The following is a 229,337-nucleotide window of genomic DNA, read 5'->3' as shown; positions in this document are numbered from 1 at the left end:
CGCGCGAATTTCCGAATCGATCAGCTTGTTCGTCTCGTCGGAAGCCATCAGCCGCTGGGTGCCGCCCATGCCGAGATAGCCTTCCTGGCTCTGCTCATACTGCAGCGGCCCCAGCTTTTCGGACATGCCCCATTTGGTGACCATGTTCCGGGCCAGATCGGTGGCGTAATGGATGTCCGACGATGCGCCGGAGCTGACCTTGTCGTGGCCGAAGATGATCTCCTCGGCGACGCGGCCGCCCATGCTCACCGCCAGGTTCGCATGCATCTTGTCGCGCTGGTAGGAGTAATTGTCGCGTTCCGGCAGGCGCATGACCATCCCCAGCGCGCGGCCGCGCGGAATGATGGTGGCCTTGTGAATCGGATCGGACGCGGGTTCGTGGATCGCGACGATGGCATGGCCCGCCTCGTGATAGGCGGTCATCTTCTTCTCGTCCTCGGTCATGACCATGGAGCGGCGTTCCGCCCCCATCATCACCTTGTCCTTGGCGTCCTCGAACTCCTGCATCGCCACCAGCCGCTTGTTGCGGCGGGCGGCCAGCAAGGCGGCCTCGTTGACCAGATTGGCGAGGTCCGCGCCGGAGAAGCCCGGGGTGCCGCGCGCCAGCGTGCGGGCATTGACGTCTGGCGCCAGCGGAACCTTGCTCATATGCACGCCCAGGATCTTCTCGCGCCCCTCGATATCGGGAATCGGCACCACCACCTGCCGGTCGAACCGGCCCGGGCGCAGCAGCGCCGGGTCGAGCACGTCGGGCCGGTTGGTGGCGGCGATGATGATGATGCCTTCGTTCGCCTCGAACCCGTCCATCTCGACCAGCAGCTGGTTGAGAGTCTGCTCGCGCTCGTCGTTGGAATTGCCGAGGCCATGGCCGCGATGGCGGCCAACCGCGTCGATTTCGTCGATGAAGACGATGCAGGGCGCGTTCTTCTTGGCCTGCTCGAACATGTCGCGCACGCGGCTCGCGCCCACGCCCACGAACATCTCGACGAAGTCGGAACCGGAAATGGTGAAGAACGGCACGCCCGCCTCGCCCGCGATGGCGCGGGCCAGCAGAGTCTTGCCGGTGCCGGGGCTACCGACAAGCAGCGCGCCCTTGGGAATCTGCCCGCCCAGCTTGGAGAAGCGCTGCGGATCGCGCAGAAATTCGACGATCTCCTGCAATTCCTCGCGCGCCTCGTCGATCCCGGCCACGTCATCGAACGTAACCCGGCCCTGGCGCTCGGTCAGCAGCTTGGCCTTGGACTTGCCGAAGCCCATCGCGCCCGATCCGCCACCCTTCTGCATCTGGCGCAGGGCGAAGAACGCCACGCCGAGAATCAGCAGGAACGGCAGCGACTGGACCAGGATGTAGAGCAGCAGATTCGGCTCCTCCGCCTGACGGCCGGCATATTTCACGCCATTGTCCTGCAGCAGCTTCGGCAGCTCGGTATCGTTGGGAATCGGCACGGTGGTGAAGGCCTGGTCGTTCTTCATCACGCCGGTGATGCGGTCCGCGCCGATCTGCACTTCCCTGACGCTGCCTTCCGCGACTTTCTCGCGGAAATCCGAATAGCGCAGCTGCGCGCCGGCGGACGACGCCCCGGTGCCGAAAGCGGACACCACGAACAGCAGGGCAAGGAATATTCCCCCCCAGATCAGCAGGCTCTTCATCCAGGGATTGCCGCCCGGCGGCTGCTCGTCACGCATGGTCCATTCGTCCTTTCCCCATGAATGTAGGGCCGCAGGGATGAATGGCAAGCTAATGCGGGCGGCGGCCTGCGCATTTTTCCCTCGAACGGGCGGGAAAAAGGCATGGCCGGACAATTCGTAAATAGGTTGACATTATTCCCGCGCGCCGTAATTTGCGTAGGCTGTCAACGTGAAATTGCCAGAGCCTCGGCAAGACCGATTTTGCCGGTTGTGTGAGGTTCTGCGAACAAGGACGGGCGCCAGGACGATAGCGAGAATCTGGAAACGGGGCGGCTCAAGCCGAAAATACGGCGGGCCGGTGGAGGAGAGGAAACATGGTTCAGCTTACCACTGACAACAGCTACGGTACCTGGAAATTCTGCGCCTGGAACGGCATGATTTTCATGGTGGTCTTCATGATCTTCTGGGGCGGTCTGGGTCATAACATACCCCCCTATGCCGGCGACCTGCCGGCCAGCGCCATCGCAGACTATTTCCGTGACAACCGCAACATGGTGAGGCTGGGCATGGTCATCTCGATGACCTTCGCCGTCAGCTATGCGGTGTGGGGAATTTCCATCGGAAAGGTCATGGATCACATCCTCGGCCGGGATCATATCCTCACCAACCTGCAGGTCTGGGGCGCGGGACTGACCGTGGTTCCCATCCTGGTTTCCTCCTCGTTCTGGCTGACGGGGGCCTATCGCCCGGAAGCCTTGCCGGATGAAATCCTGCAGCTGATGTACGACATGGCCTGGCTGCTGATCGACCTGGCCTATTCCGTCACCTCGGTGCAGATGATCGCGCTCGGCTTCGGCTGCCTGCGCGACAATCGCGCCCAGCCCTTCTTTCCGAAATGGGTCTGCTGGTATTCGATCTGGGTCGGCTTCATGTTCGTCGCCGAATGCCTGATGCCGTTCTTCAAGTCCGGGGCCTTCTCGCGGCAGGGTGTCCTGAACTTCTGGATCGAGTTCGTGATCTTCTTCATCTACGCGCCGATCATCACCTGGTATCTGCTGAAGGCGATCAATCGCATCCAGCGCGGCGAAGGCGCCTGACCGATGACGGACACGGTCACGGCGCCCCGGCCGGGGCAGGAAGCGCGCGACGGAACTTCCGGTAACACCACCGGGGACCACGCGCGCCTCCCGGGCGACGAAGGCGTCTGGTTCTTCATCGTCGCGGATATGTGCATGTTCGCGGTGTTCTTCCTGCTGTTCATGGTCGGACAGGCGGAGGACCCGGACGCCTATCGCGAATCGCGGGCCAAACTCGTTCCGGCGATCGGGCTGGTGAACACGCTGATCCTGATTACCAGCGGCTGGTTCATGGCCCGGGCGGTGAACGCCGCCCGAGCGGGGGAATGGCACATCGCGCGGCGCAGGATCATTTATGCTCTGCTGGTCGGCTCCTGCTTCGGTGTGCTCAAGATCTACGAATATTCGACCAAGATTGCGGCGGGCATCACCATCCAGACCAGCGAGTTCTTCACATATTACTTCGCCTTCACCGGCATTCACTTCCTGCATTTCCTGATTGGCATCGGCGTGCTGCTGGTCTGCCTCGGCAAGCTCCGGCAGGCCGAGAATCCGCACCGGCTGAAATGGATCGAGAGCGCCGGCAATTACTGGCACATGGTCGACCTGCTCTGGATGATCCTGTTCCCGATGATCTATCTGGCGGGAGGGTGGAAATGACCTTGCGGATCAACGAAAACGTCGCCCTTGCCCTGCTCGCCCTGCTTTCGCTCGGCAGCTTCGTCCTGGTCGAGGAGGACATCATGTCGCTGGCGGCCAGCCTTGCCGCTTTCGCCATCGGCTTGCTCAAGATAAACCTCGTGTTCGGCAGCTTCATGCACCTGGGCTGGCGGCATCGCCCCTGGCGACAGGTGCTCACCGTATGGCTGGCCGTGGTGGCGGTTATCCTCGCCACCGGGCTGGCAGTTCTTCCCTGGGAGTAGATTGATGTTTGACAATTCCGTTCTGGCCGAACCCGAAATGGCCATCGACCCGGCCCACGACGGCCGCCACGAACTGCCCAAGATCGCCATGGGGCGGGAATCCATCCCCTACATCGTGGTTCTTCCCGAGGAACGGATCGCCTTCTTCACCTACACCTGGGTAACCGCGGACAGCAAGGCCGGCGCCGCCGTCGCGATCTTCGGCCCGGGCATCGGCGACAAGCCGATCCAGCAGCGCCTGCCGGATCGCCCAGTTCCCACCGACATGGGCTTCGACAAGTGGGAGCTGGACGGGTTCCGCATGGAGCAGGACCTGAAGTTCGACAAGGCGAAAGTCCGCTGGGAAACGCCGGAAGCGACCATCGACTTCTCCTTCGAGGCGTTCCACCCGCCCTATGCCTATGCTTCCGACCCGCGCGGATGCCCGAAATATTGCGCGACCGACCGGATCGAGCAGGCGGGCCGCGTCGTCGGCACGCTGAAGCTGCCCGGCCGCACGATCGAGTTCGAAAGCACCGGGCATCGCGACCACAGCTGGGGCACGCGGGACTGGGTCCCCTTCCAGCAATATGAATGGTTCGTCGGCCAGAGCGGCACCGATATAGCCGTCCACTTCTGGCGCTTCCATGCGCTCGGCAAGGAGCATGTGCGCGGCTTCGTCTACAAGGACGGGCTGATGTCGCGGATCGAGACGGTGGAGAACGACGTCGATTACGACGATCAGTACTGGCAGACCGGCTATCGCGCGCGCCTGCTGGACGCGGCCGGGCGGGAAACCACGGTGGAAACCGAAGTATTCGGTTGCTACACGCTGCTGCCCGATCCGGTGGTGAGCCTGAACGAAAGCGGCGGGCGCGCCTTGATCGACGGGAAAGCCGGTATAGGCTGGATGGAATGCGCCTGGCCGACCGCATATCTTGAACATATCCGTGCCAACGGGCCTTATTGAGACAGGGCCGGTTCAGCCCCCGTCGCTAGACGGGACCGAAGAATACCTAAGGGAGATTGATCCATGGAAGCCGTCGCCGCCGTTCTGAAAGAGCCTTCGGGCCCGTTCTCCATCGAAACCGTCGAAGTCGCCGCGCCCAAGGCGGGCGAAGTGCTGGTCGATATCAAGGCGGTCGGCATCTGCCATACCGACATCGCGGCAGCGACGGGCGCTTTCGGGAATCCGTTCCCGGTGGTGCTCGGGCATGAAGGCGCGGGCGTGGTCGAAGCGGTCGGCGAAGGCGTCACCAACGTCAGGCCGGGCGACAAGGTGCTGCTCACCTTCAACAGCTGCGGCGAGTGCAAGCGCTGCAAGTCCAACGACCCGGCCTATTGCCTCCAGTTCTTCCCGATGAACTTCGGCTGCGTCCACAGCGACGGCACGAACCGCCTCTCCAAGGACGGCGCCACGGTCCATGACAACTTCTTCGGCCAGTCCTCCTTCGCCGCCAAGGCGGTGGCCAATTCCCGCAACGTGCTGAAAGTGGCCGACGACGCCGATCTCGCCACGCTCGCGCCCCTCGGCTGCGGCATCCAGACCGGCGCTGGCGGCGTGATGCGCTCGCTCAGCGCGAAGCAGGGCGAATCGCTGGTGGTGATCGGCGGCGGCGCGGTGGGGCTTTCGGCCGTGATGGGCGGCAAGATCGCCGGCTGCGATCCGATCATCCTCATCGAGCCGCAGGTCGCCCGCCGCGAGGAAGGGCTGGCGCTGGGCGCCACCCATGCCATCGATCCGATTGCCCAGGCCAATACGGCCGAAGCGGTTCGCGCCATCGTGCCGGAAGGCGTGGACATGGTGGTCGACACCAGCGGCTATCTGCCCGCAGTCGAGCAGGCGGTGAACATGGTCTGCACGCTGGGCCGGATCGGCCTGATCGGCGTGCCCGGCTCGCTCGATGCGGCCCTGCCCGTCCCACTCGTCCAGTTCATCACCATGGGCGGCACGGTTCGCGGCATCATCGAGGGCGACAGCGACATCACCGGCTTCCTGCCCGAGCTGATCGCCCATCACGCCGCCGGTCGCCTGCCGGTGGACCAGATCATTACCCGATACCCGTTCAGCGAAATCAACCAGGCCATCGAGGACGGCCATCACGGCAAGTGCATCAAGGCCGTGCTGACATTCGACTGAGAGGACCGAGATGACCAATCCAAGCATGCGACTTGAGCGCGACGGCGCGCTGGCGCGCATTATTTTCACCCAGGCCGATCGCGGCAATCCGATCGACGGGGAATTCTGCAGCGCATTCGGCGATATCGCGGACGACATTTCGGAAGACCGTTCGGTCCGCGCCGTGCTGATTACCGCCGAGGGCAAGAATTTCAGCTTCGGCGGCGACGTCCGCAAGTTCCAGGCGGCGAAGGACGACCTGCCGAAGCTGATCAAGGAATGGACCCGCGACCTGCATGTCGGCATTGCCCGCCTGCAGCGGATGGACGCCCCGATCGTCGCCGCGATCCAGGGCATCTGCACCGGGGGGATGACCGGCACCATCGCCGGCTCCGACATCGTCCTGGTCGAGCCGTCCACCAAGTTCGTCGCGGCCTATGCCGGCATCGGCTATTCCAACGACGCCAGTTCCTCGGTGATGTTCGCGCGGCGCATGGGCATCGCCCGCGCCAAGCGGTTCCTCATCATGAACGAGATTCTCGATGCGGATGCCGCCGTCGCGGCGGGCCTGGCCGACGAAATCGCTCCGGCGGACAGCCTTATCGCCAGGGCCGAGGAAATCGCAAAGCGGCTCGCCCAGGGGCCGACGCGCGCCTTCGGCGAAATCCGGCGGCTGCTCAATAGCGTGGGCGACCAGCCGCTGGAAACCCAGCTCGAGCTGGAAGCACAGGCGCTGGCCCGGATCGCCCGCACCGCCGACGCGCAGGAAGGGCTCACCGCTTTCGTCGAAAAGCGCAAACCGCAATTTCGGGGAGAGTGATCGAAGATGTGGCTTTATCCGGAAGTCCGCACTCTCGGGCAATTCATCGAATATCATGCCCGCAAGACGCCTGACCGGCGCGCGCTGGTGTGGGGCGATCGCACGATCTCCTTCGCCGAATATGATCGCGCCGCCAATCGGGTGGCCAACGGGCTGATCGCGCGCGGGGTCGAGGCAGGCCATCGCGTGGGCTTCTTTGGCCTGAACAGTCCGGATTTCTATTTCGCGCTGATCGGCACGGCAAAGACCCGCGGCGCCTTCACGGTGTTCAACTGGCGGCTGGCCGTGCCCGAGCTGGTCCAGCTGATCGAAGACAGCCAGACCCGGCTTTGCATAGTCGAGCGAGCGCTGGCGGATTTATGGAACGAGGCCATCGCATCCTGCACGGCCCGGATCGAAACCATCTGGATCGACGAGGCCGCCACCCTGGAAACGATCTTCGCCGATCAGCCGGAGGAAAAGCCCGGCATCTTCATCAGCGAGGAAGATACCGCGATCCAGCTTTACACCTCGGGCACCACGGGGATTCCCAAGGGCGTGATGCTGACCCATGGCGGCTTCAACCGCATACGGCTGTGCGAGCATTTCGAGCCGGCCTATCACTGGGATGCGGATGACATCTTCATCAACCCGCTTCCCAATTTCCACCTCCTGTCGATCGGCATCGCCTTTCAATGCCTGTACAACGGCGTCGCGATCTCGATCGTGCGGCAGTTCAATCCCGCCACGGTGCTGGCCACGATCCAGCATGACCGGCCGACGCTGCTGACGCTGACCCCCACGATGATCCAGATGCTGCTGGATCATCCCGACGCACAGACCACGGATTTCTCGTCGCTGCGGCTGACCCTTTATGCGGGTTCGCCGATTTCGCTGGGGCTTATCAAGCGGGCCATCGAAATGATGCCCTGCAAGTTCATGCAGTTCTACGGCGCGACAGAGGCCAACGGCGCCTTTTCGATCCTTCGCCCGGAGGAGCATGACCTCAATGACGAGGCCAAGCTGCAGAGCTGCGGGCGGCCCTTGCCGCTGATCGAATTCCGCATCGTGGATTCCGAAGGAAACGATGTCCCCGATGGCGAGCCCGGCGAATTGCTGATCCGCGCGCCCGCCATTTTCATGGGCTACTGGAACCAGCCGGAAACCACCGCCAAAGTGCTGGAAGACGGCTGGTATCATTCCGGCGACGTCGCCCGGCGCGATGCCGAGGGGCTGTATTATATCGTGGACCGGGTGAAGGACATGATCGTCTCCGGCGGCGAGAACATCTACTCCGCCGAGGTGGAGAACGCCATTTCCACGCATCCGCAGGTCGCGGCCGTGGCGGTGATCGGGGTGCCCGACGCGCGCTGGGGCGAAGCGGTCAAGGCCTGCGTGATCGTGAAGCCCGAACAGGCGGTGGATGAAGCCGGCATCCTGTCCCATGCGCGGGAGAGGCTGGCCGGCTACAAGGTGCCGAAGAGCGTCGATTTCTTCGAGAGCTTCCCGCTGGTGCCCAGCGGCAAGGTGTCCAAGAAGGATCTGCGCGCGCCCTATTGGGAAGGCGTCGGCCGCTCCGTTTCCTGATCGGACTTCTCCTGATCCGGCTTGCGGCGAGGGCCTGTCCGCCCTCGCCGCCTCAGCCCTTAGGATCAGGACCTACAGATCCACCACCAGTTGCGCACCCTTTGCCCGGGACACGCACAGGCACATATGCCTGTTTCCGGCCTTCTCCTCGTCCGAGAAATAGGCGTCGCGATGCTCCACCTCGCCCGAGACGATATCCGCCGCGCACCGCCCGCAGGTGCCCTGCATGCAGGCGAAGGGCACCTCGATCCCCGCCGCCGCCAGCGCATCTATGATGGTTCGGTCCGCCGGCACTTCCACCGATCTGCCGGAACGGGCGAGCTGCAGGTTGAATGCCCGGTTCTCGCTGTCGTCGGCAATGGCGGCCGAAAAGGATTCCGTGCGGATCTGGTCCTCGCGCCAGCCTCTCGCCGCAGCTTCCCGGCGGAGCCAGTCCATGAAAGGCTGTGGACCACAAAGATAAAGCAGGTCTTCCGGTCCGTAGGTTCCCAGCACTGCATCGGGATCGATGCCCGAACCACCCCCGGCCCGGTCCAGATGCAGCGTGACGCAGCGTGACATCGGCCCCTGGGCAAGGTCCTTGCGGAACGCGATTGCGCTCTCATCGCGCGAACAGACATGGAGGTGATAAGGCTTGCCCAGCGCATGGAGGCGATGCGCCATCGCCAGCAGCGGCGTGATGCCGATGCCGCCCGCCACCAGCACGAAGCGCGGCGCATTTTCATAAAGCACGAAGTTGTTACGCGGACGGGAAACCGCGATCTCGTCACCCAGCTTCAACGCATGCATGGCGCGCGAGCCGCCGCGCCCGCCGTCCTCCCGCTTGACCGCGATGCGATAGCGATTGGCGGCCCGGTCGTGAGACACCAGAGAATATTGGCGGACCAGCCCGTCCGGCAGGTGAATTTCGACATGCGCCCCGGCATCGCCCGATGGCAGGGCGCAGCCGTCGGCCGGTTCGAGGTCGAAGGAACGGATGGCCTCGGCCTGGTCCTCGATCCCGGCGACGCGCATGGCGATCGGCGCGCGATCCTCCTCGGTCGGGATATGGATTTCCCCCGGCCCCTCGAACCAGCCGCGATCGGGGATGCCCTGCCTGCGCAACACGCCATTGGCGAGTTCCCACACGCGCCTGTATTTATACCAGGGCACATGCGGCACGAGGTGGTGGATCGTGTGATCCTCCTGCCCGAACATCAGGCGCCGGAACGGCGAATTGCCCCGCACGTAAACCGTCGACTGGAACGGCGCATGCTCCCAGGTCAGCCCGGTGGGATGCTGGATATGCGCGAAGGTATAGGCGACGATGCCCAGCCCCACGCGCTGCGGCACCACATAGAGCAGCAGGAATTCCTTCCACCAGGGCGACATCAGGAAGGCGACATGGGAAATCACCACCGCCGCCAGCATGATATGGAACCAGATGGCGACCTTGCGCGACCAGTAATGCCGGCCATGGCGGTAATACCAGCCGACCCAGTGCAGATCGGCGAACATCAGATAGGTTACGCCCAGCCATTTCGGCAGATCGACGAAGCCGGTGTCGGGATCGCGCCCTTCCTGGCCGGTATAGCGATGATGATCCATATGAATGGCGCGGAACACCGTCATGTTCACGCCGGGCAGGAGCAACTGGCCGGGGATCACGCCGAGAAGATCGTTCAGCGCGCCATTGCTGGAAACCGCGCGATGCGAGGCGTCGTGCAGCGGCGTGAAGGCCAGATAGACCGCGCCAAGGTTGAACAGCATCGCACCCCACAGGGGAAGATGGCCGCTCATATAGCCCCATACCCCGAGGCCGAACGCGCCCAGCGCCAGCACGACCAGCGCCGCCTGCTGGACCGCCAGCAACGGCACCCGCATCACATCCGCATAGCGCGGGTCTTTCACAACCTGATTAAGCACATCCCTGACGGCGGGATTTCTGGTCATGGCCATGGTTCAGTACTCCTGCTCCCGATTTGTCACAGTTTGCGTATACTAAATACGCATTATGCGCTTTGACTTGCGTCAAAGATCGGAAGCCGGAGCGGCCTGAAACAGCCCCGCCGCCTCGGTATTCATTCAGCTGCGATAGGGCGGCATCCCCATTCGCGCCCGCGCCTGCGCATAATCATCCGCAAGCCAGCCAATATAGTCGCCCGCCGGCTCGGAGCGCTTGATCGCGCCGATGCCCTGCCCCGCGCTCCAGATGTCCTTCCACGCCTTGGCGTTGTCGCCGCCGCCGTCGATATTGATCGCCTTGCCTTCCGGGCGAACGAGCTGGGCCGGATCGAGGCCGTTCTCGAGGATGGAGGGGCGCAGGAAATTGGCGTTCACCCCGGTGAAGCAATTGGTCACGACGATGTCGTCCGCCACCCCGTCGACGATCATCTGCTTGAAGCCGGGCTGGGTATTCGCTTCCGTGCTCGCGAGGAAGGGCGAGCCGATATAGGCGAAATCCGCACCGAGCACTTCCGCCGCCAGCACGGCCTGCCCATTGGCGATCGCGCCGGACAGCAGCACCAGGCCATCCCACCATTCGCGCAGTTCCTGCATCAGCGCGAAAGGTGAGCGGTCGCCCGTGTGGCCGCCCGCGCCCGCGCCCACCGCGATGATCCCGTCCACGCCCATCTCCGCGCATTTGCGGGCGTGGCGGTCCTTCACCACATCCTGAAACACGAGCGAGCCATTGGCCTGCAAGGTGCGCACCAGATCGGGATTGGCGGCCAGCGCCAGCACCACGATCGGCACCTTGTGCTTCAGCACGATCTCCAGATCCGCATCCAGCCGCGAGTTGGACTTGTGCGCGACCAGATTGATCGCATAGGGCACATCGCCCACGCTGGCGGCAATCCGGGCGATGTCGGCATCCAGCTGCTCGCTGGTGCGCGGGTTGAGCGCGGGCATGGAACCGATGATCCCGGCCTTGCACTGCTCGATCACCAGATCGGCGGTGGAGGCAATGAACATCGGCCCGGCCATGACCGGCAGCCGCAGGTTCGCCTTCAATCGGCGGGCAAGTTCATCGCGTTTCGACATCAGTTCCCTCTCCATTCGATGCGGCCGCCGTCGAGCACCTTGCGATCCCCCACAAAGCCCTGGAAATGCGCCTGCGCCCCGTCCTTCCATATCCGGAAAGTCAGGGTGTCGCCCGGCATCACCACGCCCGAAAACCGGCACGACAGATGGCCGACAGCGGACGGGTCCCGGCCCAGCGCGCGGGAAACCGCGACGCCCGCGATGCCGTAGCTCGCCAGCCCTTGCAGGATCGGCCGCTCGAACCCGGCCTTCTTCGCGAAATCCGGCTTGAGATGGAGCGGGTTCCAGTCCCCCGACAGGCGATAGATCAGCGCCGCGCGCGGCGACGTCTCGAAACTGCCGGTCGCATCGGGATCACCCGCGAAATCGAAGCCCTGCTCGCGCGCGGGCGGCTCCCCGCCGAAGCCGCCATCGCCGCGTAGCAACAGCGTCTGGTGCAGGCGGCAATAGGAGCGGCCATCGGCGGCGTCACGGATTTCCCGCTCGACCACCATGATCGCGCCCTTGCCTTCGCCGCGATCCGCCAGCGTGTGGACACGCGCGGTTCCGACGATCTCGCCGGAGGCGGGCAAGGGATACTCGAACCACGCAGCCTGCGCCATGTGGACCAGCTTGGTGAAGTCGATCCCGAACCTGGGGTCGCGCATCCACATGCCGGGCGAGGCCAGCGTCACCGCATAGGTCGGCAGCACCTTGAGCGCGGTCTCGTCCATGAAGGCGAGGTCGCCTTCATCCAGCGGATCACGGGCAAGACCGATCCCCAATGCATAGAGGATCGCGTCGCGCGCCTGCCATGCATGGCGCGTCTCGCCGAAATCATGGGCGAACAGCGCGGCGCTATCGATCGGCATGGCGTCAGCAGGGGTCCCAGGTGAACACGTCGCCCGAGCGATGCAGCGGATAGAAATCGTTGCGGAACTGGTCGAACACCCGCTCCGTCACGGTTTCCGGCGTCCAGCCGTCCGAAGTATGCGCGGTGCGGATCGGGCGCGGCTGCGAGAACAGGTAGATCTCGTTGTTGCGCACGCCGAAGATCTGCCCGGTCACGTCCTTCGCCTCGTCGCTGGTCAGGGCCACCACGAAGGGCGCGATCTTGTTGGCATCGAGCTTCTTCAGCCCTTCCACGCGCTTCTGCTGTTCCGGCGTATCGGTCGGGATCGAATCGATCATCCGGGTCCAGGCGAAGGGCGCGACCGCGTTGGAACGCACCCCGAAGCGCTGCATGTCGATCGCGATGCTCTTGGACAGGCCGACGATGCCCATCTTCGCCGATGCATAATTGGCCTGTCCGAAATTGCCGATCAGGCCCGCCGTGGACGTCATATGGACATAGGCGCCGGAGCCTTGCTCCTTGAAGTAGGGCGCGGCGGCGCGGCTGGTGTTGAAGCTGCCCTTGAGGTGGACCGCCAGCACCGCGTCGAAATCGTCCGGCCCCATCTTGTGGAAGAACAGGTCGCGCAGATTGCCCGCATTGTTCACCACGCCGTCGATCCGGCCGAAATTGTCGATGGCGGCCTTGACCATGGCGACGCCGCCTTCCCAATCCGCCACGGAATCATGGCTGGCGACGGCCTTGCCGCCCATGGCCCGGATCTCTTCCACCACCTGCTCGGCCGGCGAGGGGCCTTCCTGCCCTTCCCCGGTCAGCGAAACGCCGAGATCGTTGACCACCACGGCCGCGCCGGCCTTCGCCATTTCCAGCGCGATCCCGCGTCCGACCCCGCGCCCGGCGCCGGTGACGAGAACCGCCTTGCCTTCCATCATGCCCATGCGGATTACCTCAATAGCTTCTTGGGAGTTCCAACACCTTTTCGGCGATGAAGCTCAGGATCAGTTGTTCGGTGATGGGGGCGAGGCGGGTCAGCACGCTTTCGCGGAACAGCCGCTCGACATGATATTCCTTGGCATAGCCGAAGCCGCCATGGGTCGCGACCGCCTGATAGGCCGCATCGAAGCAGGCCCGGGCCGAAAGGAACTTGGCCGCATTGGCTTCCGCGCCGCAGGGCAGGCCGCTGTCGTAAAGACGCGCGGCCTTTTCCACCATCAGCCAGGCGCTTTCCAGATACATCCACTTTTCCGCGAGCGGATGCTGGATGCCCTGATTCTGGCCGATCTGGCGATCGAACACCACCCGCTCCTTGGCGTATTGCACCGCGCGGCGCAGCGCATCGCGGCCGATGCCGATGGCTTCGCAGGCGATCAGGATGCGTTCCGGGTTGAGGCTGTGCAGGATATAGCCGAAGCCCTTGCCTTCCTCGCCGATGCGGTCCTCTTCGGGAATGAACAGGTCCTCGATGAAGATCGCGTTCGAATCCACCGCCTTGCGGCCCATCTTGGGGATCAGGTGAACATCGATCTTGGAACGGTCGAGATCGGTGTAGAAGATGGTGATGCCGTCGGTCGGCTTCTTGCAATCCTCGAACTTTGTGGTGCGCGTCAGCAGCATGATCTTGTTTGCGACCTGCGCGGTGGAGGTCCACACCTTCTGCCCGTTCACCCGATAGCCGCCTGGCACCTTCTCGGCGAAGGTCTTGATCCGGGTGGTGTTGAGGCCTGCGTCGGGTTCGGTGAAGCCGAAGCACACCTGGTCCTCGCCGGCCACCAGCCGGGGCACCCAGCGCGCCTTCTGCTCGTCCGTGCCCTTGACCACGATGGGGTGCGGGCCGAACAGGTTGATGTGGATGGTGGACGCCGCCGCGAAGCCGCCGCCCGAGGCCGCGACCTCGTTCATCATCGTCATCGCTTCGGTCACGCCAAGGCCGGACCCGCCATATTCCTCCGGCATGGTGATGCCCAGCCAGCCGCCTTCGGCCATGGCGCGGTGAAATTCGCGGGGGAACTTGCCGTCGTCGTCGCGGGCGAGCCAGTATTCGTCGTCGAAGGGCGCGCAGGCCGCGCGCACGCCTTCCCGAATGGCGTTCAGGTCTTCCTCGGTTGGCAGGGGCCGTTGCTCACTCATCTTGTCAGGCTCCGTCTGATGTTTCTTGTCTAATAACAGGGCATATGCGGGCGAGGGTCGCTCGCGATCTCATGCTTCTCCGGCGGCGGCCAGCGTCTTGCGGGCGGCGACCAGATGCGGAATGTCGACCATCTTGCCATCGATCCCGAGCGTGCCCGCATCGGGATTGGCGGCGAAGGCATCCACCACGCGCCGGGCGAAGGCCACTTCCTCCTCGGACGGGGAGAAGCAGCTATTGATCGTCTCGACCTGCGCGGGGTGGATCGCGACGCGGCCGGTAAACCCGTCGCGCCGGGCGCGGCGGCAATCCGCTTCCAGCCCTTCCGGGTCCTTGAAATTGGCATAGAGCGTATCGAGCGGCGCCACCCCGGCGGCGGCGGCGGCGAACAGGCATTGCGCCCGCGCGACCTGATAGGGGAAGGTCCAGCTTCCGTCCGGTTCCTTGTTGTCGGTGATGCCGATCGCGGCGCCAAGGTCCTCTGCCCCCCAGGTCAGGCCGACCAGCCGCTCACCGGCCTGCTGGTAGCTGCCCAGCGCGAACATGGCCGCCGGAGTTTCCGTGGAAACCACCGCGATCTTCACCGTGCCCGGCGCAATGCCCGAGCGCTGTTCCAGCGCGTCGAGATAATGGCCGATCCTTTCGATATCGTGGGCGCCATTGGCCTTGGGCACCAGGATCCCGGCAAGGCCCGGGCGGACCACCGCGGAAAGATCGGCCAGGGTCAGCCCGGTATCGAGCGGGTTGATCCGCACGAACAGCGCCGGTTCGACCTCGCCCGCCTGATCCAGCCAGCCCTGCACCATTTCGCGGGCGGTGTCCTTCATCGAAGGCGCGACCGAATCTTCCAGGTCCAGGATCAGCACGTCGGCGCCGCTCTCGCGGGCCTTGGCGAATTTCTTGTCCGAATCGCCCGGGACGAACAGGAGCGAGCGCAGCCTCATGCCTGCGGCTTCTTCATCATCAGCGCGTTGCGCACGGTGCGGCAGACCACCTCGTCGCGCTGGTTGTAGCCGACATGCTCGAAGGTGACGATGCCCTGGGTCGGGCGGGACTTGCTCTCGCGCAATGCCAGCACCTTGGTTTCGCTGCGGATGGTGTCGCCCGCGAACACCGGCTTGGGGAAGGTCGTCTCGGTCATCCCGAGATTGCCGATGGTCGTGCCGAAGGTCGTGTCCTGCACCGACAGGCCGATCACGAGGCCCAGCGTGAACATCGAATTCATCAGCGGCTTGCCGAATTCGGTCGTCTCGCAATAGGCATGGTCGATATGGATCGCCGCCGGATTATAGGTCAGCGAGGAGTACAGCATATTGTCCATGTCGAGCACGGTCCGGCGGACTTCGTGCTGGAAAACCTGACCTTCGGTGAATTCGTCGAAATACAAACCCGGCATCTGCCCTGCTCCCTCAATCCTTGCGGCCGAGAATCGAAATAGCCGCGACATTGTTGAACGGCGCGCCGCCCAGATTGTGAGTCAGACCGAACTTCACATCCTGCCGCTGCCGTTCGCCAGCGCGCCCTAGCAGCTGGTTGTAGACTTCGTAAGCCATCCTGAGGCCGGAAGCGCCGACCGGGTGCCCGAAGCACTTCAGCCCGCCGTCGAGCTGGCACGGGATCGCGCCGCCGGCGTCATAGCGCCCGTCGAGAATATCGGCGGGGGCGCGGCCGGGATCAGACAGGCCGAGATCTTCCATGATTACCAGCTCGGTGATCGAGAAGCAGTCATGCACCTCGGTCAGATCGATATCCGCCTTCGGGTCGGAAATCCCGGCTTCGGCATAGGCGCGCTGCGCTGCCGCCTGGGTATTGGGCACATGGGCGCCGTCCCATTCGGAGAATTGCATCTCGCTGCCATTGCTGGCGGAAAGCTGGATCGCCTTGATCGTCACCGGATTGTCGATGCCCAGTTCCCTGGCGATCTCCGGGGTGGTGAGAATGGCAGCCGCCGCGCCATCGGACACGCCGCAGCAATCGAACAGCCCCAGCGGATCGGCGATCAGCGGGGCATTGACGATGGTTTCCATGTCGATCGCCTTGCGCAGATGCGCCTTGGGCGAATGGACCCCGTTCTGGTGGCTCTTCCACGAAACATGCGCCATCGCGCGCTTCAGGTCGCCCGCATCGATCCCGTGCCGGGCGGCATAGGCCCCGGCCAGTTGCGCGAAGGTGCCCGGCGCGGAACCGTAGGGCATCCACAGATCGTTCTGCACGCCCTTGGTCTTGAGCGGCAGCCCGCCGTAGCCGGTGTCCTTGAGCTTCTCGACGCCGATGGCCAGCGCCACGTCCACCGCGCCGGACGCCACCGCATAGGCCGCGCCGCGCAGGGCCTCCGTGCCGGTCGCGCACATGTTCTCGACCCGCGTCACCGGAACCCGGTCCAGCCGCAGGGCATGCGCCGCCGGCAGCGAGCTGTTGCCGACATTGATGTCGTCCAGCGCATTGCCGACCCACACCGCCTCGATCCGCTTGCGGTCGATCCCCGCATCGGCCAGCGCCTCGGTGAAGGCCTCCACCATCAGCCCGTCGGCGGCGATGTCCCAGCGCTCGCCGAAGCGGGTGCAGCCCATGCCGATGACGGCGACCTTGTCCCTGATTCCGCGAGCCATCAATTCTCTCCGATCCGGGGCCGCTGCAGAGGCGCGGCCTTCCAGAAGTAAGTGCGGAAGCCGAGCAGCTTGTTCTGCGACTTGATCCGCAGGCGCATCCGCACCCGATCGCCCACCGCGAAGCCCGCCTCGGGCCGGTCGACCATTTCCATCAGCACGCGCGCGCCATTGTCGAACTGCACCAGGCCGAAATCGAACGGCGGGTCGGGATTGAAGTTGAGCCGATCGGCCGTGACCGACACGATCCGCGCTTCCTCATCGGCCAGCCGCACATCTTCGAGCGCCTCCGGCCCGTCGGCAGCCGGATTGACCGGGATCGCGCTCTTGGGGAACTGCACATTGCCGTGGCGGTCGCGCCCGCCGATGAAGCCGATCATCTCACGGCCCACCCGCTCCAGCACCGTGGCCTGGGCCTTCAGCTCGAATTCGGAGCGCATCCCCCAGTCGAGATCGATCACGCCGGACAGGTTGAGGAAGCGGGTATAGTCGGCCAGCGCCCGTCCTTCCGCCAGCATCGCGGCGAGGCCCTTCGCGCCGGGCACTTCCTCGACCACCTCGAACAGCATCGCGTCGATGCCGCTGCCGAAACCGGCGAGCAGCACGACATCGCCAGCCTTCGCCGCGGCGAAAGCCAGCCCCAGCCCGAACAGCGGATGCGCCGCGCCGAGATCGCCCGCCTCATCCGACAATTGCTGGCAATGGTTGACCGCGCCGATGCCCAGCTTGCGCGCGACGGCGGCCCAGCAGCCGGACACCGGCTCGGCACAAGCAGCATGGGCAATGGCCGCCGCTTCGATGCCCGCCTTTTCGCACGCGCCGCGGATGGCGGGGATGAACAGCTCCGCCACCGAAACGTCGCGCACGAAGCGTTCTTCATAGGCATAGGGCGTCGGGTGATCGAGCGTGGCGTAGCGGTCCACCAGATCGTGGCTCAAGGCGGCATGGCCGATCAGCCGCGCCGCGCCGCTCTCGCCCGTCAGCACCGCCGCCGCGCCATCGCCATAGGCAAGCTGCGCCGCGCTGCCCGCCTGGGTCCTGCGCTTTTCAGCGGCAGCGACCAGCCGCACGCCGCCCGCCAGCAGCGAATCGAGCAGGGCGCTGGTCCCGGCCCGGCGCATATTCGCGGCATCCAGGGTGCGCACCTCACGCGGCAGGGCCAGCGCATCGAGCATGATGCCGGCCTGCGAACGGTCCGTGAAATAGGCGGAAGTCGAAGCGAAACGCAGCGCCTCGACATCCGCTCCGGCAAGACCCCGGGACGCCTCCACCGCCATGGTCAGCGGGTCTTCATCCCAGCCCGCGACCGCGCGCGCGCCCTTGCGCGGCATCGGCAGGCCCGACCACGCCAGTTGCCTCGCGGCCGCCTTGCGATCCAGCCGCAACAGGGGGAGATAGCCGCCTATCCCGGAAATCCATGCCTTCTGCATCGTCTCTCTTCGCCAAATCGCTTCAGCCGCCCGCGCCGGAAATCGACGAAGCGGCTTGACAGGTGCAGGTCATTTCGTAAACAAGTTGACTATCGGTTGGCAAGAGCTAATTGAGCCGATGCCATCAGGAGAGGCTAATGGAAATTTTTCGCGACGATGTGCTGTCCGGCAAGAATATTCTGGTGACCGGCGGCGGCGGCGGCCTCGGCAAGGAAATCGCGCAGGCGCTCTCCGCCAAGCACGCCACGGTCCATATTTCCGGCCGCCGGCTCGCGATGCTGGAAGAAACCGCCGCGCGGATCTCGGCGCAGACCGGACATCCCGTCCACGCCCATGCCTGCGACGTGCGCGACGCCGATGCGATGGACGCGCTGATCGAGGAAATCTGGCAGGACAAGCCGCTGACCGGCCTGATCAACAACGCCGCCGCCAACTTCATCTCGCCGACCAAGGATCTCAGCGCGCGGGGCTTCCGCGCCATCACCTCCACGGTGATGGACGGCAGCTTCCACGCCACCCTGTCCTGCGGCAAGCGCTGGATTCGCGACGGCATTCCAGGCTCGGTGGTGTCCAATCTGGTGACATGGGTATGGACCGGATCGGCCTTCGTGGTGCCTTCGGCCATGGCCAAGACCGCGCTGCACGCCATGACCATGTCGCTCGCCGCCGAATGGGGGCCCTACGGCATACGCCTCAACGCGACCGCGCCCGGCCCCTTCCCCACGCCGGAAGCCTGGGAAAAGCTGAACCCACTGCCCGATACGCAGAGTTCCGCCACCAATTGCGACACCATCCCGATGCGGCGCTATGGCAACATGCCGGAGCTGACCAACCTCATCACCTTCCTGATGTCGGACGGCTGCGATTTCCTGACCGGGCAGACCATCGCCGTGGACGGCGCACAGCACCTGGCCGCGCCCAGCACCTTCGCCGATCTCACCAATCTCACCGATGAGCAGTGGAAGGCCGCCCGCGCGGCGATCGAAGCCTCCACCGCCAAGTCCAAAGCCGCCCAGAATCAAGGCTAATCCTCCATGATCGAACGCACGCTCTTCACCCCCGAACATGAAATGTGGCGCGATACCGCGCGCAAGTTCGTGGAAAAGGAAATCGTCCCCTTCCACGACCAGTGGGAGAAGGACGGCATCGTCCCGCGCGAATTGTGGCTGAAGGCGGGCGAGGCGGGCCTGCTGTGCTGCACCGTGCCGGAAGAATATGGCGGGATCGGCGCCGATTATCTCTATGACGTGGTGGTGTTCGAGGAATTGTGGCGCGCGGGCACCAGCGGCCCCGGCTTCCTGATCCATACCGACCTCGTCGCGACCTATATCAAGTCGTTCGGCACCGAGGAGCAGAAGCAGCAGTGGCTGCCGAAGATGGTCACCGGCGAAGCGATCGGCTCGCTCGGCATGACCGAGCCTCATGCCGGTTCCGACCTCAAGGCCATCAAGACCAAGGCAGTGCGCGATGGCGACGATTACATCATCAACGGGCAGAAGGTGTTCATTTCCAACGGCCAGATGTGCGACGTGCTGGTGCTCGCCACCAAGACGGACAGCGAGGCGGGCGCCAAGGGCGTCACCCTGTTCCTGGTCGACACCAGCCTGCCCGGCTTCAAGCGCGGCCAGAACCTCGACAAGCTGGGGATGAAGGCGCAGGACACCTCGGAACTGTTCTTCGAGGATCTGCGCGTTCCGGCCAGCGCCATGCTCGGCGGCGAAGGCGAAGGCTTCAAGCTGATGATGACCAAACTGTCGCAGGAACGGCTGGCCCAGGCCATCCGCTCCGCCACCGTGACCGAGACGATGATCGAATGGACGGTGGATTATACCTCGGAACGCAAGGCGTTCGGCCAGACCATCGCCGATTTCCAGAACACCCAGTTCGTGCTGGCCGACCTCAAGGCCCGTTCGGTCATGGCCCGGGTCTTCACCGACAAATGCATCGAGCTGTTCATGCAGGACAAGCTCGACGCGGTCGATGCGGCGATGCTCAAGATGGTCACTTCGGAACTGCATTGCGAAGCGGCCGACAAGTGCCTCCAGCTGTTCGGCGGCTGGGGCTATATGTGGGAATATCCGATCTGCCGGGCCTATGCGGATTCCCGCATCGTCAAGATCGCGGGCGGCTCGATCGAGATCATGAAGACCATCATCGCGCGTGAAATGTTCAAGGGCAAAATCGGCAGGAAACAATGAGCGCCAGGCCATATCGTCCAATGCAGAAGGATCTCGACGCCTATCTGCGGTTCGGGTTCCTGATCCACGATGTCTCGCGGCTGCGGCGCATCGTGGTGGATCGGGCGCTCAAGCCGCTGGGCATCACCCGCTCGCAATGGTGGGTGCTGGCTTTCCTGTCACGCCGCGACGGAATGACGCAGACCGCGCTGGCCGCCGATCTCGACCTGACCAAGGTCGCCATCGGCGGGCTGATCGACCGGATGGAAGCGGCCGGCTTCGTCGAGCGGCGCTCGGACGAACGCGATGCGCGCGCGCGCCGGGTCTTCCTGACCGGCGCCGGGCAGAATCTCGTCGCAACCATCCGCCGGGCGGTGGATGCGGTCGAGTCCGATATTCTTGAAGTGGTCAGCGTCGAGGAACTCGATGCCGCGGCGCAGGCCCTCGTCAAGGTGAAGGAACGCTTGCTCGAACTCTTGGGCAGCGAAACGGATCTAGCGCAGGACCTCGAGCCCTGAACGCACAACCTACGTCAATGGAGGAACTTATGAAGGGATTGGCCGGAAAGGTGGCGATCGTCACCGGCGGCGGACAAGGTATCGGCAGGGCGCTGGCGCTGCGCCTGGCCGAGGAAGGCTGCAAGGTCGCGATCTTCGATCTCAGCATCGAAGCCGGCGAGGAGACCGCGAAGCTGGCGGGCGACGCGACCGTGAAGACCTACAAGGTCGATGTGAGCGATTTCGACGCGGTTCAGGCCGCGGTAGAGGCCGTCGAGAACGATCTCGGTCCCGTCTGGGCGCTCGTCAACAATGCCGGCTGGGACAAGGTCCAGCCCTTCCTCACCACCACGCCCGATCTCTGGGAAAAGATCATCGCGATCAATCTCAAGGGCAATCTCAACACGCACTTCGCGGTGGCGGGCCGGATGGCCAGCCGCGGCGGCGGGCGCATCATCAACATCGCCTCGGATGCAGCGCGCGTAGGCACCAGCAACGAAGCGGTCTATTCGGCCTGCAAGGGCGGCCTGATCGCCTTCACCAAGTCGATTGCCCGCGAATTGGCCCGCAAGGGCGTGCTCGCCAATTGCGTCTGCCCGGGGCCGACCAACACCCCGATGATGGAGGCGACGCTGGGCCAGGGTCCGGAAGCCGAGAAGTGGAAGGACGCGATGGTCCGCGGCGTTCCGGTCAAGCGGATCGGCGAGCCGGAAGACTATGCCGGCATGGTGGCCCTGCTCGCTTCCGACGATGGCGCCTACATCACCGGCCAGGCGATTTCGATCTCCGGCGGCCTGACGATGGTCTGACCCGAGATGAGTGCCGCATTTTCGCCCCCTGAAGGCTTCGAGCTGCTTGTCCCGACCAATCCCTATTGGAAGCAGTTCGGAGAAGTCTACGCGGACAGGGTGCGGCACCGGCTGGCGTTCCGGGTGGGAGAGCATCACTGCAATCCCATCCAGACCCTGCATGGCGGCGCATTGGCGACCTTTGCCGACATGCAATTGCTGGCCATGCCGGAATGCACGGACGCGCCGGGCACCCATGCGCCGACCATATCGCTCGATATCGAATATCTGGCGGCAGCGGTGTGCGGCGATTGGGTGGAAGCGCATGTCAGCCTCGACCGGGTGACGCGGCGGCTGATTTTCTCACGCGCCATGATCTCCGTCGGAGACACCCTGATCGCCCGCGCCAACATCATCTATCGCAATCACGACAAGACAGGATACACGCTGACATGACCCAAGCATTCGAAGACATCATCTACGAAATCCGCGGCCGTGCGGCCTGGATCATCATCAACCGGCCCAAGCTCTACAATGCCTTCCGCGCCCAGACGATCGAAGAACTGATCGCCGCTTTCAAGCTGGCGGCCGACGACAAGGGCGTGTCCTGCGTCGTGCTCACCGGCGCGGGCGACAAGGCTTTCTGCACCGGCGGCGACCAGAGCGCCAAGGATGGCCAGTATGACGGTCGCGGCATCGTCGGCCTGCCGATCGACGAATTGCAGTCGGTCATCCGCGACATCCCCAAGCCGGTGATCGCCCGCATCAACGGCTTCGCCATCGGCGGCGGCAATGTCTTCGCCACGCTGTGCGACCTGTCGATCATGGCCGACACCGCCAAGCTGGGCCAGGTCGGCCCCAAGGTCGGTTCGGTCGACGCCGGCTGGGGCACGGCCTATCTCGCCCGCCATGTCGGCGACAAGAAAGCCCGCGAAATCTGGTATCTCAACCTGCAGTATACCGCGCAGGAAGCGCTGGAGATGGGCCTGGTCAACAAGGTGGTCCCGGCTGCCGAGCTGGACGATGCGGTGAACGAATGGACGGACATCATCGCCCAGCGTTCGCCGACCGCCCTTGCCCTCGCCAAGCGCAGCTTCAATGCCGACAGCGACAATATCCGCGGCATCTCGATGCTCGCGCTGAATTCGGTGAAGCTTTACTATGACACGGACGAATCCAAGGAAGGCATGCGCGCCTTCCACGAGAAGCGCACTCCGGATTTCCACAAATACGTCAAGTAAGCTACGGGCTGCCGCATGACGACCCAGCCGTGCCGCCTTGCATCCGGAGAACTCGCCGGGGCCTTGCCCCCCGGCGGGCACACCATCCTGTCCTCCTGCTCGGCGGAGAGCGATCTGCTCGCCGCCGAAGTGGAGGGCGCGGGCAGCGCACTGGGCGACATGCGCTTCTCGGGCATCTTCGTGCCGGCGGTGAACCGGCATGTCTGGCGGGCCGGGCCGGAAAGCAGCGTCACCACCTTCTTCCAGACGCCCGACCTGCGCAAGGAAGGCGCGCGCAGCACCTTCCTGCCGCTGTGCTATCAGGACGTGAGCGGGTGGTATGAGCAGAACCCGCCGGCAGCGGCGCTGTTCATGTGCTCGCCCCCCGATGCGAACGGCCGCTGCAGCTTCGGCACCGAAGTCGCCTTCGTGGCGGACAATTGGCGCAGGACCCGCACCCGCATCGCCCATATCAATCCGCTGATGCCGGCCACGCCGGGCGATGAAGGCATTCCGTTCTCCGAACTCACCGCCTATTTCGAGGCGGAGCAGCCGCTCCGCACCATGGCCGTGGGGGGGACCGATCCGATCACCCAGGCCATCGCGGTCAACGCTGCCCCGTTCGTGGAGGATGGGGCGACCGTGCAGACCGGCCTCGGCAAGCTGCCCGATGCGGTGCTCGACCTGCTGGTCGACCGCCGGAACCTGAGGCTCAATACCGGGCTGATCTGCGATGCCGCGCTGCGCCTCGTCAATTCCGGGGCCATGGCGGATGGCCCGTCCGCCATCGTCGGCTGCGCCTTCGGCGCGGAATCCCTCTATGCCGGGCTGGACAATCCGCACTTCCAGTTCCGCCCCGTCTCCGTCACGCATGACGTCATTCGCCTGGCGGGCGTGCCAAAGCTGATCGCCATCAATTCGGTGATGAGCGTGGATTTGTTCGGCCAGGGCTTTGCCGAGGCCTCCGCGCGCGGCTTCATGTCGGGCCCCGGCGGCGCCAGCGATTTCGCCCGCGCGGCCCGCTACAGCCCGGGCGGGTTGCGAATCATCATCCTGCCCTCGACTGCCGGCGACATCAGCCGCATCGTCGCCCCGGGCGAGGGAATAGGCCCCGCATCGCTCGGTCGCATGGACATCGACATCGTGGTAACGGAACATGGCGCGGCGGACCTGCGCGGCAAGAGCCATCAGGACCGGGCAAAACTGCTGATCGGCATTGCCGACCCCACCCATCGCGAGGCATTGGAGCGCGCCTGGGCCGAAGTGGCGGCAATCATCTGAAGGGAAGAGGAAATGGCGAAGGACAAGGTTATCATCAGCTGCGCGATCACGGGTTCGATCCACACCCCGTCGATGTCGCCGCATCTTCCAGTGACGCCCGCCGAGATCGCGGAAAGCGCGCTGGGCGCGGCAGAGGCCGGCGCCGCCATCGTGCATCTCCACGCCCGCAATCCGGAGGATGGCCGCCCCGACCAGTCGCCCGAAGCGTTCGAACCGTTCCTCAAGGTCATCAAGCAAGGCTCCAACGTGGTGGTGAATCTCACCACCGGCGGATCGCCCTACATGCCGGTGGAAGAACGCGTGAAGCCGGCCGAGGTGTGGAAGCCGGAAGTGGCCAGCCTCAACATGGGTTCGATGAATTTCGGCCTGTTCCCGATGCTCAAGCGCTACAAGGAATTCAAGCATGACTGGGAAGAGCCGATGCTCCGCAATTCGGACGATCTGGTCTTCCGCAACAGCTACAAGGACATTCGCTACGCGCTCGAAACGCTGAACAAGTCCGGCGCGCGCTACGAGTTCGAGTGCTACGATACCAGCCACCTCTACAATCTGCACTACTTCTGGCAGGAAGGCCTGGTTCAGGCGCCCCTGTTCATCCAGACCTGCTTCGGCCTGCTCGGCGGCATCGGCTCGCATCCCGACGATGTGATGCATATGAAGCGCACGGCCGACCGCCTGTTCGGCGACAATTACCGCTGGTCGGTGTTGGCCGCCGGCGTGGGCCAGATGCGCGTCGCGGCAATGGCCGCGTCGATGGGCGGCCATGTCCGGGTCGGCCTCGAGGATTCGCTCTGGATCGGGCGCGGCAAGCTGGCCGAAACCAACGCAGCGCAGGTCAGCAAGGTTCGCCAGATCATCGAAGGACTGGGCCTTGAGATCGCCACCCCCGACGACGCGCGCGAAATCCTTTCGCTCAAGGGCGGCGATCAGGTCGGCTTCTGACCGCATCGCCTCGCATCCAGACTTTCAGGAACCGATAGATGAGCCTTGCCGATCTGACTCAATTCCGCGTCGAACAGCGGGATAACGGCCTCGTCCACTTCGTCTTCGACGCGCCGCGCTCGATGAATGTCTTCTCCAACGCGGCGATCGCGGAACTCGGCATCTTCGCGGACTGGCTGAAGGACAGCGACGCCAGCGGCGTGGTGATCCGGTCAGGCAAGGCCAACGGCTTCTGTGCCGGGGCCGACCTTACGGAGCTGGCGGAAGCCTATCAGATGATCGTGGCGGCCCGCCGGGAAGACCGCTTCGACATCGCTTTCGACCATTTCTTCCGCCTCAGCCATGCGATCCGGCGGATGGAACGCGCCGGCAAGCCCATCGCCGCCGCGATCGCGGGGGTCGCGCTGGGCGGCGGATGCGAGCTGGCGCTCGGCGCGCATTACCGTGTCCTCGCGGATACGCCCCGCGCCATGCTGGGCCTGCCGGAACATGCCGTCGGCCTGCTGCCCGGCGCAGGCGGAACCCAGCGCATGACGCGGCTGGTCGGTGTCGACATCGGTCTGGAAGTCCTGCTGCATGGCCGCACCTTTGCGGGGCAGGAAGCGCTGCAGGTCGGCGTCGCCAACCGTCTGGTGCCGGAAGGCGAGGAAGTGGCGGCGGCCGAGGAATGGCTGTTGAGCGCACAAGCCAGCGCAATCCAGCCTTGGGATGCCGATGGATACCAGCCGCTGGCCCATGCCGATTATGCCGACGCCATCGAACGCCATCGCGCGGCCGAGCTGGCGCGAATGCTGGGCCACGAACCGGCGCCGCTTTCCATTCTCGAATGCGTCGAACTGGGCCTGATGCAGCATATGGACGGGGCGATCCGTTCCGAAATGGCCGTGTTCTCCCAGCTGATCCAGCGGCGGGAGCCGCGCAACATGATCCGCGCCTCGTTCCTCGGCAAACAGGCCTTCGACAAGGCCCGCCGCGCCGAAGCGATTCCGCAGGCCGCGAAGGATGCTGCCGCGAAGGCAGGCCAAGCGGTGAACGATGCGCTGGCCGCCACTCCTGCCCTTGCCAGGGCCGGTTTCGGACCGGCCAATGGCCAGGCGCCGGTGCAAGCCAGCATCGGCGCGGGCTACTGGCTGGAAAGCGGCAGCGCCGACGCTGCGGAAGCACGCGGCGCACTCGCCGGGCTGAAAGCCGCCATCGAGCCGCTCGCCGCCGGGTTGAGCGAGGACGAACGGCTGATCTTCGACCATATGCTGGTGCGGGAAGGCCTCGTTCCGGCCTATCTCGGCGGCAGCTACGGCATTCTGGACGGCGACTGGGCCTGAAGCCCTACGGGGCTGGGCAGAACCTCAGATCTGCCCGCCTTCCCCGTCCGAGATTCGGGCCAGCAAGGTGCCTTCGTTCCCGCCGGAGAACAGCAGGGACAGCGTTTCCGGCAGGTTTTTCAGCCCGTCGCGCACGTCTTCGCGATGGGCCAGCAGACCCTTGGCATCCCAGGCGGCCAGATCCTCCAGCCCCTTGGGGATGATGTCGAGATGATGGCGGACCAGAAAGCCTTCCATCCGGATTCCGCCATAGATCAAGCGCATCATGTCGATCGGCGGCGCGGTAATCGCCCCTCCGCTCTCATAGCTGGAGATCTGGCCGCACAGCACGATCCGCCCGCGCGGCCGCATCCGCGCCGCGGCCGCCACCAGCATGTCGCCGCCCACATTGTCGAAATAGATGTCGATTCCATCCGGGCAATGCGCATCCATGCCGGCCGCGACATCTTCCGACTTGTAATCGATTAGATGCTCGATCCCGCATTCCTCGCGCAGCCAGCGCAGCTTGTCCGGCCCCCCGGCAATGCCGACCACCTTGCAGCCCACGATGCGGCCGATCTGCGCGACGATGGAGCCGACCGACCCGGCCGCGCCCGACACCAGCAGGACCTCGCCCGCTTTCGGTTCACCCAGGCGCATCAATCCGCAATAGGCGGTCAGCGCATTGATCCCCAGGACGCCCATGGCATCCACCGATCCAATGTCCTCGGGAATGTTCCGATAGCCCGCCACCGGATCGACCCATTGCTGGTCCTGCCAGCTGCCCGATCCGAACAGGCGCGCGCCCACCGGAAAGTCGGGATTGTTGCTTTCGACAATCCGGCCGATCGCCGGGGCGAGGATGGGCTGCCCCAGCTCGACCACTGGATGGAAGCTGTCGCGCTGCCCGCTGATCCAGTTGCGGATCGTCGGTGCGCATAGCAGCAGCTCCCACTGTATCAGCACCTGGCCGGGAGCGCCCTGCCCCGCCAGATCGGGCGCTTCGCGATATTCAAAGCAATCGCGCCCCACGGCGCCCACCGGATGCTTGGCAAGCAGCCACTGCCGATTGGTCATCTCAATTCCTTCTTGTTTCGTTCAGGAATTGGCCGAAGCCACTACCACCTGAAATTCCGAATTGCCTTCGCGCAGTTTCTTGACCTCGGTATATTCGGGCGAATGCCAGAAGGTTTCCGCCGCTTCGACCGAGGGAAACTCCAGCACGCCCACGGTGTGCCACGGCCAATTGCCTTCGAGCACCACCGGCGGAACGCCACGGCCAATCAATTTTCCACCATGCGCCGCGATCAGCGGCTGCACCGCCTCGACATATTTGCCGAACTGCTCCGCGTCATCCACGCGGGCAAAAACCACCATGTAAGCCGACATCAGGAAACTCCCGTCTGGATTGTTCAGTTGGCGAAGCGCGCTTCGGCGAAGTTGGCGATCTCGTCCATCGCTTCCCGCGTCGCTTCGAGGAAGGGGAAGAAGGTCCAGATATGGACGAGATCGTCATGCAGGGACAGGCGCACCTTGCCCTTGGCTTCCCCGATGCTCACCGCCAGGCGCACGGAATCGTCGCGCAGTGCTTCGGTCGAGCTGGCGATCAGCATGATCGGCGGCAATCCGTGGTGGCTCCCCCAGAGCGGAGAGGCCAGCGGCTCCTTCTTCGGGTCCAGATCGCCGATATAGACCTTGCCCATGCCGACGATCAGGTCTTGCTGGATCAGCGGATCGGTGTCGATGTTCGCGCTGTTGCCTTCCCCGGCCAGATCGGTGAGCGGCGCAATGCCGAGCGCGCCGCACGGCAGGGGCAAGCCCCGGTCGCGCGCATTCATAAGCGTGGCGATGCACAGCCCGCCCCCGGCCGAATCCCCGCTCAGCAGGAATTTCTCAGGCGGATGGTTGGAAACGCACCACTGATAGACTTTCAAGCCATCCTCGACCGGGGCGGGATAGGGATGTTCTGGAGCGAGCCGGTAATCGGGCAGGATGACGGGAGCCTTGGTCGCGGCGGAAAGCCGGCCGCCGAACTCGCGATAGGCGCGGGCCGACCCCATGACATAGCCCCCGCTATGGAAGTGAACCACCAGCCGGTCAGCCCGGGCGCCGGGGGCGATGACCTTGTAGCAGGGCACCCCTTCGATCTCGATCTGCTCGATGACCAGGTCCGCGGGCAGCGGGATCTTGTCCGCCATGTCCTCGAAACCCTGGCGATACTCCTCGATCGGCGCATCGACCGCTTCGGGTGTCGCTTCGCGGAACATGGCGATAGCCCAGGCGCGGGCCTCTGCTTCGGTCATCCTCTATCTCCTGCAGGGCCAGCCGAACTAGCCGAACCTCATTCGGCTAATGACTAGTGAGCAGCCTGATCGAAGGCAAGAGCCGCCTCGCGCCGTCAAAACGATCAACGGCAGGAACTGTCCGAAACTGTCCGAAAATGACTCGCCTTTCCGGCCACGCAGACGCTACACAACGCGCGATTTGTTCATGCGCAAGAGGGAGCGAGGCATGGCCGGACGGCTGGAAGGAAAAGTTGCGATCATCACCGGGGCCGCGCAGGGCCAGGGCGCGCATGAAGCGCGGGCCTTTGTCGCGGAAGGCGCGAAGGTCATGCTGACGGACGTCAGGGATGAGGTGATCGATGCGGCCCGCGAGTTGGGCAATTCGGCACGGGCCATGAAGCACGATGTCTCCGATGAAGACCAATGGAATGCCGTCGTCGCCGAAACCGTCGCCGCATTCGGCAAGGTCGACATCCTGGTCAACAATGCCGGGATCTTCGCGCCCAATCCGATCACGGAGACCACCAAGGAAAGCTATATCGCGCATTTCAACGTCAACCAGCTTGGCATGTTTCTGGGCATGAAGGCGGTGATCGAGCCGATGAAGGCCAACGGCGGCGGTTCCATCGTCAATATCTCGTCCGGCGCGGGCCAGCGCGGCTATCCCGACATGATCGCTTACCTGTCCACCAAATGGGCGGCGTCCGGCATGACCAAGGGCGCGGCTCGCGAGCTGGCTCCGTTCAAGATCCGGGTCAATTCGATCCATCCCGGCCTGATCGAAACGCCGATGATCACCGGCGCGGGCGGGGATGCCGACTTCATGAAGGAAATCGCGTCCACCGTCCCGCTGGGCAAGATCGGCAAGACCGACGACGTGGTGGAGCCGGTTATCTACCTCGCCTCCGACCTGTCCGGCTATGTGACCGGCTCGCAGATGACGATGGACGGCGGGACGGGGCTCTAAGCCCCGCCCGGACAATCAGATACGATAGAAACGCGCGGCGTTGTCATGGAACAGCGCCGCGCGTTCGCTTTCGCTGGCGCCTGAGGCCAGGCGCTTGAAGGCATTCCACAGCGTGACATAGTCGTACATCGCCTTGTCGACCGGGAAATTGCTCTCGAACACGCAGCGTTCCGCGCCGAAAAGCTCGATGGCCGTCTCGAACCACGGACGCCAGCTATCCGCCAGCTCCCGCGAACTGGGCGGCGCCGGCCGCTCATGCCATTCCGCGCCGGTGATAATCATGCCCAGCCCGCCCAGCTTGACATGAACATTGGGGCAGCGGGCAAGCTCCGTCATGTCCCTGCGCCAGTCGCTGAAGCGTTCCTTTTCCCGGGTCTTGTAAGGGCCGACCCCGATCGGGGTGCCATAATGATCCAGCATGATGCGCAGGTCCGGCAGCGCGCGCGCCATATCCGCGAGTTCGGGCAATTGCTGGTGATAGAGCATTGCCTCATAGGACAGATCGTTAGCGATCAGCCGCTTCAATCCATCGCGATAGGCGGGTTCCGCCAGCAGATAGCGCTGCGCGGGCTTGAGGACGATCCCGTCGGGAAAATTGCTGTCATAGCTGACGCTGTGCCGAATGCCGCGCAAGCGCCCATCCGCCACCCGGCGATGCTCGTCGAGCACATCCTCCAGCCTGTCGCCAAGCGTCAGGTCCGCGAAAGAGACGATGGCCGCGCATAGGCGCGCTTCGATGCCGCGCCGTTCCGCTTCTCGGGCGACGCTGGTGACGGCTTCGGTTTCCCCGGCGCTGCGAAATTCCGCGGGGCCGGAACTGCGATAGGCATAGCCCGCCTGCACCAGCACGGTGGCGACGACATTGTGCCCGCAGGCCAGATCTTCCGCCAGTTCATCGAGCAGATAGGCGTGGCCGCCTTCTTCCCACAGGTGATGATGGGCATCTATGATCGGCAGACCGGGGTCGATTACCTCCTCTCGCGCCAGAGCGAGCCAGGCCGGATCGGGTGGCGGATACCGGTAGTGACCGGCAAGATCGAGTCCCATGCGATGAAACCTTAACGGTTGGCGGGATTGCGCGGATCGAGGAGAGTCATCGCCCGGTCCAGCATTTTGGCGGTCGCCTTGTTGATGTCCTTCGGCTTGCGCATCAGCAGCCAGGTCACGATCACCTGGTTGACGGCGCCGACCAGTATCGACGCGGTCTCATAATAATCGAGCTTCTCGCCGCCCCATTCGCCCCGCGCCGTCCCCATCCGCAACGCATAGAGCAGGATACGGGTGTAATCGTCGAACATGTCCTTCAATTCGCCTTGCGTCACCGTGACGCTGGGCCAGATTTCCAGATAGAGCGCGCGTGCCCAGTCGGGATTGCGGCGCGCGAAATCGACCGACAGGTAGAGGAAGTGCCAGACATATTCGTAGGCGGTGGACTTCTTCTCGACCAGGGCGCGATATTCCTCGAAGAATCGGCACAGATTGGCCACCGGCACGGCATGCGCGATGTCTTCCTTGCCTGCGTAATATTCATAGATCGTGGAAACCGGGATGCCCGCTTCAGCCGCGATATCGGATATGCGTGACGCGGAAAGCCCATCGCGCGCGAACACGCGCATGGCCGCGTTCAGGATTTCCTTTTCACGCTGCCGGCTGCGATCCTGCTTGCGCAAGCTGCTTGGCTTGCACCGTTCCACCCTGCTATCGAGATAAGCGTACCAATCCTCGTCGGAGTAGGCATCCTGTTGTTTAGGCTGAATTGCCGCCAATTTCTGGTTCTCCCACTGCTGCCCTTTTCAGTCACCTAGCTTAAATATAAGCTGCGGCAAAGTCGAGAAGTGGTCCCGAAGGCAAGCTGGCGGATGATTCGCCAAACCGGCTCAAAAGTCGAGAAAAATTCTTGTTTCGGGGATGCCAAAGTGCTTTGAACCTGCTGCGGGATGAGGATCGGATTATGAGCGACACAGTGGAAGCGTCTGACGGGCAGGGCTGGCAATTGCCGGGGTGGGCACATGCGACCGGCGCCATTACCCTTGGCTCAGGCGTGCCCCACGGCGATCCCGAAGCCCGGCAGCTCGTGGTCGAGCGGGTGGCCCGCTATTGCTGGGCCTATGACGAGCGGCGCGCGGATCTGCTGGCCGATTGTTTCACCGAAAACGGCGTCTGGGAAGGCAATGTGCTGGATCGGGTGCCGATCGGCCCATTCGAGACGCGCCAGACGATAGTCGAATGGCTGACGGGTTTCTGGCCGCATCAGCATGACCAGCGCCGGCATATGCTGCTCAACAATCTTGTTGAAAGTTTGGATTCCGACAGCGCTGTAACCTTCAGCTATCTCCTGCTGATGTCGAGCGATGGCGAAGCCTCGAAGATCGAATGCACCGGCTTTTACCGTTGCGAATTGTCCAGGGAGGGCAATGTCTGGCGGATCGGCAGGATGACCGCATGTTTCGATGCGCCGTTCTGGCCGGGCAAGCTCGATCGCATGAGTGAGAAGGGGCGGCGGCGGCATGGTGTCCTTGCCGACTGAGCTGCATCCCGTGCCGGAAACAAGGGAGCCGCTGACTGAATCCTACTGGCCCGCGAGCCAGGATTCGGAATTGTATCCGGTAACCTGCGGCAGCGTGCTGCGCGCTTCGGCGGCGCAGTGGCCCGATAAGGTGGTGCTGGTCGATCCGGGCGAGAACGGCAGGCCCATCCGCCGCTGGACATATGCGGAATTGCTGGCCGAGGCGGAGAAGGTCGCCCATCTTCTCGCCGCGCGGTTCCCGAAAGGAACCCACGTCGCAATCTATGCGGCGAATTGCCCGGAATGGGTGTTCGTCCAGTTCGGCGCCGCATTGGCGGGAATGGTGCTGGTAACCGTAAATCCGGCCTCCAACACTGCCGAACTCGCCTATATCCTGAGGCAGTCGCGGTCGCGCGCCGTATTCCATCAGCAATCGTGGCGCGGCACCGACATGGGTGCTGTCGTCGATGAAGCGGCCGCGCTGGAACGGCTGGAGATCGCGCTGAAGGTCAATATCGACGATCCCGCCGGGCTTCCTGCCCCGGATGCCCCGCCGGTTGCCTTGCCCGATATCGCCCCCGCCGATCCGGCCATGATCCAGTATACCTCTGGCACGACGGGTTATCCCAAGGGCGTATTGCTGTCGCACCACCAGATCGCCAACACGTCGCGCATCATGGCGGAAGTGAAGCAGCTCGACGCAAGCACCATAAACCTCTCGGTCGCGCCGCTGTTCCACACGGGGGGCTGCGTGGGCGGGGTGCTCGGCGCGGTTCAGATCGGATCGACGCTCATTCTTCTGCGCGCCTTCGAGCCGGAGTTCATGCTGGACCTGATCGAAGCGGAAAAGGTCACATACACCTTCGCCGTGCCGACCATGCTGATCGCCTTGCTGCAAGCGCAGCGTCAGCGGCCGCGCGATCTTTCCAGCCTCTCCATGGTCTTCTCGGGCGGCGCGACGGTGCCGGTTTCGGTCGTGCAGGACACGGAGCGGGAATTCGGCGTGCGCCTCATCATCGGCTACGGCCTGACCGAAAGCTCGCCGGCCATCACCCATACCCGCCCCGGCGACAATGCCAGGGACATCAGCGAAACCATCGGACGGCCTATCCCGCTGGTGGAGGTCAAGATCGTCGATCCGGAAACCGGCGCGATCCAGCCGATCGGCGTCTCGGGCGAACTATGCTGCCGCGGTTTCAACGTCATGATGGGCTATTACGACATGCCCGAGGCGACCGCCGCGGCCATCGATCCGGATGGCTGGCTGCATTCGGGCGATCTGTGCCAGATGGACGAGCGCGGCTATTGCCGCATCACCGGCCGCCTGAAAGACATGATTATTCGCGGCGGCGAGAACATCTATCCGCGCGAGATCGAGGAAGCCCTGATCTCTCATCCTGAAGTCGCCTCGGTCGCGGTGTTCGGCATCGCTGACGAATATTGGGGAGAGCAGGTCGGCTGTGCATTCGTGCCGGAACCCGGCAGCGCGCCGAATGCAGAGGCGCTGGCCGAACATTGCGGCAAAAGCCTCGCTCGCCACAAAATCCCGAAGATATGGTTTTCAATGGCGGACCTGCCATTGACTCCGTCCGGCAAGATCCAGAAATTCCGCCTGGGCGAAATGGCTGCAGCCGGCGATCTGGATTACGCCCGGCTGTAACCTTGGCCGGAGATTGACCTTACCACCGCAAAATCTGCATGACCGACAAATAGCCAAAATCGATTCGGATTTTTGATCGGAGAGTGAAAGGAACGCTAACATGGCGCAGAAGCGCATGAGATTTGGTGCATTCATCGCGCCGCATACCCCGACCGACGAGCATACCTCGCTTGCACTTGAAGAGGATATGGACCGGGTGGTGTGGATGGAGAAGCTGGGCTTCGATGAAGCCTGGATCGGCGAACATCATTCCGGCGGCTGGGAAATCAACGGCAGCCCGGAGCTTTTCATCGCCGCAGTCTCGCAGCGCACCAGCCGGATCAAGCTCGGCACCGGCGTGGCGTCCTTGCCCTATCACAATCCCTTCACCCTCGCCGACCGAATCCGGCAGCTCGACCATATCACCAAGGGCCGCACCATGCTCGGCGTGGGGCCCGGCTCGCTGCCGTCGGACGCCTATATGATCGACGTGCCCACGGCCGAGGCGCGGGACCGGATGGAGCAGGCGATCGAGCCGATCGTCCGCTTGCTCAACAATGAGATCGTGACCGCCAAGACCGACTGGTTCAACCTGCAGGAAGCCAGGCTCCAGCTCGATCCCTATAATGACGACGGCGTTGAAATCGCCGTGGCCAGCCAGGCTTCACCGACCGGGGCACGCGCCGCCGGCAAGTTCGGCCTGTCGATGCTGGCAATCGGCGCGACTTCGGCTGGGGGCTTCAATGCGCTGGCGTCCAACTGGGCGATCGCCGAGGAAACCGCGGCAGATCATGGCAACCAGATGGATCGGAACGGCTGGCGCCTGGTCGGACCCGTTCATGTGGCTGAAACTCGCGAGAAAGCCCGCGAGAATGTGCGGCATGGGTTGTTGCGCTGGATCGAGTATATGGAAAAGGTCGCCGCGATTCCTCTGGCCCCGCCTGCCGGGCAGGACCCGGTGGACTACATGATCGAAACCGGGTTCGGAGTGATCGGCACGCCGGACGATTTCGTGGCGCAGATGAACCGGCTGTCGGAGCAATCGGGCGGGTTCGGCTGCTTCCTCAACCTGGACAATCACTGGGCGGACTGGACGGAGACCAAGCGCTCCTACGAGCTGATCGCCCGCTTCGCGATCCCGAAGATCAACAAGCTGAATGAATCCCGCATTCGCTCGGAAACTTGGCTGCGGGAGAACAATGCCCATTTCAAGGGCGAGTTGACTGCCGCGGTGCGCTCCAAGATGGAGGAATATGCCAGGGAGAAGGGGATGGACAAGCTGTCCCCCGACCTGGTCGCGCACTTCAAGGCCAATAGCTGAAATACCTGCGGGCCGGGGCGATTTGAGCTATCGCTCCGGCGCGTGCCTTCCGGCAAAGGATCGCCCGCAGGACCGAGATTTTGGCGGCGGAGCTTCGCCTCCGCGGCCCAGTGGGAAGAGAGGACAGGAAATGATTCGCCCCGAAGACGTAAGCTACCATACCCCCCAGGACGTCCAGTACGACTGGGCCGAAACCAACTTCTTCTCCTTTCATGTTCCCGAAGCGAATCTTACGGGATGGGTCTATCTCATCGCCCGGACCGGCCTCGGCTCCATGGTCTGCGATATCGAAGTGATGGACCGGATCGGCCGGATCACTCTCGAAACCGTCTATTTCGACTTCCAGCAGCATCTGCCCTTGCCGGAAAAGCTCGAGAATTTTTCGCTGCTCAATGGCCTTTCCCTCAAGACCGAGAACGAACCGCGCGACTATGTTCTCGATTATCAGGGAACGGACAACACTTTCTTCAAGCTCAAATTTACCGGACTGATGGACCCGTTCGATATCCATGACCCCAGCATGGACCCCCTGGCCTCGGTGGACCCCAACCAGAGCGGATTCGGGTCCGCCTATGCGAACCATTTCGACATGACGGTTCACACCACCGGCAAGGTCCGCATCCGGGGCAAGGATTACGACATCGATTGCGTGACCACGATGGATCACAGCTGGGGGCCCCGCAACGAGCGCGGCATGAACCCGATGGGCTGGATCAACGGCAATTTCGGGACCGATTTCGCTTTCCAGACGATCTGGAAGCTGGACCAGTTCAAGCAAGGCTGGGACCAGTTCGAGCTGGCCCACGGCTATGTGCTGATCGACGGCAAGGTGAAGGGCCTGACCAAGGGCCGTATGCAGGCGGTTCGGCAAGGCCCCTTCCCCGCGGGTTATGAAACTGTCCTGACCGATCTGGAAGGCCGCGAATATATCTTCACCGGCACCACCGTGAACCAGACGCCCTGGGCCTGCTACAGCAACATCATGGCCATCAATTCGACCGTGAAGTGGTTCCACGATGGCCGGCCCGGCTATGGCCTCGCTCAGGAAAACTGGCCGCTCGACCGCTTGACCGGCAAGGGCCTCGCCTGAGGCTTCAATCCTGATCTTTGAAGCATATTGAAAAGCAGAAGGGCGGTGCTCCGGAATGGAACACCGCCCTTCTCGTTTCCGTCGTCCGCTCCTTTCGGAGCGGAACGCATCAACCGTATTTGCGCAGGGTCATGTTGAGGGTGGAGGATTTCACCTCGATCACCGGCATGTTGGCGATCTTCATCAGCTTGCGCGCCTGCTCCAGCTCCGGCGTCGACAGCAGCGGATAGGTGGTCTTGATCGGACCGGCCGCACGCATCTTCGCCACGTCGGCATCGGGCAGGAAGGCGCGATAGATCAGCTCGTCCTCGTCCTCGGTGCCGTAACGCTTCTTCAGCTCTTCCAGCGTCGGCTCTTCCGGCGGATTGGCCAGCACGTCCTTGGCCCGGCTCGACGACATGATCTTGTCCATCACTTCCGGGTCCACCGGCGCGACGGGCTTGCCGTAATATTCCGCGGCATACTGGATCACTTCGTCCGGTACCGTCCCATAGCGCTTGCCCGTCACCACATTGAGCACCGCCTGAATGCCGACAAGCTGGCTGAACGGCGTCGCCATCCCCGGATAGCCAAGATCGCGGCGCACCGCCGCAACCTCGTCCAGAACCTCGTCCAGCTTGTCCATCATGTTGTGATTGGCCAGCTGCGCCTTGAACGTGCCCATCATCCCGCCAGGGATCTGGTGCTCGATCGAGAAGACATCATATTCGGCATACTGGTTCACCAGGAAGCCCGCCGCCTTGCCGACCGCCTCGAAATGATCGGCCACCGGCTTGAACAGCGATTCGTCCAGATTATGGGTATGGCCCTTGAGCTGGACGTTCTTGGCCATGATCTCGGTCGAGGGCACCGAGGGACCATTGGCCATCGGCCGGCTGGCGGTGTGGATCACCGACACCCCGAAATCGATCGCATCAAGATAGGCCTTGGCCGACATTCCCAGCAGGTTGTTCGAATGCATCTCGATCGGCTTGCCGTTGGCCACCTTCACCAGCGCCGGAACCAGCGTCGACAGCCGCTCCCGCTCCAGAACGCCCGCCGTGTCGTAGAGCAGGATGGAGTCGATGTTGGGGTCCGAAGCCAGTATCCCGGCCTTCTCGATGAAATATTCATCGGTGTGGACCGGCGAAAGCGCGAACATGATCGCGCCAGCGACCTGCGCCCCGTTCGCAGCCTTCGCTTCCTTGGCCAGCCGGCGCATATTGTCGGTGCCCAGCAGCACGTCATACAGCCAGAACGAGCGCACGCCATGCGCGCACAGGCGGCGCACCCACAGGTCCATCAGCGCCGGCGGCGTGATGCCGAAGGTGACGTTGGCATTGGCGCGCAGGCCCGCGCGGACCGGCGTGTTGGGCATCGACGCGACCAGCAGGTCCAGGCCCGACCAGTAATCTTCCTGGCAGTAGCGGATCAGCACGTCCATCATGCCGCCGCCGGTCAGGTCGATGATCTTGAACCCGGTCCTGTCGATCAGCGGAGATACCGGCAGCGCCATCCCGGCCTGCATCCGCAGGCCCCACAGGCTCTGCTGCCCGTCACGCATGGTTTCGTCGAGAAATTCGATATGGGCCATCGGCTCAGCTTCCCATCTTCTTGTCAAAGTCCGGCAGGCACTTGTCTTCGGCCCAGCGGGTTGTGATCTGGTTGTTCCGGAAATCGGGATGATCGACGATGAACGCCGCAAGCGGCATCGTGGTCTTGATCCCTTCCAGCTCGAATGCATTGATCGCCGCGATCAGCTTGTCGATCGCTTCGTTGCGGTCCTTCCCATACACGATCAGCTTGCCAATCATGGAATCGTAGAAGGGCGGAACGAGATAACCCTGCCCGGCATGGCTATCCAGGCGGATGCCCTCACCCTGCGGCGGATTCCATTTGGTGATCCGCCCGGGTGACGGTGCGAAATCGCGCTGCGCATCCTCGGCATTGATCCGGCATTCGATGGCATGGCCCCGAACTTCCACTTCGTCCTGGGTGATGCCGATTCCTTCGCCGCCCGCTACGCGAAGCTGGCAAGCGATCAGATCACGCCCGGTGATCTCTTCCGTCACCGGGTGCTCGACCTGGATGCGCGAATTGACCTCGATGAAGTAGAAATCGTTGCGATCAACGTCGTAGAGGAACTCGACCGTGCCGGCATTGCGATATTTCGCGGTCGAGGTCAGGCGCACCGCGGATTCATGCAGCCGCTTGCGGACATCGTCCGGCACCGCCGTGGCCGGCGCTTCCTCGATCAGCTTCTGATAACGGCGCTGGACGGTGCAGTCCCGCTCGCCGAAATGGACGACATTGCCTTCGCCATCGCCGACGATCTGCACTTCCACATGGCGCGCCCGTTCGACGAAACGTTCCATATAGAGGCGATTGTCGCCAAAGGCGCTCTCCGCTTCGCGAGAGGCACGCTCGAACGAGGCTTCCAGTTCTTCCGGCGAAACCGCCTTGAACATGCCGCGACCGCCGCCGCCGGCAGTCGCCTTCATGACCACCGGATAGCCGAGCTTTTCCGCTGCCTGCTTCGCTTCCTCCACGGTGCGGATATGATCCGTCCCGGGCACGGTCTGCACATTGGCCTCGGCCGCCAGTTCACGCGATGAGATCTTGTCGCCCAGAATTTCGATGGAATCCGGCCGAGGGCCGACAAAGACGATCCCTTCCTGCTCGCAGAGCCGGGCAAGCTCCGGCTTTTCCGACAGGAAGCCGTAGCCCGGATGCAAGGCATCGCATCCCGTCGCAACGGCGGCATGGACCACCAGGTTCACATCGAGATAGCTCTTGGTCGACGGCGCCGGGCCAAGCACGACCGCTCGATCGGCCATGTGCGCGCCCATGCTGTCCTTATCGGCGGCGGAAACCCCGATCACCGTCTCGATGCCAAGCGCCTTCGCGGTGCGCAGAACGCGAACCGCGATTTCGCCCCGATTGGCGACAAAAAGGCGTTTGATCGCCACGAGTCAGGCCTTTTCGACGTAGAACAGCGGCTGTCCGTGCTCGACCATGTCGGCATCGTTGACGCAAACCTGCACGACCTTGCCGGAAACGCCAGCCTTCACCGCGGTGAAGAGCTTCATCACCTCGAGCAGGCAGATTTCGGTGTCTTCCGTGACCTGCTGGCCGATTTCCACGAAGGGCGCGGCGCCCGGCTTCGGCGCGCGGTAGAAAGTGCCGAGGTTCGGCGCAGTGACCGCCACCCAATTGGCCGGAATGCTGTCCGCAGCCGGCGCGCTTGCAGCGGGAGCCGAAGCGGCGGGCGCTGCGGCCGGGGCCGCCGGAGCAGCGGCGGCAGGCGCAGCGACAGCCGCCGGAGCAGCGGCAAGACCGCCGCCGATGCCCGAGGTCAGCTGCGCATCGGCGCGGCGCGAAAGGAACAGGTGCAACCCGTCCAGTTCGATGTGCAATTCGTCCCAATCGGATTGTTCGAACAAATCGACAATCGCCACTACGTCTTTTGAGTTGTCAGACACCTGTCACTCGCTCCCGAAAATTGAATCCCAAGCCAGCCGATAATCAGCCAGCAGATTACTTTGCCGCTTCCAGCAATTTGTCACGCACCGAACGGCGCAGAATCTTGTTCGCGCCGCTCTTGGGCAATTCGTCCCACACGTGGATTTCCTTCGGGCGCTTCACGCTCGAAAGCTTCCCACGCGCGAATTCCATGATCGCCTCCGGATCGAGATCGCCGGTTCCGGCGACCACCGCCACCACGCGATCGCCCCATTTCTCGTCCGGCAGGCCGACCACCGCCACTTCGGAGACGCCGGGATAATCCATCAGGCCGTCCTCGACCTCGCGCGGGTAGATATTGTAGCCGCCCGAGATCAGCATGTCGTTCTTGCGATCGACGATGTAGAAGAAGCCGTCCTCGTCCATGATGCCGATGTCGCCGGTGTGGAGCCAGCCATTGCGAAAGGCCTCGGCGGTCTTTTCCGGCATCTGCCAGTATCCCGCCATGGTCTGCGGGCCGCGGCAGACGATCTCGCCACGCTCGCCCGGCGGCAGCGGATTGTCCTCGTCGTCGAAGATCGCCACCTCGACCACCGAGAACGGACGTCCGCAGGAACCCACGCGGTCGTGATGTTCCGGGCGCAGATAGGTGATCGCCATCGGGCTTTCGGCCTGGCCATAGCATTGCGCGAACACGCGGCCGAAGCGCTCCTCGCCCCGCTTCATCACATTGGGCGAAATGGAGGAGCCGCCGTAGGAAATGATCTTGAAGCTGGTCTTCACCTGGTTGCAGACCGGATCGTCCAGCAGCATGGCCAGCATGGTCGGCACCAGGAAGGAATAGGACGCCCGGGTCTGCTCCGCCAGCTGGAGATATTCGGTCGTGTCGAATTTGGTCATCATGACCGAATGTACGCCGCGAATGATCGAGGGCAGGAAATAGGCTCCCCCGGCATGGGCGATCGGCGCCCCGTGCAGGAAGATTTCCCCTTCGGCCAGCTCGGGAATGAGATCGGCCAGGAAGACATTGATTTCGACCAGATCGGTGCGGGTTGTGAGCACAACCACCTTGGACTTGCCCGTGGTCCCGCCGGTGAACGCGAAGCGCAGCGGCGCATCCAGATCGCGGTCCACCGCGCAGGGCTTGTTCTCGCCCTTGGCGATCATGTCCAGCAGTTCGGGAAGCTGGATCTGGATTTCCGTATCCAGCCCTTCGATCCCGTCGTGGATCACACAGCGCGATTGCGAGGCTTCGAGCTTGTGCAGATGGGTGTCGAGCGTTTCCTTCACATTGAGCTGAACGCGCACCAGCCCGGCCTTGAGGATCGCATAATAGGCGATCAGGCATTCCGTGGAATTGGGCAGCAGCACCGCAACCCGGTCGCCCGGATTGAGGCCCTTGGCGATCAGCGCATTGCCGAGACGATCGGTCGCCGCATCGAAGTCACGGAAACTGAGAGTGCGGTCGCCTTCGGTAATGCAAGGCGCATCCTTGTATTGGAGAGCTGCCCGGCGGATGATCGAACCGATCTGCATCGAAAATCCTCTCTATCTCAATTCGCCATGGCGTGATCGTGCATCAGCACGACACGACCAGTGATTTCTTTTGCTTCCATCGCGCGATGTGCTTCAGCCGCTTCGCTGACCGGCATGACCCGGCCGATTTCCGGCGTGATCTTCCCATCGGCCACAATCTGGATGATCTTGCGCAAATCGTTCAGCGTCGCGTGGGCGCTGCCGATGAACTCCAGTTCCTTGAGGATCGAAAGCGCGGGATTGAACGGCCAGTTGCCCGGCTCCATCGTGCCCACCACCACCATGCGGCCGCCGGCCCGGATCGAGCGCACGCTCGACGGGAAGGTCGCGGCGCCAGCGATCTCGAGCACGCCATCCACGCCGATGCCATCGGTCCAGTCGCGCAGTTCCTTGTGGAAGCCGCCCCCGCCTGCGACCACCACGTGATCGGCACCGGCGTCCTTCAATTGCTGAGCTTTCGCGGGCGACGTCGTTGCAGCGACAACGCGCAGGCCGCCAAGCGCAGCAAGGCGCACCGCATGGATGCCTACACCGCCGGAAGCCCCGGTAATCAGCACCGTGCTTCCGATCGGCAACGCAGCCCGGCGCAGCGCATGATAGCCCGTGCCGATGGCGCAGCTGAGCACAGGAGCGACATCGAGCGGGATTTCCTCCGGCAGATGCAACGTATTGCGCTCCGAAGCGATGACATATTCGCCATAGCCGCCCGAGATCTGCTCGCCATAGAATCCGGCGCCTGAAACGCAGATATTCTCCTGCCCATTGCGGCAGGGAATGCAGGTGCCGCAACCGATCCGCTGGATCATCGCGACCCGGTCGCCGACCTTGAACCTGGTGATGAGCGATCCGACCTCGACCACTTCCCCGGCAACTTCATGCCCCATCACGCAAGGCAATTGGGTGGTGGAGAAATGGCCCGCCCGGTTGAGCAGATCGTGTCCGCATACGCCGCAACCAGCCACGCGAACCAGCATCTGATCCGCGGTGAATTCCGGAACCGGGACTTCCACCTGATGCAGGACGGAAGGTCCGCCGAATTCCGAAAGTCGGATCGCCTTCATCTTCATGGATTACTGCTCCGCCGCCAGCAAGGCGACGGTGCCCGCCAGCACGCGTTCCTGATGATACTCGGTCGATCCGTAAAGCGTGCCGAGCAGACGGCCCCGGCGATAATGGAAATGCAGCGCCATTTCCCAGGTGTAGCCCATGCCGCCATGCAGCTGGATCGCCTCGCGCATCACATGCACGGCCATCCGGTTGGCCTTTGACTTGGCCATCGACACCGCGCGCTCACGCTCGTCCACATCGGCCGAGGCCATTGCCCAGGCAGCGTAATAAGCGCCGGAACGGGCCGTATTCAGATCGACCGCCATATCGGCGCAACGATGCTTGATCGCCTGGAACGCCCCGATCGGCTGGCCGAACTGCACGCGTTCCTTCACATAGCCGAGCGTGACATCGAGCAGCCTGCCGCCGATGCCGACCATGCCGAGCGAGGCGATCGTCGCCAGCAGATCCAACACATAAGCTACATTCGCCGCGCTGGCGGAGCCAAGAATATCTTCCTCGGCAATCGCGACATTATCGAAGCCGATGCTGTAGTAATCGCCGCTGATATCCAGTGCCTCTTCGCGAGAAACGGATATACCGGCCCGCTCGCGGTCCACAACCAGCAGGACTAGCTCGCCAGTGGCGTCTCTGGCGATCACCAGCAGCAGATCGGCGCGATCGGCGCCCGCCACCAGCAGCTTCCTGCCATTGAGGCGGTTGTCGGCAGTCAGCGCCGAGGCGAAACCCTCAGCCGCATAGCCGCCGTCCTTCTCATAGACCGCGAACGCCACGCGGAGGCCGCCTGTGGAAAGGTCCTCCAGCCACTTCGCCTTCTGCGCATCGTCGCCGAATTTGGCGATGACGAGGCTGGCCGCGATGGTGTCGGTCACCGTCAAGGGAACCAGCGCAGCGCCGAATTCCTCGGCGATCAGTGCCAGATCGACCGTGGTCAGGCCAAGGCCGCCCTGCTCTTCGGGAACCAGCAGGCCGAACAGACCCAGCTCGGCCAGCTTCGGCCACAGCTCCGCTTCAAGCGCCACCGGATCGCCACCGTCGCGAAGAAGGTCGATCGGATATTCGGCGGAGAGGCTCTCACGAACCGTCTCCTGGAACATGTATTGTTCTTCGTTGAAGTCGAAATTCATGACGGCCCTACTTCGGCAGACCGAGCACGCGCTCGGCGATGATGTTGCGCTGGATCTCGGACGTGCCGGAATAGATCGTGAAGGCGCGGCTCTGCAGGCAGCTCATCGGGAAGCGCCCGCGAGCCAGCGCATCCTCGTCTCCCTGCATGAGCAGACCCTCCGGCCCGAGAATCTCGATAGACATATCGGCCATGTCCTGCGCCACATGGCTCCAGTAGAGCTTCATCATCGAGCTTTCGGGGCCGGGCTTCTCGCCCTTGATCGCCTTGCTGAACTCCCGCAGGCAGTTCATCCGCATCAATTCGAGATCGACGATGGATTGGGCCAGGCGCTGACGAACGGCGGGATTGTCAATCGCCTTCCCCTCGCCAAGCTCGACCTCGCCGGCGGTTTCGATCAGCAGGTCAAGCTCCTGCTTGAAGCGGATCTGCCGGGCGAGCGCATCTTCCGCGCCACGCTCGTAAGACAGCGTGGTCATTGCGATCCGCCAGCCATCGTTCAATTCGCCGACGAGGTTTTCCTTCGGGATGCGGACATTCTCGAAGAAGGTTTCGTTGAATTCCTTCTCACCCGAAATCTGGGTGAGCGGACGGATGGTGATCCCCGGCGTGCTCATGTCGACCAGGAAGAAGCTCAGTCCCTTGTGCTTCGGGGCGCTCTGATCGGTCCGCGCCAACAGGATGCACCATTGGGAATATTGGGCGAAGCTGGTCCAGATTTTCTGCCCGTTGATGACGAACTCATCGCCGTCGAGATCGGCCCGGCAGCGCGAGGAGGCAAGATCGGAACCGGCATTCGGTTCGGAGAAGCCCTGGCACCAGATTTCATCGGCGGAGAGAATCTTTGGCAGGTAGCGTTCGCGCTGCGCTTCCGAACCATGGTGCATCAGCGTGGTGGCCGCCAGATTACGGCCGATCACGTTGATGCCTTCCGGGGCCTGGGCACGGGCCAGTTCTTCCGCGAAGATGCCCTGTTCGACCAGGGTCGCGCCACGGCCGCCATATTTCTTGGGCCAGCTGATGCCGCTCCACCCGCCTTCATAGAGCTTGCGCTCCCAGTCGATGCGGAAATGGGCGCGTTCGTCCTCGTCTTCCGGCTCGAAAACCGTCTTGCCCCAGCCCTTCGGCAAGGCATCGGCCAGCCACGCACGAACCTCGCTGCGGAAGCGCTGCTCTTCCTCGGAATAGTTGAAGTCCATGGGGCCGCCCTATTCCTTTCCGAATTCCGGGGCGCGCTTTTCACGGAAGGCGGCGACGCCTTCGGCATGATCCGGCGTGGTGTAGGCCAGCGTCTGCGCATAGCCTTCGTATTCGAGCATCTGATCGAGCGTGGAATCCGCGGACTTGTTGAGCAGGGTCTTGATCATGGCCAGCGCGACCGGCGGGCCGGCGGCGATGTCCTCTGCGATCTTGCGCGCCTCGGCCAGCAGATCGTCATGCGGAACGACATGGTTCACGATGCCGAGATCATAGGCTTCCTGAGCGCTGATCTTCTTGGCGGTGAAGCACAGCTCCTTCGCCTTGTTGACGCCGACGATGCGGGTGAGGAAGTAAAGCCCGCCGAGATCGGGAACGAGGCCCATCTTGGTGAAGATCTGGCTATACATCGCCTTGTCGCTGGAAACGATGAAATCGCAGGCCAGCGCGATATTGAAGCCCGCGCCCACGGCAACGCCGTTCACCGCGCCGATCACCGGCTTTTCCAGCTCGAACAGCGGACGCAGCACATTGCGCAGGATGCCGCGATGGCGCGCGCGGCGGGCCAGCAGCTTCATGTTCGGGTCCATGCCGCGCACGTCCGCGCCGGCGCAGAAGCCCCGGCCCGAGCCGGTCAGGATCACGCAACGCACTTCCGGATTGGCAGCGATTTCGCCAATCAGGTAGTTCAGTTCCTTGTACATCTGGTCATTGGTGCTGTTCAGCGCCTCAGGCCGGTTCAGCGTGATCGTCGCGACATGCTTGTCCAGCTCGTAAATGATCGTTTCGAAATCCAAGGTCATGCTCCTTCGGCGGCCCGCGCATGGCGCGGGCGATATTCAGAATGCGATTGCGTCGGACTGCTGCGGCGGCACGAACGCGATATCCCCTTCGGTCGAATCCGGGATCGCCCACCAGTCCTCCGGCATATGCGTCGGAATGCGGAAATCATGCGCGGGCACGACGATATCGGTATGGTCCATCACGCGCTGCATCGCGGCGGCCCAGTCACGCTCGCTTTCCGAGCGGATGGGGCCGGGCAGGAACGTGTCGGAAAGATAGCGGGTCGGCTTGTCCGTGGCCCGCGGATCGGCGGGATACCAGTATTTGTAATGATCCCCCAGATCGGACACGAGAGCGACCTTGCCCTTGGCGGTGGTCACGATCGGAACCTGCATGCCCGGCGTATGCGAAGGGACGTGGAGCACCTGGATGCCTTCCACCAAATCGAAATCGCCATCGACCAGCCGCAGGCCCTTCGGGCGCTTCCGGCTCAGAAGCTCGGCCATGATGTGGCCCTTGAAAAAGGGCCGCTGGCTCGGCGTCGGATCGATCGCATGGAACAGTTCCTCGCGCTGCACGACGACGCAGGAGTTGGGGAACAGGTCGGTGTTGTCGGCATGGTCGAAATGCATGTGGGTGAGGATGAGATGGCTGATATCGTCCGGCGTCAGCCCATGTTCGGCAAGTCGCGCGCGCAGCGCCGCATGGCCGCCGCCCCAGCCGCTCACCTTCAGCATTTCCTCGATCCGCGCGATATCGGTCATCCCGCTGTCGACCAGGAAATGCTGCCTGCCATCCGTCACCAGCCAGACATGAACGGGGTCGCGATGAATCTTCCCGCCTTGCGGCAGATAGAGTTCACCAATCCTGAGCGAATGAACCTCGAACATCCTCAACCTACCCAACCGTTGCCCCGCACCTGTTTCCGGGCGCGGGGCATTTGCTTTCAATCTTCGATGACTTCGAAGCGCTCGATATCGGCGACACTGCCCTTGCGCTCACCCTGCGTCCAGATCGCACGGACACGGGTGCCGGGCTTGATCTTCTGCTTGGCGGTCTCGAGGTCATCGATCTCGACCACGTGGATCATGCGGGTAGACGCCCCATCCAGAACGATTTCGGCATAGACATACGGCACTTGCCGGGTCTGGCCGAAAACTTCCATATTGATGATCGAGCATGCACGGATCGTACCGGTGTCGGCGCAAGCCTTCCAGGTGCCGGTGCGTTTGTGCGTCACATCGTCGACCTCGCGCGGCGGCAGCAGCGCATCGTCGCCATTCGAGGTACGCACGCCCATCACGCGGCCATGCTCGCGGATCTCGTCGAACATGCGGCCGTAATAGGGGCCGTAGGAATGCTCGTAATCGAGAGTCATCGAATAATCGATGACGCCGAGCGGTTCGGCCGGATCGGCAAGATCCTTGACCGCGCCGACCGGTGCATCTGCCGACGGAACGAAGCCCGCGATCGCGAGGATCGAGTTGCCCTGGTCATCATCGCTCCACTTCGCCGCGACGCGCTGGCCGACCGACAAATCGCCCAGATCCGCAAGGATCTTGTGCGGGAATTCGTTGTCGCAGCCGTCGAGGCGGATCAAACCGATAACCTCGCCCTTCACGCGGGTGAAGGCAGTGAGAACACCGGTTTCCGGAACCTGGACGAGCGCTTCCGGCTCGTCGCTGTTGTAAGGCGAAAAGTCCTGCGCCGGAGCGACGACCTTGCCATCTGGGAAGCGCGAACCAACGATGCGGCGGTTCGGCATTTCGGCCAGGAACGTTCCGGCCGCCCGGCCAGGAGTCAGCGTGTAAGGCATGCTGATCTGGCTGTGGAAGGTCGGAAGATCGAGCGGGTAAGCTTCTGGTGCGGAGTACATCTGTCGTTCTCCTTAAGCGCTCAGCACGGCACAGCCGCGCAGGTTGGCCCAGCCGCCGCCCGACTGGACGAGTGCGGTCTTGGCGCCCTTGATCTGATGGCTCTCGTTGCGGCCCATGACCTGGGTCGCTCCCTCGATCAGCCGGATAACGCCAACCGCGCCGATCGGGTTGGCGCCCATGCAACCGCCCGAAGGATTGACGGGAATGTCGCCATCGACCTGGGTCGCGCCGGAAGCGACCAACTCAGCCGCTTGGCCCGGAGGGCATAAGCCAAGGCTTTCGTAATAGTTGAGCTCGAAGCAGCTATAAGGCTCCTGCACCTCGACCACGTCGAACTGGCGGCGCGGATTGGTGATGCCAGCGGCGCGATAGACGCGCTTCGAAGCGATTGCGAGCGGCTCCGACAGCATCAGCGACCGTTCCGGAGCATTGTCTGCTTCGCAGCAATAGGCAATGCCGCGAATCCATGCCGGCGTGGTGGTCGAATGGTGCGCAACCTTCTCGTTGGCGAGAACGATGGCGGCAGCGCCGTCGGAAATCGGCGGCACGTCGAGCAGCTTGATCGGCCAGCACAGCGGCCTGGAATTGAGCACGTCCTCGACGCTCACTTCCTTCTTCACATGCGCATAGGGGTTGTTGATGGCGTTCTTGCGGTTCTTCGCCGCGACCATCGCCGCGGCTTCTTCCGTGTGACCCAGCACATCCATGCGCGCGCGCCAGTAAGCGGCGGAGAAGCCCATGATGCCGACCGCGAACTCACGGCCCCAGAACGGGTCGTAAAGCGTCGAGATCGAGTACTGAAGCTGGCCTTCCGACAGCTTGTCATACGCAACCACGAGCGTGCGCTCCGAATAGCCGCCGGCGACCTGGTAATAGCCGGCAAGAGCGCCGGCAAAGCCCGCGCCGCCACCGCTGGTGAGGCGCACGACCGACTTGCCCTGGGCGCCGATCGCATCGACCACCCACTTTTCCGGCTGGTTCACCGCGGCGAACAGCACCGGGCCGGTGGCGACGACGACCGTGTCGATCTCGTCCATCGACAGCTTGGCGTCGGCCAAGGCACGATCCACCGCCTCGCGGACGAGACCAGCCTGGCTGACATCGGTCCGGCGGCGTGCGTGATGCGTCTGTCCGACGCCTACAATTCCTACTTCACGGCCCATGATCAAACCTCGAGAGTAAAGACGCAGTTGGTCTGCATCGCGACACCTCCGGTGCCGTGGACGACAGCGCGGCTCGGCGCGGCGGCGGCGGACTGCGGTTGCAAAAGCTGGTCGGCCGCAGCCGCCAGACGCGCAAGACCCGTAGCCAGCACCGGATCGGCCGGCAGCGCGCCGCCGGAACGGTTGACCTTATCGGACAGCGCGGCATCAAGCCCCTTGCCCGCCTTGGCGACGCCGATGCCTTCCAGCGCCAGCAGTTCGCCGACGACCGAACTGCCGCTGACCTCGACCACATCCGCCTCGGCCGCATTCCAGCCGGCCTTGGCCGACGCCATCGCCGACGCATTGGCGACCGATTGAAGCTTGTCGGCGCCACGGGCGGCAAAGGAATGGGTGTCCATCGCGGTGCCCATCCCGGTGATGAATACGGGCGGGCGACCCAGCCGGCGAGCGATCTCCTCGGTGCTGAGGAGAACCGCCACGGCACCGTCCACCGGGCGCGAGATCATCAGTTCGGTCAAAGGCGCGGCACCCTCGCCGGAGGCCAACACAGCATCGGCATCGGGAATGCTGTCGAACGCGACCTGGCCACCTTCGGCAGCCGCGGCCCAGCGCTTCGCCACGACATCGGCGAGATCGCGATCCTTGATGCCGCTGGCATCGAGATAGCGCTGCGCCTGGATGCCGAGGGCAACATGCTGATTGAAGCCGACGGGCCGCTGGTAGAACGGCTCCACCATGGACGACCAATAAAGGCTGATGTCCGATTCCGAAGGCTTGGTATAAGCAACGATCAGGCCGATGGACGAGCCGGCGCGAAGCTTGTTGACGCCATAGAGCGCACCCCACAGCCCATCTTCCTCGACACGGGCTTCCTCCTTGTGATGCGCGCCAAGCGCACCCAGGAAGCCGCAGTTCGAGATCGAACGGCCATCAAGCACGTCACTGCCGGAATCGATGATGAAATCCACATCGTCCAGCGTCAGGCCGGTGCCCTTGAACACATCCGTAACGACCGCGGAAATGAGGTCGATATGCTGGGCGCTATCCCATGCGGGACGTAGCTGGGTCATCGACGTCGAAACAATACCAACGCGAGGCATGCTCATGATGCATCCCCCTTCGTTGCCGGCTCAGTCATGTTCATGGCCAACCTTCCTGAAAAACACCCTCTCCAAACTTCTCTCCAAATTTGGAGCGGCACGTGAAAACCGGAGGGAGAAGCCCGCCGGCACAGATTAAGTCGAGCGTCCGAATAGGAATGACGCCATTTCGAGTCAACCCGCGTTTTCGAAATAACATCGGCTTTTTGAATGGCAAGCGCCAAATGCCGCCGGGATCCGGAAATTCAGTCATCGCTGAACTTTGGAGAACGGCCCTGCAGGAACGCGGTAACGCCTTCCTGGCTATCTCGAGTGGCCACCAGATCGGCGGAAAGCGACTGCGCATCGAGATAGGCTTCCATCCAGCTCATTCCCTCGAGTCGCGACGAGGCGATCTTGCGAGCCTGGATCGAAGGAAGGCTCTTGGCCGCTATGGCCTCCGCCAGTTGCAGGGCCTTGGGCAGCACCTCCTCGCGAGGGACCACATAATTGAAGAAGCCTGTCGGCTCCAATTCGCGCGCCGTATACTTCTGGCCGGTGAAGAGGATCTCCCGCATCTTCGCTTCCGGCATCTTGAGCATCGAGAACAGGCCGGCACCGCCGCAGACCAGGCCATAGTCGATCTCGGGGCAGGAGAATTTCGCGCCTTCCCACGCAACCCGCATGTCGCATAGCCCGGACAGGATCATCCCTATGCCGATGGCCGGCCCATTCACCGCGGCGATGACCGGCCGGTCCAGATAATAGAATGAAGGGAGCTTTTCGTTGATGTAACGATAGCGTTCCTTGCGCCTGGCGGTATCCATCCCGACGAAGTCGTTAAGGTCGGCGCCGCCACACCATGCGCGCGCCTCCTCCGGGGCGGTCAGAACCAGCACCCTGATCGCCGGATCCCCGGCCACGCGTTCGCTGAGATCGCCGATATTCTCGTAAACCGACAGGGATACCGCATTCACCGGCGGCCGGCTGAATGTCGCCAGGCCCACTCCGGAAGCCAGCAGATCGAGGCGCAAGGCGCCGAATTCTTCTGTCCTGACTATGTCCATCCTTCTCCCCGCATCGAAAACGCCATTTCCAGCCTGCCGTAATTGCACGGCTGGGCCGGGTAAAGCCGAAAGACTTTTGATTCGGTTTGACCTGCCTTTCCTGTCTTTCTACACCCAAGCGCAGAGGGAGAGGAAGAAAATGGCGAAGTTCGCATCACGGTTTCTGGCAACCATCCTGCTCATTATCGGCCTGATCGTCGGATTGGGCGGAGCATGGCTTATCGTGCTGGGCGGCTCGCCCTATTATCTTCTGGGCGGCGCGGCCGTGGCGCTGTCCGGATTCTGGCTGTGGCGTTCCAACTCCCGCGCGGGCTGGCTCTATGCCGCCTTCCTGATCGTCACCGCCTTGTGGGCGCTGTGGGAAGTCGGCCTGGATGGCTGGCCGCTGACCGCGCGCATCATCGGCCCCGCCCTGTTCGGCCTGTTCTTCGCATTGCCGGGGGTGAGGAGGCAGATCGGCAAGGGCGGATGGGCGGCGGCGGCGGCCGGCCTGCTGGGCTTCCTGCTGGTGTTCGGCGCGGCCCTGCGCTCGCCGATGGAAGTGGCCGCGGACAAGACGCCCCAGCTGCGCACGGCGCAGACGCCCGGCAACGACAATGAATGGAGCGCTTGGGCCAGGGACAATGCGGGGACGCATTTCTCCCCGCTCACGCAGATCACCCCGGCCAATGTCGACAAGCTCGAACTCGCCTGGGAATTCGATACCGGCTACGATCCGATGACCGATGCCGCGCCCAGTCCGCTCCAGGCCACCCCGCTGATGGTGGATGGCCGGCTTTACCTCTGCACGCAGACCAACGTCGTCTTCGCGCTCGACCCCGAAACCGGCAAGGAACTCTGGCGCTTCGACCCCAAGGTCGACCCGACCGGAGGCACCGCCGTGCGCACCTGCCGCGGCGTGACCTATTACGAAAGCAAGGCAGCCACTCCCGCTCAGCCGCAAGGCGCTGGCGCTGCATCTGCCGCCGCGCCCGGCGCGGTTCCCTTCTGCGCCCGCCGGATCATCACCGGCACCTTCGGCGCGCAGTTGATCGCGCTCGACAGCGCGACCGGTAAGCCCTGCCCGGGCTTTGGCGACAACGGCATCGTCGACCTCAAGGAAGGCATGGGCGAAGTGCTGCCGGGATATTACCATATCTCTTCGGCGCCAACGATCGTGCAAGGCATCATCGTCGTCGGCGGCTGGGTGGCCGACAATCTGAGCGCCGATCAGCCGTCCGGCGTCATCCGCGGCTTCGATGCGGAAACCGGCAAGCTGCGCTGGGCATGGGACGCCGGCAATCCGGCCAACCGGAGCGGCCCGCCGCCGGGCCAATGGTATACCCGCTCGACTCCCAACAGCTGGGCGCCGATGAGCGCGGACGAGGAGCTTGGCCTCGTCTATGTGCCCACCGGCAATCCCGCTCCCGACTATTTCGGCGGCTACAGGTCGCAGGCGAGCGAAACCTACGGCAGCGCAGTCGTGGCGCTGGATGCGCAGACGGGGGAACCGAAATGGCATTTCCAGACCGCGCATCACGACCTTTGGGACTATGACGTCGCATCCCAGCCCACGCTGTTCAGCTTCCCCGGCAAGGACGGGCCGATCCCGGCCCTGGCGCAGGCGACCAAGCGCGGCGAATTGTTCGTGCTGGATCGCCGGACCGGCCAGCCCCTCACCGAGGTTGTCGAGAAGCCCGCGCCGCAAAGGGGCAAGGTGCCCGAAGACCGCCTCGCGCCGACCCAGCCCTTCTCGACCGGCATGCCCAGCTTCGCCGGGGATCGCCTGACCGAAAAGGACATGTGGGGCATCACCCCCATCGACCAGCTGTTCTGCCGGATCTGGTTCAAGCGTCTGCGATATGACGGGCCGGTGACTCCTCCGGGGCTGGACGAGGCCATCGTCTATCCCAGCATCGGCGGCGGCATGAACTGGGGCGGAGTCTCCTATGATCCCGACCGCCGGATCATGATCGTCAACTCGCTCTATTATGCGACGCTGCTGTCGCTGGTTCCGCGGGCGGAAGCCGACCGGCTGATCGAAGCCGCAGGCAAGGCGGGCGACAGCCACGACCTTGCCCTGGCCGCGGCTCCGCTGCCCATGGCCGGAACGCCCTACGGCGCCCGCGTCCGGGGCTTCACCTCGCCGCTCAACACGCTATGCCATGCGCCGCCCTATGGCCGGATGACCGCGGTCGACATGGATACGCAGAAGATTCTCTGGCAGCGTCCGGTGGGCACCACGCGCGACAGCGGCCCGCTTGGCCTCAAGGTCGGGCTGCCGATCCGCATGGGCATGCCCGGCTTCGGCGGATCGCTTGTCACGCGCGGCGGCCTGACCTTCTTCGGCGCGCAGAAGGAACGAACCTTCCGCGCCTTCGACACCGCGACCGGAAAGGAACTCTGGTCCACCCGCATGCCCGCTTCCGGCAACGCGAACCCGATGACCTATCTCGGTCCCGAGAGCGGGCGTCAATTCGTCGTGGTTGCCGCCAGCGGTCACGTCACCTCTCAATCCATGCCTCTGGGCCGAACCTTCCGTGCCTATGCCCTTCCGAAGGAAAAATGATGGCCAGCCTTGCAGTCAGTCCGTTCAGCCCCCCGGAGCTACTCGAAAAAGCGCTCAGCAACGACGTGCGGGAATGGGTTCCCGCCGCCATGGACGGCGTGTGGATGCGCCCTCTGCTGTTCGATACCGTTGCGGGGGCGTGGGTGAACGTCACCAAGCTGGAACGGGAAGGCTTCATCAGCCGCCATGCCCACCCCTGCCCCGTCCACGCTTACGTCCTGTCCGGGCAATGGCGCTATGCGGAGCGGGACTGGATTGCCAATGCAGGCGATTATCTGCTGGAACCGCCAGGCGATATTCACACCCTGATCGGATTGCCCGGCGGCTCGGAAACGCTCTTCTGGATCGGCGGAACCCTGGTCGAACTCGACGAAAACGGCAATACGACTGGCTATGCCGATGTGTTCACCCGCATCGAACAGGCTGCAAAGCACTTCGAGAAGGTCGGGCTCGGTCGCGATTACGTGAAGCGTTTCATCCGCTGACGTCGAAACGGTTTCGCCCAGGAAAAAAGCCGCGCCCGTAAGGACGCGGCTTTTTTCATTTCATTCCTGGAGCTTTCAGGCGTCCACCAAGGCCGCCTGACGCATCACGAAACCTTCGTAACCCTTGGCCTTCACATCCTCGACCCGGGCCCGATAGGCCGGATTGCCGCCATTATACACCAGCAGGCGATGGCCCCTCTTGGCACCTTCGCCGAACTCGCCCCAGAACCAGCTGTTGGTGGCGGTAGTGAGCAAGGTCTGGTTGGCGACATCATAGACGTGTTGCGTCCATTCCTCCGCGGCGCTCTCTTCCGCTTCGATCCGTTCCACGCCATTGTCCTTCATATACTGGAACAGGTCCGCGACCCAATCCACCTGGGCTTCGGAACAGCGCGGGATATTGCAGAAGGTGGCGCCGTTGTGCGCGCCGACCAGGGTGAAGAGATTCGGAAATTCGGGAATCTGAAGGCCGAGATAGGTGAAGGGGCCGTTGAGCCAGGATTCCTTCATCGTTTTGCCATCGATCCCGCGAATATCCATCTGCTTGATGCCACCGATGATGGCATCGAAGCCAGTGGCGTAGATAATCATGTCGAGATCGTATTTGGCCTGCTCCGTTTCGATGCCTTCGACAGTCATGCGCTGGATCGGATCTTCCAGAATATCCACCAGATGGACATTCGGCTGATTGTAGCACTCGTAATATTTGGTTTCCATCGGCACCCGCTTCAGGCCGAAACCGTGATCCTTCGGAATCAGCTTTTCGGCAACCTTGGGGTCCTTGACGCGCTCCCGGATCTTCTTGGCGATGAAATCGGTGATGTAGCCGTTCACCTTGGGATCGGTGAACATGTCCGCATAATGTCCGACCCAGATGGCGTAGCCCGACTGGTTGTAAAGCTCCTCGAACAGAGCCTCACGCTCCTCATGCGTCGTGCCTTCGGCCGTTTCATACATGAAATCGTGCTGGAAGCCGGAATTGGTGCTTCCGCACTTCTCGAAAATCTTCGGATAGTTCGCCTTGATCTCGGCCATGCGCTCCGGCTCGATCGGCTTGTCGCACAGCGGCGCGCACCAATTGGGATGGCGCTGAAACACGTAGAGTTCGCCGGCGGTCTTGGCCACTTCCTGAATGACCTGAACGCCGGTTGCCCCGGTGCCGATGACACCCACGCGCTTGCCAGCGAAGTCGACCTTCTGCCCGCCATAGCCGTCGCGCTCATGCGGCCAGTAATAGGTGTGATAGGTTTCGCCCCGGAACAGATCCATGCCCGGATAGTTGGGCATGTTCGGGTGAGAAAGCGCCCCGACACAAGTCAGCAGGAAGCGGGATTTGTATACTTCCGCATTGTCCAGCTCGACTGTCCAGCTGTTTTCCTCGTTGTTGAAGATGGCCTTCTTGACCTGCGTGTTGAAGGTGACGTCCTTGCGCACATCCATCTTCTCCGCAGCCTTGCTGAAGAACTCGTTGAGTTCCGGCTGGGTGGCGAATTCGGTCTTCCAGTCCCATTCCTCCAGCAGGTCGGGGAGGAACGAATAGGGATAGGTATAGGATTCCGAATCCAGCTTGCAGCCCGGATAGCGGTTCATCGTCCAGGTGCCGCCGACATCGCCGTTCTTTTCGAATGCATGGACCGAATAGCCCATCTTGCGCAAACGATAGAGCGTATACATCCCGGTGATGCCCGCACCGATGATGATGACATCGAAATCCAGATCAGATCTTTGTGCCATAAGGCATCTCCCAATTCAGCAGCTGCGCCGATTCCGGCCTAGGCTCCCGGATATTCTAGCGCTTTGACCCCGATCAAGAAAGCGAATATTTCTCGGCTTTTGATCAAGGCGCCGCTAGAGCGCCCACTCGCGCTCCACATAGGGATATTCCTTGCCGGAAAACAGGAACGACTGGCCCAATTCTATGAAATTGCGTTCGTCCTGGGCCGCGGTCAGCCTGGCCTGATCCACATCCGCGCCACCGGGAACACGCGAGCGGTCGAACCACGCTTCCGCATGTCCGATAAACCGCCCTACTCCGAAACCAAGCGCCGATGCGACGCGTTCGGTCAGCGGATAATCGCGGCGATGAACCTGATAATAACAGGTGGTGCCCCGCGCGACGGCATAGGAACGAACCAGCGGGCCATGTTCGGTCAGCCAATAGCTTTGCGCCTCGGCATCGCTCATGCCGGCGCGCGGCATCAGCGGAAAGACGAGCTTGAGGAGCGGAGTGCGCGGCCGCGCGGCGACGCGCCCGGGCGCGGAAGAAACCTGCGGAAATTCATGGGCAAGCCAGCACAGCGATCCGGCTGCGTCGACAATTCCCTCGCCCGCCTGGCGGACCAGGGCGAGTGCAGAAGCGCCCCCGGAAGAACCGAGCAGCGCCTCGAGCGCATCATGGGATGGCCACCAGAAATCCGCCATCGCCTCGAACGGGCTGACCAGGCTGCCCCGCAACTCCGTCGCGATACGGTCGCCCTCGGCGGCATCCGGATCGGCATGAAGCTGGACATAGCGGATCAATCCGAGCTTCGCCTGCAAGCCCGCGACGGCAGGCCCGACGACATCCCGCAGGCCAGCGAAGAACGCTTCGGGATCGAGCGACGCATCGCGCTTCAGAAGGCAGACCAATCTTATCATTATCAAGCGTATCCTCTCCGCGCGATACGGAAGCGCCCTAGATCAGAGCACGGTTTCGAGCGGCGGCAGCTTATCCCGATCAGGATCGATTCCATTGCCCTTGAACCAGACCCGGCTGCGCAGCGCGTCCTTCTCGCCATAAGCGAGAATTACATCCCAGGCGCCGCGTGGCAATGGCTTGCTGCCTTCATCGCCGAGGATCACCTTGTCGACCGCCGCGCCGACAGCGCAGATGCCGGCATTGAGCGCATCTATATCGTATATATCGATGTCCGCCACCTGAGCGAGCGCGGCGCGCAAGCCGGCGGCCTGCTCGTCGTCCACTTCGGACGCCAGCGCCTCGGCCAGCTCGCGCATCATCCGGAAGGAGCCGGCCTCATAACGGACGGCGTCCTTCCACTGATCCTTGAGCATGGCGAGATGGCCGACAATCAGGCGCACCTGCTCCTGCGCGAGTTTCTGATCCGCCGGAATGGCCGGAGCGACCACTTCCTGCATCGCTTTCATCATATTCCTGAAACGAACGTCGACACTGGGTAGCATCAGAGTTCCTCCCTGATCATGTTGCTGATCTGCTCGAGGAACACGCCGCCGGCCGAACCCAGCCAGGTCATCACGTTTTCCTGATGATTGGTGTGCCCTTCGGCCACGCGCATCGCCTGGCCGAGATCCATCACCGCGCATTTGTAGGCATTGAGGATCTCATACCAGCGCAGCTTGGCCGGATCGATCGCATTGCCCGACAGGCGCTGATATTTTTCCAGAAATTCCTCGCGCGGGAGAAAGCCGGAAACGAGGAACTGCCCCTTGTCGTCGAGATAGCCGAACAAGCGCTGGATCGTCCAGGCGATGTCTTCATGATAATCGCCCAGATGGCCCAGCTCCCAGTCGAGAATGGCCGTGAATTGCCCGCTCGGCTCCTCGAACATGAAATTGCCGATGCGCAGGTCGCCATGGACGACCCCGACCTTGTCGCAAACCGGGATATTCTCCCGCAGCCAGCGCTCGCACAGGGTGATGATCGGCACGGGTTCGACTATCGCGTTCCAGTACAGGCCGGACCAGAAGTTCAGCTCCCACAAGCCGGCGTCCGTGGTTCCTTCCCTCGGCCTGGCGAAAAGCGAGAGATCCTTCGAGCGCCAGTCCAGCCCATGCGTCTTGACGAAGGCATCGACGAACTGGGGGGCGAGCTTGGGGGCTATGTCGTCGAAGCGCGTGCCCATGCCCGACACGCCCTTGGCCCCGCTGGTGGTAGGCTCCGTCACCCCGGACACGAATTCCAGGATGGAGCCCGCCTGATCCAGGATTTCCGCATCCGCATCGACATGGCGGATCGGGGCGACCGGCAGGGTTCCGATCATCGCATTCTGCAACTGGGCTTCCCGCCCGCGGCAGGATTGGGAAATGCCTTCCGGGGGGTCCATCCGCAGGACCAGCTTCTCGCTTTCCGGTTTGCCGGCATGGGCGAAATCGAAAATGAACTGTTCCTTGGATGCCCCGCCGGACATGCGCCGCACATTCTCTATCCTGGCGTCCTTGTAGCCGAGATGATCGAAATAGCGCTCGAGCATCGCCGCGATCTCGTCGCTGGTGCGGGCGCGATAGGGGCCCTTGCGGCGATATTCGAGCGTACGCTCCAGAACCCATTTCTGGCGTGGGTCCATCGCATTGCGATCCCACGGATCGGCAAAGGCCTTGCCATTGACTCCGCGGACTTCCTCTTCCAACATCTGCATCTCCTTGGTGCCGGTCTACGCATCCGGCCTGAACCTCGAGTGAAACTAGTTTCCGTTGCCTCGCCATGGGAAATTGAAGCCGCCTTCGCCCATGCCATAGCCGAGCGTGCCGTCCGCGAGCCGGAACTCCATCATCTGCTCAACCATCATGAAAGTGTCGAACGGATAGTGCCAATGGAACATCGGCTTGCCCGTGAAATCCCAGAGACGGCCGGTTTCGTCCCATATCTTCCAATGGCCCGATTTGAAGCGGACGCCATCCTCGTAATATTCGATTTCCTCTTCCATGCGATCTATCGCCATCCAGCGCGTGCCATCATGCAGGATCTTCTGATAGCTGTGCCCATGATCGGTAATGCCGTGGACGGCGACGCAGGCCATGCCATTGTCGAAGATCGGCCAGACGAGGCGATAGTGGTGAAGCCCGGACCAGTTGCGCGGTCCCGCGCTGATATCGCGCCAGCCCGTGGTGTCGATCGTCACGGTTTCACCATTCTTTAGCCTGAGCGCGCCCTTGACCGAACACACCCCTTCCGGGTGGTAGAAACTCAGCTCGCGTCCGATCGCGTCATCGTCGCTCTTGTCGTCCTTGCCGACATGGATGCTGTCGCAAAGCTCGAACAACTGGTCCCAGACGAGATCCGCCGAGAAATCCTCGTGCGCGACGGTGACCCTGCAGCTTTGCAGAGGTTTCTCGACCTTGAAGGTAATCCCGGCGAGGGTGACCCCCGGATCGGGCCGATCCTGGGTATAGGGAAGGTTCATATTGCTGCGCAGGAACAGCGGCTTGCCATCGCGAAAGAAGATCGCCCAGCAATTGCTTTCGCCGAGGTTCTGCAGGAACCCCATCCGGATGAAGGCGCCGCAGCCCGTATGCCGGTCATAGAAATTGAAGAAGTAGCTCTGGTTCCATTTGCGGATTTCAGAGTTGCGAATCAGCTTCTCGCAATCCCGCTGCATGGCCTCCAGGGTCAACTCACTCATATCCCTCTCCCGTATTTGCGTTAGTCCATACGCAAAAGGGCCCCGGCCGTAAAGCCGGAGCCCCCATTGCAACCGATTTTATTCGGATCAGTTGAACTTGAAACCGAAGGTCACGCCATAGGTGGCCGGCATGCCCGCGAAGCGAGCGGCCGAGTCAGCCGAGGAGATGACGTTGGTCCAGTAGTAGGTGTTGAAGATGTTCTTGCCCCAGACCATGACCTTCCAAGCGCCATCCGGAGCTTCGTAACCCAAGCGGGCATCAACCGTGGTCCAGCCCTTGAGAGCGAACGGGTTGGTCACACCCGGCGCCAGGAAGCAGACCGGATCGCCGCTCGAGTCGGTCAAGCAACCATCCAGATACTTCATCCGGCTAGCGCCGGGCTGCGAATCGGACTTGGTCCGCGTGCTGAGGGTAACGCCGAAGAACGGAGCGCCACCGTTGGACAGTTCCTTGCGGTAATCGAGGTTGACCGTGCCCGACCATTTCGGCGTGAAGGGCAGCGGATCGCCAGCGAAATCGTCCTGAACACCCAGCACGTTATAATCGTATGGAGCTGCCGGGCTCTCCTTGATCTTGGAGTTCAGGTAGGTGACCGCACCGCTCAGGGTCAGGCCATCGACCGGACGAACGGTGAGTTCAGCTTCCGCGCCCCAGATGCGGGACTTCGGAATGTTCACCAGGGTTTCCAGACCACCGAAGAACGGGTCGGCCAGACGGCCGCGGATCTGCTTGTCCTTGTAATCCATGTAGAAGGCCGCGCCATTGAACTGGATGGCACGATTGGCCAGCGTGGCCTTGAAACCGCCTTCGTAAGCGGTCACAGATTCCTGGGTGACCGGTTCGAGCGCGACATAGCCAGCAGCAGCCAGCGTCGGGAAGGAGCCAGCCTTGTAGCCACGCGAAACGTTGGCATAGAGCAGCACATCCGGGTTGACCTTATAGTCCAAGCCAACGCGCCACGACACATTGTCTTCCTTCAGATTGCCACGGAACACTTCGCCCGGAATACCGTCATAGTTGAGAGTGTAGCAGCCGGACGGATCAATCGGAGTGAACGGAATACCCGCTGCCTGACCGATCAAATTGAAGAACTTGTTCACATTGCCGTTTTCGATCGTGTACGAGCACATCGCGTTCTTGTTCGACGTGTCGGTGTAACGAGCAGAAGCCTTCAGTGTGAGTTGCTCGGTCACATCGAATTCGAGGTTGCCGAACACGGCCCAGTTTTCGATCTTCTGGAGATTACGGGCACCCGAATAGTTGATGTAATACAACGTCGGATCATAGCTGGTGTTGTCGAAATAGCGCAGCCCCTGATCGTCGAGGGTCTTGCTCTTTTCGTAGTTGGCACCGATCATCCAGCGAATCTGCGACCTCGGATCGTTCGACAGGCGGAGTTCCTGGTTGAAGCTCTTGATGAAGCCGTCGTTCTTCTGAAGATCGTAGGTGACATAGGCCATGCCGTCGCCATCCACGCCCTGGTTCTGCTTGTAGTGCGAGTAGGACGTGATCGAGGTCAGGGTCAGAGAACCCAGTTCGAGGTCGGCACGCATCGAAGCCTGCCACATGCGGCGATTGGAGAAGGGATCAAGATTGGTCTGGCCCCATTTGGCGCGCTCAACCGGATTATCCGCACCCGCATAACCGAAATCATCGGAACCCGGACCATAATTCGCAGGATCGGCGACAAGCGTCGACCAATCGGCAATACGCGGATTGCCGTAGGACCACAGAGCGCTCGGGTTGCGGTAGAAGTCATGCAGATCTTCGCGCAGCGAACCCCAGTTCTGGACGCGGATACCGACGAGCTGCTGCGCCTGCGGCTGCGACTTGTCGCGCCATGCATTGACGTTGAAGGACAGCTTGAGGGTTTCGGTCGCATCGACATCGAGCAACACGCGGCCCGCGATGTAGGACTGGCCACCGTTCTTGTCGTTACGGGTCGCGCTGTATTGCCAATCGTCGCCGTTCAGGCCGGTCACGGCCACACGGCCGCGCACGCCTTCGGCCAGCGGACCGCTGATGAAGGCATTGCCTTCGATCGTGTTGAAGCGGCCATAGCTGATGTCGCCGCCGGCCTCGAAGGTTTCGGTCGGCTTGTTGGCGATGTAGTTGATCGCGCCGCCGGTGGAGTTCTGGCCGAACAGGGTGCCCTGCGGACCCTTCAGCGCTTCGATGCGCTGCAGGTCAAACGCGGTGTGCGAAGCCAGCGCCGGGAACGGCATCGGAACCTGATCGAGATAAACCGAAACGGCCGGATAGACGCCCAGCGAGCTTTCGTTGAAGCCGACGCCGCGCAACGTCAGGATCGGCGTGCCGGTGTTCGACGGAGCGAAGGCGAGGCCGGGAACCACCGAAGCAACGTCGGACAGCGAGGTCAGCTTGCGCTCCTGCAGTGCCGCGCCGGAAATGGCGGTGATGGAAAGACCGACGTCGTTGAGGTTCTCCTCACGCTTGTTGGCCGTGACGACGATTTCGCCCGCGTCCTGGGCGACAGCTACGCCAGGCACCAACACCATGGCGGTTGCAAGCAGATAATTGCGGAAATGCATCAACATCCTCCCCTGAAGCCAACTCCGACATGAGTTCGGCTTTTCCAGATAGCAGCTCCTAATTTCGGGGGATTGATTGTCAACGCGTTCCCGAGAATGTTTCAGGAAAATGCTCGAACGTGTTGCAAAAAGGGCGCAGCTGCATCGCAGCCGCGCCCCTGTTTGTTGGCAGAGCATCTTGTCAGCGTGAACTTGCCGGAACTTGAAACCGAAAATAATTCCGCAAGCGGCAGGCCGGCAACCTATGGGCTACCGGCCTGATTTCAATGGACTAGAGTGATTTCGAAGCAAGTGGAGTCACTTGCTGGCTCGGAAATCACTGACAACAGGTAAATTACAGACTCGTTCCGGTTCAACCGGGACCGGAACGAGTCCAAGGCCGGTCAGAGCGTGACGCCTTCGGGCAGGTCGAGAGCCACCACCGGGATCTCCCGCTGGCAGCGCGACTGGTATTCCGCCTGGGCGGGCTGCTCCCTGGTGATGAAATCCCAATAGGGCTTGCGCGCTTCGCCGGTGATGACCCGCGCGGTCGCCTCGGAGCCATTGGCCCCTACCTGAATGCGGCACTGCGGATTCGCTTCAAGGTTGAGGAACCACACCGGCGGCTCTTCCGTGCCGCCGCGCGAGGCCACGATCAGGATATCGCCGTTGAAGCGGTAATATTGCAGCGCCGTGTTGCGCCATTCGCCGCTCTTGCGGCCAAGGTGGTGCAGCAGCAGGCACGATACCGGGCCGCCCGGAGTGCCGATCGCGATCGGGTCCCAGTAATGCGCCGCTTCCGGATCGGTGAGATATTGCTGCCGGTGCTTCTCCAGCTCTTCCTTCACCAGATCCGGCAGAGCCTTGAACTCATCCTTCGCGAAATTCGTTGCCCGAACCTCATCCATCTTGCCAGACGACATGTCTTTACTCTCCCGATCTCGATACGAAGCGCGAGGTAAACCGGCAGGGCCTGTCATTGTCAATCAATTCTCCTTCGGCTTTCGGAGATTTGCGCTGCCCCCTTGGCTTGCCGGGCGACAGGCTATAGGCGGGTCTTCCGCAAACCATGGGGGCCTCGCAGGCCGGACCACACGCAACTGGACGAGGATATGCCGACAGACATTCGCAGCAACCCAGACAAGGCCTGGATCGAAGCCGTTCGCGAGCGGTATGAGGTCGAACGGACGGTGGACCTCGCCCTGACCCGCAAACTGGAGCGGCGCGGCTCGCAGACTTTCAGCATCGCCCAGCTCGATGAATTGACCCAGCGGCTCGAAGCTTTCCTTGCAAAGCGAATCGAAGGCCCGTTTACCCTCCGCAACCTGCGCGCGCTTACCGGCGGCAATTCCAAGGAGCAGTTCTCCTTCGAACTGGACTGGAACTGCAATGGCGAAGTCCGCAAGGGCGAGAAGATGGTGCTGCGCCGCGAACAGGCAGAATCCATCGTGGAAGCCGACAAGCTGAGGGAATTTCAGCTGGTCAGGGTGGCCGCATCCATGATGCCGGTTCCCAAAGCCTACTGGCTGGACGAAAGCGGGGATGAACTGGGCCGTCCGGCGCTGATCTACAGCTTCGTGACCGGAGTGCAGAAGCCGACCAAATCCACCAGCAAGGTCACCGGGATCGGCATCAACTTCGACGCCGATTACCGTGCCGCGCTGGGGCCGCAATTCATCGATTACCTGGCGCGGATTCATAATTTCGAACCGGCCGGGCATGACCTGTCCGCCTTCGATATTCCGCAAGTCGGCACCACCCAGGACGTGGACTGGCAGATCAACTGGTGGGCCAGAGCCTGGTTCGAGGACCGGCTGGAAGATGTTCCCCTCATGACCCTGGCCGAGCGGTGGCTCCGGGCCAATCGCAAACCCCTGGATCACCTGTCGCTGATCCACGGCGATTTCCGCACCGGCAATTTCCTGTTCGACGAGGATACCCTGAAAATTACGGCAATACTCGATTGGGAAACCGGCTATTTCGGCGATCGCCATGGCGATCTGGCGTGGGTCCTCAATCCGGTCTTCATCACGCCATCCGAAACCGGCGAGCCTCTGTACACTTCTCTTTTCGCGCGCGACAAGTTCCTGCGCGACTACGAGAAGGCCAGCGGCCTCACCGTGGATGAGGAACGGCTGACCTACTACAACATCTTCGCCTATTGGCGTTCGGTCGTGCTCACCCTGGGGGCCGGTCCGCGCGCGGCCGGGGCGCTCAAGACTCATCAGGACGTCGTGCTGAGCTGGTTCGCGGGGATTTCCTATCCCCTCATCGAGGCGCTGCGCCGGGAACTGGACAAGGTGGTCTGACCGGGATTCATCATGACAAGCCTGGCACCGGACGGCTTCGTCCGCTTCGACGATCTGGCAGGCAATGCCTATATGGAAATGGTCGGCCCGCTGTTCATGCGGGTCGATTCCGAACGCGGCCCCTTGTTCGGCTTCCGGGTTGAACCAAGGCACTGCAACGCCATCGGCATCTGCCATGGCGGAATGATCGCCACATTCGCCGATATCTACCTGCCGACCCAATTGCGGTTCGATCCGGCATTCGATGACGGCTATACGCCCACGATCTCCCTGACGCTCGATTTCCTGGGCATGGCCAGGGTCGGCACATGGGTCGAGGGGAGCGGGCGCCTGCTCAGAAGGACGGGGCGGATGATCTTCACCGAGGGACTTGTCACCGCCGATGGCGAGCCGGTCCTTCGGGCGAGCGGAACGTTCCGGAGAGGCAAGCCGGGCGAACGGATCGACACCAACGAGCATCTGCAAGAGCTGGCGGGGACGTGGCCGACCCCGCCTCTTTCCGGATAAATCCTATCAGGCAGCCGCCAGGGATGTGTCGCCGGCGGCGCGAGCGCGCCGATCGACGCTGGCCTCGCCTTCCGGCAGAATGATGGCGAGCCGCCACAGCAGCAGCAGCAAGGGCGGCATGACCAGGAACAGCGAGAGCATCGCCCATTGCAGATTCCCGGTGATGTCGCTGATCACGCCGACCATATAGGGGCCGAGGCCAAGGCCGATCAGGCTGCTGGCCAGGGTCTGCACGGCAAACCCCGCCCCGCGCAGGCGCGGAATGACCAGATCCTGGGCGCTGGCGATCATGATCGGCGACCACACCGTCAGCAACAGCAGCGAAAAGAAGTTCAGCACAAAGAACAGCGTGACGCTGGTGGTGGTATATTGGACGACCGTGACGGCGGTGAAGCCGATCATGCAAAGGATCAGGAAATAGAGACGCCCCGCGGGATGGCGCAGCTTGACCCAGTCGCCGATCCATCCGCCGAGGAAAGTGCCGATCCCGCCGCCAAACACAGCGATCAGCCCCAGCGCGAAGCCATCTTCGGGACCCAGCCCGAGATAGCGATTGCCATATAGATAGACGAAGGCGCCGGTGGCATAGGTGTAGATTCCCAGCAGGCCGCAGCAGAGCGCGAGCAGGCGGTAAGTCTTCCCGCCCAGGGTGAGCGCATGGGTAACCGGATCGCGCAACCTCACCGATTGGCCCCAGCTGAATGCCGCATAGGAGCCGATGCCGATGGCGAGCCATTGGACCAGATTGCTCGTCACGGTGAAACCGGCAATAGTGCCGATCACGGCGCGCCGCTCCGGCGGCAGCATGTCCTCGATCACGACATGGACGACAAGGCTCAAGGCCAGGGCTATCGCCAGACCCAGCACATTGCGGCGCATGGTCGCGGCATCCCCGCCCAGCCTGCGAATGCTGGCGATGCTCCAGGGCGGGAACATCATCTTCGCTTCCGTCAGCACATTGCGGAATGGATGCGGGTCGCCGGGATGGGGATTGCCATCCAGCTCGCCCCGCACCGGCTCGCGAACCGTAAGATAGACCAGCAGGGCAAGAAGAATGCCGGGCAGGCCGACTATGATGAAGGCGGCTTGCCAGCCGGCCATGTCGAACCAGCCCGGCCACCAGTCCAGCACATAGCCGCCGATAATCAGCGACAGGCCGATCCCGACATAGACCCCCGTGGTGTAAATCGCGAGTATCGTCCCCCGTATCCGCTTGGGGAAATAATCCCCCAGCAGCGAAATCGCGGCAGGGGAAGCGCTTGCCTCGCCGACGCCCACGCCGAGCCGGGCAAGACCCAGCTGGACGAAATTGCCCGCAAAGCCGGAAACGGTCGTCATCAGCGACCAGAAGCACAGGCCGATCGAGAGCGTCTTCACCCGGCTCCAGCCGTCCGCCAGCCGTGCCAGCGGAATGCCGAACAGCGCATAGAACATGGCGAAGGCCGTGCCATAGAGCAGACCGATCTGCGCATCCGTAAGGCCAAGATCGGCCTTGAGATAGGGAGCGAGGATCGTGATGATCTGCCGATCCACGAAGTTCATCGTGTAGATCAGCACCAGCAGGGCAAGCACGTACCAGGGATACCAGCCGCCCTTCGCCGAACCGCCATTCATTGCATTACCACTCACGTCGGCCGCTTTTCAATGTGCCTCAGCGCGCCAGATAGCCCCCGTCGACGGGGTAGTAGGCGCCCGTTATGAAGCTTGCGGCGGAAGAAGCAAGGAAAGCGACGGCGGCGGCGATTTCGGCGGGCTGGGCAAGCCGTCCGATCGGGTGCAGCGAAGCGATCTGGTCCAGATGCTCGAGCGTCGCCTTCTTCAACAGCGGGGTTTCGACATAGCCCGGCCCGATCGCATTGACGCGAATGTTTTTGGATACGCATTCCAGCGCGGCCGTCTTGGTCAAGCCCACCACGCCATGCTTGGAGGAAATATACGGAGCCGCGCCATCGCGCGCGATGGCACCCATGATCGAGGCGATGTTGACGATCGAGCCGCCGGTCTTCTCCATCGCCGGAATCTCGGCCTTCAGGCAGTAGAATACGCCGTCCAGATTGATGCCGACCACCTTGCGCCAGTCTTCCACGCTGGTCTCCGTGATGGGCGCCAGTTCGGTGGAGATGCCGGCATTGTTGACCGCGATGTCGAGGCGGCCGAATTGCTGCAGGGCGAAATCGACCATCCCCTGGCAGGAGGCCGCATCGGCCACATCGACCTGGACGGATGCGGCGCCTTCACCCAGTTCGGCGGCCAGCTTCGCGCCGGCTTCTGCGGACAGGTCCGCGATGACGACCTTGGCGCCCGAAGCGTGAAAAACGCGGATACAGGCTTCGCCGATACCCGATGCGCCGCCCGTTACCAGCGCGACCTTGCCGTTGAGTTCGAAATTCATGGATTCAGCCCTTCATCTCGAGATTTTCGGCTTCGAGTTCGTCCAGGAATTCCTCGATCGCCTTGTTGACCTGATCGGGATGGGTGATGTTGACCGCATGCGGCCCGCCCTCGATCAGGGTGACGCTACGCGCATCGGGCACGCCCTGCGGCGTCCTGAGGCCCAGTTCATGCGAAGTGGCGATATCGGCCAGGCCGTGAATGGTCGCCACGGGCACCGAAACGTCCTTCAAGCGATCCCACAGCGGGTCGATCGACATCAGGCAGCCGGTCGCATCGCGCACCTGCTGCTTGGTCATGTCGAACCAGGCCTTGTGCCAGTAATCGTGGTTGGCGCCGGGGCCGAGAATGAAGCTGGCGAGGAATTCGACCTTCCCCTGATCCGCGCCATTGACGAACCAGTCGTCCATCGTGCGCACGAAGGTATCGTCGCCGCTGTCCGGCACTTCGCCCGCCTGGGTGGCAAGCTGGACGATGCCGTAGAATTTCTCCGGCTCGAGCAGTGCCCCGCGCATCCCGACGATACCGCCCTGGCTCATGCCCACATGGACGATCTTGCCGAGATCGAGCGCATCGACCAAGCCGAGCAGATCCCTGGCGGAATCCCAATAGTTGAAATCGCCCTGCCATTGGGTTTCGCCATGGCCGCGCGCATCCCAGGCGATGCAGCGGCAGCGCGATTTGAAATATTCGACCTGCTGGTCGAACATCGTATGGTTCATCATGTAGCCGTGGCTGAAGACAAGCGGGACACCGGGCCCACCCGTATCCTCCAGCGCGATTTTCGCACCGGACGGCACGTCGACGAATTTCACTGCCATGATTTCTCTCCCGCGGAATGGGCCGTGTAGCGCTTACTTATTTTCGGCGTAGACTCTGGCCATGGCTTCCTGGGCCCTGGCGGTGATTTCGGCGCCTTCGAAGCCGGTGCCCATGACATCCTCGAAGCTGGCCAGGGTGGCCCGGTTGGTGCCCCGGTAGTAAGGGATCACCTCTTCGGCGAACAGCTGATGGCTGCGCAGCGTCGCATCGTGCCGCGCCCAGTCCACCCCCATCAGCATGTAGCAGCCGAACCCGCCAGACTTCTCGATCAGCCGGTCGATCTGCGCACGCGCCATCTCCGGCGTCCCGATCACCGCAAACCCCTGCTCGTTGAGCTGGTCCACCGCCCGGTCCGTGCTCGACCAGTCGATCCCCGCCCCCGGGTTGATGTGCTCCCGGTAGTTCTCCAGCTTGCACATCCCGTAGCGCACTTCATCGCGCGCCTGCTCGAACGTCTCGGCGATATGCATCGGACCCATCAGGCGCCACTTGCTGCGATCCGCCACATGGCCGGCCTTCTTCGCTTCCGTCTCGATGATCTGCCAATGCTCCAGCAGCTTCTCCACACCCACCGGATGCGTCGCAGCCACCGACAGCAGCCCCATCCCGTGCTTGCCTGCCAGCAGCGGACCCGACGGCGAGATCACACCCACCGTCGCCATGTCGAAATTGCTGTAGGGCAGCAGCTGCAGCCGCGCATCGACCAGGTTGAACCAGTCCGTCTTGCGCGTTACCCGCTCACCCTTGAACAGCGGGATCAGCACTTCCAGCGCCTCATGCAGCATCCGCCGGTTGTTCAGCGGATCAAGGCCGATCATCTGCGCGTCCTGCACCAGCTGGCCCGGCGCAACCCCGAACATCATCCGTCCGCGCGTCATGTAATCGAGCTGCACGATCCGGTCCGCCACCATCAGCGGATTGTGATAGGGGATGGTGATCGCCCCCGTCCCCAGCTTGATGTGCCTGGTCCGCTCCGCCGCCGCCGCGATCGTCAGCTCCGGGCACGAGATCGTCTCCACCCCGCCCGAATGGTGCTCCCCGATCCACGCCTCGTCAAAACCCAGACGATCCAGGTTGATGATCGTCTCCATGTCCTGCTGCAACGCCAGCAGCGGGTTCAGGTCAGGCCGGTGATACGGGCCCATGAATATCCCAAACCGCATCGGCTCCTCGATAAATCTCATAATCCTGGTCCCAATCTTCCGCGCCCGCGCCTGCCATGCGACCATGGCGGTATCCGAGCAATTCTCGGTTCTCAGTGAGGGACGGGAAAACTCCTGTCAATCCGAGTCCCCTTGAATACCACCTCAGATAGCCGAGATTCCCCCGTCGATGGAATAGCACGCGCCATTCACATAAGTGGCGGCTTCGGACAGCAGGAAAGCCGTGACATTGGCGATTTCCTCGCGCCGGCCGAAGCGGCGGCTGGGAATCACCGCCATGCGGGCACGCGCGATTTCGGAAGGCGCGCCCGGCTTGCTGCCATAGATCGAATCGATCATCCGCCCCTCGACCGGGCCGGGGCAGATCGCATTGACGCGAATGCCGGCCTGCCCCCATTCGATAGCCCCTGTCCGGGTCAGGCCGATCACCGCATGCTTGCTGGCGATATAGGGCGCCATGCCCGCCGCGCCCTTGATGCCCGCCGTGCTGGCCACGTTCACGACCGAACCGCCGCTCTCGCACATCAGCGGAATCCCGTATTTCATGCCGAGGAACACGCCGGTCACATTGACGTCGACGACCTTGCGGAACACCTCGACATCCATCTCGTCGATGTTGACGGGCCGGTTCTCGATTCCAGCGCCATTGACCAGTCCGTCAAGCCGGCCGCCCATGCCGCCAAATGCCGCGGCCATCACCCCTTCATCGGTGACGTCGGCCACGAATGTCCGCAGCGCGCCGCCCGCTTCCGGCAGATCCGCAAGGCCGGCCAAGGCAGCCTCATCCCGATCGACCGCATATACGCTGGCCCCCAGCGAAAGGCACAATTGCACCATCGAAGTGCCGATATCCCCCGATGCGCCGATGATCGCGACATGCCGTTCCCGCAGGTTGAACAGGTCCAATTGCTTCCTCCCTTGATCCGAAACCGGTTTGGGTTGCGGTTGAATTTCGACATCCCTAGGAAGCTTGGCGGCGCTTGCCCACACAAAAAAGAGGATGCCGATGATTCTGGACAGCGATGTCGATTTCCACCCGACGGACCCGGCCGCGCATGACTGGGCGGAAACCAATTATTTCGCGTTCTTCAATGCGGAACGCCGCATCTGCGGCCATCTCCAGGCCCTCTTCCGCCCGAACCTGGGCATCGTGATGACCGATGTCCGCATCTGGCGCGGGCTGGTCGACCGTTCGCACGATGCGCTCTATGTCGCCAATCATCACCATCAGCCCGGCGCAAGCAGCTTGCGCGAATATGCATTGGCCAGCGGGCTCAGCGTGAAGGCCGCCAGCCCGCGCGACTATCGGGTCGATTACATCGGCATCGACGACACCGAGATCCATTTCGACATCAGCGGCATCATGGAGCCTTACGACATTTCCGATCCGGACATGGACCCCGTCACCAGGCAGCAGATGGACGGGGGCTTCGTTCTGGGCGAAGCCTATCGCGGCCATTGGGACATGCACGCGCGGGTGAAGGGGGAGATACGCTGCCGGGGGGAAGTGATCCCGGTCGATTGCGTGCAGGTCATGGACCACAGCTGGGGTCCCCGGACCGAAGTGGAACTGCCCGGGATGATGTGGCTGGGCGCCTATTTTCCGGACATCGACACCGCCGTTCACGGCTTCTTCCCAGCCGACCCGGTCCATTCGGATGAACTCGATCTGGCCCATGGCTATATCTGCCGGCAGGGCAAGGTCACCGGGCTGGTCTCGGCCAGGCTGATCCTCTCGCGGCTCAATTACCTGCCGATCGCCGCGGAATGGCACGGCGAGGATGCCGATGGGGAGAAATTCAGCCTTTACGGGGCTTCCATCGCGGGCGGCCCCTGGCCGGTCTATCCCAGCGTCGATGTGGGAATCACGCTCAAGCGCTGGACGATGGGCGGCCATGTGGGCCATGGGCTGGCGATGGAGAATACGTCCATGGCCTATCGCACGCGTCATGGCCTGGCCGCCAGCCAGGCTCCACGCCGGTAAATTCATGCAATTTGGAAAGGAATAGAGGATGCAACCCAGTTTCGATCTCCGGATCAGGACCATGAACAAGGCGCTGGCGGATGTCGTGCTGCCCGCGATCGACCCCGACAACAAGGCCGCCGCAGAGCAATTACAGCTGGTGATCGGCTCGCTCAACCTGATGCAGGAACAGATCGACTACGCCAATTGGTATGAAATCGCGGATGGCCGCTCGATGGTCGCGATGGCCGAAAAGGTGGCCGAACTTGCCGGTCAGCCGCTGGGCAAGGAATTGGACGACGCCGTCGCCGTCACGAAGGATGTCGGAACGCGCCACAATGTCACGCTCAGCCAGATCCGCGATGCGAATTACGCGCTGCGGGAAACCCTGTGCGACGCGATCTCGAAAGTGCTTTCGACCGTGGATGCGGAAACCGCGCGCGCGATTTCCCGGGCGGTCATCGACCTGACCGAAGACCAGACGAGCCGCGAACGCGCCTTCGTCGCCAAGACGGGCTTCGACGTGTTTCCGGACACGCTGAAATCGATCCGCGAATCCCTCGAAGCCGCGCCGGCCGGGTAAGGGCGCGAGAATATGCAGGATCGCATTGCGCTGCGCGCCAGGCCCACCGACCAGTGGATTGCCGAGTTGCGGGAACGCTATCCCACCGAAGCTTCGATCGACGAGGCGCTGACCCGCAAGCTGAAGCGGCGCGGGCAGCCCGCCTATCATTCGCCCAGCTTCGAGGAGATCGGCGAGCGGCTGCATCGCCTGATTTCCGCCGGGACTGAAGGCGATATCGCCATTCGCAACCTGCGCAGCCTGACCGGCGGGGCATCCAAGGAGCAGTTCGTGTTCGAGCTGGACTGGATCGACGGCGGCGTCCGGCGGACCGGCGACCGCATGGTCCTGCGCTGCGAACCGGCCGCGTCGATCGTCGAGACGGACCGGCGCCGCGAATTCGAGCTGATGCGCTTTGCCGGACCGCTGATGCCGGTGCCGCGGGTTCACTGGATCGACGATGATGGCTCGGTCATGGGCACGCCTGCCCTGGTGTCGTCTTTCGTCGCCGGCGTGCAGAAGCCATCGCAGGTCAGTTCCAACGTCACGGGCATGGGCACCCATTTCCCCAAGGCGCTGCGCGATCTGCTGGTGCCGCAATATGCGCGCTACATGGCGGCGCTCCACCAGGCGCCGATCGCCGATGGCGATCTTCCCAGTTTCTCGAGGCCCGCGGTCGGCACGACCGAAGCGGCGGAGCAGATCGTCAACTGGTGGGGGCGCTGCTGGCAGGAAGATCTCTACGAGCCATCGGTGATTTCGCTGATGACGGAAGACTGGCTGCGCCGCAACGCGCCCACGCTGGATCATCTGTCGGTGGTGCATGGCGATTTCCGGACCGGTAACTTCCTGTTCGAGGAAGACACCGGGCAGATCACCGCGATTCTCGACTGGGAGCTGGGTTATCTCGGCGACCGCCATGCGGACCTGGCATGGGTGGTGACCGATCTCTATCGGACCTATGAGGACGGCAAGCCTTTCCATTGCGGCCTGTTCGAAAGCACCGACGCTTTCGTGGAGGCTTACGAAGCCGCGGGCGGGCTGCCGATCGACCGGAAGAAGCTGGCCTGGCACAAGGTGTTCTGCACCTGGAAGCAATATATCCTGTCCCTGGGCTGCGCCCTGCGCGCGGGTGACGGCCTCACTCATCAGGACGTCCTGCTCAGCTGGCTTTCGGCAGGCGGCTATCCCATCGCTGAATCCCTGCGCCTGCAGCTCAAAGCGGCGGAGTGAGCACAAAAACATAGCGAGCGCCCGGTATTGACGCCGGGCGTCAGAGGCGTAATATCCGAGCATCAATCGGGATTCTGACTGGAAATGGTCCAGCACCGATTAATGGAAGGGGAGCGATATGCCTCAGTGCAAGATTTCATTCGCCGTCGGCTGTTCTGCAATTGCGCTCTGCGCACTCCCGACTCTTGCCCATGGGCAGGAGACTGGTGGGTTGAACGAGATTATTGTGACGGCGCAGAAGCGCGAGCAGAGCCTGATGGATGTTGGTCAGACGCTGAGCGTGCTGTCTGGTGATGCGCTGGAGAAGCAGCGCATTCAGGGCGGGGAAGACCTGGCGATTGCGGTTCCGAGCCTGACCTTTGCGCGGTCGGACTACAACGTGCCGGTTTTCTCGCTGCGCGGGATCGGGTTCAACTCGAGCGCGCTGGGCGCCTATCCGGCGGTCAGCTTCTATCTCGACGAAGCGCCGCTGGCGTTTCCGATCACCGCCTCCAATCAGACCTTCGACCTGCAGCGGATCGAGGTGCTGAAGGGCCCGCAGGGCACGCTGTTCGGCCAGAACTCGACCGGCGGCGCGATCAACCTGATCGCCAACAAGCCGACCGACAGCTTCGAGGCGGGGGTTTCGGCGACCTACGGCCGGTTCAACCTGTTCGAGTTCACCGGCCATGTCAGCGGGCCGCTGTCGGATACGGTGCGGGCGCGCTTTGCCGGACAGGCGCATGTGATGGACCCCTGGCAGAAGAGCTATACCCGGCCGTGGGACCGCAACGGGCGGGAAGAATACTTCGCCGGCCGCGGCATTCTCGAATGGGAACCGGACGACACCTTCAAGGCGACCCTCACGGTGGCGGGCTGGAAGGACAAGTCCGAGCCTCAGGCGCTGGCGCTGGCCGGCACGAAGTATGCCTATACGCAATATCTGACGACGCCGCTTGGCGCTCCGGTGCTGGATCAGCCGCTCATCCCCACCAACCCGCGCTATGCCGACTGGGGCGGCCCGGTGGGACCGTCGGACAATGACTTCATCATGCAGTCCACCCCGACCCGGCTGTTCGCGGACCGCGACCAGATCCAGGGTTCGCTGCGGCTGGAATTCAGCCCGACCGACAATCTGCTGCTGACCTCGCTGTCGTCCTATGTCCGGTTCCGCCAGGAGATGGGCGCGTCGCGCAGCGGCTCGGCGATCCAGAACGAAGACCAGACCAGGATGGATGGCCGGATCGACAGCTTCTCGCAGGAACTGCGGCTGGAGAATACCGGCAATAACGCATTGCACTGGGTGGTCGGCGTCAATTACGAGAACAGCAAGATCGCCGAAGACCAGCTGCAATCCTACGCCAACAATACCAGCGCCATCAATTCCGGCATCTTCCAGAACGGCATCAAGAAGCACGATTCGATCGAGAACATCGCGGCATTCGCCAATCTGGAAGCCGAAATCATTCCCCGGCTGACCGCCAAGGGCGGCATCCGCTACACCAAGTCGACCATCAAGAACAGGGCGTGCGGGACCGACGCCGGGGACGGCAACATCGCCAATGTCTTCAACTATCTGGGTGACCTGTTCAACGGCAACCTCAATCCCGACGGCAGCAGGATCAATCCCGATCTGTTCCCCTATATCCAGCCCGGCGATTGCTTCACGCACAATTACGCCCTGATCCCCGGGGAACAGTTCCGCGACACCTTGAAGGAAGACAATGTCTCGTGGCGGGTCGGCCTCGATTATCGTGCGACCGACGAGTTGCTGCTCTACGGCAACGTCTCCAAGGGCTACAAGACGGGCAGCTTCCCGACCGGCTCCCCGGCCAGCTACGTCGGGCTGCAGCCGGTCACGCAGGAATCGGTGCTGGCCTATGAAATCGGCCTCAAGTCGGAACTGCTGGACCGCCGCCTGACGATCAATGCGGCCGGGTTCATCTACGACTATCGCGACAAGCAGGTCCAGGGCTCGATCAACGATGCGGTATGGGGCGCCTTGCCGCAGTTGCGCAACATCCCCAAGTCCAAGGTCAAGGGCGCGGAAATCGAAATCAACGCCGCCCCGGTGCGCGGGCTGAGCCTTTCCGCGTCGGCCACCTATCTGGATTCGGAGATCACCAGGATCGACCCGAACGAATACACGGCCGTCGGGCCGCTGGACATGAACGGGCAGAAGCTGCCGCTGACCCCCAAGTGGTCTTACATGCTGGGCGGCGAATATACCTTCGATGCAGGCCGGATCAGCCCGTTCATCGGCGCCAACTGGCGCTGGGTCGGCAAGACCGACGCCACCCTCGGCGGTTCGATCACGGAAATTCCGGCGCTGCCAGCCGGCGGGCCGCAGAACCGGTTCCTTCCCGGCTATGATGCTCCCTTCACCATCGGCTCCTACGGATTGCTGAGCGGGCGGGCGGGCATCAACGGTCCGGACGACAGGTGGAGCCTGTATGTCTGGTGCGACAACTGCACCAACAAATACTACTGGCTCAACGTCACCGTCGCCCAGGACAATATCTCCAGAGGTGTCGGCAGGCCCGCCACCTATGGCGTCACCGCTACCTTCGACTTCTGACGATCCAACAACGATCCGGGTTGATGCGGAAACCACGCTTTCCCCATCAACCCGATAACCAATATAACGGGCGCGATTGGCACAAACCTTCGCGCCCGTTATGGCATCGGAAAGAAACAATAACGGATTCCTGAAACATGAGCATTTCCGCCGACCAGATCTATTCCTACATCCTTCCGGGCCAGGTGGCCGACCCGAAGCCCGGCCTCGATCAGGCCAGGAAGGCGGACGAACTCGGTCTGGGTGGCATCTTCCTTTCGGAGCGGTGGGAAACCAAGGAACTGGGGGCAACCATAGGCGCCCTGACCCAGGTCACGGACAAGGTCAAGCTGGTCGCCGGGCTCACCCATTTCGGCACGCGCCATCCGGTGGTGCAGGCAGGCATGGCGCAGACCGTTCAGATGCTGAGCGGCAACCGCTTCGTGCTGGGCTATGGCCGGGGCGTGGAAGCCCATTTCCGGCAGATGGGCATCCCCACGCCCAACCTGCAGGGCATGGCCGACTATGTGATGATCCTGCGCAAGCTCTGGGCCGGGGAAACGGTGGCCTATGACGGACCTGCCGGAAACTGGGGCGAACTGAAGCTGCCCCAAGGGTATGATACGCCCCCGCCAGTGATCTTCGGCACCATCGGGCCGAAAACGCTGGCCATGGCCGGCGCCCATTTCGATGGGGTCGTCCTGCACCCGTTCCTGACGACGACAGGCGTGGAACGATCGATCGGCATCGTCAGGAATGCGGCAAAGGAAGCGGGACGCGATCCGCAATCCGTGAAAATCTACGCCACGGTCGTGACCGTTCCGGATACGCTGGACGAAGGAACCCGCATCGACCTGCTGGAAGCCCGTGCGGTATCCTATTTCATGCACCGCGCCATCGGCACGCCGATCGTCAAGACCAATGGCTGGAGCGAGGAGCCGATGAACGTGTTGGCCGACACCGGCCTGGCCAAGCTGGAATATGGCACTGGGACGGTGGAAGAGAAACGCCGCGCCATGGCCGACGCCGCCACCTTGCTGCCGCGCGAATGGCTGGAAACCGGGGCGGCAACCGGCAGCATTGCCAACTGCGTCAAGCGCCTGAACGAATATCTGGCTGTGGGCGTGGACCATATCCTGCTGCACGGCACCACGCCGGACATGCAGGGCGAGATCATCGCGGGCGTGCGCCAGGCAGGCTGATCGCCCGCCTGGCCGCCGGTCAAGCCACGTTGGCGGCGTCGAAAGCCTTGAGGTAGCGCTGGTTCAGCTCCGCATCATAGGCTTCGATCCGCTTCAACTGCTCGTTCCAGTCGATTTCCTGTTCGGAATCCTGCCCCTGGGAAAGCCGGATGATCTGGTTGAAATAATAGGCCGTGCCCGCGGCCACTTCCATCAGGCGCAAGATTTCCGGGGCGGGATTGCCGAACTGGGCGGGATCGAGATTGCAGGCCATGTCAGGCGAAGGCAGGCGATCGATCGCACCGTTCAGCAGCTTGTTGCAATAGTCCGGGTCGATGCACAGGGGCCGCCCCAGACCGATTACATCAAGCGCGCCCGACGCCAGTGCATCCTGCATACCGGCCAGCGTGCGGAAACCGCCCGTCACCATCAGCGGCATCTTGACCAGCGGGCGAAGCCGTGCCGCGAAATCAAGGAAATAGGCTTCGCGCGCAGAAGTCGACGCGGCCTTCTGCTTGACCGTGCCATCTTCATTGCGGCCCACCATCACGAAGGATTCGTAATTTCCGCCGGATACTTCGAGCAGGTCGATTCCTTCGTCGCCCAGCCAGGAGATGACCTGGAACGACTCCTCCTCGGTCAGTCCGCCCTTCTGGAAATCCGCGCTGTTGAGCTTTACCGAAACCGGGAATTCCGGCCCCACCGCCTGGCGGGTGCGGCGCACCGCCTCCAGCAAGGCGCGGGCGCGATTTTCCAGAGTGCCGCCCCACTTGTCCGTCCGGCGGTTGGTCAGCGGGCTGAGGAACTGCGACAGCAGATAGCCGTGCGCCGAGTGGATCTGAACGCCCGTGAAGCCAGCCTCCTGCGCCGCGCGCGCCACCCCGGCGAAACGATCGACGATGTTCTCGATCTCATCCGCCTCAAGCGCCCGGGCCTTGCCTTCCTTGCCCGGCTTGGAGTTTTCCGAGGGAGACACGAATGTTTCGCTGCCGGTGCCGGCCTGACGGCCCGGATGGTTGATCTGCATCCATATATGCGCGCCGTTCCGGCCCCCCGCCCTGGCATAGGCTTTCAGCTCCTCCAGCCCGCCGTTGCCGTCCCAGGCGACATTGCCCGGCCGTTCCAGGAAACGGCGATCGACCTGCACGTTGCCTGTCATGAGCAGGCCGGCGCCGCCATCGGCCCACCGCCCGTAAAGGGTTTCCAAGGCGGGAGTGGCGCGATTGTCGGGCGAAGCGATGCCTTCTGTCATCGCCGCTTTCACAAGGCGGTTCTTCAGAACGGCGCCGCAAGGCAGCGTGATCGGATCGGATATTTCAACAGGCATGAACGCTCCAGATATTTGAATGGTCTGTCATCTCGCCGGCAGGCCGGTCAGCCCGCCATCAAATTTTCTACGGAACCGAAACAGTCCGTGACGACCTTGCAGTCGAAATATTCGCGATAGTGCCGCAGCTTGCCATCGCGGAACTGCAGGAAGATCACATATTGCTGGTTGTAGGGATTGCCCTTGAACGAACCCTGGCCGCGCTGTTCCACCACCACCCATTCCGGATCGGCGAGCGGTTGAACGGTCACGTCATGAAACGAAAGGCCCAGCGCATCGGCAACCCCCTTGAACAGGCCGATTGCCGCCTCCTTGCCTTCGACCCGCGGGGGAAGCCCGATGCTGGCCGCATAAGGGAACGCCATGACCGCATCGTCCGCGAGGTTGTTCTGCCATGCCGGATCGTGCGGCTTGAAATTCTCGAAAATGGAGCGGGCCTGCGCCACATTCGCTTCACGAAGATTGTCGTTGCTTGCGGTCACTTCACCGTCTCCCACTGACAGGCACGATCCAACCGGCCTGATACGCGTTCGCTCTTATCACTGCGATCATCATTGTCGAATATTTATCGAGAATGTGGATCGATCGCAAACTCCACGCTATGACCGTCATATAAAGGGAGGGTGCTCAGCATGGAAGAAGCGGTTTCGGGCAGCAGGAGCGGGCTTGTCGTGGCCCGCGTATTCTCATTGATATTCGCACTGGCCGGGGCAGGCCTTCTGGCCGGCGGCATCAAGCTGCTGACATTGGGCGGCTCCGCATATTATGCCGTTTCCGGCGTCGCGCTGCTCGCCGTGGCCGTCCTGCTGTGGCTTGGCAGGAAGACCGCTGCCTGGCTCTATGCCGCATTCCTGTTGCTCACCTGGGCCTGGGCAATCTGGGAAGTGGGCTTCAACGGCTGGGCGCTGGTCCCCCGCGTCGCCTTCTTCACCGCGCTTGGTCTCGTCTTCCTTCTGCCCTGGACCGCGCGCGGCATCGGCTGCCGCGATGGCGGCCGCATCGCTGGAAAGGCCCTGATTGCAATTCTGGCGCTGGGCATCCTGGCTCTGGGGGCGATATTCGTCATCAAGCCCGGCGCACCCGGCGGCAATGACGATCTGGCAGGGCTTGCCTTCAATGCCAGCCCCACGGAATGGAAATCATGGGGCAACAATCCGGGCGGCACCCGCTTCGCGGAAGCAAGCCAGATCACCCCTGCCAATGTCGGCGCTCTCGAGCTTGCGTGGACCTATGAAACCGGCGCGGCACCCCGCCCCGGCGGCGCACCCGCTCTCGCCTTCGAGGTAACTCCGCTCAAGATCGGCAATACGCTGTATGGCTGCACGCCGCACAATGTTCTCTTCGCCCTCGATTCCGTAACCGGCAAGCAGATCTGGCGCCATGATCCGCCCGTCAACGATCAAGGCCTGGCCTTCGCCAATTGCCGCGGCGTCGCCTATGCCGATCTGGCAGAGCGTGGCCTCTCGCCCACCGTCGCGGCGGGCCAGCCGGCCCCTGCCTGCACCCGCCGCATCTACACCGGGACCATCGATGCCCGCCTGCTGGCGGTGGATGCGGAAACCGGCGAGCCTTGCCGGGACTTCGGCACCGATGGGGCCGTCGATCTGCGCAAGAACATCACCCCGCATGACAAGGTGCTTTTCTATTTCACATCCGCCCCCACCGTGTCCGGCAATGTGGTGGTGCTCGGCTCCTATGGTTTCGATGGCCAGACCATCAACCAGCCGTCAGGCGTGATCCGCGCCTATGACCTGAAGACCGGCAGGCAGGCATGGGATTTCGACCCGGCCGACCCGGAACGGACCGCGCCGCTGGGTGACGATGAGGTCTATGCGCCCGGCACGCCCAACAGCTGGTCGGTTTCCAGCACGGACGAGGCTCTCGGCCTGGTCTATGTTCCGATGGGTGTCGCCACGCCCGATTATTACGGCGGCGAGCGCAGCGAAGCCGCGCGCAAGTTCTCCAATGCGATCCTGGCGCTGGACAACAAGACCGGCCAGTTGCGCTGGATGTTCCAGACAGTTCATCATGACATCTGGGATTACGACATCGCCTCGCAGCCGGTGCTGGCCGACTTTCCTGTGAATGGTCAGCCGGTGCCCGCGCTCATCAGCATCGCCAAGACCGGCGACGCGTTCGTGCTGGACCGCCGCACCGGCACGCCCTTGTCGCGGATAGTCGAAAAGAAGGTGCCGGGCCGGGCCGGGCCGGGCGAGACTGCATCTTCCACCCAGCCTTTCTCCGTCGACATGCCCGATTTTGCAGGCAAGCGGCTCACCGAAAAACAGATGTGGGGCCTGACCCCGTTCGATCAGCTGTGGTGCCGGATCGAGTTCAAGAGCCTGCGCTATGACGGACGCTATACGCCGCCCAGCCTGCAGGGATCGATCCAGTATCCCGGGTTCGCCGGGGGCGTGAACTGGGGCAGCTTCTCGGTCGACGCCAGGAACAATCTCCTGGTCGTCAGCTCGAACCGGCTGCCGACCAAGTCGAAGCTGATCACTCCGGAAGAAGCGAAGGCACTCGGCATGAGGCCCGCCGGCGCGGGGGTCAAATCCTCGCCCGAGGCGGTGCGCGCCGGGGTGCCGCAATATGGCGCCCGCTATGCCGTGCTGAACGGCACGCTGATGTCGCCGCTCGATGTGCCCTGCCTGGAGCCGCCGATGGGCGAATTGACCGCGATCGACCTCAAGACCAAGAAGGTGGTGTGGAAGCGCCCGCTCGGCACCGCCGACCGGATGGGGCCGATGGGCATCAAATCGCACTTGCCCCTTACTTTCGGCCTGCCTTCGGTCGGCGGCTCGCTGACCACGTCCGGCGGCGTCACCTTTATCGCTTCCACCCCGGACAAGCGGATTCACGCCTTCGACACCAAGACCGGCAAATTGCTGTGGCGCGCCGATCTCCCGGCCAACGGCAATGCCAATCCGATGTCCTATGTCGGCAGCGACGGACGGCAATATGTCGTGATCGCCGCTGGCGGCAGCGGGGCGCTGGCGACCAACGAGAAGAATATCCTGGTCGCCTTCGCGCTGCCGAAGGGCAAGTAAGAGAAACCGGACGGCAGGGAGGCGGCCAGCGTTATACCACGCGGGCCGCCTTCCGCTTGTCAGACCTTCTCGACCAGTAGGGCAATGCCCTGCCCCACGCCAACGCACATGCTGGCGAGGCCGTAACGCCCCCCATTGCGGTGCAGTTCCTCCACGGCGGTCAGTGCGATACGCGCGCCGGACATGCCGAGCGGATGCCCAAGGGCGATCGCGCCGCCATTGGGATTCACGCGCGGATCGTCATCGGCAATGCCGAGTTCCCGGGTGCAGGCCAGAGCCTGCGCGGCGAAGGCCTCGTTAAGCTCGATCACGTCGAGCTGATCGATCGTGATGCCGCCAATCGTCAGCACCTTGCGAACCGCCTCGATCGGGCCGACACCCATCACCCGGGGAGGAACGCCGGCAGTGGCCATCGCCACAACCCGGGCGCGGGGAGTGAGGCCGTTGGCTTTCGCCGCCTGCTCGCTGGCCAGAAGCATCGCCGCCGCGCCATCGTTGACGCCACTGGCATTGCCCGCCGTCACCGTGCCACCGTCGCGCACGATGGGCTTGAGCGCCGCCAGCTTGTCCAGCGTGGTGCCGCGCGGATGCTCGTCCGCCGCGAAGACGATGGGATCGCCCTTGCGCTGCGGGATGGTGACCGGCACGATCTCGACATCGAAACGGCCATTGGCCTGCGCCGCGGCCGCCTTTTCCTGGCTGCGCAACGCGAACAGATCCTGATCCTCGCGCGCGACCTTGTAATCGTCCGCCACGTTTTCGGCCGTCTCCGGCATGGCGTCCACCCCATAGGCCTTGCGCATCGCCGGGTTGACGAAGCGCCATCCGATGGTCGTGTCATAGACCGCATTGTTGCGCGAGAAGGCGCTGTCCGCCTTCGGCATCACGAAGGGCGCGCGGGTCATGCTTTCCACCCCGCCCGCGATCATCAGGCTGGTATCGCCCGCCTTGATCGCGCGCGCCGCGCTGCCCACGGCATCGAGGCCGGAGCCGCACAGGCGATTGACGGTGGAGCCGGGCAGGCCGACCGGCAGACCGGCCAGCAGGGCCGCCATGCGCGCCACGTTGCGGTTGTCTTCGCCCGCCTGATTGGCGCAGCCCAGGATCACGTCCTCGACCGCTTCCCAGTCGACCGATCCATTGCGTTCCATCAGCGCCTTGAGCGGAAGCGCCGCCAGATCATCGGCGCGAATCTGTGCCAGCGATCCGCCGAACCGGCCGATCGGAGTGCGAATGGCATCGCAGATAAAAGCCTCGGTCATCTGTATTATCCTGTCCTTCTCTACCGCCGCGCTGGCGCCGCCTGGCATCAAGCGAAAACCAGCCTGTTGCAAAATCCGCATAGTCGAAGCATCGCATTTCCGCGAGCCTTGCGTCTGAGGATGGGTATGGCCTTATCGTGGGGCAGGCGATATGCATAACCGGATTTTTTTCGGCTTATGATTTTTTGGGAGATGTTTCCATCATGTCTGAGGAACTGGTTTCGCGGTTTGAGCGCGATGGAGAAATCGCGGTTTGCGTGATCGATTCTCCGCCCGTCAATGCACTGGGCAAGGCAGTGCGCCTGGCGCTGGTCGATGCGGTCGAGCAAGCGAATGCGGACGATTCGATCAAGGCGCTGGTGGTGCGTTGCGATGGCCGGACCTATTTCGCCGGGGCAGATGTCCGCGAATTCGGGCGCCCGCCCGAGCCGCCCTATCTGCCCGATGTCGTCAATACGCTGGAAGCGAGCGCCAAGCCGGTGATCACCGCGATCCATGGCACGGCCCTGGGCGGCGGCCTGGAAGTGGCGATGGGCTGCCATTTCCGCATCGCTGCCAAGGCGGCCAAAATGGGCTTGCCCGAAGTCACGCTCGGCCTGATGCCGGGCGCCGGTGGCACCCAGCGCCTGCCCCGCCTGGTCGGTGTCGCCAAGGCCCTGGACATGATCGCGCATGGCGCACCCATCGGCGCGGCTGAAGCCCGGGAACTGGGCCTGGTGGACGAGCTGGTGGAAGGCGATCTCGCCGAGGCCGCGCTCGCCTTCGCGCGCAGGGTCGTGGCGGAAGGTCTTCCCATCCGCCGCACCAGCCAGCTTGACGACAAGCTGGGCGACGCCGGCAATAGCGCGATCTTCGACGATTTCCTCGCCAGGAACGCGAAGAAGTTCCGTGGCCTGGATGCGCCAGCCGCCATTGTCGACCTCATGCGCAGGACGCTCACCCTGCCGTTCGAGGAAGCCTTGAAGCAGGAGCGCGAGGGCTTCCTGAAGTTGCGTGACGGTCCCCAGTCCAAGGCGCTGCGCCATGCCTTCTTCGCCGAACGCGAAGCCACCAAGATTCCCGCCATCGGCAAGGATACGCCGCGCCTCAAGATCGAGAAGGTCGCGATCATCGGCGCGGGCACGATGGGTTCGGGCATTGCCCTGGCATTCCTGCAATCGGGCCTTTCGGTCACCTTGGTGGAAGTCGCCCAGGAAGGCCTCGACCGCGGCGTCGGCACTATCGAGAAGACGCTGTCCCGCAATGTTTCCTCCGGCCGCATGACGGAGGACACGGCCCGGAAGACCCGAGATTCCCTGACGCCGACCCTCGACTTCTCGAAGGTGGCGGATGCAGACCTGATCATCGAGGCCGTGTTCGAGCTGATGGAAGTGAAGCAGGATATCTTCCGCAAGCTGGACCAATACGCCAAGCCGGACGCCATTCTCGCCACCAACACCAGCTATCTGGACGTGAACGAAATCGCCGGCGCCACCAGCCGTCCGGAACAGGTGATCGGCCTGCACTTCTTCTCGCCGGCCAATATCATGAAGCTGCTGGAGATCGTGCGCGCGGACAAGACCTCGCTGACCGTGCTCGCCACCGCGCTCGATCTCGCCAAGACGATCCGCAAGGTGCCGGTGGTGGCAGGCGTCTGCTTCGGCTTCATCGGCAACCGCCTGCTCAATGTGCGCCGCGTGGAAACCGAGGCCCTGCTGCTGGCTGGCGCCAGCCCCTATGATCTCGACCGGGTGGTCGAAGGCTTCGGCATGCCGATGGGGCCCTGCCGCATCGGGGACCTTGCCGGGCTGGACCTGGGCTGGACGCGCGAGAACTCCACCGGCAACACCGTCAAGGAACGGCTGTGCGAGATGGACCGCCGCGGCATGAAGGTGGGCGCGGGGTTCTACGATTATGTCGATGGCAAGCCGCAGGAATCGCCGGTCGTGCTCGAAATGATCGACGCCTTCCGCAAGGAGAAGGGCGTGACTCCGCGCAGCTTCAGCGACGAGGAAATCCTGGAGCGGATGCTCTACCCGATGATGAACGAAGGCGCGAAGATCCTGGAGGAAGGCATCGCGTTGCGGGCATCGGACATCGATGTGGTCTGGCTGTTCGGCTATGGCTGGCCGCGCTGGACCGGCGGCCCGATGTTCCATGCGGATGCCGTCGGCCTCGACAAGGTCGTGGCCGGGCTGGAAAAGATGGGCCACGAACCGGCGGCGCTGCTGCGCAAGCTGGCCAGCGAAGGGTCCAGTTTCGTGGAATACGACCGCGCCAACGCGAAGTAGGCGCAGGGTCATCAACCGCAAAGCCCGGCCGGATTATCTTCTGGCCGGGCTTTTCATTTCAGGCCCGCCCAGGGTGTGCGGCCAGGGTGCGGCCAGCGATGCTTCAGGCGGTCTGCCCGCCGTCGACGCCGTAATATTCGCCCGCGCAGTATGACGCCCGGTCGCTCGCCAGGAAGGCGATCAGCTCGGCCACTTCTTCCGCCTTGCCATAGCGACCGAGGGGTATCGACTGCACGAATTGCTCATGCGCCCCGCCCGGGTCCTCCGGCGCGAAATCCTGCTCGATCGCGGCCATCATGCGCGTGGAGATCGGCCCCGGATTGACGGTGTTGACCCGGATGCCATGCGGTGCGCCTTCGATGGCGGCGCATTTCATCATGCCCATCACCGCATGCTTGCTGGTGACGTAGGGCGACATGTTGGGCGTGCCCTTGCGGCCCGCCGTCGATGAAAGCAGGATGATCGAACCGCCATTCGCCTGCATGGCGGGCATCGCCTTCGAGAGGCCGAGAAAGACCCCGCGCACGTTCACCGCCATCACCCGGTCGAAATTCTCGACGCTGTTTTCCCCGATCGGCCCGGCGCGGCCCTCGATCCCGGCATTGAGAACAGCGATGTCCAGGCGGCCGAACCGCTCCAGCGCCGTCTGCACCATGGCGGCGTTGTCGGCTTCCTGGGTCACGTCGCAGCGGAGCCAGGCCGCATCTCCGCCCAATTCCGCCGCCAGCGCAGCCAATGCGCCTTCATCGAGATCGGCCAGCACCACCCGCGCCCCGCGCGAATGCATCAGGCGGGCGGTGGCCGCGCCGATCCCCCCGCTTGCACCCGTGATTACGGCAACTTTCCCGGCAAGCTCGGACATCATCCCTCTCCAAAATTATCCGTGTCATACAGAATATGCGTATAGGTCGCGACCTTGAGCGGATCGCGCAGGAGCGCCGCCGACAGGAACCCATCGCCACTCACATGGTCCGCCCAGGCCGCATGGCCCGCCACCGCTTCATCCATGGTGTGGAACGAGAAGTCGAGCACGCTTTCATGGCTTTCGCGCTCTTCCAGATTATGCGCGACGGACATATGGAATGGGGGTGCGGGGAATACGGCCAGGCTCCCCTCGAAGGCGGCTTCAAGCTCTTTTTGGAAATCGGTGCGGGCCATTCCGGCGGGTCGTGTTGCATAGGCGAAGATTCGCACGGCGGCGGGGCGGCTGCCCAGCAGGTCCCTGGTTTCGGTTATCAGATGGACCGACCTCTGCCGGGCGAAAACCTGGCTGCCATCGGCCAGTATCGTCGGCATGTTCGGGGTGCCGAGCGAGGCCATGCAGGAATCGAGATCGCTGTAGAACAACTCGCCCACTCCGCCGAAGGACGGGTCCGTCCCGGCGAAAGCCGATGGATCGGCCAGGCAATCGTTCTGGATATAGAGCCTGATCGGGTCCCAGAACTCCGCGAATTGCATGGCGAAGCCGCCATGGACCCGCCACCGCCGCGCCCAATATTCGCGCGTGGTGTCAGGCCGCGGCTGCTCGATATAGGTGACCTTGATCAAAACTCTCTCCCGCGTGACGATTCAACTGGCCGCGAGGCCCAATCTTTTCCGGCCCCATTCGGCCGCGCGGCGGATCGCAGCGTCGGCCACGGGGCAATTGCCGGCTTCGAACTGATAGACATGCTGCATGTCCGGATCGACCTGCAGCGCCACGTCCAGCCCGGCCGCCTTCGCCTTCTCGAAGAACGCGCGACTGTCATCCAGCAGGACGTCATGCCCGCCCACCTGGATCAGCATGGGCGGCAGGCCGGAAAGATCGGCATGAAGCGGATTGGCCAGCGGATCATGCGGATCGCCTTCCGGCCCGAGGAATACGGGGATGAAAGCAAGCGTCGCTTCGCGGGAGCCAAGCCGATCCAGTTCCGCATTGGAGACATAGCTGCCGCCCTTCGCCTCGGTGTCGAGATAGGGCGCCATCGGGATCGCGCCTGCGGGCAGGGGCAATCCCCGGTCCCGAACCAGCAGAAGCGTGCTTATGCAAAGCGCGCCCCCCGCGGAATCACCGACAAGCAGCACATGCTCTGGCGCAAATCCTTGTCCTTCGATCAGCCAGCGATAGGCAAGCACCGTATCCTCGACCTGCGCCGGAAACACATGTTCCGGGGCGCGGCGATAATCGATGATAAGTGCGCGGCAACCGAACGCCCTGGCGAAATGGCCATAGAGCTTGCGATGGGAATGGATCGATCCCAGCGCATAGCCGCCGCCGTGGAAGCACAGCAGCACGCGATCCGGCACGGCGCCTGCCGGCACCGCCCACAGCGCCGGGATGCCGCTGGCCGCCCCTTCCACATATTCGACGCCTTCCGGCTCCGCCGTCACGTCGCTCCACTGGTCGAAAAGCCCGCGAATTTCTTCGAGCGGCATGTCGGGCCGCGCGCTCATCTGCGCGACCCATGAATCGTAAAGCGAAGCCAGCGCTGACATCCTCACTCTCCCACAGGGAAAAAGCCTTGGCCCACAGGAAAAGGCTTTGGCGATTATGCGCCTTCGAGCACGAGCCGCCCGGTGACCTTGCCTTCTTCCAGCAGATCGAGCGCCTCGTTGGCGCTGTCCTTGGGCAGGCAGCGGATCGGCACCGGCTGGAGCTTGCCGGAGCGGGCCAGTTCCAGCACTTCCCGCAATTCCTGCCGGCTGCCGGTGATGCTGCCGACGATGCTGCGCGGCTTGAAGATCATGCCCGCCAGCGAAAGCGGGTAATCCCCGCCGCCGACCCCCACCAGCACCAGCCTGCCGGTCTTGGCCAGGCTATCCAGCGCGAGCGAGACAGTGGCGCGAATATTCACAAAATCGATGGCATAGATCAGCGGCTCGCCCGCCTGCTCCGCGATCTTTGCCAGAACATCCGGCTCGTCCGGAGCGAAAGCGCGTTCCGCGCCGGCCGCCACCGCGGCCTGCCGTTTCTCCTCGCTGATATCGACCACCAGCAGCCGGGTGTGGCCCAGCGCCTGCAAGGTCGCCATGGCGGCATGGCCCAGCCCGCCCGCGCCCATGATGAGGATCGGGGCGGACGGCGAAGCGGGATTGAGCTTGCGGATCGCGGAATAGACCGTCAGCCCGGAACAGGCGAAGGTCGCGGCCAGCGCCGGATCTATGCCGTCGAAATCGAACAGGTAGCTGGCGTTGGGAACGGTGACATGCGAGCCGAAGCCGCCATCCCGAATGATGCCGAGCGAGCGCGACTGGAGACAGAGGTTTTCCTGATCCGTCGTGCAGTAATGGCATTTGCCGCAGCCGATCCAGGGGTAGATCAGGCGATGATCGCCGACTTTCGCGCCCTTGGCCTGCGGCCCCAGGCCGACCACCCGGCCGACGATTTCGTGACCCGGCGCGCAGGGCAGTTTGACACCGCGATCGGTGATGCGCAGGATCTGCCCGCCGCCCAGATCAAACTCCCCCTTCACGAAATGAAGGTCGGAATGGCACACGCCGCAATGTGTGACTTCCAGCAGGATCTCTTCGCCTTCCGGAACCAGATCGGGAAATTCTATTGCTTGCAAGGGCTTGTTATTTTCGACGACACTCCAACGCCTCATTGCCTGTATCCTCTCGCCTGCCCAGCGCCGGACTTGCATCCGCAGGGCGTCCATTAGGTTCTTGACGGCTCACCATAAAACCGATCATTTCTCGGTTACAACAAGATTCGAGAAATTCGGTAGCGATACGGCCAGCATGGCCGACAAGGACAGGCTATACGATAGCGCCCCTTGATCAAATACCGTTATGGGAAGGCAAGGCTTGCAGAGGCTTCAAGGCAAGGTCGCGATCGTCACCGGCTCGGGTAGGGGCCTGGGCCGCGCAATCGCGGAAAAATTCGGCCAGGAAGGCGCGCTTGTCGTCTCCTGCGACCTTGACGGCGGGCTGGCCGGGGAAACCACCCGGGCCATTCGCGATAACGGCGGGTCCGCCAGCGCCGCGGCGGCGGACGTGAACCATGGCGCGCAGGTGGATGCCCTGATCGAGAACGCGATCTCCGCCCACGGCCGCATCGACATCGTCTGCAACAATGCAGGCATACTCGATGGCTTCGCGCCCCTGCTGGATACGGACGAGGCGCTGTGGGACCGGGTGATCGGCGTCAATCTGAAAGGCGCCTACCGGGTCAGCCGCGCCGCCCTGCCCCATATGCTGCGGCAAGGTTCGGGCACCTTCGTGAATATCGCGTCGATGGCCGGGCTTGTCGCCCAGGCCGGCGGGCTGGCCTATACCGTCTCGAAGCATGGAATGATCGGCCTCACCCGGCAGATCTCGGCGGATTACGGGCAGCAGGGCATCCGCGCCAACGCGATCTGCCCGGGGTCCATGGACACCGAGATGTCGAGAGATTTCCTCAAGGATTCGCCCGAAGTGCAGGCCATCGTCAATTCGGTTCCGGCCGGCCGCATGGGCCGTCCCGAGGAAGTAGCGGAACTCGCCGCCTATCTGGCCAGCGATACGTCTGCCTTTATACATGGCGCGGCCATCGTGATCGACGGGGGCTGGACCATACGATAATGCAAGGAATGACATGACGGGAAAGAATGCCACCCCTGACGGGTCCATCGACGCGGAAGCCATCCGCGCGAAATATCGTGCCGAACGCGACAAGCGGCTGCGGCCCGGCGGAACCGACCAATACAAATTCGCCGAAGGGGCGCTCGCCCATTTCGCCGACGATCCCTACGCCGGACCGCCGGAGCCGCGCCCGGCGCTGGCCGAGGATCTGGATGTTCTGGCGATCGGAGCGGGCCTGGGCGGCCTGCAGCTGGGCGCGACCCTGCGCAGGAAGGCGATCGGCAATTTCCGCATTCTGGATGTCGCCGCCGATTTTGGAGGAACCTGGTACTGGAACCGCTATCCGGGCCTGCGCTGCGACGTAGAATCCTACATCTACCTGCCCTTCCTCGAGGAAACCGGCTACATGCCGACGGAACGCTACATCCGCGGCAGCGAGATCTTCGCCTATTGCCAGCGGCTGGGACGGCATTTCGACCTGTATGACCGCGCCCTGTTCCAGACCAAGGTGACCGGGATGACCTGGGACGAAGGGGAGCGCCGCTGGATCGTCACCACCGATCGCGGCGACACCTTCCGCGCACGCTTCGTCACCACCCAGAGCGGCATTTTCAGCAGGCCGCAGCTTCCGGGCGTCAAGGGGATAGAGCGCTTCAAGGGGAAGATGTTCCACAGCGCCCGCTGGGATTATGAATATACGGGCGGCAGCAGCGATGGCAATCTCACCGGGCTGGCGGACAAGCGCGTCGGGCTGGTCGGCACCGGCGCGACCGGGCTTCAGGTGGTGCCCCAGCTCGCCGGGTATGCGAAGCAGCTTATCGTCTTCCAGCGCACCCCCACGGCTGTCGGCGTTCGCGACAATGCGCCCACCGACGAGAACTGGTTCCGCTCGCTTCCGCCGGGCTGGCAGAAGCATCGTGAAGATACTTTCAACCGGATCGGCAATGGCGAGGATGCCGATTGCCCGATCGACGATGGCTGGGCGCGCTTCTTCCGGCGCATGATCGAAGCGGCACAATCCTTGCCGGAAGGCGCCTGCTCCCCCGAAGCCATCGCGGCGGCGCAGGAGCTGGCCGATTTCGAGCACAACGAGATGGTGCGCGCCCGGGTGGACGAGCTGATCGAAGACCCGGAAACCGCCAGCCTGCTGAAGGCCTATTACCGCACCCAGTGCAAGCGGCCCGGTTTCAGCGACGATTACCTGCCCGTCTTCAACCGGCCCAATGTGAGCCTGGTGGACGTGAGCGGCGGCATCGACGAGATCACGGAGAACGGCGTGATCGTGGCGGGTAAGGAATATCCGCTCGATTGCCTGATCTTCTGCACCGGGTTCGAGCTGGGCACCACCTGGGTCCATCAGGCCGGCTACGACATCACCGGCGCGGGCGGAACCAGGCTGTCGGAAAAATGGGCAGGCGGGCTGGTCACCTATCACGGCCTGTTCAGCCACGGCTTTCCCAATATCTTCTTCATGGGCCTCACCCAGACCGGAGCCACGGTGAACGTGCCGCACATGCTGCAGGAACAGATCGACCATCTGACCTATATCGTCGAGCGCTGCCTGAACGAGGGCAAGACCCGGGTGGAAGCGACGATTCCCGCCGAGATGGCGTGGCAGGACGAGATCGGGAAGATGAACGAGCTGCGCCGCCCGTTCCAGGAAGCCTGCACCCCGGGATATTTCAATGCGGAGGGCCGGGCGGAAGACCGGCGCAGCGCGATCGGGTCAGGCATGTATTTCCCGTCCACGCGCTTCTTCCGCTTGTTGGCGGACTGGCGCAAGGCGGGTGATTTCGAAGGGCTGACGGTGGACTGAGCGCCGCAGGCATGGCTGGCCAAACGCGCGGCCGCGAGCTAGCGCGGCGGCCATGCCCCGCTCCATGACATCCACCCCCGCGATCGCCGTCATCGGCGCGGGCGCGCTCGGCAGCTTCCTGGCCGCCCGTCTTGCCCAGGCAGGCCTGGCGACCGCTCTCGTCGCGCGCGGCCCACGGCGCGCCGAACTGGAGCGTGACGGCATCGTCATGCGCGAAGGCCCGGCGCCCCGCCGCATCGTCGTGCCCCTTGCGAAAGAGGGCAGCGGCCTCGCCCCGCCGGACATCGCAATCCTGGCGGTGAAGGCAGGGGATCTGGAAAGCGCGCTGGCGGTGCTCAAGCCCGCCGCCCGGCCGGGCATGATCCTTCTGACAGTGCAGAACGGCGTGGAAGCGCCCGAAATCGCGGAACGCGCGATCCCCGAGGCGCATGTCCTCGCAGGCCGGGTGCATGGTTTCTTCGAGATGGACGGTTCATCGGTGCGCCATGTCGGCGTCGAGCCGTCCATCGCCTTCGGCCCTTTGCAGGATGCCCCGCCGACAGCAGGCGAGCTGATGGCGGCCTGCCTTCAACAAGCTGCCATCGCATTCACCCGCCCGCCGGACATGCGCCGCGCCTTGTGGGAAAAATTCCTGCTGGCCAGCGCCATAGGCGGCGTGGGGCTGGCGCTGGGCCTGCCGGCCGGCCAGCTTTGCAATAATGCCCGTGCCCGCGAAATGCTGGAAAGCGCCATGGCCGAAATTGCGATGATCGCGGATATGAAGGGCGTCGATCTGCCGGGCGATTGCGTCAGGGCGACCCTGGATTTCGCCGCCAGCTTCCCGCCGGACGCCACCAGCTCGCTCCAGCGCGATGTGGAGGAAGGGCGCCGCTCCGAATTCGACAGCCTGACCGGCGCGGTGCTCCGTTTCGCCGAGGCATTGCAGGTTCCGGTTCCCACCCACCGGGACATCCTCCGGCGGATCAAGGCCCGCGGACTGCTCTGACCCGGCCCCGCCCGGATCGGCGAAATCCGCGTCCTCAGGCTTCCAGGGCCTCGGTCCGGCGGAGCAGGCTGCCATCGGGCACGATCTCGATCGCGGGCGCCAGTCCGAGGCTTTCCGCGAGCCTGGCCATATCCTTCTCGACACCGCGGTTGCACAAGGCCGCGCGCCGCCGTTCCATGAACAATGTCAGCTTGCCGCCCGAGGTGCGCAGGGCGCTGGCTTCCAGCGAATTGCGCGAATTGAGGCCGAGCCGGCGGCAGAGCCGTATGGCGAAGCCCCAGCTCAAGGCCTCCTGCAAGGTGGCCTTGTCCGCCAGCTTGCGCAGTTCCGGCGCAATCGAGCTGCTGCCGCAATTGGCGGACAGCGCCGCGGCGATGGAGGCGCGGCCAGCCGCATCGAGATCGATCCAGCGCTTGTGCAGCGCCCAGTCCATGGTTTGACGCAACCGCACATTCGGTTCGATCTGAATCGAAGCCAGGGCAAGCATGGTGGCTGCCAGCCGCAACCGCTCCCCGCCCCGGCCAGCCGGGGGCATGGCCTCGACCGTCCATGCGGCAAGACGCGTCGCGGCAGCGGCGGAGCCGCCCCTCGGCGCGGCGAAGGCCGTCACGCCCGCCAGCAGCGGGTCCTGGCTGCGCGCGGAAGGGTCCAGCCGCTCGTAAAGCAAGCCCTCGCGCAGCCCCCAGGACGAGAATATCAGCGCGGTCGGTTTCAGGATGTCGAGCAGCACCTTCAGCAAAGCGGCGGCATCGGGCAGGACCGCCGCCCGCATCGAGGAAATGCCGGGGATCGCGCCCAGGACCTCGGGCGTTTCGCCGCGCAGCCGCTTGACCATCGCCTGCGCCTGAGCATGGTCGATCGCCAGCCCGTGAGGGTCGTCGAGAGACAGGCCCGCACTGTTCAATGCATAGGTGGCGAGGGAGCGCCAGGTTCCGCCAACCAGATAGAGCGGAAGGGCAATCGCCTTGTGCCAGCCGCTCTTGTCCAGCATCTTGCGGATATTCGCGCGGAACGCCGCGCCTGACCCATTGCGCAATTGGGCAAGGCGCAAGGCGCCAAGCGGCAGGCTGGCGCAATCGGCGGGTCCATCCGGCGAAATGGCGGTCAGTTCCAGGCTTCCGCCCCCCAGATCGGCCACCACGCCACGGGTGCGAGGGAACGCGCCGAGCACCCCGCTGGCGCCGATCCGGGCTTCCTCGGGCCCGCTCAGCAAGCGCGGCTCAAGGCCCAGTTCCCGAACCCGCGCGAGAAATTCGGGGCCGTTCGACGCTTCGCGCGGGGCGGCGGTGGCAACCACCTGCACATCCTCGATCCCGAGATCTTCCAGCAGCATGGCATAGCGGGCCAGGCCGGCAAGCGCCGTTTCGACGGCATCGCTGCCCATCACGCCGGTCTCGGTCAGATCCTGCCCCAATCCGGCCGCCACCTTCTCGTTGTGGAGGACCAGAGGCGCGCGCCTTGCGCCGCCATAGATCACGAGGCGAACGGTGTTCGACCCGATGTCGATGATCGCACTGCGATGACCCGAAGAAAAATCGGCTGATGGCGCTCGTCGGCTGATCTTCATGGCGATGGCGTTTAGACCGCGCCTCGCCGCAATGCCAGCTTGGGAACGTCAAGCCCCGCCGCGATGGAGGCTCCACGCCCCGAAAGGGAGGGATTGGTCATGAAATAGCGATGAAGGTTGAAAGGCTTCTCGACCTCTCCCACCCGGCTGTAGCTTCCGTCGGAAGCCAGGATCCAGCTCTGTTCGGTGTCGAGGAGATTGGCCAGCAGCACCTGCTGCAGCACCTGGTCGTGGACCGTCCGGTTCTTGATCGGAACCAGCGTCTCGACCCGCCGGTCGAGATTGCGGGACATCCCGTCGGCCGAGGAGATGAAGACGCGGGCGCGGTGGCTGGGCATGGCATAGCCGTTCGCGAAGGCCCAGATCCGGCTGTGCTCCAGGAACCGGCCGATGATCGACTTGACCGTGATGTTCTCGGACAGGCCCTCCACGCCGGGCCTCAGGCAGCAGATGCCCCGGACGACCAGCACGATCGACACCCCTGCCTGGCTCGCCTTGTACAATCTCGATATCAGCCTGCCGTCGGTCAGGGCATTGAGCTTGACCCAGATCGCGGCGGGCCTGCCTTCGGCGGCGTTCGCGATTTCCTGGTCGATGCATTCGTAGAGCTTGTCCCGCAGGCCCAGCGGCGAGATCGCCAGCATTTCCGTGCGGCGCGGCTCGACATAGCCGGTCACGAAATTGAACAGGCTGGCCGCGTCCCGGCCGAGCTTGGGGTCGGCGGTGAAAAAGCTGAGATCGGTGTAGATGCGCGCCGTCACCGGATGATAATTGCCGGTCCCGAAGTGGCAGTAGGTCCGGTATCCGCCTTCTTCCCGGCGCACGACCATCGACACTTTGGCATGGGTCTTCCAGTCCACGAAGCCGTATATGACCTGGACCCCCGCGCGTTCGAGCTGGCTGGCCCAGAGCAGATTCTGCTCCTCGTCGAAGCGGGCCTTCAGCTCGACCACCGCCGTCACCGATTTTCCGGCTTCGGCCGCCGCGATCAGCGCCGCGATTACCGCCGACTGCTTGCCCGCGCGATACAGAGTCTGCTTGATCGCCACCACGTCCGGATCGTTCGCGGCCTGATGCAGGAAATCCACCACCACCTCGAAACTTTCGTAGGGGTGCTGGATGATGATGTCCTTTTCGCGGATGGCCGCGAAGCAATCGCCGTCATGCTCCAGGATGCGTTCCGGATAGCGGGGGCTGAACGCCTCGAACTTCAGGTCCGGGCGTTCCTCGTCCACGATGCAGGACAAGCCGCTGATGCCGATCAGCCCGCGCGTCTTGATGGTGATCGCATTGTCCAGCACCAGCTGCTCGCGCAACAATTGCTCCGCGCCCGGATCGAAATCGCGCTCCAGCTCCAGCAGGATCACCCGGCCGCGGCGGCGGCGCTGGATCGCGGTGCGGAAATAGCGGACGAGATCCTCCGCATCTTCCTCGATCTCGATGTCGCTGTCGCGCAGGACCCGGAAGGCGCCGTCGCCATCCACGCGAAAGCCGGGAAAGATCAGCCTGGCATGGCGGACGATGATGCTCTCGATGCTGATATAGACGGCCTGTTCGCCCGGCAGGCGGACGAAGCGCGGCAAGCTGCCGGGAATCAGCACCATTTCGAACAGCTTGGCCTTGTCGGCCAGGCGGGTCAGGGTGAACAGCAGCCCGATCCCCTGATTCGACACGAAGGGGAAGGGGTGGGCCGGGTCGATCGCCTGCGGCGTGATGACCGGCGCGATATGTTCGAGGAAATATTCCTTGAGCCAGCGCGACGATGCGCTGTCGAGCTTGCCTTCATGGCCGATCTGCACCCCCTGTTCGGCAAGGCGGATGCGCAAATCCTCGAGGCTGGCCTGCTGGATGCTTTCCAGATCGCGGACAGCGGCCCGAATATCCGACAATTGCTGGGCCGGGGTGCGGTCGTCCAGGGACCGGGAATCGATCTTGCGCTGCGCCTGCCCCGCCAATCCGGCCACGCGGATCATCATGAACTCGTCGAAATTGCTTCCGGAAATGGCGAGAAAGCGCAATCGCTCCAGCAAGGGGTAGCGTTCGTTCCTCGCCTCCGCCAGCACTCTCTCGTTGAATGCCAGCCAGCTCAGTTCGCGATTGAAGAAATGCTCGGGTTCGAAATCCATCGGATCCGCATGAGGATGGGCGACAGGAAGAGCCGGCCGCGACAAGGGCGTTGAAAGCTGCACTTTGTCAGGCGGAATGGTCATTCGAAGTTACACTTGTATGACACTCAAGGCTTTGCCGCAAACCCTGTGAACAGAAGAATGCGGGCAATCCAGCCTGGGGGTGATGGATTTAGCGCGGGATTAATGCGACAGTGCGCCCGCATGACGACAAAGGACCCGCGACGGCTTCGCTTCGAGGAAGGCAGCTTCCTGGCCCTGGTGCTGCTCGTATCCCTGGCCTTCATCCTGCTGATCGAGCCTTATTTCGGCGCGATCCTGTGGAGCCTGGTCGTGGCGATCCTGTTCGCGCCGACCTTCCGCTACGTTCTCTCCCACATGCCCGGCCGGCCCAATACCGCCGCGGCGCTGACGCTCATCACCATCGTGGCGGTGTTCATCCTGCCGGCGCTGGCGCTGGGCATGGCGCTGATCGAGCAGGGCGGTTCGCTCTATGAGAAGATCGAGACAGGGCAGATCGATTTCGCGGCATTGTTCAAGCAAGCCCATGCTTCCCTGCCCGAATGGGCGCACCGCCTGCTGGCCCGTATGGGCCTCGCCAATTTCGCCGCCGCGAACGAAATGCTGGCGGACAGCATCATCCAGCGCTTCCAGGCGCTGCTCACGCGGATGCTGGCGATCGGCCAGGGCGCGTTCAAGTTCATCGTCTCGCTGGGCGTGATGCTCTACCTCACCTTCTTCCTCCTGCGCGACGGAGAGAAGATCGCGGGCCAGGTGATAGATGCGATCCCGCTCGATCCGGTCCGCCGCGACCAGCTGATCCGGAATTTCGTGATCGTGGTGCGCGCAACCATCAAGGGCAGCGTCGTCGTCGGCATCGTGCAAGGGCTGCTGGGCGGGATCATCTTCTGGATACTCGGCATCCCCGGGCCGCTGCTCTGGGGGGTCCTGATGGGGATATTCTCCTTCTTCCCCGCCATCGGCACGGGGATCGTCTGGGTTCCCGTGGCCATCTACCTGCTGGTGGTCGGGCAGACCTGGCAAGGCCTCTTCCTGGTCTTCTGCGGCCTGTTCGTGATCGGGCTGATCGACAATCTGCTTCGCCCAATCCTGGTCGGCAAGGACGCCCGCATCCCGGATTATGTCGTGCTCATCTCCACCCTGGGCGGCCTCAACCTGTTCGGGATCAGCGGCTTCATCGTCGGGCCGCTGCTGGCCGCCCTGTTCCTGGCCACCTGGAACATCCTTACCGAGGCGCGCAAGCAGTGGACCTCGAGGCAGCCGCCGGTCTAGGAGGAAGGCCCGAGGCAACGGCCGCAACGACAAAGATGTGGATTGGCGGCCGCAATCGCGCGAGCGGGAGCGCGTGGCGCTTGCCCGACGCCCGCACATCGGGAATCACCCTCGCATGGCGATTCTCAGCGACAGATGGATCCGTAACGAGGCCCGGCGCAGCCGGATGATCGAACCCTTCGTGGAAGCGCAGCGGCGTGACGGCTGCATTTCATACGGCCTCAGTTCCTACGGCTACGACGCCCGCGTGGCGGACGAGTTCAAGATCTTCACCAATGTGGACAGCGCCGTGGTGGACCCGAAGGATTTCGCGGCGAACAGTTTCGTGGACCGCAAGACGGACGTCTGCGTGATCCCGCCGAACAGCTTCGCGCTCGCCCGGACGGTGGAATATTTCCGCATTCCGCGCGATGTGCTGGTGATCTGCCTCGGCAAATCGACCTATGCGCGCTGCGGGATCATCGTGAACGTCACCCCGCTGGAACCGGGCTGGGAAGGCCATGTCACGCTGGAATTTTCCAACACCACGCCCCTCCCGGCCAAGATCTACGCCAATGAAGGGGCCTGCCAGTTCCTGTTCCTGCAAGGCAACGAACCCTGCGAAACGAGCTATGCCGAACGGGCCGGCAAATACATGGGCCAGCAGGGCGTGACGCTGCCCAAGCTCTGAAGGCGCGACGGGCCAGCGCGACGCGCCGGCCCGTCATCAATCAATACCAGTTATCAGCGGAGCTTGCCGGCGATCAATCCGGGAAATTGATGACCAGCTTGCCGAAGTGGGACCCGCTCTCGAGATAGCGATAGGCCTCCAGCGCTTCGTCGAACGCAAATTGCCGGTCGATCGGCGGATGGATCTCATGCTGGGTGAGGAACGCGCAAAGCTCCTCGAAATGGGCGCGGGAGCCGACCAGAACCCCGCGCATGTTGAGCGATTTCAGGATGAGATGGGTCGGATCGAGTTCGCCCTGGGTCAGCACCCCGATCACATGGACATAACCGGCCGGGGCGCAGGCTTCGACCGAGCGCGGCATGGTGCCGCCCCCGCCCACTTCGACGACATGGTCGGCGCCGATCCCGCCGGTCAGGCGCTTGACCTCCTCCTGCCATTCGGGATGGTCCTTGTAATTGACCGTTTCATCGGCCCCGAGTTCGCGCGCCCTGGCCAGCTTCTCGTCGCTGGACGAGGTGATGATCGTGCGCGCGCCCGCCGCATGGGCCATCTGCAGCGCCATGGTGGAAACGCCGCCCGTGCCCAGCAAGAGGACGGTCTGATCGGCGCGGACATCGCGCAAGGCGTTCCACGCGGTGACGCCGGCGCAAGGCAGCGTCGCCGCCTCCGCATAGGTCAGGTAATCTGGAACCGGCACCACGCCGTCCTGCGGCAGCACGCGATATTCCGCGAGCATCCCGTCCACCCCGCCGCCCAGCGCGGCGCCGTAATCGAGCGTGCGGGCCGGGCCATATATCCAGCCGGGATGGAAATTGCCCATCACCCGCTGCCCGGCCGCGACCCGGCCGACGCCCGCGCCGACTTCCACCACATCGCCCACCCCGTCCGAAAGCGGAATGAACGGCCGGGGCTGCGCCGGGCTGGGAATGCTGGCGTAGTTCACCTGCATCAGATCCCGGAAATTGAGGGAACAGGCGCGCATCCTGACCAGGACCTCGCCAGGACCAGGGGCCGGGCGTTCCTCTTCCACCAGTTTGAGGTTGTCGAACCCGGCGCCTGTAATGCGATATGCGCGCATCGAATATTTCTCCCGCTGAATTGCCATGCGGATCGCGTTCTGGCCGGTTTGGCGGCGATACGCAATCGGCTATGATCCACATGGTCGCAGGATCAATCAAAAGCCGCTGCCGCAAACGCAAAGGCCCGGCCAGCGATTAACCGGCCGGGCCTCGTCATTGCATCGCGGCGACCCGGCTGACGCCAGGCCGCGCGCGGATTTATTCGGCCTGCTTGCGCTCCTTGCGCTCGGCGCGCTTGGCCTCGAAGGCGGCCTTGCGCTCTTCCTTGGTCACGATGCCATCCTTGTTGGCATCCGCCGCGTCGAACCTGGCGAGGTGGGCCGCGCTGAATTCAGCCGCCGAAATGACGCCGTCGCCATTGGTGTCGGCCTTTTCGGTGAATCCGCCGCGCATCCCTCCGAAATGCCTGCCGCCGAAGTGTTTGCCGCCGCCGTGGCGGCCCTTCCAGCCCGGCTTGCCTTCTTCACCACCGGCGAGCTTTTCGCCCCGCTTGTGATCGCGCCCGGCCACGAATTCCTCGCGGCTGATCGAGCCGTTGCTATCCTTGTCGAGCGCATCGAAACGCTTGACCACCCGCGCTTCGCGATCGGCGTCGTTGATTACGCCGTCGCCATTCGCATCGAGGCGCGAAAACATCGCGGTCGCCCTTTCCTGCGCCTGCGCGCGCGTGACATCGCCACCATGCGTCAGACCAGGGGCGGCAAGCGCCGCGCCGCCAACACCCAGCACAAGCGCGGACAAGGCGCCGATCATGATTGTCTTGGACTTCCGCATAGAAATGCTCCTGTCTTCCAGCGTGACAAAAACGTCGCGGGGCACGAGCTTGAAGTGCCTGAGAGGGGGAGAGGGCAGGCTCCCGCCCCGCGACTCAAAGACCATTACGGTCGTGAGCCTCTGTTAGATCATGCGATATTGTCCTATCCCGAACAAAGCATTCATATTGACGCAAGCATTTCAGCGCGGACGGTGCTCGGTATCCAGCCCAGCGGTGATGAACAGCGCCTGCGCTTCGCCAGCGACATCGGCGGTGTGCCACACCCCGGCCGGGTTGACGGCATATTCCCCCGGACCCAACGCGATGTCGGTGCGATCACCCGACGCGAGTTCCTGGATCAATGTCATATTGCCGCTGACGCAAACCACCAGTTCATCGCCAAGCGGATGCATTTCCCACGAATCCCAGGGCTGCGAAAAGCGATAGAGGCTTACCAGCCTGCCTTCCGCGCCATCCGCGGCGGTGCGGGCGATATAATCGTCATACCACTCATGGCCGGTAAAGGCGGGTTGCGGCCGCGCCGCACCGCGCAGGCCGAGATGCACGAAGCTCTCGTGGAGATCGCGCGCGCGGCCCATCAGCCGATCCCTGCGCAGGCCTGTTCGAGCCATTGCCGCGCCTCGCCATCGAGCTGCGGCCCGAGCACCTCCAGCACCCGGGCATGATAGGCGTTCCACCAGTCCTTCTCGCCATCGTCGAGCAGCGGGATGTCAACCAGGGCCGGGTCGATCGGCACCAGGGTCAGCGTCTCGAAGCCGAGCCATTCACCTTCGCCACCCGGGATGGCGCGTTCCTCGACCAGAACCAGATTCTCTATGCGGATGCCGTAGGCGCCGGTCTGGTAATAACCCGGCTCGTTGGAAATAATCATGCCCGGCAGCAATTCCTGCTCCGTCCCGCCCTGCGCGCCGCCGGTCTTGGCGATGCGCTGCGGCCCTTCATGGACGGAGAGGAAACTGCCCACGCCGTGGCCGGTGCCATGCTGGTAATCCAGCCCCGCCGACCACAGGAACTGCCGCGCCAGCACATCGAGCTGGCTGCCGCGCGTGCCCGAGGGGAAGACCGCCCGGGCCAGGGCGATATGGCCCTTGAGCACCCGGGTGAAGCGATCCTTCACCTCGGCCGGCGCTTCGCCCGGGCCGATCCACACGGTGCGGGTGATGTCGGTGGTGCCATCGGGATATTGCCCGCCGGAATCGACCAGATAGACGCTGCCCGGCTCGAGCGGGCGGTTGGTATCCTCGCTGACGCGATAATGCACGATCGCCCCGTTCGGCCCGCTGCCCGAGATGGTATCGAAGGAAAGGTCGCGCAGGTCGCCTGTCTCCCGGCGGAACTGGTGCAATCGCTCGGCCGCGGAAATTTCATCGACCCCGCCCCCGGGGCCTTCCACCGAAAGCCAGTGGAGGAACCGGGCCACCGCCGCTCCATCGCGGGCCTGGGCGGCACGATGGCCCGCCTGCTCGGCCAGGTTCTTGCACGCCTTGGGCAGGATCGCCGGGTCGCGCGCCTCGACCACCGTGGCGCCCGCCTCTTCCAGCAGGGAAAAGATCGCCTGCACCGCATTGTCCGGGTCGGCCGCGACGCGCTTGCCCGCCAGCGCCCGCAGCGCGGGCACGAAGCCATCGGCCGGCGCGATCCGCACCGCATTGCCCAGATGCGCCCGCAATTCGGGCGTGACCTTCTCCTGCGCGATGAACAGGTCGGCGGTGCCGTCGGCATGGGCCAGCACGAAGCTCAGCGCCACCGGCGTGCGATCTATGTCGCTGCCGCGGATATTGAGCAGCCAGGCAATCGAATCGAGCGCGGCGATCACCGCGCTGTCGAGCTTCTGCCGGACCAGCCATTCCGCGACCGCCGCCCGTTTCGCTTCCGACGGCTGGCCAGCATAACGCTGCTCATGCACGAAGGCGGGCGCAGCGGAAGGGGCGGGCCGGTCGGCCCAGATCGCGTCCACCGGGTTGCCGTCCACCGCAACCAATTCCGCGTTCCTCCCGGCCAGCGCCTTGCGCGCCGCCGCGACCCACGCCTTGCCGTGAAGCCAGGGATCGTAGCCGATCCTCGCGCCTTCCGGAGCATGTTCGCCCAGCCATTGGGCGACGCTGGTCTGCGGCACGTTCTCATAGGTGTAGCATCGGCCATCGACCTGATCGCGCACCTGCAGCGTATAGCGCCCATCGACGAAGATCGCCGCCGCCGGGTCCCGCGCCGCATCCGCCAGCACCACCGCCGTGCCCGCCGAGCCGTTGAATCCGGTGAGCCATTGCAGGCGCTGGGCATAAGCGCCTACATATTCGCTCATGTGCTCATCGGAAATCGGCACGACAAAGCCATCGAGCCGGCGTGCCGCAAGCTCCCTTCGCAACGCCTCGAGGCGGGCCTTATGGGTCGACATCAGCATTGCCGACGGCTCCTTCGGGTAATAACGCATGACTAACATAGGATGGTTCACGTCTTTCGCCAGCCATCACTTGCAACAGAGGCTTTCGATGACCCGCTTTGGCCTGCTCGTATCAGCCTTTCTCGCCTTCGTTTCCCCTTCTCTCGCCAAGGACGCCATGACTCAAACGCCCGCTTCCCCACCTGTCGCCGAACAACGCCCGCACAGTTCCGAATATCACGGCATAAGGGTGGAAGATCCCTATGCCTGGCTGCGGGATGCCGAATATCCCACGGTGAACGACAAGGATGTGCTGGCCTATCTGGAAGCGGAAAACGCGTGGTTCGAAGCCCGCATGGCGCCCCGGAAACAGGTGGTGGAAAAGCTCTTCAAGGAAATGCGCGGCCGCATCAAGGAAGCCGATAAATCCGTTCCCCAGAAGGATGGCGATTACCTCTACTGGATCGAATACGAGGAAGGCGCGGAATACAAGAAATGGTGGCGCAGGCCGGTTGCGGGCGGGCCGGACGAGCTGATGCTGGATGAAACGGCATTGGCCCGGGGGACCGAATATTTCCGCCTCGGCGCGATCTCCGTCAGCCAGAGCGGCAGGCTGCTGGCCTATTCGATAGACGATAACGGCTCCGAACGCTTCACCGTGCGGATCAAGGATCTCGCCACGGGCGAACTGATGCCCGACACCATCCCCGGCACGCTCTCGTCGCTGGTATGGGTCGCCGGCGACAGGGGTCTGGTCTACAGCCTCGCCAACGAGCAATGGCGCACGGACAATGCGCGGCTCCACTGGTTCGGCACGCCGGTGGAGCAGGATGTCGAGCTTTATCACGAGAACGACGAGGGCTTCCGGGTCAGTTCCTCCCTCTCCGCGAACGAGCAATGGCTGATCGTTTCCGCGGGCGACCATGAAACCAGCGAAGTCCGCCTGATTCCCGCCGGCGATCCGCTGGCCGAGCCGATCCTGGTCAAACCCCGCCAGAAGGGTGTCGAATATGACGTGGACGAGCGCGACGGAACCTTGTTCATCCTCGCCAACGACACCCATGAGAATTTCCGGGTGGCGACCGCGCCCCTGGCCGATCCCGCCAATTGGACGACCCTGATCGCCGGTTCGGATGCGTTCTACCTCACGGGCCTCGACCTGTTCCGCGATTTCTACGTGGTCGAGGGCCGGTTGAACGGGCTCGACCGGATCGAGATCCGTTATTACGACAATCCCGGCCGGATCGAGCCGATCGCCTTTCCCGAGGCAAGCTATTCGGCGGGGCTGGGCGACAACCCGGAATGGGCGATGGACAAGCTGCGGCTGTCCTACGAAAGCATGGTCAGCCCCGCGACCACCTACGACTACGATGTCGCCGGCAGGCAACTGGCAGTGCTGAAGGTGCAGGAGATTCCATCCGGTTACGACGCCTCGCTCTATGCGACCGAGCGGCTCGAAATCCCGGGCCGCGACAGCACGAAGATCCCGGTCAGCATCATGTATCGCAAGGATCGCCAGCCCGGCGGGCCGCTCCATCTCTATGGCTATGGCGCCTACGGCATTTCCATCGACCCCGGTTTCTCCACCACCCGCCTCAGTCTGGTCGACCGGGGCTTCGCCTATGCCATCGCCCATATCCGCGGCGGCGACGATCTCGGGCGGGCCTGGTACAAGGCGGGCAAGCTGGAACGCCGGACCAACACCTTCAACGATTTCGTCGATGTGGCGAAGGGGCTGATCGAACGGAACTATACGCAGGCCGGGCGGATCAGCATTTCCGGCGGGTCGGCCGGCGGCGAGCTGATGGGCGCGGTGGTCAATTCCGACCCCGCGCTCTGGGGCGCGGTGGTGGCGCATGTGCCCTTCGTCGACGTGCTCAACACCATGCTGGACGCCTCCCTGCCGCTGACGCCGGGGGAATGGCCGGAATGGGGCAACCCGATCGAGGACAAGGCCGCGTTCGAGCTGATCCGCTCCTACAGCCCCTACGACAATGTGCGCGCGCAGGATTACCCGCCGCTGCTGGTGACGGCGGGGTTGAACGATCCGCGCGTGACCTACTGGGAACCCGCGAAATGGGTGGCCAGGCTTCGCGCGGCCAAGACCGATGGAAACGAATTGCTGCTCAAGACCAATATGGGCGCGGGGCACGGCGGGAAATCCGGCCGGTTCGAAAGCCTGCGGGAAACGGCCGAGGAATTCGCCTTCATCCTGTGGCAGATGCGGATCGCCGATTGAATCGTCCGCCTGCCGGGCGCGCGGGTCAGACCCTCGCCGCCTTGCGGGCAGGAGCGAAGGAGCACATCTTCTCGCACATGGCGCGATTGCGGCCCGCCGCCTTGGCATCGTAGAGCAGGCGGTCGCAATGGGCATACATTCCGGCGAAATCCCCCGTCGCGATGTCGAGAGGCTGCTCGACCAGGCCCATGCTGGCCGTCACCATCCGGTCCAGGCCCGGAACGCGGCTGGCTACGCGGGCCGGGATGGCCTGCCTGCATCGCTCGGCCCGGCCGGCTACGTCCTTGCCGCCCATCAGCAGCATGAACTCCTCGCCGCCGATGCGGACCGCCACCGTTTCCTCGTCCGGCGCGAGCGCGTCGGCCACGGCGCGCAGCACTTCATCGCCCGTGGCGTGCCCATGCGTATCGTTGATCGCCTTGAAATGATCGACATCGATGACCGCCATCGCGTGAAAACCCGCCGCGTAAAGCTCCTCGAAGCGCTTCTCGATCCCATAGCGATTGAGCATTCCGGTCAGCGGATCGCGCTCGGCCTGCGCCGCCAGGACGCGGGTCTGCGCGCGGGCCCAGTCGCGCTCCTCGCGAATGATCATCAGCCGGTCGGCGACGCTCATCGTGGCCACGATCACCTCGAAGGCGATCGAGACATGCTGCTCCGCATGAAACTCGATGGGAACTTCGGTGAAGCCGAGCATCGAGAAGATGCGGGCCGCGCCGGTCAGCATGAACGGCAGCCATGCCACGATCTGGAAATTCACCGCGCGGCTTCCGCGATGCTTCGCCACGCCCATGATCCAGATGAACACCGCCAGCACCGGCACGTAGGCCGCGAAATAGACGGTTGCGCTGACGCTGCGGAGCGGGCCGTCCGCCAACAGGTAGAAGCCGGTCGACAGCATGACCCAGATCCCGACCCCGCGCAGCAGGGTGCGATGGATCTTGTCGAGCTTGCCCGGCTCCATGAGGTCGGCCGAGAACAGCGCCGCGGCCGAAAGCCCGAGCCAGAAGCTGACCGCCGACATGGTGGACAGCTGCCCCAGCGATAGCGACAGGAAGCGATTGACGACGCCCGATGTGATCGCCGTGTGGATCAGCATACACAGCACCGCCATTGCGTGCCAGACCAGGAAGCGGGCGCCCAGGATGCGATAGAAGATGAAATTGAACAGCAGCGTCATGCACAGCATTCCGCACAGCGCGGCGATGACAAGCTCGTTCTGAAAAGGGCCGCCACGTTCCCCGGGGGTGACGGTCAGACGCGCATCGGACAGCATCCCCAGGTGCCGGGGCTTGTCGACCCGCACGACCAGGGCCGCAAGCGGCGCCTCCAGCGGCGGCAGGGCGGCGCTCATCACCCAATCCGCGCTGCCCGGCACCATGTCGCTTTCGGTCAGGTCGCGCACCGCCATGCGGCCATCCGTTCCGATCGCGATCAATTGCAGCCCGGCGAAGCGGGACAGCCGGGTCGTGAAGCCGGTTTCGGCGGTCTGCAGGGGATGAGAGGGGACGATCTTCAGGAAGCTGCGTTCCGGCTCGATGGAGAAACGCTCGGCCCCGCATTTCCAGCGCTCCGGCCGGCGGCTCAACTCGGCATAGGTTTCGCCCGGGAGCGCGGCCGCCTGGCAGATCGACGCGGGAACGGCGGCGAAAGCGGGGGCAGGCGCTTCCGCCCGCGCCGCAGCACCCGCGAAAAGCAGCCATAGCGCCGCAATGGCGGCGGCGATCCTGCCAAGACCCCCAAATCCCATGGCCCACCGCTTAACGGCGAAACACTTAATTCCGGTAAAGAAACAGCCGCCCGGCGCGAAATTATTTATTCAGGCCAGCACCTTCTCCACCGGCAGCAGCTCATATCCCAGCTCCCGCGCCACGGCGGGATAGACCACGCGCCCGCCATGCACATTCAGCCCGGCGGCGAGATGGGGATCGGCCCGCATCGCTTCCTTCCAGCCCCCCGGACCGTCGAACGCCTCGGCGATCCGCAAGGCATGCGGCAAGGTGACGTTGTTGAGCGCATAGGTGCTGGTGCGGGCCACCGCGCCGGGCATGTTGGCCACGCAGTAATGGACGATCCCGTCGACCACGAAGGTCGGCTGCTCATGCGTGGTGGGATGGCTCGTCTCGAAGCATCCGCCCTGGTCGATCGCGACATCGACCAGCACTGCGCCCGGCTTCATGCAGGCCAGCATGTCGCGCGTGACCAGCTTGGGCGCCGCCGCGCCCGGAACCAGCACCGCGCCGATCACCAGTTCGGCCTCGCAGATCATCTGCTGGATGTTGGAACGATTGGAAAACCGCGTCTTCGCGCGGCTCTCGAAATGAATCCCCAGCCGTTCCAGCACTTCGGGATCGCGGTCGAGGATCGTCACGTCGGCGCCCAGCCCCACCGCCATCTGCGCCGCGTTGAAGCCGACCACGCCGCCGCCGATCACCATGACCCGCGCGGGCAGCACGCCCGGCACCCCGCCCAGCAGCACGCCGCGCCCGCCATGCGCCTTCTCCAGTGCGGTCGCGCCCGCCTGGATCGACATCCGGCCCGCGACCTGGCTCATCGGCTTGAGCAGCGGCAGGGTGTTGCCCGGCCCCGTCACCGTTTCATAGGCAATGGCGGTAACGCCCGACTTCACCAGATCCGCGGTCTGCTCCGGATCGGGCGCAAGATGCAGATAGGTATAGAGAATCTGCCCTTCCCTGAGCATCGCCCGTTCCGCCGCCTGCGGTTCCTTGACCTTCACGATCATCTCGCAGCCGGCGAACACCTCGCCAGCGGTTTCGCGGATCGCCGCCCCCGCCGCGCGATAATCGTCGTCGGTCGCCCCGATCCCCAGGCCCGCGCCGGTTTCCACCCAGACCTCATGCCCATTCGCGGCCAGTTCCCGCGCGCTCTCGGGCGTCAGGCCGACCCGGTATTCGTGAACCTTGATCTCGCGGACCGTGCCTATGCGCATCGCTTCTTTCCCCTGCGGTTTGCGCGGAGATTGCAGTCGCAGCCACCCTTGCGCAAGCGCGAACGCTTGTCAGCGATACGATCGCATCCTAGCACCATCCGATGTCCGATGGGCCTGACCCCGCGCTGGTGGCCGCGATAAGCGAAGCGATCGAACGCAGATCGGCCGCGCGGGGCGGGGAGCTTCTGGTCGTCGGGATTTGCGGCGCGCAGGGCAGCGGAAAGACGACCCTGGCCGGGGCGGTGGCGCAAGCGCTGCGTTCACACGGCACGGCGACCGCGGTGCTCTCGCTCGACGATCTCTATCTGACCCGTGCGGAACGCAGGCGGCTGGCACGAGAGGTTCACCCCCTCTTCGCGACACGCGGCGTTCCCGGCACGCATGACGTGGCGCTGGGCCTTGCCACTCTCGACAGCCTGGCAAGGGGAGACGCGGCGGAGCTTCCCCGCTTCGACAAGGCGGCCGATGATCGCGCGCCGCGACAGCAATGGGACAGGGCGCCCGAACGCACCCGGGTCGTGCTGTTCGAAGGATGGTGCGTCGGCGCAATGCCGCAGGGCGAGGACGCCCTCATCGCCCCGGTCAATGTGCTTGAAGCGTCGGAGGATGCACAGGGAATCTGGCGGCGCCATGCCAATCATGCGCTTGCCGGACCCTATGCCGCGCTGTTCGGGCGGATCGGCCTGCTCGTGCTGCTCGCCGCGCCCGGCTTCGAAGTGGTGCGCGGGTGGCGTGAACAGCAGGAAGCGGAATTGCGGAAGCGGGCCGGGCCGGATGCATCGGGCGTGATGAGCCCCGGCGAAGTGGAGCGCTTCATCCGGCATTATGAACGGCTGACCCGGCATATCCTGCAGGAAATGCCCGCGCGGGCCGATCTGGTGGTGCGGCTGGGGCCGGACCGCCGGGTCGAGCGGATCGAAACCCGAATGGGCTGAGGGGGTTCGCGGGGCGCGTAAATCCCCGTTCGTCCTGAGCCTGTCGAAGGACCGCTCTTCTCCGTTACGGAAGAATAGAAAAGCAGGGCTTCGACAGGCTCAGCCCGAACGGAAGTGTTCGAGGGTTCATACCTCCTCTCCTTTCCTACATCGCGCAAATCTGGCTTACCCTGCCGGATGACGCGCAGAGCATTCCGCTTCATTCGTGATACCGCCCCCACGCTTCCTGCCTGCCCGCCGATGGCCAGCAGGGCTGGCGGCGCGGCGCTTTCGCGAAAGGTCACACGGAAAAATGCGGGCCGCGCGCCCCGGAGCAGCCGTTTATCGCGGAATACCACGCGTGCCGGGCCGAGATGGAAATGCACATTTCCAGCGTTCTGCGTCAACCAGCCGAAGAGCCTTCTTCGTCATCCCCGTGCAAACGGGGAGCCAGTTGCCACGTGGCCCTGGGTTCCCGTGTTCGCGGCGATGAGGCCCAAGCTAGAGCGGGTTGCCGTCCCGGTCGCGATAGATCTCGCGGCGGCCGACATGGTTGGCCGGGCCGACCAGCCCGTCCGATTCCATCCGCTCCACCCATTTCGCCGCCGTGTTGTAGCCGACGCCGAGCTGCCGCTGCAGCCAGCTCGCCGAAGCCTTCTGGCTTTCGAACACGATCTGGCAGGCCTGGCGATATTTGCGCTCCGCCGGGTCGTCGCTCGCCGTCAGCTCGTCGTCGAAGCTGAAGCCGCCGTCCTCCGGCTCCTCGGTGACGGAATCGACATATTCGGGGCTGCCCTGCGCGCGCCAGTGATCGGCGACCCGCTCCACCTCCTCATCCGCCACGAATGGCCCGTGAACGCGCATGAGGGCGCCGGTATTGGGCTTGTAGAGCATGTCGCCCTTGCCCAGCAGCTGTTCCGCGCCCTGCTCGCCCAGGATGGTGCGGCTGTCGATCCGGCTGGTCACCTTGAAGCTGATCCGCGTCGGCAGATTGGCCTTGATGACGCCGGTGATGACATCGACCGACGGGCGCTGCGTCGCCATGATCAGATGGATACCGGCAGCGCGGCTTTTCTGCGAAAGACGCTGGATCAGGACTTCTATGTCCTTGCCCACCGTCACCATCAAATCGGCCAGCTCGTCCACGATCAGCACGATCTGGGGCAGCGCCTCGTAATCGAGCTGCTCCTCCTCGAACAGTTCCTCGCCGGTGTCGGGATCGAAGCCGATCTGCACGCGGCGGCCGAGCGGCTTGCCCTTGGCCGCCGCAGCCCGCACCCTTTCGTTGAACCCGGAGAGATTGCGCGCGCCAACGCTGGACATCATGCGATAGCGGCGCTCCATCTCCTCGACCGCCCATTTGAGCGCGCGCACAGCCTTGGCCGGTTCCGTCACCACCGGGGAAAGCAGGTGCGGAATATCGTCGTAGCTCTTGAGCTCCAGCACCTTGGGGTCGATCAGGATGAGGCGACAGTCGCTCGGCGTAAGGCGGTAAAGCAGGGACAGCAGGATGCAGTTGAGGCCCACGGACTTGCCCGATCCGGTGGTGCCCGCCACCAGAAGATGCGGCATCGCCGCCAGATCGGCGACGATCGGCTCCCCGGCGATGTCCTTGCCCAGGATGATCGGCAGCATCCCCTTGTGGTGCGCAAAAGCCTCGCAGGCGACCAGTTCCTTGAGCGAAACCATCTGGCGGTCCGCATTGGGCAGTTCGATGCCCATCACCGTCTTGCCGGGGATGGAGGAAACGCGCGCCGAAATCGCGCTCATGTTCCGGGCGATGTCTTCCGCCAGGCCGATCACCCGGCTCGCCTTGATGCCGGGCGCCGGTTCCAGTTCATACATGGTGACGACGGGGCCGGCGCGAACCGCCGTGATCTCCCCCTTGACGTTGAAATCGTCGAGCACGTTCTCGAGCAGGCGCGCATTGCGCTCCAGCGCCATCTTGTCGATCTTGGGCGCATTCGAGACAGGGGTATCGGCCAGCAGTTCTATCTCGGGCAGCTTGTAGGCTTCGAACAGGTCGGTCTGGCGCGACCGCGCGGAAAGCTGCGCTGGCTTCGGCGGCCTGGTCGGATCGGTGATCTCCGGCGCCCGGCGCGAAGGTTCCTCCGGTACCGGCTCCGCTATGGCTTCGCGCGCGCGCCGCTCCCGCCTGGGAGGGGGGGCCAGCTCGTTTCCGTTCGAGGAAGCCCTTTGCCGCCTGAACGACAGCGGGATGGTGAGCAATTGCGCCCAGTCCAGCGCGAAGACCCGCCCGGCGAGAAAGGCCCCGCCGAACAGGCAGCCCAGCGCCAGCAGGAAAACGGCCCAGGCCCGCGCGACCTCCGGCAGCAGGCCCGCCACCGCATGGATCGCGCGCGCGCCCAGCAGGCCCGCGATCCCGCCGGGGCTGGCCGGCAGCGAGCCGCCCGGCGCGGTGAAAGTCAGCGAGAGGACGGTCGACAGCAGCGCCATCGCGAACAGCAGGACCCCGACCGTGCGCCACCAGCGCGCGCCATGGGGCGTTTCCTCCTCATCCGCATCCCGCCACAATTTGCGCGCGAAGGCATAGAGCATGGGCAGCAGCAGGGCGGATACGAAGCCGAACAGGAACAGGGCGCGCTCCGCGAACCAGGCCCCGCCCCGGCCCATCCAGTTGCGCACTTCCCCGCCGGCGGCGGTGGAAACGGAAGGATCGGTCTGGTGATAGCTGACCAGCGCCAGGGCCAGGAAAACCAGGGCCGCCAGCAGCAGGGCGGCGCCGGTCAACTGCAGGCTGCGCCGCAGGGAACGGCGGAAAGCCGCGCGCCAATCCACCGGCGCTTTCGCGATTGCGCGTGTAGCCATGACCACCCCCTGAGGCCCGCAGGGCCATCCGTGAGCGCATATCATGCGCCCTTGGGTGACTCCTCGTCAAGAATCGCTTGGAAATCCGCGACGAGCCGCAGGCCGCGAAGGCTGGCCCGGACCGGCGGAAAGACCGTCTATCGCGGCCCAGCAGGGCCAGCCGAGCCGCCGGGCGGTGCCGCGGTTCATCCCGCCGAGCGCGATGACCGGCATTCGGGCATGACCCGCGATCAGGCGGAACCGCAGAGGGCCGAGGGCCTGCCCGCCGGGGTGAGAACGGGTCGGGAAGGCGGGGGACAGCAGCACCGCATCCGCGCCGATCCGCCGGGCCGCGCCGACCTCGCCCAACCCATGCGCCGTCGCCAGCCGCAGCAGGCCACCACCGCCCTGAAGCTGCCGGGGGGCTCCATAGGCGCCATCCGCCCTCCATCGCCGGGCGGTCCGGACATCGCCGGCCAGGACGATGCGATGGCCATACCGGCGGGCGAGGCGTGCCAGCATCTCGAAACGGCGCCTGCGTTGCGGCCCTTCCAGATGATGGTGGCGGAAGATCACCCCCGAACCGCGCGGCAGGCGGGCAAGGGCGCTTTCCAGCACGGCATCGTTGCGCCGGTCGGTCACCAGCCAGAGGCACGGCAGGGTCTGGCGCGAATGCATCGGGGCGCTATAGCGCAACCTCGATGGAAAACGCAGCCACCCCGCTCGAGGAAATTCGCCAGCGCATGGCCTATGCCGCGCGGATCGCCAGCCGCGAACCGGAGGAGGTCGCCCTGATCGCCGTGAGCAAGACGCATCCGCCGGAAAGCATCGCACCGCTGCTGGAGCAGGGACAGCGCATCTTCGGCGAGAACCGCGTGCAGGAAGCCGCCGCCAAATGGCCCGCGCTGCGCGAGCAATGGCCGGATGCGGAACTGCATCTGATCGGCCAGCTCCAGTCCAACAAGGCCGACGAAGCCGTCGCCCTGTTCGATTGCATCCACTCCCTCGACCGTTCTTCGCTGGTCGCCGCGCTGGCCCGGGCGATGGACAAGGCGGGGCGGCGCATAGCCTGCTTCGTCCAGGTGAACATCGGCGCGGAACCGCAGAAGGGCGGCTGCGCCATCGCCGATCTTCCCGCTTTGCTGGCGGAGGCGCGCGGTGCAGGCATTCCGCTGGCCGGGCTGATGTGCGTGCCGCCGCTGGATGTCGAGCCGGCCCCCTATTTCGCGCTGCTGGAAAAGCTGGCGGCGGATAATGGCCTTGCCGGGCTGAGCATGGGGATGAGCGGCGATTTCGAAACGGCGATCATGCTGGGCGCTACTCACGTCAGGGTGGGCAGCGCCCTGTTCGGAGAGCGCGCGGCAGGATAGCGGAGCGCGGTGGCGCTAAGCTCAGGACAGGCTTTTTCGCGCGATGCTGGAGGCCTTTGTTGTCGCATCGCTTGGCGAAAAACCGGTTCCCACTTTTTCGCGCGATGCTTCAGATCACATGCACTTCCACTTCGTCCGTCCTGCCGTGCTCCGCAGTGCTTTCCGGTGGAGTTTCATCGGCGGCGGCCAGCAAGCGCTTCTCGATCGCTTTCAGGCGATCCGGGCGGTCGACCTTGTGGCCCAGCAGATCGGTGACGTAGAACGTGTCCACCGCGCGCTCGCCATAGGTGGTGATATGCGCCGAATGGATGATGAGCTGCGCTTCGAACAAGGCGCGGCCCAGGCGATTGAGCAGGGCGGGCCGGTCGCGCGCGCTCACTTCGATCACCGTGAAGCGGTTCGACGCCTTGTTGTCGAAATGCAGCCACGGGCGCACGTCGAAGGCTTCGGCCCGGCGATGCGGCAGCGGCCGCTTGGCCAGCGATGGCACCAGTTCCACGCGGTTGGCCAGCGCATCGCGAATGGCGGCCTTCAGCCGTTCCAGCTGCTCCGCCTCCATGAACGGGCGGCCGAGCGGGTCCTGCACCAGGAAATTGTCCACCGCCCGGCCATCCCGCGCCGTATGAATCCGGGCGTCGATGATATTGCCGCCGGCAAGATGAATCCCGCCTGCGATGCGATAGAACAGCCCCGGATGGTCCGCCGCGATCACCGTCACCAGGGTGGCGCCCCGCGCGGCGTAATATTCGCAGTGGATCGAGAGCGCGTCCTTCAGCTTCTTCGCCGCTTCCAGCTGCACCAGGTTGAGCGCGATGATGTCTTCCGGCTCCGCGATCCAGTAGGCGTCCCCCATCTTGCCGCCCACGCTTTCGACCAGCTTGCCCTGCGCCCCAAGATGCTGCGCCACGGCGGCCTTCTTGTGGTCGATCCGCGCCAGCCGGCCATGCGCCTTGTAACCCAGCCGCAAGCGTTCCTCGGAGCGGTCGTAAAGATCGCCCAGCAACTGCCCCTTCCAGCTGTTCCAGATGCCGGGACCGACCGCGCGAATATCCACCGTGGTCAGGATGGTAAGCTGGCGCAGCCGCTCGATGCTCTGCACGATGGCCACGAAATCCTCGATCGTCTTGGGATCGGCCAGGTCGCGCTTGAAGGCGGTCGCGCTCATCAGCAGGTGATGCCTCACCAGCCAGCTGACCAGCTGGGTTTCGTCCTCGTCCAGGCCGAGCCTCGGGCAGAGCCGAAGCGCGACTTCAGCGCCCAGCACGGAATGGTCGCCCCCCCTGCCCTTGGCGATGTCGTGCAGCAGCACCGCGACATAGGCGACCCGGCGCGACGCCAGCTCGTGGATCAGGTTGGTCGAACGCGGATGGGCTTCCGCTTCCAGCCCCCGCTCGATCCGGGACAGCAGGCCGATGGCGCGGATGGTGTGCTCGTCGACCGTGTAATGATGATACATGTCGAACTGCATCTGGGCGTTGACCCGGCCGAAATCGGGCACGAAGCGGCCGAACACGCCGGTTTCGTTCATCCAGCGCAGCACCGTCTCGGGATCGTTGCGGCCGGCCAGAACGCTCATGAAATATTTGTTGGCCTGCGGGTCGCGGCGAACCTTGCCTTTCAGCAGATGCTCGTCGCGCGCGGCCTGGCGCATCGTTTCCGGATGGACTTCCAGCCCTTCCGCCTCGGCTAGGGCAAAGATTTCCAGCAGGCGCACCGGGTCCTGCTCGAACCATTTGTCGGACGGCGCCTTTATCTTGCCGCCGATCACGATGTAGCCTTTCAGCTTGCGCGGCTTGGCCTTGAAGGACGCCAGGATGCCGCGCGGGCGCTGCGCGGCGAATTGCTCGTCGAGCTGGGCGAGGAACACCGCGGTCAGGCTGCCGACCCGCTTCGCCTGCAGGAAGAAATACTGCATGAACCGCTCGACCGAGCTTCTGCCCGGCCGGTCGGTGAAGCGCATCCGCGCCGCCACTTCGCGCTGGAGATCGAAGGTCAGCCGGTCTTCCGCGCGATTGGTGATGGTATGGATATGGCAGCGCACCGCCCAGAAGAAATTCTCGGCCCGGCGGAAGGCGCGATATTCGTTGCGGGTGAGCAACCCGACCTCGACCAGTTCCGCCGGTTCGCGCACCTTGTGGATATATTTGCCGATCCAGTAGAGCGTATGCAGGTCGCGCAGCCCGCCCTTGCCTTCCTTGATATTGGGTTCGACCACATAGCGGCTGTCGCCCAGCCGCTTGTGCCGCTCATCGCGTTCGGCCAGCTTTTCCGCGACGAACTGACGCTCGGTCCCCGCCACCACCTCGCTGAAGAACCGGCGCTTCGCTTCCTCGTACAGCGGCTGGTCGCCCCACACATAGCGGCCTTCCAGCAGCGCGGTGCGAATGGTGAGATCGGACTTGGCCATGCGCACCATATCGTCGAGCGAGCGGCTGGAGTGCCCGACCTTGAGGCCCAGATCCCACAGGAAATAGAGCATCGCCTCGATGACCTGCTCGCACCACGGGGTCTTCTTCGACGGGGTGAGGAACGCGATGTCGACGTCCGAATGCGGCGCCATTTCGCCCCGGCCATAGCCGCCCACCGCCATGATGGTCAGCCGTTCCCCGGTGGAGCGGTTGTTCGCCGGATAGATGTCGCGCGTCACATGGTCGTGGATCACCCGCACCAGCTGGTCGATCAGGAACGCGTGGCCTTCCGCGCATTCCGTCCCGGCGTAGGGCTTGTCCGAAAGACGATTGGCCAGCTCGGCGCGCCCGGCCGCCAGCGCATTGCGCAACAGCTCGATCACCGGCTTGCGCTGGCTTGCACCGTGCTCTTCCACGGTTCGCGCGATCGCTTCGGACAAGGCCCGCCGTTCGATCACCGCTCGCTGGTTTGGTATTCGCAACGTGCTCACGCCTTCTCCTCGACCTGCCCGCATGGGCATTCAGAGTCGCTCGGACCGATCCTGGCCGCCCGGCGCGATTGCGCCGGAATGCCGAGACAGGCTTTCTCCCATCCCCTGAGTGTGCCAATAGCCAGCCACGCTTGATCCTTCACTAAGGGGTTCGCCACTTGCTGTCACTATTGGCCGCCACCGCCGGTTCCGCTCCCCTGATGTGGGAGGATCTGGGATTGAGGCCCGGGATCGATCTGGGTTTCTTCACCCTTCGCTTCTACTCGCTCGCCTATCTGGCGGGCATCGTCCTCGGATATTGGCATCTTGGGCGCATGATCAAGGCCCCCGGCGCGCCGATGGCCCAGCGCCATGCGGACGATCTGTTCTTCTATTGCACGCTGGGCATCATCCTGGGCGGCCGGCTCGGCTACGCCACCTTCTATGCTCCGGAACTCTGGGCCAACCCCGTCAACCTGCTGAAACTGTGGGAAGGCGGAATGAGCTTCCACGGCGGCTTGATCGGTGTGCTGATCGCAATCATCTGGGTTAGCTGGCGCGGCCAGCTTTCCTTCCTCCGGGTGGCCGATTACATCGCGGTCAATGTGCCGTTCGGCATGCTGTTCGGGCGGCTCGCCAACTTCATCAACGGAGAATTGTGGGGACGGCCGGCCGACGTGCCATGGGCGATGTTGTTCCCGGGCGCCGGCCCGCTGCCGCGCCACCCGTCCCAGCTTTACGAGGCCGCGCTGGAAGGCGCCTTGCTGGTCATCGTGCTGCTCTATCTGTTCTGGCGGACACGGGCGCGCTGGCGGCCGGGCCTGCTTGTCGGCACCTTCACCGCCGGCATCGCGCTGGCTCGCTTCACCGTGGAATTCTTCCGCGAGCCGGATGCCCAGCTGGCGGAATTCGCGGCGCGGACCGGCCTTTCGATGGGCCAATGGCTCACCATTCCGTTGATCCTGCTCGGGCTGGCTCTGGTGGTGTGGTCGCTGACCCACCCGCCGCTGGGAAGCGGAACCGCCGCGCCGGCATGACCATGGAGGAAAGCGGCGACCTGGCCGCCATGTTCCGGCGGCTGATCCTTAATACAGGCCCAGTCAGCATCGCGCATTTCATGGCGGAATCGAACGCGCGCTACTACAATTCCGCCGATCCCCTGGGCAGCGCCGGCGATTTCATTACCGCTCCTGAAATCAGCCAGATGTTCGGGGAACTGATCGGGCTGTGGCTGGCGGACGTCTGGATGCGCGCTGGCCGCCCGGACCATGCGCATTATGTCGAACTGGGGCCGGGGCGCGGGACCCTGGCGCGCGATGCCTTGCGCGCGGCGCGGCGATACGGGCTGGAGCCGCGCGTCCATCTCGTCGAAACCTCAGTGGCGCTGCGCGATGTCCAGTTCGCCAATGTGCCGGGCGCGCATTGGCATGACGATCTCTCGACCCTGCCCGCTTCCGGGCCGATCCTGCTGGTGGCCAACGAATTTCTCGACGCTCTCCCGATCCGCCAGCTGGTGAGCACGGAGGCGGGCTGGCGCGAACGCAAGGTGGGGCTGGAAGGAACCGGGGAAAGCGGCCGCTTCATCTTCGTGACCGGCAGCCAGCCGATGGATTCGGCCGTTCCGGAAGCGCAGCGGGACGCGGAGCCAGGAACGATCATCGAAAGCTCTCCCGCCGCGGCCGCGGTCATCTATGAAGTCGCGGGCCGGCTGGAACAACAGGGCGGTGCCGCCCTGTTCATCGATTACGGCCACGCCGAAGAGCGCACCGGATCGACCCTGCAGGCGGTCCGCGCCCATCGGAAGGTCGATCCGTTCGCCAGTCCGGGCCAGGCTGATCTGACGGCCCATGTCGATTTCGCGGTGCTTTCCCGCATCGCGGAGTCGCGCGGAGCCAAATGGCTGGGAACGGCGACGCAAGGCGGCTGGCTTCGGCAGCTCGGGATAGAGGCGCGCGCCGCCGCTCTGTCGCGGTCCGCGCCGGAGCACGCGGATGCGATCCGCGCCGCCCTGCACAGGCTGGCCGACGACGAACAGATGGGCGCCCTGTTCAAGGTCATGGGGCTGGCTGCATCGGGCTGGCCGGACGGCGCCGGCTTCTGAACGCTCAGACGTCCAGATTGGCGACGTTCAGCGCGTTTTCCTGAATGAAATCGCGGCGCGGTTCGACCACATCGCCCATCAGGCGCGTGAAGATTTCGTCGGTGACGTCGGCGTCTTCCACCTTCACCTGAAGCAGGGCGCGGTTTTCCGGGTCGAGCGTGGTTTCCCAAAGCTGCTCCGCGTTCATCTCGCCCAGCCCCTTGTAGCGCTGGATCGACAGGCCCTTGCGCCCGGCCGCGAGCACCGCATCGAGCAATTCGGTGGGCCGGGTAATCGCGCCTTCACCGGCGGCAGGCGCGCGCAGCGCTTCCTCGCCATCTTCCGCTTCGTCCGCGACCTCAGGCTCGGGTTCAGCTGCCGTGCTGCCCTTGATAAGACGAGCCGGAGCCACATAGACCTCCGCCTGCTCGCGCGCGATCCGATCCAGCTTGCGCGCCTCGGCGCTGGAGAGGAAGGCCGCTTCGATCAGGTGAACGTCGGTCACCCCGCGCCACACCCGGTCGAAGCGAACCGAGCCATCGTCCTTGAATGAAGCGCTCCAGCGCGCATCGGGATCGCCGCCGCCCAGCCGCACAGCCGCGGCTTCCAGCGCGGCAGTCCGCGCGGCGCGGTCGAGATCCGGCGCAAGCGCCCCGGCCATCGCCATCTGCTCCACCACCGCGCTGTCATAGCGGCGCGGCACGAAGCCGATCAGGTTGCGCAGCCGCAGCGCATGTTCGACCAGCGCTTCCAGTTCGGCCCCGCCCCGGGCCCCGCCCGCGGTTTCGAGAATCCTGCCCTGCAATCCGCCTTCGACCAGATAGCGGTCGAGCGCGGGATTGTCCTTCAGATAGACTTCCGAACGGCCCTTGCTGACCTTGTAGAGCGGCGGCTGGGCGATATAGAGATGCCCGCTGCGGATGATATCCGGCATCTGCCGATGGAAGAAGGTGAGCAGCAGCGTGCGGATATGCGCCCCGTCCACGTCGGCGTCGGTCATGATGACGATCTTGTGGTAGCGCAGCTTGTCGAGAGTGAATTCGTCGCGAATGCCGGTGCCCATCGCCTGGATCAGCGTGCCCACTTCCTTCGACGAGATGATCCGGTCGAACCGCGCGCGCTCCACATTCAGGATTTTGCCCTTGAGCGGCAGGATCGCCTGATAATGCCGGTCGCGCCCCTGCTTTGCGGAGCCGCCCGCGCTGTCGCCCTCGACCAGGAACAATTCGGACTTGGCCGGATCGCGCTCCTGGCAGTCCGCCAGCTTGCCGGGCAGGCTGGCGATATCCATCGCCCCCTTGCGCCGGGTCAGTTCGCGCGCGCGGCGAGCCGCTTCACGCGCGGCGGCGGCATCGATGATCTTGCCCACCACGGCCTTGGCATTGGCCGGGTTTTCCTCAAGCCACTCGCTCAGCCGGTCGGCCATCAGGCTTTCCAGCGGCTGCCGCACTTCCGATGAAACCAGCTTGTCCTTGGTCTGCGAGCTGAACTTCGGATCGGGAAGCTTGACGGAAACGATCGCGGTCAGCCCCTCGCGCATGTCTTCGCCCGTGAGGTTAACCTTTTCCTTCTTCAGCAGGCCCGATTTCTCGGCATAATTGTTGAGCGTGCGGGTCAGCGCCGCGCGGAATGCGGCCAGATGGGTGCCGCCGTCACGCTGGGGGATGTTGTTGGTGAAGCACAGCACGTTCTCGTAATAGGAATCGTTCCATTCGAGCGCGACATCGATGCCGATCCCGTCCCGTTCGGACGCAATCGCGATCGGATCGGGCAGCAACGCGGTCTTGTTGCGATCGAGATAGGCGACGAAGGCGGCGATCCCGCCCTCATAGAACAGGTCATGCTCTTTCACTTCCTCGTGCCGCTTGTCGCGCAGCAGGATGCGGACGCCCGAATTGAGGAAAGCCAGCTCCCGATAGCGGTGTTCCAGCTTCTCGAAATCGAACTCGGTCACATTCTTGAAGGTTTCGGTGGACGCCAGGAAGGTGACCCGCGTGCCTTTCTTGCCGGGCGGGGCATCGCCCTTCATCACCAGCGGCGCGACTGGATCGCCATTCTCGAAGCGCATCCAGTGTTCCTTGCCGTCCCGCCAGACGGTCAGCTCCAGCCATTCGCTGAGCGCGTTGACCACCGAGACGCCGACGCCATGCAGCCCGCCGGAAACCTTGTAGGCGTTGTCTTCCGACGTATTCTCGAACTTGCCGCCGGCATGGAGCTGGGTCATGATGACCTCGGCGGCGGAAACCCCTTCTTCCGAATGGATGTCGGTCGGGATGCCGCGGCCGTTATCCTCGACCGACACGGAGCCGTCCGGGTTCAATTCGATCAGCACGAGGTCGCAATGGCCGGCCAATGCCTCGTCTATGGCATTGTCGGAAACCTCGAACACCATGTGATGCAGGCCGGACCCGTCGTCCGTATCGCCGATATACATGCCGGGCCGCTTGCGCACGGCGTCCAGGCCCTTGAGCACCTTGATCGAATCCGCGCCATAGCCATTGGAACGCGGGGCATTTTCGGGATTGTCCGTCATGCCGATGATATAGGGACGAAGCCGCGAATAGGAAAGCGTTGAGGGCGGACATCCACAACTGATTGCAATGGATCGGGCCACAAAAGCAGACGGCCGTCCCCCTATCCGGAGAACGGCCGCCTGCCGTTGGATATGGCCATAGGCGCCAACTCAGATAAGCGTGGCGCCGAACAAGATCCCGCTGGTCGAAGCCGCCACGATGATCGGCAATACGCGCGAAGCGATGAGCTGCATGATTTCCTCCTGTTTGCAGTGCCCCAAGGACATCGTCCCTGTCTTCCTGCTGTCATATTGTGCAGCGCAGCATATTTCGCAATCGCAAAAAAGTTCCGGCGCGTTGCGTTATTTGCAACTGGCGATAAATCCTTCCTTATCCGATGGCTTGCCGCCAGACTGACATCGCTGTTCCGGGCGATCGGATCGCAATGCTTCCAGGGAACGGGCACATGAAAAGCAAGACCTATGACAAGCTGATCGAACCGCTCGAGGTGGAACTGGTGCAGATGGCGCGGTGGGCCAAGGCGAAGGGAGAGCGGATACTGGTCCTGTTCGAGGGGCGGGACACCGCCGGCAAGGGCGGCGCGATCAAGACGGTTTCGGAGCGGCTCAATCCCCGCCAATGCCGGGTCGTCGCCTTGCCCAAGCCGAGCGAGAACGAGCAGGGGCAATGGTATTTCCAGCGTTACGCGCGCCACCTTCCCGCAGCCGGCGAAATCGTCCTGTTCGACCGCAGCTGGTATAACCGCGCCGGGGTGGAGCAGGTGATGGGCTTCGCGTCGGACCAGCAGGTGCAAAATTTCCTCCGGGCGGCGCCCATATTCGAGAAGATGCTGGTCGACGACGGCATCCGCCTGTTCAAATACTGGCTGAGCTGCGACCAGGCTCATCAGGAGGAGCGCTTCGCCGAACGGCTGGACGATCCGCTCAAGCGCTGGAAGCTGTCACCGGTCGATGCCGCCGCGCGCAGCCGCTATGCCGAATATACGGCGGCGCGAGAGGCGATGTTCGCCGCGACCCACACCGATTCCGCGCCGTGGACCGTCGTGGATTTCAACGACCAGCGGCACGGCCGCCTGACCCTGATCCGCGACCTGCTGGATCGCCTGCCGGATTTCGCGGTGCCGGACGAGGCGATCGAATGGCCGGAACTGGACCACCCTCCCCTGGAGGAGGAATTCGGCCTGCTGCGCCCCATTCCCGCCTATCCCGTCGGCAAGGACGGGGATGAGGACGATGAAGGCAAGGGCGGAAAGGGCGGAAAGGACAAGGATTGAACGCCCCCGGCCTTCCCGAACCCGCCTTCAACCTCTGGTTCGCCGCATTGGGCAGGCTCGCGGCGGAACAGGATCTCGGCTGGCTCGCCGCCGCGCCCGGCCAGAGCCACCATGCCGCCTTCGCCGCAGGCCTCACCCCCGCCGAATATCTCGAGAGCTACGCCGCGATGGCCGAATGGCGCGGCTGCGGCGGCTGACCTGCCCTATCCCGCCTGTTCCGCCGCTTCGGCATAGGCCGGATAATCGGTGTAGCCCTTCTCCTCCCCGACATAGGCATAGTCGAAATTGACCTCGGCCAGCGGCAGGCCCTTGCGGAAACGGTCCACCAGATCGGGGTTGGCCATGAACGGCCGCCCGAAGGAGATCGCATCCGCATCGCCATTGGCGATGAACTGTGCGCCCTTTTCCGCATCGAACCCGCCGTTCTGGATGACCGCGCCCTTGTAGGCGCCGCGCAGCCTGTCCATCACCGGATTGTCGGGCACATCCATGAAGCCCGCCGCGATCGGTTCGATCAGGTGGACATAGGCCAGGCCATATTCCTGCACCAGCGTGCCGATCGCCTCGGCCAGCGCGCCCGGATCGGCATCGGCCATGCCCTTGCGCTCGCTGGTGGGGCTGATGCGCAGGCCGACCCGGCCCGGCTCCACCTCGGCCACCACCGCCGCGATCACCTCGCGCAGGAAGCGCAGCCGGTTCTCCAGGCTGCCGCCATAGCCGTCGGCGCGGTGGTTGCTGCTGGTCTTGAGGAACTGGTCGATCAGATAGCCATTGGCCCCGTGGATCTCCACCCCGTCGAACCCGGCGCGCCGGGCATTGGCCGCGCCCCTGCCATAGGCGGCCACCGCCTCGTCGATATCGGCCTGGGTCATTTCGCGCGGCACGGCATAGGGCTTCATCGGCAGGAACAGGCTGTCGTCGCCGGCGGGCCGGGGCGCAAAGGTCTCCCCTTCCGAGGCGATGGCGGAAGGCGCCACCGGCTGCTGGCCGCCGATATAGTCCGGCAGCACCAGCCGCCCCATGTGCCAGATCTGGCAGAAGATCCGCCCGCCCGCATCATGGACCCGCCCGGTCACACCCTGCCACCCGGCGACCATCTCGTCCGACCAGATGCCGGGCACGCGATACCAGCCCATGCCCAGCGGATGCACGGCGGTCGCTTCCGAAACGATCAGCCCCGCATCGGCGCGCTGTGCGTAATATTCGCCCATCACCGGCTGCGGCACATTGGCTTCGTCCGCGCGGCCACGGGTGAGCGGCGCCATCACGATCCGGTTGGGGAGGGCGAGCGTGCCGAGCGTCAGCGGCTGGAACAGGGCATCATGGGACAAGGACAGCACTCCGATCGGTAAACTGGTTTGCGGTTTCTTAGAGCGATTTGGAAGCAAGTGAAATCACTTGCTGACCGGAAATCGCGGAAACAGGAAAATTTCCGCCAGGCGCGCGGCGTGAAGCCCCTCGGGCGGGTCAGGCAAAGTTAACCCAAACTCAACACTCCCCCGGCTAGAACTGGCAGGATCGGCCAGCGAAGCGAATGCATCGGGCATTCCCGCCAGCCGGATGGAGGCAGGCCATGGCCACCGCCAGCAAAGCAAGAGAGTATGTCGAACGCGGGCCGGACCGCCGCTCCGGCGACGATCGCCGGGAGGAGCCGCACGCCTATGCAGGCGAGGAACGCCGCACCGGGGAAGACCGGCGCGAGGCCGCCGCGCAGCCCTATAAAGGCCCGGAACGGCGCAAGCACCCGCGCCGCGAGATCCTCGACCGCCGCGGCTGACCGCGCCCCTTCCCGCAAGGGCTTCCGGCCGGCGCGCCATTGCGATAGGCTCCCGCTCCGCCGGGCAGACCCGCGCGCAGGCAGGAGAATCCATGTGACCGAAGGCATGACCGAGGGCGAACCGCAACCGCAGCTGATCGATCCGCAGGCCACCCGGCCCACAGCCTCTGCCGGGTTCGATTTCAACCGCCCCACCATCATCAGCCTGCTGTATCTCTCCTCCTTCGTGCTGTGCGTCACCGTGCTGATCGGCGTGGTGCTGGCCTATGTCTGGCGCGGCGAGCCGCAAGCGGAATGGGAACGCTCGCATTACACCTACCTCATCCGCACCTTCTGGCTGGGCCTGATCGGCGGGATCATCAGCACCTTCCTGATGCTGGTGCTGATCGGCTTCCTGCTGATCGTGGGCGTGGCCGTGCTGGTGATCGTGCGCTGCGTGCTGAGCCTGGTGAACGCGCAGAAGAAGCTGCCCATGCCCGATCCGGAGACATGGTGGGTATAGGCGGCGCGACCGCCACCCTCGTTTCACACCGCTCGTAAAGTTGACGCCGAACGCCCGAATTGTGGTTTTCGCTTTCGCCTTGTTTCCCTTTGAACGCAAAGGCTTGACGCCGGAATCTGTGTGACCTTTCGCGGATGGCCCATGCGGAGGCGGCGGGAGAATGGCGGGGCGGGCGATGCGAGGCATGACCGCGCCACCATGGCAGACCCGGCGCGAGTAGGAAAATGGCGGGAGCGGCACCGGGCGGAATGCCCGCAGGGAAGATGTTTGCCGGGAAGAGGCAGGCAAGCCGAGCCGCTTAAGCCTTCCGACACCTGTCGGCGGCATGATGCCGCCCATGCGTCGAAACAGCCGGAACATCCATCCTTTCCGCAAGCGGAGCCGCTGGACCCGCACGGCCGCCTATGCCGCGCCAGCATGGAGGCGGCGAACCCGCCGCCGGTTCGGAATCGATCCGATCATGGTAATGCTGCCGCTGGCGGCCTTCATGGCGGTGTTCCTGTGGGATGGCGTTCCGCCCGGCCTCTCGCTGACGGCCAGCAGGCCCGTCGCCACATCGCAGGACCGGGAAAGTGCCAGATTCTCCCGCTGCATCGGCCCGATCCGCTATAGCTGCGTCGTGGATGGGGATACGCTGTGGTATCGCGGAACCAAGATCCGGATCGCCGACATCAACACGCCGGAGGTAAGCGAGCCGGGCTGCGCCCGCGAGGCGGAACTGGGCGCGAAGGCGACCGCGCGGCTGCTAACGCTGCTGAATGAAGGGCCATTCTCGCTGGAACGGATCGACCGGGACACCGACAAATATGGCCGCGCCCTGCGGGTGGTGAGGCGCGGCGGACAAAGCCTGGGCGACGTCTTGGTGCGTGAAGGCTATGCCGAGCGGTGGAAGGGGTATCGAAGGGGGTGGTGTTGAGATATCTAAAAAGGAACTTCCGACAGATCACCAAACAGTTCGTCGAATTGATCTGCTACCGCATTTCCAATCCAAGGCATTCTTGTCCTTACTTTTGAATAAAAATCTTCCACGTCGCTATCACCCAAAATTCCTCCGACTTGACTGTTGAACATCGCAATGTCCAAAATTTTCTCCAGTTCTGCGGGCGAAAATTGAGACGCATAGGGAAGCAAATTAGCTATTGCACAGTGAGTGTTAGAATAATTTACGCTGCATGCCAGATCATCTATTAAAGCAGGGGGTGTATCCCCTTGCCATACGTAATTTGATCGGCTATACAATGGGGCATGAGCACGAAGCCCCTCTCCACCGCGCAGTTCTTCCGCCTCTTCCCGGATGACGAAACCTGCCTCAACCATCTGTTTGAAGTCCGCTTCGGGCAGGGCTTCGAGTGTCCGAAGTGCGAGCGTGCTTCCAAGTGGTTCCGCATCAAGGCCGAGCGCGCCTATTCCTGCCAGTGGTGCGGTCATCACCTGCACCCCACGGTCGGCACGCCCTTCGAAAAGACCCGCACGCCGCTCCAGCTTTGGTTCTACGCGATCCACCTGTTCACGACGACGCGCCACGGTGTCAGTGCCAAGGAATTGCAGCGCCAGCTCGGCGTGACCTACAAGACCGCATGGCGCATGGCCGCGCTCATTCGCGAGCACATGGCCGACGTTGACGGCGAACGTCCGATCGGCGGCCCCGGCACCTCGGTTGAAATCGACGAAACGCTCATGGGTGGCGTGAAGAAGGGCAAGCATATGCGCGGCAGCGCCGGCAAGACGGTCGTTGTCGGCGCTCTGGAACGCGGTGGCGACATTGTGACCGCCGTTGTCCCGAACCAGCGCCGCGAGACACTGGAACCCTTCGTGACGGCCAACGTGAAGGTTGGCGGCAACGTGCACACCGACGAGCTGCGCAGCTACGCCAATCTGGCGAAGGCCGGCTATCGTCACGCCACGGTGAACCACGGCGCGCAGGAATATGCGTATTACGACTACCGCCTAGCGGACACCGTGACGGTCAACGGGATCGAGAATTTCTGGCGTCACCTCAAGTGCTCGATCAACGGCACGCACACCAGCGTTTCGCCCAAGTACCTCGGCCGCTACGTCAAGGAATTCGAGTATCGCTTCAATCGTCGGAACCGTCCTGAGACGATGCTGCCGGAGCTTCTTTCGACTTTCCGGCCATTGCCCTAACGGTAGCCTCGAAGGCGTCCCGGTCGCCAATCTCGCCTTCGTGCTCAGCGATGAACTGGTCGAGCTTACCTTGGTCGATGGCTTCACGAAGGCTTATCATCGTTACGCTCCGTAGAATTCCGGTTGATCGCGCACACTGGACAACTTGCCGAACCCATACGCTACGCGCAGAAAAGCCAAAAACGTCCAGAGGAACAGGCCAAACCATCCAAGCACGACGAAAAACATCGGCGATTGAGGATCGGATATAGGCGGATTTGCTATCGTCAGCGGCAACGACATGACCGTCAAAACGAAGCCGCCGATGTTGGCCCGGCGGACATATGCGAGGAAGCGGCGCATGGCCAGCTTGTCGCGTATCTCCTGCACAAACCCGTCGTTCTTTCCGACGACGAAGCCATATACTCCGAAGGCAAATCCGGTCTGGATGGCTGACCAGTTGAAAATGGCTCCGTAGAGGCTGGACACCTGCCACCCGTCCGTCGGCTCAAATTTCGCGATGATTGCGGGCGCAAGAACATAGATCGCGATTGAGCTCCCCACAGAGAGCACGAGAGGCGCGTATTGCTCGACAATCAGGCCGAGACTTTTGCGCCGCTTCGCTGCCTCAGCCATGACCATCTAGCCTTTGCCGCACGAAGGCAGACGTAGCGGCATATACATCGTCCGGTTCGTCGCTGGCGGGGTTGATCTCGCCCTTTTCCGAGAGAAGAGCATCTAGCAGGTTGATATCCTCGTTCTTGACACCCTCTCCAGCATCGGGGGTGACGTGAATTCCGCGCACGTCTTGCTCATGCCCGGCCATGCCGAGGAATCTTTGGACCATCGCCTTGGCTCCCGCTCCCAGTTGGCCCTTGTTGTGCCCCATGCTGAGTTCAACGGTGATCACTGGCGCTTCATAGGCTTCGCCAAGTGATTGTATCGCCGCCCCGGCAGCCGCCGCCTCATCATCCAAGGCGTCAAGATTCTGTGGCCGAGCAAGCTTCACGCTCAGCTTGCGAAGCGGCTGTGCCTGGAACCTGGCAAGAGCTGCTGCGTCCATGACCGGCTCCATAGTGAACTGCCCGGCATGGTGCATTTGCGTCAGGTAGTCGTTGAAACGGCCCGGTGAGACCACACGCGTATCGTAGTGGATCGCCAGCGTGTGATCTGCCTCTCTAAAGCAAAACGCGATGCCGTCGCCGATTGGAACGTCGAGTCCCAATCGCTTTGTCCCGTCCGGATGGACCTCGCAGGGCAAGTCAGTGTCGCGCACCCGCATCATTTCACCCGACAAGTAACCCGGCGCCAGAGTCAGCCTCTCCAAGCGACAAATGAAACCGCCGGTCAACTGGCGCTGCCGAACCGCCGGTTCTCCAAGCTCGTAAATAGTCTGGAGCGTTGTTCGCAGACTGGCGCCTTGTGGCGACACCTTGCCGACTGTGTAGAACCGAACTGTAATTGCTTTCGCCATACCGCCCCCCCAAATTGCGGGGGATAGCTACTCTTAAATTCGTGTGAGAGTCAAAACGCGAAAGCATACCACGCGCTAGCACGAAACGAGAACAAGCGGGAGCCATCCTGCGCTAGATCGTGCCCCATTTGAGTCCGGGCGATACGTATCCCAAGGGGATAAACCCCAATTTTTGTAATTCTTCGAGATCGTCATCAGAAAATCGAAAAAAATCTAAGAATATGTTAGCGTCAGCGTAGACGTGATAGATTGCCATCTATCACTCCGCCGCCACGCCGCTCGCATTGCCGAACATATCCGGCTCGCCGTCGTCCGACACGTCGTTGGCTTCCTCGCCCTTCTTCGCCTTGCGGCGCTGGTCGAAGCTGGACCACACGTCATTCCAGTTGCCGCGCGTCGCCGCCTTGGAATATTCGGTCGCGCGGGTTTCGAAGAAATTGGCGTGCTCCACCCCGTTCAGCAGCGGGGCCAGCCACGGCAGCGGGTGATCCTCCACCATGTAGATCGGCGCGAAGCCGAGTTGGTTCAGCCGCCAGTCCGCGATGTAGCGGATATATTTCTTGATCTCGCGCGCGGTCATCCCCGGCACCGGCCCGGCCTCGAACGCCAGGTCGATGAAGGCGTCCTCCAGCCGCACCGTCTTCTGGCAGCAATCTATGATGTCTTCCTTCACCGCCTTGGTCAGGCAGTCCCGCTCCTTGCAGAAGGCGTGGAACAGGCGGGTGATCCCTTCGCAATGGAGCGATTCGTCGCGCACCGACCAGGTGACGATCTGGCCCATGCCCTTCATCTTGTTGAAGCGCGGGAAGTTCATCAGCATGGCGAAGCTGGCGAACAGCTGCAGCCCTTCGGTGAAGCCGCCGAACATCGCCAGGGTGCGGGCGATATCCTCGTCCGAATCCACCCCGAACTGCTGCAGGTAATCGTGCTTGTCCTTCATCTCCGCATATTCGAGGAACATGCCATATTCGCTTTCCGGCATGCCGATGGTGTCGAGCAAATGCGAATAGGCGGCGATGTGGATCGTCTCCATGTTGGAGAAGGCGGCCAGCATCATCTTCACTTCGGTGGGCTTGAACACGCGGCCGTATTTCTCGTGGTAGCAATCCTGCACCTCGACATCGGCCTGGGTGAAGAAGCGGAAGATCTGGGTCAGCAGGTTGCGCTCATGGTCCGAGAGCTTCTGCGCCCAGTCGCGGCAATCCTCGCCCAGCGGCACTTCCTCCGGCATCCAGTGGACCTGCTGCTGCCGCTTCCAGAACTCGTAAGCCCACGGATATTCGAAGGGCTTGTAGGTCTTGCGGGCTTCGAGCAACGACATATTGTGTCTCCGGGCGTTCGATCAGGCTGGATAATATAGGGCGTTTTCGGCCCAAGACCATCGCCGCGCCGATGGGCGCGGGCGATAATCCGCGAAAAAGATGCGGCCCCTGCGCGGGCCGGAAAATGAACCTCGCACAACCGCCGCGTTAATCGGGCGCAAACCTCTTGCGCGGTATGGACGATTCATCGCCAAGGCAGCGGAATCGCGGAATTTTTCCCCATTCGCCACCCGGCAGGAGCGGCCCGGCCGAGCGCCGGGGCCAGGACATGGTTTTGAAGGAGCAGGCCGATGGGCCACTACGAACCGACCAGGAAAGACGGCGAGGGCGAGCAGGCCCCCGCCGGAGCCCCGTCTCCCAGGGCGGGCTGGCAGATCACGGACCAGTACCGGGTCAACCAGCCGCACGACCGCACGGCGCGCCGCCTCTCGCAGAGCTGAGGCGCCGGTCGCGGAAATATCGCGGGCGCCACGGCGCCGCGGGCACCGAGTGGACCGGTGCGATGGAACCCCGGTATCCGGCGCGGATATCGGGGCTTCCCATGATGGCAGGCCGGCCATGATGCAGCCACCGCCCGCCTATTGGCAGGCGAGGCATTCCTCGTAATCGGTGGGGCCTTCGGTGGCGGCAAGCTCGAACCGGGCGGCCTCGGCGGTGTTGTCCGCCTCCACCCCGCCGGCGAACCCGGCGCGCTGCACCGATTTGGAGCGCAGGTAGTAGAGCGACTTGATGCCCTTCTCCCACGCCTGGAAGTGCAGCATCATCAGGTCCCACTTGTCGACATCGGCCGGGATGAACAGGTTGAGGCTCTGCGCCTGGTCGATGAACGGGGCGCGGTCGGCCGCGAATTCCAGCAGCCAGCGCTGGTCGATCTCGAAGCTGGTCTTGTAGACCGCCTTTTCCTCCGGCGAGAGGAAATCGAGATGCTGGACGGAGCCGCCCTTCTCCAGGATCGAATTCCAGACATTGGTGGAATCCTTCGATTTTTCCTGCAGCAGCTTTTCCAGATAGGGGTTCTTCACCACGAAGCTGCCAGACAGCGTCTTGTGGGTGTAGATATTGGCCGGGATCGGCTCGATGCAGGCCGAGGTGCCGCCGGCGATGATGCTGATCGAGGCGGTGGGCGCGATCGCCATCTTGCAGGAGAACCGCTCCATCACCCCCATTTCCTCGGCATCGGGGCAGGGGCCGCGCTCATTGGCGAGCAGCATCGACGCCTCGTTCACCTTGGCGCTGACATGCTTGAACATCTTGAGGTTCCACGCCTTCGCCATGGCGCTTTCCAGGCCGACGCCCTTGGACTGGAGGAAGGAGTGGAAGCCCATCACGCCGAGGCCGACCGAACGTTCGCGGCTGGCGGAATAGCGGGCGCGGGCCATCTCGTCAGGCGCGCGGTCGATATAATCCTGCAGCACATTGTCGAGGAAGCGCATCACATCCTCGATGAAGTCCTTGTGGCCGGCCCACTCGTCCCAGTTCTCGAGATTGAGCGAGGAGAGGCAGCACACCGCGGTGCGATCATTGCCGAGATGGTCCCGCCCGGTGGGCAGGGTGATTTCCGAACACAGGTTGGAGGTGGAAACCTTCAGGCCCAGATCGCGGTGATGCTTGGGCATCATCCGGTTCACCGTGTCGGAGAAGACGATATAGGGCTCGCCCGTCGCCAGCCGCGTCTCGACCAGCTTCTGGAACAGCGAACGCGCATCGACCTTGCCGCGCACGCTGCCGTCGCGCGGGCTTTTCAGCGCGAACTCCTCGCCGTTGCGGACGGCTTCCATGAACTCGTCGGTGACGAGCACGCCGTGATGGAGATTGAGCGCCTTGCGGTTGAAATCGCCCGACGGCTTGCGGATCTCCAGGAACTCCTCGATCTCCGGGTGGGAGATGTCGAGATAGCAGGCGGCCGAGCCGCGCCGCAGCGAGCCTTGCGAGATCGCCAGCGTCAGGCTGTCCATCACCCGCACGAAGGGGATGATCCCGCTGGTCTTGCCGTTCAGCCCCACCGGCTCGCCGATGCCGCGCACCTGACCCCAATAGGTGCCGATGCCGCCGCCGCGCGAGGCCAGCCAGACATTCTCGTTCCAGGTGCCGACGATGCCTTCCAGGCTGTCGTCCACCGAGTTGAGATAGCAGGAGATCGGCAGGCCGCGCCCGGTGCCGCCGTTGGACAGCACCGGCGTCGCCGGCATGAACCACAGCTTAGAGATATAGTCGTAGAGCCGCTGCGCGTGATCGGCGTCGTCGGCATAGGCATCGGCCACGCGGGCGAACAGATCCTGATAGGATTCGCCGGGCAGCAGGTAGCGGTCGGTCAGGGTGTCCTTGCCGAAGTCGGTCAGCAGCGCATCGCGCGACGCATCGGTCTGGATGTCGAAGCGCCGCGCCAGCACGGTTTTCGAATCCGGCTGCGCCTTGTCCGCGCCCTGCACGGCGGCCTTCACCGCTTCGCCCATGGCCTGGGCGGCCAAGCCCGCCACGAGATCTTCCGAACCGCGATCTTGCGTTGCCATCGTCACCGCCGGGTCCTTCCCTGTGCCGGGCGCGGCGGAAGCAGGCTCGGCGCCATCGGCCGACCCAAGGTCAAATTCCGCATCAAGGCCCATTTCCACACCATCCCCGCTCTTGAAGTCCATAGCCCTTTTGCCCCCGATCCTTGGCCGCAACAGCGGCGCCTCGCGCCAGATGTTCCCTATGCGTTCGATTCGGCGGGCAAGCTGCCAGCCTAACCGAAACCGGGCCGAAGCGGTGAAATACTTATCCCCCGCCTGTCCCCAGCGAATGCTCCCGAAGCCATGCACGAGACTTGATCCGGCCCATTGGGCAACATTGGCATCGCCAGCACGGATTCAAGGTCTTGTGTGTACCCCCCGGTCACAAACCACAAGCTATAGTGCTTAAGCAGTGAATCGGGTGCAAGAGGATAAATGTGGACGAAGGCTTTCCGGCCCGCTCGCCGAGCTGGCGGGCAGGCCGCGACGCGTGGTCAAAGCTCGACTGGCGGGATGCGCAAGAGTCTAAAATATTTTTTTCGCAAGGGGGTGGCGCGGGCGCCCGGCTGGTGCATTTGGTTGCGGGCAGGCTTGCAAATCATCGTATCCAAAGCGGAAACAGGAAAACCATGCTGAACATCATCGGCGCGATCTTCTCGGGCCTCATCGTCGGGGCGCTGGCCCGCTGGCTCTATCCGGGGGCGGTCGATCTCGGCTGGGTGCAGACCATCCTGCTGGGCCTGGGCGGCTCGCTGCTGGCGGGGCTGGTGACGACGCGCGGGGCCGACGGCTTCAATCGCGCGGGCTGCCTGGCCTCCATTCTCGGGGCGATGGCGCTGATCTTCCTCGGCCGCTGGCTGCTGGGCTAGAGCGGCATTCCGCCGCGCCGAAGGCCGTGCCCGCGCTCAACCGGCGCCCACCCTGAGCGGGAAGGCCTGAGCGAAAGGCCTGACCGAAAGTTTCAGGGCACCAGCACCGTATCCCTGGCCTCCGGGTCGGTCTGCGGATAATCCAGCGTGTAGTGCAGCCCCCGGCTCTCATGCCGCTTGAGCGCGGACCGGACGATCAGCTCGGCCGATTGCAGCAGGTTGCGCAATTCGATCAGGTCCGTGGTGACGCGGAAATGGCCGTAATAGTCGCCGACCTCGTCCTGCAGCAGCTTGATCCGGTGCTGCGCCCGCTCCAGCCGCTTGGTGGTGCGGACGATGCCCACGTAGTTCCACATGAAACGGCGGATCTCGGTCCAGTTCTGCTTGATCACCACCTCCTCGTCGGAATCGGTGACGCGGCTTTCGTCCCAGGGGCGGATCGGCGGCGGTTGCTCGAACTCGTCCCAGCGCGCGAGAATATCGGTCGCCGCCGCTTCGCCGAACACGAAACATTCGAGCAGGCTGTTGGAGGCAAGCCGGTTCGCCCCGTGCAGCCCGCTTTCCGTGCATTCCCCGGCGGCATAAAGCCCCGGCAGATCGGTGCGGCCCCGCAGGTCGATCACCACGCCGCCGCAGGTATAATGCTGCGCCGGCACCACCGGGATCGGCTCCTTCGTCATGTCGATGCCCAGCCCCAGCAGCTTTTCGTGGATGTTGGGGAAATGCTCCCGCACGAAATCCTCGGGCATGTGGCTGATGTCGAGGTGGACATAGTCCAGCCCGTAGCGCTTGATCTCGGCGTCGATCGCGCGGGCCACCACATCGCGCGGGGCAAGCTCCAGCCGCTCGTCGTAATAGGGCATGAAGCGCTTGCCGGTGGTCGGGTTTATCAGCCGCCCGCCTTCCCCGCGCACCGCCTCGGTAATCAGGAAGTTCTTGACCTCCAGATTGTAGAGGCAGGTCGGGTGGAACTGCATCATTTCCATGTTGGAGACGCGTGCGCCCGCGCGCCAGGCCATCGCGATCCCGTCTCCGGTCGCCCCGCGCGGCGCGGTGGAGAAGAGATAGCACCGCCCCGCCCCGCCGCTCGCCAGCACGGTGGCGCGCGCGACATGCGTCTCGACCCGGCCGGTCGCTTCGTTCAGCGCATAGACGCCCCAGACCCGGCCCGAGCCGGAATAGCGCTCCTCATGCCGCCCGGTAATCAGGTCGATGCAGCTCCGCCCCGCCAGCAGGGTGATGTTGGGATGGTCCGCCGCCGCCTTGAGCAGCGCCTGCTGCACCGCCAGGCCGGTGGCGTCGTTGACATGCACGATGCGGCGGTGGGAATGCCCGCCTTCGCGGGTGAGATGCAGATCATGCCCCTCGGTGTTGAACGGCACGCCCAGCGCGCTCAGCCGGTCGATCGCATGCGGCGCGCGCTCCACCACGAATTCCACGGTTTCGAGCCGGTTGAGCCCCGCCCCGGCGACCATGGTGTCGCGGATATGATTCTCGAACGTGTCGCCCGCATCGAACACCGCGGCGATCCCGCCCTGGGCCGAGGCGGTCGAGCCGCTGTCGAGCCGGCCCTTCGCCAGCACCAGCACGGTGCGCTCCTCCGCCAGCGCCAGGGCGGCGGTAAGCCCGGCCGCGCCGGAACCGATAATCAGAATGTCATGCTGGGATTGCTGGCTCATGGTCAGGCAATCTCCTTCGTCTTGCTGGTCAGGCTGACGAAAACGTCCTCCAGATCCGCCTCGCGGGTGGAGACATCCTCGATCGCATAGCCCTGCTGCTGGACCAGCGCGAGCACCTGCCCCGCGCTCATCCGGTCCCGGTCATAGGTGATCTCCAGCACGCGCTCGCCATGCCGGGCGGTTTTCAGGATGGCGGGATGCTGGGGCAGCCCCCCCACCTCACGATCGAGCGTCAGGACCACGATCTTCTCGCGCATCATCCCGACCAGCTCGCGGGTCGGCTCGTTGGCGATCAGCCTGCCGTGATTGATGATGGCGATCCGCTCGCACAATTCCTCGGCTTCTTCGAGATAATGGGTGGTGAGCACGACCGTGACCCCCTGCGCGTTCAATTCCGTCACCAGTTCCCAAAGCTGGCGGCGCAGCTCCACATCGACCCCGGCAGTCGGCTCGTCCAGCACCAGCACCGGCGGGGAATGCACCATCGCCTTGGCGATCAGCAACCGGCGCTTCATCCCGCCCGACAGGCTGCGGGCATAGGCGTCGCGCTTATCCGCCAGATGGACCGCGCGCAGCAGTTCCTCGGAGCGGCGCAGCGCCCTGGCCACGCCATACAGGCCCGCCTGGTTCTCCAGCACCTCGAACGGGGTGAAGAACGGGTCGAACACGATTTCCTGCGGCACGATCCCGATCGACGCCTTGGCATTGCGCTGGTCCGCGTCGATATCGTGGCCCCAGATCGTCACGCTGCCCGAGGTCTTGGAGACCAGCCCGGCCAGGATATTGATCAGGGTGGACTTGCCCGCGCCATTCGGCCCCAGCAGGCCGAAAATGCCGCCTTGGGGCACATCGAAGCTCACCCCGTTCAGCGCCAGCTTCGGCTCCGTGCCCTTGCCGGGGGCATATCGCTTGACGAGATCGCGGATGGAAATGGCGGGCGGCGGATTTGTCATCCGCACTTGGCCAGAAGGGGTTTGGACATCGTCGTTCGTTCGTCAAATAGCACCACTATTCTCCTCGCTCCCTTCTTGCCCAAGCCCCTGCTGGCTCAAGCCACGACCATGCGGAATTTGTCCACACCGCCCAGTCATTGGGGCAGCCACGGCCCGCGCGCAAGCGTGCGGTGTGTATCGATACACACGATCTGCATCTGGATTATCGGCGGCGCCAGTGGTAACGGGCGCGGCGATGACGATTCCACCGCCCGAAATCACCCTTGTCGAAACGCACCGCGTCAGCTGCGACGGCTCCGGCGGCATTCGCGGGGGCGAACGCTTCACGCCTGCGGCGCTGGGCCACCCGCGCGTGTTCCTCGAGATCGACGAGCATGGCTATGTCGATTGCGGCTATTGCGACCGCCGCTTCGTCCTCAAGGGCGGCCCGGCCGATGGCGTGGATCAGGCCAGCCTGCCCGACATCGCCTCGGGCGCTTCCCCGGCCTGACGGCAGGCCCTTCGCGACGGAACTTCGACAGGCTCGGTTCCTCCCCGCCATCAGCGATGATTGTCGGGGCCGCTTTCGCAATGCCTCCGATACCCCTATATCGGGTGTATGACCCAGATCCCCGACCCCCGCTCGCTGCTCTATGCCGATGGCAAGCTCTCCCCCGATGAAGCCCAGGTTCTCGCAAGGGAAGCGCTGGCCCGGTGCGACGATGGGGAGCTTTATCTCCAGTTCATCGCCAGCGAGAGCTTCGGGTTCGACGACGGCCGGCTGAAGACCGCCGATTATTCGCGGGATTCGGGCTTCGGCCTGCGCGGGGTTTCCGGCGAGATGACCGGCTTCGCCCATGCCAACGACATCAGCGCGGGCGCGATCCGCCGTGCCGGGGAAACGCTCAAGCTGCTCGATCCGGCCAGCAATCCCCCGGCCCCGGCCCCGCGCCGCAACAACCGCCATCTCTATACCGACGCCAGCCCGCTCGACGCCGTGCCCTTCGCGGACAAGGTCAGGCTGCTCGAAACGATCGATGCCGCCGCCCGGGCGCGCGACCCGCGCGTGGCGCAGGTCAGCGCATCGCTTTCGGCAAGCTGGAGCGTGGTGGAAATCGTCCGCGCGGACGGCTTCGTCGCGCAGGACATCCGCCCGCTGGTCCGCCTCAACGTCGGCATCGTGGCGGAAAGCAACGGCCGGCGCGAAAGCGGCAACTTCGGGATCGGCGGGCGCTATCTCTATGACGACCTGTTCGATCCCGCGACGTGGAACCGGGCGATCGACACCGCGCTCGGCCAGGCGCTGGTCAATCTCGAAAGCGTCGCCGCCCCGGCCGGGGAAATGACCGTGCTGCTCGGCCCCGGCTGGCCGGGCGTGCTGCTGCACGAAGCGATCGGCCACGGGCTGGAAGGCGATTTCAACCGCAAGGGCACCAGCGCCTTCTCCGGGCGGATCGGCGAGCGCGTGGGCGCGCCGGGCGTGACGGTGGTGGATGACGGCTCCATCGCCAACCGCCGGGGATCGCTCTCCATCGACGACGAAGGCACCCCCACCGGCGAAACGGTGCTGATCGAGGACGGTATCCTCAAGGGCTATATGCAGGACCGGCTCAATGCTCGGCTGATGGGCGTGGAGCCGACCGGCAACGGCCGCCGGGAATCCTATGCTCACGCGCCGATGCCGCGCATGACGAACACCTTCATGAAGGGCGGCAACGACGATCCGGCGGAACTGCTCTCCCGCATGAAGAACGGCATCTTCGCCAAGAGCTTCGGCGGCGGGCAGGTCGATATCGTTTCGGGCAAGTTCGTGTTCTCCTGCACCGAGGCCTATCTCGTGGAGAACGGCAGGCTCGGCGCGCCGATCAAGGGCGCGACCCTGATCGGCGACGGGCCTAGCGTGCTGACCCGGGTCAAGGGCATCGGCAACGACATGGCGCTGGACGAAGGCGTGGGCGTCTGCGGCAAGGGCGGGCAGAGCGTGCCGGCCGGGGTCGGCCAGCCGACCCTGCTGGTGGAAGGGCTGACCGTGGGCGGGACGGCCTGATTCGGGCCTGATCCGAGCATGTGCCGGTCAGTTACGGTTCAGGCGCGTTTGTGTAGTCTGGATGGCATTCGTTCTGGAGAACATCCATGCGCAAGATCATCTCTACCATCGCGGCGATGACAGCCGCAGGCGCCGTATTGCTGTCCGCCCCGGCCCTTGCCAAGGCCACCGGCGAGGAACGCCTCGCGAAGATGCTGGAAGGGCGGCAGGCCGGCGAACCCGTATCCTGCATCACCCTGTTCGATTCCCACAATCTGCAGGTGATCGACAAGACCGCGCTCGTCTACAAGAGCGGCGGCACCATCTACGTCAACCGGCCGCGCGATCCCAATTCGCTGCGCCCGCATGACGTGCTTATCATGAAGCGGACCAGCAGCCAGTTCTGCAAGCAGGATATGGTCAACACCGCGGATCAGACCACCGGCATGTATACCGGCTCGGTCTTCCTCGGGGACTTCGTGCCCTATCGCAAGGCCGAAGGCTGAACCGAATGGCCGCCGCCCGGCGCCGCTGGGCGGCGGAACTGCTCCACCTTTGGTTTCATGAACTGAAACCTCAAAATTGGTTCGGCAGCAGCGCGGCGGTCGACGATTTGCTGCGCCGCCGCTTTGCGCGCGAGCTGGCCAGCCTGGCCAATCGCCCCGTGCATGAATTCCTGCGCGATCCCGAAACGGCGCGGGCCGCCATCCTGCTGTTCGACCAGGTGCCACGCAATCTCTATCGTAACGATGCCCGCGCCTTCCGCTTCGATCCGCTGGCGCGCGCCATCGCCAAGGGCGCGCTGGAGCGCGGGTGGGACAAGGGGCTGTCCGGGCCGGAGAGGCAATTCCTGGCGATGCCGCTGATGCATAGCGAGCGGATCGCGGACCATCTCCGGTCGCTGCGGTATTATGCGCGACTGGGCCCGCGCTTCGGCTGGCCTTTCGCGCGTTCGCACCATGCCATGATCGCGCGCTTCGGGCGCTATCCGCATCGGAACGAGCTGCTGGGCCGCAAGAGCACCCCGGCCGAAATCGCCGCCGTGGAGGCGGGAAACCACTGGTAGCCTACCCCCGTTCCATGCCAGACGCAGCGTGACTGCAAAGCCTGGAGCGACAATGAGCGACGATCGACCCCGCTGCGCATGGGCCATGCGCGATCCACTGGAATGCGCCTATCACGACAGCGAATGGGGCGTGCCCGAGCGGGACCCGCGCATGCTGTGGGAAACGCTGATGCTCGAAGGGTTCCAGGCCGGGCTGTCGTGGACCGTCATCCTCCGCAAGCGCGAGAACTTCCGCAAGGCCTTCGCCGGGTTCGATCCGCTCAAGGTCGCGGGTTTCGGAGAACGGGACATCGCGCGGCTGATGAATGATGCCGGTATCGTCCGGGCGCGCGCCAAGATCGAGGCGACCATTCGCGGCGCGCAAATCTATAACGAGATGCAGGCCAATGGCGAGAATTTCGGCGCCTTCTGCTGGGCCTTCACCGATGGCAAGCCGCTGCAGGGCGAAGGGGTCCACACCGAAACCGGGCTTTCGCGCGCGATCTCGAAGGAGTTGAAGCGGCGTGGCTTCAAATTCGTCGGCCCCACCATCGTCCATGCCTGGATGCAGGCGGTGGGGATGGTGAACGACCATGCACCCGACTGCTTCCGGCGGGGCGAGGTGGCCGCGCTGGGCTGAATCCCTATTGCAGGGACGGCCGCGCCCGGCCCGTGCGGCACAGCGCTTGCACCGGGCAAGGCGCGCAGTGGCATTGCGAGGGGCGGCAAAACCGCTGGCCGACCCGCTTCATCAGCAGATGATGCTCGTCATAATCCGCCGCATCCCATTCCGGGGGCAGCGCCGGCGTCAGCACATCATAGGCGCGGGTGGTATCCGCCCGTGGCGGGACCAGCCCGATGCGCTGCAGCACCCGGCGATGATGGCTGTCCAGCACCATCGCCTTGCGGTTCAGCGTGCTGGCGTTGACCACCCCGGCGGATATCTTGCGCGCGACCCCCGGCAGGGTTTCGAGCCAGGCCATCGCCTCTTGCGTGTCCAGCGCCGCGAGATGGGAGAGGTCGATCCGGCCGCGTTCCCGCTTCACCGCCAGCAGGCAGGCCTTCAGCCGCTCGGCCATCAATTCCGGAAAGGTCACCAGTTCCAGTTTCGCGGCAAGCGCTTCAGGCGGGGCGTCCGCCACCGCTTCCCACGATCCATGCCGCGCCAGCAGGCCATCGGTCGAGACATTGGATCTGGCCGTCTTCGTCCGCGCGCCGATCACCCCATGGACCAGCACCCAGACCGGATCGCGCCGCTTCTCCGGCGGACGCACGATCCGCCCGAAACAGGCGATCAGCCGCTCGTGAATATCGCGGAGCTGCCGGGTGCGGGGATCGTCGCCAAAGGCCAGTTGCATGCCCGCACTATGGGGCGCGAGCCGGCCTCGGGCAAGGGAGGCTCACTCCCACTCGATCGTGCCGGGCGGCTTCGACGTGTAGTCATACACCACGCGGTTGATGCCTTGCACCTCGTTGATGATCCGCGTCGCGACGCGGCTGAGGAAAGCGGCGTCGAACGGATAGATGTCCGCCGTCATCCCGTCGGTCGAGGTCACCGCGCGCAGCGCGCAGACGCTGTCATAGGTGCGCCCGTCGCCCATCACGCCCACGGTCTTGACCGGCAGCAGCACGGCGAAGGCCTGCCAGATCGCATCGTAGAGCCCGGCGTTGCGGATCTCTTCCAGATAGATCGCATCGGCCTTGCGCAGCGTGTCGCAGCGCTCCCTGGTGACTTCGCCCGGAATGCGGATGGCGAGGCCCGGCCCGGGGAAGGGGTGGCGGCCGACGAACACGTCCGGCAGGCCCAGCTCGCGGCCCAGCACCCGCACTTCGTCCTTGAACAGCTCGCGCAGCGGCTCGACCAGCTTCATGTTCATCCGCTCGGGCAAGCCGCCGACATTGTGGTGGCTCTTGATCGTGACCGAAGGCCCGCCGGTGAAGCTGACGCTTTCGATCACATCCGGGTAAAGTGTGCCCTGCGCCAGGAAATCCGCGCCGCCGATCCTGCGCGCCTCTTCCTCGAACAGGTCGATGAAGGCCTTGCCGATGAACTTGCGCTTGGCTTCCGGGTCCGTCACCCCGGCCAGGCCGCCGAGGAACATCTCCTCCGCATCCACATGGACCAGCGGGATATTGTAATGGTCGCGGAACAGGGTGACGACCTGCTGCGCCTCGTTCATCCGCATCAGCCCGTGATCGACGAACACGCAGGTCAGCTGGTCGCCGATCGCCTCATGGATCAGCACCGCCGCCACCGCGCTGTCCACACCGCCGGACAATCCGCAGATGACCTTGCCGTCACCGACCTGCGCGCGGATTTCCTCGATCTTGGTCTTGCGGAACTCGGCCATGGTCCAGTCGCCCGCCAGACCGCAGACATGGCGCACGAAATTGGCCAGCAGCCTGGCTCCGTCCGGCGTGTGAAACACTTCGGGGTGGAACTGGGTGCCGTAATAGCGCCGCTCGTCATCCGCGATCAGCGCGAAGGGCGCGCCATCGGAAGTGGCGACGATGCGAAAGCCGGGGGCGATGCGCGTCACCTTGTCGCCATGGCTCATCCACACCTGATGGCGCTCGCCGATATGCCAGAGGCCGTCGAACAGCACGCAATCGTCGCTGACGGTGCAATAGGCGCGGCCGAACTCGCCGCCCTCTCCCGTCTCATGGCCCGGGCGGACTTCCCCGCCAAGCTGATGCGTCATCACCTGCTGGCCATAGCAGATGCCCAGGATCGGCAAGCCGCTGTCGAACAGCACCTGCGGCGCGCGCGGGCTGCCTTCGTCCGGCACGCTGGCCGGACCGCCCGACAGGATGATCCCCCGGGGCTTCAGGCGATGGAACGCCTCCTCCGCCTTGGAAAAGGGCGCGATCTCCGAATAAACCCCCGCTTCCCGCACCCGGCGGGCGATCAGCTGGGTCACCTGGCTGCCGAAATCGACGATGAGGATGGAATCGGGGAGATGCGCTGGGTCCATCCGCGATCCGTTAGGTCGGGCAAAGGGCGCTGTCCAGCGATGGATAGAAGCCATGAATTTCCGGGTCTTTGCCGCTCCGGTCGATGGCCGGCGCATTCGATGGATTGATTTTTGCGACTATCCGCCTTCTACGGCGTCTTCCCGATTCTTCCGCCTGCAACGGGACAGGCCGCGGCAAGGTGGTTTCACGCCACATGGCGATGAAAGGATTTTCGGCATGAATGCGGTGAACGGCGCGGAAGCGGACAATCGGGCAATGCTCGCCAAGGCGGAAGTGCTGGTCGACGCGCTGCCTTACCTGCAGCGCTATGCAGGCCGGACCTTCGTGGTGAAATATGGCGGCCATGCGATGGGCGACCCGGAAGCCGCGCGCGATTTCGCGGAAGATATCGTGTTGCTCAAGGCGGTCGGCATCAATCCTGTCGTGGTGCATGGCGGCGGCCCGCAGATCGGCGCGATGCTCAAGAAGCTGGGCGTCGAATCCCGTTTCGTGGACGGGTTGCGGGTGACGGACAAGGCCACCGCCGAAGTGGCGGAAATGGTGCTGTGCGGCGCCATCAACAAGGAACTGGTGAGCTGGATCGCCAATGCCGGGGGCAAGGCGCTGGGCGTTTCCGGCAAGGATGGCGGGCTGGTCACCGCCACCAAGGTGACGCGCACCACCAAGGACCCCGACAGCAATATCGAACAGGCGGTCGATCTGGGTTTTGTCGGCGAGCCTTCGCATGTCGACACCACTCTCCTCGAAACCGCGAGCAAGGCCGGGATGATCCCCGTGGTGGCCCCGATCGGCGCGGGCACGGATGGGCACACCTACAATATCAATGCCGATACCATGGCCGGGGCGATCGCCGCGGCGCTGGGCGCGGCGCGGCTGTTCCTGCTGACCGACGTGGCCGGGGTGCTGGACAAGGACAGGAACCTGCTGACCGACCTGACGCCCGCCGACATCGAACGGCTGCGCGAAGACGGCACGATCAGCGGCGGCATGATCCCGAAGCTGGAAACCTGCGTCCATGCGGTGGAAGCGGGCTGCGAAGCGGCGGTCGTGCTGGATGGCCGCGTGCCCCACGCCATGCTGCTGGAAATCTTCACCTCGCGCGGGGCGGGCACGCTGATCCGCGCCTGAGCGCGGCCGCCGCCTGAGCGGGCGGCGGGAACGATACGCGCCTCGGCGCGTCGGATGGGCATGACCCCGTCACGTTCCTTCGCTGCCGGCGCTGCCGCCCTCGCCCTGATCGCGCTTGCCGCCTGCGAGAAGAAACCCGCTCCGCCGGAACCGCGCGAAACCACCCCCGCTGCCGGCCGGCCGGTGGCGGCAGCTTCCCCCTCTGCCGCGCCCACGGACGCCCCGCCGATCCCGACCGACCTGCGCGCCGCGCGGCTGAACAGCCGGGACTGCGCCACGGTGGCCCTGTTCTATTCCGATGCCCTGTTCACCAGCCAGTATCGGCAGGCCGCCCGGGCCTGGAACAAGGACAACGGGGTGGATGGCGCCATGCTGGCAAAGCGCTTCGGCGGCATGGAGGGGGTCAAGCTGGACATCGGGGAAGTGGCCGAGGAAGGCGCCGCGGGGTCGCTCTATTGCACGGTCCAGGTGACGTTGCGCCATGACAGCACCGCGCAGCCCGGCACCCTGACGCTGCGCCGGGTCAACGACGTGCCCGGCGCCACGATCGACCAGTTGCGCTGGCAGATCGTGCAGAGCACCCTTGGCGAGGATGGGAAACCTGCGGGCTGAGCCACTATCGGTTGAACAAGCGCCATATGCTCGGCTAACAGCAGCCATCCGCCTCCCAAGGAAAGGCTTCCCCTTGCTGCTTTACACGCTGGTCGAAATAATCGGCTACCTGATCTCGATCGTGGTCATGCTGGTGATCGTGCAATTCGTGCTGAGCCTGCTGATCTCGTTCAATGTCGTGAACACGCATAACGACCTTGTGGCCTCGCTGTGGAAGGCAGTGAACGCCCTGCTCGATCCGCTGCTCAAGCCGATCCGGAGATTCATGCCGGATACGGGCATGCTCGACCTCTCGCCCATGGTGCTCATCATCCTGCTGCAGATCCTGCGAATCGTGCTCGGCAACATGGCCGTGGCGGCTCTCTAGGCGGGAGGTGGACGAATGACCGCGCAATTGATCGACGGCAAGGCATTCGCGGAAGGATTGCGGAACAGGGTCAGCGTGCTGGCCGCCCAGTTCGAGCAGAAGGCAGGGCGCAAGGCGGGCCTCGCCGTAGTGCTGGTGGGCGAGGACCCGGCCAGCCAGGTCTATGTCCGGTCCAAGGGCAAGGCGACCATCGCCGCCCATATGGCCAGCTTCGAGCACAAGCTGCCCGACACCGCGACCGAGGAAGAACTGCTGGCGCTGATCGACCGGCTCAATCGGGACCCGGCGGTGGACGGCATCCTGGTCCAGCTTCCCCTGCCCGCCCATCTCGACGAGCAGAAGGTGATTTCCACCATCTCGCCCGACAAGGATGTGGACGGCTTCCACATCATCAACGCGGGCCGGCTGGCGGTTGGCCAGGAAGGCTTCGTTCCCTGCACGCCGCTCGGTTGCCTGATGCTGCTGAAGGACCGGCTGGGCGATCTTGCGGGCCTCGACGCCGTGGTGATCGGCCGCTCCAACATCGTGGGCAAGCCGATGGCGCAATTGCTGACCCAGGAAAGCTGCACCGTGACCGTGGCGCACAGCCGCACCAAGGATCTGCCCGGTGTCGTGCGCCGGGCCGATATCGTGGTGGCGGCGGTGGGCCGCCCGGAAATGGTGAAGGCGGACTGGATCAAGCCCGGCGCCATCGTGATCGATGTCGGGATCAATCGCGTGCCCGGAGCGGAGGAAGGCAAGACGCGGCTGGTCGGAGACGTCGATTTCGCTGGAGCGAAAGAGGTTGCGGGCGCCATCACCCCGGTTCCCGGCGGGGTCGGCCCGATGACCATCGCGGTGCTGCTGCGCAATGCGCTGGTCGCCGCCTATCGCAACGAGGGCCTGCCACTGGCGATGGGCGCGTTGTGATGTCGCGCCGGGCAGCGCTCGCACTGGCTTTATGCGGCCTGCTGGCGGCCTGCGGCGGGGGCATGAGGCCCGGCCCCGGCGGGGGTCCGGGAGGCGGCGGGCCGCCGGGACCGGGCGGACCGGGCGGCGGCTATGCCAACCCCAGCAAGGTGATCGCCACGGATCTCGGGTTCGCACGCGCGGTGAAGGATCGCGGCCAATGGGCGGCCTTCACGGAATATGCCGCCAAGGACGCCGTGCTGTTCGAACCCCAGCCGACCCCGGCCCAGGCATGGCTGAAAGGCCGGGCCAATCCGCCCGCGGGTTTGAGCTGGCAACCCTATTCGGTGTGGTCGAGCTGCGACGGCTCGCTGGCGATCAGCCAGGGGGCATGGCAGCAGGCGGGCGGGCTGCACGGCCGCTATGTCACGGCATGGGCCAGGCAGGAAGACGGCAGCTACCGCTGGACCGTGACCCAACGCGGAAGCATCGCAGAACCCCTGCCCGTGCCGGATATGCTGGATGCGCGCGTCGCGTCATGCAAGCCGCTGCCGCCCGCGAGCGAAACCACCGGGCCGGGCGCCGCAGCCGAACGGACCGGCATCAGCCGGGACCGGTCGCTCGACTGGAGCGTGCGGAACGATCCCCAATGCGGGCGGGTGTTCATTGCCACCATCTCGCGCGGGCCGGGCGAAAGCCGCGAGGAGGTGCTCCGCTTGCCGATCGCCGCACCGGAAAGCGCCGGAGAACCATCCGCTGCCGCCTGCCCCGGCTGAGATGGCCGATCTCTTCGTCTCGGCATTCGTCACCCTGTTCGTGGTCATCGATCCGATCGGATGCGCGCCGATCTACGCGGGCATGGCGCGCGGCGCGCCTGAAGCGCAGTTCCGCGAGATGGCGATCCGCGCCATCGTGATCTCCACCGGCGTGCTGGCGTTCTTCGCGCTGCTGGGGGAACGCCTGCTGTCCGCCCTGCATATCGAGCTGGACGCGTTCCGCATCGCGGGCGGCATCATGCTGTTCGTGATCGCGCTGGAGATGGTGTTCGAGAAGCGCACCGAGCGGCGGGAACGGCGCGTGGAGCAGCTTCAGGCCACGCCCGAGGTGGAGGATGTCTCCGTCTTCCCCATGGCCATGCCGATGATCGCAGGGCCAGGCTCGATCGCCACCGTGATGCTGCTGATGGGCCGCGCCGAAGGGCTGGGCAGCACGTTCGTGGTGCTGGGCGCATTGGGCGCCGTGCTGCTCGTCACCGCGCTCGCCCTGTTGCTGGCCCGGCCGCTGATGCGCCTGCTGGGCAGCCGGGCGGAAGCGGTGATTTCCCGCATGCTGGGGGTCCTGCTCGGCGCGCTGGCCGCGCAATATGTCATCGATGGCGTGCGGGCGGCGCTGCACTTGTAGCAAGACCGGCGCTCCGGATCATTGCAGCGTGACCGAATCGTCCTCGTCGCCATTGCGGCGGCTGAAGAAGCGCATGAGCTGCACCAGCAATTCGCATCGCGCCGGCAGGTCAGCGGCTTCGAGAAGCGCCTGTTTCGCCGCCGCGTCGAACGGCGCGATCTGCGACACGCCGTTTATCAGCGACACATCGTCGAGCCGCGCCACCGAATCCCAATCGACGCTGTAGCCCTGCGCATCGGCGAAGGCGCGCGCCTCATGCTCGAAGGAAGCGCGCTCGACCGCGCTCAGGCTCTCGAATTCCTCATCCGGCAGGAATTCGCCCTCGATCTGGCGGAAAGGCGTCGCCACATCCAGCTCGCGCAACAGGCGGAAGCGATGCTCGCCTTCCAGTACGATGTTGAAGCGCTCGTCCTCCAGCGCCTCCACCTCGCCGATCCGCCCGACGCATCCAACGGCGAAGAGCGGCGCCCCTTCCCCCGGGGCCTGCGGCTGGATCATCGCGATCCTGCGATCGCGCGCCAATGCATCGCGCACCATCGCGCTATAGCGCGGCTCGAAGATATGCAGCGGCAATTGCAGGCCCGGGAACAGAATCACGCCCGACAGAGGGAAGATGGAGAGGCGGCTGCGTTCCATTCGGCCCTTCCCGCGATTCACCCGAACAGGATGGTCGAAAGGCGGCGGCGGGTTCCGGCGACCCAGGGGTCTTCCAGCCCGACCGCCTCGAAGATCTGCAGCAGCTTGGCCCTGGCGGCGCCTTCATTCCAGCCATTGTCGGCCTGCACCATTTTCAGCAGCACATCCGCCGCCTCGTCGCGCGAACCGGCCGCATAGGCGGCATTGGCGAAGGCGAACTGCGCATCCATGTCCGCGGGCCGTTCGGCAGCGGCGGCGCGCAGGGCCTGCAATTCGCTGTCGTCCGGCGCATCCGCCGCCAGCTCGAGCGCGGAGCGGGCCTTGGCGATCTGCGGATCGTCCGCCAGCTCTTCGGGAAGCGAATCGAGCAGGGTGCGGGCTTCCTCGATCCGCCCCGCCGCGATCAGCGCGCGCAGGTTTCCGGCCCAGGCGGCGGCATTGTCCGGCGCCATCTCCACGATCTGGGTAAAGATACCGGCCGCTCTTTCGGCATCGCCGCTGGCCAACACCTCTTCGCCCATCTCCAGCAGCGGCGTAATATCCTGCCCGGCGGCGCCCTCATCGTCGCCTGGCTGCACGGGCAGCTTGGCGAGGATCTGGTCCAGCACCTGCCGCAGCTGCGATTCGCCGCGCGCGCCGGTAAGGTCGGCCACCGGCTGCCCCTGGAAGATCGCATAGACGGTGGGGATCGACTTGACCTGGAACTGCGCGGCGATGAAGGGTTCCTCATCGACATTGAGCTTGGCCAGCACCACGCCCTTGTCGGCATATTCGGCCGCGACCTTTTCCAGCACCGGGGCCAGCGCCTTGCACGGCCCGCACCATTCCGCCCAGAAGTCGAGAATGACGAGCTTCGACATGGATGGTTCGGCCACATCCCGGCGGAAGCGTTCGACCGCTTTCTGCTCGTCTATATTCAAGCCCATGCTCGCCAAGTCTCAACTCCCCGCGTCAATCCGTTCGATAGCCTTATGTGGGCTTCCGGGTGCATTTGTGAAGGGCCGCAATGCAAGAGCGTTTTTCCCCTTGCCGGGCTGCGAAGCCGATGCTAACCGCGCGCCTCACCCGGTCCGCAGCCTCTTGGCGATTTGGCGGACCCAGCGCCAGAGCGGGCGTAGCTCAGGGGTAGAGCACAACCTTGCCAAGGTTGGGGTCGAGGGTTCGAATCCCTTCGCCCGCTCCAGTTTCCTCCCAAAATTACAATAGTTTTATCAGTCAGGAGGGGCTGGAACGCACTTTTTCATCTGATGAGCAAGACGTGTGGGCGACCTCATCGCCGCCGGCAATTATCTGGCATTCGCAGCTCCCGTATGTTTTAATCATGTTGTTGCTATTGCGGAGCATCCATCGGGGGCGAGCACATGAGCACTTTGCCTATTCGGATACTGGCCATCGTCGGCGTCGTTGCAGCAGGCGGTGCTTTCGCCTTGTGGTCCGGCACTGGCGCGGCCGAAGAGGAGGCCGAGAGCGCCCCATCATTCACCCCCGCGACGATCAGCGAATTGCCCCTTGATAGAGGGTACTACGTCCGCACGGATGCGACTTGCGCGACCGCATCGAATGCCACTACCGCGCTGCTGCGGCGCGACGGGTTGTATTGGGGCAGCTCATTCTGCACCTTTCAGGGGATCGAGCAGACCGGCCCGACAACTTTCCACGTCAAGCACTATTGCAGCGAGCCGCGTGCGCCGGAGCCGCCCACGCCCATTCCCGCCGACTGGTTGACGACCGCCGATTGGGTCATCACCGACCGGACGTCTTTCAAGTTCAAGGACAGCGAGGGTTGGGAGCATGAGGCGCGGCTTTGCGCGCAGCGGGACATGTCCGACGGTTTTCGCACTAACAACATCGCCGACCTGATCAAGTAACCCGGCCGCCGAAACCGCGCTCGCGTTTCGACGGCACGTCCCTTTGTCCGCAAACACTCTTTCCAGCACCGTTTCCGGCCGGGCTGGGCCATGCCGGGCGATATAGGCATCTGCCAAGAGGCAGGCGATAGGGTCGTCTGCCACACGGTTGTATTTCAGCCGCTCGATCCACTGCGAATCAAACAGCTTCTGATTGCCCTATCGCATGGTGTTTTCATCGGCTGGCTGGAGAATCGACGATAGATCGGTCCCCTCACGGCTCCATCCCCCGCCGAGTGTCCGCTGGAGGGAGATCGTCCAGGCGAGACGACTGCCTTTGATCTGGGCAAGCCGGTCACGCGCGGCGTAAAGTGTGCGTTGCGCATCCAGACTAACGATGATTTCCTCGACCCCGACACGGTGACGCGCTTCCGCGGCATCCAGAGCCTTGCCGGCTTCCGCTACCTGGGTTGCAAGTTCGGCCACCGCCCGGTCGAGGCTGGCGATGGCCTTCAGATCGCGCTCCACCTCCGACAGCGCGACCAGGATGGAGCCACGATAGGCGGCTTCGCGTTCAAGCCTCAGCCCTTCCGCCGTATCTCGCGCTCCTGCCAGGCGGCCGTGGTCGATCAGGGGCTGGGTGAGGCCCGCGAGCAGATTGTAAAGGGCCGCGCTTGGCGACGTGCCACCCTCGACTCCGCCGCTTGCGGTGAGGGTGATGCGCGGCAGCATCGCGGCCCGGGCGCTGCGCAGGTCGGCGCTTGCGGCCGCCAGCCCGGCTTCCGCCGCAGCGATGTCGGGACGGCGGAGCAGCAGTTCGGACGACAGGCCGGGAGAAACGCGGGGCAGGCTGGCCAGGGCATCGATCCCGAGGCCCGACACCGTAAAGCTCTGGGCCGGCCGGCCCAGCAGCAATGCGAGCGCGGCACGCAGTTCGGCTTCTGCCTGATCCAGCAAGGCGAGATCGCCTTTCGCCCCCGCAACGAGGGCGCGCTGTGATGCAAGATCACCGACAAGCGCCATGCCGACCCTGTCCATTGCTTCCACGCGCGCGAGCAGGCGTTGCGCGGCGGAGAGATTGAGCCGGCCGATCGCCTGCCGCTCGCGTATCGTCATCAGCGCGGCATAGTTCAGGACAACGTCGGAAATGACGATCAGGCGGGAGGCCTGATGATCGAACCGGCTGGCGAGCAATGAAAAGCGCGCGGCGTCGCGGTCCGCCCTGTAGCGCCCCCAAAGGTCCGCTTCATACGACGCCACGAGATCGAGGCCGAATCGCTCACTGGCCGGGCTTCGATTGCTGTCGCTGCGGGTCGCGGAGCCTTCAAGGCCGATGGCGGGAAACAGAAGCGCGCCAGCGCTCCGTGCGCGCCCGCGCGCCTGCTCGACCCTCGCGAGCGCGGTCTGGATATCGGTGTTGGATTGCAGGGCTTCGGCAACGAATGCATCAAGCTCGGCGCTGCCGTAGTCTTTCCACCACTCTTCCCGCGGCCACAGGGCCGGCCCATCGGCAAGCGCGATCTCCGGCAGGGGAGCGAAGGCCGAGCGCGGCGATGGGGTAATATCGGCGGCGCAACCGCCCAGGATGGATGCCAGAACGCCGAGCACAATCGGGCGGCTTGGCTGCTTGCCCCCGGAAACCACTGTTTTCTGCCGGTTTCGCTTACTGATCGGCACACCCACCTTATATCCTTTGCCTTGAACTCAATAACGCTTGTCTAAGTCGAGACTGCCCTTATTGCTATTGCAAATCAAATAGCAGGTGATCGATTGTGGGCGGCGCGAAATTGAATAGGGAAGCGGTCTTCAGGGCGGCAAAATCTGGCTGGCCCTTTTCCATTGCCGCCCTCGCCCTTTGCGCGGGTCTGGCCGCCTGGTGGTTTCTCGGCGGCTCCCCGGCCAGCGATACCGCCGAAAACGATGCGCCCCCGGTCCGGGTGGAAGTCGTTCAGCGCGGACCCTTTGTCGAAGAACTCAAGGCGCTGGGCACGATCACGCCGCTGGCAACCGTTTCAGTGAAAAGCCGTGTCGATGGAGAGCTTGTCCGATTGCATTTCCGCGAAGGCCAGCATGTCGCCAGGGGGCAGGTTCTGGCCGAGATCGACCCGCGGCCGTTTCGCGCGATTCTCGCGCAGGCGCGCGGAGAACGGCAGCAGAACGAGGCGCAACTCGTCCAGGCCCGCCGCGAATTGCGGCAGCATCAGGAACTGGCGCGCGAGGGCTTCACGTCCCAGACCAAGATAGATCAGCAACAGGCGCTGATAGGGCAGTATTCCGGCGCGGTCGCCGCAAGCGACGGCCGCATTGCCGATGCGCGCCTGCAACTCGAATTTGCCGCGATCCGCGCGCCCATCGCCGGCCGCATCGGCATCAGGGGCATAGATGCGGGCAATCTCGTGCGGTCCGGCGATACGACGGAAATCGCCACGATCACGCAGATGAAGCCGATCTCGGCGATGTTCACCCTTCCCGAGACGCAGATCGACGATTTGCGCAGCGCCATGCGTGACGGCGCGCTGGAGGTGCAGGCATGGGACCGCGGCGAACGGACGCTGCTCGCGACCGGGCGATTGACCACGATCGACAATCGGATCGATCCCGCCTCGGGGACGCTTCGGCTCAGGGGAGAGTTCGCCAATGCGGACGAGCGGCTGTTTCCCAATCAGTTCGTCAACATCCGGCTTGCCCTGCGAACCATTCCCGACGCCCTGACGATCTCCGATGCCGCGTTGCAGCGGGGCGCCGACGGGCCGTTCGTCTATATAGTCGATGCAAAGGGTATCGCGCGGAAACGCGCTGTCGAGGTCGGTAACGGAAACGGGGAGAGAATCCTCGTGCTGCGCGGCTTGAAGCCCGGAGAGCGCATCGTGCTGGAGGGTTTCGATAGCGTCCGGAACGGCGAGGCAGTCGAGATCATCGCTCCGCCGCGAGCGGGCGCCCGCGCAAAATGAACATCTCCCGCGGGTTCATCCTCCGCCCGGTCGCGACCGGGCTGTTGATGGCGGCCTTGCTGCTGTCCGGGCTGATCGCCTATCGGCTGCTGCCGGTCGCCGCCTTGCCCCAGGTCGACTATCCGGTCATCCAGGTTTTCACCTTCTATCCCGGCGCCAGCCCGGACGTCTCCTCCAGTGCCGTCACCGCGCCGCTCGAGCGGCGGTTCGGCCAGATTCCGGGGCTGCGGCAATTGTCGTCGACGAGTTCGGGCGGTGCGTCCATCATCACGCTCCAGTTCGCGCTGGAAGTGCCGATGAGCGTGGCCGAACAGGAAGTGCAGGCGGCCATCGCCGCCTCAGCCACGCTGCTGCCGGGCGACCTGCCGACGCCGCCCATCTATCGCAAGGTCAATCCCGCCGACACCCCGATCATGACGCTGGCGATCAGCTCGGAAACGCTATCCCTGCCGGCGGTCTACGATCTGGTCGATACGCGCATGGCTCAAAAACTCTCGCAGACGCCGGGGGTGGGCATGGTGAGCCTGGCCGGAGGGCAGCGCCCGGCGGTGCGGCTGCAGGTGGACCCGGCGGCACTCGCCGCGCGCGGGCTCGACATGGAGGATGTGCGCGAGGCTATCGGCGCCGCCTCGATCAACCAGCCCAAAGGCAGCTTCGACAGCCCGACCCGCTCGATCATGATGGACGCCAACGACCAGATCTCAACCGCAGAGGAGTATCGATCGCTGGTGATCGGCTGGCCGAACGGCGCGCCGCTGACGCTGGGCGAGGTCGCCCGGATCGAGGAAGGCGCGGAGGACCGGCGGCTGGCCGCATGGTCCGGCCGGACGCCGGCGGTGCTGCTCAACATCCAGCGCCAGCCGGGCGCCAATGTGATCGAGGTGGTGGACCGGGTCCGCGCGCTTCTGCCCGAACTGACCGCGGGGATGCCCGTATCGGTTAAGGTGGACGTGCTGACCGACCGGACCGAGACTATCCGGGCCTCCGTGCGCGGCGTGCAGATCGAGATGGTGTTCGCGATCGGGCTGGTCGTGCTCGTCACCTTCCTGTTCCTGCGCAACCTGCCGGCCACCCTTATACCGGGCGTGGCGGTGCCGCTGTCGCTGGTCGGCACCTTTGGCGTCATGTATCTGCTGGGCTTCAGCCTCAACAACCTCACCCTGATGGCGCTCACCATCGCTACCGGCTTCGTGGTCGACGACGCCATCGTCATGCTGGAGAATATCGCCCGCCATCTGGAGAAGGGCGAGAAGCCGATGCAGGCGGCGCTGAAAGGCGCGGGCGAGATCGGCTTCACACTCGTCTCTCTCACCGTCAGCCTGATCGCGGTGCTGATCCCCCTGCTGTTCATGGGCGACGTCGTGGGGCGGCTGTTCCGTGAATTCGCGGTCACGCTCGCCGTGGCGATCGGCATCTCGCTCCTCGTCTCGCTGACCCTGACCCCGATGATGTGCGCCCGCATGCTCAAGCCCCATGCGCAGCCTGAGCGCGAGGGCAGGCTCGACCGGATCATAGCGCTATACGGCCGCTGGCTGGACCATGCTCTGGAGCGCCAGCGGCTGATGCTCGGGCTCACCGTGGGAACGCTGGGGCTGACGGCGCTGCTCTATCTCGCGGTTCCCAAGGGTTTCTTCCCGGTTCAGGACGCAGGCGCGATCCAGGTGGTGACGCAGGCGCCGGAAGATGTCTCCTTCGCCGCCATGGCGCAGCGCCAGCAGCAGCTGGTCGACATTATTCTGGCCGACCCGGCGGTGGACAGCGTATCCTCCTTCATCGGTGTCGATGCCGGCAACGCGACGCTCAACAACGGCCGGATGCTGGTCAATCTGAAGCCTCACGGCACGCGCGACGGGGCGCTCCCGGTGATCGAGCGGCTGGGCCGGAAAGCGGCTTCGCTTCCAAATATCCGCGCCTACATGCAGGCGGTGCAGGAACTGAACGTCGACGACCAGATCAGCCGCACCCAATATCGCCTCAGCCTGTCCACCCCTGACGCGGAGCTGCTGTCCGAATGGACACGCCGGATGACGGAGAAGCTGCGCGGCTTGCCGCAACTGGCCGATGTCAGCGACAATCTCCACGCGAACGGATTGCAGGCCTATGTCGAGATCGACAGGGCCGCCGCCAGCCGGCTCGGCATCAATGCGGCCGACATCAACGCAGCACTCTACAATGCGTTCGGGCAGCGGCAGATTTCCACGCTGTTCACGCAGGCCAACCAGTATCGGCTGGTGATGGAGGTCGATCCCCGGCTGGCTCAAGGGCCGGAAGACCTGAGCCGGATTTTCGTGAAAGCGGCGAATGGCACGCCGGTGCCCCTGTCTGGCCTCGCCCATGTGGAACTGCGCAGCACGCCCCTGCTGCTGAGCCGGACCGGCCAGTTTCCTTCCGCGACGATCGCGTTCAACCTGGCGCCGGGGACATCCCTGAGCAGCGGGGTGAATGCGATCGACGCCGCCTGGGCGGACCTCGGCGCCCCGCGCGCGATCAGCATGGACTATCAGGGCGCGGCCAGCGCGTTCGAGGCATCGCTGGACAGCACCTTGCTCCTGATCCTCGCGGCGATCGTCGTCATGTATCTGGTCCTGGGGATGCTCTATGAGAGCACGATCCATCCCATCACCATATTGTCCACCCTGCCCTCCGCCACGGTGGGCGCTCTGCTGGCGCTGCTGATCGCGCGCGAGCCGCTGGATCTGATCGCGGTGATCGGGATCATCCTGCTGATCGGCCTGGTCAAGAAGAACGGCATCATGATGGTCGATTTCGCGCTGGAAGCGGAACGGCGCGAGGGGCTGTCTCCCCGCGCGGCCATCCATCGCGCCGCGCTGTTGCGGTTCCGGCCGATCCTGATGACGACGCTTGCCGCGCTGTTCGGCGCGCTGCCGCTGATGTTCGCGCAGGGCGCCGGCGCGGAGCTGCGCCAGCCGCTCGGCCTCGTCATGGTCGGCGGGCTGGTCGCAAGCCAGATGCTGACGTTGTTCACCACGCCCGTCGTCTATCTTTTCTTCGACCGCCTGTCGCGGCGGATGCGCGCGCGAAGGGACGCGGCCCGGGCCGCGTCATGATCGCGCGCTTCTTCATCGACCGCCCTGTCGCCAGCATCATGCTGGCGCTGGCGATGATCCTCACCGGCCTGCTGACCTATCGCCTGCTGCCGACGGCGCCTTTGCCCGAGGTCGATTTTCCGGCGATCTCGGTGGAGGCCAGCCTGCCCGGCGGCAATCCGCGCACCATGGCGGCGGCCGTGGCCGTACCGCTGCAGCGGGCGCTGGGCAGCATCGCGGGCGTGCGGCTGATGGAAGCGACCAGCGGGCAAGGCTCGGTCGAGATCGGATTGATGTTCGAACAGGGGCGGAATATCAACGACGCCGCGCGCGACGTGCAGGCCGCGATAAATGCCGCGCGCGGCCAGCTTCCCTCCGGGATGCCGTCAGAACCCACCTATCGAAAACTGAACCCGAGTCAGGCGCCGATCATGGCATTGGCGCTCTCGTCGGATACCCTGCCTCCCGAGCAGCTCTACGACCTCGCCTCGACCGTGCTGGCGCAACGGATCGCGCAAGTCCCCGGCGTCGGCGAGGTGTCGATCGGCGGGGCCTCGCTGCCCGCGGTCCGCGTCCAGCTCAATCCGCACGCGCTGGCCGCCCAGGGCCTCGCGCTCGACGACGTCCGCGACGCCATCGCCAACGCCAATGCGCTCAGCCCGCTTGGCATGACCGAGCGCGGCGAGCGCGCATGGCAGGTCGGCAGCAATGCGCAGCTGCGCGAAACGCAGGATTACGAGGGACTCATCATCGCCCGCCGCGCGGACAGGCTGGTGCGCCTGTCGGACGTGGCGACCGTCTCCCAATCCACCCAAAACCGATATGCGATGGGTTTCCACAATGAGAACCCGGCTGTGGTCCTGGTCGTCCGGCGTCAGCCCGGCGCCAATATCGTGGCCACCACCGATGCCATCCGCGACGCGCTGCCCGCCCTCGACAGCCTGATGCCCGCCCAGGCCGGCCTGCAGATCGTGCTCGACCGATCCCCCGGCATTCGCGCCACGATCCGCGAGGCGCAGCTGGCACTGGGGCTGTCCGTCGGCCTCGTCATCCTGGTGGTCGGCCTGTTCCTGCGCCGCTGGCGCGCGGCGGTCATTCCGACGCTCGCGATCCCGGTGGCGCTGATCGCCAGCTTCGGCGCGATGTGGGCGATGGGGTTCAGCCTCAACAATTTGTCGCTGACCGCGCTCATCGTCGCCGCCGGGCTCGTGGTCGATGACGCCATCGTCGTTCTGGAGAATATCGCCCGCCATATCGATGCGGGCCTTTCGCCGCGCCGGGCGGCGATACGCGGCACGCGCGAGGTGGGTTTCACGCTGGTCGCCATGAACCTCGCCCTGCTGGTGGTGTTCGTCGCCATCCTGTTCATGGGCGGGGTGATAACCCTGCTGTTCCGCGAGTTCTCGCTGACGCTGGCGGCGGCGATGCTGATCTCGCTGATCGTGTCGCTGACCCTGACGCCAGCCTTGTGCGCGCGATTGCTCAAGCCGAAAGAGGACGATGCCCCCCGGGCGGGCTTTCATGCGCGGGTTGCGGCCTTCTATGCGCGCTCGCTGGATTCCGCCCTGCGTCATCGCCGGATCGCGCTGGCGCTGCTCGTCGCGGTGATCGCGCTCAACGGGGCGCTCTATATGTTCATTCCGAAGGGGTTTCTGCCGGAGCAGGATACCGGGCAATTGACGGCTTTCGCGCGCGGCGACGACGGCATGTCCTATCAGTTGATGCAGCCCAAGATCGAAATCTATCGGCGCTATCTGCTGGCCGACCCGGCCATTGCCGATGTCGTGGGGCAGGCCGGCGGAGACACCGGCATCAACAATGCCTTCATGATGGTCCGCCTGAAACCCGCAGCCGAAAGAGGCGAACCGGCCAGCGCCGTGATCGACCGCCTGCGCGCCGGCATGCCCAAGGTTCCCGGCGGCGCGCTATGGATCAACGTCGATCAGGATATCCAGCTCGAACCGCCGGGCCAGCAGGGGCAGGAATACGATCTGCGCCTGCTGTCTCCCCGGCTGGAGGGCCTGAAGGACTGGCAGCGCAAGGTCGGCGCCGCGCTGGAAAAGCTCCCCGAACTGATTGACGTCGACAGCAGGGCGGACGGCGGCAATCTCCAGATCGATCTCGATATCGACCGCAACGCGGCCCGGCGGCTCGGGGTCGACATGCGGACAGTGACTTCCGTCCTCAACAACAGCTTCAGCCAGCGGCAGGTCGCCACGATATATGACAGCCTCAACCAGTATCGCGTCATCCTGGAACTGGAGCCGCGCTATACGCAGGACCCGGACGTGCTCGATCTCGTGCAGGTCATCGCCGCGAATGGCCAGCGGGTGCCGCTATCGGCGTTCACCACGCGCAGCTACAGCCTGGCGGACGACTGGGTGCAGCATCGCGACCAGTTCGCCGCGCGAAGAATCGGCTTCGCGCTGGCGCCCGGCGTGTCGCTGGAACAGGCCAAGGCCGCGATCGACAGCGCGCTGGCCCGGCTCATGCTGCCCACCGACGTTCAGGCGCGCATGGCCGGCGAACTCGATCTGGCAGGGGACAGCATGAAAAACCAGCCGCTGCTGCTGCTCGGCGTCATTCTCGCCGTCTATATCGTGCTGGGCATCCTCTACGAAAGCATGGCCCATCCGCTGACGATCCTGTCGACCCTGCCCTCCGCCGGCATCGGCGCCTTTCTGGCGCTGTGGCTCACGGGATTCGAATTCTCGCTGATCGCGCTGCTCGGACTGTTCCTGCTGATCGGCATGGTGATGAAAAATGCGATCCTCATGATCGACTTCGCGCTCGCGCGGCAGCGGCGGGATGGCGCCTCCGCCATGGATGCCATCCGCGAAGCGGCCCGCCTGCGCCTCAGGCCAATCCTGATGACCAATATGGCCGCGATCCTCGGAGCATTGCCCTTGATGCTGAGCGGCGGCGAAGGTTCGGAAATGCGCCAGCCCCTCGGCATCTGCATCGTCGGCGGCCTTCTCGTCAGCCAGGTCCTCACGCTCTACACCACCCCGGTCATATATGTGGCGATCGATGGAATGATCCGCAGATTCGGCCGTCGATCCAGAGTGATCCGATCACCGCGAGGCGGCCCGATGCCGGCATAAGGCGCCGGCGCGGTTCACCCATGGCATAGTGCCGGTTTGAGAGGGCATATGCCGCGGCCCGGCGTCATGGCGCGGCTGCTCTCCCGTCCATCGGGCGTCACCCACCAGAATCTCCCTCAGCCCGGCGCCTGGGAAGGGAGACATGCGGCCCCGTGCGCCGGGGGACGCCTATCTGGTTCATTTACAGGCGAATTGTAGCGAAAGCGTCATGAGCAGGTGAAATAGGCTCGCCCCTGCTGCGGCGCACATCCCGCAGCGTTGTCCAAATAGGGGGGTTGAGTGCTACAAAAGTCCGTTTCCGTGTTGGCGGTTGCCGCCTGTCTCATGTTCACAACGCAGGCGCAGGCGGAGGATGCCACGTCCGAAGACGCCAACGCCAGTTCCGAAGAAATTGTCGTCATCGGCAGCGGCCAGACCCGCTCGGTCTCGACCCTGGTGCCCTCGAACCTCGACGTGCTGCCGCCCGGAACCAGCGTTCAGAAGGCGCTGAACTTCCTGCCTGGGGTGAGCGCGCAGTCGATCGACGCGCTGGGCGTCAACGAGCAGTCGCTTTCCCTCCAGGTCCGCGGTTTCAGCACCACGCACCTCGGCTACACGCTCGACGGCATCCCGCTCGGCGACGGTGCCTACAACAACTATAACGGCCTCACCATCAGCCGCGCGCTGATCTCCGAAAATCTCGGCCGCGCCGACCTTGCGACCGGCATCGCCGGCCTCGGCATCGCTTCGACCAGCAACCTCGGCGGTGCGCTTACCTATATCACCAGCGACCCGCGCAAGGACATGGGCGCCCAGATCAGCCAGAGCTTCGGCAGCGAAGACTCCCTGCGCACCTTCGTGCGGTTCGACACCGGCGAGCATGGCGGTTTCTCGGCCTATTTTTCCGGGCAATACACCGAGCAGGACCTGTTCGTCGACCAGGGCGCCGACAAGAAGTCCACCGGCAAGCAGTTCAACGGCAAGCTGAAATATCAGTTCGACGGCGGCACGATTTCGGCCTTCGTGGACATTTCCCGCACCAACCAGGCGGACGACGCCTATCTGTCGAAGGACATGCTCTCGCGCGTCGGCTGGGACTGGGGCGGCTATTCGCCGAACTGGGACGCTTATGTCGATCTCGCTTACTGCACCGTGACCGGGCCCACCGCCGCAGATCGTTGTGTTCCCGCAACATCACCTGCCAAGAACGGTGATGTCACCTACACCAACGGCCAGATCCTGCGGAATGACGAACTCTATTACCTCACGGGGGATTTCGACCTGACCAGTGCGCTCAGCGCGAGGGTGTCGGTCTACCATCACAAGAACAAGGGTGCCGGCAACAACTGGATCGTCGGCTGGTCCAAGCAAGGGACGGCGGATACCGCCGATGACGTGCCGGTCCGCATCCGCGATACGCGCTATACGATCGACCGCACCGGCGCGCTCGCAAGCCTGAGCTGGGAAGTCGGCTTCAACCACTTCCAGGCCGGCTTCTGGCTGGAGGAGAACACCAGCAGCGCCGTGCGCTATATCTGGCAGAACGTCACCGGGCCGTTCAGCCTGGCGAAGTATCTGAAGGGGCAGCCGGATTCCACGACCTGGGCGCAGGAAACCAAGTGGAAGACGCGGCAGTTCTACGTTCAGGACACGGTGAAGCTGCTCGAGGACACGCTGAGCATCGATTTCGGCTTCAAGGGCACCTACGCCAGATCCGACGCCACCGCGATTGACGGGATCGCCAAGGCCCCTCCGGGCAACCAGCAGTTCGCGACCGGCTCGCTTACAGCAAAGGATTATTTCCTGCCGCAGGTCGGCCTGCACTGGCAAGTCGCGCCCGAGCATGAACTGTTCGCCAGCTACGCCGAGAACATGGCGATGTTCCAGGGCGGTTTCAAACTCGGGCCGCAATCGGTGACACAAGACGTTTGGGACGCGCAGGGAAAAACGCTGAAGCCGGAGACGTCAAAGAGCTTCGAAGGCGGCTACCGTTATGTCAGCGGCCCCCTGCAGATTTCGCTGGCGGGCTATTATGTGGAGTTCGACAACCGGCTTCTCCAGTACAACCCCTGCCCGACGAACCGGCAGCAGGAACCGGGCTGCGGCAACTCGTTCCACAATGTCGGCAGCGTCACCAGCAAGGGCGTGGAACTCGCCGTCCTGTGGAAACCATTGTCCTGGCTGAGCTGGTACAACTCCGCCTCGTACAACAAGTCCACCTATGATGATGATCTCGACTGGTGCGAGGACGATGTCTGCGTGGTCAAGGCCACGGCCGGCAAACAGCAGGTCGACACGCCGAAGGAGATGTTCGCCAGCGTGCTGAGCGTGAACCACTCCGGTTTCTTCGCATCGTTGCAAGGCAAGTATACGGGCCGCCGTTACTACACCTTCACGAATGACCAGAGCTTCGGCGGCTACACCACCTTCGACCTCGGATTCGGTTACGACTTCGGCAATGTCGGACCGCTGAAGGGCGCGAAGCTGTCGTTCAACGTCACTAACCTGACCGACAAGCGTTATGTCTCGAACTTCGACAACAGCGTGTTCGCGCCTGATGACGCGGCCGGCACCGTCAAGGTGTTCCACTCGTCGGCTCCGCGTCAGGTCTTCGGAACGATCGGGTTTACCTTCTGAACCCATGCGCGCCGCGCTGCTCCTGTTGTCGCTCTTCCTCGCCGTCCCTGCGTCGGCCGGCGAGGAAGAGCCTATCTCCCGGCCGCATCTGGACCGGGCCGCCGGAGCGCGCGGCGTCACGCTGAACGGCCAGGCCTTCATCAATCGGGGGCTGGTCGGCGCCGGCGAGCTTCCAGCGGGCACGGTCGACTTTCTTGGCGACACGCTGGGATCGTTTTCCTCGCTGCAGATAGCGCCCGGAAGCTGGAAGCGCGTGGGCGATCATTACGAAGGCATTCTGTGGACGCTGCCGGACCGGGGACGGAACGATCCCGCGGCCAACCTCTTCTTCGACTATCCGGCGCGGCTGGTGCGCTTGCGCATCCGCTTCTCACCGGAGAAAGACCAGCTCGCCCTCATTCCCGATGGCGGATTGAAGCTGCGCGACTTTCGCGGCCGGCCGTTTACCGGCGCCGATCCGGGCACCGGCACCCTGACGCAACGCGGCATAACGCTGCCGGCGCCGGCCAGCGGCGTCGGCAAGGGCAAGGTGTCTCTGGACGCGGAGTCGCTGCAATTCACGCGCGACGGCGGCTTCTACGTCGGCGATGAATATACCGCCAATGTGTATTTCTTTGACAAGCGCGGAAGATTGCGCGGAGTGATCCAGCCACCCGCGGCGATCACGCCGCGCCAAAACGGGCAACCCTTCTTCGGTTCTCTCCAGGCGCCGGACAGCGGGAGACGCAATAATCAGGGAGCGGAAGGCATGTCGCTGTCGCCTGACGGCCGAACCCTGTTCGTGGCCCTGCAAAGCGCGCTGATTCAGGACAGCGCGACCGGCAATCCCTCGGGCCGCGTCAACACGCGCGTGATGGTCTACGACGTGAGCCGCACGCCGACGCCGGACCAGCCTGCTGCGCATTATGTGGTGCAATTGCCCGCCTATAATGACGAGGGAAATGGCGGCGCGCCCAACCGCACCGCCGCGCAGAGCGAAATCCGCGCGCTCGATAGCCATCGGTTCCTGATGCTCGCGCGCGATGGCGCGGGCCACGGCGCGGAAAACGGGAAGCCGATCGTCTACAAGAGCATCCTTCTGGTCGACGTAACCGATGCGACCAACCTTGCGGGCACCGCATTTGAGACGGGCACCGCATCGCTGTTGCAGAATCCGGCGGGCACCGCGCTGCGGGCGGACATAATTCCCGCCAAGCGGGCCGAGCTGGTGAACATGCTCAATCCCGTGCAACTGGCGCAATTCGGGTTGAGTATAGAAATGCTGTCCGAGAAATGGGAGGCAATGGATCTCGTGCCGGTTCTGGAGCGCGATAGTCCGGCCGATTATTTCCTGTTGGTGGGCAACGACAATGATTTCATCGCGCGCAACTGCCGAATGTCCGGCGAGGCTTGCGATTCGCGATTGGACAATGACAACCGGATACTGGTCTATCGTGTGAGCCTCCCGGCGCCATTGCGATAGGCAGGCATCGCAAATTGCCAGCGGTGGATGCCGGCCCCGGCGGCTGGCGCCGCCGGGACCATCCGATCAGGCCGAACCTTTCACCTCGGCGAGCGAGGCGCCGAAATTGATGTGAAAGGGCTGGCCGGCAATCACCAGCGCCGGGACCGAAGCGACCCCGGCGGCCTCGGCCTCCGCGATCCGCCCAGGCGCGTCGCCGAGATGCACGACCTCGACATCATATTGCGCGGGATCGAGCGCATGGGCGAGGCCCTGCTCGGCGCTGAGGCAGACCGGGCACCCGGCATGGTAAAACGTCGCTTTCTGAGGCATGATGGAATGTTCCTTCCTTATCCGAGGGCGGACAATCGAGCGCCCCGTTCGTTGCCGCGAGCGGGGCGTTCACATATGGACCGGCTCCCGTGTGAAGCAGGTCCAGCTTTCAAGCCGCGCCGCAGCGTCGGCTTCGACGTGATCGCCGCAATCGAGACGCAGCGAAGCATCGCCGAAAGCGGCATCCACGAAGGCGCAGTGATGCGGCGCAGCCGCATCGGAATGGACATTGGGCCTGAAATGCGCGCAGGTGACGCACATGCGCTGGACCGGGATCGCGCCGCGCGCCTGGAGCGCGCCGATCATCTTGGTGAGCGCCTTGAGGAACCCGGCGCGATCCCCATCATCAAGCGCATCGACGGCCCCCAGCAGGGCATCCGGCCAGACCGCGGTTTCATTGGCGAGGCGCTTTCCCGCATCGGTCGGCTGCAGCCGCACCGCGCGCGCATCCTCAGGGTCCCGCAGCTTCTCCACATAACCCTTGCGGACCAGCGCGGCGACGGCATCGCTCGCGGTCGGCTGCGTGACAGCGATCTCGGTTGCGATCGCACCGATGCGCGCGGGGCCGCGAGCGGCCAGATACGCAAGGATCTGGCTCTGGGTCGGGGTAAGCCCGGTCGTCTCCGCCTGCCGCCATCCTTCCGAGCGCAGCAGCATCCCGATCCGCGACAGTCCGGTCATGATATGGGCGTTGACAGTCATCGGCCCTCGACAAGAGTATAATAGGAGTCCTATATATAATTGTCAGGCCAGTCAAGGAAGGGTGTATGACCGGAAGTGTCGCCGATCGTCTGGACGATGTCCGGAAAAGGATGCGGGATGCCGCGCTGCGTGCGGGCCGCTCCCCTGACGCCGCCAGCCTCATGCTGGTGACCAAGACCGTCGGCGCGGCCCGGGTGCAGCAAGCGCTCGACGCGGGCCAGCACAGTCTGGGCGAGAACAAGGTGCAGGAAGGCCGCGCCAAGGCCCGCGAACTGGCGGGACAACCGGTGCGCTGGAGCATGATCGGCCACCTCCAGACCAACAAGGTCAGGGATGTCCTCGAATTCGCCGGCGAGGTTCAGTCGCTCGACAGGCTCCGGCTGGCGAGCGCGCTTGACCGTCGCCTCCAGCATCTCGGGCGCGGCCTCGACATACTGGTGCAGGTCAACACGTCCGGCGAGCCAACGAAATATGGGCTGGCGCCCGAAGATGTGCCCGCGTTTCTTGCGGAACTGCCGGCTTTCTCCAGCCTGCGCGTCCGGGGCTTCATGACGCTGGCGCGGTTCACGTCCGATCAGGACGAAATGCGCCGCTGCTTCCGCCTGCTGCGCGCAATCCGGGATCGCGCACGGCAGGACGCGCCGCAAGGCGCTGCGCTGGAAACGCTGTCGATGGGCATGTCGGGCGATTACGAGATAGCGATAGAGGAGGGCGCGACCGTGGTGCGCGTCGGCCAGGCGGTATTCGGCGCGCGGCCCTTGCCCGATACCCACTACTGGCCGGAAACGAGGCGGCCAGCGCCTCGCGCATAGCCGCCAGCAATCTCGTTTCCATCGTCATATCTCCCCGCCATCCTGTCTCTGGCCTGATTCCCGGCATAAGCCGCTACGCCGACAGCGATTGACGCGGCGGCATGATTGCGCGAAGGATAAGGGCATGAGCAAGCGGCATCTCATTCGCGCATTGCGCGCCGGCAGACTGATCGCGGGCATCTGACCCCGGAGGCCATGCAGCGTCCGGGGTCATGATACGCCCGGCAGCCGCTCATCCCTGCCCCGATCACAATTTTCCCTGTCGGAACGCGGCGCCGTGGGGCCGCGAGCCTTGCCATGTCACATCGTCCTGCCAGGACAGGCGCTGGAAAGCGCCGTCCAGCTCCGGGCGTCCGGCCCTCATCTCCATCCCGGTCCCGATCCGTCGCCAGCCTGCCCCGCGCCCTTTCGAAACTCGGCTTCTGTTCCCGGACCGAAGCCGCCGCGCTGATCGAAGCCGGGCGGGTATCGGTCAACGGCCGGATCGCCCGTTCGGCGACCCTGCGGGTCGATCCGGGCCGCGACCGCATCGCGGTCGATGGCAGCCCCATCGCGGCCGAGGCGAAGGCCTATCTGATGCTGAACAAGCCGCGCGGGCTGGTCACGACGCGCCGCGATCCTCACGATCGCGGAACCGTGTATGATTGCCTTCCGCCCGAACTGCCGTTCCTGTCGCCGGTGGGCCGGCTCGACAAGGCGAGCGAAGGGCTGCTCCTCCTGACGAACGACACGGGCTGGGCGGAATATCTGCTCAATCCGGCATCCGGCGTTCCGAAGACCTATCATGTGAAGATCGACCGGATTGCCGACGAGGACCTCATCGCCTCGCTCGCCAAGCCTGTCGAGGACGGCGGCGAACGGCTCAGCGCCGCCACGGTGCGCCTTCTGCGCACTGGCAGCCGCTCCAGCTGGATCGAGATCGTGCTGACCGAGGGCCGCAACCGCCAGGTGCGCAGGATGATCGCGGCTCAAGGCGCCAGCGTGCTTCGCCTCGTGCGCGTGGGAATCGGGACCGTAACTCTGGGCGATCTCGGCAAGGGGCAGGCCCGGCCGCTTACGGACCCGGAGCGATCCGGCATCTGGCCAGCGGCCATGCAGCAGGAGACCGGCGAGGATTATCGGCAACGATAAGCGTATAGCAGTCTATCGGGTCGACTGGTCATGGGCGCGGCCGTGAAGCCTTGCCAGGCAAACGATCACCAGCACTCCCGAAACGGTGAGCATTCCGCTCCAGAGCAGCAGCCCGAAAGCCAGGCCGTCCCGTAACACCGCGGGGATCGCGGCAAGCATCAAAAGCAGCGCGCCGGACAGCCGAAGCCATTCCGGCGGGCGTGCGGCATCGGGACCTTGCAGCAACGGCCAGTGCTGCTTCTGGCTGAAAGCCATCATCGCGAAACCGACTGTGGCAATGGCGCAGGTGGCGATGAGCAGCAGCGCATCCTTCATCGCATCACCCTGCCGCCTGGAGCACAGGCTTGCGCCCGCCGGTAACTCGGCCGAGCCTGATTGCGGCACAAGCCGCGATCACGGCGGCAGCCAGCAGAACGAGATCGACCCCCGCCGTGTGCCAGAGGCCTCTCGCGGCCGCGACCGGCAACGCATGGCCGGTGGTGACGGCGTTGAGCAGCACGGCCCCGGCGCTTCCCGCCGCGATGGCCCATGCCTGTTCGCCCCAGGCGGCGCGGCCACGCAGGAATGCGTGGAAAACGGCGGCGATCCACGCGGCATGGAAAATCCGCACCTCCGCCGCCGCACGGTCCTCGATGCCCGCTGGCAGCAGGCGGTTGGCGATGAGGAAGGCAAGCGTGGCGATCAGCAGGCCCGTGGTTATGCCCACCGCCGCCGCTTCGGTGAGCCTCACTCCGCGCAGGCCCAGCTTCTCGTGCCGTTTCCGCCGCGACTGGACCCAGAACAACAAGCCCGTGGCGATCAGCGCGCAGCCGGCGAGGCCCGACAGGAAATAGAGCCAGCGCAGCGCCCAATGGTCGAACTGGACGGCATGAATCCCGAACAGGAATTCATAAGCCGCTGTAGTGCCGGTGTAAGGCGTGGCGGCGAGAAATTCTCCGCTGGCGCCATCGAACCAGGCTCGCGTGCCGCTGCGATAGGAGATGGTTCGCCCGCTCGGCCGCTGCACCTCGACATAGGCATTGGCATCGCCGGGATGTATCACGCGAAAGACCTCCGGCCGGTCCCCGCCCCATCGCTCCGCCGCCATGTCGCGCACCGCATCCAGCGACACGAGCGGCCCGCCCGCCGCATTCGCCGCCGCACGATTGAACCAGCCGCCGCTCGCCGCGGCGGGATCGCTGGCGAAGACCACCATCTGCGCGCTCGGCAGATAGGTGTAGGTAAAGATGGCAACGCCGGTGAATGCGATCATCAGGTGGAAAGGCAAGGCGAGCACGCCGGAAATATTGTGCAGGTCCAGCGTGGTGCGCTGCGGCTTGCGCACGATACGCAGCGTGAAGAAATCCATGAAAATCCTGCGGTGGATGATGACGCCCGAAATGCACAGCGCCACCATCACCACGGCCGCCAGCGCGCAGAGCACCATGGCCAGCGTGCCGCTGTTGAGCCGGTAGTGATAGGGATAGAAGAAGCGGGTTCCCCCATAGGTGCCCTGATCGGGCAGCGCGCGCAGCGTCGCCGGGTCTATGTAACGGCTGACCGGCGGGCCATTGACGCGCTCCGCCAGGATTTGCGCGACCGGGGTTCGTTCGTCGGGCAGGATGATCGTCCAGCTTCGCGCATCGGGCGCCAGCTCGCGCGCGATGGGAACAAGCGCATCCGGGGTTATGGCCGGCGCCTCGACGAGACGGGTTGCCGGCATCATCCAGCGGTCGATTTCCCGGTCGAACACGGCCAGCGTGCCGGTCCAGAAGATCACGAACAGCAGCCCGCCGACGAACAGCCCGAACCAGGTGTGAAACCAGTTGAGCGCCAGCCGCAGCCCACCTGGATCGTCGGGATTTGCAGGCGCGCTCACGAGGCGGCTCCCACGACCGGCAAGGCCGGTTCGACCCATATGGCCAAGGCATGGGTCGCGATGGCCGCGCCCACGAGCGCAAGCCAGACCCGCGCCAGCCGCCGTTCTGCGAAGCACCAGAGCATCAGCAGGGCGAAGACCGCATAACCGATCATGCTGCCGACGATCAGTGCGTCCGACCGTGCAATCCCGGCCGTGAAGACGAGCAATACGGCAATCAGCGCCGTCGCGCCCGCCGTCACAGCATAGGCGCCGACAATCGCCGCGAGCACGCGCGCGGCAATGCGCAGGCCGCGCAGGGTTCTAGCCATGATCGTTGGGTGCGGCCGCGATCAACGGGCCGATATGCCGCTCATAGGCGCGCCAGCGACCGCTGGACGAGTTGTAGAGCGGCCGGCGGACCTGCCAGCGGCTTGGCGTCTGCACGGCGCGATCCTGTTCGTGGAAGCGCAGCACGGATGGCTCCCAGTTCAGTCCCAGGAAATCGAGCAGCCGCCGGGACTGGCCCTCGAGGTTGGCGACCAGATCCTCGTAGCGCACGTCCAGAATCCGCAGATCGGTGGCGGAGCGCCAGTGATCCATCAAGCGAGTGTAGCCGCGCCAGTAACTGGCGATGTCGCCAAGGTCGGTCGCCCAGCGCTGCTCGGGCGTGAAGTTCTCCGAGAAAATGGACAGGCCGCAATCGCGTATGTCGCGGATGCAATTGATGATGCGCGCATTCGGCACCGCCAGCGCGACGAGGCCGAGGTGCCAGAAATTGAGCGGCTGCTTGTCGATCACCCGGCTGGCGGTTCCAGAAGCCATGCGGTCCAGACGGCCAAGATGGTCGCTCGCGATGGCGGCGACATGGCGGGCTTCCAGTTCCAGCGCCGTTTCCGGCCAGGACGGATCGGACCGGCCCAGGCGATCCGGCGTGCCGGTCGCCATGTCGGTGAGCAGATCCAGTTCGCCCGCGCCGTGGACCGCCGGATGCCCCGCAAGGATCTGCTCGGTGAGGGTCGTGCCGGAGCGGGGAAGGCCGACGATGAACACGGGACGTTCGGACGGATCGCCCCAGCCACGGCGCGCTGCGAAGAAATCCCGCGAGAAGATTTCGACGAGCCTGTCGATCCGCGCATCCAGTCCGTCGCGGTCGAACGGCCCGGCCGCTCGTCGGCGTGCGGCGTTGGCGGCGGACCAGGCGGCGAAGGCCTCGTCGTGCCGGCCAAGTCCTGCCAATGCCTTGCCCAGCGCATAGCCGATGAGTGCCGCATCCGCATCGGGCGCGGCCCGCAAACCGTCCCGTGCGATAGAAAAGGCCGCTTCGAGCACATCGCCCTCGGCAACGCCCAGAAGACCGGCGAGCCCTTCGGCGTGGAACGGCCTCGCTTGCACGAGCCGGCGATAGACTTCCGCCGCCGCGCCGCGCTCGCCCAGATCCTCATAGACGCCGCCGAGCCCGACAGCCGCGCCGTCCGCCTGGTCGTCGAGGTCAAGCGCGATTTCAAACTGCCCCTTCGCCTCCTCGAGCCTGCCGTCCTGCGTAAGCATTCGCCCCAACAGGACATGGATGACCGCATTCCTCGGTTCGCAGCCAACGGCGCGTTCCAGGCAGGCGATGGCTTCGGCGCGTTGATGGTTGCGGCTGAGGATGCGCGCGAGCCCCACAAAGGGAGCCGCGACACGCGGATCGGCCTTGGCCGACAGGCGATACGCCTCGAATGCACCGGAGGCATCGCCTGCTTTTTCGCAGGCCACGCCTTTATCGAAGAGTTCGCTTCCGGTGGCCGTCATGATTGCTAGAAGCGCGCCCGTGCCGTGACATAAGCGGTTCGCGGATTGCCGAATTTGTGGCCGGTGCCGGTCGTGCCGTTGTCGTAACCTATGTTCTCCCGGTATTTCTCGCCGAGAAGGTTAAGCACGTTCAACTGCAGGCTGATCCGTTCCGAGACCGGATATGACACCAGGGCATCGACCAGCGTGTATCCCTCGTATTCCAGGCCGAACCGCGGGGCGGGACGTTTGGATATACCGCGCGCGCCCAACCCGAGGCGCAGGCCTGCAAGCGAGCCTGTCTGCACGGTGTAGGTGCCGAAGGCGCTGAACGTATGCTTAGGCACCAACTGCACCGGATCGCCCACGCCTTGCCCGGAATTTGCATTGATGACCTTGGTCACTTCGGCGTCGACATAACCATAAGCCAGGTCCAGCTTCAGGGCGGGCGTCACCGCCAGGCTGGCGCCGATCTCGAAGCCCTCGTGTTTCTGCTCGCCCGTGGCGACGACATAGGCTGGCTGCCCGGGAATATTGTTCGGATCGGCCGTCGCGACGTTCCGGCGGGTCAGGGAGAATACGGCGGCCGTAAGCGTCAGCCTGTTGTCCCATAGCCCGCCCTTGAGGCCGATCTCGTAGTTCGTAGCACTTTCGGGCTTGATCGGATCGCCGCTTCGCGTCGTTCCATTCTGCGGGATGAAGCTGTCCGCATAGCTGACATAGGCATTGAGGTTGTCGATCAATTCATAGCTTGCCCCGATGCGGAACGTGACGTCGTCTGTTGGCGTCGACACGCCCGTCACCCGGTTGGTGACCTTATAGTCGTCATATCGCAGCCCGGCCACGAACGTCAGCCGGTCGACCGGCCGGATGTTCGTCTCGGCATAGACCGAGTAGAGACGATCCTTGCGAACGGAAAAAGGCGACAGGGGCGTGCTGAAGTCGGGAACGCCGTAAACCGCGGCATCGATGTCATTGATGTCGACCGCCCCAAGGAGTCCGCCGAAAGCCCACAGGCTGTCGAACTTGGTCCGTTGCGCGGAGGCTCCGATCACCCAGTCCTGACGCTGCCCGAAAGCGTTGAACCCGCCCACGAGCTGAACGTCGCCATAGAGAACCTGCGTATCCCGGGAGCCATGGGAATAGTAGGTGTAAGCCATCGTATCGCCCGGCCCGAAGCCGCGGCCGGCTACATAGTTTTCGCCACCCTGGCTGTTCCGATAGTCGAAAGTCGAATTCTGGTAGCTGCCGCGCATGACGAGCTTCAGATCGTCCAGAAATTCGTGCTGCAGTTCGGCGTCCACATAGACGTCTTCGCCGACCTGTTTCGCCGGAACGCCCAGAAAGGTCCCGGCATCGAAGACGTCGGGCATGGACCCATCGGAGTTCGCAGGAACCAGCGAACTGGGAACGCTGTTTCGCTTCGTATAGGCCACGGACGTCTGCATCCGGGTCCGGTCGCTGAAATTGGCCTCAAGGACCGGCCGCACGGAGAAAGTCTCGGTCTTCACGGGGTCTTGCGGGCTGCGCTGGTCCTCATAAGCGAGAGTGATCCTGCCGCTGAGGATGTCCGAGCCCAACAGCGAACCCGTATTCGCGTCGGCCTCGAGACGATAGGTGCCATAGCTGCCGCCGCGCGCGGTTAGATCGACAAAGTCCTCCTCCTGTGGGGATTTCGTGACCTGATTGATCACACCGCCCGGAATGACGGGGCCGAGAAGAATCGATGCAGGACCCTTGACGACTTCGAACCGCTCGATGTGGGACATATCTCGTCGGCCCGCGCCGCGGCTGTCGTTCTCGGGCCGATTGTTCGTCAGCACCGAGGCATAAAGGCCCCGAACAAAGTATGACCCGCCGGTCGGGAGCAGTTGGGTCTGTATGCGGGCGACGTTGGGCAGGGTTTCCAGAACGTCCAGCGGATTGATGAAGCCCCGTTCCTCCATCACGGACTTGTCGATGACGTTCAGCGAGAACGGCAACTCCCTTGGCTTGATCGGCAGCCGGTTCACCAGCGAGTTCTGGAACTTGGCGCCGGTGACGATGATGTCATCCGTCTCGCCGGGCGGGGCTGCCACTGGCCGCGTGCCCGAAGCGCGGCGAGGGTTGCTGTCGCGCCTTGCGGCTGGGGGAGCCGCCGAGATCACGAACCCGCCAGCGCCATCCGGCGTTGCGCGCAGGGAAGTGCCCCGCAGCAATATCTCAAGGGCCTGGGCCGGGCTATACGATCCGCGCACACCGCGCGTCGTCTTGCCGGTCACGATGGCCGCGTCGTAGGAAATGGCCACTCCGGCGGCGCGGCCGAATTGATTGAGCGCGCTCCCCAGCGATCCGGCTGGAATATTGTAGCTTTGCCTGGCGGATGCCGATTGGGCCAGCGCAGGGGCGGACACCGTCACCATCGCCGTCATGCTCATCAATGTCGCAATGCTCGCGGCCATGCGCTTCCCACTCATTAAACAAACCCCCTGTCGATGATGCTTTCATAAGGGGGACGAGCGAGATCTCCGGCGGGACAGCGAGGCCACCAAATTTAATTCGGATTTCGCCGCACCAAAGGAGAAACCGGATCGTGGCGGTCGATCGTGATCGGCTGGGAACGCGCCAGATTGGCCAGCGCGCTGTCGGTGTCCCGAAGCGGGAAGATGCCCGACACGCGAATATCCGCGAGATCCTGACGATCGAAGCGGATCGGGTCCTTGCGCCAGCGGTTCAGCTCGTCGAGAACATGCGCCAGCGGCGTTTCTTCGGCTGGCAGCCAGCCTTCGGCCCAGGCCGCCACATTGCCGGGATCGACATTGGAAAGGCGCGTGACGGCACCGTCGGCAATGCGCGCCCGCTCGCCCGGAGAGAGAATGATGCATTTTGCCGGATCGGGTGGAGCAGGGCAGGCGCGCACCTGCGAGCTGATGACCGCGACCGCCGTCGAATGATTCTCCTTGCGCACCGTGAAAGCCGTCCCCAGCACCTCGGCCATTCCGTCCTCCGTCTCGACCAGGAACACCCTTGCCTGACCCTTGGCGACTTCCGCCAGCAGTTCGCCGCGCAGCAGGCGCACCAGCCCGCGTCCCTTCGTCATATCGAAATCCGCCGCGCTTTCGCTTGCGAGAACGATCCGGCTGCCGTCGGGAAGCGAAATATCGCGCATCTCGCCTGCGATGGTGCGCTCATCGGCGAAATAAAGCTGAACTTCCGGCAAGCGCGACGCGAACCAGCCCGCGCCGGCAAGCAGCGCGACGATGAGCACTGCGCCGCCCATGCGCTTGCGCGGCCCGAGATAGAGGCGCCGCAGGGCCTCTTGCGATGCAGGCGATCCGTTGCGAAGCCGGTCTTCCAGACCGCCCATGCGCTCGATCGCGACCGCGTGAGAGGGGTGGGCAGCCTTCCACTGCTCGAAAGCCGCAATATCCATATCGTCCGCATCCCCGGATTCGAGATGGGACATCCATTCCGCCGCGCGTTCGATGACGTCCGGTGTCGGCTCAGCGGCCACGGCGGAATCAGTCGGGATGGGGCGCTCCATAAGCTGCGGCATAGCAATGCGCATATGCCCTCGCGACATATTGCTTCACCATGCTTTTCGAAACGCCAAGTTCATTCGCGATCTCGGCATGGCTGCAGCCATCGAGGCGCGAGCGCAGATAGGCGCGACGGACTCGCTCCGGCAAGGCGTCGAGCGCCCGCGTGACCGCCATGAGTTCGTTGACGGCTTCGGCGATCTGATCCGGCCCCGGCTGACGCGCGCCCTCCGCGAGCAGTGCATGGACTTCGAGGAAAGCGCTTTCCACCCGCGCGCGGCGCGCATCATCGACAATCAGGCGGCGTGCGATTGTGGCAAGATAACTGCGCGGCACATGGATCGGATCAGGGTCGGCCTTCTCCAGCAGCCGGCAGAAAGTGTCCTGCGTCAGATCCGCCGCTTTCTGTGGGCATTGCGTGTGCCGACGAAGCCAATCATTCAGCCAGTCTGCATGCGAAGCGTAAAGGGAACCGATATCCTGCTTTGCAACGAGCGCATGCACTTAACATCTCCGGCCGCTACCCGCGCATGGTGAAGAAATCGACGAGCCAGCTTTGGCCGAAAGTATACCGATATTGCGAATGATTTGCAAGTTCATAGAAGTGAAATGTTCCGCAGAAGAACTGGCCGCTCAATGCCATTCCGTTCAACCTCCAGCTATGGGCGAAGCGATGCGGGCCGTTATAGTCCGCACCCACGAATCGCTGATCGGGAGAAGTCCGCATGTTCATCGCCATGAACCGTTTTCAGGTCATCAAGGGAGAGGAAGACGCCTTCGCGCAGGTATGGCTGTCGCGCGACACGCATCTCGACGGCGTGCCCGGCTTCGTCGAATTCCATCTCCTGCGCGGCGAAACCCAGGACGATCATACGCTGTTCTCGTCCCACACCGTCTGGCGCTCGCGCGAGGATTTCGAAGCCTGGACCCGCTCGGACGCCTTCCGCGCCGCGCATCGCAACGCGGGTGACAACAAGCCGCTTTACCTGGGCCATCCGCGCTTCGAGGGATTCGAGGTGCTGCAAACCGTCAAGCCTGGATAAGCCTGCCGGCGCGGTTCGGCGAGCGGGGCTGAAATCAGCCTTTTACCGATACCCGCTCCTGTGTTGCTAGTGCTTGATCGTTGAAGCTGGACCGGACCGCCGGGGATTTCTATCCATCACGGTCCAAGAGAGGGATGCCAATAGCCATGTCGGATGCCATCAGACCATTCACCATCGATATCGCCGAGGAGCAGCTCGAGGATCTGCGCCGGCGGCTCGACCTGACGCGATGGCCGGAAGCCGAAACCGTGCGGGACTGGAGCCAGGGCGTCCCCCTGGCCGAAGCGCGCAAGCTGGTCGATCACTGGCGCAACCGCTACGACTGGCGCCGCTGCGAGGCCGCGCTCAATCGGTATCCGCAGTTCCTGACCGAGATCGACGGGCTCGATATCCACTTCCTGCATGTCCGCTCGCCCAACCCCGATGCGCTGCCGCTGATCCTGACCCATGGCTGGCCCGGCTCGGTGATCGAATTCATGAAATGCATCGGGCCGCTCAGTGACCCGGCGGCCCATGGCGGCAATCCGGCCGATGCGTTCCATCTCGTGATCCCCTCGCTGCCCGGCTACGGCTTTTCGGGCAAGCCGAAGGAAACGGGCTGGAAAGTCCAGCGCATCGCCAAGGCCTGGCACATATTGATGACCCGGCTCGGCTATAACCGCTATGTGGCGCAAGGCGGGGACTGGGGCGCGGCGGTCACCACGGCCATGGGCATGCAGCGGCCGGAAGGGCTGGCCGCGATCCATGTCAACATGCCGATCGTCCTGCCGGAAGGCCCTTATGACGATGCCAGCCCGGCCGAGCTGGCGATGCTGGAAGCCATGGCCTATTACGCGCGCTGGGATGGCGGCTATTCCGACCAGCAAGCCAGCCGCCCACAGACGCTGGGCTACGGGTTGGCGGATTCTCCGGCGGGCCAGGCTGCCTGGATCTACGAGAAGTTCTGGAGCTGGGCGGATTGCAGCGGCGACCCGCTCAATGCGCTGAGCTATGACAAGATGCTGGACAATATCATGCTGTACTGGCTGCCCAATACCGGCACCTCGTCCGCGCGGCTCTATTGGGAGAGTTTTCATGGCGGCTTCGGCGCCGCCGAATTGCACATCCCCACCGCCTGCAGCGTTTTTCCCAAGGACATCTACGCCGCGCCGAGAAGCTGGGCGGAGCGCTGCATGCATAATCTGATCTACTGGAACGAGCTGGACAAGGGCGGCCATTTCGCCGCCTTCGAACAGCCGGAACTGTTCGTGGGCGAGCTGCGCAAGGCCTTCCTGTCCATTCGATAGCGGGCAAGCGGAAGGGGCCGCCCCGGCCTGCGCCGCGACGGCCCCGTTCAGCCCGTCAGTCAGAAAGTCAGCCCTCGCGCTGGACCCCGGTGAAGTGCAGCAGCAATTGGAACAGGTTCACGAAGTTGAGGTAGAGCGACAGCGCGCTCATCACCGCTAGCTTCTCGGCCTGCTGGCTGGCGCCATGGGCGATGTAATCCGCCTTGGCCCGCTGCGTGTCCCAGGCGGTCAGGCCGGTGAACACCACCACGCCGATGATCGACACCACCAGCTGCAGCGCGCCGGACTGCAGGAAGAGGTTGATCACGCTGGCCAGCACCACGCCGATCAGGCCCATGAACAGGAACGAGCCGAAGCGCGTGAGATCGGCCCTGGTGGTATAGCCCCACAGGCTCATCGACAGGAAGGTCACCGCCGCGACCAGGAAAGTCGTGGCGATGCTTGCGCCCGTGAACACCAGCAGCACGCTGGCCAGCGATATGCCCATCAGCGCTGCGAATGCGAACAGCGCGGTGCGCGCGCCGGACAGGGTCATCTTCTCGAAGCGGAAGCTGAAGAAGAGCACGAAGGCGAGCGGCGCGAAGATCGCCACCCATTTGAGCGGAGTGCCGAAGATCGGCTGGTAGATCGCCGGAGTAGACGCGACGATCCACGCCACGGCAGCGCTGACCAGCAGGGCCAGGCCCATATTGCGATAGATGCCCAGCATATGCTGGCGAAGACCGGCGTCGAACGCGACCCCGGCCGGCCTGGCGGCACCCGCGCCCGGCACGTTGCTCCAACCCTGATCGGCCATCGTAAGAACCACCTTTCGAGAACAATGCGATTGGGCGCGAATCTATTCCTTTCCGGATTAACGGAGAAGAAAGGTCTGATAGAAAGGAAGGGGTAATTTCAATAGCTTTTATCTATGGCGATCTATAGCGCCTTCCGCATGATCGCCCGCGCTTCCCGCGCGATCGCCTCCGCGACCAGCCGATAGCTGTCGGAATAGGCCACGCCTTCGCGCCAGATCGCCGCGATCGAGCGGCTTGCCGACCAGTCGGCGATGGCTAGGCGGCGCACCATGTCCTCACCGCCCGCTTCGGAGCGAAGATAGAGCTCGGGCAGGATCGCGAGACCCAGGCCCGATCCCGCCATCTGGCGCAGGCTGTCGAGGCTGGTGCCTTCATAGTCGCGCAGCAGCTCCGCGTTGAGTTCGCCGCAGATTTCCTCGGCCTGGCTGTGGAAATGATGGCGCGGATCGAGGCTGAGCACCTGCCGTCCGGCAAGATCGCCACGGCGCAGCAGCGGCCTGGCGCAAAGCGGATCGTCCGAAGCGGCCACGAGGTGGAGCGGCTCGCGGAACAGGGGTTCGACATGGAGATCGGAGCCGCCCACCGGCAGGGGAATCAGCATCATGTCCAGCGCCCCGCGCCGCAGCTCGGCGATCTGGTCGTCGGGAATGCCTTCGCGGATATAGAGGCGCATGTCGGGATAGGCGCGGTGGAGCTGGGCGATCACCGCGGGGATCAGATAGGGGCCGAGGGTGGGTGTGACCCCGAAGCGAATCGTTCCGGCCAGGCCGGACACGCTCCGCCGCGCGAGCGCGCGGATATCGTCCACCTGCATCAGCACGCGCCGCGCGCGCGACGCGATCTCCCGCCCGACGGGGGTAAGCTGCGCCGGGCTTTCGCCGCGCTCGACCAGAACGACACCCAGACGCACCTCAAGGCTCTTCAACTGCTGGCTGAGGGTGGGCTGGGACACATTGACCGAGCCGGCGGCGCGCCCGAAATGTTTCGTGTCCTCAAGGGCCACCAGATATTCGAGCTGACGCAGGCTCGGCATTTTCCATCCCCATCCTATGATAGATTTTTCCTATCGGATTGATGGACTGTTTTCAATTGGATCACTCGCCTTTCCAAGCTGTATCCTGCCTCCGCGATCTGCAAGGCAGCGCACCGGCAGGAGGAACTGAAGCAGCTCAAGCGGATCCGGCTTCGCCTGCACGACAGGATAGCCGCGCTCCGGCGGCAGTTTCTCCACGCCGGTTGACGCGGCCAGCGGCGCACGGGCCGTTCCCCCATCCAACCCGGCTCGTGCGCCGCCCCCGGCCGATCCTTCACACTCTTTCCGCCAAAGGCATCCCCTTGACCATTTGGTCTTGGCGGCGGCCCCCGGCTGCCGCATAGGCAGGGCGTGGGAGCCGGGAGGAATACGCGGATGAAAGCCTATCGAATCGTCGAATGGGGGCGCCCTGCCGAATTCGTGGACGTGCCGGTGCCTTCCCCCGCCGCCGGAGAAGTGCTGATCCGGATGCGCGGCGCGGGGCTGTGCCGGTCCGATCTCGACATCATGGATTCCCGGCCCGGCGTGCCGCCCTATGCGGATGTGCTGCCGGCGGGCTTCACGCTCGGCCATGAAAACGCCGGCATCGTCGAGATGGCGGGCGAGGGCGTGACCGACCTGAAGCCCGGCGATGGCGTGGTGGTGCATCACATGCGCAGCTGCGGCTATTGCGATTTCTGCCATCACGGGCACGAGCAGAGCTGCCGCACCTTCGCGCGCGGCGCGATCGGCATGACCCGCGGAGTGGGCTTCGACGGCGGGCTGGCGGAGTTCCTGGTGGTGCCCCGGCATGAGCTGGTCGCCCTGGGCGCGCTCGACCCGGTGCAGGTCGCGCCGCTGACCGATGCCGGGGTCACCTCCTATCATGCGGTCAAGACCGTGCTGGACCGGCTCTATCCCGGCACCGTCGCCGTGGTGATCGGGCTGGGCGGCCTCGGCGCCTATGCCGTCCAGTTCCTCAAGCTGCTCTCGCCCGCCACCGTGTTCGGGGTCGATCGCACGCCGGGGCGGCTCGAGGACGGCAAGCGCTATGGCGCCGATCATTGCATCGCTTCCGACGAGCGGACGGCCGAAACCATCATGGACCTGACCGGCGGGCGCGGGGCCGATGCGATCATCGACATCGTGGGCACCGATGCGACGCTGGCGCTGGCCTCCGCCATCTCGCGCCCGCACGGGCGGATCGTGCTGGTCGGCATGGAGGGCGGCTCGCTCAACGTCGGCTGGGGCAGCATGGCGACCACCTGCGAATTCGCGGTCTCGCTGGGCAGCAGCCGCGCCGACCTGCGCGAGGTCTGCAACCTTGCCGCGCAAGGCAAGCTGGTCATCGACCTGGAGCGCTTCGCCTTCGACGATCTCGAAGCGGGCTTCGCCAAATTGCGGGCGGGGCAATTGCGCGGGCGCGCGGTGGTCACTTTCGACTAGGATCAGGACCTAGCCCCACACCAACCCATCTTACCATATGGACAGCTTTTGACCTGCATCAACGAACCCCGCCTCCCGGCGGAATAAAGCCTTTCCCGGCACCTGCCATTCCCGCCCCCCTTCCAGCCCGCCTGGAGTTCTGCGGGCAGCCGCATCGCATGGTGCGAATCGCGGCGGCGCAGGTCGGCATGGGAGACACGCTATGAAGATGGGTATGTTCCAGACGCCGTTCCTCGGCCCGGAACGGACACCGGCGCAAGTGTTCGATTGGGCGGTCCAGCAGGGGATCGCGGCGGAAAAGGCCGGGTTCGAGGAATATTGGGTGGGCGAGCACGCGACTCTCAATTGGGAAGCCATACCAAGCCCGGAGCTGGTGATTTCCGCGCTGGTCCGCGAAACCAGCCGCATCAAGCTGGGGCCGCTCGCGCATTTGCTGCCCTATCACCATCCGGCCACGCTGGCCGTGCAGACCGCATGGCTGAGCCATATATTGCAGGGCCGCTACCAGCTCGGGGTCGCGGCGGGGGCCTATCCCACCGATGCCGCGATGCGGGGGCTGACCGACCTCGGCGAAAATCACAAGATGATGTTCGAGGCGCTGGAGATCATGGAGAAGGTGTGGGCGGGCAAGCCGTTCCAGCATGACGGCGCATATTGGAAAGCCGGCCTCGCGGATAGCGACCCCGGGCACCCCCTGCGCGACCAGCGCCCCTGGGGCGGCGCCATGCCGATGGCGATGACCGGGCTGAGCCCCAATTCCCCGTCGATCCGCTTCGCGGCCGAGCGCGGCTGGATCCCGGCATCGGTCTATTCAGGCAACGCCGGGCTGATCGATCATTTCAACATCTATGCCGAGACGGCGGCGAAACACGGCCACAAGGCCGACCGTTCCGTCCATCGCGTGGTGCGCGACGTATTCGTGGCCGATACCGATGCCGAAGCGCGCAAGCTGGCGATCGAAGGCGGCATGGGCCGGGCCTGGCGCGAATATCTGCTGCCCGTCTATCATGCCTTCGGGATTTTCGAGGGCCTGCTGGAAAGGACCGGCAAGACCAAGGCGGATGTCGATGGCGATTTCCTGGCCGATCACATGTGGATCGTCGGCTCGCCCGAGACGGTGCGGGAAAAGATCGAGCAGTGGTGCGACGAGCTGGGCGGCCCGTTCGGCACGCTGATGATCTACAGCTACGATTACATCGACAATCCCACGCCGTGGGAAGAATCGATGCAGCGCCTCGCCCAGGAGATCACACCGCGAATCGGCGCCCGTGTGCCGGCCTGACCGGCGCCATCCGCCACCCAACCCGACGCCGCCGGAAGCCGCAACGCTTCCGGCAGCGTTTTTCATGCGCCCTGCCCGGTCTTCCGCGCGCCACCGGCAAAAATGAATGCTGAACATCTGGACAAACCGGGGCGCAGGCGCGAAGAATTGGGGCAATGGATGAAAGGCCGCCGGCACGGCCGCCCCTGACGAGGAGAGAAGCATGAGTGACCTGCAAGCCAGGCTGGATCGGCTTGAGACGATTCAAGCCCTCACGCGCGTGATAAACAGCTATCACCAGACGGCCGATCGCTTCGACTGGGAAGCCTGGGCCGAGCATTTCACCGACGATGCGACCTTCGTTTTCGAGCATGGCTTCGGCGAGATGACCGGGCGCGAGGGGATTCTCGAAATCTGCAAGTCGAGCATGGACCCCTATTACGACCTGATGCAGCACGTCATGGTCAATCTCGATTTCGAGATCACCGGCCCGGCCACCGCCAAGGGGCGCGCCAACCTGATCTTCACCGCGATCTTCGATGCGGAGAAGCGCGACAATTACTATCAGGCAGGCGGCATCTACCGCTGGGAGTTCGCCAAGACGGCAAGGGGATGGCTGATCTCCAAGGCCTATCTCGACTTCGTCTGGAACAATGGCAACGATCAGGGCGGCGTGTTCGAAAGCGAGCATGAAGCCGAGCTGACCGTTTCGCAATAACTCGACCCGCGCTGGGGAGGGAGGCGGCCTTCGCGCCGCGCCTGCCATATTTCAGTTTTCCGAAGCCTTATCGGCTTGCGCAATCGCTTGCGCTCGGCAATGTTGCGCGCAAGTTGAGCATTTGGACAGAGGAGAGGATAATTGGGCAAACTCGACGGAATGGTCGCGCTCGTCACCGGGGCGGGGCGCAAGCGGGGCATCGGGCGGGCAATCGCCGTCAGGCTGGCGGAAGACGGCGCGGATGTCGCGGTCACCGCCATTCATCGCGAGCCTTCGCAAATGCCGGAGCATGAACAGCAGGAAGGCTGGAAGGGCGCCGAATCCGTGGCGGAGGAAATCCGCGCCATGGGCCGCAAGGCCATCGCCATCGATCTGGACGTGTCGAAGCCGGACCAGGTCGCCGCCGCCATGGAGCGGACCCGGAAGGAACTCGGCCCGCTCACCGGCCTCGTCAACAATGCCGGGATCGCCAGCGAAGCCGCCGCCGCACCGATCACCGAAATGTCCGATGAGCTGTGGCTGCGCACGATCGATATCAATCTCAACGGCGTCTATTACATGTCGAAGGCCGCAGGCCAGATCATGCTGGCACATGGCAAGCCTTCGGCCATCGTGAACATCTCCTCGCTCGCCGGACGATTCGGCTTCGCCAATTACGGCGGCTATTGCGCCAGCAAGTTCGGCGTGATCGGCCTGACCCAGCAGATGGCGCTGGAGCTTTCGCCCAAGGGCATCCGCGTGAACTGCATCTGCCCCGGCTCGATCGACACCGACATGCTGGACGGTACCATGGGCCGCAAGGCCAAGCTCGCGGGCATGAGCTTCGAGGAATACAAGGCAAGCTACAACCAGCACATCATCCCGATGGGCCGGCGCGGCCTGCCTTCGGAACAGGCTTCGGTCGCGGCATTCCTCCTGGGGCCGGACGCCGGCTATGTCACCGGCCAGACCATCAATGTCGATGGCGGCTACCGGATGGATTGATCCGCGCCGGGCGGGGGAAGCGGGCGGCTCCGCCGCTCCTTCCCGCTCCGCCCCTGAAAAGCGTCAGTTCCGGGCGCGGCGCCAGAATCGCCATGCCCCCGGCGCGGCCGTGCCCCGCCCCTGGCCGGACTGCATGACGCGCCGCCGGAAAAGCCCCGCGCCGATCCGGATGAACAGGGCGACCGCCGTGACCTGCCAAGTCAGCGCGACGGCATGGGGCCACAGTGCCGGATTCTGCGCCGCGCGGGCCAGCATGGCGAAGGGCGAACTCAAGGGGAAGGCGATGGCCGCCAGCTCTATCGAAGTGCCCGGCTGGGCCAGCGCGAAGCTGGCGAAGAAGAACACCAGCAATTGCATCATGGTGACCGGCATGGAGAGGGTCTGCACTTCTCGCACCGTCGCCGCCAGTGAACCGATGGCGAGGAAGATCGAGCCGAGCAGGAGATAGGCCATCGCGAAATAGACGGTGCCCAGAACGAGGAAAGCGGGCCACCCGACGGCCGGGGTGGCAATATCGGGCAGGGCCTCACGCCCCAGCCAGAGCACCGATCCGCAAAGCCCGCCCCACACCGCGATGCCCACCAGCGACACGCCCAGCATCGCCAGCAGCTTGCCCAGGAACACCGCGTCCATCGGAATAGCCGCCGCGAGAATCTCTATGATCTTGTTGCCCTTTTCCTCGACGAGGTTGGACAGCACCATGCCGGCCAGCAGCATAGTGAGCAGGAACAGCAGCATCTGCGCCATTTGCGCGAGGAGCAGCCGGTTGGAGCGCTCCTTCACCGCGCTGACCTTCACATTATCGAGCGCGACCTGCGGATAGTCTCGCGCTTCCTCGCCCATCGCAGCGGCGGCGATCAGGGAAAGCGGGCCCTGCCACCGGGCGATCGCCTCTCCAGGGCCGGTCAGCACCGGGGCCTGGGGCGATCCGCTGAGGATCGCGGCGAGATTGCCCTGCCAGTCCCGCAGCGCCGCCGACGGATCGAAAGGCTCCCCCGGTGGCAGCCGTTTCATCGCCATGAGATCGGGCAGCGCATTGCCGAGCCGCGGGGCAAGCCGGACATAGGCAGCCAGCATCGCGTCGACATCCCCCGCTTCCATCGCGATGCCGATCTCGGGCCGGCTGGTTTCCTCGGCCACCTTCTGGCCGATGCCGCCCGCCAGAGCCGCCACTGCGACCGGGAACAGCGGACCGAGCAGGAAGAACAGGAACGCCCGCCCGAACAGCACGGCGGTGAAATCGCGCCGGGCGATGACGAAGGCCGCCTGCCACAGGGAAAGCCGGTCCGCGCTCATCGCAGGCCCTCTTCCTCGGGCCCGTTCATCGCCTGGGCCGCTGCTTCGCCCGCGATCTCCACGAAGGCGTCATGCAGCCCGGCCCGCTCTATCGACAATGTCACGATCCCCGCTTCCCCCTCTATCAGGGCGCGCAGCAACGGCTCCACCCCGCTTTCCGGCAGGGAGAAATGCCAGAAATGCCCTTCCTGCCGGGCATTGGCCGGCAACGCCTTGCGCCAATCGCCGTCGAGCGCGCGGGTTTCCAGCCTCACCTGCGGCGGGATGCGGCCGCGCGCCTCGTCCACCGGCCCGGCGAAGGGAACCTTGCCCCCGGCGATGATCGCGATGCCCTGGCACAGCCGCTCGGCATGGGCGATGACATGGGTGGAAAAGATCACGGTGGTGCCCGCCTCGGCAAGGTTGCGGATCATCTCCTCCAGCTTGCCCTGATTGAGCGCGTCGAGACCGGAAAAGGGTTCGTCCAGCACGACCAGGCGGGGACGGTGGACAAGAGTGCCCAGCAATTGCACGGTCTGGGCCATGCCCTTGGAAAGATGGCGGATCTGGCGGCCGGCGGCGTGGCCCAGCCCATGCCGTTCGAGCAGTTCCAGGCCCCGCCTGCGCCCTTCGGGCAGTGGCAAGCCCCGCAGCGCGCCCATGAAGGCGATCGCCTCGATGGCCTTCATGGCCGGGTAAAGTCCGCGCTCCTCGGGCAGATAGCCGATCTGGCGGGCGATCTCGTGCGGGCGCTCATGGCCCAGCACGCGGCGCAGGCCCGCATCCGGATCGATGATGCCCAGCAGCATCCGCAGGGTGGTGGTCTTGCCCGCGCCGTTGGGGCCGAGAATGCCGTAGATCGCGCCTTCCGGCACGGCGAGATCGACCCCGTCGACCGCCACCGTGCCGCCGAAGCGCTTCACCAGCCCGCGCGCCTCGATGGCCAGCGGATGACGCGTATTGCCCGAAACTTCGGGATGACCTAGCCCGGCATGCATGGCGCTGGATTAGCCGCCGGGAATGAAGCGGAGCAACAGCAAGTTTGGTTAACGCCGAAGTCATTGACGGCTTGAAGACCCGCCTGGCGGGAGAAGCCGCGCGGATCGGCTTCGTGTCCATCGGGTTCGCCCCCGCGCAGGACGATCCGGCGCGCGCGGCTCGCCTGCAGGAATGGCTGACCGCGGGCTTTCACGGCCAGATGGAATGGATGGAAGCCCGCGCCGAAGTGCGCCGGGGGCCGCAATCCATGTGGCCGGAGGCGCGCAGCGTGATCGCGCTGGGGATGAGCTATGCGCCTTCGCACGATCCGCTGGCGCTGGCCGAAGCGCCCGAACATGCGCGGATCTCGGTCTATGCCCAGGGCGCGGATTATCACGACATCCTGAAGAAGGCACTGAAGCGGCTGGCCCGCTGGCTGGTGGAGGAAGCCGCCGCCGCCGGATTGGGCGAGACCCGGCTGAAGGTGTTCGTGGATACCGCGCCGGTGATGGAGAAGCCGCTGGGCGCCGCCGCCGGGATCGGCTGGCAGGGCAAGCACACCAATCTCGTCAGCCGGGATCACGGAAGCTGGCTGTTCCTCGGCGCGATCTACACCGACATTCCCTTCGCCCCGGACCAGCCGCATGACGACCGCTGCGGCTCGTGCCATGCCTGCCAGGAAGCCTGCCCGACCGACGCTTTTCCCGGCCCCTATCGCCTCGATGCGCGGCGCTGCATCAGCTATCTCACCATCGAGCACAAGGGCGCGATTCCGCTCGAATTCCGCAAGCCGATGGGCAATCGCATCTATGGCTGCGACGATTGCCTGGCGGTATGCCCCTGGAACAAATTCGCGCAAGGGGCGGCCCGCAACAAGGCGTTCCTGCCCCGGGCGGAACTCGTCTCCCCGCGCCTCGCCGACTTGCTGGCACTGGACGACAAGGCGTTCCGGGAATTGTTCTCCGGCTCCCCGATCAAGCGGATCGGGCGCGACCGCTTCATCCGCAACTGCCTGATCGCGGCTGGCAACAGCGGCCAATCAAGCCTGATCGGCCCGGTCCGCGCCTTGCTGGCCGATCCCGATGCCGTCGTTGCGGAAACGGCGCGCTGGGCGCTGGACGAACTGGCCGCGCTCGCGCTGGAGGTCAGGCCATCTCCTTGAGCGGCGTTTCCGCATCCGCCAGCAGCTCGGGCGCGATTTCCGCCTTCGCTTCCACCAGCTTGCGGCCTTGGACGTAATCCTTGACCGCATTGACGCAATCGAGCGCGATGACCTTGCCGTCCTTGAGATAGATGACCGAGAAGCTGCGCGTCGCCGGATCGCCGCGCAGGACGGTGGCGTCATGGCCGATGGAGAGGCCGGCGGTCTGCAGCTTGAGATCGTACTGGTTGGACCAGAACCACGGCAGCGCGTGATACGGCTCCGGCTCGCCCAGAATCGCCTTCACCGCGGTGTTGGCCATGTCATTGGCGTTCTGCACCGATTCCAACCGGATCACCGCGCCCCCGGCAAAGCCGTTGGCATGGGCGGCGCAATCGCCGATCGCGTAGATGTCGGGCAGCGAAGTGCGGCAGAATTCGTCCACGTCGACCCCGTTCGCGCCGGCGGCCCCGGCCGTAATCAGCGGGCCGACCGCGGGAATGATCCCGATGCCCACCACCACCATGTCGGCGGGCAGCACCTCGCCATCGGCCAGCTTGACCCCGGTGACCTTGCCGTCCGCGCCTTCCAGGCAATCGACCGCCACTTCCAGCCGCACCTCCACGCCATGGGCGCGATGCTCGGCCTGGTAGAAGTCGGACAATTGCTCGCCCGCGACCCGGGCAAGCACCCTCGGCAGCGCTTCCAGCAGCACGACCTCGCACCCCAGCTTGGTGAGCACGGCCGCCGCTTCCAGGCCGATATAGCCGCCGCCGATCACCACCACGCGCTTCGCCCCGGCGTCCAGCTCGCTCATCATGCGGTCCACATCCGCCCGGTCGCGCACCCCATGCACGCCCGCCAGATCCGAGCCGCTGCACGACAGCCGGCGCGGATCGCCGCCGGTCGCCCAGATCAGCTTGCCATATTCCACGCTCGCGCCATCGGACAGGGCGAGGCTGTGCGCCTGCGGGTCCACCTCCGTCACGCTGGCGCCGAGGCGCAGGGCCACGTCCTTGTCCACCCAGAATTGCGGCGGACGGATATAGATGCGCTGGAATTCCTTTTCCCGCGCGAGATATTCCTTCGAAAGCGGCGGCCGCTCATAAGGCGGCTCGCTATCCCGGCCGATCATCAGGATCGACCCTTCGAATCCCCGCTGGCGCAAGGCGATCGCCGCCTGCGCACCGCCATGCCCCGCTCCCACGATCACGATATCTGCTTTTTCCATCCCCGCTGCCTTGGCTGAAATGCGGCTTTCGTCAAGACCCGAAAAAGACGGATCAGGCGCGATCGCGATCGATCACCGCGACAGCAGGTTGCGCGCCTGCCCGGCGATCTGGGCCAGCATGGATGGCAATGCAGGCGCGGCGCGCTGCGCCCGGGCCATCATCGCCCGGAACTGCTCTATCGAGGAATCGCGCGCTTCAACCCATTTGTCCAACGCGCCGATCGGGTCGGCGCTGGCCGCCTTGCCCCGCAGCAGCCGGCCGAGAAACTCGATCCGCATCTGCTGGAAATCCCGGGCCAGCCCGGCGACCAGCAGCCGCTCCCACGGATCGGAGGGATTCATGATCGCCGCGCTGCCCTGCGCCCAGTCGAGGCCGAGCCTTTCGCCCAGCGCCGTGAACACCGCCGTGAGACGAACAGGGGCAATGCCGCAATCCTGCGCCAGCCCGGCAAGCCCGACCGCGCCATCCAGATCGAACAGGCACGTGACCATGGCGGCTTCCCGTTCCGGCACACCGGCCAGCTTCAGCTCCGCCATCAATCCGCCGGATCGCTTGCGGGCGTCGGCGCCAAGCAGATCGCCCGCCTGCGCCTTGAGCGCCTTCACGCCGGCCGCGAGCCGCGCTTCCAGCACCGAGGGGGCCTGCGCGCCCGCACCCGCGCGCAACAGGTCGGCCACCTGGCTGCGGGTGGCGAGCGCCAGCCGGTCCATCGCAAGCAGGCGCGCATCTTCAGGCATCGGGGCTTCATCCAGCCGCGCCCATATCTCGGGCAGGGCGAACAGGCGGACGGCGGCGAAGAAGGCGGCGGCGACATGGGCCAGGCTCGCGCCCTCCTCCTCCGCCAGCTCGAAAGGATGCACCGCCCCCAGCCGGTTCACCACCATATTGGCCAGCTTCGTCGCGATGATTTCGCGCCGCAGCCGATGCTCCAGCAAGAACTTGCGGAAGCCGGTGCGCATCGCGGGCGGGAATGCGGCCAGCAGGATTTCCTCCAGCCCCGGATCGCCCGGAACCTCGCTCTGTTCGAGCGACGCCTGGATCGCCAGCTTCGCGCTGGAGAGCAGGACGGCCAGCTCGGGCCGGGTCAGGCCCTGCCCATCCGCCGCGCGCCGGGCCAGCACCTCATTGTCGGCCAGGCCTTCCCCCTGCCGGTCGAGCGCATCGCGTTCCTCCAGCATTTCGATCAGCCGCACCTGCACCGCGCTGGCCTCGGCCCCGCCACGTTCCGCCACCGACAAGGCCAGGGTCTGCAGGCGATTGTCCTCCAGCACCAGCCCGGCCACATCGCCGGTCATCTCCACCAGCAAGGCCTTGCGCCGGTTTTCGGACAGCTTGCCCGCCCGCCGGGCGGCGGCGAGGGCGATCTTGATGTTCACTTCATTGTCGGAGCAATCGACGCCCGCCGAATTGTCGATGAAATCGGTGTTGATCCGGCCGCCGCGCCCTTCGCTGCCGATCTGCGCGAATTCGATCCGGCCTGCCTGGGTCGCGCCCAGATTGGCGCCTTCGCCGATCACCCGCGCGCGAATATCCCGGCCATCCACGCGCAGCGCGTCATTGGCCGGATCGCCCACCGCCGCATTGCTTTCACCGGAAGACTTCACATAGGTGCCGATCCCGCCGAACCACAGCAGGTCCACCGGGGCCTTGAGCAGGATCGCGACCAGCGCATCCGGCTCCAGCTCCTTCGCATCCGTGCCCAGCACGCGCCGCGCCTCGCTGCTGAGCGGTATGCGCTTTTCGCTCCGCGAAAATACGCTGCCGCCCTTGCCGATCAGCTTCGCATCGTAATCCGCCCAGCTCGAACGGGGCAGGGCGAACAGCCGCTTGCGCTCCTTCCAGCTGGCGGCCGGGTCCGGATCGGGGTCGATGAAGATGTGGCGATGATCGAAGGCGGCGACCAGCTTGATCGCCTTGGACAGCAGCATTCCGTTGCCGAAGACATCGCCCGACATGTCGCCGCAACCCACCACGCGGACCGGCTCCTTCTGCACGTCCACGCCCATTTCCTGGAAGTGCCGGATGACGGAAACCCACGCGCCGCGCGCGGTGATGCCCATCGCCTTGTGATCGTAGCCGTTGGACCCGCCGCTGGCGAAGGCATCGTCCAGCCAGAAATCATGCGCTTCGGCAATGGCGTTGGCCACGTCGGAAAAGCGGGCGGTGCCCTTGTCGGCCGCCACCACGAAATAGGGATCGTCGCCATCGCGCACGACCACGCGGGGCGGGTGAACGACTTTCCCGTCCACGATATTGTCGGTCAGCGAAAGCAGGCTGCGGATGAATATCTCGTAGCTGGCCTGGCCTTCGGCGGCCCAGCCGTCCCGGTCGCGGGCCGGGTCGGGCAATTGCTTGGGAAAGAAGCCGCCCTTGGCCCCGGCCGGCACGATCACGGCGTTCTTGACCCGCTGCGCCTTCATCAGGCCGAGGATCTCGGTGCGGTAATCGTCCCGCCGGTCCGACCAGCGGATGCCGCCGCGCGCAACCGGCCCGGCCCGCAGGTGGATGCCTTCCACCCGCCGCGAATGCACGAAGATCTCCCGCCACGGCACCGGCCGGGGCAGCTTCGGCACCAGCCCCGAGTCGAGTTTGAACGCCAGCGCTTCCTGAGCGGCCGGGGCGAAGGCATTGGTGCGCAGGATCGCGTCAACCGTGCTGTGATAAAGGCGCAGCAGGCGGTCGTCGTTGATGGCGCTCACCTTCGCCAGCGCTTCGCGGATCTGGCCTTCGGCCCTTGCCTCCGCCCGCTCGCGCTCGCCCGCGAAATCGGGATCGTGGCGGGCCACGAACAGATCGATCAACCCGCGCGCCACCGCTGGGGCCGCGCCGAGAGCCTGAACCGCGGTCAGAACCGCGAAACTGGTGCCCGTCTGGCGCAGATAGCTGAAGATCGCCCGGAGCCAGTTCGTCTCGCGCGCGGAAAGATCGGCGTCGATGACCAGCCGGTTGAAGGGATCGTTGGCGGCGGCATCGTTCAGCACCGCCGCCAGCGCTTCCTCGATCTCGCCGGCGCGGGCCAGCAGCCGGCCCGCCTCGTGCCCTGCGGCCAGCGCCAGCGTGAAATCGTGGATCGTGCCGGTGCTGCCTTCCTCCAGCGGGGTCGGCACTTCGGCCAGCACGCGAAAGCCGAAATTCTCCAGCGCGGGCACGGCGTCCGACAGGGGAAGCCCGCCGTGCAGCTGATAGATCTTGAGCCGCAGTCTGTCCGCCGCATCGCCCGCGAGATGGTAGAGCCGCGCATCGCGGCTGCGCGCCGCTGCCTGCTCATGCGCCGCGATGTTGCGCAGCCGCCGGATATCGACCGCCGCCTCGGCCGGACCGTAAGCGGCGCGATAGGCGGCCGGGAAGGACGGCGCGAAGCGGGCCGCCAGCGCGGCGGCGCGGGACGCATCCTCCCCCTGCGCGGCCAGCTCGGCCTCCACCGCCTCGTTCCAGCCGCGCAGCATGATCTGCAGGCGGTCATCCAGCTCCGCCTCCCGGGGCGCCTGCCGGCTGTCGCTGATATCGATCACGAACCGCAAGGTGGCGAGCGCGCCTTCGTCCACCGTCAGGTTCCAGTCGAGCAACTCGCCGCCCGAAGCCTCGGTCAGCATGATCTGGATCTGGCGCTGCACGGTCGTGGAAACCATGTCGCGCGGCACCCACACGAAGGCGAAGAGATGCCGCCGCAAGGCGTCCTGCACCAGCGCCAGCTGCGAGCGCGGGCGATCCGTCAGGGCCATGGCGGTCATGGCGATCCGTTCCACATCCTCGGGAGCGAAGCCTGCAAGCAAATCGTGCGGCAGGGTGGTGAGCGCGTGGACCAGCGCCTTGCCGTCATGCCCGTTCGGGGCAAGCGCGTGCTTCTTCAACAGGGCGGCCAGCTGGCTGCGCAGGCCGGGAACGCGATCCGGCGGAGTCCCCAGCGCGGCGCTGGTCCAAACCCCGGCATGGATGGAAAGGGCCGCCACTTTCCCATCCTCCAGCATCGGCACGATGAAGATGTCGAACGGCACGCGGCGATGCACCTTGGCGATCTGATTCGCCTTGACGATCAGCAGCGCCTGCCGCGACCCGCTCTCCCTTTCGTCGAACCATGCGAAGGCCTGCTGATAGGTCGCGTCCGACAGCAGGTTGCGCGCGCTCTTCCGGCATACCCCCAGCCGCATGGCCCGGCTGCCGTCGCGCCGCAGCGTGACATGGCCAAGCTGGGTGAGCATCCCGCCATCGAGCCAGCGCAGCAGCGCGGCGCTTTCCGTATCGCCCAGCGCCTCCGCATCCCTGGCCATGGCCGCGCGCAGCCGGGGCCAGTCTTCCACCGCGGCATGCACATCGCCGAGCGTGCTGGAAATGGCGCTGGCCAGATCGCGGCGCTGGCGGGCATCGATCCGGGCGGTTTCGATATAGATCATCGATTCCAGCCGATCGCCCGGCTCCGGCTTGCTCGGAAGGTCCAGCAACCGGCCCCCGGCATCGCGGCGAACCGGGCAGACCGGATGCACCACCCGGTCGATAACCAGGCCCTGGGCGGCGATCGCCGCCGCGACCGAATCCACCAGGAACGGCATGTCGGGGTTGACGATCGCAATGCGGGTCAGGCGACGCCCGTTGGCCCCGGATTCGAGGCTGATCGCGGCTTCCCCCGGATCGCACTGCGCCGCCGCTTCCAGCACGAAGCGGGCGGCGGCATCCCGCTCTTCGGGCGGAAACGGCCCGTCCCCCGGCAGCAGGGAACCCGCCATCTCCCGCGCGAGTCGCGCTGCCATCTCCGCTTGATCCGTCGTCTTGCCGCGCCCGATTGTCCGTTCAGAAGCCATCCGTCCTCTTCCCTTCGATTTCCCGCACTCTGCCTTTGCAATGCGCCCAGGCCAACGCGGGAATCGCGGCCTGATGGCGGACGAACGTGACTAGCCGCGAAGTGCTTCCATAGTGAGACGGAGGGAATGGCGGCGCGCGGCAGGCTCGAACGTGGCGCCGGAAAGGATCAGCTCGTCGGCCCCGGTGCGTTCGATGAAGCGGCCCACCGCCTCGCGCACGGTTTCCGGGCTGCCGACCGCGCTGGCCTGCCCGACATGGGCCAGCAGGCCCTGGGCGGTGGGCGGCAGGCTGTCCCGGTAATCGGGGACAGGCGGCTGCACCCGGGGGGTCAGGCCCGAGCGGATGGCCACGAACATCTGCTCCTGCGAGGAGGCCAGCGTCCGGGCGTCCCGATCGGTTTCGGCGGTGAAGACATTCATGGCGACCATCACATGCGGCTTTTCCAGCGCAGGCGAAGGCTGGAATCTGGCGCGATAGAGCTTCAGCGCCTCGTCGAGATGGTCGGGCGCGAAATGGGAGGCGAAGGCATAGGGCAGGCCCATCGCCGCCGCCAGCTGCGCCCCGAACAGGCTCGAGCCGAGCACCCACAGCTCCACCTCGGCGCCCAGCCCCGGGGTGGGCTTGAGCGGCAGGGCCGGGTCCGCGCTGAAATAGGCGCGCAGCTCGGCCACGTCCTGCGGGAAGAATTCGGCGGCCCGGCCGATATCCTTGCGCAGGGCGTTCATCAGCCGCCCGTCCGCGCCCGGCGCGCGGCCCAGGCCAAGATCGACGCGGCCCGGGAACAGCGCATCCAGCGTGCCGAACTGCTCCGCGATCACGAAGGGGTTGTGATTGGGCAGCATGATCCCGCCCGCGCCGATGCGGATGGTGGAGGTGGCATGGCCCACATGGGCCAGCACCACGGCGGTCGCGCCGCCGGAAATGCCGTCCATGCCGTGATGCTCGGCAATCCAGAACCGGGCGTATCCCGCTTCCTCCGCCGCTCGGGCCAGCAAGGCGGTGGCCGCCATCGCCTCGCGCACCCCGCTGCCTTCGCTCACCGGCGCCAGATCGAGGACGGACAGCGGGATCATGGCGTTCCCAGCTGCGCGAGATAGCCGCGCGCGGTGCGGGCGCTGTTGCTGGAAGGATCGGCGTCCACCACCGATTGCCAGCTCTTGCGGGCCGCGTCCTCCCGCCCGGCAAGCGCGGCGATCAGCCCCGCCTCCAGCCCGATCTCGGGGTCGATCGGGCGCAGGTCGGCCGCCTGCTCGATATAGCGCTGGGCATCCGCCAGATTCCCCTGGCGGCGGGCGAGCGCGGCGGAAAGGAGCCAGGCGTCGGAGCTTTGCGCGGCGTCGCGCCGGGCATTGGCCAGCGCCTCCTCCGCTTCCTTCAGGCGGTCGAGCGGCACCAGCGCGCGGGCGCGATCCACCTCCACCTCGCCCAGCAGGGCGGCGTCGCCCGCCCGGCCCGCATCGCCTTGCGCCAGCGCAAGCGCTTCGAGAGCATCCTCGTTGCGGCCATCCGCCAGCGCGGCGTTGCCCGCCATCGCGGCAAGGCGCGCGCGGCGCGCGGCCTGCGCCGCCGGAACGGCTTCGCGGGCATCGAGAAAGGATCGTTCCGCCAGCACCCAATCCCCCTGCCGGGAATAGACCGCGCCCAGGCATTGGCGCGGCATCGCCTGCTCGGCCCCCTTCGCTTCGGACAGCCAGCGGTCCGCCGTATCCAGCGCAGCACCGGCAGGGCCGCGCGCTTCGGCCAGGCAGGCGGCGAGCCGCGTCTCGGCGGTGGGCGGCGGCGGAGGTTCAGCGGAAGCCGGAGCGGCGGCCTGGGCGAGAAGTGCGGGGAGAAGTGCGGAGAGCATGGTGATCCTTCAGCCCAGCATGGCGACCGTGCCCAGAAGCAGGGCAATATCCTGATCGCGCGACAGGCGATGATCGCCATCCTTGATGAGAAGCACCTGCACATCGGCTGAACGCAGCCGCGCCGCGAGCCGCAGCGAAACATCCCAGGGCACGTCGGAATCGGCCTGCCCGTGCATCAGCCGGACCGGGCAGGTCAGGGGAATGTCGGCCTGCAGCACCCGGTTCGCCTCTCCATCCGCCCATAATCCGGGATAGGTCGGCGTCGGCGCGGGGCCGTAGGGATTGTCCTGATAGATCGCGCGACCGGCGGCCAGCTCCGCCTTTTCCGCCGCGTCATAGCCCCAGTCGGTGAAGTCCGGCGCGGGCGCGATGCCGACCAGCCCGGCCAGATTTTGGCCCAGGGCCAGTCCCGCCAGCAGCATCAGCCAGCCGCCCATGGAGGAGCCGATCAGGACGATTCGCTCCCCCGGCAGCAAGGCGTCGGCCAGTTCCAGCACCTCGCCGCGCCAGCGGCTGAGCGTGCCGTCGGCGAAATCGCCGGAGCTTTCCCCGCAGCCCGAATAATCCAGCAGCAGGCAGGTCCGCCCGTTCGCCACGGCCCAGTCGAACACGGCGGTCGCCTTGCCCCCCGCCATGTCGGACATGTAGCCGGGCAGGAACAGCAGGGCCGGCCCCGCCCCCCGGCTGAGGCGGTAGGCGATACGGCGCCCGTCGGGGAGATCGTGAAATCGCGTTTCGGTCATGGCGGGATAGATGGCCGCAATCGGCCGCCAAGCCAAGCCCGGTGACAGAACCGTCCGGGGCTGCTAGGGGCCGCGCATGACGCAGCGCCGTGCCACCACTACGACGACTACCGCCACTACCACCCCGGCTCGCCGGGGGCGGATGGCCGCGGCCTGATACGCGGTCCTCGCCGCCCGGCTTCGGGCGGCCTGGCGTCGGCTTCCCGAAACGGTGAATATGGATTGACGCCGGGCCTTTCGGCGCGTCGGCATTTCTGCCATGGCGCGCAGACTGCAGGAAAGACGGTTCGATGAGCGAAGTTTTGAAGATCAGCCTCCCCGATGGTTCGGTGCGCGACATGCCCGCCGGTTCGTCCCCCGCCGATGTGGCGGCGGCGATCGGCCCGGGCCTGGCCAAGGCGGCGCTGGCCGCGCGTGTGAACGGCGAGGTGCGCGATCTCACCCGGCCGTTCGAGGGGGATGCGCAACTCGCGCTCATCACCAGCCGGGACGAGGCGGATGCGCTGGAGCTGGTGCGGCACGATTACGCGCATGTGCTGGCGGAAGCGGTGCAATCGCTGTTCCCCGGCACGCAGATCACTTTCGGCCCGGCCACCGACGACGGCTTCTATTACGATTTCGCGCCGCCAAAAATCGATGGCAGGGACCGGCCCTTCACCGATGACGACCTGCCCGCGATCGAGGCAGAGATGCGCCGCATCATCGCCGCCGACAAGCCGCTGCGGCGCGAGGAATGGACGCGCGACCGGCTGATCGGCTGGTTCCGCGAGCAGGGCGAGAGCTTCAAGGCGGAGTGGGCGGCGGAACTGCCGGAAGGCGAGGCGCTGACGGTGTATCATTCCGGCGAGGACTGGCTCGACCTGTGCCGGGGGCCGCATCTGCCCTCCACCGGCAAGCTCGACCCGGCGGCGTTCAAGCTCACCCGCGTGTCGGGCGCCTATTGGCGCGGCGACCAGAAGAACGCGATGCTCAGCCGCATCTACGGCACCGGCTGGCTCAACAAAAAGCAGCTCGACGCGCATCTGACCCGGCTTGAAGAGGCGGCGAAGCGCGACCACCGCAAGCTGGGGCAGGAGATGGACCTGTTCCACCTGCAGCAGGAAGCGCATGGCAGCGTGTTCTGGCACCCCAAGGGCTACCTGATCTGGCGCGAGCTGGAAGCCTATATGCGCCGCGCGATCGACGGCGCGGGCTATCGCGAGGTCAAGACCCCGCAGGTGATGGACGCGCGCCAGTGGGAGCAGTCCGGCCACTGGGGCAAATATCGCGAGAACATGTTCGTCATCCCCGACGAGGTGCCGAATGTGGAGGACGAAGGCCCGATCGTCTCGCAGGATGCGGACTGGATGGCGCTCAAGCCGATGAACTGCCCGGCCCATGTGCTGATCTTCCGCCAGGGCATCAAGAGCTATCGCGACCTGCCCCTGCGCATCTACGAGAACGGCTGCTGCCACCGCAACGAGCCGCATGGCGCGCTGCACGGGCTGATGCGGGTGCGCCAGTTCACGCAGGACGACGCGCATATCTTCTGCCGCGAGGACCAGATCGTCGACGAGGTGCGCGCCTTCTGCGAGCTGGCGGACCGGGTCTACAAGCACTTCGGCTTCAGCTACTCCATCAAGCTGGCGCTGCGCCCGGAGAACCGCTTCGGCACCGAGGAAATGTGGGACCAGGCCGAGACGGAACTGCGCAACGCGGTGATCGCGGCGGGCCTCGCCACCGAGGAATACGGCTGGGAGGAACTGCCCGGCGAAGGCGCGTTCTATGCCCCCAAGCTGGAATGGCACCTGACTGACGCCATCGGCCGCACCTGGCAGGTCGGCACCATCCAGTCCGACCGGGTGCTGCCGGACCGGCTCGATGCAGGATATATCGCCGAGGATGGCGAGCGCCATCGCCCGATCATGCTCCACCGCGCGATCTTCGGCAGCTACGAGCGCTTCATCGGCATCCTGATCGAGCACTTCGCGGGCAGGCTGCCGCTCTGGCTCGCGCCGGTGCAAGCGGTGGTGGCGACCATCGTGTCCGATGCCGATGGCTATGCGCTGGACGTAGAGCGCAAGCTGCGCGCGGCGGGACTCCGCGCCGAAAGCGACCTGCGCAACGAGAAGATCAACTACAAGGTGCGCGAGCATTCGGTGGCGAAGGTCCCGCATCTGCTGGTGGTCGGCAAGCGCGAAGCGGAGGAAGGCACCGTCGCCATCCGCACCCTGGGCGAGCAGCAGCAGAAGGTGATGAGCCTCGAGGAGGCCATCGCCATGCTGAAGGCCGAGGCGACTCCGCCCGATCTGCGCTGAGATGATCCAGCGCGAGTTCATCGGCGCGGCGCAAGTGCCCGGCGGGGAGGAACTGCGCCTCTATCGCCACGACCGCGATTTCATGATCGTGCTGGATCGCAACGAACTGATGAGCACGCGCCGCAGCGGCTCGGAAGAAGCGCTGGCGACCATGGCGTGGGAACGGATCTGCGGCACCGGCAAGCCGCACATCCTGATCGGCGGCTATGGCATGGGCTTCACCTTGCGCGCCGCTCTGAAGGTGCTGCCCGCCGATGGCCTGGTCACAGTGGTGGAACTGGTGCCGGAAATCCTCGAATGGGCGCGCGGACCCATGGCCGAAGTGACCGCTGACTGCCTTGACGATCCGCGCGTGCGCGTGGTCCGCGCCGATGTCGCGCAATATATCGCGGGCGCCGAGGGCGAATATGACGCAATCCTGCTCGATGTCGACAATGGACCGGACGGCCTCGTCCGCGCGGAAAACGACGTGCTGTATTCGGGTGACGGCCTGCGCGAGGCGAAACGCGCCCTCGCTCCGAAAGGTATCCTAGCGATCTGGTCCGCCGAACCCGACCCGGCTTTCACCCGCCGCCTTCAGAAGGGGGGCTTCTCGGTGGACGAAGTCCGCGTCAGCGCGCGCAGCAACGGCAAGGGCGCCAAGCATACGATCTGGTTCGCCCGGCGCGGATGAACGACAGATGGCGGAAAACCCTTTGTCGGCGGCGGGGTCGATCCCGCGATTGCCTTCGCCACCTTCCTGGCGCTCACCGCCATCTCGCTGACGATCGACCGGCGCGGGCCATGCTGGGAAGATTTGCCGCCAGAGCGGGTGTGTGAAACGCGAAGGCGCGCGGTTTACGGAAGCGGAAGCGCCTTGCCGGCGAGGATCAGCGCGAGCGCGCAGCCGCACACGATCAGCGAGCGCAGGATCGCCAGCGGCGATTGCGATTGCACGGCATGGGCAAGAGCGGTGACTCGATCCATCCGGCCATGATGCGCCCTGGCCGGTTACCGAAAGGTAAAAATACGGTGCGCCTTCGACCGGCGGCCGGATGCGGCGCAGAGGTTCACAACAGCATATAGGCGCCGAAGATCAGGCCCCCCACCACGATTGCCGCGAGCGCTGCCAGCACCACGAGCGTCCAGGGATCAAGCCGGACGGGCCGGTATTCGGAGGGCGCGCCTTCTTCGGCTTGCGTGTGGGGCCAGTCCGCCTCGGGTGCTTCCATCTCGCGACGGAGATCGAGCGGCGGCGACGCCAGCGCCGGGCCGCTGATCTCGCCCGCCAGCACCAGCTTTTCAAAGGCGATCGCGGTCTTCAGCGCCTTGAGATGCTCGCTGATCGATTGCCAGTCGGCATCGTCCAGTTCCTGCGGGATGGAAAGATCGGCCACGAAACTCTCCAGCTCGGCATCGATGTCGAGCAGGCAATCCATCGCCACCCTGGCCTGGTGCTTGTCCGATCTGGTGAGGGCGAGCTGCAGCCGCGTCAGCGCCATCGTGCTGGCGCGGGTGAGCTGCAGGCTTTTCCTGAAAGCGACGGACGACACGCTCGGGCCGTTCGGCAGGGGCCGGATATGCGGTTGCGAAGCGGCGTTCTGATGGATGTTGGCCTGCATGGGGATCGCGGTGCTCCTGCTCGTTCAGGACACTGCGTTAACCGGATTGGGAATCTGGGGAATGCCCAATCGGCCTGACTGTGGGGGGAACGGGGTGAAGCGGTCAAACCCGGCCGCCATCGCGCCGCCCGCGAAGCCGGTCAGCTCCGCGCCGAGGGCATCTGCTGGCTGGAGCAATGGAAGCCGCCGCCACCCGCCAGCACCGCATCCCCGGGCAGGCCGATGGTGTCGCGGTCCGGGAACAGCGCGGCCACCGCCGCCACCCCATCCGCGTCATGCGGGGAACCGAAGGTCGGCACGACCACCAGACGGGAGGCGATGGTGAAGTTCATATAGCTGGCGGGTTCCACATGATCCCCGGTCACGATCCGGCCGGGCGAAGGCACGTCGCGGATCGCCACGCCGAAATCGGCGGCGCGCGCCCGCGCATCGGCATAGATCGCGGCGTTGGGGTCGTCCGGCCCGGTCGCCAGCGGCAGGGCGAGCGCGCCCGGCGCCACGAAGCGGGCCAGATTGTCGACATGGCCGTCGGTGTGGTCGTTGATAAGCCCGTCGCCCAGCCACAGCATCCGGTCGAACCCCAGGTCGCGGGCCAGCCGCGCCTCGATTTCTTCACGGGCAAGCTGCGGGTTGCGGTTGGGGTTGAGCAGGCATTGCCGGGTGGTGACGGCCAGCCCGGTGCCATCGCCGTCCACCGCGCCGCCTTCCAGCACCCAGTCGCAATGCTCCACCGCCAGGCCGGCATCGGCGGCCAGCTCCGCGCCGATGGTCTGGTCCCCGTCCATCAGATATTTCCCGCCCCAGCCGTTGAAGCCGAAGCGCCGGGCGACGCGCTTGCCCGCGCCGTCCGCCACCACCAGCGGGCCGGTGTCGCGCAGCCAGACGTCGCCATAGGCGCGGCGCTCGAGGATCACCTTCGCGCTGGCCAGTTCCCGCGCGCGCGCCTCGTTCCGCTCGTCGCGCACCAGCAGGCGGACTTCCTGCCCGCTTTCCGCCACCGCGCTGGCGAAACCGGCGATCTGCCGCTGCGCGCGTTCCAGCACGCCGGGCCATTCCTCGGCATCATGGGGGAAGCCGATCCACAGCCAGTCCTGTGGCGCCCATTCGGGTGGCATTCGCAATGTCATGGATTCCTCGCCTTCAGCAGCCGCCGCCCGGGCTCGCGCAGCTTTCATCGCGGATATGGCGGAATTCGTCGCCTTCGCGCCAGTTGGGCCAATCTGTGGTTTCAGCCAGCATCCGGCCGACCCGGTAATAGAGCTGGAGATCCCGCATCACCCCGCTCCAGTCCCAGCCGGGATCATATTCGTCGTCCGGCCCGTGATAGCGATGCTGCGTGTAATCCGCGGCCCAGGCCCTGCCCGCCTTGCGCCCGCCCTTCACCAGATCCTCCCCGCCATCCACATAGAGCATCGGCACGCCACGCTTGGCGAAGCTGAAATGATCGGAGCGGTAATAGAAGCCCTTTTCCGGGGTCGGGTCGGGCGTGGCATAGCGCCCCGTCTCGCGTAGCGCCTTGGCGAGATAGGCGTCGAGGCCCGACTTGCCGCCGCCGACCACGGTGACGTCGCGCGCCGGGCCGGCCAACGAGAGGGCGTCGATATTGACCCCGCCCACCGTGCGGTCGAGCGGATAGACCGGATGGGCGGCATAATAGTCCGAACCGATCAGGCCGGATTCCTCCGCCGTCACCGCCAGGAACACCTGGCTGCGCGCGGCGGCGCCCGCGGCGCGATTCGCTTCGGCGAGCGCGACCAGCGTGGCGGTGCCGGTGGCGTTGTCGATCGCCCCGTTGCAGATGTCGTCCCCCGCCTCGTTGGCGGTGCAGCGGCCGAGATGATCCCAATGCGCGGTGTAGAGCACATATTCGTCCGGCCGCTCCCGCCCCGGCAGGATGCCCACCACATTCTTCGAGGTCAGCTGCCGGAAGCTGTTGTCGAAGCCGGTCGAAACCGTGATTCCGAGCGGGACCGGCCTGAAATCGGGGCTTTTCGCGGCGGCCGAAAGCCGGGCCAGATCCTGCCCGGCGGCAGCCAGGATCTGCTCGGCGACCGGCTTCTGCACCCAGCCGTTCATCAGGGTCGGCGGCGGGCCGTCCACCTTTCCACCGGCATAGGCCTGCGGGCCGGACCAGCTCGATTCCACCACGTTCCAGCCATAGGCGGCGGGGAAGGTATCGTGCACGATCAGCGCGGCCGCCGCGCCCTGCCGGGCCGCTTCCTCGAACTTGTAGGTCCAGCGCCCGTAATAGGTCATCGCCCGGCCGTTGAAGGTGCCCTTCAGGCCCTTCGCGTCATAGTCCGGATCGTTGACGAGAATGACGGCGGTCTTCCCCCTCATGTCGATGCCGGCATAATCGTTCCAGCCGCGTTCCGGCGCGACGATGCCGTAGCCCACGAAGACCAGCTCGCTCGCTTTCAGGTCGATCCGGGGTTCCGTTCGATATGTCACGCCCACCCAGTCGCTGCCATAGTCGAAGCGCCGGGTTTCATCGCCCTTGCGCAGGATCAGCGGGCCGTATTCCTTGCCGGTGATCTCCACCAGCGGAACGTCCTGAAACCAGCTTCCCTCGTTGCCGGGCTGCAATCCCGCAGCCGTGAAGCGCTCGACCAGATAGGCCAGCGTCTTTTCCTCGCCCGGCGTTCCCGGTGCGCGGCCTTCGAACTCGTCGGCAGAAAGAGTGCGGGTGACGTCCCGCATGGTCTGTTCGGCAATCTCGCCGGGCGGCACGTCGGGAATGGCGGCCGCGCCCGTCTTCGGCCCGGCCCCGCCCGCGCCGGCACAGGATGCCAGACCGATCAGGGCGGCTGCGGCGGCAAGGAAACGGATCATCGAAAAGCGCTCCAGAAGGATCGGCGAAGCTGTCGGTCGAACCCGTTAACTGGCAGAGCGCCGCATGATCGGCAAGCGGCGCTTGCCACTGCGCGGCCTGTCGGGCAATCGGGCGGATATGAGCGCGGATTGGACAGATGGCATCGCCCGGGCGCAGGCTCACGCGCCGTTCCTGAGGGAAGGGCTGCAGCGGCAGCCGGAACTGGCCGAACTGCTGGCAGGGGGCCGGGTGGACGCGGCGCTGGCCTGGGCGGCTGCCGCCGGCGACGGCGCGGACCGGGTGGAAGCCGCCCTGCGGCGGGAGCGGCTGGCGCTGGCAGTGACGCTGGCGCTGGGCGATCTGGCGGGCGCCTTCCCGCTCGACATGGTGATGACGCGGCTGAGCGACTTCGCCGACCGCGCGCTGGATGCGGCGATCGCGGCGGCGATCCGCGAGCGCGCTCCGGACGAGGAACCGGCGGGTTTCTTCGCGCTGGCGCTGGGCAAGCACGGCGCGCGCGAACTCAATTACAGCTCCGACATCGACCCGATCCTGCTCTACGATCCGGACCTCCTGCCCCGGCGGGAGCGGGACGATCCGGGCGAGGCGGCGCAGCGCGTGGCCCGCCGGGTGGTCGAAATGCTGAGCAGGCAGGATGCGGAAGGATATGTCTTCCGGGTCGACCTGCGCCTGCGCCCGGCTTCGGAAGTATCGCCGCTCGCGGTGTCGCTGGACGCGGCTCTCAGCCATTATGAATCCAGCGCGCTGGCGTGGGAACGGGCGGCCTTCATCCGGGCCAGATCGGCCGCTGGCGATGTGGCGGCGGGCGAAGCCTTTCTCGCCGCGATCCGGCCCTTCATCTGGCGGCGCAGCCTCGATTTCGGCGCGATCGTCGAGATCGGCCGGCTGACCCAGCGGATTCGCAGCCATTACGACGGCCCGAAATCTCCCGGCCCCGGCTTCGACCTCAAGCGGGGGCGGGGCGGGATTCGCGAGGTCGAATTCTTCGCCCAGACCCACCAGCTGATCCATGGCGGGCGCAACCCGGCGCTGCGCCGGCGGGGCACCCGGCACGCGCTCGATGCGCTGGCCGAAGCCGGACTGATTCCACGGGACGATGCCCTGCTGCTGGGCCAATGCTACGACCGCCTGCGGGTGGTGGAGCACCGGCTGCAGATGGTGGACGACCGGCAGACCCACAGCCTGCCGCTGGACCCGGCCGCGCTCGACAATGTGGCCCGGCTCGACGGGCTGGCCGATGGGTCCGCGCTGCTGGCGGAACTGAACGAGGTGACCGAAACGGTCGGCTCCCGCTTCGACGCCTTGTTGGAGCAGATGGGCGAGGGGGCGGGCAGCGACGGCCCCCAGGCAGGGGCGGTCGCCTTGCCGGCCAGGCTGGCGGAGCTGGGCTTCGGCGACGCGGAAGCGATGGCCGCCCGCATCGCAAGCTGGTCCGACGGCGGGGTCCGCGCCTTGCGCAGCGATGCCGCCCGCTCCGCTTTCGAGGCGGTGGCCCCGGATCTGTTCAAGGCGCTGGCCGCCGCGCCGGACCCGGATGGCGCATTCCTGCGCTGGGAAGCCTTATTGGTTAGTTTGCCAAGCGCAGTTAACCTGTTTCGGCTGCTTCAGGCCCGGCCCGGCCTGCTCGAGCAGCTTGCCCATATCCTCAGCCTCGCGCCGCCGCTGGCGGCGGACCTCGCCCGCCGCGCGGACCTGCTGGATGCGCTGATCGACGCCAGCGCGCTCGACCTGCCGGGCAGCGTGCCGGAACTGGCCGAGCGCATGGGGCGATGCGAAACCGGCGATTGCTATGAAACCGTGCTGGACCAGATCCGGCGTGTGGTGGGGGAATTGCGCTTCGCCCTGGGCGTGCAGCTGATCGAAGCGGCGCACGATCCGCTGGACATCGCGCGGGCGCTGGCGCGCACGGCGGAGGCCGCGCTGACGGTCGCGGCCGACGCGACGAAGGCCGAATTCGCCGCCGCTCATGGCCATATGCCGGGGGCGGAACTGGTGGTGCTGGGCCTGGGCCGCTTCGGCGGCGGGGCGCTGACCCACGCATCCGACCTCGACATCATCTATCTCTTTTCCGGCGAGCCGGAGGGGGAATCCGATGGACGGCGGCCTCTCGGCGTCACGCATTATTTCAACCGCCTCGCCCAGCGCGTCACCGGGGCGTTGAGCGTGGCGACGGCCGAAGGCGCGCTTTACCAGATCGATACGCGGCTGCGCCCGCAAGGCGCGCAGGGGCCGCTGGCGGTGAGCATCGAAAGTTTCGCGCGCTACCAGCGCGAGGATGCGTGGACCTGGGAGCATATGGCGCTGGCGCGCGCCCGGCCGCTCTACGGCCCCGAAGCGGCGCGCAAGGAACTGGCCGGAATCATCGCCGGAGTGCTGGCGACGCCCCGCGACCCGGCGAAGCTGAAACGGGACGCGCTCAAGATGCGGGCCGACATGGCCGCCCACAAGCCGCCGCGCGGCCTGCTCGATGCGAAGCTGGCCCGGGGCGGGCTGGTCGATCTCGAATTCATCGTCCATTATCTGCAATTGCGCGAAGGTGCGGCCTTCGACCCGGAACTGGGCAAGGCGGTGCGGCTGCTGATCGCGCGGGGCTTGCTGCCCGCCGAACTGGCCGAAGCGCATGATCTGATGACTCGCCTGCTGGTGGCCTCGCGCCTGCTGGCGCCCGACACGGAAATGCCGGCCCCCGCCGCCGCCGCGGTGCTGGCGCGGGCCTGCGGCTGCGGCGATGTGGCGAGGCTGCTGGTGGACTTCGCGAATGCCCGCCGCGCGGTGGCCGCGGCCTGGCAGGACAATTTTGGAACAAGGCTGGAGATCGACGATGAGTAATCCCCCCGATGTGGGCGACGGCATTCCCGATATCGCGCTGGAAACGCCCGATGGCGGCACGGTGCGCGCGTCGGATTTCAAAGGGCGCAAGCTGGTGCTGTTCTTCTATCCCAAGGACGACACGCCCGGCTGCACCACCGAGAATATCGACTTCGGCGCATTGGCGAAGGATTTCGAGAAGGCGGGCACGGCGCTGCTCGGGATCAGCAAGGACCCGCCGAAGAAGCACGTCAGGTTCATCGAGAAGCACGGCCTCGCCGCGCCGCTGGCGAGCGATGCCGAGGCGAACGGGCTTTCCGACGCGCTCGGCATCTGGACCGAGAAGCAGAACTACGGCCGAACCTACATGGGCATGGTGCGCACCACCTATCTGGTCGATCGGGACGGAAAGATCGCGCGGGTGTGGCGCAAGGTGAAGGTGAAGGGCCACGCCGCCGAAGTGCTCGAAGCCGCGCGCGCCCTGGCGTGACCGCCGGCCCCTCTGCCCGCTTCTCCGTCAGCGCGGCGATCCGCGCCGCATTGCTGGCGCGCGAGCCGCGCGCCAAGGTGATGGCGGCGCGCGCCGTGGTGCGGGACTGGCGCGGCGGACGGCTCGCGCCGGTGTTCGACACGCCCATGCCGGAACGGCCCGGCCGCCCGGAGCGCCCGGAATTGCTGCCACCCGGCCGGATGCCGAAGCGCGGGCGCGGCGGGTCCGAACGGGCCAGGGTCGCCCTGTGGCATGCGCTGGCGCATATCGAATTCGTGGCGATCGACCTTGCGCTCGACATGGCTGGCCGGTTCGGCGGCCAGATGGGCGAAGGTTTCGTTTCGGATTTCCTCTCGGTCGCGGCCGACGAAGCCATGCATTTCGCCTTGCTCGGCCGCAAGCTGCGCGGCCTGGGCAGTTTCTACGGCGCCTTGCCCGCGCATGACGGGCTGTGGGAAGCGGCGGAGAAGACCCGCCATGACGCCGCCGCCCGGCTGGCCATCGTGCCCATGGTGCTGGAAGCGCGCGGACTGGACGTCACCCCGGCCACGCTGCAAAGGGTCCGCGCGGCGGGCGATGAAAATGGCGCGCGCATCCTCGAGCGAATCCTTGACGATGAAATTCGCCACGTCCGCATCGGCACAAGTCATTTCGTCGCGCTTTGCGCAAGACGAGGCGAAACGCCCCAATCCACATGGAAAAAGCTGGTCGAAAGCCATTTTCGGGGGGCCTTGAAGCCGCCATTCAACGACTCAGCGCGTCTTGCAGCCGGTTTATCGCGAGACTTCTACGCAAGCATTGCCTGTTAGGATTCCGTCGGGATAAGCACAATGCATGAGATGACGGGGGGGTCCGTTCAGTCTCAGATTAAAGGATTTCAGGCCGGTGGCGGCAGAAGCGCGCAGCGTTTTTGCGGACCAGCCAAGGGATCGGTTCGGCGTTTTTTAGGGAGCGTCGAAAAGATTTAAGGACGAAAAAAGCGTGGTCGCATTCCAGTTTACCCGCCGGCTCAGGATGGCCCTTTCCGCAGTGACAGGCGCTTTCCTCCTGATGGGTGCCCATCCGGCTCTCGCCGACACGGCAACCCGTCAATCACCGCTCGGCGAAGGCGATGCGCAATTCCACGAATTGTTCGCCAGCTGGCAATCCCTCGACAGCCGCCCCGGCCAGAGCACCGACGCTTCGGCCAGCAAGGTTTCCATCCCCTCGCGGATGCCGGTCGAAGGCACTCGCCTCTCCAGCGATTACGGGATGCGGGTCCACCCCGTGCTTGGCGGTCGCCGCGCCCATAAGGGCGTGGATCTGGCTGGCCCGGTCGGAACCCCGGTCTATGCCACCGCCGATGGCGTCGTTTCGATGGCCCAGTGGTTCAGCAGCTACGGCAAATACGTCCAGATCGAACACGGCGCCTCGCTCCAGACGCGCTATGGCCACCTTTCCAGCTATGTCGTCGAACCGGGCGCCCGCGTGAAGAAAGGCCAGCTGATCGGCTATATCGGCTCCACCGGCCGCTCCACCGGCCCGCATCTGCATTATGAAGTCCGCGTCGCCGGCGATGCGGTCAATCCCATTCCCTACATGGTCGAAACCGACACGAAGCAGGCTCTCGCTCTGGCCCGTGGCGATGGCGGCCAGGGCGGCCCGGAATAATCCCAGGCCACGGGAAGTCCTGAAAAACGCCTGAGTGATGTCGCGGCAAGTGGAATCACTTGCCCCACCGGAAATCACGGAAAACAGGCAAATTCCCATTCAGCTAGAACCGGAATAAATCCGCAAAACGAGTCTGAAAAAGCCGCAGGCCGCAACGCTACTTTTCCGGCGTTCGGCGTCAACCGGATCACCCGGAAAAACCGCTGGCGGCGCCGGCGCTCCTGCCCATCACACAGGGTCAGCCGCGCAGCAGGCGCTCCGCGATCCGGCGGATTTCCGCCCCCATATCCTCCCGCTCCAGCGCCAGCGCCAGGGTCGCTTCGACGAATCCGGTCTTGCTGCCGCAATCGTAGCGCTTGCCGTGGAAGGTCACGGCGTGGAACGGCTGGGTTCCGATCATGCGGGCCATGGCGTCGGTCAGCTGGATCTCGCCGCCAGCGCCCTTTCCCTGCCCTTCCAGGGTGCGCATCACTTCCGGCTGCAGGATATAGCGGCCCGAGATGATCTTGTTGGAAGGAGCCTGGTCCACCGGCGGCTTTTCGACCAGCCCCCTGACCTCGGTAAGCACTCCCACCGACTCGCCCGGGTCGATGACGCCATAGGACGACACCTCCTCGCGCGGCACTTCCAGCACGCTGATCAGATTGCCGCCGACTTCCTCATAGGCTTCCACCATCTGCCTGATGCAGCCGGGCTGGCCGATCATCAGCTCGTCCGGCAGCAGGATGGCGAAGGGATCGTCACCCACGATCGCGCGGGCGCACCAGATCGCATGGCCGAGGCCGAGCGGAACCTGCTGGCGCACGGTAATCAGGTTGCCGGGCGTGAAGCGCGTCGCTTCCAGCACTGACAGGTCCTTGCCCCGTTCGGCCATGGTCGTCTCAAGCTCGAAAGCGATGTCGAAATTCTCGACGATCGCGGTCTTGCCCCGCCCGGTGACGAAGACCATCTGCTCGATCCCGGCCTCGCGGGCTTCATCCACCGCATACTGGATCAGGGGCCGGTCGATGATCGGCAGCAATTCCTTGGGGATTGCCTTGGTCGCCGGAAGGAAACGCGTGCCTAGCCCCGCAACGGGGAACACGGCGGTCTTGATGGGTTTGCGCTTGCTCATGCAGTGCAAGGGATAGGGAGTTGGGAGGCAGGACGTCAACCACCCTGCCTTGCTCCCGGCGTAATTCCCGCTAAACCGCCGCGATGGACAAGATCATCATCGAGGGCGGCAAGCGCCTTTCCGGCACCATTCCCGTCTCCGGGGCGAAAAACGCCGCGCTCACCCTGCTTCCCTGCGCGCTGCTCACCGATGAGCCGCTGACCCTGCGCAACCTGCCGCGGCTGGCCGATATCGACGGCTTCCAGCACCTGATGAACCAGTTCGGCGTTTCCACCACCATCGCCGGCAGCAGGCCGGAGGATTTCGGGCGGGTGATGACGCTGGCGGCGACCCGCATCACCAACAGCGTCGCGCCCTATGAGCTGGTGCGCAAGATGCGCGCCTCGATTCTGGTGCTCGGCCCGATGCTGGCGCGGATGGGCGAGGCGACTGTTTCCCTGCCCGGCGGCTGCGCCATCGGCAACCGCCCGATCGACCTCCATCTCAAGGCGCTCGAGGCGTTCGGCGCGCATATCGAGCTGGCGGCCGGCTATGTGAAGGCGATCGCGCCCGATGGCGGCCTGCCGGGCGGCCGCTACAGCTTCCCGGTGGTTTCGGTCGGCGCCACCGAGAACGCGCTGATGGCCGCCGTCACCGCGCGAGGGAAGAGCACCCTGCACAATGCCGCGCGGGAGCCGGAGATCGTCGATTTGTGCAATCTGCTGGCGGCCATGGGCGCCGAGATCGAGGGGATCGGCACGTCCGACCTGACGATCCATGGGGTGCCGCGCCTGCATGGCGCGACCTATCGCGTGATGTCCGACCGGATCGAGGCCGGCAGCTATGCCTGCGCCGCGGCGATCACGGGCGGCGACGTATTCCTCAAGCACGCGGTGATCGAGGAAATGGAAGCGACGGTGCAGGCGCTGCGGGATGCAGGCGTTCATGTGGAGCCTCGTCCGGACGGAGTCCAGGTCGCGGCGGATGGGCCATTGCGAGCAGTCACCCTGTCGACGGCGCCCTATCCCGGATTCGCCACCGACATGCAGGCCCAGCTGATGGCGCTGCTCTGCCGCGCGGAAGGGGCCAGCGTGCTGACCGAAACCATCTTCGAAAACCGCTACATGCACGTTCCCGAACTGAACCGCATGGGCGCGCATATCGAGACATCGGGCCGCACCGCCATAGTGCATGGCGTGCCCAGGCTCACCGGGGCGGAAGTGATGGCCACCGACCTGCGCGCGTCGATGAGCCTGGTCATCGCGGGGCTGGCGGCGGAAGGCGAGACTCAGGTCCACCGGCTCTACCATCTCGACCGCGGCTACGAACGCCTGGAGGAAAAGCTCGCCTTGCTCGGCGCTCAGATCGAACGGCTTGGCGGAGATTGAATTTGGCCCGGACCTTTCCCGGCCCCTGTGCGTTGGTGGCCGGAAAGGAGATGGTTCGATGAGTCTCTTGCAAATCGCGGCCGTGGGTGCCGCCGGTTATCTCGGCTATCGTTACTGGCAGAAGAACAAGTCCGGCGATCAGGGGCACGCCGCCTTCGCGGGCGGGCAGCCGCACGACAGGAATTTCGCGAAGGTGCGCGATGCCGGACCGAAGGCCATGCGGGACAAGCCGGCCGGCAAGTGGAGCAAAGTGGACGAGGCGAGCGACCAGAGCTTCCCCGCCAGCGACCCGCCCTCCACCTATTGATAACGGCGGATAGCTAAGCAGTATTCGGGCGGGGCGCGTTCCCCGCCCCTTTAGCCCTCCTGCGTTACGTCCGCCTGTTGCCCGCAATGGGCGAACAGCCAGATACGGATGGCTCCGGCCAGACCGGGTGGGGCCGGCGCCTCGAGCCGCTCCGCGTCGATCCTGGCGACAAGCGCGTTCACGGGCAGGCCTTCCCGCACTGCCGCCGCTTTCAACATATCCCAGAACAGCGGCTCCAGGCTGATCGAGGTCTTGTGCCCGGCGATCTCGACCGAACGCTTGACCGGCGGATGATAGGGAATCTCCACCGACCCGCGCTCAATACATGTGCTGGCCGCCGTTGATCGACAGGGTGGAGCCGGTGATGAAAGCGCCGTCCTCCGATGTCAGGAAGGCCACCCCGCGCGCGATCTCGTCGGCATGGCCCAGCCGGCCGACCGGAATCTTGGCGACGATCTTCTCGAGCACCGGCGGCGGAACGGCCGCGACCATGTCCGTGTCGATATAGCCGGGCGCGATGGCATTGACCGTCACCCCGAACTTCGCGCCTTCCTGGGCCAGCGCCTTGGTGAAGCCATGGATGCCGGATTTGGCGGCGGCATAGTTGACCTGGCCATATTGCCCGGCCTGCCCATTGATCGAGCCGATATTGACGATGCGGCCCCAGCCGCGCTCCCGCATCCCCGGAAAGCAGGCCTTGGCCATGTTGAAGCAGCCGCCGAGGTTGATCCGCATCACCTCGTTCCAGTCCTCCCAGCTCATCTTGTGCAGGACCGCATCGCGCGTGATCCCGGCATTGTTCACCACGATATCGATGGGGCCGACTTCCCGCTCCACTATGCCGCATCCGGCCAGCGCCGCCTCATGGTCTCCGACATCCCATTTGTAGGAAGGGATGCCGGTTCGTTCGGTGAATGCCTGGGCGGCGGCGTCGTTTCCGGCGTAATTGGCCAGGACCGTGCAACCCTGCTCCTTCAAGGCGAGGCTGATCGCCTCCCCGATACCGCGAGTGCCACCGGTTACGATTGCTACACGTGCCATACGACATCCTCCCCAGCTGAGAAATCACAGGCAAGGTAAGGAAAGCAAGGCAGCACGGCAAGCGCACAAACCGCGCAACATGGGTGCGGCAAACTATTTAATTCAACAGGAATTGTCAGAAGCGGAACTGGGTTCCGACATAAACGGCCTGGCTGTCGCGCGTGCCGTCGGTAAGCGGCATCAGGCGGTCGCGCTCCTGCGAATAGCGCAGGCCCGCGGTCACATCGAGATTGCGGGTGAGGCGATAGCTGCCCGCCACATCGACGCGCTGCGAATCGACCGCTTCCAGCGTGCGCGGCGCGCGCCCGGCATTGCCCTTCTCTTCCAGCGCGATGCGGGCGTTGAAGCGGCTCGGCTTGTCTTCCACCTCGTCCGTGCCGGGCTTGAAGCTGGAAAGATCGGGCATTTCGATCTTGCGGACATCGGTCGGCAAGGTGAGCGACTGGGCAAAGCTGCGATAGCCGCGCGCCATGCCCAGATCATAGCGCGTCGGCGCCATCAGCACCGTGCCCTGCCCCGGCTCGCCCTTGGCGGCGGCGATGGCGGCGCGCACGGAGATGGCGCGCGCGGTCTGATCGTCCACCCTGATCGCCACAGTCACCGAGCGATCGCTGCGGCTGTAGGCACCGGCCGGGGTGAAGCGCATCATCCGGCCCTTGTCGGAACCATGCGTCGCCACCAGCTTGGCCATGCGAAGATCGATGGAAGCAGGCGTGAAATAGGCGAAGCTGCCGCGAGCCGAAAGATTCACCGGCGTATCGTCGAAACCGCCCAGCGCAAGCCCCGCGCTGGGCACTGCGAGCAGCGCGACGGCAGCAACGACCGATGCCGAAAGCCGGCCCCGAACGATCCTTTTGCACTGCCGCAACATAAGCCCCTGAACGCCTCGCCTCATCCGGTCGCCATGCGCCATGCGCTTATCGACCATGTCCTTTCCGCACCTTCCGGCATATTGCCGGGCCGGCGCGAATTGCAGGCCGCATAGACAACCGTTTCCAATCGGTTGCACATGATATGCTGCTGTTCGGCAAATTTCCAGCCCGTATGGACGGAACAAAGCGAATCGGAACAATTGGGTAGGACCTGTTGCACCATGTCCACACTCGGCCTCCCCGCCCGCGCCGAATCGCCGCCGGCCCGAAGCCGCGTTCCGGCTCGTCGAGGCTTGTGCCCATGCGCCCTTGCCGCCGCCCGCAGTCCGTTTATAGAGAGCGGCGAGGCCTTGCGCGCTGGCGCGGCCCGGGTCACCGGCGCATCCCGCGCGGCGCGCCACGCAGTACAGGAAACTGACCTTTGAAGACAGGCAAAACACTTTCCCGCATATCGCCAGGCCGGGTCGCGGTCCGGACCGTCATGGCCGCCGCCGCGCTCGCCGCGCTGGGGGCTTGCGGCAAGAAGGAACGGCCCAAGGCCGACCTCGCGGCCGCCAAGATCAACACGATCGGCGTCAATTCCTATCTGTGGCGCGCCAGCCTGGAAACGCTGTCCTTCATGCCGCTGCTGCAGGCGGACAGCAATGGCGGGGTGATCGTGACGGACTGGTATGCGAATCCGCGCAATCCCGCCGAACGGGTGAAAGTCAGCGTGACCATCCTCGACCAGGATCTGCGCGCCGACGCCCTGCGGGTCATGGTGAGCCGCCAGGCCGCCGTCTCCTCCGGAAACTGGATCGAGGCGCCGGTGCAGGCCGCGACCGTGCAGAAGCTCGAGGATATCATCCTGACCAAGGCGCGCGACCTGCGCCGCAACGCCATTGCCGGCTGACACGCACAAGGCGGCGCGGCGCGCGGGAAGGCGCCGGCGCCTTTTCCGGGCCGTGCCGGCGCTGCTCGCCGCGGGCCTCCTGTCCGGATGCGGATTGCGGCCGATGTATGCGGGCGGCGGCAACGGCACGGTCGCGCAAGGCCTGGCCGCGGTCGAGGTCGCCCCGATCGAGGGGCGGGCAGGCTGGCTGGTGCGCAATGCGCTCCGGGACCGGCTGGAGGAAAGCGGGGCCGCATCTTCCAGCAAACGCTACCTGCTCCAGATCAAGCTCGACGATCGCCTCGAAGGGCTGGGCCTGCTCAGCGACGATACGATCGGCCGCGAACGCCGCACGCTCCGGGCGCGCTATCAGCTGGTCGACAACGCGACCGGCGATGTGGTGCTGGACGCCACGGCCGGCTCCGATGCCGGCATCGACGTGGTTTCGTCGGAATATGCCACCATCGCGGCGGAGCAGACCGCGCTGGAAAATCTCGCCCGCGACGTGGCCGACCGAATCGTGACCCGCCTCACGCTCCAGCTCCACCAAGGCTCGTGAAGGCCACCCAACGCGATTTTGCCGCCGTTGCTCCGAAGGCGGCGCTGCAATGCCGGCTGTTCTACTTCTGCGGCCAGGACGAAGCCGGCGCCTTCGCCGCCGCCGAGCGGATCACCCGCCAACTGGCGGATTCCGGCGAAAGGATCGAGCTTTCCGGCGCGGAACTGAAGCGCGATCCGGTCCGCCTCGACGATGAAGCGCGATCCACCTCGCTGTTCGGCGGCGCGCGGCATATTTTCGTGCGCGCCACCGGCGACGACGTCCACGACGCGGTTTCCAACCTGCTCGAAAGCGAGGTGCCGCCCTGCCCGGTGCTGATCGTGGCCGCCGCCGCGACCGACAAGTCGCGCACCGCGAAGCTGCTGGCCTCGCGGGACGACGCGCTCGTGGCCATGTTCTATCCGCCCGACCTGTCTTCCGTCACATCCGCCGTCCGGCAGATGGCGGATGCGGCCGGGCTGCAGATGGGCGGCGATCTCGCCGAGCGGATCGCCCGCGCCGCGAGCCTGGACGTCCGGCTCGCGCAATCGGAAGTCACCAAGCTGGCGATCTATCTCGATGCGACTCCGCAGGCGCCCCGCGCCGCCAGAGTGGAGGATCTCGATGCGATCGGCGCCAGCACGGAGGAAGATGGCTTCAGCCCGCTGGTCAATGCGGTCCTGTCCGGCGAGGTGGGCCGTCTTTCGGCGGAACTCAAGCGGATGCGGGATCTGTCGCTCAATCCCGTGGGCCTGCTGCTGGCGATGGAGCGGCGCGTGGCGCAGCTGGCGCAACTGTCCGCCAAGCTGGGGCCAAGGGGCGACGTGGCCGGGTTGCTGGAGGCGGAAACCAGGGCGCGGCGGGTGTTCTTCAAGGACAAGCGCGATCTCGCGACACAGCTGCGGCAATGGCAGGGGCGCAAGTTGGAACGGCTGGTGCAGCGCCTGGTCGCCCTGCATCAGGCGCTGGTATCCGGGAGCCATTCCGCGGAAGTGGTGCTGGCCCAGGGGTTGACCGACATCGCGCGCGCGGCCGCGCGGCGGCGCTGAGACGGGGACGCCCGCCCGGCTCCCCGGGCAATCTCCTCCATAATCGGTCGGGCCGACGCATATTTCTTGCTATTTTAGAGTAAATTAGGATTGTCGCGCCATAATTCGCCGACGCATCGGCTATTCTAAAAATCGGCTATTCTAAAAGAAGCGCAAAGGGCATGAATTTTCCTTTCCGATATTGGGAGAGCGCGGGTTCCGCGATTGCGGGGCGCATACCCTCATTGGAACGCTATCGCATGCGACTGCATGTCGGCTTGCTGGCGACGGATGCGGCGATCATAATTGCCGGGATGGGCTTGGCCGGCCTGATCTATCGCGGCGAATGGCTGAACTCCTATTCGATTCTCTCCGCCCAGCTGATGGTGCCGATCTTTCTCACCATCGGGCTCTACAACGGCACCTATTCGCTGGCGTCGCTCAATCGTTTCCGGACGGCCGCGCAGCGGGTGGTGACCGCGCTGGCCGTGTCGGCCGCCTTGCTCAGCTTCATGGTCTTCTTCCTGAAGGCCGGCGAAGCGCTTTCCCGCTTCATCTATGCGCTGGGTCTGGTTCTGGCGCTCTGCGGGATGCTGCTGGTCCGCTACGCGCTCGACAAATGGATCAAGAAGCGCCTCGGCCCCACCCTGCTCAATATATTGCTGATCGACGCGGGCGGGCCGGAAGTCAGTCTCCGCGACGCCCATCGGATCGATGCCGAGCAACACGGGCTGTCGCCGTCTCTGGACGATCCGCTCGGGCTGGACCGGCTGGGCCGGGCCATGCGCAATATGGACCGGGTGGTCGTCAGTTGCTCGCCGGAACGGCAGCCGGACTGGGCGCTGGTGTTCCGCGCGGCCGCCGTGGATGGAGAGATCGTGAGCCTCGCCGCTCACGACATCGGCGCCGTAGGGGTGCGTCACAGCCACGATTTTTCCACGCTGGTCGTTTCAAAAGGGCCGCTCAGCCTCGAATCGAGGGCAATCAAGCGCCTGTTCGACCTGACCCTGTCCGTGGCCGCGCTGATCGTGCTGGCCCCGGTCATGATAGGCGCTGCCATTGCGATCAAGCTGGAGGATGGCGGGCCGATCTTCTTCCGGCAGCAGCGGATGGGCCGGGCCAATCGCCTGTTCACGATCTACAAGTTTCGCTCGATGCGCGTGAGCCGGGCCGACCATGAAGGACACCGCTCAACCGCGCGCGAGGACGATCGCATTACCAGGACCGGCCGGCTGCTGCGATCCTGGAGCATCGACGAACTCCCCCAGCTCTGGAACATCATCCTAGGGGACATGAGCATCGTCGGCCCCCGGCCGCATGCCCTCGGCTCGCTGGCGGGGACGAAACGATTCTGGGAAGTGGATCGCCGATACTGGCAGCGCCATGCGCTCAAGCCCGGCCTGACGGGGCTTGCCCAGATTCGCGGATTGCGCGGCGCGACGGAGGCGGAAGACGATCTCTCCAGCCGGCTTCGCGCCGATCTGGAATATCTCTCCGGCTGGAATATCCTGCGCGATATCGGGATCGTGATACTGACGCTGCGCGTAATCGTCCACGAGCGGGCATTCTGACCGCAAATTCAAACGGTTCGTCTCAACTTTAGTCCGATTTGGCTTCTTTGCCTTTGGACTTTCCGGGCAAATTGGATATTCTCCGCACGATTAGGGGGGGCTGGGATAAATGGAGATTCCCAAGATGAGCATGGTTCGCGCAATTTTTTGCACCTTGGCTGCGGGCGGACTTGCAATCGCGCAGCCGGCAATCGCCAGTGCGACCCGTTCGTCAGATGCCCTGCCCTCCGCTGGCGTGGCCGCCGCTCCGCAATCGGTGGCTCGCGGAAGCCAGCCGGCGGAAGCCGCGAGCGAACTGATAAGCCCGCTCTGGATTGCCCTCATCATTGCGTTTCTTGGCGGGATCATCGCGATAGCGGCGGATGGCGGCAGCAACAACGACAGCCCAGGCTGATCGTTCCGGCCACCCGTGTTCATCCCTGTATCCGATTGCGAAGGGCCCGGCTGACTGCCGGGTTTTTCTCGGCTGTGCGTGTCTCCAAACCCTTCTCCAACCGCCGCATTTTCGTTGCTCTTGCGTTGCTGATTGCGGCGATGACGCTTGGCGGCGGCGGAACGCCCAATCCCGCTTTCGAGATAGCCCTGCAACTCCTCGCGGCGATCCTCGCCTGCATCTGGATATGGCTGCCATCCGCGACCTCTCGCAAAGCCGATGCGAAGTTTCCGGTCGATCCGCGGCTGTTGCTGATCGCCGCAGGCGCCATTCTTCTTCCCGCGCTGCAGCTTGTCCCGCTGCCCCCGCCATTATGGCAGGCCCTGCCTGGCCGCGAAACCGAGAGCATAGCGCTCGAACTCGTCGGCGGGGCACAAGGCTGGCAGCCGCTCTCGCTCGCTCCTTCGCGCAGCTGGGCCGCGCTGCTGTCGTTCGGCCCGCCGCTGTTCCTCATGCTCATGGCCGGCGCGCTGCCGCTTTCCTCCCGCACCCGGATTGTCGCCTGTATCGCGCTGATAGCCCTGGCCAGCGCGATCTGGGGCGCGATGCAACTTGCCGCCAGCGGCGACGCGCTGCGCCTTTATCCGCAAACCCATTCCGGCTGGATCACCGGCTTCCAGGCCAACCGCAATGCGCAGGCCGACGTGCTGCTGATCGGGATGGTTGCGCTGGCCGCCATTCTGCCGGGGAATGACGCCACTCGCGTTCCCCTTTGGCAACGCAAGGAGCGGCTCGTGCTGTTTCTGGGCGCGAATGCCTTGCTGCTGTTTGCCGTGATCATGACCGGATCGCGCATGGGGATCGCACTCGTTCCGGTGGCGCTGCTGGCCCAGCTCGCCATCCTCTATCCGAGCCTGCCCCGGTGGCGCTGGAACAGGGGCCTCGCCTTCGCCGCGACAGCGGGCGTCGCTGCATTTATCGGATCGGCCCTGATCTTGCAGGGCAACGCCGCCTTGCGCGCGGTGATCGCGCGCTTCTCCCTGCAAGGCGAATTCCGGCCGGAGTTGTGGGCCGACACCCATTTCGCCATCGCGCAATACTGGCCGGCGGGAAGCGGAATGGGCACGTTCGTACCCGCCATCCTCGCGGCGGAACGGCTCGAAGTGGTCGATCCGACCATGCCGAACCGCGCCCATAACGATTATCTCGAGCTTCTGCTCGAAACGGGGATTCCCGGCATCGTCATGCTTCTGGCCATTGCCGGGCTGCTGGCGGCCATGGCGATCGGGGCGTGGCGGAGCGAAGGCGCCATGCGCGCGCACCTCGTCTTCAGCCTCGCCTGCTTTCTCATTCTCGCCCTGCACTCGATCGTGGATTATCCCTTGCGCTGCATGTCATTGGCATGTCTGGCGGGGATTGCGGCAGGGCTGCTGGCGCGCCCGCCCGACTTCGAGCGCCGCCACTCCGACCAGTATAGAACGCAAGGACAATCAGGCATGATGGAACGCAGCACATGATCCGCAAAGGCCAGCTTGCTCCCTTCCTGCTGGTGCTGCTTGCCGTTGCGGCATGCCGGTCCACTCTCGATCCCGTGGTGCCGGCGGGGCAGGCGGCCTATGGCAGCATCGAAGGCCCCGCGCAGGAGGTCCGGGATTCCGCCTATCTCCTGCAAAGCGGCGACAAGATCAGCGTCACCGTGTTTCAGGAACCCGATCTCAGCGTCTCGGATATCGAGATCGACGGTTCCGGCCTGCTGAATTTGCCGCTGATCGGCAGCGTGGCGGCCGCGGGCAGGAGCCAGGCCGAACTCGCCGGAGACATCGAGCAGGCCTATGCGCGCCGCTATCTGCGCAACCCCCGCGTGGCGATATCCATCGTGGAAGCGACGCCCCGGGTGGTGTCGGTGGAAGGCGAGGTCAACCAGCCCGGCGCCTATGAACTGAAGCCCGGCGCGACGCTGCTCGCCGCGCTGGCCATGGCGCGAAGCCCCACCGCGACCGCCAAGCTGGACCAGGTGATCGTCTTCCGGACCCTGCAGGGGCAGCGCATGGGCGGCCGGTTCGATCTCCAGGCCATTCGTTCCGGCAGCGCGCCCGATCCGCAGATGATGGATGGCGACGTGGTGGTGGTGGGCTACAGCCGCGCGGCCGGCATCTGGAACGATATCCTGCGGGCGGCCCCCCTGTTCAACACATTCGTCCTGCTCGACAACAACAGATGATGGCGCAAGGCGGCCTCCGCCGCCTTGGAGACATATAGAAACGGAAGCATCCCGATCGTGGCCCAAGACGGACAGAATCTTTTGGCATCTTCCCGACCTGCCGCCGATGCGGGCGATCCCTACGCCACGGGCATGGCGGAGCGCATCCGCTATATCCTCGCGCTGCTGCGGCGCAATCTGTGGCTGATCGGCGCGATCGTCGGCGCCGCACTGGCGCTGGCCACCGTCGTCACCATGCTGACCCCGCCCCTTTTCACGGCCGAAAGCAGCATCCAGATCAACGACCAGAGCGACCAGGTGCTCGGCGACGACCTGGAAGGGAGAGCGGCGGCCAATCTCAACTGGGATGTCGATCGCTTCCTCAACACCCAGCTCGACATCCTGCGCAGCCGGGCGCTCGCGGAAAGGGTGACGCGCAAGCTCAACCTGGCCGGCAGCAAGCAGTTCTTCGAAGCGATGGGGGCCGATCCGCCCGAAGCCAATTTGCCGGAGCGGGAGAAGCGCGAGATCGTGCTCGAAATGCTGAAGAACGGCCTGCAGGTCGAGCTTCCCCCCAGCACCCGCATCGCGACCATCCGCTTCACCAGCGCCGATCCGGGGATGTCCGCCAGCATCGCCAACGCCTTCTCCAGCGAGTTCATCCAGGCCAATCTGCAGCGGCGCTATGACAGCTCCTCCTATGCCCGCAATTTCGTGGCCGAGCAGCTGGAGGAAGCCCGGGCCAGGCTGGAAGCCTCGGAACGGGAGCTGAACGCCTATGCCCGGCAGGCCGGCCTGATCCGCACCCGCGATCCGCGCAGGGAAGAAAGCGAAGGCGGCAACGGCAGCGTCACGGTGGCGAGCCTGATGCAGCTGAACGAAGCCGCCAACGAAGCGCAGGCAAGGCGGGTGGCGGCGCAGGCGCAATGGAATGCCGAACAGGGCAGCCCGCTGCTTTCCTCGCAATCCGTGCTCTCCAGCTCGGCCGTGCAGCAATTGATGACCGAGCGCGCCGAGGTGGAAGCCAAGCTGCAGAGCGCGCGATCCCGCTATCTGCCCGATCATCCGGCCATCGAGAAGCTGGAAGGGGAATTGTCCGCGCTCAGGCAGCAGCTCAACCGGACGGCGCGGGAGGTGCGGGATTCGATCCGCGCGCAATATGTCGCCGCGCAAACCGCCGAGGAACGGCTCAAGGCGCAAGTCTCGCAACTGCGGGGCGCGACGCTGGCCGAGCAGGACCGGGCGGTGCGCTACAACACGCTGGCTCGCGAGGCCGACACCAACCGCTCGATCTACGACGGGCTGCTGCAACGCTATCGCGAGCTGAATGCCGCCGCCGGCATTTCCTCCAGCAATATCTCGATCATCGATTCCGCCGATCCCCCGCTGGTCCCCAGCGCGCCGAGCTTCCCCTGGAACCTGGGCGTGGCGCTGCTGCTGGGGCTGGGCATATCGGGCGCGGCCGTGCTGGTGCGGGATCAGCTCGAAGACAAGATCCGCGCGCCGGAAGATGTCGAACAGAAAGTCGGCCTGTCCTTGCTGGGGGTCATCCCCGTGGTGCGGGATGGCGAACCGGCGGAAGCGCTGGACGATCCGAAATCGCCGATTTCCGAAGCCTATAACTCGCTGCGCGGCTCACTGTCCTATTCGACGGCGGAAGGGCTGCCGGGTCTGCTGATGGTCACCAGCGCGGAACCGGCGGAAGGCAAGACCACCACCAGCTTCGCCATTGCCCGCAGCTTCGCCCTGGCCGACAAGCGCGTGCTGCTGGTCGATGCGGATCTCCGCCGCCCGTCCGTTCATCGCATGGCGGGCGCAAGCAACCGCAAGGGCCTGTCGAGCCTGCTGGCGGGTCAGGATACGCTGGAAGGCGTCGTCGTCCCTTCCGGCCAGGACAATCTGTCGCTGGTGCCATCCGGCCCGCTCCCGGCCAGCCCCACGGAGCTGCTCGGTTCGCCGCGCATGGCCGCCCTGCTGGAACAATTCAGCGAGGCTTACGACCTGGTCGTGATCGACAGCCCGCCGGTGCTCGGCCTCGCCGATTCTCCGGTCCTGTCCGCGCTGGCGGATGGCGTGGTGGTGGTGATCGAAGCCGAACGCGGGCGCCGGGGCATGGTGAAGGCAAGCCTGCGCCGCTTGCAGGGCATGCATCCCGTCATTCTGGGGGCGGTGCTCACGAAATTCGATTCGCGGCGGGGCGCCGGGGGATCGTCGGCCTATTACAGCTATGAATATTTCCGCTACGGGGGAGAAGAGGCGAACGCGTGATGGCCCCGCGCCGCCGCTTCCCCGCCGGGCGCATCGCCTGCACCGCCTTGGCGGCGCTTTACGGCTATGCCTGCATCGGCAGCGGGCTGGACCGGATCAGCGCGATCAATCCTGCATGGCAGGCCTTCGTTCCCGCATATTTTCGCGCCAATGCCGAAACCGCCAAGGCCGCGCAGGCATTGGTGAGCGGCACGGACATCGACAAGAGCGAAGCCGTCCGCCGCGCGGTGCTGGCCGATCCGGTGGGTCGCAGGCCGATCGCCCTGCTGGGCACCGAGCGCCTGCTGGTGCAGGATCATGCCGGAGCGGAAGCGGCCTTCCGGGTCGGCGCGAGGCTGGGCTGGCGCGAGCCGGTGACGCAGAGCTACTGGTATCGCGCCACCTTGCTGGCGGGCGACACGGCCCGGGCGGCGGAGCGGGTGGACGCCTTGCTGCGGGCAAATCCCGGCATGGCGGGCGCAGAGGAGATGCTCGATCCGCTTCTGGCCACTCCCAAGGGCAGGCAGGCGCTGGCGGACCGGCTCTCCCACCGCCCCGGCTGGCTGCCGCGTTTCCTCGCGCCGACCCGGCAGACGAGCGCGCCCGCGCTCACAGGGCGCGCGGAAGTGGTGCGGCTGATGGCCGGGCAGGGCGCCGGCCTGAGTTGCGCCGAGATCGAGCCGCTGGAGCGGCGGCTGGTGGAGGCTGGGCTGCAACCGCCCGCGCGCGCGCTCCGCTCCCGCCACTGCAATGCCGGGCCGGCTGGCGGCCTGCTGTCCGATCCCGATTTTGCCGATCTGGCGCGCGGCGGCGCAAATCCGGCGGGCTGGCGATTGCATCCCTCCGGCGACGTCTCCGTATCGCCGGGCGGCACCGGGCGCGATGCGGCGGTCACGGTCGGCAACCTGGCATCGGTCCGCCGCCCGATCCTGTCGCAGCGGGTCGATCTGGAAGCGGGGACCTATCGCGTGGAGCTGGCGATCGCGTCCGGCCATGCGCGCGACCTGATCTCGGCATCCTTCGCTTGCGGGGGCGGCCACGCCTATCCCGATCCCGGCCAGCCGCTGACGATTATCGCCAAGCCCTGCGCATCCCAGACCCTGACGCTCTGGCTGTCGCCCTCGACGGAAGAGGTGCGCATCGACGCGGTGCGACTGGAACCGGCGCGATAACGCCGGGCCGCCACGCGCCGCCCCAGGGCCGCTTCCCTCACAGGTTCCCGAAGGCGAGTTCGGCATACCAGTGGAAGGTGACGCTCGCCGCGACATTGGCACTGGTCTGGACATTGAGGGTGTTGCCGTCGAAATCCGAGAACCAGGAAAGATCGGCCGTTCCATTGTGAACCCGGCTGCGCGGAGTGACGAGGTGGAAGGCCGGCGCTCCGGCCAGGCCGTGCAGCACCCCGGCATATTTCGTGCCCGAGGCAAGCGTCAGAGTGCCGCTCGCTTCGGTTTTCTTGCCTTTCAAACGGTTCGACCGGGTGAAGCGGGCACTGGCCGCGCCCGTGAGCGCGATGGGGTTCCAGCTGGATGCGGCAGGGGCGATGAAGCTGTTGCCGTCGACCAGGCAATCCACGCTGTCGTCACCCTGTATCGCGATATGGCCGACCGCGCCGGAATAGCTCGATTCGATCCGGTTGCCGCGAAAGATGTTGGCGCCCGATTGCATATTGCCAATCACGCTGGGCTGGTCCGAATGCAGGCTGTTGGCCTCCACCAGATTGCGGCTCGACGGATAGTTGAGGCCAAGCTCCAAGGCCTTCGCACCCGTGGTCCGCAGCTGGACATTCCGGACCACACCGTCGTTCCAGTTATCGAGCCGGATATTGGCGGCGACCTGCGGAATCTCCATCAGCAGGTCCGAGCCGGTCGAGCCGCACCAGCGCAACCCGTCGATTGCATTGCCATGCATCGGCTTCGCATTGGTCGCCGCGATCAGGCCGCTGCCCAGCGTATCGTGGCGCACCGCCATGTCCCTGATCCGGGTGCGCGAGCAGCCGACCATTTCGATGCACAGGCGATCCACATGATCGAACCATGGCCGGTCGATCAGGATATTATCCATGCAGCCGGACAGGGAAATGCCCATGCCCTGCGCGTGCCCCGCGCCGGCATTGGCTTGGCCGATATGGACGAAGCGCGGGCGGACGATATGGATATTGCCGATCCGTACGGTGGAGCCGGTTCCGTGGTTCTGGAATTCCAGCCCCATCCGGCCGCAATTCTCGAACACGCAATCGATCAGCCAGATATTTTGGGCCGAGCCGGTGTCGCACACCCAGCGGATGCCGTTGGTGGAGCCGAACCATGCGCCGTCGATCCCGCTTTGCGGATCGCTGGTGAACCTGACCCGGTTGAACACGACGTTCTCCACGGTCTGGCCCTGCGGGACATAGAGCGCGCCATAGCCATTCGCACCGTGCAGGGTGAGATCCTGCAGCAGGAGGTTTTCGCAGGAATGGAGCGTCAGCGCGCTGCCCGACGCGATCGAATGATCGGTCTGCCGCAGGATCGAGCGGCTCATGCCCTGCCCGAGGATCGCGCTGCCGGACTGGTCCCACGTCAGCCCGCCGCTTTCATTGAGGGCATAGGTCCTGCTCTCGAGCCGGAGAGTTCGCTCGCCGGCGGCGGCGAACAGCGCCCTGACAGCCGCGAAGGCCGGATCGTCCGGCGCCAGACCGTCGCCGGTCGCGCCGTGCAGCGACGGGGTCGTCCCTTGCCGGAGAGAATGGGCGAGGGCGCTTTTGGCCAGGCCGCGCGCCGCGACGTCCAGCCCGATCATTGCGACACCCGATAGGCGAGGGTGCCCGCAGTCAGCGCGATATCGAGATGGAAGGTCGCGCCTTCCTCCGTCTCGATCCAGACTTGCTCGCAGCCTTGTTCATGGAATGTTCCCCACACCATTCCGCCGACGAGCAGGGGAGTGAGCGTGTCGCCCCCATCCATCGAACGCAGCATCCGCACAGTGCCGGTCCATTCGCCGGACAGGGTCAGGATGATCGGGATGCCGAGCACGGGCTGGAACGGCCCGGCCAGCATGGAGGCCGATGTCTCGCCGCTCAGCGGATCGGAGAATGCGGAAGGCTGGTCCGTGATCGCGACGGGCAGGGGAGCGCCGCTGCTGACGATGGAAAGGCGCGATTCGGAATCCGAAAAGCCAAGCGCGAAAGCCGGAGCGAACCCGGCCGGAACCGAGATGGGCGGGGGATTGGGCATGATGGTCGTCCTCTTGCCGATTGCGAAAAAGGACAGACCCCATAGGCCTGGAATGGGGCTGTAGGAAAATGAAAAATTGCGGTCCGGGCCTTGCGGAATCCTCCGGATCGGCGATCCTCCGCCTCGGTTCCTCTCCGGTTCCTTTATGGTGCCTCTGTGTGCCGTTCTGTCGCCAGAAACTGCCGGTAGGTATCCGCAATGCCCTTGCGCAGGGTGATGGCGGGCCGCCAGCCCATCGCGGCAAGCTTGCTCCCGCTCATCAGCTTGCGCGGCGTGCCGTCCGGCTTGGCGGGATCGGTCACGATCTCCCCGCCGAAACCCACTGCCTCGCACACCAGCTGGGCAAGATCGATGATCGGGATGTCCTGCCCCGATCCCACATTGACATGCTCCTCGCCGGAATAGGACTTCAGCAGGAAGACACAGGCATCGGCGAGATCGTCGACATGCAGGAACTCGCGCCGGGGGGTGCCGGTGCCCCAGATTTCGATATGCGGCGCGCCCGCCAGCTTGGCCTCATGCGCCTTGCGGATCAGGGCCGGCAGGACATGGCTGCTGGCGAGGTCGAAATTATCGCCCGGGCCATAGAGGTTGGTCGGCATGGCGCTGATGAAATCGCAGCCATGCTCGCGCCGGTAGGCCTGGCACAGCTTGATCCCGGCGATCTTGGCCACCGCATACCATTCGTTGGTCGGCTCGAGCGGGCCGGTGAGCAGCGCATCCTCGGTGATCGGCTGGGGGGCGAGCCGGGGGTATATGCAGGACGAACCGAGGAACAGCAGCTTTTCCGCCGCATGCTGGCGCGCGGCTTCGATCAGATTGGCCTCGATCATCAGATTGTCGTAGAGGAACTGCCCAGGATAGCTGTCATTGGCGAGGATGCCGCCCACCTTGGCGGCGGCCACGATCACCGCGTCCGGGCGATTCTGCGCGAACCATTCCCGCACCGCCTGCTGCTCGCGCAGATCGACGGAGCGCGGCGCGGTCAGGATCGTGCAATTTTCGCGCTCAAGGCGGCGGACGATGGCGGAACCGACCATGCCCCTGTGCCCGGCGACATAGATCCGCTTGCCTGCTGGATCATAGGCTGGTCCCATGGCCCCGGCTCGCTCCGAAATCGTCAAACAGTCCTCCTGCAAGTCCGAAGGTCAAATCGGAAGGCAAATTAGGGCACTATGGCCGAGATGCAACGGATAAGCCTCGGCCTGGGAAACCCGGGAATATCCTGTTGCCGCCGGGCGTTAGCTTGTGCCTGAAAAAGCCTGTGCCTATAATCGCGCACGGTGGCCGGGCTTGGCCGCCGCACACCCTCGCCAGTCAGGACATGCCTTGGCCGATCCCGCCGCGTCCCGCCCATCCCCCGCCGCTCCGCTGGCATGGTTCGACGTGCTGGGCACCGGCATATCGGTGACCACTCCGGAGAGGGCCGTGGCAACCCTGCTCGCCTGGGCGCGGGACGACATCGGCCGCTATGTCTGCATCCGCGATGTCCATGGCGTGATGCTGGCCCGCCGCGATCCCGAACTGGCCGGGATTCACCGCGAAGCGGCGATGGTCACGCCCGATGGGATGCCCCTCGCCCTTCTCGGCAAGCTGCGCGGCCTGCCGGTGGAGCGCACCTGCGGCCCCGACCTGATGCTCGACATGTTCGCGGCCTCCCGCGCGGGGCAGGTGAAGCATTATCTCTACGGCGGGCGGGACGGCGTGGCCCGGGAACTCGCGGACAGGCTGCTTGAGCGCTTCCCCGGCGCCGCCATTGCCGGAATGGAAACGCCGCCGTTCCGGCCGATCGAGGAAGAAGAATTGCGGGATCTGGCGACGCGGATCGACGCTTCCGGCGCGGATCTCGTCTGGGTCGGCCTTTCCACGCCCAAGCAGGAACGGCTGATGCATCGCCTCGCCCCGCTGGTCAGCGCCACGCTGATCGGGGTGGGCGCGGCGTTCGACCTCCATGCCGGGCATATGGAAAGGGCTCCACGCTGGATGCAGCGGCTCTGCCTCGAAGGAGTCTATCGCTTCCTGAAGGAGCCGCGCAGGCTGTGGCGCCGCTATCTGCTGCTGGCCCCCCAGTTCCTCGCGCTGGCGCTGATCCAGCATGTCAGGCCGGGCTTCGCCGCCGCGCCGGAATCGCCCGCGGATCGGATCGGTTGAGCGGATGGACCGCAAGGCATGGCTGAAGCGTTCGGGCTGGGCGGCAAGGCTGCGCCGCCGCGCCTTCATCACGCACTGGACCGGCGCCCTGCTCTATCCTTCGCACATCCTGCGCAACGCCCTTTGCCGCGAGATCGGACGCCTTGCCGGAAAGATCGAAGGCAAGGTGCTGGATTTCGGCTGCGGCTCGAAGCCCTATGAGGAGCTTTTCACCCGCGCGAGCGCATATGTCGGGATAGATGTCGAGCAGAGCGGCCACGACCATGCCAGCAGCAAGGTGGACGTGTTCTTCGATGGCAGGACAATCCCCTTTGCGGATGCCTCGTTCGATAGCGTGGTCTGCTTCGAAGTGATGGAACACGTCCCCGACCTGACCTTGGCCCTGTCAGAAATCCGGCGTGTGCTCAAACCCGATGGGGTGTTCCTGGCTTCGATTCCGTTTGCCTTTCCGGAACACGAAACGCCCTATGATTTTCGACGCCTGACTCGGTTCGGAATCGATCGGCAATGGCAGCAACAGGGTTTTGTCATTGAAACTATCGTGCCGACAACCAGCGCCTGGCTCACTATCCGGCAATTGGGCATCGCCCATTTTTTCGGAGAAATCCTTCCCGGAGGCACCTTCGCCCAACTCGCGCGAATTCCCCTGGTTGCGTTTTGCAACCTGTTCGCAATCGGCACCAACCTCATCGTCCCGAAAACGGAGGCATTTCCCCTGGGCTTCGTGGTTCTCTCCAGGCGTGGAGCCGGATGAGCGGGCAGCCGGACAAATGCGAGCGCCGCAGCCGTTAGCGGCCGAGGACCGTCCAATAAATGTCGATCAGCTGTGCCACATTCTTCTTTGTCGAGAAGCGCTGCAGATAGGTTTCGCGCGCGCCATGGGAAAAATGCCGGCGATCGGCATGCCCGGCGAAGGCGGTGGCGATCGCCCGTTCCAATCCGGCTGGATCGAATGGATCGTAGAGCAGCCCGTTGCTGCCGTGATCGATGAGTTCGGCAAACCCGCCCAGCCGCGGCGCGATCACCGGCAGGCCGCAGGCGAAAGCTTCGACCAGCGTCATGGGGAAACCTTCATACCAGGTCGAGGGCAGGATGAGCCACGCCGCGCTTTTCATGCGATCCATGACGGCGGCGCTGGGCAGTGCGCCGGTAAATTCCACATGGGGCGGAGCGGCATGGCGCAGCGCCTCCAGTTCCGGGCCGTCACCCACGACCGTCAGGGGCAGGCGGGGGAAGGCATGGCTGGCTTCCACCAAAGCTGCGACGCCTTTTTCCGGCGCAATTCGCCCCACGAACAGCGCGCCCGTTCGCTCGGCCGCCTCGCGTCCTTGCCCCGGATCGGGCACGGAATTGGGCTTCACGGCGATCTGGCTCGCGGGAAGTCCGCCCTCGATGAACTTGGCGCGGGCAAATTCGGTCAGCGCGATGAAACGCGACACGGATTGCAGCCAGGCCGGGCTATGGACGGACGCATCCTGCATCCGCAGCACGGCAAGCGTCGCGGGCAGGGAATGGCGATAGCAGCGGTGAATCAGGGCATGGCCCCGGCTGCCGTGCTGGCACAGCTCGCAGATTGCGCCGTCGCGCAGGAACATGCCGTTGGCGCACAGCAGGCGATAATTATGCAGCGTCTGCACCACCGGCAGGCCCCGCTCCGCCAGCAGCCGGTGAATGCCCGGCGTCAGCAGCGGGAAGAAATTATGGATATGCACAACATCGGGCAGCTCTCGCGAGAGCGTTGCCAGAACGTCCCGCCCGCTCTCGGGGTTGCGCCTGGCGCGGGCGAAGGTGCGCACCTTGTCCCCCAGCGTGCCGATGGAATCATTGGCCACGCGATGAAGCGCAACCTGCACGCCATGCCTGCGCAGCATTTCGCTTTCCGCCTCGACCACGGCATCCTCGCCGCCTTTCTGCCGATAGGCATTGTGAAGGATCAGCACCTTCACAAGATGGCGCCGCCATTCTGCGCTGCCAGCGCCACCCGCCTCTCCCTTGGCGAAATTGCGGGAACGAAAGCGTCTGGAAGAGGCTTCCCGGCTCGGGCGGCATTCTCCGGCGCGAACATGGCGGTTGCCCGCATATAGCCCAGGGCCAGAGCGACGAAGAGGGCGGACCGCGCGCTTTCGATTACAGGGTTGAAGGCTGCCGCGACCAACACGATGAACAATGCCGCCGTCGCTTCGAGCGCGAAGGGCCGCTGCGCGCAATCCCGCCATAGCCGGCGGAGCATCAGCGCGAACAGCAGCAGGCTCAGCCAGCCCAGGCGAAGCGGCAGATCCAGAAAGCTCGAATGATTGGCGATCTGCAGGCTGCGCGAAAGGTTGAAGGCATAGAGATGCCGGATGCCGGGGTCGCGCAGCGCCTGGAAATCGGTCCACCCGCTGCCATATCCGATACCCAGCGGATGCGTGGCCACGCTTTCGACCGCATGGCGCCATAATATCGAACGAATACCGACATTGGGATCGGCCAGGCCGATGCCCCTCAGCGTGTCCAGGAAATAGGTGAGGCCCAGCATCAGGGCGATCAGCCCCGCGACCAGCGCGAGCAGGACCTGTCGAGGCCTTCCCGCCAGCACCAATCCCGCCAGGGCAAGCTGTATCAAGGCGTTGGAGGCAGCGCCCGAAAGGGGTAAGGGCAGGAGCAGGAGCAAACATCGAATGCCGCGATTGCCGCTGATGCGCAGCACGACGAAGAAATAGAGGAAATGAAGGAGCAGCGCAGGCGCCCGCACGCCATAGACGCCGCCCCTGATGAGGATGTTCTCGGTGTCGCGCCAGAACGTGATGGAAAGCAGCACCGCAAGCATTATGGCGGCGAACGGCACGATCCGCAGCCGGGGCAGGAAGATCATGCCGGCCGCATGGGTGAAGGCGGGCAAGGCGGCAATAATCAGGAGCAGGCCCGCGGCTTGCGGCAAGACGGCCCCCGGATCGGAAAGCCGCATGGCGGGGCGGATCACCCCGAAGACGGAAAGGCCCACATAAAGCAGCGCCAGACCAGCGAACAGCAGATATTCCTTGAAGATCAGGGCGCGCAGCACATCGCGGGCGAAGAATACGGTATACAACCCAAGCGCGATCAGCATGGCCGCCGCATAGGCCGAATAGCTCACCAGATCCGGCGGCATCGCGAAGGCGAAGGCGATCAGCAAGGTCGCCATCGCAACGGCGCCCTGCCTGGCGGGGGGCGGATCGGCGGGATGGACGGCATGAGCCTTCATGACAGCCTTCCCCGTAGCTCCTTGCCGGCCATGCGGCGATAGAGATTGGTAATCAGCAAGGTGATCCGTTCGCCCGTCAGCCCTATCAGCGCAGCCGATATTCTTGCCCGCCGATAGTTCGCCAGCAGCCAGCCGGGGTTCGAGGCGAAACCGAGCTTGCGGCGGGCAACCAGCATCTCGCGATAATGATGGACCCGGCTGGCCGCGCCTGTCGACATGCCGCCGATCGCCATTTCGGCCACGATCAGCGGGGCATGGTGGAAGCGGGTCCGGCCGTCCTTCATGGTGCGCAGCAGGAACTCGTAATCGCCCGCCGAGCGAAACCCGGCATCGAACAGCCCGAAGGTTGCGAACAGGCTGCGATGGTGAAGCAGGCCGGTGTGGGAGAAGGGAATGTAATCCTCGCTCCCCAGCCTGGCCGATGCGATGGGCATGGCGCCAAAGGTTTCGAGCAGGGCATCCCCTTCGCGGAACAGCGTCTGCCCGAAAACATAGGCAAGCTCGCGCCGCGCAGGCGGAAGCGCCGAGGCCGCCGCCTCCAGCCGCGCGAGCGTATCGGGTGCGTGGAGCCAGTCATCCGAGCCGAGGAACATCACCCATTCCCCCCTGGCCGCGGGAACGACCTTGTTCCAGGCATCGTAAACCCCCCGGTCCGGGCCGGAGATGCGATGCGTGACAAGGCCGGTGAAACGATCGACGATCGACAGCGTGCCGTCTTGCGACCCGCCGTCGGCCACCAGAACCTCGAAATCCGCATCGCGCTGCGCCGCCAGGCTTTCCAGCGTGCGGGCCAGCGTTGCTGCGGAATTATAGGTGGCGACGATTACGGATATCACGCTTCATTCTCATCGACCCGATGCCTTGCCCCAGGCGAAGAGTGGGCGCCGTGGCTTGCCAGACCAGTGTCATGTCGGCGCGAGGATGAAAAAACAAGAGTTTGGATCGATCGAACACGATCCATTCTTGCGACAGGTTGAAGGTTTCATCCCTTGCCAAACTTCCGCAATCTGCCCTAGCTGCGCCGGAGAAGAAAGGCGACAGGCCGGATTTCGGGGCCTGGATAATGGAAGAGCTTGCGGCAGAGAATTTCGATGCAGCCGAAAATATTCGGTATCGGTTACAACAAGACCGGCACTTCCACGCTCGGTTCCTGTCTGCGCGCGCTCGGCTATCGTCATGTCACTTACGATTACGATCTGCTGTGCCATTTCTTCCACGGACGGCACGAGGAGATCTATCGCGTCATCGATGCGCACGACAGCTTCGAGGACTGGCCGTTTCCACTGATGTATCGCGAGCTTGCGGAGCGGTATCCGGATGCCAGATTCATCCTCACGGTTCGCCGCTCGAGCCAGGTCTGGTTCGAAAGCCTACGCCGGCACGCGCGGCGCTCCAACATCAGGAAACATGAACGGACCTGGCTCTACGGCATACGCTATCCGGAGAACGGCAAGGACCGCTATATCGAGAAATACGAGGCGCATAACGCGGCGGTGCTCCACGATCTGGGCGACAGGGTCTTGCCGATCTGCTGGGAAAACGGCGAGGGCTGGGACGAGCTATGCCGCTTTATCGGCGTCGATCCGCCAGGCTTGCCGATGCCTCACGAGAATCCCGGCGTTGCCCATGCCTCCCCCATGCGGCGGCTGACGCATGAAATACTGTCCCGCCTCGAAGCGGCGGGTTTGAGCTGACGGCTCAGGATGTCCGATTGCGTTCCGCCGGAGCGATCATCCAGCGTTCGCAGATGAACAAGGCAGCCGACAGCGCAAGCATCGTCATTCCCGTAACCCAGGCCACCCCGATCATTCCGAACCAGTGAACCGCAGGCACCAGAACCGCCACGCTGCCGAGGCTGATCGAGGTGGAGACCCGCGAAACGAGCGCATCGAAACCCGCAGCGTTGAGAATGAATGCGCTCGGACCCAGCATGATTCCACCGCCATAGCAGGCGGACATGATCAGCAGCGCGGGATAGCCGGCGACGAATTCAGGCCCTGCCAGTTCCAGAATATATTGCCCGGCCGCAAGGATGGAGAGGGCGTAGATGAATCCGAGCGCGGCCATGACGATCTTGCCGTCGCGCTTCGCCTTGCGCCACGCTTCGCTGTCGCGGCTGCGCCATGCCAGGCTGAGCCGGGGTAGGATCAGGATCTGGATGGTCGTGACGATCAGCCCGACCGATGCGACCAGCCGGAACACCAGATTGAAGATGCCCACCTGCTCGGCCGGCAGAAAGAACGGCAACATCAGCATGGCCGCCCAGCTGTTCAGGAAGAAGGCCAGTTCCACCAGCGCGAAATTGCGCTGGCGCTGTCGGTCCCGGTTCCGTGAGATACGGGGCCGGCCCCTGCGCAGATGCCAGAAGGGCGCGAGGTTGAATAAAAAGCAGGCGAGGGCGGCAAGGCCGGTTCCCGCGACATAGGCGATCGCGAACAATTCCAGCGAGGGATGCATCACGCCCAGCCGAACCATGCCGGCGATCAGCAGCACGACCAGCGGCAGCATGAGGAACTCGAAGAACAGGCTGGATGCGGCCCTGTTCATGCCGCGGGATGTGGCGCACAGAATCTGCAGGATCACCGTCAGGGGCAAGAGCAGGACCAGCAGCGAAACCGACAATTCGGGCCGATAGTCGACCGCATCGAAGACCAGGGCGCAGGCCGCGACAATTGCGAGCAGAAAGCCCGTTCGCCTGATCGCGTCCATGAGCTGCGCATTGGCGTAGCTCGCGATCCCGCTGCGCCGCCAGGCCGTATTGCGCGGCGGAATATCGAGCAGGATGGCATTGCCCGATCCCCACCGCGCGGCCAGCGCCAGCCCTACCGCCCAGGCGTAGGTTCCGAACAAGATGCCGGCGCCAGCCGCGCCCAGCATTCGGGTTACGACCAGGGTGGTCAGGAAGGCTGCCCCGGCGGCCACCACCCGCACGGAGGAGGCCTTCACCAGCGAGAAGAGCAAGCCTGATGCGACAGGGAAAGCAGGCTTGCCTGTCATCTAGCTACATGGTCCGTAAACGATTGCCGCCAGGCAACGGCTCTCTGGACAGCCTGATACCCTATCGCACATCGCCACCGCTTCGCTTGTCCAGAATGAACCGGCCAAATGTTTCCAGGTCGTCCGTCACCGCCTGCAACGGAGGAATTTCACTGAAATCCTTCACTTCCAGCCGATTGCCTTCGTAAAGCGAGCGGCCCTCGCGCATCATGTTGCGCAGCGCCTCGTGCGAAATCTCTCCATCGGGGCCGGCCAGTTCCCCTGCATGTTCGCCCAGAGAATGGGAATAGGACCGCAGCTTCTCCAGGGCAGCCTGCTCGTCACCCAGCCAGCTGTGATGAAAGCCGTGAAAGCCGCGCAGCAGGAATATCCGCTCATGCAGGCGCCCCCATTCGCCCAGCCGCCTGAGACGGTCCGACGAATGGCGCAGCGTACGGAATGCCGCCCCGGTCATGGCAAAGGTGCGATAGGCGTAGTTCGCAGGCGAGTGTTTCCAGACCTCATGGAAATTGGTGGAATAGAGATTCAGATAGAAAAACGTGTGATGCATTTCGATGCTGACGATGCCGTGCCGCCGCGCGGCATCGATCACTTCGCCAGCCCGCCGCGAATCCACGATCTCGTCGACATCGCTCAGGATCACAAGGTCGTCATCCGCCACCCCGGCCAGCACTTCGTGAACGTGATTGCGTTGCGATGTCTCGTTCCTGCGCGCCATCTCCTTCTTGCGGAAGAAGGGAAAATAGCGGCTGAAACCCCAGCGGCAGGCAGGGTGGAAACGGCTGGCCCCATCGAACAGATGCGGTTTCAGGAACACTGTTTCAGGGGGCAGGGCCGGGCTGCGTTCCCCATGGCGGAAGGTCCGGTTGGCTTCGCACAGGTGCAATTCATCGACCCATTTCGCCGACTCCCGCATCTTGAGGGCCAGCGCCGGATGCTCGTTATGGAACATGCAGAATTCGAAGATCTTCACCGCGCATCCCTTTCATGCGGAGCCGCGGCGGATGCATGAAGGCAGGACGGCAGAGGCCGATCGCGCCTGTCAGGGCAGCAGGGCTGATCGAGCGGATGGGGAAAGCGGGTAACGAAGCCGTCCGCCTGCGCGCGATCCTTGCGCAGGAAGCTCACTTCCAGAAAGTGCGGTATCTCCAGATCGCCATAAGCGAAATTCGCGGCGACATTGTTCGGATGGGCGTGGACCACGTGGAAGAATTGAGCGAGCCGCCCCAGGCAAGCGTCGAACAATGCCCACGCCACCTCATCGAAACAATGCGGCAGGGAATGGAATTCGATCACCAATATGCGAAACGCCTGCAGCATCTCATCGGAAATGTTGAGCAGGGCCTGCCATTCCGCCCCTTCGATATCCATCTGCAGAATGAGATCGCCGTCTTCGGGGCGCAGTTTGGAGCGCATCCAGCGATCCATCGTGACATGGCGGTCATCGTTCCAGGCGCCCACGAATTTCTTTTCGAAATCCATGTCGCCGCTGCCGGGCGGAGGGCCTTCGACCGAGGCGTCGGCCAGAAAGCAGCGGATGCCGCGCCGCTGAAGATCCTGCTCGAACGATGCGATCTGGTCCACGCCGGGCGAGAAACAGGCTGTGACACCCGCCAGATCGTCGGGCACGAGATAGCCGCCATCGTTCGCGCCGCCGATGCGAATGAGCGGAACGGCGGTGCTCACCGGATGGAGCCGGGCCAGCAGGCGGCGCACGCGCGCATCGTCGACCCTGCGCTTCACCGCAAAGCCGAGATGCAGGGCGACCGCGCTGGCGAACTGCTTCACGTTCAAAGGGCCTCCTCGGTGCAAGCGCGCGGGCTCAGTCCGTCTTCGCGATGGGCGCGTGGCGCATCACTTCAAGATCCGCCTGAACCATTTCGCGAGCCAGCTCACGAACCGGGGTCTGGTGCCGCCACCCCAGCTTCCGCTGCGCCTTGGCCGGATCGCCGATCAGCAGATCGACCTCGGTGGGGCGGAAATAGCGCGGGTCCACTTCCACCAGGCAGTTGCCGGTCGCCTGGCAATATCCCTTCTCCTCCGCCCCTTTTCCGCGAAATTCGATGGGGATGCCCACATCCTCGAAGGCCCAGCGGACGAATTCCCGGACTTCGGTAGTCTCACCCGTGGCCAGCACATAATCGTCCGGCTCGTCCTGCTGCAGCATCAGCCACATGCCGCGCACATATTCCCGCGCATGGCCCCAGTCGCGCCTCGCATCGAGATTGCCGATATAGAGCCGGTCCTGCCTCCCGAGCCTGATCGCGGCCGCGGCGCGCGTGATCTTGCGGGTGACGAAGGTTTCCCCGCGCAAGGGGCTTTCATGATTGAACAGAATCCCGTTCGAGGCGTGAATGCCATAAGCCT

206 protein-coding genes and 1 tRNA gene (2 of these 207 only partly in view) are annotated in these 229,337 nt (G+C 64.7%); 98 read left to right on the top strand and 109 right to left on the bottom strand.

Annotation, left to right across the window (positions count from 1 at the left end):
- A protein-coding gene (ftsH, locus tag U8326_RS15995; RefSeq protein WP_324741510.1) for an ATP-dependent zinc metalloprotease FtsH crosses the window boundary here: on the bottom strand, positions 1 to 1,686 show its 5' portion. 258 nt of this gene lie to the left of the window's left edge; only the first 1,686 of its 1,944 coding nucleotides appear in the window; it begins with the start codon at positions 1,684 to 1,686; the stop codon falls past the left edge of the window.
- 317 nt (positions 1,687 to 2,003) lie between these two features.
- Here ftsH and U8326_RS15990 point away from each other — a divergent pair, with 317 nt between their 5' ends.
- From U8326_RS15990 to U8326_RS15960, 7 genes are all read left to right on the top strand, one after another.
- Positions 2,004 to 2,726, top strand: a complete 723-nt coding sequence (locus U8326_RS15990; protein ID WP_324741508.1) for a hypothetical protein — start codon at positions 2,004 to 2,006, stop codon at positions 2,724 to 2,726.
- 3 nt (positions 2,727 to 2,729) lie between these two features.
- Positions 2,730 to 3,365 (top strand): cytochrome c oxidase subunit 3 family protein, encoded by a 636-nt coding sequence (locus tag U8326_RS15985; RefSeq protein ID WP_324741507.1) that lies wholly within the window; start codon positions 2,730 to 2,732, stop codon positions 3,363 to 3,365.
- Positions 3,362 to 3,628, top strand: a complete 267-nt coding sequence (locus U8326_RS15980) for a cytochrome C oxidase subunit IV family protein (protein ID WP_324741505.1) — start codon at positions 3,362 to 3,364, stop codon at positions 3,626 to 3,628. Before U8326_RS15985 ends, U8326_RS15980 begins: the two co-directional genes overlap by 4 nt.
- Positions 3,629 to 3,632: 4 nt before the next feature.
- Positions 3,633 to 4,577 carry a DUF7064 domain-containing protein gene (locus U8326_RS15975; RefSeq protein WP_324741504.1) on the top strand — a complete coding sequence of 315 codons (945 nt, stop codon included), beginning with the start codon at positions 3,633 to 3,635 and terminating at the stop codon, positions 4,575 to 4,577.
- Positions 4,578 to 4,640: 63 nt separating this feature from the next.
- Positions 4,641 to 5,747: an NAD(P)-dependent alcohol dehydrogenase gene (locus U8326_RS15970; RefSeq protein ID WP_324741503.1), complete on the top strand. Its 1,107-nt coding sequence runs from the start codon at positions 4,641 to 4,643 to the stop codon at positions 5,745 to 5,747.
- 10 nt (positions 5,748 to 5,757) lie between these two features.
- Complete coding sequence (locus tag U8326_RS15965; protein ID WP_324741502.1) at positions 5,758 to 6,546, top strand: enoyl-CoA hydratase/isomerase family protein; 789 nt, start codon at positions 5,758 to 5,760, stop codon at positions 6,544 to 6,546.
- 6 nt (positions 6,547 to 6,552) lie between these two features.
- On the top strand, positions 6,553 to 8,112 hold the full coding sequence (locus U8326_RS15960) for a long-chain-fatty-acid--CoA ligase (RefSeq protein WP_324741501.1): 1,560 nt from the start codon (positions 6,553 to 6,555) through the stop codon (positions 8,110 to 8,112).
- A gap of 72 nt (positions 8,113 to 8,184) precedes the next feature.
- On the opposite strand, the gene U8326_RS15955 is transcribed toward U8326_RS15960, so the two are convergent.
- The 9 genes from U8326_RS15955 to U8326_RS15915 form a co-directional block, all read right to left on the bottom strand.
- The gene (locus U8326_RS15955) at positions 8,185 to 10,050 is read right to left on the bottom strand and encodes a fatty acid desaturase (protein ID WP_324741499.1); all 1,866 of its coding nucleotides are present in this window, start codon (positions 10,048 to 10,050) and stop codon (positions 8,185 to 8,187) included.
- A gap of 126 nt (positions 10,051 to 10,176) precedes the next feature.
- Positions 10,177 to 11,133 (bottom strand): nitronate monooxygenase, encoded by a 957-nt coding sequence (locus tag U8326_RS15950; RefSeq protein ID WP_324741498.1) that lies wholly within the window; start codon positions 11,131 to 11,133, stop codon positions 10,177 to 10,179.
- On the bottom strand, positions 11,133 to 11,984 hold the full coding sequence (locus tag U8326_RS15945; protein ID WP_324741497.1) for a MaoC/PaaZ C-terminal domain-containing protein: 852 nt from the start codon (positions 11,982 to 11,984) through the stop codon (positions 11,133 to 11,135). The genes U8326_RS15950 and U8326_RS15945 overlap by 1 nt, the downstream gene beginning before the upstream one ends.
- Before the next feature lie 4 nt (positions 11,985 to 11,988).
- Entirely contained in the window at positions 11,989 to 12,903 is a 915-nt protein-coding gene (locus U8326_RS15940; protein ID WP_324741496.1) for an SDR family NAD(P)-dependent oxidoreductase, read from the bottom strand.
- Between the two features lie 10 nt (positions 12,904 to 12,913).
- Positions 12,914 to 14,092, bottom strand: a complete 1,179-nt coding sequence (locus tag U8326_RS15935) for an acyl-CoA dehydrogenase family protein (RefSeq protein WP_324741495.1) — start codon at positions 14,090 to 14,092, stop codon at positions 12,914 to 12,916.
- 69 nt (positions 14,093 to 14,161) lie between these two features.
- Entirely contained in the window at positions 14,162 to 15,034 is an 873-nt protein-coding gene (locus tag U8326_RS15930) for a CoA ester lyase (protein ID WP_324741494.1), read from the bottom strand.
- Positions 15,031 to 15,486, bottom strand: coding sequence for a MaoC family dehydratase (locus U8326_RS15925; protein ID WP_324741493.1), 456 nt, complete (start codon positions 15,484 to 15,486; stop codon positions 15,031 to 15,033). The genes U8326_RS15930 and U8326_RS15925 overlap by 4 nt, the downstream gene beginning before the upstream one ends.
- A 13-nt stretch (positions 15,487 to 15,499) precedes the next feature.
- Positions 15,500 to 16,699 carry an acetyl-CoA acetyltransferase gene (locus U8326_RS15920; protein WP_324741491.1) on the bottom strand — a complete coding sequence of 400 codons (1,200 nt, stop codon included), beginning with the start codon at positions 16,697 to 16,699 and terminating at the stop codon, positions 15,500 to 15,502.
- A complete protein-coding gene (locus U8326_RS15915; RefSeq protein WP_324741490.1) occupies positions 16,699 to 18,126 on the bottom strand; it encodes an OB-fold domain-containing protein in 1,428 nt (475 codons plus the stop codon). Before U8326_RS15915 ends, U8326_RS15920 begins: the two co-directional genes overlap by 1 nt.
- A gap of 137 nt (positions 18,127 to 18,263) precedes the next feature.
- Here U8326_RS15915 and U8326_RS15910 point away from each other — a divergent pair, with 137 nt between their 5' ends.
- Genes U8326_RS15910 through U8326_RS15870 form a run of 9 tightly spaced genes read left to right on the top strand, consistent with a single transcriptional unit; the run spans position 18,264 to position 26,353 of the window.
- On the top strand, positions 18,264 to 19,154 hold the full coding sequence (locus U8326_RS15910) for an SDR family oxidoreductase (RefSeq protein ID WP_324741489.1): 891 nt from the start codon (positions 18,264 to 18,266) through the stop codon (positions 19,152 to 19,154).
- Positions 19,155 to 19,160: 6 nt separating this feature from the next.
- A complete protein-coding gene (locus U8326_RS15905) occupies positions 19,161 to 20,324 on the top strand; it encodes an acyl-CoA dehydrogenase family protein (RefSeq protein WP_324741487.1) in 1,164 nt (387 codons plus the stop codon).
- The gene (locus tag U8326_RS15900; protein ID WP_324741484.1) at positions 20,321 to 20,821 is read left to right on the top strand and encodes a MarR family transcriptional regulator; all 501 of its coding nucleotides are present in this window, start codon (positions 20,321 to 20,323) and stop codon (positions 20,819 to 20,821) included. Before U8326_RS15905 ends, U8326_RS15900 begins: the two co-directional genes overlap by 4 nt.
- Positions 20,822 to 20,850: 29 nt before the next feature.
- Complete coding sequence (locus tag U8326_RS15895; RefSeq protein WP_324741481.1) at positions 20,851 to 21,609, top strand: SDR family oxidoreductase; 759 nt, start codon at positions 20,851 to 20,853, stop codon at positions 21,607 to 21,609.
- A gap of 6 nt (positions 21,610 to 21,615) precedes the next feature.
- Positions 21,616 to 22,044, top strand: coding sequence for a PaaI family thioesterase (locus U8326_RS15890; RefSeq protein ID WP_324741479.1), 429 nt, complete (start codon positions 21,616 to 21,618; stop codon positions 22,042 to 22,044).
- Entirely contained in the window at positions 22,041 to 22,829 is a 789-nt protein-coding gene (locus tag U8326_RS15885) for an enoyl-CoA hydratase-related protein (protein WP_324741477.1), read from the top strand. Before U8326_RS15890 ends, U8326_RS15885 begins: the two co-directional genes overlap by 4 nt.
- Before the next feature lie 15 nt (positions 22,830 to 22,844).
- Positions 22,845 to 24,089, top strand: a complete 1,245-nt coding sequence (locus tag U8326_RS15880) for an acetyl-CoA hydrolase/transferase family protein (protein WP_324741475.1) — start codon at positions 22,845 to 22,847, stop codon at positions 24,087 to 24,089.
- Positions 24,090 to 24,101: 12 nt separating this feature from the next.
- The gene (locus tag U8326_RS15875) at positions 24,102 to 25,031 is read left to right on the top strand and encodes a 3-keto-5-aminohexanoate cleavage protein (RefSeq protein WP_324741473.1); all 930 of its coding nucleotides are present in this window, start codon (positions 24,102 to 24,104) and stop codon (positions 25,029 to 25,031) included.
- Positions 25,032 to 25,069: 38 nt separating this feature from the next.
- Positions 25,070 to 26,353 carry an enoyl-CoA hydratase-related protein gene (locus U8326_RS15870; protein ID WP_324741472.1) on the top strand — a complete coding sequence of 428 codons (1,284 nt, stop codon included), beginning with the start codon at positions 25,070 to 25,072 and terminating at the stop codon, positions 26,351 to 26,353.
- A 24-nt stretch (positions 26,354 to 26,377) separates the two neighbouring features.
- On the opposite strand, the gene U8326_RS15865 is transcribed toward U8326_RS15870, so the two are convergent.
- From U8326_RS15865 to U8326_RS15855, 3 genes are read right to left on the bottom strand one after another with little or no spacing between them, the layout of a single operon-like run.
- A complete protein-coding gene (locus U8326_RS15865; protein ID WP_324741471.1) occupies positions 26,378 to 27,409 on the bottom strand; it encodes an NADP-dependent oxidoreductase in 1,032 nt (343 codons plus the stop codon).
- 21 nt (positions 27,410 to 27,430) lie between these two features.
- Complete coding sequence (locus tag U8326_RS15860) at positions 27,431 to 27,721, bottom strand: DUF1330 domain-containing protein (RefSeq protein WP_324741470.1); 291 nt, start codon at positions 27,719 to 27,721, stop codon at positions 27,431 to 27,433.
- 23 nt (positions 27,722 to 27,744) lie between these two features.
- Positions 27,745 to 28,635, bottom strand: coding sequence for an alpha/beta hydrolase (locus U8326_RS15855; protein WP_324741469.1), 891 nt, complete (start codon positions 28,633 to 28,635; stop codon positions 27,745 to 27,747).
- 208 nt (positions 28,636 to 28,843) lie between these two features.
- Between U8326_RS15855 and U8326_RS15850 the strand changes: the two genes are divergently transcribed.
- Positions 28,844 to 29,584 carry a glucose 1-dehydrogenase gene (locus U8326_RS15850; protein WP_324741467.1) on the top strand — a complete coding sequence of 247 codons (741 nt, stop codon included), beginning with the start codon at positions 28,844 to 28,846 and terminating at the stop codon, positions 29,582 to 29,584.
- 15 nt (positions 29,585 to 29,599) lie between these two features.
- Here the strand turns inward: U8326_RS15850 and U8326_RS15845 are convergent, their stop codons facing one another.
- Both U8326_RS15845 and U8326_RS15840 read right to left on the bottom strand, forming a co-directional pair.
- Complete coding sequence (locus tag U8326_RS15845) at positions 29,600 to 30,631, bottom strand: amidohydrolase family protein (RefSeq protein ID WP_324741465.1); 1,032 nt, start codon at positions 30,629 to 30,631, stop codon at positions 29,600 to 29,602.
- 11 nt (positions 30,632 to 30,642) lie between these two features.
- The gene (locus U8326_RS15840; protein WP_324741464.1) at positions 30,643 to 31,350 is read right to left on the bottom strand and encodes a helix-turn-helix domain-containing protein; all 708 of its coding nucleotides are present in this window, start codon (positions 31,348 to 31,350) and stop codon (positions 30,643 to 30,645) included.
- Between the two features lie 185 nt (positions 31,351 to 31,535).
- Here U8326_RS15840 and U8326_RS15835 point away from each other — a divergent pair, with 185 nt between their 5' ends.
- From U8326_RS15835 to U8326_RS15820, 4 genes are all read left to right on the top strand, one after another.
- The gene (locus tag U8326_RS15835; protein WP_324741463.1) at positions 31,536 to 32,111 is read left to right on the top strand and encodes a nuclear transport factor 2 family protein; all 576 of its coding nucleotides are present in this window, start codon (positions 31,536 to 31,538) and stop codon (positions 32,109 to 32,111) included.
- On the top strand, positions 32,101 to 33,750 hold the full coding sequence (locus U8326_RS15830) for an AMP-binding protein (protein WP_324741462.1): 1,650 nt from the start codon (positions 32,101 to 32,103) through the stop codon (positions 33,748 to 33,750). Before U8326_RS15835 ends, U8326_RS15830 begins: the two co-directional genes overlap by 11 nt.
- 115 nt (positions 33,751 to 33,865) lie before the next feature.
- Positions 33,866 to 35,050 carry an LLM class flavin-dependent oxidoreductase gene (locus U8326_RS15825; RefSeq protein WP_324741460.1) on the top strand — a complete coding sequence of 395 codons (1,185 nt, stop codon included), beginning with the start codon at positions 33,866 to 33,868 and terminating at the stop codon, positions 35,048 to 35,050.
- Between the two features lie 130 nt (positions 35,051 to 35,180).
- Entirely contained in the window at positions 35,181 to 36,140 is a 960-nt protein-coding gene (locus tag U8326_RS15820) for a DUF7064 domain-containing protein (protein ID WP_324741459.1), read from the top strand.
- Positions 36,141 to 36,249: 109 nt separating this feature from the next.
- On the opposite strand, the gene U8326_RS15815 is transcribed toward U8326_RS15820, so the two are convergent.
- The 13 genes from U8326_RS15815 to U8326_RS15755 form a co-directional block, all read right to left on the bottom strand.
- Positions 36,250 to 37,713, bottom strand: coding sequence for a pyruvate carboxylase (locus tag U8326_RS15815; protein ID WP_324741457.1), 1,464 nt, complete (start codon positions 37,711 to 37,713; stop codon positions 36,250 to 36,252).
- A gap of 4 nt (positions 37,714 to 37,717) precedes the next feature.
- Positions 37,718 to 39,088, bottom strand: coding sequence for an acetyl-CoA carboxylase biotin carboxylase subunit (locus U8326_RS15810; RefSeq protein WP_324741456.1), 1,371 nt, complete (start codon positions 39,086 to 39,088; stop codon positions 37,718 to 37,720).
- A 3-nt stretch (positions 39,089 to 39,091) separates the two neighbouring features.
- Positions 39,092 to 39,601: an acetyl-CoA carboxylase biotin carboxyl carrier protein gene (gene accB, locus U8326_RS15805; RefSeq protein WP_324741455.1), complete on the bottom strand. Its 510-nt coding sequence runs from the start codon at positions 39,599 to 39,601 to the stop codon at positions 39,092 to 39,094.
- Between the two features lie 55 nt (positions 39,602 to 39,656).
- Positions 39,657 to 41,117, bottom strand: coding sequence for a class I adenylate-forming enzyme family protein (locus U8326_RS15800; protein ID WP_324741453.1), 1,461 nt, complete (start codon positions 41,115 to 41,117; stop codon positions 39,657 to 39,659).
- 17 nt (positions 41,118 to 41,134) lie between these two features.
- Entirely contained in the window at positions 41,135 to 42,178 is a 1,044-nt protein-coding gene (locus tag U8326_RS15795; protein WP_324741450.1) for an alcohol dehydrogenase catalytic domain-containing protein, read from the bottom strand.
- A 9-nt stretch (positions 42,179 to 42,187) separates the two neighbouring features.
- Positions 42,188 to 43,312 carry an acyl-CoA dehydrogenase family protein gene (locus tag U8326_RS15790; RefSeq protein WP_324741448.1) on the bottom strand — a complete coding sequence of 375 codons (1,125 nt, stop codon included), beginning with the start codon at positions 43,310 to 43,312 and terminating at the stop codon, positions 42,188 to 42,190.
- Between the two features lie 7 nt (positions 43,313 to 43,319).
- Positions 43,320 to 44,510, bottom strand: a complete 1,191-nt coding sequence (locus U8326_RS15785; RefSeq protein ID WP_324741446.1) for an acyl-CoA dehydrogenase — start codon at positions 44,508 to 44,510, stop codon at positions 43,320 to 43,322.
- Between the two features lie 9 nt (positions 44,511 to 44,519).
- Positions 44,520 to 45,311 (bottom strand): enoyl-CoA hydratase, encoded by a 792-nt coding sequence (locus U8326_RS15780; RefSeq protein WP_324741445.1) that lies wholly within the window; start codon positions 45,309 to 45,311, stop codon positions 44,520 to 44,522.
- A 36-nt stretch (positions 45,312 to 45,347) separates the two neighbouring features.
- Positions 45,348 to 46,181 (bottom strand): N-acyl homoserine lactonase family protein, encoded by an 834-nt coding sequence (locus U8326_RS15775; protein WP_324741444.1) that lies wholly within the window; start codon positions 46,179 to 46,181, stop codon positions 45,348 to 45,350.
- 56 nt (positions 46,182 to 46,237) lie between these two features.
- Positions 46,238 to 47,167 carry a Zn-ribbon domain-containing OB-fold protein gene (locus tag U8326_RS15770; RefSeq protein ID WP_324741443.1) on the bottom strand — a complete coding sequence of 310 codons (930 nt, stop codon included), beginning with the start codon at positions 47,165 to 47,167 and terminating at the stop codon, positions 46,238 to 46,240.
- Between the two features lie 12 nt (positions 47,168 to 47,179).
- Positions 47,180 to 48,331 (bottom strand): thiolase C-terminal domain-containing protein, encoded by a 1,152-nt coding sequence (locus U8326_RS15765; RefSeq protein ID WP_324741442.1) that lies wholly within the window; start codon positions 48,329 to 48,331, stop codon positions 47,180 to 47,182.
- Positions 48,332 to 48,333: 2 nt separating this feature from the next.
- Positions 48,334 to 49,404, bottom strand: a complete 1,071-nt coding sequence (locus U8326_RS15760; protein ID WP_324741440.1) for a thiolase C-terminal domain-containing protein — start codon at positions 49,402 to 49,404, stop codon at positions 48,334 to 48,336.
- A 275-nt stretch (positions 49,405 to 49,679) separates the two neighbouring features.
- On the bottom strand, positions 49,680 to 50,480 hold the full coding sequence (locus U8326_RS15755) for an enoyl-CoA hydratase/isomerase family protein (protein WP_324741438.1): 801 nt from the start codon (positions 50,478 to 50,480) through the stop codon (positions 49,680 to 49,682).
- Positions 50,481 to 50,619: 139 nt separating this feature from the next.
- Between U8326_RS15755 and U8326_RS15750 the strand changes: the two genes are divergently transcribed.
- On the top strand, positions 50,620 to 53,028 hold the full coding sequence (locus U8326_RS15750) for a membrane-bound PQQ-dependent dehydrogenase, glucose/quinate/shikimate family (protein WP_324741434.1): 2,409 nt from the start codon (positions 50,620 to 50,622) through the stop codon (positions 53,026 to 53,028).
- Positions 53,025 to 53,513: a 2,4'-dihydroxyacetophenone dioxygenase family protein gene (locus U8326_RS15745; RefSeq protein ID WP_324741432.1), complete on the top strand. Its 489-nt coding sequence runs from the start codon at positions 53,025 to 53,027 to the stop codon at positions 53,511 to 53,513. The genes U8326_RS15750 and U8326_RS15745 overlap by 4 nt, the downstream gene beginning before the upstream one ends.
- Positions 53,514 to 53,588: 75 nt before the next feature.
- Here U8326_RS15745 and U8326_RS15740 read toward each other — a convergent pair whose 3' ends face one another.
- From U8326_RS15740 to U8326_RS15710, 7 genes are all read right to left on the bottom strand, one after another.
- Positions 53,589 to 55,247, bottom strand: coding sequence for an NAD(P)/FAD-dependent oxidoreductase (locus U8326_RS15740; protein WP_324741431.1), 1,659 nt, complete (start codon positions 55,245 to 55,247; stop codon positions 53,589 to 53,591).
- 114 nt (positions 55,248 to 55,361) lie between these two features.
- Positions 55,362 to 56,150 carry an EthD domain-containing protein gene (locus U8326_RS15735; RefSeq protein WP_324741429.1) on the bottom strand — a complete coding sequence of 263 codons (789 nt, stop codon included), beginning with the start codon at positions 56,148 to 56,150 and terminating at the stop codon, positions 55,362 to 55,364.
- Between the two features lie 42 nt (positions 56,151 to 56,192).
- The gene (locus tag U8326_RS15730) at positions 56,193 to 56,693 is read right to left on the bottom strand and encodes a hypothetical protein (RefSeq protein ID WP_324741427.1); all 501 of its coding nucleotides are present in this window, start codon (positions 56,691 to 56,693) and stop codon (positions 56,193 to 56,195) included.
- On the bottom strand, positions 56,693 to 57,880 hold the full coding sequence (locus tag U8326_RS15725) for a phosphotransferase family protein (protein ID WP_324741425.1): 1,188 nt from the start codon (positions 57,878 to 57,880) through the stop codon (positions 56,693 to 56,695). The genes U8326_RS15730 and U8326_RS15725 overlap by 1 nt, the downstream gene beginning before the upstream one ends.
- Before the next feature lie 51 nt (positions 57,881 to 57,931).
- Positions 57,932 to 58,870, bottom strand: coding sequence for a DUF7064 domain-containing protein (locus U8326_RS15720; RefSeq protein WP_324741423.1), 939 nt, complete (start codon positions 58,868 to 58,870; stop codon positions 57,932 to 57,934).
- Positions 58,871 to 58,957: 87 nt separating this feature from the next.
- Positions 58,958 to 61,423 (bottom strand): TonB-dependent receptor, encoded by a 2,466-nt coding sequence (locus tag U8326_RS15715; RefSeq protein ID WP_324741421.1) that lies wholly within the window; start codon positions 61,421 to 61,423, stop codon positions 58,958 to 58,960.
- Between the two features lie 383 nt (positions 61,424 to 61,806).
- Complete coding sequence (locus tag U8326_RS15710; RefSeq protein WP_324741420.1) at positions 61,807 to 62,325, bottom strand: nitroreductase/quinone reductase family protein; 519 nt, start codon at positions 62,323 to 62,325, stop codon at positions 61,807 to 61,809.
- Between the two features lie 189 nt (positions 62,326 to 62,514).
- On the opposite strand from U8326_RS15710, the gene U8326_RS15705 reads away from it, so the two are divergent.
- Together U8326_RS15705 and U8326_RS15700 are read left to right on the top strand one after the other, a co-directional pair.
- Entirely contained in the window at positions 62,515 to 63,711 is a 1,197-nt protein-coding gene (locus U8326_RS15705; protein WP_324741419.1) for a phosphotransferase family protein, read from the top strand.
- A 12-nt stretch (positions 63,712 to 63,723) separates the two neighbouring features.
- On the top strand, positions 63,724 to 64,218 hold the full coding sequence (locus U8326_RS15700; protein WP_324741417.1) for a PaaI family thioesterase: 495 nt from the start codon (positions 63,724 to 63,726) through the stop codon (positions 64,216 to 64,218).
- Positions 64,219 to 64,224: 6 nt separating this feature from the next.
- On the opposite strand, the gene U8326_RS15695 is transcribed toward U8326_RS15700, so the two are convergent.
- From U8326_RS15695 to U8326_RS15675, 5 genes are all read right to left on the bottom strand, one after another.
- Complete coding sequence (locus U8326_RS15695; RefSeq protein ID WP_324741415.1) at positions 64,225 to 65,847, bottom strand: MFS transporter; 1,623 nt, start codon at positions 65,845 to 65,847, stop codon at positions 64,225 to 64,227.
- Between the two features lie 22 nt (positions 65,848 to 65,869).
- Positions 65,870 to 66,610 carry an SDR family NAD(P)-dependent oxidoreductase gene (locus U8326_RS15690; RefSeq protein ID WP_324741412.1) on the bottom strand — a complete coding sequence of 247 codons (741 nt, stop codon included), beginning with the start codon at positions 66,608 to 66,610 and terminating at the stop codon, positions 65,870 to 65,872.
- 4 nt (positions 66,611 to 66,614) lie between these two features.
- Positions 66,615 to 67,430: an alpha/beta hydrolase gene (locus U8326_RS15685; RefSeq protein WP_324741410.1), complete on the bottom strand. Its 816-nt coding sequence runs from the start codon at positions 67,428 to 67,430 to the stop codon at positions 66,615 to 66,617.
- A gap of 33 nt (positions 67,431 to 67,463) precedes the next feature.
- Complete coding sequence (locus U8326_RS15680) at positions 67,464 to 68,615, bottom strand: LLM class flavin-dependent oxidoreductase (protein WP_324741408.1); 1,152 nt, start codon at positions 68,613 to 68,615, stop codon at positions 67,464 to 67,466.
- A 123-nt stretch (positions 68,616 to 68,738) separates the two neighbouring features.
- Positions 68,739 to 69,500, bottom strand: coding sequence for an SDR family NAD(P)-dependent oxidoreductase (locus tag U8326_RS15675; RefSeq protein WP_324741406.1), 762 nt, complete (start codon positions 69,498 to 69,500; stop codon positions 68,739 to 68,741).
- Between the two features lie 100 nt (positions 69,501 to 69,600).
- Between U8326_RS15675 and U8326_RS15670 the strand changes: the two genes are divergently transcribed.
- The 5 genes from U8326_RS15670 (at position 69,601) to U8326_RS15650 (ending at position 76,090) form a co-directional block, all read left to right on the top strand.
- Complete coding sequence (locus U8326_RS15670) at positions 69,601 to 70,578, top strand: hypothetical protein (protein WP_324741404.1); 978 nt, start codon at positions 69,601 to 69,603, stop codon at positions 70,576 to 70,578.
- 28 nt (positions 70,579 to 70,606) lie between these two features.
- Complete coding sequence (locus U8326_RS15665; protein WP_324741403.1) at positions 70,607 to 71,140, top strand: hypothetical protein; 534 nt, start codon at positions 70,607 to 70,609, stop codon at positions 71,138 to 71,140.
- 12 nt (positions 71,141 to 71,152) lie between these two features.
- Positions 71,153 to 72,352 carry a phosphotransferase family protein gene (locus U8326_RS15660; protein WP_324741401.1) on the top strand — a complete coding sequence of 400 codons (1,200 nt, stop codon included), beginning with the start codon at positions 71,153 to 71,155 and terminating at the stop codon, positions 72,350 to 72,352.
- A 211-nt stretch (positions 72,353 to 72,563) separates the two neighbouring features.
- Entirely contained in the window at positions 72,564 to 74,909 is a 2,346-nt protein-coding gene (locus U8326_RS15655; protein WP_324741399.1) for a TonB-dependent receptor, read from the top strand.
- Between the two features lie 137 nt (positions 74,910 to 75,046).
- Positions 75,047 to 76,090 carry a TIGR03857 family LLM class F420-dependent oxidoreductase gene (locus tag U8326_RS15650; protein WP_324741397.1) on the top strand — a complete coding sequence of 348 codons (1,044 nt, stop codon included), beginning with the start codon at positions 75,047 to 75,049 and terminating at the stop codon, positions 76,088 to 76,090.
- Between the two features lie 19 nt (positions 76,091 to 76,109).
- Here the strand turns inward: U8326_RS15650 and U8326_RS15645 are convergent, their stop codons facing one another.
- Together U8326_RS15645 and U8326_RS15640 are read right to left on the bottom strand one after the other, a co-directional pair.
- On the bottom strand, positions 76,110 to 77,396 hold the full coding sequence (locus U8326_RS15645) for an NADH:flavin oxidoreductase/NADH oxidase family protein (RefSeq protein ID WP_324741396.1): 1,287 nt from the start codon (positions 77,394 to 77,396) through the stop codon (positions 76,110 to 76,112).
- Positions 77,397 to 77,443: 47 nt separating this feature from the next.
- Entirely contained in the window at positions 77,444 to 77,878 is a 435-nt protein-coding gene (locus tag U8326_RS15640) for a nuclear transport factor 2 family protein (protein ID WP_324741395.1), read from the bottom strand.
- A 150-nt stretch (positions 77,879 to 78,028) separates the two neighbouring features.
- Here U8326_RS15640 and U8326_RS15635 point away from each other — a divergent pair, with 150 nt between their 5' ends.
- Positions 78,029 to 80,446 carry a membrane-bound PQQ-dependent dehydrogenase, glucose/quinate/shikimate family gene (locus U8326_RS15635; protein WP_324741393.1) on the top strand — a complete coding sequence of 806 codons (2,418 nt, stop codon included), beginning with the start codon at positions 78,029 to 78,031 and terminating at the stop codon, positions 80,444 to 80,446.
- 59 nt (positions 80,447 to 80,505) lie between these two features.
- On the opposite strand, the gene pcaF is transcribed toward U8326_RS15635, so the two are convergent.
- Positions 80,506 to 81,708 carry a 3-oxoadipyl-CoA thiolase gene (pcaF, locus tag U8326_RS15630; RefSeq protein ID WP_324741391.1) on the bottom strand — a complete coding sequence of 401 codons (1,203 nt, stop codon included), beginning with the start codon at positions 81,706 to 81,708 and terminating at the stop codon, positions 80,506 to 80,508.
- A 203-nt stretch (positions 81,709 to 81,911) separates the two neighbouring features.
- Between pcaF and U8326_RS15625 the strand changes: the two genes are divergently transcribed.
- Positions 81,912 to 83,978 (top strand): 3-hydroxyacyl-CoA dehydrogenase NAD-binding domain-containing protein, encoded by a 2,067-nt coding sequence (locus U8326_RS15625; protein ID WP_324741389.1) that lies wholly within the window; start codon positions 81,912 to 81,914, stop codon positions 83,976 to 83,978.
- A gap of 103 nt (positions 83,979 to 84,081) precedes the next feature.
- Here U8326_RS15625 and U8326_RS15620 read toward each other — a convergent pair whose 3' ends face one another.
- Genes U8326_RS15620 through U8326_RS15605 form a run of 4 tightly spaced genes read right to left on the bottom strand, consistent with a single transcriptional unit; the run spans position 84,082 to position 87,562 of the window.
- On the bottom strand, positions 84,082 to 84,843 hold the full coding sequence (locus tag U8326_RS15620; RefSeq protein ID WP_324741387.1) for an SDR family NAD(P)-dependent oxidoreductase: 762 nt from the start codon (positions 84,841 to 84,843) through the stop codon (positions 84,082 to 84,084).
- Entirely contained in the window at positions 84,840 to 85,526 is a 687-nt protein-coding gene (locus U8326_RS15615) for a hypothetical protein (protein ID WP_324741385.1), read from the bottom strand. Before U8326_RS15615 ends, U8326_RS15620 begins: the two co-directional genes overlap by 4 nt.
- Before the next feature lie 21 nt (positions 85,527 to 85,547).
- Positions 85,548 to 86,453 carry an alpha/beta hydrolase gene (locus U8326_RS15610; protein ID WP_324741384.1) on the bottom strand — a complete coding sequence of 302 codons (906 nt, stop codon included), beginning with the start codon at positions 86,451 to 86,453 and terminating at the stop codon, positions 85,548 to 85,550.
- A 53-nt stretch (positions 86,454 to 86,506) separates the two neighbouring features.
- Positions 86,507 to 87,562 (bottom strand): alcohol dehydrogenase, encoded by a 1,056-nt coding sequence (locus U8326_RS15605; RefSeq protein WP_324741382.1) that lies wholly within the window; start codon positions 87,560 to 87,562, stop codon positions 86,507 to 86,509.
- 202 nt (positions 87,563 to 87,764) lie between these two features.
- Here U8326_RS15605 and U8326_RS15600 point away from each other — a divergent pair, with 202 nt between their 5' ends.
- From U8326_RS15600 to U8326_RS15590, 3 genes are read left to right on the top strand one after another with little or no spacing between them, the layout of a single operon-like run.
- Positions 87,765 to 88,520: an SDR family NAD(P)-dependent oxidoreductase gene (locus tag U8326_RS15600; protein ID WP_324741379.1), complete on the top strand. Its 756-nt coding sequence runs from the start codon at positions 87,765 to 87,767 to the stop codon at positions 88,518 to 88,520.
- A gap of 13 nt (positions 88,521 to 88,533) precedes the next feature.
- The gene (locus U8326_RS15595; protein WP_324741378.1) at positions 88,534 to 90,336 is read left to right on the top strand and encodes an NAD(P)/FAD-dependent oxidoreductase; all 1,803 of its coding nucleotides are present in this window, start codon (positions 88,534 to 88,536) and stop codon (positions 90,334 to 90,336) included.
- A gap of 52 nt (positions 90,337 to 90,388) precedes the next feature.
- Entirely contained in the window at positions 90,389 to 91,321 is a 933-nt protein-coding gene (locus tag U8326_RS15590) for a 2-dehydropantoate 2-reductase (RefSeq protein ID WP_324741376.1), read from the top strand.
- A gap of 34 nt (positions 91,322 to 91,355) precedes the next feature.
- Here U8326_RS15590 and U8326_RS15585 read toward each other — a convergent pair whose 3' ends face one another.
- A complete protein-coding gene (locus U8326_RS15585) occupies positions 91,356 to 92,888 on the bottom strand; it encodes a Ppx/GppA family phosphatase (protein ID WP_324741375.1) in 1,533 nt (510 codons plus the stop codon).
- Positions 92,889 to 92,899: 11 nt separating this feature from the next.
- Positions 92,900 to 95,014 carry an RNA degradosome polyphosphate kinase gene (locus U8326_RS15580; RefSeq protein WP_324741374.1) on the bottom strand — a complete coding sequence of 705 codons (2,115 nt, stop codon included), beginning with the start codon at positions 95,012 to 95,014 and terminating at the stop codon, positions 92,900 to 92,902.
- Positions 95,015 to 95,218: 204 nt separating this feature from the next.
- On the opposite strand from U8326_RS15580, the gene U8326_RS15575 reads away from it, so the two are divergent.
- Positions 95,219 to 96,307: an AI-2E family transporter gene (locus tag U8326_RS15575; RefSeq protein ID WP_324741373.1), complete on the top strand. Its 1,089-nt coding sequence runs from the start codon at positions 95,219 to 95,221 to the stop codon at positions 96,305 to 96,307.
- 115 nt (positions 96,308 to 96,422) lie between these two features.
- Positions 96,423 to 96,977, top strand: a complete 555-nt coding sequence (gene dcd, locus U8326_RS15570; RefSeq protein WP_324741372.1) for a dCTP deaminase — start codon at positions 96,423 to 96,425, stop codon at positions 96,975 to 96,977.
- Positions 96,978 to 97,050: 73 nt separating this feature from the next.
- Here dcd and U8326_RS15565 read toward each other — a convergent pair whose 3' ends face one another.
- From U8326_RS15565 to U8326_RS15550, 4 genes are all read right to left on the bottom strand, one after another.
- A complete protein-coding gene (locus U8326_RS15565) occupies positions 97,051 to 98,082 on the bottom strand; it encodes an NAD(P)-dependent alcohol dehydrogenase (protein WP_324741371.1) in 1,032 nt (343 codons plus the stop codon).
- Between the two features lie 172 nt (positions 98,083 to 98,254).
- Positions 98,255 to 98,830 (bottom strand): EF-hand domain-containing protein, encoded by a 576-nt coding sequence (locus U8326_RS15560; RefSeq protein ID WP_324741370.1) that lies wholly within the window; start codon positions 98,828 to 98,830, stop codon positions 98,255 to 98,257.
- Positions 98,831 to 99,010: 180 nt separating this feature from the next.
- A complete protein-coding gene (locus U8326_RS15555) occupies positions 99,011 to 99,442 on the bottom strand; it encodes a cupin (protein WP_416385494.1) in 432 nt (143 codons plus the stop codon).
- Complete coding sequence (locus U8326_RS15550) at positions 99,409 to 101,226, bottom strand: aminopeptidase P family protein (RefSeq protein ID WP_324741369.1); 1,818 nt, start codon at positions 101,224 to 101,226, stop codon at positions 99,409 to 99,411. The genes U8326_RS15555 and U8326_RS15550 overlap by 34 nt, the downstream gene beginning before the upstream one ends.
- Before the next feature lie 163 nt (positions 101,227 to 101,389).
- On the opposite strand from U8326_RS15550, the gene U8326_RS15545 reads away from it, so the two are divergent.
- Positions 101,390 to 103,450: a S9 family peptidase gene (locus U8326_RS15545; protein WP_324743641.1), complete on the top strand. Its 2,061-nt coding sequence runs from the start codon at positions 101,390 to 101,392 to the stop codon at positions 103,448 to 103,450.
- 25 nt (positions 103,451 to 103,475) lie between these two features.
- Here U8326_RS15545 and U8326_RS15540 read toward each other — a convergent pair whose 3' ends face one another.
- The gene (locus U8326_RS15540) at positions 103,476 to 105,200 is read right to left on the bottom strand and encodes a diguanylate cyclase (RefSeq protein ID WP_324741367.1); all 1,725 of its coding nucleotides are present in this window, start codon (positions 105,198 to 105,200) and stop codon (positions 103,476 to 103,478) included.
- A gap of 69 nt (positions 105,201 to 105,269) precedes the next feature.
- Complete coding sequence (ald, locus tag U8326_RS15535) at positions 105,270 to 106,400, bottom strand: alanine dehydrogenase (RefSeq protein WP_324741366.1); 1,131 nt, start codon at positions 106,398 to 106,400, stop codon at positions 105,270 to 105,272.
- Positions 106,401 to 106,501: 101 nt separating this feature from the next.
- Here ald and U8326_RS15530 point away from each other — a divergent pair, with 101 nt between their 5' ends.
- Entirely contained in the window at positions 106,502 to 107,335 is an 834-nt protein-coding gene (locus U8326_RS15530) for a kinase (RefSeq protein ID WP_324741365.1), read from the top strand.
- Positions 107,336 to 107,815: 480 nt separating this feature from the next.
- Here U8326_RS15530 and U8326_RS15525 read toward each other — a convergent pair whose 3' ends face one another.
- Both U8326_RS15525 and U8326_RS15520 read right to left on the bottom strand, forming a co-directional pair.
- A complete protein-coding gene (locus U8326_RS15525; protein ID WP_324741364.1) occupies positions 107,816 to 110,143 on the bottom strand; it encodes a DNA translocase FtsK in 2,328 nt (775 codons plus the stop codon).
- A gap of 66 nt (positions 110,144 to 110,209) precedes the next feature.
- Positions 110,210 to 110,818: a thiamine phosphate synthase gene (locus tag U8326_RS15520; RefSeq protein WP_324741363.1), complete on the bottom strand. Its 609-nt coding sequence runs from the start codon at positions 110,816 to 110,818 to the stop codon at positions 110,210 to 110,212.
- Between the two features lie 5 nt (positions 110,819 to 110,823).
- On the opposite strand from U8326_RS15520, the gene U8326_RS15515 reads away from it, so the two are divergent.
- Positions 110,824 to 111,492 carry a YggS family pyridoxal phosphate-dependent enzyme gene (locus U8326_RS15515; RefSeq protein ID WP_324741362.1) on the top strand — a complete coding sequence of 223 codons (669 nt, stop codon included), beginning with the start codon at positions 110,824 to 110,826 and terminating at the stop codon, positions 111,490 to 111,492.
- 109 nt (positions 111,493 to 111,601) lie between these two features.
- Here U8326_RS15515 and U8326_RS15510 read toward each other — a convergent pair whose 3' ends face one another.
- The gene (locus U8326_RS15510) at positions 111,602 to 114,391 is read right to left on the bottom strand and encodes a [protein-PII] uridylyltransferase (protein ID WP_324741361.1); all 2,790 of its coding nucleotides are present in this window, start codon (positions 114,389 to 114,391) and stop codon (positions 111,602 to 111,604) included.
- Between the two features lie 158 nt (positions 114,392 to 114,549).
- Between U8326_RS15510 and lgt the strand changes: the two genes are divergently transcribed.
- Together lgt and U8326_RS15500 are read left to right on the top strand one after the other, a co-directional pair.
- Complete coding sequence (gene lgt, locus U8326_RS15505; RefSeq protein ID WP_416385493.1) at positions 114,550 to 115,407, top strand: prolipoprotein diacylglyceryl transferase; 858 nt, start codon at positions 114,550 to 114,552, stop codon at positions 115,405 to 115,407.
- Positions 115,404 to 116,471 carry a class I SAM-dependent methyltransferase gene (locus U8326_RS15500; RefSeq protein ID WP_324741360.1) on the top strand — a complete coding sequence of 356 codons (1,068 nt, stop codon included), beginning with the start codon at positions 115,404 to 115,406 and terminating at the stop codon, positions 116,469 to 116,471. The genes lgt and U8326_RS15500 overlap by 4 nt, the downstream gene beginning before the upstream one ends.
- Before the next feature lie 4 nt (positions 116,472 to 116,475).
- Here U8326_RS15500 and gyrB read toward each other — a convergent pair whose 3' ends face one another.
- The gene (gene gyrB, locus U8326_RS15495) at positions 116,476 to 118,983 is read right to left on the bottom strand and encodes a DNA topoisomerase (ATP-hydrolyzing) subunit B (RefSeq protein WP_324741358.1); all 2,508 of its coding nucleotides are present in this window, start codon (positions 118,981 to 118,983) and stop codon (positions 116,476 to 116,478) included.
- 160 nt (positions 118,984 to 119,143) lie between these two features.
- Here gyrB and U8326_RS15490 point away from each other — a divergent pair, with 160 nt between their 5' ends.
- Genes U8326_RS15490 through U8326_RS15480 form a run of 3 tightly spaced genes read left to right on the top strand, consistent with a single transcriptional unit; the run spans position 119,144 to position 120,454 of the window.
- Entirely contained in the window at positions 119,144 to 119,380 is a 237-nt protein-coding gene (locus U8326_RS15490; RefSeq protein WP_324741357.1) for a hypothetical protein, read from the top strand.
- Positions 119,381 to 119,429: 49 nt separating this feature from the next.
- Positions 119,430 to 120,257, top strand: a complete 828-nt coding sequence (gene ppk2, locus U8326_RS15485) for a polyphosphate kinase 2 (RefSeq protein WP_324741356.1) — start codon at positions 119,430 to 119,432, stop codon at positions 120,255 to 120,257.
- Positions 120,254 to 120,454, top strand: a complete 201-nt coding sequence (locus U8326_RS15480) for a hypothetical protein (RefSeq protein WP_324741355.1) — start codon at positions 120,254 to 120,256, stop codon at positions 120,452 to 120,454. The genes ppk2 and U8326_RS15480 overlap by 4 nt, the downstream gene beginning before the upstream one ends.
- A 6-nt stretch (positions 120,455 to 120,460) precedes the next feature.
- Here U8326_RS15480 and U8326_RS15475 read toward each other — a convergent pair whose 3' ends face one another.
- Both U8326_RS15475 and U8326_RS15470 read right to left on the bottom strand, forming a co-directional pair.
- Entirely contained in the window at positions 120,461 to 121,588 is a 1,128-nt protein-coding gene (locus tag U8326_RS15475) for an alkene reductase (protein ID WP_324741354.1), read from the bottom strand.
- A gap of 63 nt (positions 121,589 to 121,651) precedes the next feature.
- Entirely contained in the window at positions 121,652 to 121,804 is a 153-nt protein-coding gene (locus U8326_RS15470) for a hypothetical protein (protein ID WP_324741353.1), read from the bottom strand.
- 26 nt (positions 121,805 to 121,830) lie between these two features.
- Between U8326_RS15470 and U8326_RS15465 the strand changes: the two genes are divergently transcribed.
- The 4 genes from U8326_RS15465 (at position 121,831) to U8326_RS15450 (ending at position 124,681) form a co-directional block, all read left to right on the top strand.
- Positions 121,831 to 122,034, top strand: a complete 204-nt coding sequence (locus tag U8326_RS15465; protein ID WP_324741352.1) for a hypothetical protein — start codon at positions 121,831 to 121,833, stop codon at positions 122,032 to 122,034.
- 94 nt (positions 122,035 to 122,128) lie between these two features.
- Positions 122,129 to 122,536, top strand: coding sequence for a hypothetical protein (locus tag U8326_RS15460; RefSeq protein WP_324741351.1), 408 nt, complete (start codon positions 122,129 to 122,131; stop codon positions 122,534 to 122,536).
- Between the two features lie 337 nt (positions 122,537 to 122,873).
- Positions 122,874 to 123,452 (top strand): thermonuclease family protein, encoded by a 579-nt coding sequence (locus tag U8326_RS15455; RefSeq protein ID WP_324741350.1) that lies wholly within the window; start codon positions 122,874 to 122,876, stop codon positions 123,450 to 123,452.
- A gap of 329 nt (positions 123,453 to 123,781) precedes the next feature.
- Complete coding sequence (locus tag U8326_RS15450) at positions 123,782 to 124,681, top strand: IS1595 family transposase (RefSeq protein WP_324741349.1); 900 nt, start codon at positions 123,782 to 123,784, stop codon at positions 124,679 to 124,681.
- A gap of 102 nt (positions 124,682 to 124,783) precedes the next feature.
- On the opposite strand, the gene U8326_RS15445 is transcribed toward U8326_RS15450, so the two are convergent.
- The 4 genes from U8326_RS15445 to U8326_RS15430 all read right to left on the bottom strand — a co-directional run bounded on the left by U8326_RS15445 (position 124,784) and on the right by U8326_RS15430 (position 130,089).
- Positions 124,784 to 125,296, bottom strand: coding sequence for a hypothetical protein (locus U8326_RS15445; protein ID WP_324741348.1), 513 nt, complete (start codon positions 125,294 to 125,296; stop codon positions 124,784 to 124,786).
- Entirely contained in the window at positions 125,289 to 126,134 is an 846-nt protein-coding gene (locus U8326_RS15440) for a hypothetical protein (protein ID WP_324741347.1), read from the bottom strand. The genes U8326_RS15445 and U8326_RS15440 overlap by 8 nt, the downstream gene beginning before the upstream one ends.
- Positions 126,135 to 126,393: 259 nt before the next feature.
- Positions 126,394 to 127,455 carry a ribonucleotide-diphosphate reductase subunit beta gene (locus tag U8326_RS15435; RefSeq protein ID WP_324741346.1) on the bottom strand — a complete coding sequence of 354 codons (1,062 nt, stop codon included), beginning with the start codon at positions 127,453 to 127,455 and terminating at the stop codon, positions 126,394 to 126,396.
- 579 nt (positions 127,456 to 128,034) lie between these two features.
- Complete coding sequence (locus tag U8326_RS15430) at positions 128,035 to 130,089, bottom strand: ribonucleoside-diphosphate reductase subunit alpha (protein ID WP_324741345.1); 2,055 nt, start codon at positions 130,087 to 130,089, stop codon at positions 128,035 to 128,037.
- Between the two features lie 485 nt (positions 130,090 to 130,574).
- Between U8326_RS15430 and U8326_RS15425 the strand changes: the two genes are divergently transcribed.
- Positions 130,575 to 130,814: a GlsB/YeaQ/YmgE family stress response membrane protein gene (locus U8326_RS15425; RefSeq protein WP_324741344.1), complete on the top strand. Its 240-nt coding sequence runs from the start codon at positions 130,575 to 130,577 to the stop codon at positions 130,812 to 130,814.
- Between the two features lie 92 nt (positions 130,815 to 130,906).
- On the opposite strand, the gene nadB is transcribed toward U8326_RS15425, so the two are convergent.
- Entirely contained in the window at positions 130,907 to 132,493 is a 1,587-nt protein-coding gene (gene nadB, locus U8326_RS15420) for an L-aspartate oxidase (protein WP_324741343.1), read from the bottom strand.
- 2 nt (positions 132,494 to 132,495) lie between these two features.
- On the bottom strand, positions 132,496 to 133,446 hold the full coding sequence (locus U8326_RS15415) for an ABC transporter ATP-binding protein (protein ID WP_324741342.1): 951 nt from the start codon (positions 133,444 to 133,446) through the stop codon (positions 132,496 to 132,498).
- 235 nt (positions 133,447 to 133,681) lie between these two features.
- Here U8326_RS15415 and U8326_RS15410 point away from each other — a divergent pair, with 235 nt between their 5' ends.
- The 5 genes from U8326_RS15410 (at position 133,682) to U8326_RS15390 (ending at position 137,136) form a co-directional block, all read left to right on the top strand.
- Positions 133,682 to 133,936: a zinc-finger domain-containing protein gene (locus U8326_RS15410; RefSeq protein ID WP_324741341.1), complete on the top strand. Its 255-nt coding sequence runs from the start codon at positions 133,682 to 133,684 to the stop codon at positions 133,934 to 133,936.
- Positions 133,937 to 134,044: 108 nt separating this feature from the next.
- The gene (tldD, locus tag U8326_RS15405; protein WP_324741340.1) at positions 134,045 to 135,472 is read left to right on the top strand and encodes a metalloprotease TldD; all 1,428 of its coding nucleotides are present in this window, start codon (positions 134,045 to 134,047) and stop codon (positions 135,470 to 135,472) included.
- Between the two features lie 86 nt (positions 135,473 to 135,558).
- Positions 135,559 to 135,957, top strand: coding sequence for a hypothetical protein (locus tag U8326_RS15400; protein WP_324741339.1), 399 nt, complete (start codon positions 135,559 to 135,561; stop codon positions 135,955 to 135,957).
- Positions 135,958 to 135,962: 5 nt separating this feature from the next.
- A complete protein-coding gene (locus tag U8326_RS15395) occupies positions 135,963 to 136,517 on the top strand; it encodes a DUF924 family protein (RefSeq protein ID WP_324741337.1) in 555 nt (184 codons plus the stop codon).
- Between the two features lie 52 nt (positions 136,518 to 136,569).
- Positions 136,570 to 137,136, top strand: a complete 567-nt coding sequence (locus tag U8326_RS15390; protein ID WP_324741335.1) for a DNA-3-methyladenine glycosylase I — start codon at positions 136,570 to 136,572, stop codon at positions 137,134 to 137,136.
- A 4-nt stretch (positions 137,137 to 137,140) separates the two neighbouring features.
- On the opposite strand, the gene U8326_RS15385 is transcribed toward U8326_RS15390, so the two are convergent.
- Together U8326_RS15385 and guaA are read right to left on the bottom strand one after the other, a co-directional pair.
- Positions 137,141 to 137,854 carry an endonuclease III gene (locus U8326_RS15385; RefSeq protein ID WP_324741333.1) on the bottom strand — a complete coding sequence of 238 codons (714 nt, stop codon included), beginning with the start codon at positions 137,852 to 137,854 and terminating at the stop codon, positions 137,141 to 137,143.
- A 42-nt stretch (positions 137,855 to 137,896) separates the two neighbouring features.
- A complete protein-coding gene (guaA, locus tag U8326_RS15380) occupies positions 137,897 to 139,471 on the bottom strand; it encodes a glutamine-hydrolyzing GMP synthase (protein ID WP_324741332.1) in 1,575 nt (524 codons plus the stop codon).
- Between the two features lie 217 nt (positions 139,472 to 139,688).
- Between guaA and argB the strand changes: the two genes are divergently transcribed.
- The 6 genes from argB to U8326_RS15350 all read left to right on the top strand — a co-directional run bounded on the left by argB (position 139,689) and on the right by U8326_RS15350 (position 143,868).
- Entirely contained in the window at positions 139,689 to 140,600 is a 912-nt protein-coding gene (gene argB, locus U8326_RS15375; protein ID WP_324741331.1) for an acetylglutamate kinase, read from the top strand.
- Positions 140,601 to 140,660: 60 nt separating this feature from the next.
- Positions 140,661 to 141,212 (top strand): hypothetical protein, encoded by a 552-nt coding sequence (locus U8326_RS15370; RefSeq protein WP_324741330.1) that lies wholly within the window; start codon positions 140,661 to 140,663, stop codon positions 141,210 to 141,212.
- Positions 141,213 to 141,285: 73 nt separating this feature from the next.
- A complete protein-coding gene (locus U8326_RS15365; RefSeq protein WP_324741329.1) occupies positions 141,286 to 141,579 on the top strand; it encodes a YggT family protein in 294 nt (97 codons plus the stop codon).
- 15 nt (positions 141,580 to 141,594) lie between these two features.
- Positions 141,595 to 142,488 (top strand): bifunctional methylenetetrahydrofolate dehydrogenase/methenyltetrahydrofolate cyclohydrolase FolD, encoded by an 894-nt coding sequence (gene folD / locus U8326_RS15360; RefSeq protein ID WP_324741328.1) that lies wholly within the window; start codon positions 141,595 to 141,597, stop codon positions 142,486 to 142,488.
- Positions 142,488 to 143,243, top strand: coding sequence for a hypothetical protein (locus U8326_RS15355; RefSeq protein WP_324741327.1), 756 nt, complete (start codon positions 142,488 to 142,490; stop codon positions 143,241 to 143,243). Before folD ends, U8326_RS15355 begins: the two co-directional genes overlap by 1 nt.
- Before the next feature lies 1 nt (position 143,244).
- Positions 143,245 to 143,868, top strand: a complete 624-nt coding sequence (locus U8326_RS15350) for a MarC family protein (RefSeq protein WP_324741326.1) — start codon at positions 143,245 to 143,247, stop codon at positions 143,866 to 143,868.
- An 18-nt stretch (positions 143,869 to 143,886) separates the two neighbouring features.
- Here U8326_RS15350 and U8326_RS15345 read toward each other — a convergent pair whose 3' ends face one another.
- Together U8326_RS15345 and trxA are read right to left on the bottom strand one after the other, a co-directional pair.
- Positions 143,887 to 144,504, bottom strand: a complete 618-nt coding sequence (locus U8326_RS15345; RefSeq protein WP_324741325.1) for an LON peptidase substrate-binding domain-containing protein — start codon at positions 144,502 to 144,504, stop codon at positions 143,887 to 143,889.
- A gap of 17 nt (positions 144,505 to 144,521) precedes the next feature.
- Positions 144,522 to 145,430, bottom strand: coding sequence for a thioredoxin (gene trxA / locus U8326_RS15340; protein WP_324741323.1), 909 nt, complete (start codon positions 145,428 to 145,430; stop codon positions 144,522 to 144,524).
- A 182-nt stretch (positions 145,431 to 145,612) separates the two neighbouring features.
- On the opposite strand from trxA, the gene U8326_RS15335 reads away from it, so the two are divergent.
- Positions 145,613 to 145,687, top strand: a tRNA-Gly gene (locus tag U8326_RS15335).
- Between the two features lie 178 nt (positions 145,688 to 145,865).
- Positions 145,866 to 146,372 (top strand): hypothetical protein, encoded by a 507-nt coding sequence (locus U8326_RS15330; protein ID WP_324741321.1) that lies wholly within the window; start codon positions 145,866 to 145,868, stop codon positions 146,370 to 146,372.
- A 198-nt stretch (positions 146,373 to 146,570) separates the two neighbouring features.
- Here U8326_RS15330 and U8326_RS15325 read toward each other — a convergent pair whose 3' ends face one another.
- The gene (locus U8326_RS15325; protein WP_324741319.1) at positions 146,571 to 148,028 is read right to left on the bottom strand and encodes an efflux transporter outer membrane subunit; all 1,458 of its coding nucleotides are present in this window, start codon (positions 148,026 to 148,028) and stop codon (positions 146,571 to 146,573) included.
- Positions 148,029 to 148,138: 110 nt separating this feature from the next.
- Between U8326_RS15325 and U8326_RS15320 the strand changes: the two genes are divergently transcribed.
- The 5 genes from U8326_RS15320 (at position 148,139) to U8326_RS15300 (ending at position 159,531) form a co-directional block, all read left to right on the top strand.
- Positions 148,139 to 149,302 carry an efflux RND transporter periplasmic adaptor subunit gene (locus U8326_RS15320; RefSeq protein ID WP_324741318.1) on the top strand — a complete coding sequence of 388 codons (1,164 nt, stop codon included), beginning with the start codon at positions 148,139 to 148,141 and terminating at the stop codon, positions 149,300 to 149,302.
- Positions 149,299 to 152,370, top strand: coding sequence for a multidrug efflux RND transporter permease subunit (locus U8326_RS15315; protein ID WP_324741317.1), 3,072 nt, complete (start codon positions 149,299 to 149,301; stop codon positions 152,368 to 152,370). Before U8326_RS15320 ends, U8326_RS15315 begins: the two co-directional genes overlap by 4 nt.
- A complete protein-coding gene (locus tag U8326_RS15310) occupies positions 152,367 to 155,453 on the top strand; it encodes an efflux RND transporter permease subunit (protein WP_324741316.1) in 3,087 nt (1,028 codons plus the stop codon). The genes U8326_RS15315 and U8326_RS15310 overlap by 4 nt, the downstream gene beginning before the upstream one ends.
- A 324-nt stretch (positions 155,454 to 155,777) precedes the next feature.
- Positions 155,778 to 158,069: a TonB-dependent receptor gene (locus U8326_RS15305; protein WP_324741315.1), complete on the top strand. Its 2,292-nt coding sequence runs from the start codon at positions 155,778 to 155,780 to the stop codon at positions 158,067 to 158,069.
- 4 nt (positions 158,070 to 158,073) lie between these two features.
- Positions 158,074 to 159,531: an esterase-like activity of phytase family protein gene (locus U8326_RS15300; protein ID WP_324741313.1), complete on the top strand. Its 1,458-nt coding sequence runs from the start codon at positions 158,074 to 158,076 to the stop codon at positions 159,529 to 159,531.
- A 66-nt stretch (positions 159,532 to 159,597) separates the two neighbouring features.
- Here U8326_RS15300 and U8326_RS15295 read toward each other — a convergent pair whose 3' ends face one another.
- Positions 159,598 to 159,843 (bottom strand): thioredoxin family protein, encoded by a 246-nt coding sequence (locus U8326_RS15295; RefSeq protein ID WP_324741312.1) that lies wholly within the window; start codon positions 159,841 to 159,843, stop codon positions 159,598 to 159,600.
- Positions 159,844 to 159,912: 69 nt separating this feature from the next.
- Positions 159,913 to 160,524, bottom strand: a complete 612-nt coding sequence (locus tag U8326_RS15290) for a MarR family winged helix-turn-helix transcriptional regulator (protein ID WP_324741310.1) — start codon at positions 160,522 to 160,524, stop codon at positions 159,913 to 159,915.
- An 86-nt stretch (positions 160,525 to 160,610) separates the two neighbouring features.
- Here U8326_RS15290 and U8326_RS15285 point away from each other — a divergent pair, with 86 nt between their 5' ends.
- The gene (locus U8326_RS15285; RefSeq protein ID WP_324741309.1) at positions 160,611 to 161,357 is read left to right on the top strand and encodes a YggS family pyridoxal phosphate-dependent enzyme; all 747 of its coding nucleotides are present in this window, start codon (positions 160,611 to 160,613) and stop codon (positions 161,355 to 161,357) included.
- Positions 161,358 to 161,654: 297 nt separating this feature from the next.
- Positions 161,655 to 162,488 carry a pseudouridine synthase gene (locus U8326_RS15280; RefSeq protein WP_324741308.1) on the top strand — a complete coding sequence of 278 codons (834 nt, stop codon included), beginning with the start codon at positions 161,655 to 161,657 and terminating at the stop codon, positions 162,486 to 162,488.
- Positions 162,489 to 162,500: 12 nt separating this feature from the next.
- Here U8326_RS15280 and U8326_RS15275 read toward each other — a convergent pair whose 3' ends face one another.
- The 4 genes from U8326_RS15275 to U8326_RS15260 are packed head-to-tail and all read right to left on the bottom strand — an operon-like array spanning position 162,501 to position 165,993.
- Positions 162,501 to 162,803 (bottom strand): DUF3325 domain-containing protein, encoded by a 303-nt coding sequence (locus tag U8326_RS15275; protein ID WP_324741307.1) that lies wholly within the window; start codon positions 162,801 to 162,803, stop codon positions 162,501 to 162,503.
- Between the two features lie 4 nt (positions 162,804 to 162,807).
- The gene (locus U8326_RS15270; RefSeq protein WP_324741306.1) at positions 162,808 to 164,346 is read right to left on the bottom strand and encodes a PepSY-associated TM helix domain-containing protein; all 1,539 of its coding nucleotides are present in this window, start codon (positions 164,344 to 164,346) and stop codon (positions 162,808 to 162,810) included.
- On the bottom strand, positions 164,343 to 164,657 hold the full coding sequence (locus U8326_RS15265; RefSeq protein WP_324741305.1) for a hypothetical protein: 315 nt from the start codon (positions 164,655 to 164,657) through the stop codon (positions 164,343 to 164,345). The genes U8326_RS15270 and U8326_RS15265 overlap by 4 nt, the downstream gene beginning before the upstream one ends.
- A complete protein-coding gene (locus U8326_RS15260) occupies positions 164,650 to 165,993 on the bottom strand; it encodes a tetratricopeptide repeat-containing sulfotransferase family protein (protein WP_324743638.1) in 1,344 nt (447 codons plus the stop codon). The genes U8326_RS15265 and U8326_RS15260 overlap by 8 nt, the downstream gene beginning before the upstream one ends.
- Here U8326_RS15260 and U8326_RS15255 point away from each other — a divergent pair.
- On the top strand, positions 165,892 to 166,128 hold the full coding sequence (locus U8326_RS15255) for a hypothetical protein (RefSeq protein WP_324743679.1): 237 nt from the start codon (positions 165,892 to 165,894) through the stop codon (positions 166,126 to 166,128). The genes U8326_RS15260 and U8326_RS15255 overlap by 102 nt on opposite strands.
- Here the strand turns inward: U8326_RS15255 and U8326_RS15250 are convergent.
- The 4 genes from U8326_RS15250 to U8326_RS15235 form a co-directional block, all read right to left on the bottom strand.
- Positions 166,125 to 168,515 carry a TonB-dependent siderophore receptor gene (locus U8326_RS15250; RefSeq protein WP_324741304.1) on the bottom strand — a complete coding sequence of 797 codons (2,391 nt, stop codon included), beginning with the start codon at positions 168,513 to 168,515 and terminating at the stop codon, positions 166,125 to 166,127. The genes U8326_RS15255 and U8326_RS15250 overlap by 4 nt on opposite strands.
- A gap of 116 nt (positions 168,516 to 168,631) precedes the next feature.
- Complete coding sequence (locus U8326_RS15245; protein ID WP_324741302.1) at positions 168,632 to 169,621, bottom strand: FecR family protein; 990 nt, start codon at positions 169,619 to 169,621, stop codon at positions 168,632 to 168,634.
- The gene (locus tag U8326_RS15240; RefSeq protein ID WP_324741301.1) at positions 169,599 to 170,120 is read right to left on the bottom strand and encodes a sigma-70 family RNA polymerase sigma factor; all 522 of its coding nucleotides are present in this window, start codon (positions 170,118 to 170,120) and stop codon (positions 169,599 to 169,601) included. The genes U8326_RS15245 and U8326_RS15240 overlap by 23 nt, the downstream gene beginning before the upstream one ends.
- A 16-nt stretch (positions 170,121 to 170,136) precedes the next feature.
- Positions 170,137 to 170,316: a hypothetical protein gene (locus U8326_RS15235; protein WP_324741300.1), complete on the bottom strand. Its 180-nt coding sequence runs from the start codon at positions 170,314 to 170,316 to the stop codon at positions 170,137 to 170,139.
- A gap of 25 nt (positions 170,317 to 170,341) precedes the next feature.
- Here U8326_RS15235 and U8326_RS15230 point away from each other — a divergent pair, with 25 nt between their 5' ends.
- Positions 170,342 to 170,659 (top strand): antibiotic biosynthesis monooxygenase, encoded by a 318-nt coding sequence (locus U8326_RS15230; RefSeq protein ID WP_324741299.1) that lies wholly within the window; start codon positions 170,342 to 170,344, stop codon positions 170,657 to 170,659.
- A 146-nt stretch (positions 170,660 to 170,805) separates the two neighbouring features.
- A complete protein-coding gene (locus U8326_RS15225; RefSeq protein WP_324741298.1) occupies positions 170,806 to 171,945 on the top strand; it encodes an epoxide hydrolase in 1,140 nt (379 codons plus the stop codon).
- 67 nt (positions 171,946 to 172,012) lie between these two features.
- Here the strand turns inward: U8326_RS15225 and U8326_RS15220 are convergent, their stop codons facing one another.
- Together U8326_RS15220 and U8326_RS15215 are read right to left on the bottom strand one after the other, a co-directional pair.
- Entirely contained in the window at positions 172,013 to 172,741 is a 729-nt protein-coding gene (locus U8326_RS15220) for a Bax inhibitor-1/YccA family protein (RefSeq protein WP_324741297.1), read from the bottom strand.
- A gap of 122 nt (positions 172,742 to 172,863) precedes the next feature.
- The gene (locus U8326_RS15215) at positions 172,864 to 173,775 is read right to left on the bottom strand and encodes a hydrogen peroxide-inducible genes activator (protein WP_324741296.1); all 912 of its coding nucleotides are present in this window, start codon (positions 173,773 to 173,775) and stop codon (positions 172,864 to 172,866) included.
- 375 nt (positions 173,776 to 174,150) lie between these two features.
- Between U8326_RS15215 and U8326_RS15210 the strand changes: the two genes are divergently transcribed.
- The 4 genes from U8326_RS15210 to U8326_RS15195 all read left to right on the top strand — a co-directional run bounded on the left by U8326_RS15210 (position 174,151) and on the right by U8326_RS15195 (position 178,163).
- Positions 174,151 to 175,200, top strand: coding sequence for an NAD(P)-dependent alcohol dehydrogenase (locus tag U8326_RS15210; RefSeq protein ID WP_324741295.1), 1,050 nt, complete (start codon positions 174,151 to 174,153; stop codon positions 175,198 to 175,200).
- Between the two features lie 202 nt (positions 175,201 to 175,402).
- A complete protein-coding gene (locus U8326_RS15205) occupies positions 175,403 to 176,482 on the top strand; it encodes an LLM class flavin-dependent oxidoreductase (protein WP_324741294.1) in 1,080 nt (359 codons plus the stop codon).
- 202 nt (positions 176,483 to 176,684) lie between these two features.
- Positions 176,685 to 177,179, top strand: coding sequence for a nuclear transport factor 2 family protein (locus tag U8326_RS15200; RefSeq protein ID WP_324741292.1), 495 nt, complete (start codon positions 176,685 to 176,687; stop codon positions 177,177 to 177,179).
- A 141-nt stretch (positions 177,180 to 177,320) separates the two neighbouring features.
- Complete coding sequence (locus tag U8326_RS15195) at positions 177,321 to 178,163, top strand: 3-oxoacyl-ACP reductase family protein (protein ID WP_324741291.1); 843 nt, start codon at positions 177,321 to 177,323, stop codon at positions 178,161 to 178,163.
- 63 nt (positions 178,164 to 178,226) lie between these two features.
- On the opposite strand, the gene U8326_RS15190 is transcribed toward U8326_RS15195, so the two are convergent.
- Positions 178,227 to 179,459, bottom strand: coding sequence for an ABC transporter permease (locus U8326_RS15190; protein WP_324741290.1), 1,233 nt, complete (start codon positions 179,457 to 179,459; stop codon positions 178,227 to 178,229).
- Positions 179,456 to 180,436, bottom strand: coding sequence for an ABC transporter ATP-binding protein (locus U8326_RS15185; RefSeq protein ID WP_324741289.1), 981 nt, complete (start codon positions 180,434 to 180,436; stop codon positions 179,456 to 179,458). Before U8326_RS15185 ends, U8326_RS15190 begins: the two co-directional genes overlap by 4 nt.
- A 44-nt stretch (positions 180,437 to 180,480) precedes the next feature.
- On the opposite strand from U8326_RS15185, the gene queG reads away from it, so the two are divergent.
- Positions 180,481 to 181,578: a tRNA epoxyqueuosine(34) reductase QueG gene (queG, locus tag U8326_RS15180; RefSeq protein WP_324741288.1), complete on the top strand. Its 1,098-nt coding sequence runs from the start codon at positions 180,481 to 180,483 to the stop codon at positions 181,576 to 181,578.
- Here the strand turns inward: queG and U8326_RS15175 are convergent.
- The 5 genes from U8326_RS15175 to U8326_RS15155 all read right to left on the bottom strand — a co-directional run bounded on the left by U8326_RS15175 (position 181,562) and on the right by U8326_RS15155 (position 190,176).
- Entirely contained in the window at positions 181,562 to 182,788 is a 1,227-nt protein-coding gene (locus U8326_RS15175) for an NAD(P)/FAD-dependent oxidoreductase (RefSeq protein ID WP_324741287.1), read from the bottom strand. The genes queG and U8326_RS15175 overlap by 17 nt on opposite strands.
- 72 nt (positions 182,789 to 182,860) lie before the next feature.
- Complete coding sequence (locus U8326_RS15170) at positions 182,861 to 187,534, bottom strand: NAD-glutamate dehydrogenase domain-containing protein (protein WP_324741286.1); 4,674 nt, start codon at positions 187,532 to 187,534, stop codon at positions 182,861 to 182,863.
- 141 nt (positions 187,535 to 187,675) lie between these two features.
- The gene (locus tag U8326_RS15165) at positions 187,676 to 188,659 is read right to left on the bottom strand and encodes an LLM class flavin-dependent oxidoreductase (RefSeq protein ID WP_324741284.1); all 984 of its coding nucleotides are present in this window, start codon (positions 188,657 to 188,659) and stop codon (positions 187,676 to 187,678) included.
- Positions 188,656 to 189,432 (bottom strand): hypothetical protein, encoded by a 777-nt coding sequence (locus tag U8326_RS15160; protein ID WP_324741283.1) that lies wholly within the window; start codon positions 189,430 to 189,432, stop codon positions 188,656 to 188,658. The genes U8326_RS15165 and U8326_RS15160 overlap by 4 nt, the downstream gene beginning before the upstream one ends.
- Before the next feature lie 9 nt (positions 189,433 to 189,441).
- The gene (locus U8326_RS15155) at positions 189,442 to 190,176 is read right to left on the bottom strand and encodes an alpha/beta hydrolase (RefSeq protein WP_324741282.1); all 735 of its coding nucleotides are present in this window, start codon (positions 190,174 to 190,176) and stop codon (positions 189,442 to 189,444) included.
- 290 nt (positions 190,177 to 190,466) lie between these two features.
- Here U8326_RS15155 and thrS point away from each other — a divergent pair, with 290 nt between their 5' ends.
- Positions 190,467 to 192,473: a threonine--tRNA ligase gene (gene thrS / locus U8326_RS15150; protein ID WP_324741280.1), complete on the top strand. Its 2,007-nt coding sequence runs from the start codon at positions 190,467 to 190,469 to the stop codon at positions 192,471 to 192,473.
- 1 nt (position 192,474) lies between these two features.
- Positions 192,475 to 193,146 carry a spermidine synthase gene (locus U8326_RS15145; protein ID WP_324741279.1) on the top strand — a complete coding sequence of 224 codons (672 nt, stop codon included), beginning with the start codon at positions 192,475 to 192,477 and terminating at the stop codon, positions 193,144 to 193,146.
- Between the two features lie 164 nt (positions 193,147 to 193,310).
- On the opposite strand, the gene U8326_RS15140 is transcribed toward U8326_RS15145, so the two are convergent.
- The 4 genes from U8326_RS15140 to U8326_RS15125 all read right to left on the bottom strand — a co-directional run bounded on the left by U8326_RS15140 (position 193,311) and on the right by U8326_RS15125 (position 196,906).
- A complete protein-coding gene (locus U8326_RS15140) occupies positions 193,311 to 193,439 on the bottom strand; it encodes a hypothetical protein (RefSeq protein ID WP_324741277.1) in 129 nt (42 codons plus the stop codon).
- 83 nt (positions 193,440 to 193,522) lie between these two features.
- A complete protein-coding gene (locus U8326_RS15135) occupies positions 193,523 to 194,074 on the bottom strand; it encodes a hypothetical protein (protein ID WP_324741275.1) in 552 nt (183 codons plus the stop codon).
- Between the two features lie 140 nt (positions 194,075 to 194,214).
- Positions 194,215 to 195,201, bottom strand: a complete 987-nt coding sequence (locus U8326_RS15130) for an agmatine deiminase family protein (protein ID WP_324741274.1) — start codon at positions 195,199 to 195,201, stop codon at positions 194,215 to 194,217.
- A 13-nt stretch (positions 195,202 to 195,214) separates the two neighbouring features.
- A complete protein-coding gene (locus U8326_RS15125) occupies positions 195,215 to 196,906 on the bottom strand; it encodes a M28 family metallopeptidase (protein WP_324741273.1) in 1,692 nt (563 codons plus the stop codon).
- Positions 196,907 to 197,024: 118 nt separating this feature from the next.
- On the opposite strand from U8326_RS15125, the gene U8326_RS15120 reads away from it, so the two are divergent.
- From U8326_RS15120 to U8326_RS15105, 4 genes are all read left to right on the top strand, one after another.
- Positions 197,025 to 199,736 carry a bifunctional [glutamine synthetase] adenylyltransferase/[glutamine synthetase]-adenylyl-L-tyrosine phosphorylase gene (locus U8326_RS15120; RefSeq protein ID WP_324741272.1) on the top strand — a complete coding sequence of 904 codons (2,712 nt, stop codon included), beginning with the start codon at positions 197,025 to 197,027 and terminating at the stop codon, positions 199,734 to 199,736.
- Positions 199,729 to 200,205: a peroxiredoxin gene (locus U8326_RS15115; protein WP_324741271.1), complete on the top strand. Its 477-nt coding sequence runs from the start codon at positions 199,729 to 199,731 to the stop codon at positions 200,203 to 200,205. Before U8326_RS15120 ends, U8326_RS15115 begins: the two co-directional genes overlap by 8 nt.
- Positions 200,202 to 201,014 (top strand): ferritin-like domain-containing protein, encoded by an 813-nt coding sequence (locus U8326_RS15110; RefSeq protein WP_324741270.1) that lies wholly within the window; start codon positions 200,202 to 200,204, stop codon positions 201,012 to 201,014. The genes U8326_RS15115 and U8326_RS15110 overlap by 4 nt, the downstream gene beginning before the upstream one ends.
- A 241-nt stretch (positions 201,015 to 201,255) precedes the next feature.
- A complete protein-coding gene (locus tag U8326_RS15105; protein WP_324741269.1) occupies positions 201,256 to 201,855 on the top strand; it encodes a M23 family metallopeptidase in 600 nt (199 codons plus the stop codon).
- A 238-nt stretch (positions 201,856 to 202,093) separates the two neighbouring features.
- Here the strand turns inward: U8326_RS15105 and U8326_RS15100 are convergent, their stop codons facing one another.
- Positions 202,094 to 202,969, bottom strand: a complete 876-nt coding sequence (locus tag U8326_RS15100) for a UTP--glucose-1-phosphate uridylyltransferase (RefSeq protein ID WP_324741268.1) — start codon at positions 202,967 to 202,969, stop codon at positions 202,094 to 202,096.
- 83 nt (positions 202,970 to 203,052) lie between these two features.
- Here U8326_RS15100 and murA point away from each other — a divergent pair, with 83 nt between their 5' ends.
- Both murA and U8326_RS15090 read left to right on the top strand, forming a co-directional pair.
- Positions 203,053 to 204,336, top strand: a complete 1,284-nt coding sequence (gene murA / locus U8326_RS15095; RefSeq protein WP_324741266.1) for a UDP-N-acetylglucosamine 1-carboxyvinyltransferase — start codon at positions 203,053 to 203,055, stop codon at positions 204,334 to 204,336.
- Between the two features lie 58 nt (positions 204,337 to 204,394).
- Positions 204,395 to 204,643, top strand: a complete 249-nt coding sequence (locus tag U8326_RS15090) for a hypothetical protein (protein WP_324741264.1) — start codon at positions 204,395 to 204,397, stop codon at positions 204,641 to 204,643.
- A gap of 50 nt (positions 204,644 to 204,693) precedes the next feature.
- Here the strand turns inward: U8326_RS15090 and U8326_RS15085 are convergent, their stop codons facing one another.
- The 3 genes from U8326_RS15085 to U8326_RS15075 all read right to left on the bottom strand — a co-directional run bounded on the left by U8326_RS15085 (position 204,694) and on the right by U8326_RS15075 (position 206,612).
- Positions 204,694 to 204,951 carry a ribbon-helix-helix domain-containing protein gene (locus U8326_RS15085; protein ID WP_324741262.1) on the bottom strand — a complete coding sequence of 86 codons (258 nt, stop codon included), beginning with the start codon at positions 204,949 to 204,951 and terminating at the stop codon, positions 204,694 to 204,696.
- Between the two features lie 10 nt (positions 204,952 to 204,961).
- On the bottom strand, positions 204,962 to 205,684 hold the full coding sequence (phbB, locus tag U8326_RS15080; RefSeq protein WP_324741260.1) for an acetoacetyl-CoA reductase: 723 nt from the start codon (positions 205,682 to 205,684) through the stop codon (positions 204,962 to 204,964).
- Positions 205,685 to 205,799: 115 nt separating this feature from the next.
- Complete coding sequence (locus U8326_RS15075) at positions 205,800 to 206,612, bottom strand: hypothetical protein (RefSeq protein WP_324741259.1); 813 nt, start codon at positions 206,610 to 206,612, stop codon at positions 205,800 to 205,802.
- Positions 206,613 to 207,037: 425 nt separating this feature from the next.
- Here U8326_RS15075 and U8326_RS15070 point away from each other — a divergent pair, with 425 nt between their 5' ends.
- The 9 genes from U8326_RS15070 to U8326_RS15030 all read left to right on the top strand — a co-directional run bounded on the left by U8326_RS15070 (position 207,038) and on the right by U8326_RS15030 (position 216,556).
- Entirely contained in the window at positions 207,038 to 207,448 is a 411-nt protein-coding gene (locus U8326_RS15070) for a DUF3576 domain-containing protein (protein WP_324743636.1), read from the top strand.
- 103 nt (positions 207,449 to 207,551) lie between these two features.
- Entirely contained in the window at positions 207,552 to 207,986 is a 435-nt protein-coding gene (gene lptE, locus U8326_RS15065) for an LPS assembly lipoprotein LptE (protein ID WP_324743635.1), read from the top strand.
- Complete coding sequence (gene holA, locus U8326_RS15060) at positions 207,983 to 209,014, top strand: DNA polymerase III subunit delta (RefSeq protein ID WP_324741258.1); 1,032 nt, start codon at positions 207,983 to 207,985, stop codon at positions 209,012 to 209,014. The genes lptE and holA overlap by 4 nt, the downstream gene beginning before the upstream one ends.
- A gap of 239 nt (positions 209,015 to 209,253) precedes the next feature.
- Positions 209,254 to 210,564: a sugar transferase gene (locus U8326_RS15055; RefSeq protein WP_324741256.1), complete on the top strand. Its 1,311-nt coding sequence runs from the start codon at positions 209,254 to 209,256 to the stop codon at positions 210,562 to 210,564.
- A gap of 124 nt (positions 210,565 to 210,688) precedes the next feature.
- A complete protein-coding gene (locus U8326_RS15050; RefSeq protein WP_324741254.1) occupies positions 210,689 to 210,958 on the top strand; it encodes a hypothetical protein in 270 nt (89 codons plus the stop codon).
- Positions 210,959 to 211,032: 74 nt separating this feature from the next.
- On the top strand, positions 211,033 to 212,454 hold the full coding sequence (locus U8326_RS15045; RefSeq protein WP_324741253.1) for an O-antigen ligase family protein: 1,422 nt from the start codon (positions 211,033 to 211,035) through the stop codon (positions 212,452 to 212,454).
- The gene (locus tag U8326_RS15040; RefSeq protein ID WP_324741252.1) at positions 212,451 to 213,158 is read left to right on the top strand and encodes a polysaccharide biosynthesis/export family protein; all 708 of its coding nucleotides are present in this window, start codon (positions 212,451 to 212,453) and stop codon (positions 213,156 to 213,158) included. The genes U8326_RS15045 and U8326_RS15040 overlap by 4 nt, the downstream gene beginning before the upstream one ends.
- Before the next feature lie 81 nt (positions 213,159 to 213,239).
- A complete protein-coding gene (locus U8326_RS15035; protein ID WP_324741250.1) occupies positions 213,240 to 215,405 on the top strand; it encodes a GumC family protein in 2,166 nt (721 codons plus the stop codon).
- A complete protein-coding gene (locus U8326_RS15030; protein WP_324741248.1) occupies positions 215,405 to 216,556 on the top strand; it encodes a hypothetical protein in 1,152 nt (383 codons plus the stop codon). The genes U8326_RS15035 and U8326_RS15030 overlap by 1 nt, the downstream gene beginning before the upstream one ends.
- 37 nt (positions 216,557 to 216,593) lie before the next feature.
- Here the strand turns inward: U8326_RS15030 and U8326_RS15025 are convergent, their stop codons facing one another.
- The 3 genes from U8326_RS15025 to fcl all read right to left on the bottom strand — a co-directional run bounded on the left by U8326_RS15025 (position 216,594) and on the right by fcl (position 219,696).
- Positions 216,594 to 218,165, bottom strand: a complete 1,572-nt coding sequence (locus U8326_RS15025) for a hypothetical protein (protein WP_324741246.1) — start codon at positions 218,163 to 218,165, stop codon at positions 216,594 to 216,596.
- Positions 218,162 to 218,599, bottom strand: coding sequence for a hypothetical protein (locus U8326_RS15020; protein ID WP_324741244.1), 438 nt, complete (start codon positions 218,597 to 218,599; stop codon positions 218,162 to 218,164). The genes U8326_RS15025 and U8326_RS15020 overlap by 4 nt, the downstream gene beginning before the upstream one ends.
- A 143-nt stretch (positions 218,600 to 218,742) precedes the next feature.
- Positions 218,743 to 219,696, bottom strand: coding sequence for a GDP-L-fucose synthase (fcl, locus tag U8326_RS15015; RefSeq protein ID WP_324741242.1), 954 nt, complete (start codon positions 219,694 to 219,696; stop codon positions 218,743 to 218,745).
- 232 nt (positions 219,697 to 219,928) lie between these two features.
- Between fcl and U8326_RS15010 the strand changes: the two genes are divergently transcribed.
- Positions 219,929 to 220,750 (top strand): WecB/TagA/CpsF family glycosyltransferase, encoded by an 822-nt coding sequence (locus U8326_RS15010; protein ID WP_324741240.1) that lies wholly within the window; start codon positions 219,929 to 219,931, stop codon positions 220,748 to 220,750.
- A gap of 4 nt (positions 220,751 to 220,754) precedes the next feature.
- On the top strand, positions 220,755 to 221,504 hold the full coding sequence (locus tag U8326_RS15005; protein WP_324741239.1) for a class I SAM-dependent methyltransferase: 750 nt from the start codon (positions 220,755 to 220,757) through the stop codon (positions 221,502 to 221,504).
- 34 nt (positions 221,505 to 221,538) lie between these two features.
- Here U8326_RS15005 and U8326_RS15000 read toward each other — a convergent pair whose 3' ends face one another.
- Genes U8326_RS15000 through U8326_RS14990 form a run of 3 tightly spaced genes read right to left on the bottom strand, consistent with a single transcriptional unit; the run spans position 221,539 to position 224,809 of the window.
- The gene (locus U8326_RS15000) at positions 221,539 to 222,696 is read right to left on the bottom strand and encodes a glycosyltransferase (protein WP_324741237.1); all 1,158 of its coding nucleotides are present in this window, start codon (positions 222,694 to 222,696) and stop codon (positions 221,539 to 221,541) included.
- Positions 222,693 to 223,973 carry an O-antigen ligase family protein gene (locus U8326_RS14995; RefSeq protein WP_324741235.1) on the bottom strand — a complete coding sequence of 427 codons (1,281 nt, stop codon included), beginning with the start codon at positions 223,971 to 223,973 and terminating at the stop codon, positions 222,693 to 222,695. Before U8326_RS14995 ends, U8326_RS15000 begins: the two co-directional genes overlap by 4 nt.
- Complete coding sequence (locus tag U8326_RS14990) at positions 223,970 to 224,809, bottom strand: glycosyltransferase family 2 protein (protein ID WP_324741233.1); 840 nt, start codon at positions 224,807 to 224,809, stop codon at positions 223,970 to 223,972. Before U8326_RS14990 ends, U8326_RS14995 begins: the two co-directional genes overlap by 4 nt.
- Before the next feature lie 255 nt (positions 224,810 to 225,064).
- On the opposite strand from U8326_RS14990, the gene U8326_RS14985 reads away from it, so the two are divergent.
- Positions 225,065 to 225,667 carry a sulfotransferase gene (locus U8326_RS14985; RefSeq protein WP_324741231.1) on the top strand — a complete coding sequence of 201 codons (603 nt, stop codon included), beginning with the start codon at positions 225,065 to 225,067 and terminating at the stop codon, positions 225,665 to 225,667.
- Positions 225,668 to 225,671: 4 nt separating this feature from the next.
- On the opposite strand, the gene U8326_RS14980 is transcribed toward U8326_RS14985, so the two are convergent.
- From U8326_RS14980 to gmd, 4 genes are all read right to left on the bottom strand, one after another.
- Positions 225,672 to 226,970: a hypothetical protein gene (locus tag U8326_RS14980; protein WP_324741229.1), complete on the bottom strand. Its 1,299-nt coding sequence runs from the start codon at positions 226,968 to 226,970 to the stop codon at positions 225,672 to 225,674.
- Between the two features lie 61 nt (positions 226,971 to 227,031).
- Positions 227,032 to 227,943, bottom strand: coding sequence for a hypothetical protein (locus U8326_RS14975; protein ID WP_324741227.1), 912 nt, complete (start codon positions 227,941 to 227,943; stop codon positions 227,032 to 227,034).
- A complete protein-coding gene (locus tag U8326_RS14970) occupies positions 227,940 to 228,758 on the bottom strand; it encodes a hypothetical protein (protein WP_324741225.1) in 819 nt (272 codons plus the stop codon). Before U8326_RS14970 ends, U8326_RS14975 begins: the two co-directional genes overlap by 4 nt.
- Positions 228,759 to 228,792: 34 nt before the next feature.
- Positions 228,793 to 229,337, bottom strand: the 3' portion of a protein-coding gene (gmd, locus tag U8326_RS14965) for a GDP-mannose 4,6-dehydratase (protein WP_324741223.1). Its footprint extends 532 nt past the window's final position; the window shows 545 of its 1,077 coding nt (coding positions 533-1,077); its start codon lies off the right edge, out of view; its stop codon occupies positions 228,793 to 228,795.

Origin of the sequence: Tsuneonella sp. CC-YZS046, from assembly GCF_035581365.1 — a bacterium.
Taxonomy (GTDB): Bacteria; Pseudomonadota; Alphaproteobacteria; order Sphingomonadales; family Sphingomonadaceae; genus JAWKXU01.
The sequence above is the reverse complement of the archived record's forward strand: the minus strand, read 5'-3'. Positions and strand labels throughout refer to the sequence as shown.

Excerpts from the sequence above, each read along its gene's own strand:
- U8326_RS15665 (WP_324741403.1), top strand. The coding sequence starts at position 70,607 with ATGCAACCCAGTTTCGATCTCCGGATCAGGACCATGAACAAGGCGCTG.
- U8326_RS15275 (WP_324741307.1), bottom strand. The coding sequence starts at position 162,803 with ATGAAGGATGCGCTGCTGCTCATCGCCACCTGCGCCATTGCCACAGTC.
- U8326_RS15250 (WP_324741304.1), bottom strand. The coding sequence starts at position 168,515 with ATGAGCATGACGGCGATGGTGACGGTGTCCGCCCCTGCGCTGGCCCAA.
- U8326_RS15145 (WP_324741279.1), top strand. The coding sequence starts at position 192,475 with ATGATCCAGCGCGAGTTCATCGGCGCGGCGCAAGTGCCCGGCGGGGAG.
- U8326_RS15020 (WP_324741244.1), bottom strand. The coding sequence starts at position 218,599 with ATGCCCAATCCCCCGCCCATCTCGGTTCCGGCCGGGTTCGCTCCGGCT.
- U8326_RS15445 (WP_324741348.1), bottom strand. The coding sequence starts at position 125,296 with ATGGCTGAGGCAGCGAAGCGGCGCAAAAGTCTCGGCCTGATTGTCGAG.
- U8326_RS15075 (WP_324741259.1), bottom strand. The coding sequence starts at position 206,612 with ATGGTCGATAAGCGCATGGCGCATGGCGACCGGATGAGGCGAGGCGTT.
- U8326_RS15930 (WP_324741494.1), bottom strand. The coding sequence starts at position 15,034 with ATGAGGCTGCGCTCGCTCCTGTTCGTCCCGGGCGATTCGGACAAGAAA.
- U8326_RS15835 (WP_324741463.1), top strand. The coding sequence starts at position 31,536 with ATGAGCGACACAGTGGAAGCGTCTGACGGGCAGGGCTGGCAATTGCCG.
- U8326_RS15155 (WP_324741282.1), bottom strand. The coding sequence starts at position 190,176 with ATGACCGAAACGCGATTTCACGATCTCCCCGACGGGCGCCGTATCGCC.
- U8326_RS15205 (WP_324741294.1), top strand. The coding sequence starts at position 175,403 with ATGAAGATGGGTATGTTCCAGACGCCGTTCCTCGGCCCGGAACGGACA.
- U8326_RS15945 (WP_324741497.1), bottom strand. The coding sequence starts at position 11,984 with ATGCCGATCGATAGCGCCGCGCTGTTCGCCCATGATTTCGGCGAGACG.
- U8326_RS15650 (WP_324741397.1), top strand. The coding sequence starts at position 75,047 with ATGAGCATTTCCGCCGACCAGATCTATTCCTACATCCTTCCGGGCCAG.
- U8326_RS15870 (WP_324741472.1), top strand. The coding sequence starts at position 25,070 with ATGAGCCTTGCCGATCTGACTCAATTCCGCGTCGAACAGCGGGATAAC.
- U8326_RS15855 (WP_324741469.1), bottom strand. The coding sequence starts at position 28,635 with ATGACCGAAGCAGAGGCCCGCGCCTGGGCTATCGCCATGTTCCGCGAA.
- U8326_RS15425 (WP_324741344.1), top strand. The coding sequence starts at position 130,575 with ATGCTGAACATCATCGGCGCGATCTTCTCGGGCCTCATCGTCGGGGCG.
- U8326_RS15220 (WP_324741297.1), bottom strand. The coding sequence starts at position 172,741 with ATGGCCGATCAGGGTTGGAGCAACGTGCCGGGCGCGGGTGCCGCCAGG.
- U8326_RS15390 (WP_324741335.1), top strand. The coding sequence starts at position 136,570 with ATGAGCGACGATCGACCCCGCTGCGCATGGGCCATGCGCGATCCACTG.
- U8326_RS15185 (WP_324741289.1), bottom strand. The coding sequence starts at position 180,436 with ATGCATGCCGGGCTAGGTCATCCCGAAGTTTCGGGCAATACGCGTCAT.
- U8326_RS15470 (WP_324741353.1), bottom strand. The coding sequence starts at position 121,804 with ATGCCCGATGCATTCGCTTCGCTGGCCGATCCTGCCAGTTCTAGCCGG.
- U8326_RS15055 (WP_324741256.1), top strand. The coding sequence starts at position 209,254 with ATGCGACTGCATGTCGGCTTGCTGGCGACGGATGCGGCGATCATAATT.
- U8326_RS15775 (WP_324741444.1), bottom strand. The coding sequence starts at position 46,181 with ATGTTCGAGGTTCATTCGCTCAGGATTGGTGAACTCTATCTGCCGCAA.
- U8326_RS15100 (WP_324741268.1), bottom strand. The coding sequence starts at position 202,969 with ATGAGCAAGCGCAAACCCATCAAGACCGCCGTGTTCCCCGTTGCGGGG.
- U8326_RS15555 (WP_416385494.1), bottom strand. The coding sequence starts at position 99,442 with ATGGCTCGAACAGGCCTGCGCAGGGATCGGCTGATGGGCCGCGCGCGC.
- U8326_RS15430 (WP_324741345.1), bottom strand. The coding sequence starts at position 130,089 with ATGGACTTCAAGAGCGGGGATGGTGTGGAAATGGGCCTTGATGCGGAA.
- U8326_RS15935 (WP_324741495.1), bottom strand. The coding sequence starts at position 14,092 with ATGAGTGAGCAACGGCCCCTGCCAACCGAGGAAGACCTGAACGCCATT.
- U8326_RS15700 (WP_324741417.1), top strand. The coding sequence starts at position 63,724 with ATGACAAGCCTGGCACCGGACGGCTTCGTCCGCTTCGACGATCTGGCA.
- U8326_RS15115 (WP_324741271.1), top strand. The coding sequence starts at position 199,729 with ATGAGTAATCCCCCCGATGTGGGCGACGGCATTCCCGATATCGCGCTG.
- U8326_RS15850 (WP_324741467.1), top strand. The coding sequence starts at position 28,844 with ATGGCCGGACGGCTGGAAGGAAAAGTTGCGATCATCACCGGGGCCGCG.
- folD (WP_324741328.1), top strand. The coding sequence starts at position 141,595 with ATGACCGCGCAATTGATCGACGGCAAGGCATTCGCGGAAGGATTGCGG.
- dcd (WP_324741372.1), top strand. The coding sequence starts at position 96,423 with ATGGCGATTCTCAGCGACAGATGGATCCGTAACGAGGCCCGGCGCAGC.
- U8326_RS15265 (WP_324741305.1), bottom strand. The coding sequence starts at position 164,657 with ATGGCTAGAACCCTGCGCGGCCTGCGCATTGCCGCGCGCGTGCTCGCG.
- U8326_RS15925 (WP_324741493.1), bottom strand. The coding sequence starts at position 15,486 with ATGCCGGGTTTGTATTTCGACGAATTCACCGAAGGTCAGGTTTTCCAG.
- pcaF (WP_324741391.1), bottom strand. The coding sequence starts at position 81,708 with ATGACCGAGGCTTTTATCTGCGATGCCATTCGCACTCCGATCGGCCGG.
- U8326_RS15005 (WP_324741239.1), top strand. The coding sequence starts at position 220,755 with ATGGACCGCAAGGCATGGCTGAAGCGTTCGGGCTGGGCGGCAAGGCTG.
- lptE (WP_324743635.1), top strand. The coding sequence starts at position 207,552 with ATGTATGCGGGCGGCGGCAACGGCACGGTCGCGCAAGGCCTGGCCGCG.
- gyrB (WP_324741358.1), bottom strand. The coding sequence starts at position 118,983 with ATGACGGACAATCCCGAAAATGCCCCGCGTTCCAATGGCTATGGCGCG.
- U8326_RS15635 (WP_324741393.1), top strand. The coding sequence starts at position 78,029 with ATGGAAGAAGCGGTTTCGGGCAGCAGGAGCGGGCTTGTCGTGGCCCGC.
- U8326_RS15465 (WP_324741352.1), top strand. The coding sequence starts at position 121,831 with ATGGCCACCGCCAGCAAAGCAAGAGAGTATGTCGAACGCGGGCCGGAC.
- U8326_RS15355 (WP_324741327.1), top strand. The coding sequence starts at position 142,488 with ATGTCGCGCCGGGCAGCGCTCGCACTGGCTTTATGCGGCCTGCTGGCG.
- U8326_RS15530 (WP_324741365.1), top strand. The coding sequence starts at position 106,502 with ATGTCCGATGGGCCTGACCCCGCGCTGGTGGCCGCGATAAGCGAAGCG.
- U8326_RS15705 (WP_324741419.1), top strand. The coding sequence starts at position 62,515 with ATGCCGACAGACATTCGCAGCAACCCAGACAAGGCCTGGATCGAAGCC.
- U8326_RS15225 (WP_324741298.1), top strand. The coding sequence starts at position 170,806 with ATGTCGGATGCCATCAGACCATTCACCATCGATATCGCCGAGGAGCAG.
- trxA (WP_324741323.1), bottom strand. The coding sequence starts at position 145,430 with ATGGGCTTGAATATAGACGAGCAGAAAGCGGTCGAACGCTTCCGCCGG.
- U8326_RS15130 (WP_324741274.1), bottom strand. The coding sequence starts at position 195,201 with ATGACATTGCGAATGCCACCCGAATGGGCGCCACAGGACTGGCTGTGG.
- U8326_RS15765 (WP_324741442.1), bottom strand. The coding sequence starts at position 48,331 with ATGGGCCGTGAAGTAGGAATTGTAGGCGTCGGACAGACGCATCACGCA.
- U8326_RS15770 (WP_324741443.1), bottom strand. The coding sequence starts at position 47,167 with ATGTACTCCGCACCAGAAGCTTACCCGCTCGATCTTCCGACCTTCCAC.
- U8326_RS15090 (WP_324741264.1), top strand. The coding sequence starts at position 204,395 with ATGAGTCTCTTGCAAATCGCGGCCGTGGGTGCCGCCGGTTATCTCGGC.
- U8326_RS15280 (WP_324741308.1), top strand. The coding sequence starts at position 161,655 with ATGTCACATCGTCCTGCCAGGACAGGCGCTGGAAAGCGCCGTCCAGCT.
- U8326_RS15590 (WP_324741376.1), top strand. The coding sequence starts at position 90,389 with ATGCCCCGCTCCATGACATCCACCCCCGCGATCGCCGTCATCGGCGCG.
- U8326_RS15440 (WP_324741347.1), bottom strand. The coding sequence starts at position 126,134 with ATGGCGAAAGCAATTACAGTTCGGTTCTACACAGTCGGCAAGGTGTCG.
- U8326_RS15750 (WP_324741434.1), top strand. The coding sequence starts at position 50,620 with ATGGCGAAGTTCGCATCACGGTTTCTGGCAACCATCCTGCTCATTATC.
- U8326_RS15900 (WP_324741484.1), top strand. The coding sequence starts at position 20,321 with ATGAGCGCCAGGCCATATCGTCCAATGCAGAAGGATCTCGACGCCTAT.
- U8326_RS15820 (WP_324741459.1), top strand. The coding sequence starts at position 35,181 with ATGATTCGCCCCGAAGACGTAAGCTACCATACCCCCCAGGACGTCCAG.
- U8326_RS15310 (WP_324741316.1), top strand. The coding sequence starts at position 152,367 with ATGATCGCGCGCTTCTTCATCGACCGCCCTGTCGCCAGCATCATGCTG.
- U8326_RS15305 (WP_324741315.1), top strand. The coding sequence starts at position 155,778 with ATGTTCACAACGCAGGCGCAGGCGGAGGATGCCACGTCCGAAGACGCC.
- U8326_RS15670 (WP_324741404.1), top strand. The coding sequence starts at position 69,601 with ATGATTCTGGACAGCGATGTCGATTTCCACCCGACGGACCCGGCCGCG.
- U8326_RS15515 (WP_324741362.1), top strand. The coding sequence starts at position 110,824 with ATGGAAAACGCAGCCACCCCGCTCGAGGAAATTCGCCAGCGCATGGCC.
- U8326_RS15230 (WP_324741299.1), top strand. The coding sequence starts at position 170,342 with ATGTTCATCGCCATGAACCGTTTTCAGGTCATCAAGGGAGAGGAAGAC.
- argB (WP_324741331.1), top strand. The coding sequence starts at position 139,689 with ATGAATGCGGTGAACGGCGCGGAAGCGGACAATCGGGCAATGCTCGCC.
- U8326_RS15815 (WP_324741457.1), bottom strand. The coding sequence starts at position 37,713 with ATGGCCCATATCGAATTTCTCGACGAAACCATGCGTGACGGGCAGCAG.
- U8326_RS15395 (WP_324741337.1), top strand. The coding sequence starts at position 135,963 with ATGGCCGCCGCCCGGCGCCGCTGGGCGGCGGAACTGCTCCACCTTTGG.
- U8326_RS15295 (WP_324741312.1), bottom strand. The coding sequence starts at position 159,843 with ATGCCTCAGAAAGCGACGTTTTACCATGCCGGGTGCCCGGTCTGCCTC.
- U8326_RS15455 (WP_324741350.1), top strand. The coding sequence starts at position 122,874 with ATGCGTCGAAACAGCCGGAACATCCATCCTTTCCGCAAGCGGAGCCGC.
- U8326_RS15595 (WP_324741378.1), top strand. The coding sequence starts at position 88,534 with ATGACGGGAAAGAATGCCACCCCTGACGGGTCCATCGACGCGGAAGCC.
- U8326_RS15300 (WP_324741313.1), top strand. The coding sequence starts at position 158,074 with ATGCGCGCCGCGCTGCTCCTGTTGTCGCTCTTCCTCGCCGTCCCTGCG.
- U8326_RS15905 (WP_324741487.1), top strand. The coding sequence starts at position 19,161 with ATGATCGAACGCACGCTCTTCACCCCCGAACATGAAATGTGGCGCGAT.
- U8326_RS15545 (WP_324743641.1), top strand. The coding sequence starts at position 101,390 with ATGACTCAAACGCCCGCTTCCCCACCTGTCGCCGAACAACGCCCGCAC.
- U8326_RS15400 (WP_324741339.1), top strand. The coding sequence starts at position 135,559 with ATGCGCAAGATCATCTCTACCATCGCGGCGATGACAGCCGCAGGCGCC.
- U8326_RS15210 (WP_324741295.1), top strand. The coding sequence starts at position 174,151 with ATGAAAGCCTATCGAATCGTCGAATGGGGGCGCCCTGCCGAATTCGTG.
- U8326_RS15730 (WP_324741427.1), bottom strand. The coding sequence starts at position 56,693 with ATGCTACCCAGTGTCGACGTTCGTTTCAGGAATATGATGAAAGCGATG.
- U8326_RS15860 (WP_324741470.1), bottom strand. The coding sequence starts at position 27,721 with ATGTCGGCTTACATGGTGGTTTTTGCCCGCGTGGATGACGCGGAGCAG.
- U8326_RS15825 (WP_324741460.1), top strand. The coding sequence starts at position 33,866 with ATGAGATTTGGTGCATTCATCGCGCCGCATACCCCGACCGACGAGCAT.
- U8326_RS15790 (WP_324741448.1), bottom strand. The coding sequence starts at position 43,312 with ATGAATTTCGACTTCAACGAAGAACAATACATGTTCCAGGAGACGGTT.
- U8326_RS15990 (WP_324741508.1), top strand. The coding sequence starts at position 2,004 with ATGGTTCAGCTTACCACTGACAACAGCTACGGTACCTGGAAATTCTGC.
- U8326_RS15350 (WP_324741326.1), top strand. The coding sequence starts at position 143,245 with ATGGCCGATCTCTTCGTCTCGGCATTCGTCACCCTGTTCGTGGTCATC.
- U8326_RS14980 (WP_324741229.1), bottom strand. The coding sequence starts at position 226,970 with ATGACAGGCAAGCCTGCTTTCCCTGTCGCATCAGGCTTGCTCTTCTCG.
- U8326_RS15865 (WP_324741471.1), bottom strand. The coding sequence starts at position 27,409 with ATGACCAATCGGCAGTGGCTGCTTGCCAAGCATCCGGTGGGCGCCGTG.
- U8326_RS15330 (WP_324741321.1), top strand. The coding sequence starts at position 145,866 with ATGAGCACTTTGCCTATTCGGATACTGGCCATCGTCGGCGTCGTTGCA.
- guaA (WP_324741332.1), bottom strand. The coding sequence starts at position 139,471 with ATGGACCCAGCGCATCTCCCCGATTCCATCCTCATCGTCGATTTCGGC.
- fcl (WP_324741242.1), bottom strand. The coding sequence starts at position 219,696 with ATGGGACCAGCCTATGATCCAGCAGGCAAGCGGATCTATGTCGCCGGG.
- thrS (WP_324741280.1), top strand. The coding sequence starts at position 190,467 with ATGAGCGAAGTTTTGAAGATCAGCCTCCCCGATGGTTCGGTGCGCGAC.
- U8326_RS15190 (WP_324741290.1), bottom strand. The coding sequence starts at position 179,459 with ATGAGCGCGGACCGGCTTTCCCTGTGGCAGGCGGCCTTCGTCATCGCC.
- U8326_RS15585 (WP_324741375.1), bottom strand. The coding sequence starts at position 92,888 with ATGAAGATCAGCCGACGAGCGCCATCAGCCGATTTTTCTTCGGGTCAT.
- U8326_RS15745 (WP_324741432.1), top strand. The coding sequence starts at position 53,025 with ATGATGGCCAGCCTTGCAGTCAGTCCGTTCAGCCCCCCGGAGCTACTC.
- U8326_RS15760 (WP_324741440.1), bottom strand. The coding sequence starts at position 49,404 with ATGACCCAGCTACGTCCCGCATGGGATAGCGCCCAGCATATCGACCTC.
- U8326_RS15880 (WP_324741475.1), top strand. The coding sequence starts at position 22,845 with ATGACGACCCAGCCGTGCCGCCTTGCATCCGGAGAACTCGCCGGGGCC.
- U8326_RS15690 (WP_324741412.1), bottom strand. The coding sequence starts at position 66,610 with ATGAATTTCGAACTCAACGGCAAGGTCGCGCTGGTAACGGGCGGCGCA.
- U8326_RS15780 (WP_324741445.1), bottom strand. The coding sequence starts at position 45,311 with ATGACCTTGGATTTCGAAACGATCATTTACGAGCTGGACAAGCATGTC.
- phbB (WP_324741260.1), bottom strand. The coding sequence starts at position 205,684 with ATGGCACGTGTAGCAATCGTAACCGGTGGCACTCGCGGTATCGGGGAG.
- U8326_RS15875 (WP_324741473.1), top strand. The coding sequence starts at position 24,102 with ATGGCGAAGGACAAGGTTATCATCAGCTGCGCGATCACGGGTTCGATC.
- U8326_RS15955 (WP_324741499.1), bottom strand. The coding sequence starts at position 10,050 with ATGGCCATGACCAGAAATCCCGCCGTCAGGGATGTGCTTAATCAGGTT.
- U8326_RS15215 (WP_324741296.1), bottom strand. The coding sequence starts at position 173,775 with ATGCCGAGCCTGCGTCAGCTCGAATATCTGGTGGCCCTTGAGGACACG.
- U8326_RS15755 (WP_324741438.1), bottom strand. The coding sequence starts at position 50,480 with ATGGACATAGTCAGGACAGAAGAATTCGGCGCCTTGCGCCTCGATCTG.
- U8326_RS15785 (WP_324741446.1), bottom strand. The coding sequence starts at position 44,510 with ATGGACTTCAACTATTCCGAGGAAGAGCAGCGCTTCCGCAGCGAGGTT.
- U8326_RS15140 (WP_324741277.1), bottom strand. The coding sequence starts at position 193,439 with ATGGATCGAGTCACCGCTCTTGCCCATGCCGTGCAATCGCAATCGCCG.
- U8326_RS15895 (WP_324741481.1), top strand. The coding sequence starts at position 20,851 with ATGAAGGGATTGGCCGGAAAGGTGGCGATCGTCACCGGCGGCGGACAA.
- U8326_RS15165 (WP_324741284.1), bottom strand. The coding sequence starts at position 188,659 with ATGATCCCGCTGTCCGTCCTCGATCTGGCGCCGGTGAGCGAAGGCAGC.
- U8326_RS15120 (WP_324741272.1), top strand. The coding sequence starts at position 197,025 with ATGAGCGCGGATTGGACAGATGGCATCGCCCGGGCGCAGGCTCACGCG.
- U8326_RS15345 (WP_324741325.1), bottom strand. The coding sequence starts at position 144,504 with ATGGAACGCAGCCGCCTCTCCATCTTCCCTCTGTCGGGCGTGATTCTG.
- U8326_RS15915 (WP_324741490.1), bottom strand. The coding sequence starts at position 18,126 with ATGCAGAAGGCATGGATTTCCGGGATAGGCGGCTATCTCCCCCTGTTG.
- U8326_RS15735 (WP_324741429.1), bottom strand. The coding sequence starts at position 56,150 with ATGATAAGATTGGTCTGCCTTCTGAAGCGCGATGCGTCGCTCGATCCC.
- U8326_RS15685 (WP_324741410.1), bottom strand. The coding sequence starts at position 67,430 with ATGGCAGTGAAATTCGTCGACGTGCCGTCCGGTGCGAAAATCGCGCTG.
- ppk2 (WP_324741356.1), top strand. The coding sequence starts at position 119,430 with ATGAAAAGCAAGACCTATGACAAGCTGATCGAACCGCTCGAGGTGGAA.
- U8326_RS15725 (WP_324741425.1), bottom strand. The coding sequence starts at position 57,880 with ATGTTGGAAGAGGAAGTCCGCGGAGTCAATGGCAAGGCCTTTGCCGAT.
- U8326_RS15890 (WP_324741479.1), top strand. The coding sequence starts at position 21,616 with ATGAGTGCCGCATTTTCGCCCCCTGAAGGCTTCGAGCTGCTTGTCCCG.
- U8326_RS15285 (WP_324741309.1), top strand. The coding sequence starts at position 160,611 with ATGACCGGAAGTGTCGCCGATCGTCTGGACGATGTCCGGAAAAGGATG.
- U8326_RS15105 (WP_324741269.1), top strand. The coding sequence starts at position 201,256 with ATGGGTGCCCATCCGGCTCTCGCCGACACGGCAACCCGTCAATCACCG.
- U8326_RS15720 (WP_324741423.1), bottom strand. The coding sequence starts at position 58,870 with ATGAGTGAGTTGACCCTGGAGGCCATGCAGCGGGATTGCGAGAAGCTG.
- U8326_RS15175 (WP_324741287.1), bottom strand. The coding sequence starts at position 182,788 with ATGGAAAAAGCAGATATCGTGATCGTGGGAGCGGGGCATGGCGGTGCG.
- U8326_RS15680 (WP_324741408.1), bottom strand. The coding sequence starts at position 68,615 with ATGAGATTTATCGAGGAGCCGATGCGGTTTGGGATATTCATGGGCCCG.
- U8326_RS15385 (WP_324741333.1), bottom strand. The coding sequence starts at position 137,854 with ATGCAACTGGCCTTTGGCGACGATCCCCGCACCCGGCAGCTCCGCGAT.
- U8326_RS15580 (WP_324741374.1), bottom strand. The coding sequence starts at position 95,014 with ATGGATTTCGAACCCGAGCATTTCTTCAATCGCGAACTGAGCTGGCTG.
- U8326_RS15710 (WP_324741420.1), bottom strand. The coding sequence starts at position 62,325 with ATGTCGTCTGGCAAGATGGATGAGGTTCGGGCAACGAATTTCGCGAAG.
- U8326_RS15575 (WP_324741373.1), top strand. The coding sequence starts at position 95,219 with ATGACGACAAAGGACCCGCGACGGCTTCGCTTCGAGGAAGGCAGCTTC.
- U8326_RS15715 (WP_324741421.1), bottom strand. The coding sequence starts at position 61,423 with ATGCATTTCCGCAATTATCTGCTTGCAACCGCCATGGTGTTGGTGCCT.
- U8326_RS15980 (WP_324741505.1), top strand. The coding sequence starts at position 3,362 with ATGACCTTGCGGATCAACGAAAACGTCGCCCTTGCCCTGCTCGCCCTG.
- U8326_RS15970 (WP_324741503.1), top strand. The coding sequence starts at position 4,641 with ATGGAAGCCGTCGCCGCCGTTCTGAAAGAGCCTTCGGGCCCGTTCTCC.
- U8326_RS15740 (WP_324741431.1), bottom strand. The coding sequence starts at position 55,247 with ATGGCACAAAGATCTGATCTGGATTTCGATGTCATCATCATCGGTGCG.
- U8326_RS15610 (WP_324741384.1), bottom strand. The coding sequence starts at position 86,453 with ATGTCAGCGCTGGCTTCGCTTTACGATTCATGGGTCGCGCAGATGAGC.
- U8326_RS14985 (WP_324741231.1), top strand. The coding sequence starts at position 225,065 with ATGCAGCCGAAAATATTCGGTATCGGTTACAACAAGACCGGCACTTCC.
- U8326_RS15985 (WP_324741507.1), top strand. The coding sequence starts at position 2,730 with ATGACGGACACGGTCACGGCGCCCCGGCCGGGGCAGGAAGCGCGCGAC.
- U8326_RS15315 (WP_324741317.1), top strand. The coding sequence starts at position 149,299 with ATGAACATCTCCCGCGGGTTCATCCTCCGCCCGGTCGCGACCGGGCTG.
- U8326_RS15540 (WP_324741367.1), bottom strand. The coding sequence starts at position 105,200 with ATGGGATTTGGGGGTCTTGGCAGGATCGCCGCCGCCATTGCGGCGCTA.
- U8326_RS15625 (WP_324741389.1), top strand. The coding sequence starts at position 81,912 with ATGTCTGAGGAACTGGTTTCGCGGTTTGAGCGCGATGGAGAAATCGCG.
- U8326_RS15450 (WP_324741349.1), top strand. The coding sequence starts at position 123,782 with ATGAGCACGAAGCCCCTCTCCACCGCGCAGTTCTTCCGCCTCTTCCCG.
- U8326_RS15950 (WP_324741498.1), bottom strand. The coding sequence starts at position 11,133 with ATGTCGAAACGCGATGAACTTGCCCGCCGATTGAAGGCGAACCTGCGG.
- U8326_RS15550 (WP_324741369.1), bottom strand. The coding sequence starts at position 101,226 with ATGTCGACCCATAAGGCCCGCCTCGAGGCGTTGCGAAGGGAGCTTGCG.
- U8326_RS15125 (WP_324741273.1), bottom strand. The coding sequence starts at position 196,906 with ATGATCCGTTTCCTTGCCGCCGCAGCCGCCCTGATCGGTCTGGCATCC.
- U8326_RS15845 (WP_324741465.1), bottom strand. The coding sequence starts at position 30,631 with ATGGGACTCGATCTTGCCGGTCACTACCGGTATCCGCCACCCGATCCG.
- U8326_RS15255 (WP_324743679.1), top strand. The coding sequence starts at position 165,892 with ATGGATGACCGCATTCCTCGGTTCGCAGCCAACGGCGCGTTCCAGGCA.
- U8326_RS15245 (WP_324741302.1), bottom strand. The coding sequence starts at position 169,621 with ATGGAGCGCCCCATCCCGACTGATTCCGCCGTGGCCGCTGAGCCGACA.
- U8326_RS15920 (WP_324741491.1), bottom strand. The coding sequence starts at position 16,699 with ATGGCTCGCGGAATCAGGGACAAGGTCGCCGTCATCGGCATGGGCTGC.
- U8326_RS14995 (WP_324741235.1), bottom strand. The coding sequence starts at position 223,973 with ATGAAGGCTCATGCCGTCCATCCCGCCGATCCGCCCCCCGCCAGGCAG.
- U8326_RS15800 (WP_324741453.1), bottom strand. The coding sequence starts at position 41,117 with ATGCAGATCGGTTCGATCATCCGCCGGGCAGCTCTCCAATACAAGGAT.
- U8326_RS15975 (WP_324741504.1), top strand. The coding sequence starts at position 3,633 with ATGTTTGACAATTCCGTTCTGGCCGAACCCGAAATGGCCATCGACCCG.
- U8326_RS15070 (WP_324743636.1), top strand. The coding sequence starts at position 207,038 with ATGGCCGCCGCCGCGCTCGCCGCGCTGGGGGCTTGCGGCAAGAAGGAA.
- U8326_RS15135 (WP_324741275.1), bottom strand. The coding sequence starts at position 194,074 with ATGCAGGCCAACATCCATCAGAACGCCGCTTCGCAACCGCATATCCGG.
- U8326_RS15795 (WP_324741450.1), bottom strand. The coding sequence starts at position 42,178 with ATGAAGGCGATCCGACTTTCGGAATTCGGCGGACCTTCCGTCCTGCAT.
- U8326_RS15290 (WP_324741310.1), bottom strand. The coding sequence starts at position 160,524 with ATGACCGGACTGTCGCGGATCGGGATGCTGCTGCGCTCGGAAGGATGG.
- ald (WP_324741366.1), bottom strand. The coding sequence starts at position 106,400 with ATGCGCATAGGCACGGTCCGCGAGATCAAGGTTCACGAATACCGGGTC.
- U8326_RS15370 (WP_324741330.1), top strand. The coding sequence starts at position 140,661 with ATGACCCCGTCACGTTCCTTCGCTGCCGGCGCTGCCGCCCTCGCCCTG.
- U8326_RS15965 (WP_324741502.1), top strand. The coding sequence starts at position 5,758 with ATGACCAATCCAAGCATGCGACTTGAGCGCGACGGCGCGCTGGCGCGC.
- U8326_RS15050 (WP_324741254.1), top strand. The coding sequence starts at position 210,689 with ATGAGCATGGTTCGCGCAATTTTTTGCACCTTGGCTGCGGGCGGACTT.
- U8326_RS15160 (WP_324741283.1), bottom strand. The coding sequence starts at position 189,432 with ATGCTCTCCGCACTTCTCCCCGCACTTCTCGCCCAGGCCGCCGCTCCG.
- U8326_RS15645 (WP_324741396.1), bottom strand. The coding sequence starts at position 77,396 with ATGCCTGTTGAAATATCCGATCCGATCACGCTGCCTTGCGGCGCCGTT.
- U8326_RS15560 (WP_324741370.1), bottom strand. The coding sequence starts at position 98,830 with ATGCGGAAGTCCAAGACAATCATGATCGGCGCCTTGTCCGCGCTTGTG.
- murA (WP_324741266.1), top strand. The coding sequence starts at position 203,053 with ATGGACAAGATCATCATCGAGGGCGGCAAGCGCCTTTCCGGCACCATT.
- U8326_RS15040 (WP_324741252.1), top strand. The coding sequence starts at position 212,451 with ATGATCCGCAAAGGCCAGCTTGCTCCCTTCCTGCTGGTGCTGCTTGCC.
- nadB (WP_324741343.1), bottom strand. The coding sequence starts at position 132,493 with ATGAGCCAGCAATCCCAGCATGACATTCTGATTATCGGTTCCGGCGCG.
- U8326_RS15960 (WP_324741501.1), top strand. The coding sequence starts at position 6,553 with ATGTGGCTTTATCCGGAAGTCCGCACTCTCGGGCAATTCATCGAATAT.
- U8326_RS15620 (WP_324741387.1), bottom strand. The coding sequence starts at position 84,843 with ATGATGTCCGAGCTTGCCGGGAAAGTTGCCGTAATCACGGGTGCAAGC.
- U8326_RS15410 (WP_324741341.1), top strand. The coding sequence starts at position 133,682 with ATGACGATTCCACCGCCCGAAATCACCCTTGTCGAAACGCACCGCGTC.
- U8326_RS15605 (WP_324741382.1), bottom strand. The coding sequence starts at position 87,562 with ATGAGGCGTTGGAGTGTCGTCGAAAATAACAAGCCCTTGCAAGCAATA.
- U8326_RS15200 (WP_324741292.1), top strand. The coding sequence starts at position 176,685 with ATGAGTGACCTGCAAGCCAGGCTGGATCGGCTTGAGACGATTCAAGCC.
- U8326_RS15170 (WP_324741286.1), bottom strand. The coding sequence starts at position 187,534 with ATGGCAGCGCGACTCGCGCGGGAGATGGCGGGTTCCCTGCTGCCGGGG.
- U8326_RS15525 (WP_324741364.1), bottom strand. The coding sequence starts at position 110,143 with ATGGCTACACGCGCAATCGCGAAAGCGCCGGTGGATTGGCGCGCGGCT.
- U8326_RS15415 (WP_324741342.1), bottom strand. The coding sequence starts at position 133,446 with ATGACAAATCCGCCGCCCGCCATTTCCATCCGCGATCTCGTCAAGCGA.
- U8326_RS15025 (WP_324741246.1), bottom strand. The coding sequence starts at position 218,165 with ATGATCGGGCTGGACGTCGCGGCGCGCGGCCTGGCCAAAAGCGCCCTC.
- U8326_RS15660 (WP_324741401.1), top strand. The coding sequence starts at position 71,153 with ATGCAGGATCGCATTGCGCTGCGCGCCAGGCCCACCGACCAGTGGATT.
- U8326_RS15500 (WP_324741360.1), top strand. The coding sequence starts at position 115,404 with ATGACCATGGAGGAAAGCGGCGACCTGGCCGCCATGTTCCGGCGGCTG.
- U8326_RS15565 (WP_324741371.1), bottom strand. The coding sequence starts at position 98,082 with ATGGCAATTCAGCGGGAGAAATATTCGATGCGCGCATATCGCATTACA.
- U8326_RS15940 (WP_324741496.1), bottom strand. The coding sequence starts at position 12,903 with ATGGGCATGATGGAAGGCAAGGCGGTTCTCGTCACCGGCGCCGGGCGC.
- U8326_RS15885 (WP_324741477.1), top strand. The coding sequence starts at position 22,041 with ATGACCCAAGCATTCGAAGACATCATCTACGAAATCCGCGGCCGTGCG.
- U8326_RS15030 (WP_324741248.1), top strand. The coding sequence starts at position 215,405 with ATGGCCCCGCGCCGCCGCTTCCCCGCCGGGCGCATCGCCTGCACCGCC.
- tldD (WP_324741340.1), top strand. The coding sequence starts at position 134,045 with ATGACCCAGATCCCCGACCCCCGCTCGCTGCTCTATGCCGATGGCAAG.
- U8326_RS15910 (WP_324741489.1), top strand. The coding sequence starts at position 18,264 with ATGGAAATTTTTCGCGACGATGTGCTGTCCGGCAAGAATATTCTGGTG.
- U8326_RS15435 (WP_324741346.1), bottom strand. The coding sequence starts at position 127,455 with ATGTCGTTGCTCGAAGCCCGCAAGACCTACAAGCCCTTCGAATATCCG.